At 73.5% G+C, this 220,151-nt stretch carries 218 protein-coding genes and 1 pseudogene (1 of these 219 running past the window's edge); 119 read left to right on the top strand and 100 right to left on the bottom strand.

The features are described 5' to 3' along the window. On the bottom strand, positions 1-25 hold the 5' portion of the coding sequence (locus ACWGH1_RS02380; protein WP_453354476.1) for a hypothetical protein. It extends 596 nt beyond the left edge of the window; 25 of the gene's 621 nt are visible here — the first part of the coding sequence; the start codon lies at positions 23-25; the stop codon falls past the left edge of the window. Positions 26-520: 495 nt separating this feature from the next. Here ACWGH1_RS02380 and ACWGH1_RS02375 point away from each other — a divergent pair, with 495 nt between their 5' ends. Beyond that, on the top strand, positions 521-2,056 hold the full coding sequence (locus ACWGH1_RS02375; protein ID WP_453354477.1) for a glutamate-cysteine ligase family protein: 1,536 nt from the start codon (positions 521-523) through the stop codon (positions 2,054-2,056). Between the two features lie 44 nt (positions 2,057-2,100). After that, positions 2,101-2,940 (top strand): CPBP family intramembrane glutamic endopeptidase, encoded by an 840-nt coding sequence (locus tag ACWGH1_RS02370; RefSeq protein ID WP_453354478.1) that lies wholly within the window; start codon positions 2,101-2,103, stop codon positions 2,938-2,940. 4 nt (positions 2,941-2,944) lie between these two features. On the opposite strand, the gene ACWGH1_RS02365 is transcribed toward ACWGH1_RS02370, so the two are convergent. Beyond that, entirely contained in the window at positions 2,945-3,763 is an 819-nt protein-coding gene (locus tag ACWGH1_RS02365) for a PhzF family phenazine biosynthesis protein (protein WP_453354479.1), read from the bottom strand. Between the two features lie 202 nt (positions 3,764-3,965). Here ACWGH1_RS02365 and ACWGH1_RS02360 point away from each other — a divergent pair, with 202 nt between their 5' ends. Further along, positions 3,966-4,586 (top strand): PadR family transcriptional regulator, encoded by a 621-nt coding sequence (locus ACWGH1_RS02360; RefSeq protein ID WP_453354480.1) that lies wholly within the window; start codon positions 3,966-3,968, stop codon positions 4,584-4,586. A gap of 82 nt (positions 4,587-4,668) precedes the next feature. Here the strand turns inward: ACWGH1_RS02360 and ACWGH1_RS02355 are convergent, their stop codons facing one another. Further along, positions 4,669-5,097: a type II toxin-antitoxin system Rv0910 family toxin gene (locus tag ACWGH1_RS02355; RefSeq protein ID WP_453354481.1), complete on the bottom strand. Its 429-nt coding sequence runs from the start codon at positions 5,095-5,097 to the stop codon at positions 4,669-4,671. Positions 5,098-5,266: 169 nt separating this feature from the next. On the opposite strand from ACWGH1_RS02355, the gene ACWGH1_RS02350 reads away from it, so the two are divergent. After that, complete coding sequence (locus ACWGH1_RS02350; RefSeq protein WP_453354482.1) at positions 5,267-6,223, top strand: EamA family transporter; 957 nt, start codon at positions 5,267-5,269, stop codon at positions 6,221-6,223. A 163-nt stretch (positions 6,224-6,386) separates the two neighbouring features. Then, on the top strand, positions 6,387-7,349 hold the full coding sequence (locus ACWGH1_RS02345; RefSeq protein ID WP_453354483.1) for a DMT family transporter: 963 nt from the start codon (positions 6,387-6,389) through the stop codon (positions 7,347-7,349). Here the strand turns inward: ACWGH1_RS02345 and ACWGH1_RS02340 are convergent. Continuing rightward, positions 7,331-8,053 (bottom strand): pyridoxamine 5'-phosphate oxidase family protein, encoded by a 723-nt coding sequence (locus tag ACWGH1_RS02340; RefSeq protein WP_453408352.1) that lies wholly within the window; start codon positions 8,051-8,053, stop codon positions 7,331-7,333. The two genes, ACWGH1_RS02345 and ACWGH1_RS02340, sit on opposite strands and share 19 nt — an antisense overlap. A gap of 37 nt (positions 8,054-8,090) precedes the next feature. On the opposite strand from ACWGH1_RS02340, the gene ACWGH1_RS02335 reads away from it, so the two are divergent. After that, positions 8,091-9,422: an aminotransferase class I/II-fold pyridoxal phosphate-dependent enzyme gene (locus ACWGH1_RS02335; protein ID WP_453356566.1), complete on the top strand. Its 1,332-nt coding sequence runs from the start codon at positions 8,091-8,093 to the stop codon at positions 9,420-9,422. Between the two features lie 18 nt (positions 9,423-9,440). On the opposite strand, the gene ACWGH1_RS02330 is transcribed toward ACWGH1_RS02335, so the two are convergent. After that, the gene (locus ACWGH1_RS02330) at positions 9,441-10,388 is read right to left on the bottom strand and encodes a DMT family transporter (RefSeq protein ID WP_453356567.1); all 948 of its coding nucleotides are present in this window, start codon (positions 10,386-10,388) and stop codon (positions 9,441-9,443) included. 73 nt (positions 10,389-10,461) lie between these two features. Between ACWGH1_RS02330 and ACWGH1_RS02325 the strand changes: the two genes are divergently transcribed. After that, a complete protein-coding gene (locus tag ACWGH1_RS02325; protein ID WP_453356568.1) occupies positions 10,462-11,361 on the top strand; it encodes a LysR family transcriptional regulator in 900 nt (299 codons plus the stop codon). A gap of 12 nt (positions 11,362-11,373) precedes the next feature. On the opposite strand, the gene ACWGH1_RS02320 is transcribed toward ACWGH1_RS02325, so the two are convergent. Next, positions 11,374-11,832, bottom strand: a complete 459-nt coding sequence (locus ACWGH1_RS02320; RefSeq protein WP_453355057.1) for a pyridoxamine 5'-phosphate oxidase family protein — start codon at positions 11,830-11,832, stop codon at positions 11,374-11,376. Between the two features lie 73 nt (positions 11,833-11,905). On the opposite strand from ACWGH1_RS02320, the gene ACWGH1_RS02315 reads away from it, so the two are divergent. The 8 genes from ACWGH1_RS02315 (at position 11,906) to ACWGH1_RS02280 (ending at position 18,632) form a co-directional block, all read left to right on the top strand. Further along, entirely contained in the window at positions 11,906-12,532 is a 627-nt protein-coding gene (locus ACWGH1_RS02315) for a cysteine hydrolase (RefSeq protein ID WP_453355058.1), read from the top strand. Between the two features lie 18 nt (positions 12,533-12,550). Further along, positions 12,551-13,396, top strand: a complete 846-nt coding sequence (locus ACWGH1_RS02310) for a HipA family kinase (protein WP_453355059.1) — start codon at positions 12,551-12,553, stop codon at positions 13,394-13,396. Continuing rightward, on the top strand, positions 13,393-13,776 hold the full coding sequence (locus ACWGH1_RS02305; RefSeq protein ID WP_453355060.1) for a DUF3037 domain-containing protein: 384 nt from the start codon (positions 13,393-13,395) through the stop codon (positions 13,774-13,776). The genes ACWGH1_RS02310 and ACWGH1_RS02305 overlap by 4 nt, the downstream gene beginning before the upstream one ends. Before the next feature lie 155 nt (positions 13,777-13,931). Continuing rightward, on the top strand, positions 13,932-14,693 hold the full coding sequence (gene fabG, locus ACWGH1_RS02300) for a 3-oxoacyl-ACP reductase FabG (protein WP_453355061.1): 762 nt from the start codon (positions 13,932-13,934) through the stop codon (positions 14,691-14,693). A gap of 53 nt (positions 14,694-14,746) precedes the next feature. Further along, a complete protein-coding gene (locus ACWGH1_RS02295; protein WP_453355062.1) occupies positions 14,747-15,511 on the top strand; it encodes an SDR family oxidoreductase in 765 nt (254 codons plus the stop codon). A 152-nt stretch (positions 15,512-15,663) separates the two neighbouring features. After that, on the top strand, positions 15,664-17,244 hold the full coding sequence (locus tag ACWGH1_RS02290) for an ABC transporter substrate-binding protein (protein WP_453355063.1): 1,581 nt from the start codon (positions 15,664-15,666) through the stop codon (positions 17,242-17,244). Positions 17,245-17,359: 115 nt separating this feature from the next. Further along, positions 17,360-18,028, top strand: coding sequence for a uracil-DNA glycosylase (locus tag ACWGH1_RS02285; protein ID WP_453355064.1), 669 nt, complete (start codon positions 17,360-17,362; stop codon positions 18,026-18,028). A gap of 94 nt (positions 18,029-18,122) precedes the next feature. Next, positions 18,123-18,632: a hypothetical protein gene (locus ACWGH1_RS02280; protein WP_453408351.1), complete on the top strand. Its 510-nt coding sequence runs from the start codon at positions 18,123-18,125 to the stop codon at positions 18,630-18,632. 27 nt (positions 18,633-18,659) lie between these two features. On the opposite strand, the gene ACWGH1_RS02275 is transcribed toward ACWGH1_RS02280, so the two are convergent. Both ACWGH1_RS02275 and ACWGH1_RS02270 read right to left on the bottom strand, forming a co-directional pair. Next, positions 18,660-19,187, bottom strand: a complete 528-nt coding sequence (locus tag ACWGH1_RS02275; RefSeq protein WP_453408350.1) for a hypothetical protein — start codon at positions 19,185-19,187, stop codon at positions 18,660-18,662. Between the two features lie 118 nt (positions 19,188-19,305). Next, positions 19,306-19,827, bottom strand: coding sequence for a DinB family protein (locus tag ACWGH1_RS02270; protein ID WP_453356475.1), 522 nt, complete (start codon positions 19,825-19,827; stop codon positions 19,306-19,308). Positions 19,828-19,911: 84 nt separating this feature from the next. Here ACWGH1_RS02270 and ACWGH1_RS02265 point away from each other — a divergent pair, with 84 nt between their 5' ends. Then, positions 19,912-20,817, top strand: coding sequence for a Gfo/Idh/MocA family protein (locus tag ACWGH1_RS02265; protein WP_453356476.1), 906 nt, complete (start codon positions 19,912-19,914; stop codon positions 20,815-20,817). Here the strand turns inward: ACWGH1_RS02265 and lnt (ACWGH1_RS02260) are convergent. The 5 genes from lnt (ACWGH1_RS02260) to ACWGH1_RS02240 all read right to left on the bottom strand — a co-directional run bounded on the left by lnt (ACWGH1_RS02260) (position 20,762) and on the right by ACWGH1_RS02240 (position 24,848). Continuing rightward, positions 20,762-22,318: an apolipoprotein N-acyltransferase gene (gene lnt / locus ACWGH1_RS02260; RefSeq protein ID WP_453356477.1), complete on the bottom strand. Its 1,557-nt coding sequence runs from the start codon at positions 22,316-22,318 to the stop codon at positions 20,762-20,764. The two genes, ACWGH1_RS02265 and lnt (ACWGH1_RS02260), sit on opposite strands and share 56 nt — an antisense overlap. A 39-nt stretch (positions 22,319-22,357) precedes the next feature. Beyond that, on the bottom strand, positions 22,358-22,825 hold the full coding sequence (locus tag ACWGH1_RS02255) for a nuclear transport factor 2 family protein (protein WP_453356478.1): 468 nt from the start codon (positions 22,823-22,825) through the stop codon (positions 22,358-22,360). Between the two features lie 68 nt (positions 22,826-22,893). Continuing rightward, positions 22,894-23,070, bottom strand: coding sequence for a hypothetical protein (locus ACWGH1_RS02250; RefSeq protein ID WP_190186999.1), 177 nt, complete (start codon positions 23,068-23,070; stop codon positions 22,894-22,896). 128 nt (positions 23,071-23,198) lie between these two features. Continuing rightward, positions 23,199-24,071, bottom strand: coding sequence for an undecaprenyl-diphosphate phosphatase (locus ACWGH1_RS02245; RefSeq protein ID WP_453408349.1), 873 nt, complete (start codon positions 24,069-24,071; stop codon positions 23,199-23,201). Between the two features lie 48 nt (positions 24,072-24,119). Then, entirely contained in the window at positions 24,120-24,848 is a 729-nt protein-coding gene (locus tag ACWGH1_RS02240) for a TVP38/TMEM64 family protein (RefSeq protein WP_453357678.1), read from the bottom strand. A gap of 395 nt (positions 24,849-25,243) precedes the next feature. Between ACWGH1_RS02240 and tuf the strand changes: the two genes are divergently transcribed. From tuf to ACWGH1_RS02225, 3 genes are all read left to right on the top strand, one after another. Further along, positions 25,244-26,422, top strand: coding sequence for an elongation factor Tu (gene tuf / locus ACWGH1_RS02235; RefSeq protein ID WP_453357440.1), 1,179 nt, complete (start codon positions 25,244-25,246; stop codon positions 26,420-26,422). Between the two features lie 89 nt (positions 26,423-26,511). Next, positions 26,512-27,357 (top strand): patatin-like phospholipase family protein, encoded by an 846-nt coding sequence (locus ACWGH1_RS02230; RefSeq protein WP_453408348.1) that lies wholly within the window; start codon positions 26,512-26,514, stop codon positions 27,355-27,357. A gap of 67 nt (positions 27,358-27,424) precedes the next feature. Beyond that, on the top strand, positions 27,425-28,216 hold the full coding sequence (locus tag ACWGH1_RS02225; RefSeq protein WP_453357059.1) for a spermidine synthase: 792 nt from the start codon (positions 27,425-27,427) through the stop codon (positions 28,214-28,216). Between the two features lie 41 nt (positions 28,217-28,257). On the opposite strand, the gene ACWGH1_RS02220 is transcribed toward ACWGH1_RS02225, so the two are convergent. Both ACWGH1_RS02220 and ACWGH1_RS02215 read right to left on the bottom strand, forming a co-directional pair. Then, positions 28,258-29,559 (bottom strand): MFS transporter, encoded by a 1,302-nt coding sequence (locus tag ACWGH1_RS02220; protein WP_453408347.1) that lies wholly within the window; start codon positions 29,557-29,559, stop codon positions 28,258-28,260. 71 nt (positions 29,560-29,630) lie between these two features. Beyond that, positions 29,631-30,674: a hypothetical protein gene (locus ACWGH1_RS02215; RefSeq protein ID WP_453408346.1), complete on the bottom strand. Its 1,044-nt coding sequence runs from the start codon at positions 30,672-30,674 to the stop codon at positions 29,631-29,633. Positions 30,675-30,770: 96 nt separating this feature from the next. On the opposite strand from ACWGH1_RS02215, the gene ACWGH1_RS02210 reads away from it, so the two are divergent. Both ACWGH1_RS02210 and ACWGH1_RS02205 read left to right on the top strand, forming a co-directional pair. Continuing rightward, positions 30,771-31,223, top strand: a complete 453-nt coding sequence (locus tag ACWGH1_RS02210) for a DUF4442 domain-containing protein (protein ID WP_366080101.1) — start codon at positions 30,771-30,773, stop codon at positions 31,221-31,223. A 253-nt stretch (positions 31,224-31,476) separates the two neighbouring features. Next, positions 31,477-32,142 (top strand): DedA family protein, encoded by a 666-nt coding sequence (locus ACWGH1_RS02205; protein WP_453354125.1) that lies wholly within the window; start codon positions 31,477-31,479, stop codon positions 32,140-32,142. A 25-nt stretch (positions 32,143-32,167) separates the two neighbouring features. On the opposite strand, the gene ACWGH1_RS02200 is transcribed toward ACWGH1_RS02205, so the two are convergent. Next, positions 32,168-32,713, bottom strand: coding sequence for a gamma carbonic anhydrase family protein (locus ACWGH1_RS02200; protein WP_453354124.1), 546 nt, complete (start codon positions 32,711-32,713; stop codon positions 32,168-32,170). A 132-nt stretch (positions 32,714-32,845) separates the two neighbouring features. Here ACWGH1_RS02200 and ACWGH1_RS02195 point away from each other — a divergent pair, with 132 nt between their 5' ends. Continuing rightward, positions 32,846-33,604 carry an acyltransferase gene (locus tag ACWGH1_RS02195; protein ID WP_453354123.1) on the top strand — a complete coding sequence of 253 codons (759 nt, stop codon included), beginning with the start codon at positions 32,846-32,848 and terminating at the stop codon, positions 33,602-33,604. A gap of 21 nt (positions 33,605-33,625) precedes the next feature. On the opposite strand, the gene ACWGH1_RS02190 is transcribed toward ACWGH1_RS02195, so the two are convergent. Beyond that, positions 33,626-34,492 (bottom strand): EamA family transporter, encoded by an 867-nt coding sequence (locus ACWGH1_RS02190; protein WP_453354122.1) that lies wholly within the window; start codon positions 34,490-34,492, stop codon positions 33,626-33,628. Between the two features lie 119 nt (positions 34,493-34,611). On the opposite strand from ACWGH1_RS02190, the gene ACWGH1_RS02185 reads away from it, so the two are divergent. Continuing rightward, on the top strand, positions 34,612-35,214 hold the full coding sequence (locus ACWGH1_RS02185; RefSeq protein WP_453354121.1) for an XRE family transcriptional regulator: 603 nt from the start codon (positions 34,612-34,614) through the stop codon (positions 35,212-35,214). A 9-nt stretch (positions 35,215-35,223) separates the two neighbouring features. On the opposite strand, the gene ACWGH1_RS02180 is transcribed toward ACWGH1_RS02185, so the two are convergent. Further along, on the bottom strand, positions 35,224-35,628 hold the full coding sequence (locus ACWGH1_RS02180) for a CoA-binding protein (RefSeq protein WP_453354120.1): 405 nt from the start codon (positions 35,626-35,628) through the stop codon (positions 35,224-35,226). Positions 35,629-35,725: 97 nt separating this feature from the next. Here ACWGH1_RS02180 and ACWGH1_RS02175 point away from each other — a divergent pair, with 97 nt between their 5' ends. The 3 genes from ACWGH1_RS02175 (at position 35,726) to ACWGH1_RS02165 (ending at position 40,649) form a co-directional block, all read left to right on the top strand. Beyond that, positions 35,726-36,352, top strand: coding sequence for a YigZ family protein (locus ACWGH1_RS02175; RefSeq protein ID WP_453354119.1), 627 nt, complete (start codon positions 35,726-35,728; stop codon positions 36,350-36,352). A 119-nt stretch (positions 36,353-36,471) separates the two neighbouring features. Beyond that, the gene (locus ACWGH1_RS02170) at positions 36,472-37,641 is read left to right on the top strand and encodes an exonuclease SbcCD subunit D (RefSeq protein WP_453354118.1); all 1,170 of its coding nucleotides are present in this window, start codon (positions 36,472-36,474) and stop codon (positions 37,639-37,641) included. Beyond that, a complete protein-coding gene (locus tag ACWGH1_RS02165) occupies positions 37,638-40,649 on the top strand; it encodes an AAA family ATPase (protein ID WP_453408345.1) in 3,012 nt (1,003 codons plus the stop codon). The genes ACWGH1_RS02170 and ACWGH1_RS02165 overlap by 4 nt, the downstream gene beginning before the upstream one ends. Positions 40,650-40,680: 31 nt before the next feature. Here ACWGH1_RS02165 and ACWGH1_RS02160 read toward each other — a convergent pair whose 3' ends face one another. Further along, positions 40,681-41,127, bottom strand: coding sequence for an Lrp/AsnC family transcriptional regulator (locus ACWGH1_RS02160; protein WP_453357554.1), 447 nt, complete (start codon positions 41,125-41,127; stop codon positions 40,681-40,683). A 93-nt stretch (positions 41,128-41,220) separates the two neighbouring features. Here ACWGH1_RS02160 and ACWGH1_RS02155 point away from each other — a divergent pair, with 93 nt between their 5' ends. Further along, positions 41,221-41,742 carry a rhodanese-like domain-containing protein gene (locus ACWGH1_RS02155; RefSeq protein WP_453357555.1) on the top strand — a complete coding sequence of 174 codons (522 nt, stop codon included), beginning with the start codon at positions 41,221-41,223 and terminating at the stop codon, positions 41,740-41,742. A gap of 69 nt (positions 41,743-41,811) precedes the next feature. Here ACWGH1_RS02155 and ACWGH1_RS02150 read toward each other — a convergent pair whose 3' ends face one another. The 4 genes from ACWGH1_RS02150 to ACWGH1_RS02135 form a co-directional block, all read right to left on the bottom strand. Then, positions 41,812-43,518 carry a DUF885 domain-containing protein gene (locus tag ACWGH1_RS02150; RefSeq protein WP_453352336.1) on the bottom strand — a complete coding sequence of 569 codons (1,707 nt, stop codon included), beginning with the start codon at positions 43,516-43,518 and terminating at the stop codon, positions 41,812-41,814. Positions 43,519-43,637: 119 nt separating this feature from the next. After that, the gene (locus ACWGH1_RS02145; protein WP_453352337.1) at positions 43,638-45,065 is read right to left on the bottom strand and encodes a GNAT family N-acetyltransferase; all 1,428 of its coding nucleotides are present in this window, start codon (positions 45,063-45,065) and stop codon (positions 43,638-43,640) included. A 156-nt stretch (positions 45,066-45,221) separates the two neighbouring features. Further along, positions 45,222-46,820: an alkaline phosphatase D family protein gene (locus tag ACWGH1_RS02140; RefSeq protein WP_453352338.1), complete on the bottom strand. Its 1,599-nt coding sequence runs from the start codon at positions 46,818-46,820 to the stop codon at positions 45,222-45,224. A 98-nt stretch (positions 46,821-46,918) separates the two neighbouring features. Next, a complete protein-coding gene (locus ACWGH1_RS02135; RefSeq protein WP_453352339.1) occupies positions 46,919-47,785 on the bottom strand; it encodes an alpha/beta fold hydrolase in 867 nt (288 codons plus the stop codon). A gap of 323 nt (positions 47,786-48,108) precedes the next feature. Between ACWGH1_RS02135 and ACWGH1_RS02130 the strand changes: the two genes are divergently transcribed. Continuing rightward, positions 48,109-48,876, top strand: a complete 768-nt coding sequence (locus tag ACWGH1_RS02130; protein WP_453352340.1) for a GntR family transcriptional regulator — start codon at positions 48,109-48,111, stop codon at positions 48,874-48,876. Positions 48,877-49,709: 833 nt separating this feature from the next. Here ACWGH1_RS02130 and ACWGH1_RS02125 read toward each other — a convergent pair. Next, a complete protein-coding gene (locus tag ACWGH1_RS02125) occupies positions 49,710-50,870 on the bottom strand; it encodes an ROK family transcriptional regulator (protein ID WP_453352341.1) in 1,161 nt (386 codons plus the stop codon). A gap of 100 nt (positions 50,871-50,970) precedes the next feature. Further along, positions 50,971-51,069: pseudogene (locus ACWGH1_RS02120) on the bottom strand (DNA-binding response regulator); the annotation flags it as partial. On the opposite strand from ACWGH1_RS02120, the gene ACWGH1_RS02115 reads away from it, so the two are divergent. From ACWGH1_RS02115 to ACWGH1_RS02105, 3 genes are read left to right on the top strand one after another with little or no spacing between them, the layout of a single operon-like run. After that, complete coding sequence (locus tag ACWGH1_RS02115) at positions 51,061-51,384, top strand: hypothetical protein (RefSeq protein WP_453352352.1); 324 nt, start codon at positions 51,061-51,063, stop codon at positions 51,382-51,384. The pseudogene ACWGH1_RS02120 and the gene ACWGH1_RS02115 sit on opposite strands and share 9 nt — an antisense overlap. Positions 51,385-51,403: 19 nt before the next feature. Further along, positions 51,404-51,706 carry a hypothetical protein gene (locus ACWGH1_RS02110; protein ID WP_453352342.1) on the top strand — a complete coding sequence of 101 codons (303 nt, stop codon included), beginning with the start codon at positions 51,404-51,406 and terminating at the stop codon, positions 51,704-51,706. A gap of 40 nt (positions 51,707-51,746) precedes the next feature. Further along, entirely contained in the window at positions 51,747-52,184 is a 438-nt protein-coding gene (locus tag ACWGH1_RS02105; RefSeq protein WP_453352343.1) for a hypothetical protein, read from the top strand. An 18-nt stretch (positions 52,185-52,202) separates the two neighbouring features. Here the strand turns inward: ACWGH1_RS02105 and mug are convergent, their stop codons facing one another. From mug to ACWGH1_RS02080, 5 genes are all read right to left on the bottom strand, one after another. Then, positions 52,203-52,745, bottom strand: coding sequence for a G/U mismatch-specific DNA glycosylase (gene mug, locus ACWGH1_RS02100; protein WP_453352351.1), 543 nt, complete (start codon positions 52,743-52,745; stop codon positions 52,203-52,205). Beyond that, positions 52,742-54,175, bottom strand: coding sequence for an adenylosuccinate lyase (purB, locus tag ACWGH1_RS02095; protein WP_453352344.1), 1,434 nt, complete (start codon positions 54,173-54,175; stop codon positions 52,742-52,744). Before purB ends, mug begins: the two co-directional genes overlap by 4 nt. 71 nt (positions 54,176-54,246) lie before the next feature. Next, on the bottom strand, positions 54,247-55,038 hold the full coding sequence (locus ACWGH1_RS02090; protein WP_453352345.1) for an SGNH/GDSL hydrolase family protein: 792 nt from the start codon (positions 55,036-55,038) through the stop codon (positions 54,247-54,249). Between the two features lie 73 nt (positions 55,039-55,111). Beyond that, a complete protein-coding gene (locus tag ACWGH1_RS02085) occupies positions 55,112-56,137 on the bottom strand; it encodes a hemolysin family protein (protein WP_453352346.1) in 1,026 nt (341 codons plus the stop codon). Further along, positions 56,134-57,471, bottom strand: coding sequence for a hemolysin family protein (locus ACWGH1_RS02080; protein WP_453352347.1), 1,338 nt, complete (start codon positions 57,469-57,471; stop codon positions 56,134-56,136). The genes ACWGH1_RS02085 and ACWGH1_RS02080 overlap by 4 nt, the downstream gene beginning before the upstream one ends. A 210-nt stretch (positions 57,472-57,681) precedes the next feature. On the opposite strand from ACWGH1_RS02080, the gene ACWGH1_RS02075 reads away from it, so the two are divergent. Beyond that, positions 57,682-58,107, top strand: coding sequence for a GNAT family N-acetyltransferase (locus tag ACWGH1_RS02075; protein ID WP_453352348.1), 426 nt, complete (start codon positions 57,682-57,684; stop codon positions 58,105-58,107). A gap of 27 nt (positions 58,108-58,134) precedes the next feature. Here ACWGH1_RS02075 and ACWGH1_RS02070 read toward each other — a convergent pair whose 3' ends face one another. After that, positions 58,135-58,800 (bottom strand): class I SAM-dependent methyltransferase, encoded by a 666-nt coding sequence (locus tag ACWGH1_RS02070; RefSeq protein WP_453352349.1) that lies wholly within the window; start codon positions 58,798-58,800, stop codon positions 58,135-58,137. Positions 58,801-59,019: 219 nt separating this feature from the next. Between ACWGH1_RS02070 and ACWGH1_RS02065 the strand changes: the two genes are divergently transcribed. Further along, positions 59,020-59,646 carry a hypothetical protein gene (locus ACWGH1_RS02065; protein WP_453352350.1) on the top strand — a complete coding sequence of 209 codons (627 nt, stop codon included), beginning with the start codon at positions 59,020-59,022 and terminating at the stop codon, positions 59,644-59,646. Positions 59,647-59,702: 56 nt separating this feature from the next. Here ACWGH1_RS02065 and bioD read toward each other — a convergent pair whose 3' ends face one another. The 3 genes from bioD to bioB are packed head-to-tail and all read right to left on the bottom strand — an operon-like array spanning position 59,703 to position 62,983. Beyond that, positions 59,703-60,422 (bottom strand): dethiobiotin synthase, encoded by a 720-nt coding sequence (gene bioD, locus ACWGH1_RS02060; RefSeq protein ID WP_453408344.1) that lies wholly within the window; start codon positions 60,420-60,422, stop codon positions 59,703-59,705. Between the two features lies 1 nt (position 60,423). Then, entirely contained in the window at positions 60,424-61,734 is a 1,311-nt protein-coding gene (locus ACWGH1_RS02055) for an adenosylmethionine--8-amino-7-oxononanoate transaminase (protein WP_453356530.1), read from the bottom strand. After that, on the bottom strand, positions 61,727-62,983 hold the full coding sequence (gene bioB, locus ACWGH1_RS02050; RefSeq protein ID WP_453356531.1) for a biotin synthase BioB: 1,257 nt from the start codon (positions 62,981-62,983) through the stop codon (positions 61,727-61,729). The genes ACWGH1_RS02055 and bioB overlap by 8 nt, the downstream gene beginning before the upstream one ends. Positions 62,984-63,141: 158 nt before the next feature. Here bioB and ACWGH1_RS02045 point away from each other — a divergent pair, with 158 nt between their 5' ends. Then, positions 63,142-64,314, top strand: coding sequence for an 8-amino-7-oxononanoate synthase (locus ACWGH1_RS02045; protein WP_453408343.1), 1,173 nt, complete (start codon positions 63,142-63,144; stop codon positions 64,312-64,314). Positions 64,315-64,317: 3 nt separating this feature from the next. Here the strand turns inward: ACWGH1_RS02045 and ACWGH1_RS02040 are convergent, their stop codons facing one another. Next, the gene (locus ACWGH1_RS02040; RefSeq protein ID WP_136211544.1) at positions 64,318-64,539 is read right to left on the bottom strand and encodes a DUF397 domain-containing protein; all 222 of its coding nucleotides are present in this window, start codon (positions 64,537-64,539) and stop codon (positions 64,318-64,320) included. Between the two features lie 12 nt (positions 64,540-64,551). Then, positions 64,552-65,436, bottom strand: coding sequence for a helix-turn-helix domain-containing protein (locus ACWGH1_RS02035; protein WP_453355475.1), 885 nt, complete (start codon positions 65,434-65,436; stop codon positions 64,552-64,554). Positions 65,437-65,633: 197 nt separating this feature from the next. Here ACWGH1_RS02035 and ACWGH1_RS02030 point away from each other — a divergent pair, with 197 nt between their 5' ends. The 8 genes from ACWGH1_RS02030 to ACWGH1_RS01995 all read left to right on the top strand — a co-directional run bounded on the left by ACWGH1_RS02030 (position 65,634) and on the right by ACWGH1_RS01995 (position 72,862). Next, the gene (locus ACWGH1_RS02030) at positions 65,634-66,083 is read left to right on the top strand and encodes an ATP-binding protein (RefSeq protein WP_453408342.1); all 450 of its coding nucleotides are present in this window, start codon (positions 65,634-65,636) and stop codon (positions 66,081-66,083) included. 337 nt (positions 66,084-66,420) lie between these two features. Continuing rightward, a complete protein-coding gene (locus tag ACWGH1_RS02025; protein ID WP_190186959.1) occupies positions 66,421-66,723 on the top strand; it encodes an urease subunit gamma in 303 nt (100 codons plus the stop codon). Between the two features lie 14 nt (positions 66,724-66,737). Continuing rightward, positions 66,738-67,049, top strand: coding sequence for an urease subunit beta (locus tag ACWGH1_RS02020; protein WP_136211536.1), 312 nt, complete (start codon positions 66,738-66,740; stop codon positions 67,047-67,049). After that, a complete protein-coding gene (locus ACWGH1_RS02015) occupies positions 67,042-68,763 on the top strand; it encodes an urease subunit alpha (RefSeq protein ID WP_453355473.1) in 1,722 nt (573 codons plus the stop codon). Before ACWGH1_RS02020 ends, ACWGH1_RS02015 begins: the two co-directional genes overlap by 8 nt. A gap of 52 nt (positions 68,764-68,815) precedes the next feature. Then, positions 68,816-69,490 (top strand): urease accessory protein UreF, encoded by a 675-nt coding sequence (locus tag ACWGH1_RS02010; protein WP_453355472.1) that lies wholly within the window; start codon positions 68,816-68,818, stop codon positions 69,488-69,490. A gap of 22 nt (positions 69,491-69,512) precedes the next feature. Beyond that, positions 69,513-70,208 carry an urease accessory protein UreG gene (gene ureG / locus ACWGH1_RS02005; RefSeq protein ID WP_453355471.1) on the top strand — a complete coding sequence of 232 codons (696 nt, stop codon included), beginning with the start codon at positions 69,513-69,515 and terminating at the stop codon, positions 70,206-70,208. Beyond that, the gene (locus tag ACWGH1_RS02000; protein WP_453408341.1) at positions 70,205-70,999 is read left to right on the top strand and encodes an urease accessory protein UreD; all 795 of its coding nucleotides are present in this window, start codon (positions 70,205-70,207) and stop codon (positions 70,997-70,999) included. The genes ureG and ACWGH1_RS02000 overlap by 4 nt, the downstream gene beginning before the upstream one ends. A gap of 192 nt (positions 71,000-71,191) precedes the next feature. Then, positions 71,192-72,862 carry an alpha/beta hydrolase gene (locus ACWGH1_RS01995; RefSeq protein ID WP_453355824.1) on the top strand — a complete coding sequence of 557 codons (1,671 nt, stop codon included), beginning with the start codon at positions 71,192-71,194 and terminating at the stop codon, positions 72,860-72,862. A gap of 37 nt (positions 72,863-72,899) precedes the next feature. On the opposite strand, the gene ACWGH1_RS01990 is transcribed toward ACWGH1_RS01995, so the two are convergent. The 6 genes from ACWGH1_RS01990 to ACWGH1_RS01965 all read right to left on the bottom strand — a co-directional run bounded on the left by ACWGH1_RS01990 (position 72,900) and on the right by ACWGH1_RS01965 (position 78,334). Next, positions 72,900-73,610, bottom strand: a complete 711-nt coding sequence (locus tag ACWGH1_RS01990; RefSeq protein WP_453355823.1) for a lysophospholipid acyltransferase family protein — start codon at positions 73,608-73,610, stop codon at positions 72,900-72,902. A 263-nt stretch (positions 73,611-73,873) separates the two neighbouring features. After that, positions 73,874-74,032 carry a hypothetical protein gene (locus tag ACWGH1_RS01985; RefSeq protein ID WP_453355822.1) on the bottom strand — a complete coding sequence of 53 codons (159 nt, stop codon included), beginning with the start codon at positions 74,030-74,032 and terminating at the stop codon, positions 73,874-73,876. Between the two features lie 32 nt (positions 74,033-74,064). After that, a complete protein-coding gene (locus ACWGH1_RS01980) occupies positions 74,065-75,027 on the bottom strand; it encodes a cytochrome c oxidase assembly protein (protein ID WP_453355821.1) in 963 nt (320 codons plus the stop codon). 92 nt (positions 75,028-75,119) lie between these two features. Next, positions 75,120-76,148 (bottom strand): 6-phosphofructokinase, encoded by a 1,029-nt coding sequence (locus ACWGH1_RS01975; protein WP_453408340.1) that lies wholly within the window; start codon positions 76,146-76,148, stop codon positions 75,120-75,122. 190 nt (positions 76,149-76,338) lie between these two features. Then, positions 76,339-77,067 carry a type 1 glutamine amidotransferase gene (locus ACWGH1_RS01970; RefSeq protein ID WP_361137584.1) on the bottom strand — a complete coding sequence of 243 codons (729 nt, stop codon included), beginning with the start codon at positions 77,065-77,067 and terminating at the stop codon, positions 76,339-76,341. A gap of 28 nt (positions 77,068-77,095) precedes the next feature. Further along, positions 77,096-78,334 (bottom strand): MurT ligase domain-containing protein, encoded by a 1,239-nt coding sequence (locus tag ACWGH1_RS01965; RefSeq protein WP_136211516.1) that lies wholly within the window; start codon positions 78,332-78,334, stop codon positions 77,096-77,098. A gap of 123 nt (positions 78,335-78,457) precedes the next feature. Between ACWGH1_RS01965 and def the strand changes: the two genes are divergently transcribed. Further along, positions 78,458-79,030 (top strand): peptide deformylase, encoded by a 573-nt coding sequence (gene def, locus ACWGH1_RS01960; RefSeq protein ID WP_453354778.1) that lies wholly within the window; start codon positions 78,458-78,460, stop codon positions 79,028-79,030. A 17-nt stretch (positions 79,031-79,047) separates the two neighbouring features. Here def and ACWGH1_RS01955 read toward each other — a convergent pair whose 3' ends face one another. Continuing rightward, positions 79,048-79,692: a TetR family transcriptional regulator gene (locus ACWGH1_RS01955; protein WP_453354777.1), complete on the bottom strand. Its 645-nt coding sequence runs from the start codon at positions 79,690-79,692 to the stop codon at positions 79,048-79,050. A gap of 215 nt (positions 79,693-79,907) precedes the next feature. Between ACWGH1_RS01955 and ACWGH1_RS01950 the strand changes: the two genes are divergently transcribed. Continuing rightward, positions 79,908-81,137 (top strand): acyl-CoA dehydrogenase family protein, encoded by a 1,230-nt coding sequence (locus ACWGH1_RS01950; protein ID WP_453354776.1) that lies wholly within the window; start codon positions 79,908-79,910, stop codon positions 81,135-81,137. A 58-nt stretch (positions 81,138-81,195) separates the two neighbouring features. On the opposite strand, the gene ACWGH1_RS01945 is transcribed toward ACWGH1_RS01950, so the two are convergent. Both ACWGH1_RS01945 and ACWGH1_RS01940 read right to left on the bottom strand, forming a co-directional pair. Continuing rightward, positions 81,196-81,762 (bottom strand): hypothetical protein, encoded by a 567-nt coding sequence (locus tag ACWGH1_RS01945; protein WP_453354775.1) that lies wholly within the window; start codon positions 81,760-81,762, stop codon positions 81,196-81,198. 66 nt (positions 81,763-81,828) lie between these two features. Next, on the bottom strand, positions 81,829-82,266 hold the full coding sequence (locus ACWGH1_RS01940; protein ID WP_453354774.1) for an SRPBCC family protein: 438 nt from the start codon (positions 82,264-82,266) through the stop codon (positions 81,829-81,831). Positions 82,267-82,421: 155 nt separating this feature from the next. Here ACWGH1_RS01940 and ACWGH1_RS01935 point away from each other — a divergent pair, with 155 nt between their 5' ends. Continuing rightward, a complete protein-coding gene (locus ACWGH1_RS01935) occupies positions 82,422-82,607 on the top strand; it encodes a DUF5999 family protein (RefSeq protein ID WP_136211506.1) in 186 nt (61 codons plus the stop codon). Positions 82,608-82,765: 158 nt separating this feature from the next. On the opposite strand, the gene ACWGH1_RS01930 is transcribed toward ACWGH1_RS01935, so the two are convergent. After that, positions 82,766-84,781, bottom strand: a complete 2,016-nt coding sequence (locus ACWGH1_RS01930; protein WP_453408339.1) for an ATP-binding protein — start codon at positions 84,779-84,781, stop codon at positions 82,766-82,768. A gap of 151 nt (positions 84,782-84,932) precedes the next feature. Further along, positions 84,933-85,895: a fibronectin type III domain-containing protein gene (locus ACWGH1_RS01925; RefSeq protein ID WP_453355600.1), complete on the bottom strand. Its 963-nt coding sequence runs from the start codon at positions 85,893-85,895 to the stop codon at positions 84,933-84,935. A 191-nt stretch (positions 85,896-86,086) separates the two neighbouring features. Here ACWGH1_RS01925 and ACWGH1_RS01920 point away from each other — a divergent pair, with 191 nt between their 5' ends. Beyond that, the gene (locus ACWGH1_RS01920; protein WP_453355601.1) at positions 86,087-86,281 is read left to right on the top strand and encodes a hypothetical protein; all 195 of its coding nucleotides are present in this window, start codon (positions 86,087-86,089) and stop codon (positions 86,279-86,281) included. A 143-nt stretch (positions 86,282-86,424) separates the two neighbouring features. Further along, the gene (locus tag ACWGH1_RS01915) at positions 86,425-87,993 is read left to right on the top strand and encodes a hypothetical protein (RefSeq protein WP_453355602.1); all 1,569 of its coding nucleotides are present in this window, start codon (positions 86,425-86,427) and stop codon (positions 87,991-87,993) included. Between the two features lie 35 nt (positions 87,994-88,028). On the opposite strand, the gene ACWGH1_RS01910 is transcribed toward ACWGH1_RS01915, so the two are convergent. Both ACWGH1_RS01910 and ACWGH1_RS01905 read right to left on the bottom strand, forming a co-directional pair. Continuing rightward, positions 88,029-88,640, bottom strand: coding sequence for a cytochrome b/b6 domain-containing protein (locus ACWGH1_RS01910; protein WP_453355603.1), 612 nt, complete (start codon positions 88,638-88,640; stop codon positions 88,029-88,031). Further along, a complete protein-coding gene (locus ACWGH1_RS01905; RefSeq protein ID WP_453408362.1) occupies positions 88,624-89,289 on the bottom strand; it encodes a molybdopterin-dependent oxidoreductase in 666 nt (221 codons plus the stop codon). Before ACWGH1_RS01905 ends, ACWGH1_RS01910 begins: the two co-directional genes overlap by 17 nt. A 620-nt stretch (positions 89,290-89,909) precedes the next feature. Between ACWGH1_RS01905 and ACWGH1_RS01900 the strand changes: the two genes are divergently transcribed. From ACWGH1_RS01900 to ACWGH1_RS01870, 7 genes are all read left to right on the top strand, one after another. Beyond that, positions 89,910-90,080, top strand: a complete 171-nt coding sequence (locus tag ACWGH1_RS01900) for a hypothetical protein (RefSeq protein ID WP_453357215.1) — start codon at positions 89,910-89,912, stop codon at positions 90,078-90,080. Between the two features lie 249 nt (positions 90,081-90,329). After that, a complete protein-coding gene (locus tag ACWGH1_RS01895; RefSeq protein ID WP_453357216.1) occupies positions 90,330-90,704 on the top strand; it encodes an SAV_915 family protein in 375 nt (124 codons plus the stop codon). A 46-nt stretch (positions 90,705-90,750) separates the two neighbouring features. Beyond that, positions 90,751-92,091, top strand: coding sequence for a diaminopimelate decarboxylase (gene lysA / locus ACWGH1_RS01890; protein ID WP_453408361.1), 1,341 nt, complete (start codon positions 90,751-90,753; stop codon positions 92,089-92,091). Positions 92,092-92,212: 121 nt separating this feature from the next. Continuing rightward, the gene (exaC, locus tag ACWGH1_RS01885; RefSeq protein WP_453351917.1) at positions 92,213-93,736 is read left to right on the top strand and encodes an acetaldehyde dehydrogenase ExaC; all 1,524 of its coding nucleotides are present in this window, start codon (positions 92,213-92,215) and stop codon (positions 93,734-93,736) included. A gap of 231 nt (positions 93,737-93,967) precedes the next feature. Continuing rightward, on the top strand, positions 93,968-94,093 hold the full coding sequence (locus tag ACWGH1_RS01880) for a hypothetical protein (RefSeq protein ID WP_453351916.1): 126 nt from the start codon (positions 93,968-93,970) through the stop codon (positions 94,091-94,093). A gap of 344 nt (positions 94,094-94,437) precedes the next feature. Beyond that, the gene (locus ACWGH1_RS01875; protein WP_453351918.1) at positions 94,438-96,429 is read left to right on the top strand and encodes a galactose-binding domain-containing protein; all 1,992 of its coding nucleotides are present in this window, start codon (positions 94,438-94,440) and stop codon (positions 96,427-96,429) included. A gap of 46 nt (positions 96,430-96,475) precedes the next feature. Then, positions 96,476-97,072 carry a TetR/AcrR family transcriptional regulator gene (locus ACWGH1_RS01870; RefSeq protein WP_453351915.1) on the top strand — a complete coding sequence of 199 codons (597 nt, stop codon included), beginning with the start codon at positions 96,476-96,478 and terminating at the stop codon, positions 97,070-97,072. Between the two features lie 47 nt (positions 97,073-97,119). Here the strand turns inward: ACWGH1_RS01870 and ACWGH1_RS01865 are convergent, their stop codons facing one another. Next, complete coding sequence (locus ACWGH1_RS01865; RefSeq protein ID WP_453351914.1) at positions 97,120-98,406, bottom strand: GAF domain-containing protein; 1,287 nt, start codon at positions 98,404-98,406, stop codon at positions 97,120-97,122. 223 nt (positions 98,407-98,629) lie between these two features. Here ACWGH1_RS01865 and ACWGH1_RS01860 point away from each other — a divergent pair, with 223 nt between their 5' ends. Further along, positions 98,630-98,812 (top strand): hypothetical protein, encoded by a 183-nt coding sequence (locus tag ACWGH1_RS01860; protein ID WP_453351913.1) that lies wholly within the window; start codon positions 98,630-98,632, stop codon positions 98,810-98,812. Positions 98,813-98,845: 33 nt separating this feature from the next. Further along, positions 98,846-99,391 (top strand): MOSC domain-containing protein, encoded by a 546-nt coding sequence (locus tag ACWGH1_RS01855; protein ID WP_453351912.1) that lies wholly within the window; start codon positions 98,846-98,848, stop codon positions 99,389-99,391. A 36-nt stretch (positions 99,392-99,427) separates the two neighbouring features. On the opposite strand, the gene ACWGH1_RS01850 is transcribed toward ACWGH1_RS01855, so the two are convergent. Next, the gene (locus tag ACWGH1_RS01850) at positions 99,428-100,225 is read right to left on the bottom strand and encodes a hypothetical protein (protein WP_453351911.1); all 798 of its coding nucleotides are present in this window, start codon (positions 100,223-100,225) and stop codon (positions 99,428-99,430) included. A gap of 181 nt (positions 100,226-100,406) precedes the next feature. Beyond that, on the bottom strand, positions 100,407-101,006 hold the full coding sequence (locus tag ACWGH1_RS01845; RefSeq protein WP_453351910.1) for a class I SAM-dependent methyltransferase: 600 nt from the start codon (positions 101,004-101,006) through the stop codon (positions 100,407-100,409). A 176-nt stretch (positions 101,007-101,182) separates the two neighbouring features. Between ACWGH1_RS01845 and ACWGH1_RS01840 the strand changes: the two genes are divergently transcribed. From ACWGH1_RS01840 to ACWGH1_RS01810, 7 genes are all read left to right on the top strand, one after another. Next, positions 101,183-101,962, top strand: coding sequence for an MHYT domain-containing protein (locus ACWGH1_RS01840; RefSeq protein ID WP_453351909.1), 780 nt, complete (start codon positions 101,183-101,185; stop codon positions 101,960-101,962). A 69-nt stretch (positions 101,963-102,031) separates the two neighbouring features. Then, positions 102,032-104,575 carry a nitrate- and nitrite sensing domain-containing protein gene (locus tag ACWGH1_RS01835; protein WP_453351908.1) on the top strand — a complete coding sequence of 848 codons (2,544 nt, stop codon included), beginning with the start codon at positions 102,032-102,034 and terminating at the stop codon, positions 104,573-104,575. Continuing rightward, positions 104,575-105,018, top strand: coding sequence for a roadblock/LC7 domain-containing protein (locus ACWGH1_RS01830; protein ID WP_453351907.1), 444 nt, complete (start codon positions 104,575-104,577; stop codon positions 105,016-105,018). Before ACWGH1_RS01835 ends, ACWGH1_RS01830 begins: the two co-directional genes overlap by 1 nt. A gap of 17 nt (positions 105,019-105,035) precedes the next feature. Further along, positions 105,036-105,416 carry a DUF742 domain-containing protein gene (locus ACWGH1_RS01825; RefSeq protein ID WP_453351906.1) on the top strand — a complete coding sequence of 127 codons (381 nt, stop codon included), beginning with the start codon at positions 105,036-105,038 and terminating at the stop codon, positions 105,414-105,416. Further along, positions 105,416-106,054 carry a GTP-binding protein gene (locus ACWGH1_RS01820; RefSeq protein ID WP_453351905.1) on the top strand — a complete coding sequence of 213 codons (639 nt, stop codon included), beginning with the start codon at positions 105,416-105,418 and terminating at the stop codon, positions 106,052-106,054. The genes ACWGH1_RS01825 and ACWGH1_RS01820 overlap by 1 nt, the downstream gene beginning before the upstream one ends. A 186-nt stretch (positions 106,055-106,240) precedes the next feature. Beyond that, positions 106,241-106,639 (top strand): roadblock/LC7 domain-containing protein, encoded by a 399-nt coding sequence (locus ACWGH1_RS01815; RefSeq protein WP_136211471.1) that lies wholly within the window; start codon positions 106,241-106,243, stop codon positions 106,637-106,639. Between the two features lie 126 nt (positions 106,640-106,765). Continuing rightward, on the top strand, positions 106,766-107,620 hold the full coding sequence (locus tag ACWGH1_RS01810; RefSeq protein ID WP_453351904.1) for a DUF6397 family protein: 855 nt from the start codon (positions 106,766-106,768) through the stop codon (positions 107,618-107,620). Here the strand turns inward: ACWGH1_RS01810 and ACWGH1_RS01805 are convergent. Genes ACWGH1_RS01805 through ACWGH1_RS01795 form a run of 3 tightly spaced genes read right to left on the bottom strand, consistent with a single transcriptional unit; the run spans position 107,584 to position 111,513 of the window. After that, on the bottom strand, positions 107,584-107,985 hold the full coding sequence (locus ACWGH1_RS01805; RefSeq protein ID WP_453351903.1) for a YchJ family protein: 402 nt from the start codon (positions 107,983-107,985) through the stop codon (positions 107,584-107,586). The two genes, ACWGH1_RS01810 and ACWGH1_RS01805, sit on opposite strands and share 37 nt — an antisense overlap. 8 nt (positions 107,986-107,993) lie before the next feature. After that, positions 107,994-108,932, bottom strand: a complete 939-nt coding sequence (locus ACWGH1_RS01800) for an acyl-CoA thioesterase (protein WP_453351902.1) — start codon at positions 108,930-108,932, stop codon at positions 107,994-107,996. A 58-nt stretch (positions 108,933-108,990) separates the two neighbouring features. Next, a complete protein-coding gene (locus ACWGH1_RS01795) occupies positions 108,991-111,513 on the bottom strand; it encodes a DEAD/DEAH box helicase (protein ID WP_453351901.1) in 2,523 nt (840 codons plus the stop codon). Positions 111,514-111,658: 145 nt separating this feature from the next. Between ACWGH1_RS01795 and ACWGH1_RS01790 the strand changes: the two genes are divergently transcribed. The 7 genes from ACWGH1_RS01790 (at position 111,659) to ACWGH1_RS01760 (ending at position 119,317) form a co-directional block, all read left to right on the top strand. Then, the gene (locus ACWGH1_RS01790; protein WP_453408338.1) at positions 111,659-112,450 is read left to right on the top strand and encodes a metal-dependent hydrolase; all 792 of its coding nucleotides are present in this window, start codon (positions 111,659-111,661) and stop codon (positions 112,448-112,450) included. A 65-nt stretch (positions 112,451-112,515) separates the two neighbouring features. Further along, on the top strand, positions 112,516-113,559 hold the full coding sequence (locus ACWGH1_RS01785) for a S66 family peptidase (protein ID WP_453351899.1): 1,044 nt from the start codon (positions 112,516-112,518) through the stop codon (positions 113,557-113,559). Between the two features lie 254 nt (positions 113,560-113,813). Further along, the gene (locus ACWGH1_RS01780) at positions 113,814-114,668 is read left to right on the top strand and encodes a serine/threonine protein kinase (RefSeq protein ID WP_453351898.1); all 855 of its coding nucleotides are present in this window, start codon (positions 113,814-113,816) and stop codon (positions 114,666-114,668) included. Further along, positions 114,637-116,043, top strand: a complete 1,407-nt coding sequence (locus ACWGH1_RS01775) for a serine/threonine-protein kinase (protein WP_453351897.1) — start codon at positions 114,637-114,639, stop codon at positions 116,041-116,043. Before ACWGH1_RS01780 ends, ACWGH1_RS01775 begins: the two co-directional genes overlap by 32 nt. 204 nt (positions 116,044-116,247) lie before the next feature. Next, on the top strand, positions 116,248-117,276 hold the full coding sequence (locus ACWGH1_RS01770) for an LGFP repeat-containing protein (protein ID WP_453351896.1): 1,029 nt from the start codon (positions 116,248-116,250) through the stop codon (positions 117,274-117,276). A gap of 12 nt (positions 117,277-117,288) precedes the next feature. Then, complete coding sequence (locus tag ACWGH1_RS01765) at positions 117,289-118,296, top strand: hypothetical protein (protein WP_453408337.1); 1,008 nt, start codon at positions 117,289-117,291, stop codon at positions 118,294-118,296. A 34-nt stretch (positions 118,297-118,330) separates the two neighbouring features. Beyond that, positions 118,331-119,317, top strand: a complete 987-nt coding sequence (locus ACWGH1_RS01760) for an alpha/beta hydrolase (RefSeq protein ID WP_453351895.1) — start codon at positions 118,331-118,333, stop codon at positions 119,315-119,317. 99 nt (positions 119,318-119,416) lie between these two features. On the opposite strand, the gene ACWGH1_RS01755 is transcribed toward ACWGH1_RS01760, so the two are convergent. The 3 genes from ACWGH1_RS01755 to ACWGH1_RS01745 all read right to left on the bottom strand — a co-directional run bounded on the left by ACWGH1_RS01755 (position 119,417) and on the right by ACWGH1_RS01745 (position 123,710). Beyond that, the gene (locus ACWGH1_RS01755) at positions 119,417-121,198 is read right to left on the bottom strand and encodes an ABC transporter ATP-binding protein (protein WP_453352729.1); all 1,782 of its coding nucleotides are present in this window, start codon (positions 121,196-121,198) and stop codon (positions 119,417-119,419) included. Then, positions 121,195-123,048 (bottom strand): ABC transporter transmembrane domain-containing protein, encoded by a 1,854-nt coding sequence (locus tag ACWGH1_RS01750; RefSeq protein ID WP_453352728.1) that lies wholly within the window; start codon positions 123,046-123,048, stop codon positions 121,195-121,197. Before ACWGH1_RS01750 ends, ACWGH1_RS01755 begins: the two co-directional genes overlap by 4 nt. A 158-nt stretch (positions 123,049-123,206) precedes the next feature. Further along, entirely contained in the window at positions 123,207-123,710 is a 504-nt protein-coding gene (locus ACWGH1_RS01745) for a MarR family winged helix-turn-helix transcriptional regulator (RefSeq protein ID WP_453352727.1), read from the bottom strand. A gap of 99 nt (positions 123,711-123,809) precedes the next feature. Between ACWGH1_RS01745 and ACWGH1_RS01740 the strand changes: the two genes are divergently transcribed. Next, entirely contained in the window at positions 123,810-125,750 is a 1,941-nt protein-coding gene (locus ACWGH1_RS01740) for an ABC transporter ATP-binding protein (RefSeq protein ID WP_453352726.1), read from the top strand. 63 nt (positions 125,751-125,813) lie between these two features. Continuing rightward, complete coding sequence (mltG, locus tag ACWGH1_RS01735; protein ID WP_453352725.1) at positions 125,814-126,674, top strand: endolytic transglycosylase MltG; 861 nt, start codon at positions 125,814-125,816, stop codon at positions 126,672-126,674. Between the two features lie 21 nt (positions 126,675-126,695). Here the strand turns inward: mltG and ACWGH1_RS01730 are convergent, their stop codons facing one another. The 5 genes from ACWGH1_RS01730 to ACWGH1_RS01710 all read right to left on the bottom strand — a co-directional run bounded on the left by ACWGH1_RS01730 (position 126,696) and on the right by ACWGH1_RS01710 (position 131,175). Further along, the gene (locus tag ACWGH1_RS01730; RefSeq protein WP_453352724.1) at positions 126,696-127,817 is read right to left on the bottom strand and encodes an FAD-dependent oxidoreductase; all 1,122 of its coding nucleotides are present in this window, start codon (positions 127,815-127,817) and stop codon (positions 126,696-126,698) included. 48 nt (positions 127,818-127,865) lie between these two features. Beyond that, the gene (locus ACWGH1_RS01725) at positions 127,866-128,543 is read right to left on the bottom strand and encodes an HAD family hydrolase (RefSeq protein WP_453352723.1); all 678 of its coding nucleotides are present in this window, start codon (positions 128,541-128,543) and stop codon (positions 127,866-127,868) included. 46 nt (positions 128,544-128,589) lie between these two features. Further along, positions 128,590-129,069, bottom strand: a complete 480-nt coding sequence (locus ACWGH1_RS01720; protein ID WP_453352722.1) for an Lrp/AsnC family transcriptional regulator — start codon at positions 129,067-129,069, stop codon at positions 128,590-128,592. Between the two features lie 91 nt (positions 129,070-129,160). Then, positions 129,161-129,898 carry a DUF1365 domain-containing protein gene (locus tag ACWGH1_RS01715; protein ID WP_453352731.1) on the bottom strand — a complete coding sequence of 246 codons (738 nt, stop codon included), beginning with the start codon at positions 129,896-129,898 and terminating at the stop codon, positions 129,161-129,163. Further along, complete coding sequence (locus tag ACWGH1_RS01710) at positions 129,892-131,175, bottom strand: NAD(P)/FAD-dependent oxidoreductase (RefSeq protein ID WP_453352721.1); 1,284 nt, start codon at positions 131,173-131,175, stop codon at positions 129,892-129,894. The genes ACWGH1_RS01715 and ACWGH1_RS01710 overlap by 7 nt, the downstream gene beginning before the upstream one ends. A 236-nt stretch (positions 131,176-131,411) precedes the next feature. Between ACWGH1_RS01710 and ACWGH1_RS01705 the strand changes: the two genes are divergently transcribed. From ACWGH1_RS01705 to ACWGH1_RS01695, 3 genes are read left to right on the top strand one after another with little or no spacing between them, the layout of a single operon-like run. Then, a complete protein-coding gene (locus tag ACWGH1_RS01705; protein ID WP_453352720.1) occupies positions 131,412-132,980 on the top strand; it encodes an SDR family oxidoreductase in 1,569 nt (522 codons plus the stop codon). Between the two features lie 16 nt (positions 132,981-132,996). After that, on the top strand, positions 132,997-134,370 hold the full coding sequence (locus ACWGH1_RS01700; RefSeq protein ID WP_453352719.1) for a cryptochrome/photolyase family protein: 1,374 nt from the start codon (positions 132,997-132,999) through the stop codon (positions 134,368-134,370). Positions 134,371-134,415: 45 nt separating this feature from the next. After that, positions 134,416-135,465: a MerR family transcriptional regulator gene (locus tag ACWGH1_RS01695; protein ID WP_453408360.1), complete on the top strand. Its 1,050-nt coding sequence runs from the start codon at positions 134,416-134,418 to the stop codon at positions 135,463-135,465. Here ACWGH1_RS01695 and ACWGH1_RS01690 read toward each other — a convergent pair. Further along, positions 135,386-136,009: an RNA polymerase sigma factor gene (locus tag ACWGH1_RS01690; protein ID WP_453356799.1), complete on the bottom strand. Its 624-nt coding sequence runs from the start codon at positions 136,007-136,009 to the stop codon at positions 135,386-135,388. The genes ACWGH1_RS01695 and ACWGH1_RS01690 overlap by 80 nt on opposite strands. Positions 136,010-136,136: 127 nt before the next feature. Between ACWGH1_RS01690 and ACWGH1_RS01685 the strand changes: the two genes are divergently transcribed. The 5 genes from ACWGH1_RS01685 (at position 136,137) to ACWGH1_RS01665 (ending at position 140,413) form a co-directional block, all read left to right on the top strand. Continuing rightward, positions 136,137-136,730: a histidine phosphatase family protein gene (locus ACWGH1_RS01685; protein ID WP_453356800.1), complete on the top strand. Its 594-nt coding sequence runs from the start codon at positions 136,137-136,139 to the stop codon at positions 136,728-136,730. 91 nt (positions 136,731-136,821) lie between these two features. Beyond that, the gene (locus tag ACWGH1_RS01680) at positions 136,822-138,348 is read left to right on the top strand and encodes an APC family permease (protein WP_453408336.1); all 1,527 of its coding nucleotides are present in this window, start codon (positions 136,822-136,824) and stop codon (positions 138,346-138,348) included. Between the two features lie 31 nt (positions 138,349-138,379). After that, positions 138,380-138,802 (top strand): universal stress protein, encoded by a 423-nt coding sequence (locus tag ACWGH1_RS01675; RefSeq protein WP_453352472.1) that lies wholly within the window; start codon positions 138,380-138,382, stop codon positions 138,800-138,802. 112 nt (positions 138,803-138,914) lie between these two features. Further along, positions 138,915-139,457 carry a winged helix-turn-helix transcriptional regulator gene (locus ACWGH1_RS01670; RefSeq protein WP_453352470.1) on the top strand — a complete coding sequence of 181 codons (543 nt, stop codon included), beginning with the start codon at positions 138,915-138,917 and terminating at the stop codon, positions 139,455-139,457. After that, on the top strand, positions 139,454-140,413 hold the full coding sequence (locus ACWGH1_RS01665; protein WP_453352469.1) for a ketopantoate reductase family protein: 960 nt from the start codon (positions 139,454-139,456) through the stop codon (positions 140,411-140,413). The genes ACWGH1_RS01670 and ACWGH1_RS01665 overlap by 4 nt, the downstream gene beginning before the upstream one ends. Here the strand turns inward: ACWGH1_RS01665 and ACWGH1_RS01660 are convergent. Continuing rightward, positions 140,377-140,577, bottom strand: a complete 201-nt coding sequence (locus tag ACWGH1_RS01660; RefSeq protein ID WP_389658622.1) for a DUF5988 family protein — start codon at positions 140,575-140,577, stop codon at positions 140,377-140,379. The two genes, ACWGH1_RS01665 and ACWGH1_RS01660, sit on opposite strands and share 37 nt — an antisense overlap. Positions 140,578-140,722: 145 nt before the next feature. Here ACWGH1_RS01660 and ACWGH1_RS01655 point away from each other — a divergent pair, with 145 nt between their 5' ends. From ACWGH1_RS01655 to ACWGH1_RS01635, 5 genes are all read left to right on the top strand, one after another. Then, on the top strand, positions 140,723-142,789 hold the full coding sequence (locus tag ACWGH1_RS01655; protein WP_453408335.1) for a SpoIIE family protein phosphatase: 2,067 nt from the start codon (positions 140,723-140,725) through the stop codon (positions 142,787-142,789). Positions 142,790-142,829: 40 nt separating this feature from the next. Beyond that, complete coding sequence (locus ACWGH1_RS01650; protein ID WP_453352467.1) at positions 142,830-143,573, top strand: PP2C family protein-serine/threonine phosphatase; 744 nt, start codon at positions 142,830-142,832, stop codon at positions 143,571-143,573. A gap of 273 nt (positions 143,574-143,846) precedes the next feature. Next, complete coding sequence (locus tag ACWGH1_RS01645; RefSeq protein WP_453352471.1) at positions 143,847-145,337, top strand: FUSC family protein; 1,491 nt, start codon at positions 143,847-143,849, stop codon at positions 145,335-145,337. Between the two features lie 211 nt (positions 145,338-145,548). Next, complete coding sequence (locus tag ACWGH1_RS01640) at positions 145,549-146,688, top strand: nitric oxide synthase oxygenase (protein WP_453352466.1); 1,140 nt, start codon at positions 145,549-145,551, stop codon at positions 146,686-146,688. Positions 146,689-146,741: 53 nt separating this feature from the next. After that, a complete protein-coding gene (locus tag ACWGH1_RS01635) occupies positions 146,742-147,812 on the top strand; it encodes a lactonase family protein (protein WP_453352465.1) in 1,071 nt (356 codons plus the stop codon). 72 nt (positions 147,813-147,884) lie between these two features. On the opposite strand, the gene ACWGH1_RS01630 is transcribed toward ACWGH1_RS01635, so the two are convergent. The 3 genes from ACWGH1_RS01630 to ACWGH1_RS01620 all read right to left on the bottom strand — a co-directional run bounded on the left by ACWGH1_RS01630 (position 147,885) and on the right by ACWGH1_RS01620 (position 150,745). After that, positions 147,885-148,805, bottom strand: a complete 921-nt coding sequence (locus ACWGH1_RS01630; RefSeq protein ID WP_453352464.1) for a sirohydrochlorin chelatase — start codon at positions 148,803-148,805, stop codon at positions 147,885-147,887. Positions 148,806-148,935: 130 nt separating this feature from the next. Next, a complete protein-coding gene (locus ACWGH1_RS01625; RefSeq protein ID WP_453352463.1) occupies positions 148,936-149,622 on the bottom strand; it encodes a uracil-DNA glycosylase in 687 nt (228 codons plus the stop codon). A 31-nt stretch (positions 149,623-149,653) separates the two neighbouring features. Then, on the bottom strand, positions 149,654-150,745 hold the full coding sequence (locus tag ACWGH1_RS01620; protein ID WP_453408334.1) for a WD40/YVTN/BNR-like repeat-containing protein: 1,092 nt from the start codon (positions 150,743-150,745) through the stop codon (positions 149,654-149,656). Positions 150,746-150,968: 223 nt separating this feature from the next. On the opposite strand from ACWGH1_RS01620, the gene ACWGH1_RS01615 reads away from it, so the two are divergent. Together ACWGH1_RS01615 and ACWGH1_RS01610 are read left to right on the top strand one after the other, a co-directional pair. Next, positions 150,969-152,069 (top strand): NADH:flavin oxidoreductase/NADH oxidase, encoded by a 1,101-nt coding sequence (locus tag ACWGH1_RS01615; RefSeq protein WP_453352461.1) that lies wholly within the window; start codon positions 150,969-150,971, stop codon positions 152,067-152,069. 137 nt (positions 152,070-152,206) lie between these two features. After that, positions 152,207-152,572, top strand: a complete 366-nt coding sequence (locus ACWGH1_RS01610; protein ID WP_453352460.1) for an ArsR/SmtB family transcription factor — start codon at positions 152,207-152,209, stop codon at positions 152,570-152,572. A gap of 3 nt (positions 152,573-152,575) precedes the next feature. On the opposite strand, the gene ACWGH1_RS01605 is transcribed toward ACWGH1_RS01610, so the two are convergent. Continuing rightward, positions 152,576-153,931: an FAD-dependent oxidoreductase gene (locus ACWGH1_RS01605; RefSeq protein WP_453352459.1), complete on the bottom strand. Its 1,356-nt coding sequence runs from the start codon at positions 153,929-153,931 to the stop codon at positions 152,576-152,578. Positions 153,932-153,984: 53 nt separating this feature from the next. Continuing rightward, positions 153,985-154,650 carry a DUF305 domain-containing protein gene (locus tag ACWGH1_RS01600; RefSeq protein WP_453352458.1) on the bottom strand — a complete coding sequence of 222 codons (666 nt, stop codon included), beginning with the start codon at positions 154,648-154,650 and terminating at the stop codon, positions 153,985-153,987. Between the two features lie 77 nt (positions 154,651-154,727). On the opposite strand from ACWGH1_RS01600, the gene ACWGH1_RS01595 reads away from it, so the two are divergent. Next, the gene (locus ACWGH1_RS01595; protein WP_453408333.1) at positions 154,728-156,224 is read left to right on the top strand and encodes an LVIVD repeat-containing protein; all 1,497 of its coding nucleotides are present in this window, start codon (positions 154,728-154,730) and stop codon (positions 156,222-156,224) included. A 10-nt stretch (positions 156,225-156,234) separates the two neighbouring features. Here the strand turns inward: ACWGH1_RS01595 and ACWGH1_RS01590 are convergent, their stop codons facing one another. The 4 genes from ACWGH1_RS01590 to ACWGH1_RS01575 all read right to left on the bottom strand — a co-directional run bounded on the left by ACWGH1_RS01590 (position 156,235) and on the right by ACWGH1_RS01575 (position 159,291). Further along, complete coding sequence (locus tag ACWGH1_RS01590) at positions 156,235-156,867, bottom strand: TetR/AcrR family transcriptional regulator (protein ID WP_453357519.1); 633 nt, start codon at positions 156,865-156,867, stop codon at positions 156,235-156,237. Between the two features lie 160 nt (positions 156,868-157,027). Next, positions 157,028-157,447 (bottom strand): hypothetical protein, encoded by a 420-nt coding sequence (locus tag ACWGH1_RS01585; RefSeq protein ID WP_453408332.1) that lies wholly within the window; start codon positions 157,445-157,447, stop codon positions 157,028-157,030. Between the two features lie 247 nt (positions 157,448-157,694). Continuing rightward, complete coding sequence (locus ACWGH1_RS01580) at positions 157,695-158,633, bottom strand: M56 family metallopeptidase (RefSeq protein ID WP_453354068.1); 939 nt, start codon at positions 158,631-158,633, stop codon at positions 157,695-157,697. A gap of 79 nt (positions 158,634-158,712) precedes the next feature. Further along, a complete protein-coding gene (locus ACWGH1_RS01575; protein ID WP_453354067.1) occupies positions 158,713-159,291 on the bottom strand; it encodes a DUF5134 domain-containing protein in 579 nt (192 codons plus the stop codon). Between the two features lie 131 nt (positions 159,292-159,422). Between ACWGH1_RS01575 and ACWGH1_RS01570 the strand changes: the two genes are divergently transcribed. Next, positions 159,423-159,962, top strand: coding sequence for a GNAT family N-acetyltransferase (locus ACWGH1_RS01570; RefSeq protein ID WP_453354066.1), 540 nt, complete (start codon positions 159,423-159,425; stop codon positions 159,960-159,962). Between the two features lie 24 nt (positions 159,963-159,986). On the opposite strand, the gene ACWGH1_RS01565 is transcribed toward ACWGH1_RS01570, so the two are convergent. After that, on the bottom strand, positions 159,987-160,670 hold the full coding sequence (locus tag ACWGH1_RS01565; RefSeq protein ID WP_453354065.1) for a glycerophosphodiester phosphodiesterase: 684 nt from the start codon (positions 160,668-160,670) through the stop codon (positions 159,987-159,989). 346 nt (positions 160,671-161,016) lie between these two features. Here ACWGH1_RS01565 and ACWGH1_RS01560 point away from each other — a divergent pair, with 346 nt between their 5' ends. The 5 genes from ACWGH1_RS01560 (at position 161,017) to ACWGH1_RS01540 (ending at position 166,223) form a co-directional block, all read left to right on the top strand. Then, positions 161,017-162,138, top strand: coding sequence for an LLM class flavin-dependent oxidoreductase (locus tag ACWGH1_RS01560; protein WP_453354064.1), 1,122 nt, complete (start codon positions 161,017-161,019; stop codon positions 162,136-162,138). A 171-nt stretch (positions 162,139-162,309) separates the two neighbouring features. Further along, positions 162,310-163,716: a DUF6421 family protein gene (locus ACWGH1_RS01555; RefSeq protein ID WP_453354063.1), complete on the top strand. Its 1,407-nt coding sequence runs from the start codon at positions 162,310-162,312 to the stop codon at positions 163,714-163,716. 26 nt (positions 163,717-163,742) lie between these two features. Next, on the top strand, positions 163,743-164,504 hold the full coding sequence (locus ACWGH1_RS01550; protein ID WP_453354062.1) for an SDR family NAD(P)-dependent oxidoreductase: 762 nt from the start codon (positions 163,743-163,745) through the stop codon (positions 164,502-164,504). Then, positions 164,483-165,577 carry a threonine aldolase family protein gene (locus ACWGH1_RS01545; protein WP_453354061.1) on the top strand — a complete coding sequence of 365 codons (1,095 nt, stop codon included), beginning with the start codon at positions 164,483-164,485 and terminating at the stop codon, positions 165,575-165,577. Before ACWGH1_RS01550 ends, ACWGH1_RS01545 begins: the two co-directional genes overlap by 22 nt. A gap of 43 nt (positions 165,578-165,620) precedes the next feature. Continuing rightward, on the top strand, positions 165,621-166,223 hold the full coding sequence (locus ACWGH1_RS01540; RefSeq protein WP_453354060.1) for a transglutaminase-like domain-containing protein: 603 nt from the start codon (positions 165,621-165,623) through the stop codon (positions 166,221-166,223). Here the strand turns inward: ACWGH1_RS01540 and ACWGH1_RS01535 are convergent. Both ACWGH1_RS01535 and ACWGH1_RS01530 read right to left on the bottom strand, forming a co-directional pair. Continuing rightward, a complete protein-coding gene (locus tag ACWGH1_RS01535) occupies positions 166,159-167,391 on the bottom strand; it encodes an MFS transporter (RefSeq protein WP_453408331.1) in 1,233 nt (410 codons plus the stop codon). The genes ACWGH1_RS01540 and ACWGH1_RS01535 overlap by 65 nt on opposite strands. An 89-nt stretch (positions 167,392-167,480) precedes the next feature. Continuing rightward, entirely contained in the window at positions 167,481-168,203 is a 723-nt protein-coding gene (locus ACWGH1_RS01530) for a lysophospholipid acyltransferase family protein (protein ID WP_453356279.1), read from the bottom strand. Between the two features lie 224 nt (positions 168,204-168,427). On the opposite strand from ACWGH1_RS01530, the gene ACWGH1_RS01525 reads away from it, so the two are divergent. The 6 genes from ACWGH1_RS01525 to ACWGH1_RS01500 all read left to right on the top strand — a co-directional run bounded on the left by ACWGH1_RS01525 (position 168,428) and on the right by ACWGH1_RS01500 (position 173,051). Further along, on the top strand, positions 168,428-168,754 hold the full coding sequence (locus ACWGH1_RS01525) for a thioredoxin family protein (RefSeq protein WP_453356278.1): 327 nt from the start codon (positions 168,428-168,430) through the stop codon (positions 168,752-168,754). Further along, positions 168,751-168,954, top strand: coding sequence for a putative leader peptide (locus ACWGH1_RS01520; RefSeq protein ID WP_453356277.1), 204 nt, complete (start codon positions 168,751-168,753; stop codon positions 168,952-168,954). Before ACWGH1_RS01525 ends, ACWGH1_RS01520 begins: the two co-directional genes overlap by 4 nt. A 62-nt stretch (positions 168,955-169,016) precedes the next feature. Beyond that, a complete protein-coding gene (locus tag ACWGH1_RS01515) occupies positions 169,017-169,553 on the top strand; it encodes a flavin reductase family protein (protein ID WP_453356276.1) in 537 nt (178 codons plus the stop codon). Positions 169,554-169,755: 202 nt separating this feature from the next. Beyond that, complete coding sequence (locus tag ACWGH1_RS01510) at positions 169,756-170,541, top strand: electron transfer flavoprotein subunit beta/FixA family protein (protein ID WP_453408330.1); 786 nt, start codon at positions 169,756-169,758, stop codon at positions 170,539-170,541. Positions 170,542-170,603: 62 nt separating this feature from the next. Next, a complete protein-coding gene (locus ACWGH1_RS01505) occupies positions 170,604-171,578 on the top strand; it encodes an electron transfer flavoprotein subunit alpha/FixB family protein (RefSeq protein ID WP_453356275.1) in 975 nt (324 codons plus the stop codon). 174 nt (positions 171,579-171,752) lie between these two features. Continuing rightward, entirely contained in the window at positions 171,753-173,051 is a 1,299-nt protein-coding gene (locus ACWGH1_RS01500; RefSeq protein WP_453356704.1) for a DUF6986 family protein, read from the top strand. Positions 173,052-173,084: 33 nt separating this feature from the next. On the opposite strand, the gene ACWGH1_RS01495 is transcribed toward ACWGH1_RS01500, so the two are convergent. Continuing rightward, positions 173,085-174,074, bottom strand: coding sequence for a LacI family DNA-binding transcriptional regulator (locus ACWGH1_RS01495; protein ID WP_453356705.1), 990 nt, complete (start codon positions 174,072-174,074; stop codon positions 173,085-173,087). A gap of 209 nt (positions 174,075-174,283) precedes the next feature. Between ACWGH1_RS01495 and ACWGH1_RS01490 the strand changes: the two genes are divergently transcribed. Then, positions 174,284-175,321 carry an NUDIX hydrolase gene (locus ACWGH1_RS01490; RefSeq protein WP_453408329.1) on the top strand — a complete coding sequence of 346 codons (1,038 nt, stop codon included), beginning with the start codon at positions 174,284-174,286 and terminating at the stop codon, positions 175,319-175,321. Positions 175,322-175,447: 126 nt separating this feature from the next. Here ACWGH1_RS01490 and ACWGH1_RS01485 read toward each other — a convergent pair whose 3' ends face one another. Both ACWGH1_RS01485 and ACWGH1_RS01480 read right to left on the bottom strand, forming a co-directional pair. After that, positions 175,448-176,155: an MBL fold metallo-hydrolase gene (locus ACWGH1_RS01485; RefSeq protein ID WP_453356148.1), complete on the bottom strand. Its 708-nt coding sequence runs from the start codon at positions 176,153-176,155 to the stop codon at positions 175,448-175,450. Between the two features lie 116 nt (positions 176,156-176,271). Continuing rightward, on the bottom strand, positions 176,272-177,636 hold the full coding sequence (locus tag ACWGH1_RS01480) for a M20/M25/M40 family metallo-hydrolase (protein ID WP_453356147.1): 1,365 nt from the start codon (positions 177,634-177,636) through the stop codon (positions 176,272-176,274). A gap of 181 nt (positions 177,637-177,817) precedes the next feature. On the opposite strand from ACWGH1_RS01480, the gene ACWGH1_RS01475 reads away from it, so the two are divergent. Continuing rightward, on the top strand, positions 177,818-179,098 hold the full coding sequence (locus ACWGH1_RS01475; RefSeq protein WP_453356146.1) for a geranylgeranyl reductase family protein: 1,281 nt from the start codon (positions 177,818-177,820) through the stop codon (positions 179,096-179,098). Between the two features lie 47 nt (positions 179,099-179,145). Here ACWGH1_RS01475 and ACWGH1_RS01470 read toward each other — a convergent pair whose 3' ends face one another. Next, complete coding sequence (locus ACWGH1_RS01470; protein ID WP_453408328.1) at positions 179,146-180,210, bottom strand: SMP-30/gluconolactonase/LRE family protein; 1,065 nt, start codon at positions 180,208-180,210, stop codon at positions 179,146-179,148. A gap of 233 nt (positions 180,211-180,443) precedes the next feature. Beyond that, positions 180,444-180,908, bottom strand: coding sequence for a nitroreductase/quinone reductase family protein (locus ACWGH1_RS01465; protein ID WP_453356902.1), 465 nt, complete (start codon positions 180,906-180,908; stop codon positions 180,444-180,446). A gap of 166 nt (positions 180,909-181,074) precedes the next feature. On the opposite strand from ACWGH1_RS01465, the gene ACWGH1_RS01460 reads away from it, so the two are divergent. Both ACWGH1_RS01460 and ACWGH1_RS01455 read left to right on the top strand, forming a co-directional pair. Further along, positions 181,075-181,773 carry a TetR/AcrR family transcriptional regulator gene (locus ACWGH1_RS01460; RefSeq protein WP_453356901.1) on the top strand — a complete coding sequence of 233 codons (699 nt, stop codon included), beginning with the start codon at positions 181,075-181,077 and terminating at the stop codon, positions 181,771-181,773. 172 nt (positions 181,774-181,945) lie between these two features. Then, on the top strand, positions 181,946-182,905 hold the full coding sequence (locus ACWGH1_RS01455) for a spherulation-specific family 4 protein (protein ID WP_453356900.1): 960 nt from the start codon (positions 181,946-181,948) through the stop codon (positions 182,903-182,905). 4 nt (positions 182,906-182,909) lie between these two features. Here the strand turns inward: ACWGH1_RS01455 and ACWGH1_RS01450 are convergent, their stop codons facing one another. After that, entirely contained in the window at positions 182,910-183,281 is a 372-nt protein-coding gene (locus ACWGH1_RS01450; RefSeq protein ID WP_453356899.1) for a hypothetical protein, read from the bottom strand. A 284-nt stretch (positions 183,282-183,565) separates the two neighbouring features. Further along, positions 183,566-184,306, bottom strand: coding sequence for a maleylpyruvate isomerase family mycothiol-dependent enzyme (locus ACWGH1_RS01445; protein WP_453357191.1), 741 nt, complete (start codon positions 184,304-184,306; stop codon positions 183,566-183,568). Positions 184,307-184,357: 51 nt separating this feature from the next. Between ACWGH1_RS01445 and ACWGH1_RS01440 the strand changes: the two genes are divergently transcribed. Both ACWGH1_RS01440 and ACWGH1_RS01435 read left to right on the top strand, forming a co-directional pair. Next, on the top strand, positions 184,358-185,008 hold the full coding sequence (locus ACWGH1_RS01440) for an alpha-ketoglutarate-dependent dioxygenase AlkB family protein (protein ID WP_453357190.1): 651 nt from the start codon (positions 184,358-184,360) through the stop codon (positions 185,006-185,008). Positions 185,009-185,049: 41 nt separating this feature from the next. Beyond that, positions 185,050-186,348, top strand: a complete 1,299-nt coding sequence (locus ACWGH1_RS01435; RefSeq protein ID WP_453408327.1) for an ROK family protein — start codon at positions 185,050-185,052, stop codon at positions 186,346-186,348. Between the two features lie 105 nt (positions 186,349-186,453). On the opposite strand, the gene ACWGH1_RS01430 is transcribed toward ACWGH1_RS01435, so the two are convergent. Next, on the bottom strand, positions 186,454-186,996 hold the full coding sequence (locus tag ACWGH1_RS01430) for an ATP-binding protein (protein WP_453408326.1): 543 nt from the start codon (positions 186,994-186,996) through the stop codon (positions 186,454-186,456). A 323-nt stretch (positions 186,997-187,319) separates the two neighbouring features. On the opposite strand from ACWGH1_RS01430, the gene ACWGH1_RS01425 reads away from it, so the two are divergent. Then, the gene (locus ACWGH1_RS01425; protein ID WP_453357273.1) at positions 187,320-188,447 is read left to right on the top strand and encodes a PLP-dependent cysteine synthase family protein; all 1,128 of its coding nucleotides are present in this window, start codon (positions 187,320-187,322) and stop codon (positions 188,445-188,447) included. A gap of 70 nt (positions 188,448-188,517) precedes the next feature. Here ACWGH1_RS01425 and ACWGH1_RS01420 read toward each other — a convergent pair whose 3' ends face one another. From ACWGH1_RS01420 to ACWGH1_RS01395, 6 genes are all read right to left on the bottom strand, one after another. Next, the gene (locus ACWGH1_RS01420; RefSeq protein WP_453357272.1) at positions 188,518-188,994 is read right to left on the bottom strand and encodes an SRPBCC family protein; all 477 of its coding nucleotides are present in this window, start codon (positions 188,992-188,994) and stop codon (positions 188,518-188,520) included. A 146-nt stretch (positions 188,995-189,140) separates the two neighbouring features. Next, on the bottom strand, positions 189,141-191,597 hold the full coding sequence (locus tag ACWGH1_RS01415) for a right-handed parallel beta-helix repeat-containing protein (RefSeq protein WP_453357002.1): 2,457 nt from the start codon (positions 191,595-191,597) through the stop codon (positions 189,141-189,143). Between the two features lie 114 nt (positions 191,598-191,711). Continuing rightward, positions 191,712-192,317: an Rv1733c family protein gene (locus tag ACWGH1_RS01410; RefSeq protein ID WP_453408325.1), complete on the bottom strand. Its 606-nt coding sequence runs from the start codon at positions 192,315-192,317 to the stop codon at positions 191,712-191,714. A gap of 232 nt (positions 192,318-192,549) precedes the next feature. Further along, on the bottom strand, positions 192,550-193,374 hold the full coding sequence (locus ACWGH1_RS01405) for an MOSC domain-containing protein (protein ID WP_453408324.1): 825 nt from the start codon (positions 193,372-193,374) through the stop codon (positions 192,550-192,552). 94 nt (positions 193,375-193,468) lie between these two features. Then, the gene (locus ACWGH1_RS01400) at positions 193,469-193,978 is read right to left on the bottom strand and encodes a DUF6643 family protein (protein WP_453408323.1); all 510 of its coding nucleotides are present in this window, start codon (positions 193,976-193,978) and stop codon (positions 193,469-193,471) included. Between the two features lie 293 nt (positions 193,979-194,271). Beyond that, complete coding sequence (locus tag ACWGH1_RS01395; protein ID WP_453353644.1) at positions 194,272-195,444, bottom strand: glycosyltransferase; 1,173 nt, start codon at positions 195,442-195,444, stop codon at positions 194,272-194,274. Positions 195,445-195,670: 226 nt separating this feature from the next. Here ACWGH1_RS01395 and ACWGH1_RS01390 point away from each other — a divergent pair, with 226 nt between their 5' ends. The 3 genes from ACWGH1_RS01390 (at position 195,671) to abc-f (ending at position 198,702) form a co-directional block, all read left to right on the top strand. Beyond that, on the top strand, positions 195,671-196,462 hold the full coding sequence (locus ACWGH1_RS01390) for a glutamate racemase (protein ID WP_453353643.1): 792 nt from the start codon (positions 195,671-195,673) through the stop codon (positions 196,460-196,462). 108 nt (positions 196,463-196,570) lie between these two features. Further along, positions 196,571-196,918 carry a VOC family protein gene (locus tag ACWGH1_RS01385; RefSeq protein ID WP_453353642.1) on the top strand — a complete coding sequence of 116 codons (348 nt, stop codon included), beginning with the start codon at positions 196,571-196,573 and terminating at the stop codon, positions 196,916-196,918. 161 nt (positions 196,919-197,079) lie between these two features. After that, positions 197,080-198,702 carry a ribosomal protection-like ABC-F family protein gene (gene abc-f, locus ACWGH1_RS01380; RefSeq protein WP_453353641.1) on the top strand — a complete coding sequence of 541 codons (1,623 nt, stop codon included), beginning with the start codon at positions 197,080-197,082 and terminating at the stop codon, positions 198,700-198,702. On the opposite strand, the gene ACWGH1_RS01375 is transcribed toward abc-f, so the two are convergent. Then, entirely contained in the window at positions 198,678-199,598 is a 921-nt protein-coding gene (locus ACWGH1_RS01375) for an ADP-ribosylglycohydrolase family protein (RefSeq protein WP_453353640.1), read from the bottom strand. The two genes, abc-f and ACWGH1_RS01375, sit on opposite strands and share 25 nt — an antisense overlap. Positions 199,599-199,857: 259 nt before the next feature. Between ACWGH1_RS01375 and ACWGH1_RS01370 the strand changes: the two genes are divergently transcribed. Genes ACWGH1_RS01370 through ACWGH1_RS01360 form a run of 3 tightly spaced genes read left to right on the top strand, consistent with a single transcriptional unit; the run spans position 199,858 to position 202,542 of the window. After that, a complete protein-coding gene (locus ACWGH1_RS01370) occupies positions 199,858-200,373 on the top strand; it encodes a hypothetical protein (RefSeq protein ID WP_453353639.1) in 516 nt (171 codons plus the stop codon). 44 nt (positions 200,374-200,417) lie between these two features. Then, the gene (gene lnt, locus ACWGH1_RS01365) at positions 200,418-202,019 is read left to right on the top strand and encodes an apolipoprotein N-acyltransferase (protein ID WP_453353638.1); all 1,602 of its coding nucleotides are present in this window, start codon (positions 200,418-200,420) and stop codon (positions 202,017-202,019) included. Between the two features lie 37 nt (positions 202,020-202,056). Continuing rightward, a complete protein-coding gene (locus tag ACWGH1_RS01360) occupies positions 202,057-202,542 on the top strand; it encodes an NUDIX hydrolase (protein WP_453353637.1) in 486 nt (161 codons plus the stop codon). A 3-nt stretch (positions 202,543-202,545) separates the two neighbouring features. On the opposite strand, the gene ACWGH1_RS01355 is transcribed toward ACWGH1_RS01360, so the two are convergent. Then, positions 202,546-203,313, bottom strand: a complete 768-nt coding sequence (locus ACWGH1_RS01355) for a trypsin-like serine peptidase (RefSeq protein WP_453353636.1) — start codon at positions 203,311-203,313, stop codon at positions 202,546-202,548. A 263-nt stretch (positions 203,314-203,576) separates the two neighbouring features. On the opposite strand from ACWGH1_RS01355, the gene ACWGH1_RS01350 reads away from it, so the two are divergent. Beyond that, the gene (locus tag ACWGH1_RS01350) at positions 203,577-204,866 is read left to right on the top strand and encodes an ATP-binding protein (protein WP_453353635.1); all 1,290 of its coding nucleotides are present in this window, start codon (positions 203,577-203,579) and stop codon (positions 204,864-204,866) included. Between the two features lie 116 nt (positions 204,867-204,982). Here ACWGH1_RS01350 and ACWGH1_RS01345 read toward each other — a convergent pair whose 3' ends face one another. From ACWGH1_RS01345 to ACWGH1_RS01325, 5 genes are all read right to left on the bottom strand, one after another. Further along, positions 204,983-205,687, bottom strand: a complete 705-nt coding sequence (locus ACWGH1_RS01345; RefSeq protein WP_453355070.1) for a hypothetical protein — start codon at positions 205,685-205,687, stop codon at positions 204,983-204,985. Further along, a complete protein-coding gene (locus ACWGH1_RS01340) occupies positions 205,684-207,312 on the bottom strand; it encodes a serine/threonine-protein kinase (RefSeq protein ID WP_453355071.1) in 1,629 nt (542 codons plus the stop codon). The genes ACWGH1_RS01345 and ACWGH1_RS01340 overlap by 4 nt, the downstream gene beginning before the upstream one ends. Before the next feature lie 118 nt (positions 207,313-207,430). Beyond that, the gene (locus tag ACWGH1_RS01335; RefSeq protein WP_453355072.1) at positions 207,431-208,687 is read right to left on the bottom strand and encodes a Tm-1-like ATP-binding domain-containing protein; all 1,257 of its coding nucleotides are present in this window, start codon (positions 208,685-208,687) and stop codon (positions 207,431-207,433) included. Positions 208,688-208,735: 48 nt separating this feature from the next. After that, positions 208,736-209,227: an NUDIX domain-containing protein gene (locus tag ACWGH1_RS01330; protein WP_453355073.1), complete on the bottom strand. Its 492-nt coding sequence runs from the start codon at positions 209,225-209,227 to the stop codon at positions 208,736-208,738. Between the two features lie 30 nt (positions 209,228-209,257). Then, on the bottom strand, positions 209,258-210,298 hold the full coding sequence (locus tag ACWGH1_RS01325) for a cation diffusion facilitator family transporter (RefSeq protein WP_453355074.1): 1,041 nt from the start codon (positions 210,296-210,298) through the stop codon (positions 209,258-209,260). Between the two features lie 152 nt (positions 210,299-210,450). Here ACWGH1_RS01325 and ACWGH1_RS01320 point away from each other — a divergent pair, with 152 nt between their 5' ends. The 3 genes from ACWGH1_RS01320 to ACWGH1_RS01310 are packed head-to-tail and all read left to right on the top strand — an operon-like array spanning position 210,451 to position 214,467. Further along, entirely contained in the window at positions 210,451-212,799 is a 2,349-nt protein-coding gene (locus tag ACWGH1_RS01320) for an FHA domain-containing protein (protein ID WP_453408322.1), read from the top strand. Positions 212,800-212,812: 13 nt separating this feature from the next. Continuing rightward, positions 212,813-213,454 carry a hypothetical protein gene (locus ACWGH1_RS01315; RefSeq protein WP_453408359.1) on the top strand — a complete coding sequence of 214 codons (642 nt, stop codon included), beginning with the start codon at positions 212,813-212,815 and terminating at the stop codon, positions 213,452-213,454. Continuing rightward, positions 213,454-214,467 carry a protein kinase domain-containing protein gene (locus ACWGH1_RS01310; RefSeq protein WP_453408321.1) on the top strand — a complete coding sequence of 338 codons (1,014 nt, stop codon included), beginning with the start codon at positions 213,454-213,456 and terminating at the stop codon, positions 214,465-214,467. Before ACWGH1_RS01315 ends, ACWGH1_RS01310 begins: the two co-directional genes overlap by 1 nt. A gap of 10 nt (positions 214,468-214,477) precedes the next feature. Here the strand turns inward: ACWGH1_RS01310 and ACWGH1_RS01305 are convergent, their stop codons facing one another. Together ACWGH1_RS01305 and ACWGH1_RS01300 are read right to left on the bottom strand one after the other, a co-directional pair. Further along, positions 214,478-214,846 carry a hypothetical protein gene (locus tag ACWGH1_RS01305; protein WP_453357746.1) on the bottom strand — a complete coding sequence of 123 codons (369 nt, stop codon included), beginning with the start codon at positions 214,844-214,846 and terminating at the stop codon, positions 214,478-214,480. A gap of 95 nt (positions 214,847-214,941) precedes the next feature. Beyond that, a complete protein-coding gene (locus ACWGH1_RS01300; protein ID WP_453408320.1) occupies positions 214,942-216,231 on the bottom strand; it encodes a streptophobe family protein in 1,290 nt (429 codons plus the stop codon). A 160-nt stretch (positions 216,232-216,391) separates the two neighbouring features. Here ACWGH1_RS01300 and ACWGH1_RS01295 point away from each other — a divergent pair, with 160 nt between their 5' ends. Together ACWGH1_RS01295 and ACWGH1_RS01290 are read left to right on the top strand one after the other, a co-directional pair. Then, positions 216,392-217,837: a DUF6777 domain-containing protein gene (locus ACWGH1_RS01295; RefSeq protein ID WP_453408319.1), complete on the top strand. Its 1,446-nt coding sequence runs from the start codon at positions 216,392-216,394 to the stop codon at positions 217,835-217,837. A 12-nt stretch (positions 217,838-217,849) separates the two neighbouring features. After that, positions 217,850-219,961 carry a SpoIIE family protein phosphatase gene (locus tag ACWGH1_RS01290; RefSeq protein WP_453408318.1) on the top strand — a complete coding sequence of 704 codons (2,112 nt, stop codon included), beginning with the start codon at positions 217,850-217,852 and terminating at the stop codon, positions 219,959-219,961. Positions 219,962-220,151: the final 190 nt, after the last annotated feature.

Raw genomic sequence — 220,151 nt, 5'->3', positions numbered from 1 at the left:
GAGCCGGAGGGACATGCAGCGGCATGGTGGGTCGCCTCTCACTTGGGAGACCGGTGCTACGGGAGAAGGTGCGGACGGCGCTGACGCATTCTGGGGTCAGAGGTGGGCTGTGGGGCAATGGCCGCGCGCCAACTCTCTGCCTCGTTTGCGGAGTTTATACGACATGTGTTCACGCGATGTTTCGGCTAGCTGTCCCGGCTATTGCCGACAAGGCGTTTACCGGTCCCGCTGACCTGACATACATGCCGGTTCCACACGAGCATGCAGCGCTGACCTCGGAGGTTACCGGACGGGGGCTCGGCTGGAAAGCGCCGGTTATCCGGAATGGGCAAAGTCGATGCGGAATTTGCTGGAGTGGACTTGCCGGGTGAATGTGCCGAAGCGCCCTTCGCGCCAAACCGGCGCGCGCTGCCCGCCACGCACGCCCCCGCGGAGTTAGCGATCACGCCGCCGGGGCATCATCGACCGTAACGCGCGCCCGGATGCTGTGGGCCGGGCCACTTGAGGAGGGGACACCTCGATGGGGGAGAAGGTCGTGGCAGGCGGATTCGACCTGTCCGATCGGCAGCGGTACCGGAGGAAGCTGCGCGAGTGCCTGGAGGGTCTGGAGCGACTTCTGGCAGAGCAGAGGTTCGATCGCCCGAAGAACATGATGGGGCTGGAGATCGAATTGAATCTCGCAGGTGCCGACGGGTTGCCGAAAATGGTGAATGCCCAGGTCCTGGAACGGATAGCGAGCCCCGATTTCCAGACCGAGCTCGGAATGTTCAACCTGGAGGTCAACGTACTTCCGCACCGCCTGGAGGGCCGCGTTTTCGACCAGCTCGCCGAGGAGCTGAGCGCGGGACTGCACTACGCGCACCGGCAGGCTGCACAGATCGACGCGGGCGTCGTGATGATCGGCATCCTGCCGACGATCTCCCGTTCGGACCTGGCCCTGGCCAACCTCTCGGCCGTTGACCGCTACTCGCTGCTGAACGAGCAGATCCTGATGATGCGGGGCGAGGACTTCACCCTCGACATCGAGGGGGTCGAGCGGGTCACCTGGACCACCGGCTCGATCGTTCCCGAAGCGGCCTGCACCTCCGTGCAACTGCACTTGCAGGTGACCCCGGCCCGGTTCGCGGACGTGTGGAACGCGGCGCAGGCGGTGGCCGCCGTACAGATAGCCGTCGGGGCCAACTCCCCCTTCCTGTTCGGCCGGGAGCTGTGGCGGGAATCCCGGCCGCCGCTGTTCACGCAGGCCACCGACACCCGGCCGCCGGAGCTCCAGGCGCAGGGCGTGCGGCCGCGCACCTGGTTCGGGGAGCGGTGGGTGGAATCGGCGTACGAGCTCTTCGCGGAGAACGTGCGCTACTTCCCCGCGCTGCTGCCGATCTGCGACGAGGAGGAGCCGCTCCGGGTGCTCACCGAGGGCGGGGTGCCGAGCCTGCAGGAGCTGGTCCTGCACAACGGCACGGTCTACCGCTGGAACCGGCCCGTGTACGGGGTCGCCGACGGGGTGCCGCACCTGCGGGTGGAGAACCGGGTGCTGCCGGCCGGGCCGACGGTGGCCGACGTCGTCGCCAACGCGGCCTTCTACTACGGCCTCGTACGGACGCTCGCGGACGAGCCGCGTCCGGTGTGGACCCGGCTCCCGTTCGCCGAGGCGGAGGCCAACTTCGACGCGGCCTGCCGCTACGGCGTCGACGCCCGGCTGCGCTGGCCGCGCCGGGGCCGGGGGGCGGGCCTGGCGAGCGTACCGGCGGTGCGGCTGGTACTGGACGAGCTGCTGCCCATGGCGGCGGCGGGCCTGGACGCGTGGGGCATCGCACCCGCCGACCGGGACCGCTACCTCGGGATCATCGAGGAGCGGTGCCGGCGCCGGGTGAACGGGGCGACCTGGCAGGTCGACACCTACCGCCAGGCGCTCGCGGGCGGGCTGGAGCGCGACGCCGCGCTGGCCGCGACGACCCGGCGGTACACCGAGCTCATGCACCGGGGCGACCCCGTGCACACCTGGCCCGTGGGCCTCTCGGAGCGGGAGGTGGACGCCACGGCGGCGATCGGCCGCTGACCCGCCCGGGTCCGGTGCGTGCCCGGCCCCGTCCGCGAGGCAGTATGGGGGTGGCGGACAACGGGACGGCGGGACGGGAGTCGCACGTGCGGGTGGAGCCGGAGCCGGTGGCCGAGGGTCAGCGGGAGGACGACCGCGGGTACCTGCGGACCGAGACGCTGCTGGTGCTCGCGCTCTCGCTGGGCGCGAGCGCGGTCTCGGCGCTGATCAGCTTCATCGGCTCGCTCACGAAGCCGGGCGGCCTCAAGCACCAGGCCGCCACGCTCAACGGCTCGTACGCGCCGGGGCGGCCCTGGCTGGACCTGGCGTGGCAGCTGTTCGGCATCGCGACCGCGCTGGTTCCGGTCCTGCTCGTCGCCCACCTGCTGACCCGGGAAGGCGCGCCGGGGCTGCGGGTGCTCGGCTTCGACCGCACCCGCCCCGGCCGGGACCTGGGCCGGGGCGCGCTCGTCGCGGCGGGGATCGGGAGCGCGGGGCTCGCGTTCTACCTGGGCTCGCGGGCCGCCGGTTTCAACCTGACGGTGGTGCCCGAGGCGCTGCCCGACGTGTGGTGGAAGTTCCCGGTGCTGATCCTCTCCGCCGTGCAGAACGCGGTGGTGGAGGAGGTCATCGTGCTGGCTTACCTGCTGCGGCGGCTGGACGGCTTCGGCTGGTCCCCGATGGCGGCGCTGCTGGCCAGCGCGGTGCTGCGCGGCTCCTACCACCTCTACCAGGGTGTCGGCGGTTTCCTCGGCAACGTGGCGATGGGCGTCGTCTTCGTCCTGGCCTACCGCCGCTGGGGCCGGGTGGCCCCGCTGGTCGTCGCGCACGCGCTGCTCGACATCGTGGCCTTCGGCGGGTACGCGCTGCTGGCGGGGCACGTCTCCTGGCTGCCGACGCCCTGAGGGGTCAGGGGCGGGTGCGCAGCTCCCCGTCCAGCACCGTGACGGCGTCGCCGGTCAGCAGCGTACGGTCACCGGCGAGCCGGACGGTGACGAGGCCGGTGCGGGTTCCGCCCTGGAGGCCGACGAGCTCGGCGCGGCCCAGCCGCGCGGCCCAGAACGGGGCGAGCGCGGTGTGGGCGCTGCCGGTGACCGGGTCCTCGGCGATGCCGACGGCGGGGAAGAAGCCGCGGGAGACGAAGTCGTACCCGCGGGCGGGGTCCTCGGCGGCCGCGGTGACGATCACCCCGCGGCGGGCGTAGGCGCGCAGGGCGGCGTGGTCCGGCCTGAGCTCCCGTACGGCCCGCTCGTCGGCGAGTTCCACCACCAGGTCGCCGATGTGGTCGGACGTGTCGTGGACCGACAGGACCACCGCGCCCAGGGCGCGCTCCACCTCGGCGGGCGCCGCGACCGGGGTGAGCGCGGACGTCGGGAAGTCCATGGTGATCCGGCCGTCGGTGCCGGCCAGCGCCGTCAGCACGCCGCTGCGGGTGCCGAAGCGGATCAGGCCGTTCGCCAGGCCGCTCGTCGCCAGGACGTGCGCGGTGGCGAGGGTGGCGTGGCCGCACATGTCGACCTCGGTGGCCGGCGTGAACCAGCGCAGGGCCCAGTCGGCGTCCCCGCCGGGCGGCAGGGGGCGCGCGAAGGCGGTCTCGGAGAGGTTGACCTCGGCCGCGACCTGCTGCAGCCAGTGGTCCGGGGGGAACCCGCCGTCGAGCAGCAGCACTCCGGCGGGGTTCCCGGCGAAGGGCCGGTCGGTGAAGGCGTCGACGATTCGGATGCGCATGTCCCCGACCGTAGGGCGCCCCTTCGATCGCCGCCTAAGGCCAATGCGGGGTGTCTGGCTCTGTCGGTGAAAACTTTCCGATATATCGTTGACGCATCGCGAGAGGTCGGTGATAGTGGATACATCGGAGCCTGCGAGCGGGTCCGGAGGAGCGATCGCGACGATCGGCATCGAGATCACAAATGACGAAAGGAGCGCAGTCATGCGTTCACACGGACAGCACGGACATGACCACGGACCCGAGCACGGACGGGGTCACGGCCACTGCGGGCCTGACCGTCGGGAGGAGTTCATGGGGCGGCGCGCCGCCTTCGGGCCGTTCGGGCCGCCCTTCGGGGGTGGACCCTTCGGCGGACGCGGAGGACGGGGCGGGCCGCGCGGCCGTGCCCGGCGCGGCGATGTGCGCGCCTCGATCCTGGCGCTGCTCGCCGACCGGCCGATGCACGGCTACGAGATGATCCAGGAGATCGTCGAGCGCAGCGGCGGGGCGTGGAAGCCCAGCCCGGGCTCGGTCTACCCGACCCTCCAGCTGTTGGAGGACGAAGGCCTCATCACCAGTGAGAGCGATGGCGGCAAGAAGCTGTTCACGCTCACCGACGCCGGCCGCACCGAGGCCGAGTCGGGGCCGTCGGCCCCCTGGGCCGAGGCGGGCCGGGGCTTCGACTTCGAGGCGATGCACGAGGTCCGGACGGCCGGGATCGGCCTGATGGAAGCGTTCGGCCAGGTCTTCAAGACCGGCACGCCCGAGCAGCGCGAGAAGGCCCTCGCGGTCCTGAACGACGCCCGCAGGAAGCTCTACCTCATCCTGGCCGACGAGCACTGAGTCCGGCCGTACCTCCCGCGACGAACCGGCGCGCCCCACGAGTGCTCTCGTGGGGCGCGCCGGCGCGTGTGCGGCGGGACGGTCAGGCGACCAGCGCCGACAGCTTGCGCAGCGACTCGTTCAGGGCGGCGGTCGCGGAGTCCTTGAGCTTGCCCGCCATCAGCGAGACGGCGGCCCCGGTGAACTCGCCGTCGATGCGGACGGTCGTGGCCCCGCCGTCCGGGACCAGGGTGTACCGGGTGAGGACGGCCACCCCCATCGGGCCCTTGCCGGTGATGGCGAAGAGGCGCTCGTCCTCCAGCTCCGAGACGGTCCACAGCACCTCGGCCGGGAAGCCCATCATCTTCATGTTCTCGCTGAAGGTGGAGCCGAGCGCGAAGGTGCCCGGGCCGCCCTTCGGGAAGTCGGTGTGGGTCGTGCTCCACTGGCCGTAGGAGTCCCAGTCGGTGAGCTGCGCCCAGACCTTCGCGGCGGGCGCCTCGATGCGTGATTCCGCGGTGACTTCGGCCATGCGGCCACCCCTTCTCGTCGGGTTCGTGCGCGGAACGTAGCCCCGGCGGGCGCAACATTCAATACTGACGGCCTGTCAGAAACGCTGACGGCGACCGCCCCGGCCCCGGGCCCGTCTCAACAGGTGTCACCCAAGCGACACTCCTGTCCGGCCCTGCCATGATGGCCGCATGCAAGCGTCAGGGAAGAACGCCGGACTGGGCCTCGCCCTCGTCTCGGCGTGTGCGTTCGGTGGTTCCGGGGTCGCGGCGAAGCCGCTGATCGAGGCGGGCCTGGACCCGCTCCACATGGTGTGGCTGCGGGTGGCCGGCGCGGCGCTCGTACTGTCCCCGCTCGCCTGGCGCCACCGCGGCCTGGTGCGGCGCAAACCGCTGCTGCTGGCCGGCTTCGGGCTCATAGCGGTCGCCGGTGTGCAGGCCTTCTACTTCGCCTCCCTCTCCCGCATCCCGGTCGGCGTGGCCCTGCTGCTGGAGTACCTGGGGCCGTGCCTGCTCCTGGGCTACATCCGCTTCGTCCAGCGCAAGCCGGTGACCCGGGCCGCGGCGGCCGGCGCCACCGTGGCCGTCGCCGGACTGGCCTGCGTCGTGGAGATCTGGGCCGGGCTCAGTCTGGACCTGCTCGGTGTGCTGCTCGGTCTCGCCGCCGCCTGCTGCCAGGCCTGCTACTTCGTCTTCGCGGACCAGGGCAGCGACGAGGGCGACGTACCCGACCCGCTCGGCGTGATCGCGTTCGGCATGCTCATCGGGACGCTGGTCATGACCGTGATAGCGCGGCCCTGGCAGATCGACTGGCAGGTGCTGGCCGGCGACGCGGTCATGGGCGACATGACGGTGCCCGCGGCGCTGCTGCTCGTCTTCGTGGTGCTGGTCGCCACCGTGTTCGCGTACCTGACCGGGGTCGTCGCTGTGCGCAAGCTGTCGCCGCAGGTCGCCGGGGTCGTGGCCTGCCTGGAGGCGGTCGTCGCGACCGTGCTGGCCTGGGTGCTCCTGGGCGAGCACCTCTCCACCTGGCAGACGCTGGGCGGCGCGCTCGTGCTGGGCGGCGCCTTCATCGCGCAGTCCTCGCGCCCCATGCCTCCGGCGGCGGCCGAGCCGGCCGTGCTGGACCGCGAAGCGACGAACGCCTAGGGTGGCGATCATGCCTTCGACCGCCGTGCTTCCGCCTCCCGCCGCCTAGCGCGGGCGGCCCTCACGCAACAGTCCCGGCCCGGAAGTGCCCCGGGCGGGTTTCGCGCTGCCCGCGAAGCGATGACCTGCTCTTCTCATCCTTCACGCAAGCGCGGAGACACCTGTGTCGAATCAATCGCCCGTTGCCGGGCGCAGTCTGCTGTACCTCGTCGTCGCCGGAGCCGCCTGGGGCACCGCCGGGGCGGCCGCCTCGCTCCTCTTCCTGGCCAGTGACCTCGGTCCGCTCGCCCTGTCGTTCTGGCGGAGCGCGGGCGGCCTGGTGGTCCTGGCGGGGGTGCTCGCCGTACGCCGCCGACCCGTGCCGGCCCTGCCCCGCCCCTCGGTCCGGTCGCTCATCGGGACCGGCCTGATGTTCACCCTGTTCCAGGCCGCGTACTTCGGCGCCGTACGGGATACGGGCCTGGCGGTGGGCACCGTGGTCACCCTCGGCGCCGGGCCGGTGCTGATCGCGCTCGGCGCGCGGTACTGGATGGGGGAGCGGCTCGGCCGGGGCGGGGCCGCCGCCGTCGCGGGGGCGCTGGCCGGCCTCGCCGTCCTGGTGCTGGGCAGCGGCGGGGGTGAGGTGCGGCCGCTCGGCGTCGGCTGGGCGCTGCTGTCGGCGGCGGGCTACGCGGGGATGACCCTGCGCGCCCGGTGGCTGGGGCAGCGCGGTGCGGGCGGGGACCCGCTCGTCACCACCGCCTGGTCGGTCGGGGTGGGCGCGGTGTGCCTGCTGCCGGCCGCCTTGGTGGAGGGGCTGCTCCCGCACACTGCCGAACCGGCCCGGGTGCTGTGGCTGCTGGTCTACGTCGCCACGGTGCCGACGGCTCTGGCGTACGCCCTCTACTTCACCGGGGCCGCGGCGGTGCGCGCCGCGACGGTGTCCGTGATCATGCTGATCGAGCCGGTGAGCGCCGCGGTGATCGCCGTCCTGCTGCTCGGGGAGCGGCTGACCGGCGCCGTGGTGCTGGGCACCCTACTCCTGCTGACGGCGGTCGGGGCGCTGGTCGCCGCCGAGGCGCGGCGGCCCGCGGGCGGGCCGGAGGAGCGCCGGCCCGCCCCGGCGGCTCAGAGCGCGGCGAGGTAGCCGGGGACGGCGATGCCGGCGGCCAGGTCGGCGGCCGGGACCGGGGTCCCGTACGCCGGGGCGACCGGGACCACGCCCGACCAGAACGGCAGGTCCAGGTCCTCGGCGTCGTCGTTCGGGCCGCCGGTGCGGAGCTTCGCCGACACTTCGTCGAGGTCCAGGCGGATCACCGCCGTGGCCGCGAGTTCCTTCGCGTTGGCCGGGCGGGAGTCGGCGGAGCGGCCCGGCACGACGTGGTCGACCAGGGCGTCGAGCGCCATCCGACGCTCTTCCTCGTCGGTGACCTGGTAGGCGGTGCCGTGCACGACGACGGAGCGGTAGTTGATGGAGTGGTGGAAGGCGGACCGGGCCAGCACCAGGCCGTCGACGTGCGTGACGGTCACGCACACGGCGAGGCCCGGGTCGGTGGTGCCGGCGGCGAGCAGCGGGCGGGACCCCGTCGAACCGTGCAGGTAGAGCCGCTCACCTACCCGGCCGAAGAGCGTCGGCAGCACGACCGGCGCGCCGTCGCGGACGAAGCCGAGGTGGCAGACGTAGGCCTGGTCGAGTATCGAGTGGACCGTCTCGCGGTCGTAGCGCGCCCGCTCCCGGGACCGGGTCGGGACGGTGCGCCCGGTGGGCGCGTACGGGTCGGCCGGTGCGGCATGCGCGGTCGCCGGCTCGGTCGGCTGGTCGGTCGGCTCCGTGACGGGCGTGACGCTCATGGTGCGAACTCCGTTGTACTAGTGCATAATGTGCTTTGTGCTAGGAGAGTATCGGATCACAGGGCGTCGCACATCGGAGATCGCAGCCAGCGTCGAGGCGGGTATCGGCTCGGGCACCCTCGTGCCCGGAACGCTGCTGCCGCCGATGCGGGAACTGGCGGGAGTGCTGGGGGTGAACCCCAACACCGTCGCCGCCGCGTACCGGACGCTGCGCGAGCGCGGGGTCATCGAGACGGACGGGCGGCGCGGCAGCCGGGTACGGGCCCGGCCCGCGAGCGCGCCGCGCGACGAGCTGCGGGCGGCGGTCCCGGACGGCGTACGGGACGCCGCCTCGGGCAACCCCGACGTGTCGCTGCTGCCCCGGCTGGACGGCGCCCTCGCCGCCGCGGCTGACCGGTACGCGAAGGCGCCGACCCTGTACGGGGACGACCCGGTGGCGCCGGAGCTGGCCGCCCTGGCCAGGGCCGGCTTCGACGCGGACGGCGTCCCGCCCGGCGAGACGGCGGTGACCTCCGGCGCCCTGGACGGCGTCGAACGGGTGCTGGCCGCGCACCTGCGCCCCGGGGACGCGGTGGCGGTGGAGGATCCGGGCTGGGGCAGCATGCTGGACCTGGTGGCCGCCCTCGGCCTGCGGATGCTGCCGGTGGCGGTGGACGACGAGGGGCCGCGCCCGGAGGCGGTGGCGCGGGCGCTGGCCGCGGGCGCCCGGGCGCTGGTGGTGACGGCCCGGGCGCAGAACCCGACGGGCGCCGCGGTCGGTGCGGCACGGGCGGCGGAGCTGCGCGAACTGCTGGCCCGGCAGCCTGAGGTGCTGGTCGTGGAGGACGATCACGGCCACGGCATCGTGGACCTGCCGTTGCACTGCCTGGGCGGGGTGACCCGGCACTGGGCGCTGGTCCGCTCGACGGCGAAGGCGTACGGGCCGGACCTGCGGCTCGCGGCGCTGACCGGCGACGCGGTGACGACGGACCGGGTGCGCGGCAGGCAGCGGCTGGGGCCGGGCTGGGTGAGCCGGCTGCTCCAGTACGCGGTGGTCGAGCTGTGGGCGTCCGGCGCGGTGGATCCGGCGGCGGTGGCCCGGTCCTACGGAGAACGGCGCGACGGGCTCGTCGCGGCGCTCGCGGAGCGCGGGGTACCGGCGCGGGGGCGCAGCGGCATGAACGTGTGGGTGCCCGTCGCCGACGAGACCGGGACGGTGACGCGGCTGCTGGGCGCCGGGTGGGCCGTGGCGCCGGGGGCGCGGTTCCGGGTGGACAGCGGTCCGGGGGTGCGGGTGACGGTGTCCCAGGTCGCGCCCGACGAACTCGCGGCCCTGGCCGGCGCGGTGGCGGCGGCGGTCAGGCCGGCGGCGGGGGGCCGGTTCGGCTGAGCGGCCCCCCGCACGGGGTCACGCGCCCTTCGTGGAGGGCCGGCCCTGGGTGAGCGCGGCGCCCGCCAGGACGACGGCCGCGCCGACCGGGGTGTTCCAGTGGAGCTGTTCGCCGAGGACCAGGACGCCCGCCGTGGTGGCGATGACCGGGACGAAGTACGTGACCATCTGCGCGGTGGTCGGGCCGATCTCCGCCACCAGGCCGTACTGCATCTGCAGGGCCGCGCCCGTCCCGAGGGCGCCCAGGGCGATCACCGCCAGGGTGGGCCAGAGCGGGAAGCCGGCGGGCGCCGAGGTGAACAGGGCGCTGACCGCGAGCAGCTGGAGCGCCGAGACCATGAGCTGGGCCCCGGTCATCGCCACCGGCGAGCCCGGGGCGCCCGCCAGGGTGCGGCGGACGTAGATCCAGCCGATCGGGTAGCAGAGCGAAGCCAGCAGGGCGAGGGCGGCGCCCTTGGCGTCGACCCCGGAGAAGCCCTGCCAGGCGCCGAGCACGGTCAGGACCCCCAGGAAGCCGAGCCCGAGCCCCGCGAAGCGGCGCCGGGTCGGGCGGTCCTCGGACAGCGCCACCAGCGACAGCACCATGCCCCACAGCGGCGACGTGGCGTTGCAGATGCCCGCCAGGCTGGACGGGATGCTCTGCTCGGCGAAGGCGAACAGCGAGAACGGCGCGGTGTTGAGCAGCAGCGCGCTCACCGTCAGATGGGCCCAGGTGCGCCGGCCGCGGGGGAGGGGTTCACGGCGGACCAGCAGCACCACGAGGAGGGCGAGCGCCCCGCACAGGACCCGCCCGAAGGCCACGTGGAACGGTGCGTACCCGTTTGTGCCCACCTTGATCAGGAGGAAGCTGAAGCCCCAGATCACCGAGAGGACGGCGAACCGCACCCGCCAGTCCATGGTGCGGGTGCGGCGGACGGGGGCGAGGGTGCTCGCTTGGACGGGCCGGGCGGTGGCGGGTGCGCTCATGGGTTCACTCTCGGGCCCGAGAAGGATTAGAACAAGCGAGATTTCGTGGCCAGCACGCCGTAGCATTGCTTACATGTTGAACCTGGAGCGGCTGCGCACCCTCGACGCCCTCGCCCGCCACGGCTCGGTCAGCGGTGCGGCGGACGGCCTGCACGTCACCACCTCCGCCGTCTCCCAGCAGATGGCCAAGCTGGAGCGCGAGGTCGGGCAGCCGCTGCTGGCCAAGAACGGGCGCGGTGTCCGGCTCACCGACGCGGGGCGGCTGCTCGCCGGTCACGCGGCCCGGATCATCTCCCAGGTGGAACTCGCCCAGGCCGATGTCGAGGCCCAGCGTGGTTGCGCCGTCGGCGAGCTGGGCATCGGCGCCTTCCCGACCGCGATGCGGGGCCTGCTGCCGCCCGCCCTGTCCGCCCTCCGGGCCGACCACCCCGGACTGCGGCCGCGGGTCCGGGAGCAGGCGCCCGAGGAGTCCATGGCGGCCGTCGTGCGCGGCGACCTCGATCTGGCGCTGGCCATCGACTGGTACAACAAGCGGATGCCGGTGCCCGTCGAACTCACCCGGACGCACCTGCTCGACGACTCCTGTGACGTCGCCGTGCCGGCCGGGCACCGGCTGGCCGGGCGGGGCGAGGTCTCGCTCGCGGAGTTCGCCGCCGATGAGTGGATCTCCTGGAACGAGGGCCAGTTCTGCCACGAGTGGCTGGTGTTCACCCTGCGGGACATGGGCGTCGAGCCCCGCGTCGCGCACATCGCCGAGGAGCACCACACCCAGCTGGCCTTCGTGGAAGCCGGGCTCGGGGTGTGCGTGACGCCGCGGCTCGGGCGCGGACCGGTGCCCGAGGGGGTCCGGCTGCTGCCCGTCCGGGACGCCGTCCAGCGCCACGTGTACGCCGTCTGGCGGGCCGATGCCGACCGGCGGCCCTCGATCCGGGCCGCCGTCGGGGCCCTGCGGGCGGCCGCCCTCGGGCTGTAGCCGCCCGGGGCCCTACAGCTTGCGGAAGTCCCAGGACACGACCGAGTCCGGGGTGAGCCGGATCCAGGCGTGGCGGCCGTCGTACGGCATCTGCCCGATGCCGAAGTTCTTGGCCGGGAACAGCCGCTCCGGCTCCGCCAGTTCCGGGCATGGCCCGCCGGTGCGCGGGGCCTCGCCCACGAAGACGGCGCTGCCGGAGAGTTCGACCCCGCGCAGTTCGTCGTACGCCTCGCCCGCGTCCACGACCACCGAGATCCGCGGGTCCGCGCGCAGGTCCGACCAGCGGCGGCTGCGCGTGATCGAGTACAGCCACAGCGACCGGCCGTCCCAGGCGAACCACAGGGCGCCCACGTGCGGGCGCCCGTCGGGGGAGACCGTGGCCACCCGGCAGGTGCGCTGTTCGCGCAGGAAGGCGTCCACTTCCCCGTCGGTCATCATGATGCGCCGGCCCCGTCGCTGCGTCCCGTCCATGCCCGCACCCCTTCACATCTGACTGTGTGTCAGGAATCATGCGGGCTCTTCGGCCGTCACGCCAGGGGGAGCCATGCCCGAACTCGCGCCCGCACCCGATGCCGCCACCACCGCACTGCTCACCGTCGAATGCCAGAACGGCGTGGTCGGGGCCGAGAGCGCGCTGCCCGAACTGGCCGAGGAGGCACGCGGGTCGGGAATGCTGGACCGGGTGGCCGCCCTGGTCGCCGCCGCGCACCGGGCCGGAGTGCAGGTCCTGCACGCGGTCGCCGAACGCCGGCCGGACGGGCTCGGGGCCAGCACCAACGCCCGGCTCTTCCGGGCCGCCGGGAAGCTTCCGGTGCGCCAGCTGTGCGGCACCCGGGCGGTGGAGGTGGCCCCTCCCATCGAGGTGGCCGCACAGGACCTGATCGTGCGCCGCCTGCACGGGCTCTCGCCGATGGCCGGCACCGACCTCGACCCCCTGCTGCGCAACCTCGGCATCCGCACGCTGGTCGTCACCGGGGTCTCCGCCAACATCGCGATCCCGAACACCGTTTTCGACGCCGTGAACCTCGGCTACCGGGTCGTGGTCCCCTCGGACGCCATCTGCGGGGTACCCGCCGCCTACACGGACGAGGTGATCCGCAACTCCCTCTCGCTCGTCGCCGCCGTCACCACGGCCGAAGCCCTCCTTAACCAGTGGGAACCCGCCCGCTGACCCCCGTAACCTGGGCGGATGCTGTCCGAAGTGATCGCGACCCGTTACGTCACGCCCTTGCGTGAGGGCGGCTCGCTCCCGGGGATCGTCGAGGCCGATGATCTCGGTACCTACGTCATGAAATTCACCGGAGCCGGCCAGGGGCGCAAGACCCTGGTCGCCGAGGTCATCTGCGGCCGCCTGGGCCAGCGGCTGGGGCTGCGGGTCCCGAGGCTGGTGCGGATGCAGCTCGATCCCGTCATCGGGCTGGGCGAGCCCGACCAGGAGGTGCAGGAGCTGCTCAAGGCCAGTGGCGGACTGAACCTCGGCATGGACTACCTCCCCGGCTCGATCGGCTTCGACCCGCTCGCGTACCAGGTGGACCCCCTGGAGGCCGGGCGGGTGGTGTGGTTCGACGCCCTCGTCAACAACGTCGACCGGTCCTGGCGCAACCCCAACATGCTCGTCTGGCACGGGGACGTCTGGCTGATCGACCACGGCGCCACCATGATCTGGCACCACAACTGGCCCACCGCCCAGAGCGCCGCCGCCAAGCCCTACAACGCCTCCGACCACGTGCTGGCGCCCTTCGGCCCGGACGTCGCGGCGGCCGCCGAGGCGCTCGCGCCCCTCGTCACCCGGGAACTGCTCACGGAGGTCGCCGCCGACGTCCCCGACGAGTGGCTGGTCGACGAGCCCGGCTTCGACTCGACGGACGCGCTGCGCCTGGCCTACGTGGAGGCGCTGCTGACGCGCGCGGCGACGATCCACGAGAGGATCTCGACGGCGGCAGAGGTGAAGGCCCCGTCCAAGCCGCCCGGCTGGCTGACCGACCACCTGCCCGAATGGCCCCACAAGACCAAGAAGAAGAGCGACGGCGAGTGATCAAGCGGGACGTGTTCGAGTACGCGCTGGTGCGCGTGGTGCCCCGGATGGAGCGCGGCGAGTGTTTCAACGCCGGCGTGATCGTCTACTGCCGGGCGAAGTCCTACGTCGCCGCGCGGGTCCACCTCGACGAGGCCAAGCTGCGCGCCCTGGACCCCGGCGCCGACGTCGCGGGCGTACTTGCCGCCCTGCACGCCGTCGAGGGGCTGTGCCGGGGCGGCGAGCGGGCCGGCCAGGCCGCCGGGGACGATCCGGGACGCCGGTTCCGCTGGCTGATCGCGCCGCGCAGCACCGTCGTGCAGCCGGGCCCGGTTCACACGGGGCTGACGGCGGACCCGGAGGCCGAGGTGGAGCGGCTGCTCGACCTGCTGGTGCGCTGACCCGGAGGAAGATCCGTACGACCCGGGGGCCTTGGGGCCCGGTGCCGTTGACACCGGGTGCCAGGGCTCCTAGCGTCTCCTCAGCTGAAGCTACTAAGCGGTTGCTCACCCGTGAGGAGCCGCTCCAGAGGATTCCGAGCGCGAGGAGACCCAGCATGTCCACCACCGAGCAGCGTGTAGCGATCGTGACCGGGGCGGCCCGGGGCATCGGCGCGGCCACCGCCGTGCGCCTGGCCGCCGAAGGCCGCGCGGTCGCCGTGCTCGACCTCGACGAGGCCGCCTGCAAGGACACCGTCGAGGCGATCACCGCCGCGGGCGGCACGGCCCTCGCGGTCGGCTGCGACGTCTCGGACAGCGCACAGGTGGAGGCCGCGGTCAAGCGCGTCGCGAGCACGCTGGGCGCCCCGACCGTGCTGGTCAACAACGCGGGTGTGCTCCGGGACAACCTGCTCTTCAAGATGAGCGACACCGACTGGGACACGGTCATGAACGTGCACCTGCGCGGTGCGTTCCTGATGGCCCGGGCCTGTCAGAAGTACATGGTGGAGGCCAAGTTCGGCCGCATCGTCAACCTCTCCAGCAGCTCGGCGCTGGGCAACCGCGGCCAGGCCAACTACTCCGCCGCCAAGGCCGGCCTGCAGGGCTTCACCAAGACGCTGGCCGTCGAACTCGGCAAGTTCGGCGTCACCGCCAACGCCGTCGCCCCCGGTTTCATCGTCACCGAGATGACCGCCCAGACCGCCGCCCGCGTCGGCATGGGCTTCGAGGACTTCCAGGCCGCCGCCGCCACCCAGATCCCGGTGCAGCGCGTGGGCCGTCCCGACGACATCGCCAACGCCATCGCCTTCTTCACGGGCGACGCCGCGGGCTTCGTCTCCGGCCAGGTCCTGTACGTGGCCGGCGGCCCCCTCAACTGACGGCTACCGGCAACCGGCGCGAGGCAGAGCAACCGAGGAGAGGCACGGCGCACATGACGACTTACGAAGGAACGGACAGCGGCAAGGTCGCACTGATCACCGGCGCGAGCCGGGGCATCGGCTACGGCATCGCCGAGGCACTGGTCGCCCGCGGCGACCGGGTCTGCATCACCGGACGCAACGAGGACGCCCTCAAGGAGGCCGTGGAGGCGCTGGGCGCGGACCGGGTGATCGGCGTACCCGGCAAGGCCCACGACGAGGCCCACCAGGCCCTCGCCGTGGAGCGCACGATGGAGGCCTTCGGGCGGGTGGACTTCCTGATCAACAACGCGGGGACCAATCCCGTCTTCGGGCCGATCGCGGACCTCGACCTCGGGGTGGCGCGCAAGGTGTTCGAGACCAATGTGATCTCGGCGCTCGGCTTCGCCCAGCGGACCTGGCACGCCTGGCAGAAGGACAACGGCGGCGCGATCGTGAACATCGCCTCCATCGCCGGGCTCTCCGCCTCGCCCTTCATCGGCGCGTACGGGATGAGCAAGGCCGCCATGGTCAACCTCACCCTCCAGCTGGCGCACGAGATGGCGCCCGGGGTCCGGGTCAACGCCATCGCGCCCGCCGTGGTCAAGACGAAGTTCGCGCAGGCCCTGTACGAAGGGCGCGAGCAGGAGGCCTCGGCCGCCTATCCGCTGGGCCGGCTCGGCGTCCCCGAGGACATCGGAGGGGCGGCGGCCTTTCTTACATCTGCACAAGCGGAATGGATCACAGGGCAAACTCTCGTCGTTGACGGAGGAATGTTCCTCAATGCTGGGGTGCACTGACCGATAACCGGACGCATTTGCCTCCTAAAGGGAGGCAAATGCGTATCGAATGTGCATGAAATCGGTCAAGTGCCTCACCAAACCTGCCCATTGGATTTGTGAGGCACTGCGGTAGGGTCTGCCGCACCCCTGGCTGATCGAGGAGCGTGCACGTGTTCAACCGGACCAGATGCCTGCAGATCACTGCAGCCCTTGCGTCCATATCCCTGCTCGCCGGATGCGGTCTGCTTTCCGATGGCAGCGGTGCCGACAAGAAGCCGATCGTGGTCGGTACGACGAGCAAGCCGAGCACCCTCGACCCGGCGGCGGCCTGGGACGGCTCCTGGGAGCTGTACCGGAACATCTACCAGACCCTGCTGGCCTTCCCCACCGGCAGCACCAAGCCCGAGCCGGACGCCGCCCAGGGCTGCGAGTTCACCGACTCCGCCAACGAGTCCTACCGCTGCACGCTGCGCAAGGGCCTGAAGTTCTCCAACGGCGAGGTCCTCGACTCCAAGGCCGTCAAGCACTCCCTGGACCGCATCCGCACGATCGCGGCCAAGACCGGCCCGAAGGACCTGTTCGGCAGCCTCGACAAGATCGAGACCCCGGACGCGCTGAGCGTCGTCTTCCACCTGAAGACCCCGGACGCGACCTTCCCGTACGTCCTCGGCTCGCCGGCCGCCTCGCTGGTCCCGCCCGGCGAGTACCCCGCCGACAAGGTGCGCAAGGACGGCAAGACCACCGGTTCCGGCCCGTACGTCCTGACGTCGTACAAGGACGGCGAAGCGGTCCTCGGCCGCAACGACAGCTACGTGGGCTTCGCCAACCGGCGCAACGACACCGTGACCATCCGCTACTTCACGGACTCCAAGAAGATGGTGGCGGCGCTCAAGGACAAGGAGATCGACGCCACCTACCGAGGCCTGTCCGCGACCGAGATCAAGGACCTCCAGAGCCCCGCCTCGCACGACAAGGGGGTCCAGGTCGTCGAGAACGTCGGTTCCGAGATCCGCTACCTGGTCTTCAACCCGAAGGACCCGCAGGTCGCCAAGCCGGCCGTGCGCCAGGCGATCGCGCAGAGCATCGACCGCGGCGCGCTCGTCAGCAAGGTCTACCAGGGCACGGCCGAGCCGCTGTACTCCATGGTCCCCAAGGGCGTCCTCGGTCACAAGACGCCGTTCTACGACATGTACGGCCAGCCGAACGCCGACAAGGCCAGGAAAGCCCTCCGGGACGCGGGGATCACCCAGCCGGTGGAGCTGACCTTCTGGTACACCACCGACCGCTACGGCTCCTCCACGGCGGACGAGTTCACCGAACTCAAGCGCCAGCTCGACGAGAGCGGCCTCTTCAAGATCACTCTGCGCAGCAAGCCCTGGATCGAGTTCCAGGACGGCTACAAGAACGGTGAGTTCCCCGTCTTCGGACGAGGCTGGTTCCCCGACTTCCCGGACCCGGACAACTTCATCGCGCCGTTCGTCGGCAAGGAAAACGCGGTCGGCACGCCCTACGAGCCGGCCGACATCCTGAACGACCTGCTGCCCAAGTCCCGGCGCGAGAGCGACCGCTCGGCCGGCGTCAAGGAGTTCGAGCAGGCCCAGCAGACCTTCGCCCAGGACGTCCGCCTGCTGCCCCTGTGGCAGGGCAAGCTGTACGTGGCCGCGCGCGACGACGTCGCGGGCGCCGAGCGGGCGCTGGACCCGCAGACCGTCATGCAGCTGTGGGAGCTGTACCGCAAGACCAGCTGGTAGTCCCCGCTCCCCGGCCCCGGGCGGACGAGGCGTTGTCAGTGCCTCCGGGTAGGTTCGGTCCAGTCACACCAAGCAGTTGTACGGACCTGTACCGGAGGATGTAGACGTGAGCCAGATGCTGCCCGAGTCCTGGCTCCCCGCTATCGGCGGGGAGCTGGACCAGCCCTACTTCAAAGAGCTCGTGGAGTTCGTCGAGAAGGAACGGGCCAACGGGCCGGTCTACCCGCCCCACGAGCAGGTCTTCGCGGCCCTGGACGCCACGCCCTTCGACAAGGTGAAGGTGCTGGTCCTCGGCCAGGACCCGTACCACGGCGCGGGCCAGGGCCACGGCCTGTGCTTCTCCGTGCGCCCCGGCGTGAAGACCCCGCCCTCGCTGCGCAACATCTACAAGGAGATGAAGGAGGAGCTGGGCCTGCCCGTCCCCGACAACGGCTACCTGATGCCGTGGGCCGAGCAGGGCGTCCTGCTGCTCAACGCGGTGCTCACCGTCCGTGAGGCCGAGCCCAACTCGCACAAGGGCAAGGGCTGGGAGAAGTTCACCGACGCGGTGATCCGCGCCGTCTCCGCCCGCCCCGACCCGGTCGTCTTCGTCCTCTGGGGTGCCTACGCCCAGAAGAAGATCCCGCTCATCGACGAGGAGCGGCACGTGATCGTCAAGGGTGCCCACCCCTCCCCGCTGTCGGCCAAGAAGTTCTTCGGGTCCCGGCCCTTCACACAGATCAACGAGGCCGTCGCCGCGCAGGGCCATGAGCCGATCGACTGGCGCATCCCGGACCTGGGCTGACGCCACACCGCGCCTCGGTGCCTGAGCCGGTTGCTCCGGTTAGCGTCTTGATGATCAGACCGGGGCAGGTCTGGCGGAGCAGCCGGAGGTCGCGTTGACGGAGCAGCGGGAGGCGTCGGAGGACGCCGTCATGACCAGGATCGGCCAGGCGGTCATCCTGCTGCACGCCGGCGACCGCGAGGAGGCCCGCAACCGGCTGGGCGAGATCTGGTCCGAGCTGGGGGAGGGCGGCGACCTGCTCCACCGCTGCACCCTCGCGCACTACATGGCCGACGCCCAGGACGATCCCGCGGACGAACTGGCCTGGGACCTGCGGGCCCTGAGCGCCGCCGAGGGGATCGCGGCAGGGCCGCCGCCCGCGCGGCCGCACCAGGCGGTCCGGGTTTTCTACCCGTCGCTGCACCTGAGCCTGGCCGCCGACTACGTGAAGCTGCGCCGTCCTGAGGCGGCCCGGGTCCATCTCGCCCGGGCCCGGGCCGCCACCGAGGCGCTGGCCGACGACGGCTACGGCAACGGGGTGCGGGCCGCCATCGCCCGGCTGGAGCGGCGGCTCGACGCGGACCCGGGCGCCCCGCCCCGGCCGTTCCCCGAGCAGGGCCCGTAGCCGCACGCGGACGGCTCCCGTACGGCGTCAGCCGGCGTGGACGCCCGCGCAGATCCGGGCCTCCGGGCTGTCCGGATGCCAGCGCCCGTGCCGCCGCCCGAGCGCGCACACGTCGGCCGGGCGGACCGGCAGCTCCCGCATCAGCTCGCGGCCGGACTCCGCCCCGCGCCGCCCGGCGGGGCCGGACGGGCTCCCGGGGTGCCGCGTGGACGTCTTCGCGGGCCGCCGGGGCTCGGGGATGTCGGGAACGGGCGGCGCGGTCTCCCCGGAGGCCGGGCCCGCCGCCGAGCGGGCGGCGGACAGGCGGGAGCCGCCCGGAGCCGCCGGACGCGGGGACTCGCGGGGCCCCGCCTTCAGCGCCTCCAGCGCGGGAGCCTGGACCACCACCGGCAGGACCCCCGGCCCGCCGCGCGGTTCGTGGTGGGGCGGCAGCCCGCTGGAGGTGCCCGCCGCGGGCTGCGTCGCGGTGGGGCTCACGGTCACACAGCCGGAGACGGCCGAGACGGCACAGGCCACTCCGAGCAGCAGTTTTGTCGTGGTTCGGGTTGGATGCACCCGCGCAACTCTGCTGTGTGGGGACCCCGTTGCGAAAACCCTGGGCGGATATTGCCCCCGCAAGGGTGACGGCCGGCCGCCGCCGCGCCGCAGGTTGACGCCCGCCCCGGGGCCCCGGCTAGTCGCCGGTGGCGCCGTCGATGTGCTCGCGCAGCAGATCCGCGTGGCCGTTGTGGCGCGCGTACTCCTCGATCATGTGGGTGTAGACCCAGCGCAGGCTGAACACCTCGCCGCGGTGGTGGCTGTCGGGCTCCGACAACAGGTCCAGGGAACGGCCCGCGGCGGCCTGCCGGGCCAGCTCGACCTCCGTCTGCCAGACCTCCTCGGACTCCGCCCAGCTGTCGTCGGCGGTGAAGTGGAAGTCCCCGTCCGGGTCTTCGCGGGTGGAGTACAGCTCCGGCAGGTCCGCGCCCAGCATGATCTCCCGGAACCAGTACCGCTCCACCTCCGCCATGTGGCGTACGAGGCCCAGCAGGCTCAGCTCGGAGGGCGCGAGCGGAGTGCTGCGCAGCTGCTCGTCCTTGAGCCCCTCGCACTTCCAGGCGAGCGTGGAACGGTGGTAGTCGAGCCAGCCGTCCAGCATTTCACGCTCGTTCGCGGTGGTGGAGGGCTCGTCACGGTGTGATCCAGAACTGGTCATGGTGCCCATCTTCGGCGAACGCGGCCCCTGTCACCAGGGATTAAGCTGCGAGCGTCCCACAAGGAAGCAACCAGGAGGTACCCGGTGAAGGTCGGCGTCATCGGACTCGGCGACATCGCCCGGAAGGCGTACCTGCCCGTCCTCAGCACCCGCCCCGGAGCCGAGCTGCACCTGCAGACCCGGACCCCCGAAACCCTGCGGCTGATCGGCGACGTCCACCACGTCCCGGCCGAACGCCGGCACACCGGCCTCGACGCGCTCATCGCCCAGGGCCTCGACGCGGCCTTCGTCCACGCGCCCACCGCCGCCCACCCCGAGATCGTGACCCGGCTGCTGGAGGCGGGCGTACCGACCTACGTGGACAAGCCCCTGTCCTACGAACTGGCGGAGTCACGGGCGCTCGTCGAACTGGCCGAGGCGCGGCGGGTCTCCCTCGCCGTCGGCTTCAACCGGCGCCACGCACCGGGCTACGCGCAGTGCGCCGACCACCCGCGCGAGCTGATCATCATGCAGAAGAACCGGGTCGGCCTGCCCGAGGACCCGCGCACCCTGGTCCTGGACGACTTCATCCACGTCGTCGACACCCTGCGCTTCCTCCTGCCCGGCGAAGCCGACCACATCGACGTGCGGGCCGTGGTGCGCGAGGGGCTGATGCACCAGGTGGTCCTCCAGATGTCCGGCGACGGATTCACCGCCCTCGGCGTCATGAACCGCCTCTCCGGCTCCACCGAGGAGATCCTGGAGGTGTCCGGGCAGGACACCAAGCGGCAGGTCGTCAACCTCGCGGAGGTCATCGACCACCGCGGCCAGCCGACCGTGCGCCGCCGCGGCGACTGGGTGCCGGTCGCCCGCCAGCGCGGCATCGAACAGGTCGTGGACGCCTTCCTGGAGGCCGTCGGGGCGGGCCGGACCCTCAGCGCCCGCGACGCCCTGCTCACCCATGAACTGTGCGAGCGGGTGGTGCGCTCGGCTCTGGAGCAGGCCTCCTGAGCGAACGCGCCGCCTGCGCGGCGCAGTACGCGGCCAGCGCGGCGAGGGCCGCGCCCACCGGCCAGTCCCCGAAGCGCACGTAGAGCGTCGTGCCCCGGGCGAGCGGAACCTCGTAAACGGCGGCCGCGCTCGCCGAGGTGGGCAGCGCCGGCCCGATCCGCTCCCCGGAGGGACCGTGCACCTCGCTGATCCCGGTCAGGGTGGCGTGCACCACCGGGCGGCCGGCCTCGGCGGCCCGCAGCGCGGCAAGCGAAGCGTGCTGGGCCGGGGCCCAGCTGTGCTGGAAGCTGGAGGTCGACGACTGGGTCACGAGCAGCGCCGCCCCGTCGCGGGTGAGGCGCCGGCTCATGTCGGGGAAGGCGGACTCGAAGCAGATCAGCGGACCCAGCCGCACCCCGGTCCGCCCCGGCAGCTCCATCAGGGCCGGGGCGTCGCCGCGCATCCGGTCCTCGCCCGCCGCCTTGCCGACCGAGGTTGCCCAGCCGAACAGGGCCCGCGCCGGTACGTACTCCCCGAACGGCACCAGACGCATCTTGTCGTACCGGTCCCCGGTCGGCCCGCCGGGGCCTACGAGCACGGAACTCTTGTATATCCCGGGCCGGTCACTGCGCCGCGCGTCCACGTTGACCAGCAGCGGAGCGCCCACCCGCGCCGAGAGCGCCGCGAGCCGCCGGGCCAGGTCCGGCCGGGCCGCGAGATCCTCGCCGACGCTGCTCTCGCCCCAGACCACCAGGTCCGGGCGCTGCTCCGGCGGACGCTCGGCCAGCGCCCGGGTCAGCCGCTCCCCGGCCGCGAACCGCCGCTCCGTACTGTCCGGGCCGTCCGCCACCGGCCCCGGCTGCACGACGGCCACCCGCAGCCCGCCCGACACCTGCGGCCGCGGCACCCACAGCCATGCCGCCCCCACGAGCACCGCACACCCCGTCATCCCGGCCATCGCAGGCACCCGCGCCCCGGGTACGGCGACCAGCAGGGCCAGCGCAGAGTTCACCGCCACCACCAGCAGGCTCACCAGCCACACGCCGCCCACCGACGCCAGCAGCAGCGCCGGCGGCACCTGCCACTGGCTGGCCCCCAGCAGCCCCCACGGCCCGCCCAGCCCCTGCCAGGACCGGACCAGCTCCGGCAGCACCCACCCCGCCGGTACGAGCACCAGCGCGGCACCCGCCCGCCCGGGCGTGGTGACCCCGCCGAGCAGCTCCCGCACGAGCAGCGCCCAGGGGACCCAGAGCGCACCGAGCAGGGTCGCCAGCAGGAGCAGGAACACGTGCAGGCTCGGCAGCAGCCAGTGGTGGACGGCGAAGACCAACCCCGTCCCGCCGAGCCAGCCCTCCAGAGCGGCGCGCCGCCCGGTGGGGGCGGACCTCAGCAGCAGCATCCAGGGCACGAGGGCGACGTAGGCGAACCACCAGAGCGCCGGAGCGGGGAAGGCGAGCGCGGGCAGCGCCCCCACGGCGACCGCGGCGGCCGCACGCCACCACCCGTTGTACTCCGGGACCATGAGGCGCCTCCGCTTCCAGTGTCGGGCAGCGGGGCCGGGTCAGCCCGCCGGGTGCCGCCACTTCTCGTGCACGGTTACCCCGGAGAGCCGCCAGCCATCGCGGGTCCGGGCCAGGGCGAAGGCATAGCGGCCCGCCGCGACGAAGTTGGGGGCGGTGACGGCCGGGTCCGACCCGGCGTCGGCCAGCCGCATGGGGTTGAGGAAGTCGGCCCGCACCTCCGCCGTGTCACCGGGCGCGCCGTCGGTGACCTCCAGCCGGACCAGCCGGTTGACGATCAGGTGCTGGCGGACGGGGAACAGCGTCATGGTCCGCTCCAGCCACTGCGCGACCTCCCCGGCCGGGCCCTCCACCCCGCCGGCGGACCGGTAGTCCGCCCGCCCGGCCGGGGTGAAGAGGGCCCGGTAGGCGGTCCAGTCGCCGTCGTCCACGGCCACCGCGTATCCCGACACCACCTCGTCGATCGCCAGCCGGTCCATCACCGTCGCAAGGTCCACACGCTGCGTCATCGGGTCAGTGTGCGGCCGCCGGGCCGGGAGACCAAGGGGCGTGCGCGGACTTGATCCCCGCCGGTCCGTCAACGACCGGAATGCGCCTCCCGCTGGCGGACGACGACCAGGAACGCGTCGCTGTCCAGGTCCATCACCACCTCGGCCGGCACGCCCTCGCGCATCCGCTGGGCCGCGTACTCCTCGGCCGGCCAGCTTCCCCTCGGACTTCCGGCCGGAAAACGCTCCAGCACCACTCGACGCATGGGACACCCCCTGCTGCTTGCTTACAGGTCTTTCAGCTCTTTACAGGCACAAGTCTTTACAGCCACAACGACGCGGAGGCCGTCCGGGAACGTTCCCGGACGGCCTCCGATTCACGCGAAACGGTGATTTACCCGGCCGATTCGCCCGCGTGCGGGCTCAGCACGCCCATGCTGATCAGCACGATCAGGGCGATGCCCAGCAGGATGCGGTAGACCACGAAGGGCATGAAGCTCTTGCTGGAGATGAACTTCATGAACCAGGCGATGACCACGTAGCCGACGAAGAAGGCGATGACCGTGGCGAAGACGGTCGGCCCCCAGGACACCTGGCCCTCACCCAGCTTCGTCAACTCCATGCCGCCCGAGGCCAGTACCGCCGGGATGGCGAGGAGGAAGGAGTAACGCGCCGCGGCCTCGCGCGTGAAGCCCATCAGCAGACCACCGGAGATCGTCGCGCCGGACCGGGAGACACCGGGCACCAGCGCCATCGCCTGGCAGATACCGAAGATCAGACCGTCCTTGACGCCGAGCTCGTTGAGCGTCTTGCGCTCGCGAACGGCGCGGTGCCGGCCGCCCTCCTCGTCGCGCGCCGTCAGCCGGTCGGCGATGCCGAGCACGATGCCCATCACGATGAGCGTCGCGGCGGTCAGCCGCAGATCACGGAACGGGCCCTCGATCGCGTCCTTGAGCGTGACGCCCAGCACGCCGATCGGGATCGAGCCGACGATCACCAGCCACCCCATCTTGGCGTCCTGGTCCCCGCGCAAGGACTTGTCGAAGAGCGAACGGAACCAGGCGGACACGATCCGCGCGATGTCCTTGCGGAAGTAGATCAGCACGGCGGCCTCGGTGCCGATCTGCGTGATCGCGGTGAAGGCCGCGCCCGGGTCCTGCCAGCCGGCGAATGCCGCGGTCAGCCGGAGGTGGGCGCTGGAGGAGATCGGGAGGAACTCCGTAAGCCCCTGCACGAGACCGAGGATTAGGGATTCGAACCAGCTCATGTCGGGGTGCGCTCGTCCTTGTGATCGTCGGGAAGGTCGCGTCCGATGCTAGGGCCCGTGGGGAACGCCGCTGACCGCAGGGGGGTGCTGGGGCGCCAGGGCGTACGCCGCCACCGGCGCCGACGGGGGCGCGAGCCGGTGCCGCTTGCGCCAGGCGACCGCAGCCGCCGCCACCCCCGACACCGCGATGAAGCCGAAGGAGACGAGGAACGCGGGGGAATCCGGGGAGGACGCGCTCGCGCCGGCGATCACGTACGCGGCGGTGTTGGGGACGGTGCCCAGCGCCGTCGCGCCCAGGAACGGCAGCCAGCCGCAGCGGGACACCGCCGCGCAGTAGTTGGCTGCCGCGAACGGGACCCCCGGGAAGAGGCGGATCGCGAGCATCGAGCGGAAGCCGTGCCGGCCGAGCTGCCCGTCCGCCGCACGCAGCCAGCGGCCGCGCACCAGGGGCCGCAGCGCGTCGCGGCCCAGCGCCCGGCCCAGGCCGAAGGAGATTCCGGCGCCCAGAACCGTACCGGCGACCGCCGCGACCAGCCCGAGCGCGGACCCGAACACCGCCCCTGCCGCCAGGTTCAGCAACGGTCTCGGAACGAACGCCGTGGTGCAGAGGCCGTACACCGTCGCGAACAGCAGCGTCGTCGCAGCCACCGGGAGACCCGGCGGCAGGCCCTGCGACAGCAGCCGCTGGGGCTCGTACAGCAGCACGCCCGCGCCGCCCGCCGCGAGCAGCAGGACGAGCAGCGACAGCCGGGTCCACGGCGAGCGGAGAAGGGGCATTCCGGGAGACTAGCCGACGGGTCCGGCGCGGCGCCGCCGTCCACGTCCCGCGCGGACGGACGGCGGCCGACGCCCGCGAGGCCGGCCACCCGCGCACCGCAGCCGCAGTGACGAAGCCCACGTCCGGCCCGCGCCGCCCGGGCCGGTGAAAAACCGTTCGACGCATCCCGGGCCCCGAGGCAGGATCAAGTGCATGTCCCGGTACGCCTTCCCCGCAGCGCCGTCCGCAGTCGCGGACGCGCCGAAGGCTGCCGTCCCCGCAGAGGCACTCCCCTTCGCCGCATTCGACGGCGCACGAAGCTGACCCTTCCCGGAACGTCCGGCGGACCCCACAGGGGGAGGGTCGGTCCGCTCCAGGGGTCCCGTATCCAGCTCGCGACACACGGGAAGACATCATGGCCAAGACGGCCTTCGTGCGCACCAAGCCGCACCTCAACATCGGCACCATGGGACACGTCGACCACGGCAAGACGACCCTGACCGCCGCCATCACCAAGGTGCTCGCCGAGCGCGGCGGAGCCTCCTTCGTCCCCTTCGACCGCATCGACCGGGCCCCCGAGGAGGCCCGGCGCGGGATCACCATCAACCTCACGCACGTCGAGTACGAGACCGACACCCGCCACTACGCCCACGTCGACATGCCCGGCCACGCCGACTACATCAAGAACATGGTGACCGGCGCGGCCCAGCTCGACGGCGCGATCCTCGTCGTCTCCGCGCTCGACGGGGTCATGCCGCAGACCGCCGAGCACGTCCTGCTCGCCCGCCAAGTCGGCGTCAACCACATCGTGGTGGCCCTCAACAAGGCCGACGCCGGGGACCCCGAGCTGACCGACCTGGTCGAGCTGGAGGTCCGCGACCTGCTCAACGCGCACGGCTACGGCGGCGACGGTGCGCCCGTCGTACGGGTCTCCGGGCTCGGGGCGCTGGACGGCGACCCGCGCTGGACCGCCGCCGTCGAGGCGCTGCTGGACGCGGTGGACACGTACGTGCCGATGCCCGTGCGGTACACGGACGCGCCGTTCCTGCTGCCGGTGGAGAACGTACTGACCATCACCGGACGCGGGACGGTCGTCACCGGCGCCGTCGAGCGCGGCAGCGTACGCACGGGCGACCGGGTGAGCGTGCTCGGCGGCGACGGCGAGCCGGTCGAGACGGTGGTCACCGGCCTGGAGACCTTCGGCAAGCCGATGGAGTGCGCCGAGGCCGGGGACAACGTCGCGCTGCTGCTGCGCGGCGTGCCGCGCGACGGGGTGCGCCGCGGGCACGTGGTCGCGGCGCCGGGCAGCGTCGTGCCCAGCCGCCGCTTCACCGCCCAGGTGTACGTGCTCGCCGCCCGGGAGGGCGGCCGGACGACGCCGGTGGCCTCCGGGTACCGGCCCCAGTTCTACATCCGTACCGCCGACGTCGTCGGGGACGTGGACCTGGGCGCGGTGGCGGTGGCCCGGCCGGGGGAGACGGTCACCATGACCGTCGAACTGGGCCGTGACGTCCCCCTGGAGGCCGGCCTCGGGTTCGCGATCCGCGAGGGCGGCCGCACGGTCGGCGCGGGGACCGTCGCCTCGGTCGGTTAGCCGGATCCGCACCCGGTGTGGTGGCGGTGGTGGGTCTGCGTCAGACTGCCGTCACCACAAGGGTGCGATGCGACGAGGGGCGGGCGGCGATGGGCGGCAAGACGGCACTGGTGCTCGGCGGCGGCGGACTCACCGGGATCGGCTGGGAGACCGGGATCCTGTGCGGGCTGGCCGCGGCGGGCACCGACCTGACCACCGCCGACCTCGTCGTCGGCACCTCGGCCGGTTCGGTCGTCGGCGCCCAGCTCACCTCCGGGCTGCTCACGCCGAGGGAGCTCTACGAGCGCCAGCTCGGCGACGCGGCCGGTGAGGTCGCGGCGAGACTGGGAGCCGCCATCTTCGCGCGGTACGCCGTCACGATGCTGCGCTCCCGGGACGCCGCGGCCTACCGGCGGCGGGTCGGCGCCTTCGCGCTCGCCGCCGACACCGGGCCCGAGGCGGTACGGCGCGAGGTGCTCAAGGCCCGGCTCGTCTCGTCCGAATGGCCCGAGCGGCGGCTGGTCGTGACCGCCGTCGACGCGCTGACCGGTGCCCTGACGGCCTTCGACCGGGAGAGCGGGGCCGGGCTGCTGGACGCGGTCTCGGCGAGCTGCGCGGTGCCCGGGGTGTGGCCGCCGGTGACCGTGGACGGCCGGCGGTACATCGACGGCGGCGTCCGCTCGGCGACCAACGCCGACCTGGCCGCCGACTACGAGCGGGTGGTGATCGTCGCGCCGATGGCGCTCGGATCGAAGCTGATCCCCTCGCCCGCGGCGCAGGCCGAGCGGCTGCGGAAGGCGGGGGCGAAGGTGCTGCTGATCACCCCCTCCGCCGAGGCCCGCAAGACCTTCGGGCGCAACGTCCTGGACCCCGCGCGGCGGGACCCCGCCGCCCGGGCCGGGCTGGCCCAGGCGGCGGCGCACGCGGCGGAGGCGGCGCGCGTCTGGGCGGCCTGACAATGGTGGGGTGAACGACGAGCAGATCCCGGTGATCCGGGACGTGGGCCAGGGCGCCGCCAAGCTGATGCCGGACGTGGACCGGGAGCGGGCCTGGCTGCTCACCGTCGACGGGGCGCCGCAGTCGTACGTCGACCTCGACGAGCCGGAACACCTCGAGTTCGAGTACGCACGCCGCCTCGCCCACGTAATGGACTGCGCGGCGGAGCCGGGGGAGCCGCTGGACCTGATCCACCTGGGCGGGGGCGCGCTGACCCTTCCCCGGTACGCCGCCGCCACCCGGCCCGGCTCCCGGCAGCAGGTGGTGGAGTTCGACGCGGGCCTGGTGGAACTGGTGGCCGAGCACCTGCCGTGGGGGGAGGGCTCCGGGATCACGGTGCACGCCGCCGATGCGCGGGCCTGGCTGGAGGGCGCGCCGGGCGCGAGCGCCGATGTGGTGGTCGCCGACGTCTTCGGGGGCTCCCGGGTCCCGGCGCAGCTGACCTCGCTGGAGTACGCGCGGGAGGCGGCGCGGGTGCTGAGGCCAGGCGGGCTGTACGTGGCGAACCTGGCCGACGGCGCGCCCTTCGCCTTCCTGCGGGGGCAGTTGGCGAACTTCGGGGCCGTCTTCACGGAGCTGGCGCTGATCGCCGAGCCGGGGGTGCTGCGCGGGCGCAGGTTCGGCAACGCGGTGCTCGTCGCCTCGGACCGGGAGGTCCCGGTGGCCGCCCTGGCCCGGCGCTGCGCGGCCGACGCGTTCCCGGCCCGGGTGGAGGCGGGCGCGGCCCTCGCCCGGCTCGTACGGGGCGCGGTCCCGGTGCCGGACGCCCGGGCCGCGGCGTCGCCGGAGCCCCCGGCGGGGGCGTTCGGCGTGGGCTAGTGCTGTGCACCAGCCAGGGGGTGTCCGGGCCGGGCCCGGCCTCATACGGCGGCGGGCTCGGGTTCCGGTTCCGGCGCTGGTTCAGGGGTCCGAGCCGGGGCCGGGCGCCGGGTGAGGCGGCGGACGTCCGGCGCGGCGAGGACCGGGGCGGTGGCCAGGACCACGAGGGCCGCGCAGCCCCACAGGGCCTGCGTGCGCCCGAAGGCCGTCTCGACCGGCCCGGCCAGGGCCGTGGCCAGCGGGAGCATCGACACGGAGCCGAACCAGTCGTAGGCCGAGACCCGGGAGAACTTCTCCTCCGGTATCTCCTGGTGCAGGGCCGTCATCCAGTTCACGCCGAACACCTCGATGGACACGCCGGTGACCAGCATCACCGCGCACAGTCCCCAGGCCGGCAGCGGCACGGCCAGCGCCGCCGACGGCAGGGCCAGCGGGAACACGCACAGCGTGCCGGCCAGCAGCAGCCGGCGCGGCTTCCAGACGGCCATCAGCAGCGCCCCGCCGATCGTGCCCAGGCCGAAGAAGGCCAGGGCCGCGCCCCAGGGGGCGGGCCCGCCCAGCCGGTCCCGGGCGACCAGGGGTCCGTACACCGCCTCCGCCGCGCCCACGACGGCGACGACCACGGAGAACTGCAGCACGATCCCCCACAGCCAGGAGCGGCTCCGGAACTCGTCCCAGCCCTCGCGCAGGTCGGCCAGCAGACCCCCGCCGGGGGCCCGCCCGGCGATCTGGCCGACCCGCAGGAACGCCCGTAGCGCACCCGCGACGGCGAAGGCCGCGGCGTCCACCGCCAGGACCCAGCCCGGGCCGATCGCGGCGATCAGGGCCCCGCCCAGCGCCGCGCCGCCGATGCCCGCGCCGTTCATCGCCATCCGGAACAGGGCGAAGGCGCGGTTGGCGTGTTCGCCCGAGACGCTCGACAGCAGCATTCCCTCGGCGGCCGGGTTGAAGAACGCGGTACCCGTGCCGCAGAGCGCCGTGAGCAGCATCATCTGCCACAGCCGCGGGTCACCGGCCAGGACGAGGGCGGCGAAGGCGGCCTGCGAAAGGCAGTTGAGGGCGTTGGCCGCGACCATCACCCGGTGCCGCGGCAGCCGGTCGGCCACCGCGCCGCCGATCAGCAGGAAGAGGACGAGCGGCAGGGTGCGGGCCGCCGCCACCAGGCCGACGTCTCCCGCGGTCCCGCCGGAGTCGAGGACGGCGAACGCGGCGGCGATGAGCGCCCCGTGGCTGCCGAGGTTGGTGACGACGGCGGCGCCCGTCAGCAGGGTGTAGTTGCGGCCGGCCCATGCGGGCCGGCGGCGGAAGGGAGCGCGGGACGGGGCGGCGGGGGGAGGACTCACCCCGGGACTATCGCCCGGCCCGGGCCGAGAAGCCAAACGGATTGTCGGCCCGGGGAGCGGTGCACCGCAGATCAGCTGCCGGTCAGGCGGACCGAGCTCATGATCTTCTCGTACGTCTCCTTGGAGACCTCACCGGGGACGCCCGCGACCGCGTACAGCACCCAGACGGCGAAGTCCCCGTTGGCGAGCTTGTACGCGAAGGCGATGCTCTTGCCGTCGGAGGAGCACTTGTTCTTCTTCGGCAGGCCGGTGGCGGTCGCGGTGGAGAAGCTGCCCTTGAGGCCGGAGAGGGTCGTGAAGTCCTTCGAGTCCGCGGACTTGACCGTCTCCTTCGGGTTCGGCGAATCCTGGGCGTAGGCGGCGTACACCCAGTTTTCGGCCGCGATGCGCGCGGCCTCGGCGGTGTCCTTGGCGCCCTGGGCGCCCTTGGCGCCGGTCCCGGCCAGCTCGGTGGTCTCCTCCTTGCCGTCCTTGTTGGAGTCGATCTTGCACCAGTCCTGCTTGTAGAAGGCCGGTGCCGTCATCATGACGAGCGCGGAGCCGTCGCCCTTCTTCGAGTCCTCGAAGCCGCTGCTCAGGCCCGAGCTGGCGACGGTCCAGTCCGCCGGCACGTCGAATGCGGTGCCGTGCAACGGGTTGATGACGACCTTCCAGCCCGGGATCACCGGCTTGACCTCCCCGCCGGCGCGCGGGTTCCCGGTCGGGGCGGGCGGCGCGGCCGAACCGGTGGCGGGAGGCGAGGAGGAGGCGGCGACCGGCTTGTCGTCGGCCTGGTTGGTGGTCTTCTTGTCCCGGGTGAGGACGAACGTCCCGGTGACGGCCGCGGTCACGATCACCGCGGCGGCGGCGACGATGGCCACCGTCTTGGTGGAGTACGGGCTCCTGGCGCGCCCCGGCTGCTGCTGCGCCTGCGGGGGCGGACCCCACGGCTGAACCGGCGGGGGCGTCTGGTATCCCGCCTGCGGGTATCCGTAACCGGGCTGCGGCTCACCGAATCCCGGTTGCGGCTGCTGCTGGTACGGGTTCGGCTGTCCCGCCTGCTGCTGGTACGGGTTCTGTTGCGCGTCCCGGGGGTCGGGCTGTCCCCCGGGCGGCTGCTGCTGTCCTGGCCACATGGCCGGTAACGATAGTGGGAGGGACCGGCGGCAGCCACGGCCGCCCCCTCGTCCGGTCTGGTCAACCGGTCTTACTCGTGGGTAACATCGCCTGCCATGAGCGCAGAACAGATGAACGTGGGCGAACTGCTCGCCGCGACCGTGCCGATGGCCCGCACCCTGAACCTCCAGTTCCTGGAGACGACCCCCGAGCGCGCCGTCGTCCGGCTGCCCGACCAGCCCGACTTCCACAACCACGTCGGCGGTCCGCACGCGGGCGCGATGTTCACCCTCGCCGAGTCCGCGAGCGGCGCCATCGTCCTCGCCGCGTTCGGGGACCAGCTCTCGCGCGCCGTGCCGCTCGCCGTCAAGGCCGAGATCGGCTACAAGAAGCTCGCCAAGGGCGTCGTGACCGCCACCGCCACCCTCGGCCGCCCGGCCGCCGAGGTGGTCGCGGAACTCGACGCGGGCGGCCGCCCCGAGTTCCCCGTCACCATCGCCATCCAGCGCGAGGACGAGGCCGTGACCGGTGAAATGACGGTCGTCTGGACGCTGCGGCCCAACGCGTAGTCGCGTCGTCGGCGCCGCCGGGCTGAACCCGCGGCCCCCGGTCGGCGCGCCCGCGGGCGGCGCCGGCGGTGGGCCCGGCCGGGATCGGGGTCGCCCCGCCCTCCATCCCACTGCCCGCGTGCTGCCGCCCCCGCGCGGCGGGCTGCGCGTGGAGTCAACCGTCCGTGACACCTGCCGCCACGAGGGAGCCGATAGGCTGCCTGTTCGGCGTGTCACAGGGGGCGCGCCGGGGACGACTCTGGAGGACGTACCGGTGCACATCCAGGAATGGCTGGAGACGATCCCGGCGGTCAGCGTCTATCTCCTGGTGGGGCTGGTCATCGGGCTGGAGAGCCTGGGCATCCCGCTGCCCGGTGAGATCATCCTGGTCAGCGCGGCCCTGCTCGCCTCGCAGCAGGGGCACATCGACCCGGTGGTGCTGGGGCTGTGCGCCATCGCGGGCGCCATCGTCGGCGACTCCATCGGGTACGCGATCGGGCGCCGGGGCGGCAAACCGCTGCTGGAGCGGCTGGGCCGGCGCTTCCCCAAGCACTTCGGACCGCGCCACGTGGCGCTGGCGGAACGCTCCTTCGAGAAGTGGGGCATGTGGGCCGTCTTCTTCGGACGGTTCGTGGCCCTGCTGAGGATCTTCGCCGGACCCCTGGCGGGCGTGCTGCGCATGCCGTACTGGAAGTTCCTGATCGCCAACGTGCTCGGCGGGATCCTCTGGGCGGGCGGCACGACCGCCGTCATCTACACCGTCGGCATCGTCGCCGAGCCGTGGCTGAAGCGGTTCTCGTGGCTGGCGCTGGTCGCGGCCCTGCTGATCGGGCTCGCGGTGACCCTCGTACTGCGCTTGCGCATGCGCAAGGCCGCCGCCGCGGCGCACCTGGACGAGGACGAACCCGCGGCCCCGGCGCCGGCGTCGGTCTCCGACTGAGACCGGCACCGGAGCCGGATACCCCCTAGCCCTGCGGGCCCACCGCCGCGCGGTGCTGCTCGGCCAGCCCGGTGTACATCAGGGCGTTGACCCGGATGCCCTCGCGCTCCTCCTCCGTCAGCTCCCGCCGCACCTTGGCGGGAACCCCCGCGACCAGCGAGCCCGGCGGGACCACCATGCCCTGCGGGATCAGCGCCTGCGCCGCCACCAGCGAACCGGCGCCGATCACCGCGCCGTTCAGCACCGTCGCGCCCATCCCGATCAGGCAGTCGTCCTCGACGGTGCAGCCGTGCACGACGGCGTTGTGGCCGATGGAGACGCGCTCCCCGATGGTGACCGGGAACCCGGGGTCCACGTGGAGGGTGCAGTTGTCCTGCACGTTGCTGTCCGCGCCCAGGGTGATCGGCCCGCAGTCGGCGCGCAGCACCGCCGAGTACCAGATGCTGGAGCCGGCGCCGAGCGTGACGTCTCCGACCACCACGGAAGTCGGGGCGGTGAAGGCCGACGGGTCGATGACCGGCTGCTTCCCGCCCACGCCGGCCACGAGTGCCCGGTCCGCCTGCTGTGTCATGTTCTCTTCCCTCGGTTCTCTGTTCTCCACCGGTGCCGCGCTCACAGCACGGTAGGACACCGGCGTGCGACCGCCGCGGATGGGGTGAAGATCACGGCGCGGTGGCGGCGCGCGGCACGCTACGGTGGCCCGGTGCCGAAGAACCAGAACACGTTCTCATCCCTGCGCCGACGCATGGCCAACCGCGCCGTCCAGGGCGGGTGGCGCTGGATGCAACGGGCCGGCGCCGTGACCGCCGAGACGCCCGGACGACTGCGCTTCGGCGCCATCGGCCACGGCACCCGGCTCGCCTTCCCGCAGGGCACGGTCTTCGGCGAGCAGTGGATCCGGCTCGGCGAACACTGCATCATCGCCGAGCAGGTCACCCTGACGGCCGGGATGATGCCCGATCTCGACCTGGGCCCGGACCCGGTCCTCGTGCTCGGCAACGGGGTGGTCCTCGGCCGCGGCAGCCACGTCATAGCCGACACCCGGATCAGCATCGGGGACGACACCTTCTGCGGACCGGGCGTGTACATCACCTCCACCAACCACAGCTACGACGACCCGCACGAGCCCGTCGGCAGGCAGTGGCCCCGCAGCGCCCCGGTGGAGATCGGCCCCGGCTGCTGGCTGGGCACCGGGGCGGTGATCCTGCCCGGGGCGCGGCTGGGCCGCAACGTCGTCGTCGCGGCCGGCGCCGTCGTACGGGGCGAGGTGCCGGACCACGCGGTGGTGGCGGGGGCCCCGGCGCGCATCGTGCGCAGGTGGGAGCCGGAGACGGGCTGGCAGCCGCCGTTGCGCACCCCCGCGCCGGTCCCGATCGCCGAGGGCATCACGCCGGAACAGCTGCGCGGGCTGGCGGCCCTGGCGGAGGCGGAAGCCGGGCAGCTCAGCCCCGGGGTGGGCTGAGCCCGGGGCCGAGCGGCACGTCTAACCGGCCGCGAGCAGGACGGTGCCCGCGAGGGCGAGGCCCGCTCCGGCGGCCTGCACCGTACGCAGGCGCTCCTTGAGGACGGCGAAGGCGGCGAGCGCGGTGACAACGGGGTAGAGCGAGGAGAGCACGGCGGCCACCGTGACGGGGCCGCTCTGGGCGGCCACCGAGTACGTGCCGTTGGCCGCGACGTCCGCGAGGCCCACGAAGGCCAGCGCCGGCAGGAGCTGCCACAGGAGCCGCGGCCCGCTGCCCTGCGGCAGGGCGGACGTACCCCGCCGCAGCTGCACCCACAGGGCCGTACCGCCCGCGGCCACGTTGGTCACGCGCTGCACGAAAAGGGCCAGGAAGAGCCCCGTGACGGTGTGCGAGGCCTCCGCGATCAGGGCCATCACCGCCCCGAAGCCGAAGGCTGCGAGCAGGGTGAGCAGGACGGCCCGGCGCTGCACCGGCGCTCCGCGCAGTTCCGGGCCGCCGGCGAGGACGATGCCGATGACGGCCACCGCGGTCCCGGCGAACTGGCCGGGGCCGGGCCGCTCGCCCAGCGCCAGCCCGGCTCCGACGGGGACGATCACGCCGAGCGAGCCGAGCGGGGAGACCACGCCCATCGGGCCGAGGGCCAGCGCCTTGTAGAAGCTGAGCATCGCAACCGGTCCGACGAGCCCGGCGGCGACCGCGAACCACAGCTGCGGTCCGGCCTCCCGCCAGGCGCCGGTGGCCAGGACCACCGAGCCGAGTACGACGACGGCGACGACCTGGGAGACCACCACCACCGTCAGCGCCGGTATGCGGCGCGTCAGCAGCCCGCCGCCGAAATCGGCGAGTCCCCACAGCAGGGCTGTCGCCAGGGCGAAGAGGACGGTCATGGGGAGACCTCGCAGTACAGTGTCTTGAACGGTGGAGTGCAGCGTCGAGTACATCACACCGTAGTTCAGTCTGTTGGACCGTGTCATTCAAAATATTGGACGCTGAGAGTGGGGGAACGGTGTCGGACCTGGAACAGCTCACGCAAGCGCTCGGGCGCAATCTCAGGCGCTGGCGCGGTGAGCGCGGGTTCACCCTCGAAGCGCTGGCGGCGCGGGCCGGCGTGAGCCGCGGCATGATCATCCAGATCGAGCAGGCCCGGACCAACCCCAGCGTCGGCACCACGGTCAAACTGGCCGACGCCCTCGGCGTCAGCATCACCACCCTGCTGGACCGCGACCGCGGCCCGCGGGTGCACCTGGTGCCGCCCGGTCAGGGGGTCCGGATGTGGTCCACGGCCGGGGGCAGCGGCGCCACCATGCTGCTCGGCGACGACCGGCGCGGCCCGCTGGAGGTGTGGGCGTACCGGCTGGAGCCGGGCGAGGGCACGGCGTCGGACCCCCACCCGGCCGGCACCCTGGAGATGCTGCACGTCACGGCCGGACGGCTCACCCTGACCGTCGACGGCGAACCGTACGAGGTGCCGCAGGGCGGGGCGGTCTCCTTCGAGGCGAACGTCCCGCACGAGTACCGCAACGACGGCCCGGAACCGATGGAGATGACCATGGCGGTCTCCATCCCGCCGGTCAGCGGCCACGAGCCGCCGCCGCCCACGCAGCACTGACGGGCGTCGCTACAGGACGGGGATCTCGATCGCGGGGCAACGGTCCATGACCATCAGCAGACCCGCCTCCCGGGTCCGCTCGCAGGCGGCCTCGTCGATCACCCCGAGCTGGAACCAGACGGCACGGGCGCCGATCGTCACCGCCTCGTCGGCGACGGCGCCGGCGAGGGAGCTGTTGACGAAGACGTCGACCACGTCCACCTCGAACGGGATGTCCGCCAGGGACGCGTACCCGGGCTCCCCGTGGACCGTCTCCGCCTTGGGGTGTACGGGTACCACCCGCTTCCCGAACCGCTGCAGCACGCGCGCCACCCCGTAGGCCGCCCGGCGCTCGTTGTTCGAAAGGCCCACCACGGCCCAGGTGTCACCGACTTCGGTGAGGATCCTGCGGATGGTCTCCTGCTCGCCGTTCACACGCACCGCCTCCTGCCGCCCGCCGGACCGGCTCCTGCCGCCCCGCACCGGGGATCAACCGAAAGGACACCTGTCCGATTCCCCGTAGGGTGGAGCGGTGAAGGCAGACCAGTACGTGACGGTGGCCCGGGCGGGCGTGCACGAGTGCGAGATCAACCGCTCGCGGTTCCTGTGCTCGCTCGCGCCCGCCGCGACGGAGCAGGAGGCGCAGGAGTTCATCGCGCGCGTCCGCAAGGAGCACGCCGCCGCCACGCACAACTGCTTCGCCTACGTGATCGGCGCCGACGCCTCGGTGCAGAAGGCCAGCGACGACGGCGAGCCCGGCGGCACCGCCGGGGTGCCGATGCTGCAGATGCTCACCCGGCGCGACGTCCGGTACGCGGTCGCCGTCGTCACCCGGTACTACGGCGGCGTCAAGCTCGGAGCCGGCGGGCTGATCCGGGCCTACGGCGGGGTCGTCGGCGAAGCGCTCGACGCGCTCGGCACCGTCACCCGGCGCCGCTACCGGCTGGCCACCGTCACCGTCGACCACCAGCGGGCCGGCAAGACCCAGAACGACCTGCGCGCCACCGGCCGGACCGTCGTCGACCTGCGCTACGGCTCCGCCGTGGAGATCGAGATCGCGCTCCCGGAAGCCGACCTCCCCGCGTTCGGAGCCTGGCTGGCCGACAGCACCGCGGGCAGCGCCACCCTCACCCTGGGCGGGGAGACGTACGCACCCTGAGCCCGCGGCACCCCGGGCTCGCCGGAGCGGCCGTGGCGGCCCCGGCGACGGGTTAGCGTAGTGGGGGCAGTGGGCCGGAGGACGACCAGGGGGACGGGCATGCGCGGCGAGGCCGGCGAGTGAAGTTTCTGCACACCTCCGACTGGCACCTCGGACGGTCCTTCCACCGCGTCAACATGCTCGGAGCCCAGGCCGCCTTCATCGACCACCTCGTCGCGACCGTCGAGGAGCACCGGGTCGACGCCGTCCTCGTTGCCGGGGACGTCTACGACCGGGCCGTGCCCCCGCTGCCCGCCGTCGAGCTGTACGACCGGGCCCTGCACCGGCTCGCCGCGCTCGGCGTGCCCACGGTGATGATCTCCGGGAACCACGACTCCGCCCGCCGGCTGGGGGTTGGGGCCGGGTTGATCGAGGGGTCCGGGATATTCCTCAGGACCGATCCGGCCGGCTGCTCGGACCCCGTGGTGCTGGCCGACGTACACGGTGATGTGGCGGTGTACGGGCTGCCCTATCTGGAGCCGGCCCTGGTGAAGGAGGTCCTGGGGGCGCCGAAGGTCAGCCACGAGGCGGTGCTCGGCGCCGCCATGGACCGGGTGCGCGCCGACCTCGCGGGCCGGGCCCCCGGGACCCGCTCCATCGTCCTCGCCCATGCCTTCGTCACCGGCGGGCAGGCCAGCGACAGCGAGCGCGACATCACCGTCGGCGGGGTCGAAGCCGTGCCCGCAGGCGTCTTCGACGGGGTCGACTACGCCGCCCTCGGCCACCTCCACGGCTGCCAGCAGATCAACGAACGGGTCCGCTACTCGGGTTCCCCGCTCGCCTACTCCTTCTCCGAGGCCGGCCACCGCAAGACGATGTGGCTGATCGAGCTCGGTGAAGCCGGGGAACTCGTCACCGCCGAGCGGATCGACACGCCCGTCCCGCGCGCCCTCGGCCGGCTCCGCGGCCGACTGGAGGAGCTGCTGGACGATCCGGCCCTCGACGCCCATGAGGACCGCTGGATCGAAGCCACCCTCACCGACCCCGTCCGGCCCGAGGACCCCATGAGCCGCCTCGCCGCCCGCTTCCCGCACGTCCTCAGCCTCGCCTTCGACCCCGAGGGCCGGCAGGAGGACGGCGCGGCCTCCTACGCCCAGCGCCTGCGGGGCCGCACCGACCAGGAGATCGCCGAGGACTTCGTCGCGCACGTCCGCGGGGGCGGCCGGGCCGACGACGCCGAACGGGCCGTGCTGCGGGGCGCCTTCGACGACGTCCGCACCGAGGCCGCGCGTCAGGAGACCCTGCAATGAGGCTGCACCGGCTCAAGGTCACCGCCTTCGGGCCGTTCGCCGAGCCCCAGGAGATCGACTTCGACGCCCTCTCCGGCGCCGGGATCTTCCTGCTCCACGGACCCACCGGCGCGGGCAAGACCTCCGTCCTCGACGCCGTCTGCTTCGCGCTCTACGGGGCGGTGCCCGGCTCCCGACTCCCCCACCTCACCAGCCTGCGCAGTGACCACGCCGGCCCCGACACCGCGACCGAGGTCACCCTCGAACTCACCGCGGGCGGCCGCCGCCTGGAGATCACCCGGAGGCCCGAGCAGGACCGGCCCAAGAAACGCGGCAGCGGCACCACGAAGGACCGCGCCCAGAGCCGGCTGCGCGAACGCCTCGACGGCACCTGGCAGGGACTCAGCCGCTCCCACCAGGAGATCGGCGAGGAGATCGAGCAGCTGCTCGGCATGAGCCGCGAACAGTTCTGCCAGGTGGTGCTGTTGCCGCAGGGCGAGTTCGCCCAGTTCCTGCGGGCCGGCGCCGAGGCTCGCGGCCGGCTCCTGGGGCGGCTCTTCGACACCCGCCGATTCGCCGCGGTCGAAACCCTGCTCGCCGAGCGGCGCCGGACGGCCGAGGCCAAGGTGCGCGCGGGCGACGAGAAGGTGCTCGGCGTCGCCCAGCGCCTCGCCCAGGCCGCCGGGGACAGCGCCGACCTGCGGGCCTGGCCGCTGCCCCGGCACCAGCCGGGCGACCCCGGACTGGCCGAGGCCGTCCGCGCCTGGGCGGCGATCGCCCGCTGCGCCGCCCGCGAGCGGCTCATCGTCGCGGAGTACGCGCTGGCCGCCGTGGAGAGCCGGTACGCGGCCGCCCGGCGGGCCGCCGAGGAGGCGCGGGAACTCGACCGGTTGCAGCGCCGGCACGCCGAGACCGCCCGCCGGGCCGCGCTGCTGGAAGCCGCCGCCCCCGAACGGGAGCGGGTGCGCGCCCTGCTCGACCGGGCCCGCCGCGGCGCGCTCGTGGCCCCCGCCCTGGAACTGCGCGGGGCCGCGGCCGCCGCGCACCTGACCGCCGCCCACGCGCAGACGCTCGCCCTGGCCGAACTCCCGCCGTCCCTCGCCGAAGCCGGAGCCGAGCAGCTCGCCGCCTTCGAGCAGCGGCTGCGGGAGGAACTCGGCGCTGTCGGAGCGGCCCAGCGGGCCGAGCAGCGCAGCGCCGGGATCGGCCGCGAGCGGGCCACTCTGGAGCGGGAGTCCCGGGACGACGAAGAGCAGCGTCAGGAGTCCGCCGAGTGGCTCGCCCGCTGGGAGGGCACCCGCGCCGAGCTGGCCGGCCGGGTGGACGCGGCCCAGCAGGCCGCCACCCTCGCCGAGCAGCTCGCGGCCCGGCTGGAGCCGGCCCGGCTGCACCTGAACGCCGCCCGGCGGCGCGACGCCCTCGCCGCCGACGCCGAGGTAGCCGACGCCGCGCTGCTGCGGCTGCGCGAAGAGTCCGCCGCCGCCCGGGAGAGCTGGCTGGAGCTGAAGGAGACCCGGCTGCGCGGGATCGCCGCCGAACTCGCCGGAGCCCTGGTGGCCGGCCGGCCCTGCGCGGTGTGCGGCTCGGCGGAGCACCCGCTGCCCGCGCGTCCGGCCGCCGGGCACGTCGACCGGGCCGCCGAAGACGCCGCCCACGCCCGCTTCGAGCAGGCCGAGGAGCGCAGGGGCGCCGCCGAGCGGAAGCTGGCCGCCGTCCGGGAGGCCGAGGCCGAAGCCGCAGCCGCCGCCGGGGACGCCACCACCGCCGAACTCCTCGAACTCACCTCCGACCTGAGCGCCCGGCACGCCGCCGCCCACGCGGACGCGGCCGGGCTGCACACCGCCCGCGAGCGGCTGGCCCGCGCCGAGCGCGAGTACGCCGCGCGCAGCGCCGACCGGCTCGACGCCGAACGCCGGGCCGCCGCCAGGGCCTCGCGGCGGGAGGCCCTGGAGCGGGAACAGGCCGCGCTGGAGGCCGAGCTGGCCCTCGTACGGGGCGACGCGCCCAGTGTCGCGGCCCGCGCCCGGGTCCTGGAGGACCGGGTCCGCATCGTCACCGCGGCCGCCGCCGCGCTGCGCCGCGCCGACGCCACCGCCGCGCGGCTCAAGGAGGCCGACGACCAGCTGGCCGACGCCGCGTTCAAGGCCGGGTTCGACACCACCGGGGCCGCCGCCGACGCCGTACTGCCGGAGTACGAACGCACCGCGCTCCAGCACCGCTTGGACGCCTGGCAAGCCGAGGAAGCCATGCTGGCGGACCGGCGCGCCGAGCAGGACACGGCGGCGGCCGCCGCGCTGCCGGCCGCCGATCCGCAGGGTGCCGAGGAGTACGCGGCCGCTGCGGCGGCGAAACTGAGGGCGGCCGGCTCGGCCGTCGACGCCGCCCGGCTGAGCTGCGCCGAACTGGACCGGCTCTCGCGGCTGGCGGAGCAGGAGCTGCGCGCCCTGGGCCCGTTGCGCGAGGAGTACGAACGGGTGGCCCGGATGGCCGGGCTCACGGCGGGCACCTCCGCCGACAACGAGCGCAAGATGCGGCTGGAGTCGTACGTACTGGCGGCGCGCCTGGAGCAGGTCGCGGCCGCGGCGACGGTGCGGCTGCTGCGGATGTCCGGCGGCCGCTACACCCTCGTCCACTCCGACGCGCGGGCGAGCGGGCGGGGCCGCTCCGGCCTCGGGCTGCACGTCGTGGACGCCTGGACGGGCAGCGAGCGGGACACCGCCACCCTGTCCGGCGGCGAGACCTTCTTCGCCTCGCTGGCCCTGGCGCTGGGACTGGCCGACGTGGTGACCGACGAGGCGGGCGGCATGCGCCTCGACACGCTCTTCATCGACGAGGGTTTCGGCAGCCTCGACGACCAGGCCCTGGACGAGGTGCTCGACGTACTGGACTCGCTGCGCGAACGGGACCGCAGCGTCGGCATCGTGAGCCACGTCGCCGACCTGCGGACGCGGGTCCAGGCCCAGTTGGAGATCGTCAAGCAGCGCGGGGGATCGGTGGTGCGCCACCGGATGGCGGGCGCGGCGGGCTGAACCGCAGGCGCATCACGGTGCGAAGTGGCTCTCAGGGGCTCAGCGGCCTGCGGGGGAGCGGCGACGAGTAGACGATGCTGGTGGTGACCGGGCCGAGACCGGAGATCCTCCCGGCCACCTCCTCCAGGTGCGACATCGAGCGCGCCGCGACCTTGAGGACGAAGCAGTCGTCGCCCGTCACGTGGTGCGCCTCGAGGATCTCCGGCGTCGTCTCCAACAGGTCGTGGAACGGCTTGTAGTTGCCGTGCGGATAGCGCAGCCGGGTCAGCGCGAGAACGGTCTTGCCGAGCTTCTCCGGGTCCACCACGGCGGTGTAGCCCGTGATGACGCCGGCTTCCTCCATGCGCCGTACGCGTTCGGTGACTGCGCTGGCGGACATGGAGACGGTGCGGGCCAGATCGGCGAAGCTGGCGCGGCCGTCCTCCTGGAGGGCTTGCAGGATCCGCCAGTCAGTGGCGTCCGGGGAATAGTCGGTCATGGTGCAGGTGTAGCGGGGATTCCCCGGTGTGACAAGCGGAAGGCCGGGAAAATCGACTTCCCCGGCCGTTCGGCAGCTCGTAGATTCTGAGCCATGACGACGACACAGGCCCCGCCCGCCGCCGCGACCCCCGCCACCGCCAATCCCGTGCTCCGGGTGCCCCCGGCAGCCCCGGCCGCGGCCGCCGCCTACTTCTCGGCGAGCCTCGCCTTCCACGCGGACGTGTCCGATGTCGCCGCCGCCGTCAAGGCCCACCGCGAGCAGGGCGCCGAACTCGGCTTCCAGCTCGTCGACTCCCGCTCCACGCCCTCCTGGGACCAGGCCCACGTACCCGGAGCCGTCCACCTGCCCACCGCGCTCGTCCCGGAGCAGGCCGAGCGGCTGCTGGACAAGAACGTGCCGGTGGTCACGTACTGCTGGGGCCCCGGCTGCAACGGAGCCACCCGCTGCGCGCTGGCCCTCGCCGAACTCGGCTTCCAGGTCAAGGAGATGCTGGGCGGCATCGAGTACTGGATCCGCGAGGGCTTCGAGGTCGAGACCTGGCAGGGCCGCGAGCGGCGCGCCGGAGCCGACCCGCTGACCGCACCCACCGACTCCGACGACTGCGGTTGCTGAAACCGCCCTCCGGTCCGGCGCGGCGGGCCGCTCGCCCCTCGGGGGAGGCGAGCGGCCCGCCGGCCGCCGTCAGAGCTTCGACAGCTCGTCCACCAGGTCGTCCAGGCCCAGCGAGCCCTGGGACAGCGCCGCCATGTGCCACGCCTTCAAGTCGAAGGAGTCGCCGTGCGCGGCGCGCGCGCGGTCCCGGCCCAGCAGCCAGGCGCGCTCGCCCAGCTTGTAGCCGATCGCCTGCCCCGGCATCGACAGGTAGCGCGTCAGCTCGCTCTCGATGAAGTCCGCAGGCCGGCCGCTGTGCAGGCCGAAGAACTCCTGCGCCAGCCCCACCGTCCAGTGCTCGCCCGGGTGGAACGGCGAGTCCGCCGGGATCTCCAGTTCCAGGTGCATGCCGATGTCCACGATGACCCGGGCCGCGCGCATCATCTGGCAGTCCAGGTAGCCCAGCCGCTGCTCGGCGTCCCGCAGGTAGCCGAGTTCGTCCATCAGGCGCTCCGCGTACAGGGCCCAGCCCTCGACGTTGGCGCTGACCATGCCGACGCTGGCCTGGTAGCGCGAGAGCCGGTCCGCCACGTGCGTCCACTGGGCGAGCTGGAGGTGGTGGCCCGGAACGCCCTCGTGGTACCAGGTGGAGACCAGGTCGTACACCGCGAACCGGGTCTGGCCCATGGTCGGCAGCCACGTGCGCCCCGGACGGGAGAAGTCCTCGGAAGGGTTGGTGTAGTACGGGGCCGCCGCGCCGCCCGACGGGGCGATCATGGACTCCACCCGCTTGACCCGCTCGGCGAGTTCGAAGTGGGTACCGTCCAGGTTCTCGATGGCCTCGTCCATGAGGCCCTGGAGCCAGGCCCGCACCTCGTCGACGCCCTCGATGTGGGTGCCGTGCTCGTCGAGGTGCTTGAGCGCCTCCCAGGGACCGGCGCCCGGCAGGATCTTGGCGGCCTCCGCCTTCATCTCGGCCAGCAGCCGGTGGTACTCCGCCCACCCGTACGCGTAGGCCTCGTCCAGGTCGAGGTCGGTGCCGTTGAAGTACCGCGACCAGCGGGCGTACCGCTCGCGGCCCACGGTGTCCGGCCGTCCCTCCACGGCCGGGGCGTACACGTCGCGCATCCAGTCGCGCAGCTCCACGACGGAGGCGGTGGCCCCGGCCGCGGCCCCGTCCAGCTCCGCGCGCAGGGTCCCGGGGCCGGCCGCGGCGAAGTCGCCGAAGAAGTCCCGGTCGCCGTCGGCGTCCTGGCCCGCCCACGTGGTGAGCTGGCCGACGAAGGTCGCGGTGGCGCGGGGACCGGCGTACAGGCCGCGCTCCAGGCCGAGCCGCAGGCTCTCGCGGTAGCCGGCCAGGGCCGCGGGAACGGCGCGCAGCCGCCGGGCGATCGCGGCCCAGTCCTCCTCGGTCTCGGCCGGGGTCAGGGTGAAGACCTCGCGGATCGCGTGCGCCGGGGAGTGGATGTTGCTGACCGTGCGCAGGTCCTCGTCGGCCTCGTATACGGCGAGCTCCGCCGTCAGGCGCTCGCGCAGCAGCCGGCCGCAGCGCCGTTCGGCGTCGCTGTCCGCGCCGGGGAGCCGCTCGGCGGCGTCGAGCCGTACGAGGGTGGCGCGGGCGAGATCGGCGGCGGCCGCGCGGCCGGCCGGGGAGAAGTCGGGGAGTTCACCGGAGCTGGCGGTGACACCGAGGTAGGTGCCGATGATCGGATCGATGGCGATCAGGTCGTCGACGTAGGCGTCTGCGACCTGGCGGGGGAGCTGGGCGACGCTGTCACTGTGGAGGGTGTCTGACATGCGGCCATCTTCGTACGGGCGGCCCGTCCGCGTCATCAGCGTTCGCTCTGGGCCTGCTTACAGGGGGAGGAGGTCGCCGAAGCTCCCTCCCCTCCCCCTTCCACTTCGGTGCGGACCGGTCAGCCCTGGCGGCGCCGGCTCTCGTACGCGGTCCGGTCGCGCGGGACTTCGTACGGCAGCCGCGAGGCGACCGGCGGGGCGTCCAGCCGGGCCGTGATCACCAGGGTGCCCTCCTCGATCTGGTAGTCCAGCGGGAGGCCGAGGCCGCGCATGGCGGCGACCATGCCGGTGTTGGAGGCCTGGGTGACGGCGTACACGCTGTCGCAGCCGGCCTCGACGGCCATGGCGATGAGCCGGCGCAGCAGCTCGGAGCCGATGCCCCGGCGCTGCCAGTCGTCCTCGATGAGCAGTGCCACCTCGGTTTCGTCGCCGTCCCACAGCAGGTGCCCGAGGGCGACGAGCTTGCCCGAGGCGGTGGTGGCGGCGAGGGTGCGGCCGAAGCGGGGGCTCAGCAGGTGGCCCAGGTAGCGGTCGGCGTCGGCGACCGGGCCGTGGTAACGCAGGCCCAGCGTCCGCTCGGAGCACCGGTCGTGCATGGCGCGGGCGGCGGCGCGGTCGGAGCCGTCGGCGCGGCGCACGGTGATTTCGTTGCCCTCGGGCAGCGTCAGGACGTCCTGGCTGCGCGGAACGCGCGGGCCCAGACGGGCGTCGAGTTCGACCAGGGCCCTGGCGCGGGCGAACTCGGTCGGCGTGAAGGGCAGGTAGGGGCGCTCCACGGTGATGGCGCCGCCCGACGGGTCGCGCAACCGCATCACCGTCGCCTCCAGGACCCCCTCGACCGGGGCGTCGGCGCCCGTGTTGGGGCGGCCGGAGAGGGTGGTCGCGGGGATCGAGTGGATGGTGCAGCGGCCGAGCAGCTGGCGCAGGGCCAGGGGGAGTTCGGCGGCGTCCAGGGCGGTGCGGGTGGCCAGACCGAGGACCCGGGTCGGGGTGTCGACCAGGTCGTGGGCGTCGGCGCGCTCGATCCAGGTGCTGCGGCCGCCCGCTCCGGCGATGGCCCGGGTCAGCTCGGCGGAGGGCAGCTGCTGCGGGGCGCGGAGCAGGAACTCGTCGACGGTGCCGCCCTCGGGGAGCGGGTGGGTCTGGAGGGTCAGGATGTCCACGCCGTTGCGGGCGAGGGCCGAGCAGAGTGCGGCCAGGCTGCCGGGCTCGTCCCGCACCGTCGTGCGCATCCGCCACAGGGCGGCGGCGGTCGCGGACGGGGTGGAGGCGGCGGGGGCGGCGGCCCGGCCGCCCGGATCCGGGAGCGCCGTGCTCGGCGGCGCATGGCTGTGGCGGCGCGCCCACCACGTGTGGAACGCCGCCGTGACCAGCAGTGCGACGGCCGAGGCCACCAGCAGCATGGGACCCCGTGGGCCGTGTGCGACGAGATTGGCGATGCCGTCGGCGACCGCGACGGCGCAGAACAGGGCGGCGAGTTCGACGACGTCACGGCGCCAGTGGTGGCGGTGGGGACGCTGGGCGGAGGCGGGGTTACGGTCAGTCATGCAGACCACTGTGGCCGAGGGGTGTTGCGTGATCACGAACGATCTGTGACCGACTGGTTAAGTGTCAATCCGGTCGATGTGGACGATCTGGCCGCCTTGGTCGGTTTTATGCGGTCTACCGGTTTCAGGCTGGTTTCCCGCGCGGATCGCGGGCCGCTACGACTGCCCCACGAGCCCCGGCTGGAGCGTCGTCGTGAAGAGTACGCCGCCACCCTGGCGGCGCAACCGGACGGTGAGCTCGCCGCTGCCGCCGTCGATCGAGACCTCTCCGTAGTACGGGGGGTTCTCCGCCGGGGACATGTTGGCGACCGGCGCCGACTGGACGTACGCGGTCCGCGGCCCGAAGGTGGCGTCGAGCCGGCCGGCCGGGAAGCCGCCCGCGCCGATCGGGCCGGAGACGAACTCCCAGAACGGCGCGAAGTCGGTGAAGGCGGCCCGCTCCGGCGCGTAGTGGTTCGCGGCCGTGTAGTGGACGTCGGCGGTGAGCCACAGGGTGCCCGTGATGTGCTGGTGCTTGATGTGGCGCAGCAGTTCGGCGATCTGGAGCTCGCGCCCGAGCGGTGCGCCCGGATCGCCCTGGGCGACCGCCTCGAGGTCGGTGGCGCCGTCGGGGACGACGATGCCCAGCGGCATGTCGGCCGCGATGACCTTCCAGGTGGCGCGGGAGCGGGACAGCTCGCGCTTGAGCCAGGCCAGCTGCTCGGCGCCGAGGATGCCGATGGGGTCCTCGGTCCGGGTGCCGGGGGAATTGGCGTTGCGGTACGTCCGCATGTCCAGGACGAACACGTCGAGCAGCGGGCCGTACCGCATCACCCGGTACATCCGGCCCTCGGCGCGGCCGCCGCGCAGGTCGGTGACGGGGAAGTACTCGCCGAAGGCCTGCCTGGCCCGCGCGGCGAGGGTGTCGACGTCCTTGACGGTGTAGCGGGGGTCGTCGATCAGCTGGCCCGGGTACCAGTTGTTGCGCACCTCGTGGTCGTCCCACTGCGCGAGCACCGGGACCTGGGCGTTGAAGTCCTTGAGGTTGCGATCGAGCAGGTTGTAGCGGAAGTTCCCGCGGAACTCGGCGAGCGTCTCGGCCACCTTGTCCTTCTCCTCGGTGGTCACGTTGTGCCACACGCTGCCGTCGGGGCGTGCGACGGAGGCCTGGACCGGGCCGTCCGCGTAGATCGTGTCACCGCTGAACAGGAAGAAGTCCGGGTCGCGCAGCCGCATCTCCGCGAAGACCCGGTAGCCGCCGAGGTCGGGGTTGATCCCCCAGCCCTGGCCCGCGAGGTCCCCGGACCACAGGAAGCACACGTCGTCGCGGCGCGAGACGGGCGTGGTGCGGAAGGTGCCGGGAACCGGCGCGCCGGCGCGGCGCGGGTCGGCCGGGTCGGCGAGCAGCACGCGGTAGTGGATCTGGCGTCCGGGAGGCAGGTCGCGCAGGGTGGTGGTGCCGGTGAAGTCGGTCGCGGGCCCGAGGAAGGGGCCGTCGTGGCGGCGCACACCGTAGCGGAACGACTCGCTCGGGGAGGTCTCGACGTACATCTGCGCGGGGCGGTCGGAGCGCGTCCAGACGGTGGCGGAGTGCGCGGTGATCTCGCCGGACTGGACGCCCCAGAGAGCGCTCGGCCGGCCGGCCAGGACCAGGGCCGGCGCCGTGCGGGCGGCGGCGAACGCCGGTGCGGCGAACGCGCCGGACAGGGCGAGGCCGACCGGGACGGCGAGCGAACTGCCGAGCAGCGACCGTCGGGTGTGCGGCGTGGGTGCCATGGTGCGTCTCCAGGGACCGGTGGGGGGCGGGCCGGACCAGTGTGCCGACGCACACCGGCCCGGCCGCGTCGTCCACGCGAACCGCGGGTGAACACCCGTCAGCTGGTCGTCGAGCTCAGGGAGGCGGGGGAGGCCGCGCGCGCCGTGTCGAGGATGACCCGGGCGACGAGCGCCGGATCGTCGTTCATCGGGACGTGGCCGCACCCCGGCAGCCGGACCAGTCGCGCCCCGGGAATGGCCTGCTTGGCGCGGACCCCCTGGCGGCGCATGAGCAGCCGGTCGCGGTCGCCCCAGGCGATGGTGACGGGCAGTCCGGGCAGGTCGGCGGTGAACCGTACGGCGGCCCCCGCGGCCAGCGTCTCCTCGAAGCCGCCGGCCGCGCGCAGGGCCAGCGTCTCGGCGACCACGGCCTCGGGGGAACGGCGCGCCGGACGGGCGTAGATGGTTCCGGTGAGCGCCGCCCGGCCCGGGGCGGTGCGGGAGAGCCGGTCCAGCGCGGGGCGGGGCAGCGCCCGGGCTCCGGCGTGCATGGCGCGCAGGGCGGCGAAGGCGTAGCGCCGCTCGCCCTGCGACCAGAAGCCGGCGGGGGAGAGGGCGGTGACCGAGCGGACGAGGCCGCCGCGGGCCATCTCGAGCGCGAGCAGACCCCCCAGGGAATTGCCCGCGACGTGCGGGCGCTCCACGCCGAGCGCGGAGCAGAGCGCGCCGAGGGCCGGGGCGACGGTCGCCAGGTCATAGGGGACGCCGTGCGGCAGCGGACCCGAGAGGCCGAAGCCGGGCAGGTCGACGGCGATGACGTCGTGTTCGGCGGCCAGGATGTCGGTCACCGGGTGCCAGGCCTGGAGGTGGTGGCCGATGCCGTGCAGGAGGAGGAGCGGCTCGCCGGCGCCCTTGCGCTCGTAGGAGACGGTGGCGGTGCGCGGGCCGTGCGGCGAATCGATGGGGAAGGAGACCGTGGCGGTCATGCTGCTCCTCGTCGGGTGGACGCGTGTGAGACAGGCTGTCAGTAATGACTACCGCTCAGTAGGTACCGACGGCAAGGCTTCGGCCGGCGAGGTCGGCGGAACCGTGCGGAGTGCCTCCTCGTGCGCGCGAACATCCTGTGAACGGCTTGCTACATATGCCCGATCTGCCCGGCAAAGCGGCGAGCATTGGTCTTGACCAAGGTGGTGCGCCGTCCTATCGTCGCAGGGATAGTGCAGGAACCTTTAATAAACAAGGGCGCGGAACTGCGGTGCGGAACTGCCGCTGGAATACGGCGTTTGCAGCGATTGCAGGAGGAGTCAGGGTGGGGACCACGCAGCTCGAATCGGTGCCGGAGCCGAAGTACTGGCACCTGAAGACCGTGCTCAGCGAGGCGCTGGACCAGGACTTCGCCGTGGGCGAGGTACTGCCGAACGAGCGCGAGCTGGCCGCCCGGTTCGGAGTCGCCCGCGCCACCCTGCGCCAGGCGCTGGAGCAGCTGGAGCTGGAGGGCCGCCTGCAGCGGCGCCGGGGCGTGGGCACCACCGTCGCGCCGCCGCGGGTCGGCGTCGCCGTCGCCGGCACGGGGCACAGCTGGCCGGGGGAGAGCATCGACGGCTGGGAGAGCGTGGACGCGGTCGAGGCCGTGGCCCCGGCCGCGGTGAGGACGCTGCTGGCCGCCGGGCCGGGCTTCGCCGCCGACCAGCCGGTGCACACGGTGCGCCGGACCCGCGTCACGCAGGGGCAGGCGGTAGCCGCCGAGCTGCTGTACGTGCCCGCCGGGTCGGTCCCGGGACTCTCGGCCATCGACGCTCCCACCGGGCCCGCGCGGGCGCGGGCGGTGCTGCGGGAGCTCCAGCGGCTCACGCTCGACGGGCAGGACCGGTCCGTGGAACTCGGTTCCGCGCGCGCCGACGACGCCAAGGAGCTCGACCGGCTGCCGGGCGCCCCCGTGCTGCTGGTGACCACCCGTTACTTCACCGCCGAGGGGACGGCCGCCGTCTCGGTGGCCACGTACCGCGCGGACACCTGCCGCCTGACCTTCGGCGACTCCGGGGTCGAGATCACGGATACGACCCGCGCAGCCTCGTAGCGCGATCACCGGACCGCCGGGGGCCCCCGGGTGCGCTCCCAGGCCCGCACCGCCCGGCACGGCACCGCGTCCCCTGGCTGCAGCCGTTTCCACCGGCGTTGTCGGACCGCGCGCGTGCGTCCGGTACGAGGGGGCCTCCGCCTTGCGATGCACCGCACCCGGGGAGGTAGCCGGGGGAGACGGGACCGGGCAGACCCTCCCGGGCGCAGCACTCGATCGGGCGAGGTCCTCCTCCGGCGCAGGCGGGCTCGGGCCCCGCGGTCATCCGCCACGGATGGTGGGGAGCCGCGGCACGGACAGCAGACCGAGTGCCCGCACGCAGGGCGGGCAGGGGCTTGACCGGAGCGCGGCCGCTACGGCAACGCCCGCTCCGGCGCCGGAGGTACGTACGCCCTGACGCAGCGCGCGCCGTAGGGCCCGCCCGCGCAGCGGGCCGGGGGTGACCGGCTCCAGACCGCCGGCAGGGGGCCCCGCCCAACGGGGCGGAGCCGTGGCAGGCGTGTTCCCGCGGCGGGCGGGGGCGCTGTCGGGTCCGCGCGGGCGGCGGCGCGAGCACCGTTGTGCCCGGCCGGGAGCTCCGCTTCCTCCGGGGCCTGCGTACGGCTGCCGCGAAGCGGCCCCCCTTGCAGCACGTGGTGGTACGAGGGGTGCGGGCCGCCCCGCGGGGGCTACCTCGGCTTCCCCGGGAAGGACCCAGCCCGGGAACGGCAGGAGTCCAGTCGCGTCCGGCCCGCAGTAACCCGGCCGGAGGCTGCTCAGGGGTGGGTTCCGGTCCCACCCGGGGAGCGGCAGGGAGCTCGGAGGCCGCGCGGCGCGCGGACGCCGGCCGGCCGTTACCAGCGGCGGCGGGCCGTCACCGTCTTCTCCACCGCGAACAGCTCTTCCTCCACGTGGTCCAGCGCGAGCCGCAGCGCTCCCGTCGCCACCGCCGCCTCACCCAGCAGCGACAACTCCACCTTCGGCGGGCGCAGGCAGTACCGCTCCAGTTCGCGGCGCAGCGGTTCGAGCACCCCGTCCAGGCCGGCCGCCCAGCCACCGACCACCACCAGCTCCGGGTCCATCGCCAGGACCAGCGCCGCCACATCGTGGACCAGCCGTTGCAGGAAGCGCTCCACCGCGGCCACCGCGCGCGCGTCCCCGCGCCGGGCCATCGCGAAGACCTCCGCGACCGCCGGCTCGTCCAGCGGGTGCAGCGGCTCGCCGGTGGTCGACAGCAACCTCTCCGGTGTGGCTTCGCGCCCCAGCAGATGGAGTGCTCCGATCTCACCCGCCGCCCCGCCGAACCCGCGGTGCAGCCGGCCGCCGATCAAGGAGCCCGCGCCCGGACTGAGGCCCGCCATCACGAAGACCACGTCATCGGTGTCGCGTGCGGCGCCCTTCCAGTGCTCGGCGACCGCCGCCGCGTTGGCGTCGTTCTCCACCTGCACCGGGCAGCGGAACGAGCGCCGCAGCCGGTCGCCGAGCGGCAGCCCCGTCCAGCCCGGCAGCGCCGTCCCGAGCCGGACCGTGCCGTCCGCCTCCACGATGCCGGGGCTGGCGACGCCCACGGCCCTCAGCGAATCCCGGGGTACACCGGCACGCCGCAGCAGGTCGGCCACCGCCGCGCGGACCCGCTCCAGCCGCTCGTCGGCCGAAGCGGCCTCGGCGACGTCCTTGGTGCCCGCGCCGATCACCCGTCCGTCCAGCCCGGAGAGCAGCACGGCGATCCGGTGGGAGCCGATCTCGATGCCCAGCAGATGACCTGCCTCGGCCCGGAAACGGAACCTCCTGGCCGGTCGGCCCTGTCGCCGCGCACCTTCCTCGGCTTCGGCCTCGACGACGAGTCCGGCCCCGATCAGTCCTTCGACGACCCCCTCCACGGTCGGCCGCGACAGGCCGGTGACCCGGGTGAGGTCGGTGAGGGTCGGCGATCCGGCCGCCCGCAGGGCGCGCAGCACGACGGCCGAATTGATGCGCCGGAGCAGAGAGGGGTCCCCGCCGGTCAGCTGCCCCAACGTGTGTCCTCCCAGCTAGCGGCCCTGTCAGCCGGATCGTACTGCGCCCCCGGTGCGGCGGCGAGAAGCGGCCCCCCACCGGCCGGTGCGCCCGGTCGCCTCAGGCCGGGGAGACGAACTCGGACTCGTACGCCGTGATCACCGCCTGGGTCCGGTCCCGCGCACCCGACTTCGCCAGGATCGCGCTGACGTGGGACGGCAGCTGCGCCCCGACGTCGTGGCGATGGACGTGCGGATGCCGCGCCGGTGGGACGACCGGCTCGCCGGGGCCTTCTACGGCGTCAACTTCGGCCAGATAGCGGCCGTTGCGTTCGGCGCCACCTCTTTCGCCGGCGAGTTCCGTGACGGAGTCCTGCGGATCTCGCTCACGGCCGTGCCCGACCGGAGCCGGCTGTACCTCTGCAAGGCGGCGGAGGTGGCTGTACTGGCCTTCGTGGTGGGGGAGGTCACGGGTGTGGTCGCCTTCGTCACCGGACGGGCCTTCATGGGGGGAGCGGGCGCTGGGCGTGGGTGACCCGGGCACACTGCGGGCGGTGTTCGGCAGTGGTGTCCACCTGATGCTGATCGCCCTGCTGTCGGCCGGTCTGACCGCGCTGGTGCGGAGCGGCACCCTCGTGTTGAGCCTGCTCATACCCTTCCTGCTGATCCTGCCGTTCGTCATCGGCCAGGTGGCGGGCGGAGTGGGCCAGTTCATGCCCGACCGGGCGGGGCGGCTGGTCATGCGGATGGAGGCTGAAGGGCCGCTCGGCCCTTGGACCGGGCTCGGTGTCGCCGCGCTGTGGTCGCTCGCGGCCCTGGCCGCGGGTTGGCTGGCGGTGCGGCGCCGGGCGGTGTGACGCCGGGCCAGTTGTCAGTGGTCGCCCGGATACTGACGCCATGACCACGGCAGAGCATCTCGACACGATCGACCGGCTCCGGGCGCAGGTGTTTCCTTCGGAGCCGGTGTGGTCCGGCCGGCACAGCAGTGGGCCGGGATACCACCTGGTCCAGCTCGTGGAGACCCGGGACTTCTGGGAGGACGACGGCTCGGGGCGGATCGAGGCGGCCGATCAGATCAGTGCCGAATACGGGGCGCTTGCACAGGCGCTCACCGATCGATGGGGTGAGCCCCAGCTGTTCACCCTTGAGGGGACGCTGCACCGGGGGCTCGACGGGGAGGAGATACCGGAGCCATGGGAGGAGCTCAGCAACAGCACCGACCACGTGCACCTGTGGCGGGCCGAAGACCGGTGGCTCGTGGCCTGCGTGGCCCACTGGGAGGCGGAGGACCCGTACCGGCTGATCGCCGGCGTCACGGTGATCGACCCGCCGTAGACCGGCCCGGCCAGGGGCTTAGAAGGTCTCCTCCGCGGCGGCGCGCAGGCGCGCGTATTCCTGGGCCATGGACTCCGCCGTCCAGTGGGCGTTGAGCCCGCTGGGGTTGGGCAGGGCCCAGACGCGGGTGGCGCCGATGGTGAGTTCCTGGGGGCCGATCTTGGCCTTGGGCTCCTGGAAGGCGATGCGGTACGCGGTGACACCGACCACGGCCAGCCACTGGGGGCGCAGGAGTTCCACCTTGGCGGTCAGGAGGCGGCCGCCCTCCCGGTACTCCTCGGCGCTCAGCTCGTCGGCGCGCGCGGTGGCGCGGGCCACGACGTTGGTGATCCCGAGGCGGTAGGACAGCAGTTCTTCCTGCTCGGCGGGGGCCAGCCGGCGCGGGGTGAAGCCGGACAGGTGCAGGACCGGCCAGAAGCGGTTGCCCGGGCGGGCGAAGTGGTGGCCCGTCGCGGCGGAGAGGAGTCCCGGATTGATACCGCAGAAGAGCACGCGCAGGCCGCCCGCGACCACGTCGGGGACGACGCGGTCGCGGGCGGCGTTGAGCTCGTCGCGGGTCAGAGGATCGACCCCGGCGTGTACCCGGCGGCCTCCGGGTGCTGCTTGGCGATGTCCTCGATGCGGGAGACCACCGTGGCGACCTGGTCGCCGGCGGCGCCCGTGAAGGACAGCTTGTCGGCCATCAGGGCGTCGAGCTGGGCCCGGTCCAGCGGCATCCGCTCGTCCGCGGCCAGCTTGTCCAGGAGCTCGTTGCGCTCGGCTCCCTGCTCGCGCATGGCGAGCGCCGAGGCAACGGCGTGCTCCTTGATGACCTCGTGGGCGGCCTCCCGGCCGACCCCGGCCCGTACCGCGCCCATCAGCACCTTGGTGGTGGCGAGGAACGGCAGGTAGCGGTCCAGCTCGCGGGCCACGACCGCCGGGAAGGCGCCGAACTCGTCGAGGACGGTGAGGAAGGTCTCCAGCAGGCCGTCGAAGGCGAAGAAGGCGTCGGGCAGGGCCACGCGGCGGACCACGGAGCAGGAGACGTCGCCCTCGTTCCACTGGTCGCCGGCCAGCTCGCCGGTCATCGAGGCGTAGCCGCGCAGGATGACCATGAGGCCGTTCACACGCTCGCAGGAGCGGGTGTTCATCTTGTGGGGCATCGCGGACGAGCCGACCTGGCCGGGCTTGAACCCCTCGGTGACGAGCTCGTGGCCGGCCATCAGGCGGATCGTCTTGGCGATCGAGGACGGGGCGGCGGCCAACTGCACCAGCGCGGTGACCACGTCGTAGTCCAGCGAGCGCGGGTAGACCTGGCCGACCGAGGTGAAGGCCTGGGCGAAGCCGAGGTGGGCCGCGATCCGCTGCTCCAGGTCGGCGAGCTTGGCGGCGTCACCGCCCAGCAGGTCGAGCATGTCCTGGGCGGTGCCGACCGGGCCCTTGATCCCGCGCAGCGGGTAGCGGGCCAGCAGGTTCTCCAGGCGGTCGTAGGCGACCAGCAGCTCGTCGGCCGCGGTGGCGAAGCGCTTGCCCAGGGTGGTCGCCTGCGCGGCGACGTTGTGGGAGCGGCCGGCCATGACCAGCTCGGCGTGCTCGCCGGCCAGCTTGCCGAGGCGGGCGAGGACGGCGACGGTGCGGTCCCGGGCCAGTTCCAGGGAGAGCCGGATCTGGAGCTGCTCGACGTTCTCGGTGAGGTCGCGCGAGGTCATGCCCTTGTGGACGTGCTCGTGGCCGGCGAGGGCGTTGAACTCCTCGATGCGGGCCTTCACGTCGTGCCGGGTGACCTTCTCGCGCTCGGCGATGGAGGCGAGGTCGACGGTCTCCAGGACGCGCTCGTAGTCGGCGACGGCGGCGTCGGGGACTTCGATGCCGAGGTCCTTCTGGGCGCGCAGCACGGCGAGCCACAGCCGCCGCTCCAGCGTCACCTTGTACTCGGGGGACCACAGGACGGCGAGCTCCGCGGAGGCGTAGCGGCCGGCCAGGACATTGGGGATGCGGGGCTTGGCTGTCACGTGTAGGGATTCTACTTGGGCCGCCGCTGTGCGTTTACGCAGGTAGGGGACCCGCTCCGGATTGTGCCTTGCTACGAGAGCCGGTCGGGCGCCCAGGCCTCGTACGGCAGCAGCTCCGAGCGCTTCGCCGCGCGGCCGTCGCCGGAGGAACGGCCCGTGATCCGGCGCCCGATCCAGGGGAGCAGGTGCTGCCGGGCGAAGCGGACGTCCTCGGCCCGGCGCACGGACCAGCCCGGGGCCGTCGCGGGCGGCAGCGGCGCCCGCCAGTCCTCCTCCGGAGGCAGGCCCAGCGCCTGCCAGACCGCCTCGGCCACGCGCCGGTGGCCTTCGGGGGTCAGGTGCAGCCGGTCCACGTCCCACAGCCGGGGGTCTCCGAGCACGGGCGCCCCGTACAGGTCCACGAGCAGCGCACCGTGCCGTGCGGCCAGCTCCTCCAGGAGGGCGAACAGTTCCTCCATCCGGGGGCGGAAACGTTCCATCACCGGCCCGTTGCGGCCCGGGGAGCGCATCAGGACCAGGGTCTTGCAGGCGGGGGCGAGCAGCCCCACGGCTTCTTCCAGGTGCCCGCGCACCCGCCCCATGTCGACCTTGGGCCGCAGCGCGTCGTTCAGGCCGCCCACCAGCGTCACCACATCGGCGCCCATCGCCGCTGCCGCGGGCGCCTGGTCCCGGGCTATCTGCCCGATCAGCTTCCCGCGGACCGCGAGGTTCGCGTAGCGGAAGCCCGGTTCCCGCGCGGCCAGACGGGCGGCCAGCAGGTCGGCCCAGCCCCGGTAAGAGCCGTCCGGCAGCAGATCGGACATGCCTTCGGTGAAGGAGTCGCCGACCGCGGCGAAACTGGTGTAAGACGCATTCATCTCCATGGCGCAGCGATGCTACCGCGCGGTACGCCGGTTCCGCACGGCCCTGCGGAGCCGGCATACCGCGGGCCGTTGGCTAAGCGGCGGCCGGCCTGCCGAAGAGCTCGCGCAGGACGTCCTCCATCGTCACCAGCCCGGTCATCACACCGTTCGGACCCTGCACGGCGGCCAGGTGCGTCCGGCTGCGCCGCATGGCGGTCAGTACGTCGTCCAGCGGGGTCTCCGCCCGTACCTGCGCGATCGGGCGCAGCGCGGATGCCGGGAACGGCTGGTCCCGCTGGGTCACGTCCGCATCGAGCGCGTCCTTGACGTGCAGGTAGCCGAGGATCTTGTGCTGCGCGTCGATCACCGGGAACCGGGAGTACCCGGACGTGGCGGCGAGCCGCTCCAGTTCCGCCGGGGTGATGTCCGCGCGCGCCGGGACCACCCGGTCCGACGGCAGCACCACATCGGTGACCGGCCGTCGGCCGAGTTCCAGGGCGTCGTGCAACCGGGCGCTCGCCCGGTTGTCGATCAGTCCCGCCGCGCTGGAGTCCTTGACCATCCTGGCGAGTTCGTCGTCCGAGAACGTCGCCGCGACCTCGTCCTTGGCGTCGACGCGCAGCAGGCGCAGGAGCAGGCTGGCGAACGCGTTGATCGCGAAGATCGCCGGCCTGAGCGCCCGCGTCACGGTCACCAGCGGCGGCCCCAGCAGCAGCGCCGTCCGTACCGGCTCCGACAGCGCCACGTTCTTCGGCAGCATCTCACCGAAGAGCATGTGCAGGTACGTCGCCAGGGCCAGCGCGACCACGAAGGAGATCGCGTGCGTCAGCCCGACCGGCACACCGAAGAAGTCGAACACCGGCGTCAGCAGGTGCGCGATGGCCGGCTCGGCGACCACACCCAGCACCAGGGTGCACAGGGTGATGCCCAGCTGCGCCGCCGCCATCAGCGCCGACACGTGCTCCAGGCCCCACAGCACCGCGCGGCCCCGCCGGTCGCCCTGCTCGGCGTACGGCTCGATCTGGCTGCGCCGGACGGAGATCAGCGCGAACTCCGCGCCCACGAAGAAGGCGTTGACGACCAGGGTCGCCAGGCCGATCAGCAACTGGATCACTGTCATCGCGAGTCCCCCGTACCCTCGTCATCGGAAGCTGCGGGCTGGTGCAGCAGCACGCGCGCCGCCCTGCGCCCGCTCGCGTCCACCACGTCCAGCCGCCAGCCGTCGAGCTCCAGACTGTCCCCGACCTCCGGGATCCGGCCTAGCTCGGTCGCTATCAGCCCGGCCAGCGTCTCGTACGGGCCGTCCGGCACCCGCAGGCCGATCCGGCGCAGCTGATCGGTGCGCGCGGCGCCGTCTGCCGAGAACAGGGGTCGGCCGCAGTCGTCCGAACCGGCCGGGGCCAGGTCCGGCATCTCGTGCGGGTCGTGCTCGTCGCGGACTTCGCCGACGACCTCCTCGACGATGTCCTCCAGCGTGGCCACACCGGCCGTGCCGCCGTACTCGTCGATCACCACGGCCATCGTCTGCTTGCCGGAGAGCCGGTCCAGCAGCCGGTCCACCGTGAGCGACTCGGGCACCAGCAGGGGTGCGCGCAGCAGCTGCGACACCGGATAGCCGTGCCGCTCCTCGGCGGGCAGTGCCAGGACGTCCTTGATGTGGACGGTTCCCACGACGGTGTCGAGGCTGCCGCGGTACACGGGGAACCGGGACAGGCCCGTCGCCAGCGTCGCGTTCGCCACGTCCTCGGCGGTGGTCTGCACGTCGAGCGCGGTGACCTGGACCCGCGGTGTCATGACGTTCTCGGCCGTCAGGTCGGCCAGGTTCAGGGTCCGCACGAACAGTTCGGCGGTGTCCTTCTCCAGGGCTCCCGCCTTCGCGGAGTGCCGGGCGAGGGCGACGAGCTCCTGCGGACTGCGCGCCGAGGCGAGCTCCTCGGCCGGCTCCATGCCGAACCGGCGGACCATGTGGTTCGCCGTCCTGTTGAGCTGGCTGATGAAGGGCCTGAACGCCCGGCTGAACACGCGCTGGGGGGTCGCCACGCGTTTGGCGATGGCCAGGGGGGAGGAGATCGCCCAGTTCTTCGGAACCAGCTCGCCGATCACCATCAGGACCACCGTGGACAGCACGGTGGCCACCACCAGCGCGGTGGAGGAGGCGGCGCCGGCCGACAGGCCCATGGCCTGGAACGGGCCCTTGAGCAGGGCGGCGATCGAAGGCTTGGAGATCATGCCGATGACCAGGCCCGTCACGGTGATGCCGAGCTGTGCGCCGGACAGCTGGAAGGTCAGGCTGCGCACGGCGGCCAGGGCGCTCGCGGCGCCCCGTTCACCACGCTCGACGGCCCCTTCGAGCTCACCGCGCTCGACGGTCGTCAGGGAGAACTCGGCCGCCACGAAGACCCCGCAGGCGAGGCAGAGCAGCAGCGCCAGGAGGAGCAGGAGCACTTCGGTCATCGGTCGGTCACCTCCGTTCCATGATCGGTCAGGAGGAGGGGCATCGCGCGACGTCGTGCCTGCGGAGGTCGGCTGCGGGTACTGGGAGGCTCGCCCATGGGCGGACGTTCACACCTTTCGCTCGTGGGGACGGGTCCTGACATGGTAAAGGACGGGCAAAGGGAAGGCCCCCTGCTTTCGGCAGGTCCCACCGGATGGTGGGATCGCCGCATGAATGATCTTCATATCGCCGCCGCGACGGCCGCGGACCTCACGGCCGTGCTGGACTTCTGGAAGACCGCCGCCGAGGGCACGAGCATCAGCGACGACCTCGCGGGCGTCGAACGGCTCCACGCCCGTGATCCGCACGCCCTGCTGCTCGCCCACCGCGACGGCGAACTGGTCGGCAGCGTGATCGCCGGGTTCGACGGCTGGCGCTGCCACCTCTACCGGCTCGCCGTGCACCCGGAACACCGCAGGCAGGGCATCGCTGCGGCGCTGCTGGCCGCCGCGGAGGAGCGTTTCCGCACCCTCGGCGGCCGGCGTGCCGACGCGATGGTGCTCGACCGCAACGAGCCGGCGCGGCTGGCGTGGAAGGCGGGCGGGTACCACCCGGAGGACCACTGGACCCGCTGGGTCAAGCCGCTGAACGGCTGACACCGGCGGCCCGGCCGCCGGGACCGCTCAGTCCACGCCCCGACGGGCCGTGCCCAGTACGCAGTACGAGGTCGGCAGCGCGGGCCCGCGTTCGGGCAGGCGGAACACCCGCTGCGAGACGATCCGGAATCCGGCGGCCTCGATCGAGGCCAGCGGGTCGCGCGCGGTGTGGCAGTTGCCGAACAGGCGGGGCCACACGGTCCGGTCCAGGGTGCGCTGGACGGCGGCCATGCCCGGTCCCGGCGCCAGGCCGTGCTCGAAGAAGCGCAGCTCGCCGTCGGGACGCAGGACGCGGTACAGCTCGGCGAGGGTCCGCGGCAGGCTGCGCACGCTGCACAGCACGAGGGAGGCGACGGCGGCGTCGAAGGCCTCGCTCTTGACCGGGAGGGCCTCCGCGACGCCGGGTACCAGGTCCACCGGCACCTCGGCGCGCAGCGCGGCGGCAGCGGCACGCCGGCGCAGCACGCGCTCCGGTTCGACGGCGACGACCTCGGAGACGGCGCGGGGGTAGTGGGCGAAGTTCAGCCCGTTGCCCGCCCCGATCTCGATGACGCGGCCGGACACCCCGTGCAGGAGCTCGCGCCGCACGGCGGCGATGCCGCCCCGGGTGTCGGCGGCCGGGCTGACGCGGGCGTAGAAGCGGGCGAAGAGGGGATGGTGGACGGGATCCGAACTGAGCCGTGATGTGGGCATGACGAGCCTCCGGGCGGGTGCGACGGGTGCGGTTGCCCTGCCGGGCTGTTCCCCGTCCAGGCGGCCCGCGAAACCGGTGGCGCGTGGTACCGGCCGCCCCGGCGGGCGAGTTGGGGCCGCCTGAGGTGAGTACGCGTACTCATGAACCCCGGCCGGACCGTACGGATAATCGGATCATCCGGCCCTTGTCGCGGGGCCGCCCCAGGACGTGGAGACGCCGTGAAGTTCCGTGCCGGACCGGCCCGTACCGTGCTGCTCGCGGCGGGAGTGCTCGCGTTGACCGCCTGTGGGACCACAGTAGCCCCGGGTGCCGGGCCCGCGGCCGGATCCTCCACCCCTTCCGCGGCGCCGAGCGTCGATTACGCGGCCCAGGCCGCCGCTGCGGTGGAGCGGCACGACAAGCTGTTCCCCGAGGTGGCCGCGCGGTGCGCGGGCAAGGCCGGGACGCTGCCCGCCGCCGAGACCGGGGCGCCGGCCGACCTGCCGACGGACCCGGCGGCGCGCAAGTACGCCGAGAACCACGGGTACAGGACCCAGGCCCGGCTCACCCCGGCGGCCCGGTGCCGCGGCGACGCGCACGCCGCGCGGATCCAGGCGGCGCTGGGCGGCTCCGACGGCAAGGGTGCGCCGCGCACCACGGAGGAACTCCGGGTTCTGCTGACGGGGCTGGGCTACCGGGCCGAGAGCGGGGACGTGTACGGCTCGGGGCCGGACAATCTGATGTTCGTACTGTCGGTCCCGGAGAGCGGGCCGTGCGTGACGGGCTACCTGGGCAGCCCGGTGAAGATCGAGGCGCACGGTGTGTACCTGGAGGGCGGCTGCCACGAGCCCCGCGGCGGCCACTGAGGCGGTGAGGCGGGGAGCGCCGTCGCGCGAACGCCCCCGCCCCGGCGGGCCGGTCCTCAGGCCGGCCAGGCGGCCGTGAACGAGTGCGCCGACCAGCCGCCGTGCAGGGGCGGGGCGAGCCAGGTGGGGGCTCCGGCCCGGAACTCGGCGGGCGCCAACGCGCCGGCGCCCTGCGGAACCGCGCCGAGCAGCGGGAGGCCCGACACCTTCGGGAGGTCGGCCAGGTTGCAGCGCGAGGCCAGGTCGGGGGCGGCCGGCCAACTGCCGATCACCACGCCCGGCGCGGTGAGCCCACGCGCCTCCAGCGCTTCCGCCGTCAGCGTCACGGAGTTGAGCGTGCCGAGGGCCGCCGGGGCGACGACCAGGACCGGCGCGTCGAGCAGCCGCGCCGCATCGGCCAGCGTGTGCCCCTCCTCGTCGAAGCGGACCAGCAGACCCCCCGCGCCCTCCACCAGGACCAGGTCGTGCGAGGCCGCCAGCTCCTGCGCCGCCTCCGCGACGGCGGCGGGGGACAGGGTCGCCAAGCCCGAGCGGCGCGCCGCCGTGTCCGGGGCCAACGGCTCCGGATAGCGGGCCAGTTCCCGCGCGGTGACGGACGGTCCGGCCAGCCGGACGACCTCCGCCGCGTCACCCGGCTCGTCCGGGCCCACGCCCGTCTGGGCGGGTTTGAGCACCGCCACCGACCGGCCGGCGGCCACCGCCGCCGCGGCGACCGCCGAGGTCACCACCGTCTTGCCGATCTCCGTGCCGGTGCCCGATACGAACAGGATCGTCATGTCAGCCTTCCTGCGCGGCCGCACGGACGGCACGGCAGATGCGGGCCACATCCGCGTCACCCGTCACGAACGGCGGCATCGTGTAGATCAGGTCGCGGAACGGGCGCAGCCAGACGCCCTCGCGCACCGACGCCCGCGTGGCGGCGGCCATGTCGACCTCGTGGTCGAGCTGGACCACGCCGATGGCGCCCAGCACCCGTACGTCCTTCACCCCGGGCAGCTCCGCGGCGGGGGCCAGGCCCGCCAGCAGGCCGGTCCCGATCCGCTCGACCTCCGCCGCCCAGTCCTGGCTCAGCAGCAGCTCGACCGAGGCCAGCGCGACCGCCGTGGCCAGCGGATTGCCCATGAAGGTCGGCCCGTGCGCCAGGACCGGTACCTCGCCGCGCGAAATGCCGTCGGCCACTCGGGGCGTGCACAGCGTCGCCGACAGGGTGAGGTAGCCGCCGGTCAGCGCCTTGCCCAGGCACATCACGTCCGGGGTGATCCCCGCGTGGCCGGCGGCGAACAGGGCGCCGGTGCGGCCGAAGCCCGTCGCGATCTCGTCAAGGACGAGGAGGACGTCGTACTCGTCGCACAGCTCCCGCAGCACCCGCAGGTAGCCCGGGTTGTGGAAGCGCATCCCGCCCGCGCCCTGCACCACCGGTTCCACGATCACGGCGGCCAGCTCGTGCGCGTGCGCCGCGATCAGCGAGCGCAGGTGCGCGGTGTACGCCGGGTCCACCGGGGTGTCGAACCCGCCGGGCGGCACGTCGGCGAACACCTGCCGGGGCAGCTGCCCCGACCACAGCTCGTGCATCCCGCCCTCGGGATCGCAGACCGCCATCGGCTGCCAGGTGTCCCCGTGGTAGCCGCCGCGCCAGGTCAGCAGCCGGGTCTTGGCGGGCCGTCCCAGGGAGCGCCAGTACTGGAGGCACATCTTGACGGCGACCTCGACCGCGACCGAGCCCGAGTCGGCGAGGAAGACGTGCTCCAGACCGGCCGGGGTGATCTCGACCAGCTTCGCGGCCAGCCGGACGGCGGGCTCGTGGGTGAGCCCGCCGAACATGACGTGCGACATCCGGCCCAGCTGGGCGCTGACGGCCTCGTTCAGCACCGGGTGGTTGTAGCCGTGGATGGCCGACCACCAGGAGGACATGCCGTCGACCAGTTCCTGCTGCCCGTGCGCCGGGGCGCCGAGGCGCAGCCGGACACCCGCGGCGGAGGAGACGACCAGCGGGTCCTGGCGACCGGGCATCGGGCCGTACGGGTGCCAGACGTGCTGCCGGTCCAGCGCGAGCAGACCGGCAGCCGAAAGGGGGAGCGGATCAGGCATTGGGGGCGAGATCCGTCCCCGCGCCGCGGCGGCGTACCGCTACCAGGTCCGAACGCACCTCGCCGGCCTCCGCCTGGACGCGGACGGGAGCCTCCTCGGGCGCCGGCTGCGCGGCGTCGTGTCCCGAGCAGCCGCCGCACGCGGAACCGCAGCCCGGCGCGTCGGCGGAGCCGGCGGAGGCCGCCGAGCCGCACACCGGGCCGCCCGCGCCGTGCGAGCCGCAGCCCCCGGCCGCAGCCTGGTCCGAGCGGTGCGCGGGGAGGGTGGTCGTACCGGCACCCTCCACCTCGAAACCGGCGTCCGCGATCATGTCGAGGTCGGCCTGGCCGGCCTGGCCCTCGCTCGTCAGGTAGTCGCCGAGGAAGATGGAGTTCACCAGGTGCAGGGCCAGCGGCTGCATGCTGCGCAGGTGCACCTCGCGGCCGCCCGCGAGACGGACCTCGACGTCGGGGCAGACGAAGCGCACCATCGCCAGGATCCGCAGGCAGCGCTGCGGGGTGAGGTTCCACTCCTTGGCCAGCGGGGTGCCCTCGAAGGGGATCAGGAAGTTGACGGGAACGGAGTCCGGGTCCAAGTCGCGCAGCGAGTAGACGACGTCGACGAGGTCCTCGTCGCTCTCGCCCATGCCCGCGATCAGGCCGGAGCAGGCGGACAGACCCGCCGCGTGGGCCTTTTGTACGGTGTCGACCCGGTCCGCGTAGGTATGCGTCTTGGTGATCTGACCGTACGTCGCCTCGGACGTGTTGAGGTTGTGGTTGTACGCGTCGGCACCCGCGTCCCGCAGGCGTTCGGCCTGGCCGTCGGAGAGCAGGCCCAGGCAGGCGCAGACCTCGACGCCCTCGTTCTGCTCCTTGATCGCCTCGATCGTCTTGCCGACGCGCTCCACGTCGCGGTCCGTCGGACCGCGTCCGCTCGCCACGAGGCAGACGCGCTTCGCGCCGCCCGCGACACCGGCGGCGGCGGCCTGCGAGGCCTCCTCGGGCTTCAACCAGGTGTACTTGAGGATCTCCGCCTTCGATCCCAGACGCTGGGAACAGTACGAACAGTCCTCCGGGCACAGTCCCGACTTCAGGTTGACCAGGTAGTTCAGCTTGACTCGCCGTCCGAACCACTGGCGGCGTACCTTGCCGGCCGCGGCCACCACGTCGAGCAGTTCGTCGTCGGAAGTCGCCAGTACGGCGAGTGCCTCTTCGCGGGTCGGCAGCTCGCGCCGCAGCCCCTTTTCCACCAGGGTGTTCAGCAGGTCCATGACGCCGATCCTGGACCACACGAGCACTCACGGCCAAGGAGGGATCGCACAACATCGCCGGAACGCAGTGTGTGTATCGCCACACCTGGCGCTCGTGCCCCGGCGGGCTAAGGTCTAGCAGGCCTGTGGACAGCCGACAAAACGCGAGGACTGCGCCGATGCTCCAGCACACCCCCGAGCCCGTGGACGTCTTCGCCTGGATCGATGAAGCGGAACGGGCCCGCGAACGGGCCGGGCTCGTCCGGACGCTGCGTCCGCGCCCGGCTTCCTCGCCGCTGCTGGACCTCGCGAGCAACGACTACCTCGGACTGGCCCGGCATCCCGAGGTCGTCGCCGGCGCGCAGCGGGCGGCCGAGCGCTGGGGGGCCGGGGCCACCGGCTCCCGCCTGGTGACCGGCACCACCGAACTGCACGCCGCGCTGGAGCGTGAACTGGCCGCGTTCTGCGGCTTCGAGGCCGCTCTGGTGCTTTCGTCCGGTTACGCGGCGAATCTCGCCGCGGTCACGGCGCTGAGCGACCGCGGCACGCTCGTCGTCTCGGACGCGGGGAACCACGCCTCGATCGTCGACGGCTGCCGGCTCTCGCGCGCCGACGTCGCCGTCGTCCCGCACGGTGACGCGGACGCCGCACGCAAGACGCTGGCCGGACACGAGGGCCGCTCCCTGCTGGTCAGCGACTCCGTCTTCTCCGTCGACGGGGACGCCGCCCCGCTCGCCGGCTACGCCGCCGCCTGCCGCGCGGAGGGCGCCGCCCTGGTGGTGGACGACGCGCACGGGCTCGGCGTCCTGGGCGAGGGCGGCCGGGGCGCGCTGCACGCGGCCGGGCTCGCGGGCGCGCCCGGGGTGGTCGCGACGCTGACCCTGTCGAAGTCGCTGGGCAGCCAGGGCGGCGCCGTGCTCGGGCCGGCCAAGGTGATACGGCACCTCGTCAACACGGCCCGGACCTTCATCTTCGACACCGGGCTCGCGCCGGCCGCCACGGGCGCGGCGCTCGCCGCCCTGCGGCTGCTCGGACGGGAACCGGAACGCGCCGCGCGGGCCCGGGAGGTGGCCGCCCTGCTGTACGGGCGGCTCACCGCGTCCGGCCTGACCTCGGCCCGGCCGGACGCGGCCGTGGTGTCGGTGCGGGCCCCGTCGGCCGCGGCGGCACTGCGCTGGGCCGCCGACTGCCGCGAGGCAGGTCTGTCCGTGGGGTGCTTCCGGCCGCCGTCCGTTCCGGACGGCGTCTCCCGGTTGCGGCTGACCGCCCGGGCCGATCTCACGGGGGACGAGATCAGTCGGGCCGTCGCGGTGATCCTGCGTACCGCTCCCGCCGGAGCCACGGACCGCTGAACCTCACGCCGGGGCGTCCGCCCGGACCGAGGCGAGGAAGCCGTCCCAGGCGGGTCCGGTGAAGAGTACGGCCGGGCCCTCCGTCCGCTTGGAGTCGCGGACGGCCAGGAGACCGCCACTGAGGACGGCCGCTTCCACGCAGTTGTTCATTCCGGTGCTGCGGCTGCTGCGCCGCCACCGCGCGCTGATCAGAAGTCCGCGGGTGGATAAGGGGGTTGCGGACACGGGGGTGCCTCCTTACGCGTCGTCAGCGATAGAGCTGATCAGATCCGACGAGTCCCGGGGCGGGAGGGCGTGCGCCTGGATGGTGCGGAACGCGGCGCTGTACGCCTCTAGGTCTTCCTTCCGCTCCAGGTAGAGGCTACTCGTCAAATGGTCGAGTACCACCACATCCAGATCGGCGATGTTCGGAAATGAGAAGATGACGAACGGTCCGGTCAGGCCGAGATGACCCCCCACGCTGAACGGCAGCACCTGCAGGCGCACTTGGGGCAGCCGGGCCACCTCCGCCAGGTGCCGCAACTGCTCCCGCATCACCCCCGGCCCGCCGATCTGCCGACGCAGGACCGCCTCGTCCAGTACCGCGCTCAGTTCGAGCGGAGGGTCGGCCCGCAGCACCGACTGGCGGGCCAGCCGTACGTCGACCAGCGCGTCCACCTTCGGCTCGGGCAGCCCGCCCAGCGCCGCCCGGGTCACGGCGCGTGCGTATTCCGGCGTCTGCAGCAGCCCCGGCACCACCGAGAGTTCGACGGTGCGCGCGGAGCGGGCCCCCGCCTCCAGGCTGATGAAGTCCCGGTATTCCTGGGGCAGCAGCCCCCGGTAGTCGTGCCACCACTGCCGGCCGGGCGCCCGGTCGCCCCCCGCCCCGGGGCCGGCCGCCGAGGCCCCAAGGGCTTCCAGCAGGGCCCGCTGCTGGGCGCTCACCACATCCCCGTAGGCGTCGAGGAGGAGCCGGATGTCCTCCGTCTTCACGCCACTTCTGCCCGTTTCGATGCGGCTGATTTTCGACTGGTGCCATCCCACCAGCCGGGCGGCCTCACCACTGGTGAGACCGGTACGGTCACGGAGCGCACGCAATTCCTCGCCGAGCTTGCGGCGGCGTACCGCGGGACCGTGCTGCATACCCGCTCTCCTTCCCACCGGCACACCTCGCACCAGTCTGCCGTCCAAATACGCTCTTCCGTAGCAGAGTTCACCGCATTGAGCGACAGATATATGCATATCTTGGGGGAACGACGGAAACGGCGGCACGATGGGTGCACTCTGACGCTCAGCGTAGATCCGGGGCGGCTGCGCCCCGGTGGGAAAGGGACGTCGCCATGGCAGACCACCAGGAAGCATCCGTCACTCTGCCGAGCGACCCGGCCGCGGTCGCCGCTGCCCGCCGGTACGTCGCGGAGGTGCTCGGTGAATGGGGACTGCCCGAGGAGTCCGAGACGGCGCACACCGTCCGGCTGATCGTCTCGGAGCTCGCGACCAACGCGGTGCAGCACACCTTCGGCCAGTCGCCCACCTTCACCGTGGACCTCCGGCTGGAACGCGGCGAGTGGCTGCGCGTCGGGGTGACGGACAGTCACCCCCGCCGGCCCCGGCGGCTGCCGGCCGCCGTCCAGCAGGACAACGGCCGGGGGATGGTCATCATCCGCTGGCTCGCCGCGGAGGCGGGCGGCCGCCTCTCGGTCACCCCGACCGAGGACGGCGGCAAGACCGTGTGGATCGCGCTCCCCTGGGCCGTCGCGGCCCCCGCGAGGACCGCCACCGGTTGTTGAGGGCGCCGCGGCCGGGGCGGCGGCGCGCTCCACGCCGGGCCGCGGACGGGCTGCGTATACGGAAACCTGCACGGAAGGCGGCCCGGGGCTGAACCGGGAGCCTTCCCGAAACGTGGCTTAACTCGGCGGAAAACTGCGGGTCCTACTATGGCGCCCGCGGCCTTCCGCCAATGATCACCCATGAGCCGGTAAAGCGCTGGTGATCGGGACGGAAAGCCTCTCCCCGTGTTGGGCAAGAGATGCTTGGCACGGATATGTGCAGGTCAACAAAGTGTTGAAGGCGAATAGGGTCTTCTTGGCGCGAAGTTGATCTTGTCCCGGAAGCTTGGTGATACGTGTGCAACTGACACCGCACGAGCAGGAAAGACTGCTCATCCACGTCGCGGCCGACGTGGCCGAGAAGCGCAGGGCGCGCGGAGTGCGCCTCAACCACCCCGAGGCGGTGGCGCTGATCACCTCGCACATCCTCGAAGGCGCCCGCGACGGGCGGACGGTGGCCGAGCTCATGGCCTCCGGCCGCACCGTGCTGCGCCGCGACGAGGTCATGGAGGGGATCCCCGAGATGATCCACGACGTCCAGGTCGAGGCGACCTTCCCGGACGGCACCAAGCTCGTCACTGTCCACGACCCCATCGTCTGAACGGGAGCACCAGCATGATCCCCGGCGAAATCGCCTTCGGGGACGGTCCGGTGCGCCTGAACGAAGGCCGCGCCATCACCCGTCTCACCGTGCTCAACGCCGCCGACCGCCCCGTGCAGGTCGGCTCGCACTACCACTTCGCCGAAGTCAACCCGGGTCTCGACTTCGACCGTGCCGCCGCCCACGGGCTCCGGCTCAACATCGCCGCCGGTACCGCCGTCCGCTTCGAGCCGGGCATCCCCGTCTCCGTCGAACTCGTCCCGCTGGGCGGTCTGCGCACCGTGCCGGGCCTGCGCGGGGAAACCGGAGGGCCGCTCGATGGCTGAGATATCCCGCCAGACGTACGCGGACCTCTTCGGACCGACCAAGGGCGACCGGATACGGCTCGCCGACACCGATCTCTTCGTGGAGATCGAACAGGACCTCAGCGGCGGCCCCGGACGCTCGGGGGACGAAGCCGTCTTCGGCGGCGGCAAGGTCATACGCGAATCCATGGGCCAGGCCCGCACCACCCGCGCCGAAGGCGCCCCCGACACGGTGATCACCGGGGTGGTGATCCTCGACCACTGGGGCATAGTCAAGGCCGACCTCGGCATCCGGGACGGCCGGATCTGCGGCATCGGCAAGGCCGGCAACCCCGACACCATGGACGGGGTCGACCCCTCGCTGATCATCGGCCCCGAGACCGAGATCATCGCCGGCAACGGGAAGATGGTCACTGCCGGAGCCATCGACGCCCACGTGCACTTCATCGCCCCCACCGTTGTCGACGAGGCCCTCGCCTCCGGCATCACCACCCTCGTCGGCGGCGGCACCGGACCCGCGGAGGGCTCCAAGGCGACCACCGTCACGCCCGGACCCTGGCACCTGGCCAGGATGTTCGCGGCGCTGGAGGCCTACCCCGTCAACATCGGCCTGCTCGGCAAGGGCAACACCATGTCCCGCGAGGGCATGTACTCCCAGCTGCGCGGCGGCGCCCTCGGCTTCAAGATCCACGAGGACTGGGGGGCGACGCCCGCCGCCATCGACGCCTGCCTGACCGTCGCGGAAGAGACCGGCGCCCAGGTCGCCATCCACACCGACACCCTCAACGAGGCCGGGTTCGTCGCGGACACCCTGGCGGCGATCGCCGGGCGGACCATCCACTCGTACCACACCGAGGGCGCGGGCGGCGGACACGCACCCGACATCATCACCGTGGTCTCCGAGCCGAACATCCTGCCCAGCTCCACCAATCCCACCCGGCCGCACACCGTCAACACCATCGAGGAACACCTCGACATGCTGATGGTCTGCCACCACCTCAACCCGGCCGTCCCCGAGGACCTCGCCTTCGCCGAGTCCCGGATCCGCCCCTCCACCATCGCCGCCGAGGACGTCCTGCACGACCTCGGGGCCATTTCCATCATCTCCTCCGACTCCCAGGCCATGGGCCGGGTCGGCGAGGTCGTGCTGCGCACCTGGCAGACCGCCCACGTGATGAAGAAGCGGCGCGGCTTCCTGCCCGGCGACGGCCCGGCCGACAACCACCGGGCCCGCCGCTACGTCGCCAAGTACACGATCAACCCCGCGGTGGCCCAGGGCCTCGCCCGCGAGATCGGCTCGGTCGAGGTCGGCAAGCTCGCCGACCTGGTCCTGTGGAACCCCGCCTTCTTCGGGGTCAAGCCGGAGGTCGTCGTCAAGGGCGGCCAGATCGCCTACGCGCAGATGGGCGACGCCAACGCCTCCATCCCCACCCCGCAGCCCGTCCTGCCCCGGCCCATGTACGGGGCCTACGGGCGCGCGCCGGCCCTCAACTCGCTCAACTTCACCGCGCAGGCCGCCCTCGACGACGGGCTGCCCGAGCGGCTCGGCCTCGACAAGCAGTTCGTGGCCATCGAGAGCACCCGAAAGGTGGGCAAGACGGACATGCGCAACAACGATGCCATGCCCCGGGTCGAGGTCGACGCCGACACCTTCACCGTCACCATCGACGGCGAGGTCGTGGAGCCGGCTCCGGCGGCGGAACTGCCCATGGCACAGAGATACTTCCTGTTCTGATGAGCGCCCGTTCCGCTGCGCAGACCATAACCAGCAGAGGCGGCGCCTCCCGATGAGCCTCGCCGCGCTGCTCGTCCTCGCCGACGGCCGCTTCCCCGCCGGAGGGCACGCCCACTCCGGCGGGGCGGAGGCCGCCTGCAAGGCGGGCCGGATCCACGACGCCGCGACGCTCGCGGAGTTCTGCCGGGGCCGGCTGCACACCTCCGGCCTCGTCGCCGCCGGCCTCGCCGCGGCCGCCGCCCACGGCCTCGACCCGGCGGAACTCGACGCCGCCGCCGACGCCCGCACCCCCTCGCCCGCACTGCGCCTGGCCGCGCGGCGGCTCGGCCGGCAGCTGATGCGGGCCGCCCGGGCCACCTGGCCGGCCGCCGAACTCGACGCGCTGGCCGCCGCCTTCCCGCGCGGGGCCCACCAGCCCGTGGTGCTCGGCGTCACGGCCAGGGCCGCCGGGCTCGGTCCGCTGGACGCCGCGCACGTGGCGGCGTACGAGAGCGTCAGCGGTCCCGCCACCGCGACCGTCCGGCTGCTGGGCCTGGACCCCTTCGAGGCGAGCGCGGTCCTGGCCGGCCTCGCCCCCGAACTCGACGCCGTCTCCGGCCGGGCGGCGAGCGCCGCCCTGCTGGCCCGGCACGAGGGTCTGGACGCGCTGCCGGCCGCGTCTTCCCCACTGCTGGACATCGCGGCGCAGGTCCATGCCGACTGGCCGGTCCGGCTCTTCGCCTCCTGACCGCCCCCACCCAAGGAGAACCATGCACCTCGACCACGGCGGCAGTTACCCGCACCGCCACACCCACAGCGCCGAGCCCGTCCGCGCCGACGGCACCCGCCGCGCCCTGCGAGTGGGCCTCGGCGGACCGGTCGGCTCCGGCAAGACGGCCACCGTCGCAGCGCTGTGCCGGGCCCTGCGCGCCGAACTGTCGATGGCCGTCGTCACCAACGACATCTACACCCGTGAGGACGCCGAGTTCCTGCTCCGCGAGGCGGTCCTGCCGCCCGAGCGGATCAGCGCCGTCGAGACCGGAGCCTGCCCGCACACCGCCATCCGGGACGACATCTCCGCCAACCTGGAGGCCGTCGAGGAACTGGAGGAAGCCCACCGGCACACCGCCCCGCTGGACCTGATCCTGGTCGAGTCCGGCGGGGACAACCTGACCGCGACCTTCTCCCGGGGCCTGGTCGACGCCCAGATCTTCGTCATCGACGTGGCCGGCGGCGACGACATCCCGCGCAAGGGCGGCCCCGGCGTCACCACCGCCGACCTGCTCATCGTCAACAAGACCGACCTCGCCCCCCACGTCGGCTCCGACCTGGACCGGATGGCACGCGACGCCGCCGAGCAGCGCGGTGACCTGCCCGTGGCGTTCCAGTCCCTGCGCGGGCCCGAGGGCGTCACCCCGGTCGCCGACTGGGTGCGCGGCCGGATCGCCGCCTGGACCGTACGGTGACCAGCGCGCCCCCCGTTGCCCCGGAAGCCCCCGCTCCGGCGGGGCTCCGGGCCACCGCCCGGATCGCCGCAGTCGCCGACGGGCGGGGCGGCACCGCCCTGCCGCTGCTGGCCGGGGACGGCCCGCTCGCGCTGCGCCGCACCCGGGGCGAGGGCGCCGAGGCCGGCGTGATGCTGGTCGGCGCGATGAGCGCGCCGCTCGGCGGGGATCACCTCGCTGTCGAGGCCCACGCCGGACCGGGGGCCCGGCTCGGGCTCCGCTCGGCGGCGGCCACCCTGGCGCTGCCCGGCCGGGGCGGCGCGCCCGCGCGGTACGACGTACGGCTGACGCTGGCCGAGGACGCGGCGGTGCGGTGGCTCCCCGAACCGCTGGTGTCCGTGCGCGGCAGTGACCTGCGCGTGCGCACCCGCGTGGAACTCGCCCCCACCGCCCGGCTGCTGCTGCGCGAGGAGCAGGTGCTCGGCCGCACGGGGGAGGCCCCGGGCCTGCTCCGCAGCCGGCTCACCGTCTCCCGGGGCGGCCGCCCGCTGCTGGACCAGGAACTGGCCTGCGGACCGGGCGCCCCCGGCGGTTGGGACGGCCCGGCGGGGCTCGCGGGCCACCGGGCGCTGGGACAACTCCTGGTCGTGGACCCGGCGTTCGCCGATGCCCCGCCGCAGGCGGCGCTGCCGGGCGAGTTCGCGGCGGTGACCCCGCTCGCCGGACCGGCCGTCCTGGTGACGGTCCTCGCCCCGGACGCGCTGGGACTGCGGGAACTGCTCGACGCGGCCTGCTCGACGTACGGCTGGTAACGGGAGGGCGGACCCGGGGCGAATCGGACACCGCTCAGCGGTACACTCTCGTCCGCATATCGGGTTGGCAAAGAACCGGACCGTGCTCTGTCGCCCGGTCCCGGTCAGGCGCAAGGATCCCCCTGCACGTCAACGACCGAATCGACCAATACGGCTGCCCGCGACGGCAGATGACGCAGGGGGAACAACCACGTGATACGCACCGCGGCGCTGGGGAGCGCCGCCACTCTGATCACCGGCGCTCTGGCGGCGAGCCTGCTGCTCGCCCCGACCGCCGAGGCCGCCCCGGCCTCCGGTGACAACGGCTACAACGAGGCGATCGGCGTTCAGGTCGCCGCCGCCCGTGCGGCCCGCACCGGGATCGATTGGAAGGACTGCCCGGCCGACTGGGGCTTCGAGAAGCCGATCCAGTGCGGCTGGGTGAAGGTCCCGGTCGACTACGCCAAGCCGTACGGCAAGACCATCGACCTGGCCGTCGACCGCGCGCTGAGCACCGGCACCAAGGAGGAGCGCCAGGGCGCGCTCGTCTACAACCCCGGTGGCCCGGGCGGTTCGGGCATGCGCTTCCCGCGCCGGATCACCACCAAGTCCCCGCTGTGGGTGAACACCGCCAAGGCGTACGACTTCGTGGGCTTCGACCCCCGCGGCGTCGGCCACTCGGCGCCCATCTCCTGCGTGGACCCGCAGGAGTACGTCAAGGTCCCCAAGGCGGACCCGGTCCCGTCCAACGAGGCCGACAAGCGCGCCCAGCGCAAGCTCGCCGCGGAGTACGCGGACGGCTGCAAGGAGCGCAGCGGCGAGATGCTGCCGTTCATGACCACGCCGAACACCGCGCGTGACCTGGACGTCATCCGCGCCGCGCTCGGCGAGAAGAAGCTGAACTACCTCGGCGTCTCCTACGGCACCTACCTCGGCGGGGTCTACGCGACCCTGTTCCCGGGCCACGTGCGCCGCATGATCGTCGACAGCGTGGTCAACCCGGACCAGGACAACATCTGGTACCAGGCCAACCTGGAGCAGGACGTCGCCTTCCAGGTGCGCTGGAACGACTGGGAGGACTGGGTCGCCAAGAACGACAGCGTCTTCCACATCGGCGACACCCGCGCCAAGGTCGAGGCCAAGTGGCTGGAACTGCGCGCCAAGGCCAAGGCCAGCCCGCTCGGTGGCGTGGCCGGACCGGCGGAGCTCATCGGTTTCTTCCAGAGCGCCCCGTACTACGACTCCTCGTGGGTGCCCACGGCCCAGGCCCTGAGCGCGTACGTCGCGGGTGACGAGAAGCCGCTGATCGACGCGGTCACCCCGGACCTCTCGGACATCCAGGGCAACATCGCGACGGAGAACGGCAACGCCGTCTACACCGCGGTCGAGTGCGCCGACGCCAAGTGGCCCACCAGCTGGGCCAAGTGGGACAAGGACAACACCGCGCTGAACAAGAAGTACCCCTTCTTGACTTGGTCCAACGCGTGGATGAACCTGCCCTGCGCGACCTGGAAGGCCAAGCAGAGCACCCCGATCGAGGTCGGCGCGAGCGCCAAGCGCGGTCTGCCGCCGGTCCTCGTCGTCCAGAGCGAGCGCGACGCGGCCACCCCGTACGCGGGCGGCGTCGAGATGCACCGCCGCCTCGGCGGTTCGCGTCTGATCACCGAGAAGAACGCGGGCTCGCACGGTGTCACCAGCCTGGTGAACCCCTGCATCAACTCCCGCGTGGACAGCTACCTGCTGACCGGCAAGGTCGACGCCCAGGACGTGACGTGCGAGCCGCACGCCACCCCGGTCGCCCCGGCTCCGGCCGCCGCCAAGTCGTCGGCGCAGGCCCAGGGCGCCGAACTGGCGAAGCGCGAGGAGCTCCCGGCCGTCCGCTAGGACGCCGGAGGCACCCGGGCACCCACACGGAGAAGGCTCAGCGCGTCCAGCGCCGGGCCTTCTTCCGTGCCTGCTCCTCCTCCGCCTTCACCTCGGCCGCGTACCGGTCGACGTACTCCTGGCCGGACAGCTGCAGGACCGCGTACATGATCTCGTCGGTGACGGCCCGCAGGATCGCCCGCTCGCCCTCCAGGCCCGCGTAGCGCGAGAACTCCAGCGGCCGGCCGAAACGGATCGTGACCCGCCGGATCTTCGGGAGCTTCTGCCCGGGCGGCTGGATCTCGAAGGTGCCGACCATCGCGCACGGCACCACCGGCACGCCGGCACCGAGCGCCATCGCCGCCACCCCGACCTTGCCCTTGTAGAGCCGCCCGTCGTGCGAGCGGGTGCCCTCCGGGTAGATGCCGAGCAGCTCCCCCTTGGCCAGGACCCCGAGCCCCTCTCGCAGCGCGGCCTGTCCGGCGTCCTTGCCGGAGCGGTCCACCGGGATCTGGCCGGCGCTGCGGAAGAAGGCCGCCGTCAGCCGCCCTTTGATCCCGGGGCCGGTGAAGTACTCGGCCTTCGCCAGGAAGGTGATCCTGCGTTTGAGGATCGCCGGCATCAGGAAGTGGTCGGAGAACGACAGGTGATTGCCGGCGATGATCGCCGCGCCCTCCGGCGGGATGTTCTCCAGGCCCTCGATCCGCGGGCGGAACAGCAGCCGCAGCAGCGGGCCGAGCAGCACGTGCTTGAGCAGGTGGTAGAACACCGGCCGTCTCCCTTCACCTGGTGGACAGGTCAGTGTGGCGCACCCGGTGCCGGATGGGCATGGTGAACCAGAACCCGATCAGCCGGATGGGCATGGTGAACCAGAACCCGATCAGCACGGACGCCGTCGCCCGGGGTTCGTTCGAGTACGGTCGGGAACCGGCCGAAGCGGCGAGCGGGTCGCCGGGCAGCGCGGGAGGGCGCCGCGAGGCCGCTCGCCCGCAGGCGGGCCGGGCGGCGGGCCGGGGCGGCGGCGCGGGAGGCTCACGTGCCGCGGGCGGCTGCCATTCCCGCGGTCAGCAGCCCGAGCACCACCCACATGAACCACAGCCAGCCGTTGCTGCCGAGCGCCACGGAGTAGGCGGCGACGGCCACCAGAGAGCCGAAGGTCATCACGGCCATCGCCTTAACGGATCCGCTCATGCCCCATGGTGGCGCGGGGAGGGGGCGCCGCGCTACCGGCCACGCCCCTGGAGCGAGGCGAGGTACGAGTTGTACGCCTCCAGCTCCTGGTCCCCGTTGCGCTCCGCCGCCCGGTCCGAGCGCTTCGCGGCCCGCTGCTCCGAGCGGTACCACTGGTAGACGAGCGCGATCAGCACCAGCACCGAAGGGATCTCGCTGAACGCCCAGGCGATGCCGCCGCCCCACTGCTGGTCGACGAGCGCGTCGACCCCCAGGGAGGCCGGCGGGTTCCGGTACGTCTTGATCATCGGCTCGCTCGCCATCATCAGCGCGATGCCGAAGAAGGCGTGGAACGGCATGCCGGCGAACAGCTCCAGCATCCGCATCACGTATCCGGGGCGGTGCGGGCCCGGGTCCACGCCCATGATCGGCCAGAAGAAGATCAGACCGACGGCCAGGAAGTGGACCATCATCCCGATGTGCCCGGCCCTGCTCTGCATCAGGGTGTCGAACAAAGGGGTGAAGTAGAGGCCGTAGAGGCTGGCGATGAACAGGGGGATCGTGAAGGCCGGGTGGGTGATCACCTTGAGGTAGCGGCTGTGCAGCAGCATCAGCAACAGCTCGCGCGGCCCCTTGACGCCCCGGGCGGCCGGCGGGAGCGCCCGCAGCGTCAGCGTGACGGGAGCACCGAGCAGCAGCAGGATCGGGGAGAGCATGCTGATCACCATGTGCTGCACCATGTGCACGCTGAACATGACCATGCCGTAGTCGTTCAGCTTGGTGCACGTCATCAGGGCCACGGTCAGCACACCCGCGGTGAAGGAGACGGTCCGCCCCACCGGCCACGCGTCCCCGCGCCGCCGCAGTCGCGCCACGCCCCACACGTACAGGGCTAGCCCCAGCACCGAGCCGATCAGGAAGAAGGCGTCGAAGGAGAACTCCAGCCCGCGCCCGAGAGTGAACGGCGGCAGGTCCATGTCCATATTCATGTCCATGCCGTGACCGCTGTGATCCATCTCTTCACTCCCTTGACTGTGGCGCTCCACCACAGTAGTGCCGCCCCCGGAGGCCGAAGCGTCCGGGGGCGGCAGTCAGAAGGGGGGAAACATCACAGAACGGTCTCCGCCTCGTCGTAGCGCTCGGCCGGGACCGTCTTGAGGGTCCGCACGGCGTCGGCGAGCGGCACCATCACGATGTCGGTGCCGCGCAGCGCGGTCAGCATCCCGAACTCGCCCCGGTGCGCGGCCTCCACCGCGTGCCAGCCGAAGCGGGTGGCCAGGACGCGGTCGTACGCGGTCGGCGTGCCGCCGCGCTGCACGTGACCGAGGATCACCGGGCGGGCTTCCTTGCCGAGGCGGTCCTCGAGCTCGACGGCGAGCCGGTTGCCGATGCCGGCGAACCGCTCGTGGCCGTACATGTCGGTGCCGCCCGCCTCCACCGCCATCGAGCTGCCCGCGGCGGGCTTGGCGCCCTCGGCGACCACGACGATCGCGAACCGCTTGCCGGCCGAGAACCGCTCGCCGACGATCGCGGTCAGCTCCTCGATGTCGAAGGGGCGCTCCGGCACGACGATGGCGTGCGCGCCCGCCGCCATGCCCGAGTGCAGCGCGATCCAGCCGGTGTGCCGGCCCATGACCTCGACGACCATCACGCGCTGGTGCGATTCGGCGGTGGTCTTGAGCCGGTCCAGGGCCTCGGTGGCGACCCCGACGGCGGTGTCGAAACCGAAGGTGACGTCGGTCGAGGCGATGTCGTTGTCGATGGTCTTGGGAACCCCGACGATGGGCAGGCCGCCCTGGGACAGCAGGTTCGCCGCCTTGAGCGTGCCCTCTCCGCCGATCGGGATGACGGCGTCCAGGCCGAGGTCGGCGAGGTGGCCGCGGGCCCGCTCCACGCCGTCGCGCAGGTGCGCGGGCTGGACCCGGGAGGAGCCGAGGATGGTGCCGCCACGGGCCAGGATGCCGCTGACGGCGTCGAGGTCGAGCTTGCGGTAATCGCACTCCAGCAGGCCCCGCCAGCCGTCGTGGAAGCCGATCACCTCGTCTCCGTGGTCGACGACGGCGCGGTGCACGACGGAGCGGATGACGGCATTGAGGCCGGGGCAGTCGCCTCCGGAAGTGAGCACACCAATGCGCATGGCAGGAAGAACCTTTGCAACGTGGGCCGACGACCGGACCACGTCGTCCGGTTGGTACTGACAGCCAGCCTACAAGCGGATTCCCACTGGACTGCACCATCCTCCACATGCTGGTCACATCCGTCGTGCGAACGCACGTCGGCCCGGATCCCCCAAGGGAATCCGGGCCGAACGGTGCGTGACGCGGACGTTACGCGGGCTGCGTGGCCGCCGCGATGCGCTCGTCGCGCAGCGCCTCGTACCAGCGGTCGTCGAGGCCCGGCAGCGCGTTCACGTCGAGGGCCAGCTTCAGCAGCAGGTCCGCGATCTGCGGGTTGCGGGCCATCACGGGACCGTGCATGTACGTGCCGAACACGGTGTCGTTGTACGCGCCTTCGGTGCCGTCACCGGTGCCGTTGCCGCGGCCCAGCCGGGTGCGGGCGAAGGGCTTGGCCGTCGGGCCGAGGTGGGTCACGCCCTGGTGGTTCTCGAAGCCCGTCAGCGGGGGCAGGTTCAGCCGCGGGTCGATGTCGGCGAGGACGTCGCCGACGCACCGCTCGCCCTCGCCGCGCACGGTGACCACGTCCAGCAGGCCCAGGCCCTGCTGGCGCTCGCCCATGTCGTTGACGAACTCGTTGCCGAGGATCTGGTACCCGGCGCAGACCGAGAAGACGATCGCCCCGTTCGAGACGGCCCGCTCCAGGCCGCCGTCGCGCAGCAGGCGCTCCGCCGCCAGGCGCTGCGGCCGGTCCTCGCCGCCGCCGATCAGGTAGATGTCGCCCGAGGTGGGGATGGGCTGGTCGCTGCGCACGTCCACGCGCTGCACGTCCAGGCCGCGCTGGCGCGCCCGGCGCTCCACCACGAGGGCGTTGCCCTGGTCTCCGTACGTGCTGAGCAGGTCGGGGTAGACCCACACCAGACGCAGGCTGTTGTCGCTCATGCTCTTGTGTCCTTAGAGGGTACGGGTACTAGTTGCCGACGCGGCGGCGCACGTCCTGGAAGGCGGTGTAGTTCGCGATCAGCTCGATCTGCCCGGGCGGGGCCAGCTGCACGGCCTCGTCGAGGGTCTCGCAGACCCGGAAGTCCAGGCCCGCGACCTCCAGCCGGACCGCGAGGTCCAGCTTGCGGTCGCCGATCACGAAGATGGGGTGCCCGGCCAGGCGCGGGTAGTCCACGTCCCACAGCCAGGAGGTGTCCGTGCCGTCGGCGCCGCGCGCGTTGACGGACAGGATCACCGGCGTGGGCGGCGGGTCGATCAGCGAAAACGTTTCGAGCCAGCCCGCCGGGTTCTTGGCGAGCAGCAGCCGCAGCTCACGGCCCTGGAAGGAGACCACGTCGTAGCGGCCGGCGACGGCCTGGACCTGGTACATCCGCTCCAGCGCCACCTGCGGCGGGACGCCGAACACGGCGGCCACGGCGGCCGAGGTCGCGGCGTTGGCCTTGTTGGCGCGGCCGGGCAGCTGGAGGTGGATCGGCCAGGCGCTGCCGTGCGGGTCCAGTACGTGGTCGCCGGAGAGCACCCAGCTGGGGGTGGGGCGGCGGAAGCCGCACTCGCCGCAGAACCAGTCGTCGCCCGGGCGCTGCATGACGCCACCGCAGGAGGGGCACGACCAGGCGTCGTCCTTCCACTCCTGGCCGGCCGCGACCCACACCACGTTCTGCGAGGAGGACGCGGACCACACGATCAGCGGGTCGTCGCAGTTGGCCACGATGACGGCCTTGGAGCCCTGGAGCCCCTCGCGCCACTTCTCGGCGAGCATGCGGGTCTCGGCGGCGCGGTCCAGCTGGTCGCGGGAGAGGTTGAGCAGGGCGATCACCTTGGGGGTGACGTCCCTGGCCACTCCGGCGAGGTACTTCTCGTCGACCTCGATGACGCCGTACTTGGCGTCCGAGCCGCCCGCCAGCGCGGAGGTGATGCCGGCCGGCATGTTCGCGCCGAGGGCGTTGGAGACCACCGGACCGCTGGCCCGCAGGGCCTCCGCGATCAGCCGGGTGGTCGTGGTCTTGCCGTTCGTCGCGGAGACGAGGACGACGTCGAGATGCTGCGCCAGCGCGCCGAGAAGATCGGGGTCCAGCCTGAGTGCGACCTTGCCGCCGATCACCGATCCGCTTCCGCGTCCCGCGGCCCGCGACACCGCCGCCGCGGCCTTGCCCGCCGTCACGGCCAGCTTGGCCCGCGGCGAAAGCGGCTCCGTGTTGCCTGCCATCGTCCCTTGTCCTCCTAGCGTCGGTCGGCCCCAGCCTATCCAGTACCTGCCGGGGCCTTGACCGCGGCGCCCCAGGGGCGGCGCGGATCTGCTCATATCTTCGCCCGTCGTACGCTTACGGCCATGCGACAGCGCACCATCCCCGGTACCACCGGACTCGTCCGCACCATGAGCCTGCTGGGCGATCCGGTGCTCCACTCGCCGTGCACCGAGGTCACCGGGTTCGGCCCCGCTCTCGACCGGCTCATCGAGGACATGTTCGCGACGATGTACGCGGCCCAGGGCGTCGGCCTCGCCGCCAACCAGATCGGGGTCGGGCTGCGGGTGTTCGTCTACGACTGCCCCGACGACGAGGACGTCCGGCACGTCGGACACGTCGTCAACCCCCGCCTGGTGACCGCCGAGGGAGACGCCTACCGCGGTCCCGAGGGCTGTCTGTCGCTGCCCGGCCTGGAGGCCGGTACGGTCCGCTTCGACCACGCGGTGGTCGAGGGGGTCACCTCCGACGGCGCGCCGGTCCGGATCTCGGGGACCGGGTTCTTCGCCCGTTGCCTCCAGCACGAGTGCGACCACCTGGAGGGCACCGTCTACGCGGACCGGGTCACCGGGCTGCGGGCGCGCCGGCTGCGCCGGGCGATCGGCAAGACGGCCTGGGGTGCGCAGGCACTCGTCGCGGAACCGGGCCCGCAGGCCTGACGGGAGCCGGGCGGCGCTCAGAAGCCGGGTCCGCCCGCGCGGTTGCCGGCCGTGGCCAGGCGGCCCCACAGGAGGTCGGTGAGCGCCGCCACCAACTCGGTGCGTTCGCAGGGGCGTTCTCCGAGCCACCAGTCGCCCGCCGCGTGCATCATGCCGACGATGCCGTGTCCCCACACCCGGGCCAGGCGTTCGCTGCCCGGGCCGAGGTCGACGCGTTCGCCGATGACCTCGGCCAGTTCCTCGCCGAGCCGGCGCAGCAGCGGGGCCGAGTGCAGGCCCACGTCGAAGCCGCGTTCCGCGGAGTGCGAGTCCTCCGCCGGGTGCATCAGGAACCGGTACACCTGCGGCCGCGCCTCGATGGCCGCGAGGTAGGTGTCGAGCGTGGACTCCACCCGGCTGCGGCGCTCGGCAGGCGCGTCCAGTGCGGCCCGCAGCGAGTCCAGCAGGGCGTCGGTGTGCCGGACGGCGAGCGCCTGGTAGAGGCCCGCCTTGTCGCCGAAGTGGCGGTAGAGGATGGGCTTGGTGATCCCCGCCTCCGCCGCGATGGCGTTCATCGAGGCCTTGGGACCGTCCCTGAGTACGACGCGGTCGGCCGCTTCGAGCAGTTCCCGCCGCCGGCGCTCGGCAGTTCCCGGTTCCCCGGCCTGATGCGTGGTCTCCATGCGTGTTTCTCTCCCCGCCCTTGCGATGTGCGTGACGCCCACGCAACGTAACACCCCGCACACCCGGCCGATCGAATCGACGGCCGTCTCCTGGCCGGTCCGTGCCTCGCTTGACAGTGCTTACTCGTCGGTAACAGACTGGGGCGCCGTGGCTTGTTACCGCAGGTAACGGCCTGCCGGTGACGGCACGTGTACGCGAGACAGCTGGAGGGGACATGGCGGAGTTCACCATGGAGCTCAACGACGACCAGAAGCAGGTGCGTGACTGGATCCACGGGTTCGCCGCCGATGTGATCCGGCCCGCGGCCGCCGAATGGGACGAACGCGAAGAGACTCCGTGGCCCGTCATCCAGGAGGCGGCCAAGGTCGGCATCTACTCCCTCGACTTCTACGCCCAGCAGTTCTTCGACCCGACCGGCCTCGGCATCCCGATGGCGATGGAGGAACTCTTCTGGGGTGACGCCGGCATCGCCCTGTCGATCGTCGGCACCGGCCTCGCGGCCATCGGCGTCCTCGCCAACGGCACCGAGGAGCAGATCGGCACCTGGATCCCGCAGATGTACGGCGACGCGACCGACGTGAAGGTCGCCGCCTTCTGCTCCTCCGAGCCCGACGCCGGCTCCGACGTGGGGGCCATGCGCACGCGCGCCGTCTACGACGAGGCCAAGGACGAGTGGGTGCTGAACGGCACCAAGACCTGGGCGACCAACGGCGGCATCGCCAACGTCCACATCGTGGTCGCCGTGGTCGACCCCGAACTCGGGACGAAGGGCCACGCCTCCTTCATCGTGCCGCCGAACACCCCCGGCCTGTCCCAGGGGCAGAAGTTCAAGAAGCACGGCATCCGCGCCTCGCACACCGCCGAGGTGGTGCTGGAGGACTGCCGGGTCCCCGGCTCCTGCCTGCTCGGCGGCAAGGACAAGCTGGACGAGCGCCTCGCGCGCGCCCGGGAGCGGGCCCGGGCGGGCGGCGGCGAGCGGCTGAAGAACGCGGCGATGGCGACGTTCGAGGCGTCCCGCCCGGCGGTGGGCGCGATGGCCGTCGGTACGGCGCGCGCCGCCTACGAGGTCGCCCTGGACTACGCCAAGACCCGTACCCAGTTCGGACGTCCGATCATCGACAACCAGGGCGTCGCCTTCCAGCTCGCCGACATGCGGACGCAGATCGACGCGGCCCGGCTGCTGGTGTGGCGGGCTTCCTGGATGGCGGTCGCGGGCAAGCCGTTCAACTCGGCGGAAGGCTCGATGTCCAAGCTCTTCGCGAGTGAGGTGGCCAAGAAGGTGACGGCCCAGGCGGTCCAGATCCTCGGCGGCAACGGTTTCACCCGGGAGTACCCGGTGGAGCGCATGCACCGCGACAGTGCGATCTACACCATCTTCGAAGGCACGAGCGAGATCCAGCGCCTGGTGATCGCCCGCACGATCTCGCAGATGCCGATCCGCTAGCTTCCCGGAAGGCTCGCCCCCGTCCCCCTTTTTTGCGGGACACGGGGGCGGCCGTCGTTCAGCTCGTCGCGGCGCCGATCACGACCAGTGCGACGATCGCCAGGGCGATCAGGGCCATCGGCGTCGCGATGATCAGCGCCGGCGGCCGCTGCCAGAGCGGCTTGCCGGGGTCGAGCGGGGGCCGGAAGCCGCCCACCGGAGGGGCGAGCTTGCGGAACGCCGAACGCGGCACCAGGTTGACCAGCACCGTGAGCGGCGTGATGAACAGGGACGCCGGACCCCACCAGCCCTGCCACAGGGTCTTCGACGACATCTCGCGCACGACGGAGGTACCGCAGTCACGGCAGAAGGGGCCGTGCGTGCTCAGGAACCGCATCATCAGCACCATCCCCTGGTGGCCGCGCACGGTGCCGGGCGCGGCCGGCTGGGCCCCGCAGACGCGGCAGGCGTACCCGGCGGGCTGGGGCTGCTGCGGGTGGGCCGGGTAGGCGTAGCCGTACGGAGCCCCCGACGGCTGCTGCGGCGTCGCGTACGGGTTGTGCTGCGGGGCCGCGCCCTGCTGCGGCGGCGTGCTGTACGGGTTCTGCGGGGCGGCGCCCTGCTGTGGCGGTGGCGGAGTGGCCATGGAGGTCCCTCGGGAGACGTGGCGTGATCACCGGGCGCGGTGATCACGGCACCCTAGCCCGACTTGTCAGGAACGCAGCAACCGGACGAGTGCGCGGCCGAACAGGAGCCGGCCGGCCGCCGCCACGACCGGGTCGAAGGGCCGCCCGAGTCCCCGTACCCGCAGGTCCTCGCGCCACTCGACCTCCGCGCCGGCCGGCTCCAGCGGCCGGACCTCGATCTCCGCCCAGCCCAGGACGACGCGCCCGCGTTTGACCAGCCGCACCAGCCCCGCCGAACCCGCGGACGGGGGCCGCCAGACGGTGACCTCCATCGGGTCGTCGAAGGTGACCCTCCCCACTCCCGTCCGCGCCGTGAAACGCGTTCCGACGCGCGTGGGCGGCGCCGTCTCGACGGTCGTCCGGGTGAGCGGGACCTGTGCCCCGTGGCGCGGCCAGTCCGTGAGCCTCAGCCAGGCCTCGGCCGTCGGGAGGGAGGTGCGGTGAACGATCCGGATCGGGGGCATGAGCGCATGGTAATCGGGCATACACACCCTGAACTCGACCGCGAATATGGGTTCCGTCAGGGGGCGGCGATCAGTAATACTCACCGCCACCGTGGATCGCGGATTCGACCGGGTGACCACCGGCCCTCCCGCCCCACACTGCGAGGAGGTGCGCCATGTGCTCCCACCAGCCCCCCTGCCCGTCCGCCGACAGCGCCGATCACGACGCTGCCCGCACCGTGGCCTTCCACCCCGAACAGGGATGGAGCCTGCTCTGCAACGGTCTGGTGGTGTTCGACGACACCGGGGAGCTGCTCCCCGACGGCCGCACGGTGGAACCCCGCCGACCGGCCCTGGTCTGAGCCAGGAGGCAGCATGCGCCAGCAGCTGATCCGCAAGCCCGTCCCCAAGCCCGCCCCCCGAGACCTGGACCTGCGCACCCCGTCGGGCAGGCCCCTCCCGTACTGACGGCGGCCCGCCCGCCGCCGGTCCGGGAGCCGGCGCCGCCGCGGGCGTGCGCTCAGGCGGTGGCCGCCGCCGCGCCGCCCCGGAAGGCGCTCTCGTACGCGGCGTCGCCGATCGCCGCGCGGGCCTGCCGCTCGCCCTCGTCCCGCAGGGCCGTCAGGGACGGGGAACCCATCTGCGGGCGCCCCACCGTGCGCCACCACGCGTGCCCGGTCCCCAGCAGTCGCGCCGCCAGTTCGCCGTCGCCCAGCCCCGCCACGGCCGCCGCGAGCAGGTCCAGGCCGAGCGCGATGCCGAAGCGGTCGCCCAGCAGCCGTTTGCCGGACAGCATGGCCCGGACGTGGCGGGCCGCCTCCCCGTGGTTGCCGACGCCCAGCGCCGCGACGGCCAGGATGTAGTCGGCGTAGGCCCGCAGCCAGCGCTCGCCCAGCTCCGCACACGCCTCGCGCAGCCCCCGCGCCTCCTCGGCCGCCTCCTCGAACCGCTGCTCGTCGCACAGCGCGTAACCGGAGGCCAGCCGGCACAGCAGCCGTCCCGTCCCGTCGGGCCGGCCGCCGTGGGCCGCCCGCGCCCGCGGGCCCGCCAGTGCGAGCGCCCCTGCCGGGTCGCCCGGCATCAGGACCGAGACGGCACGCAGGTAGGCGGCGCGCAGCTCCGGTTCCGGGTCGCCGAGCCGGGCCGCCTCGCGGGCGGACCGGCGGCCGAGTTCCGCGGCCGTCTCCATGTCGCCCTGGACCAGGGCGGTCAGCCCGAGCGCCCACACCGCCTGGGTGTACGCCGGGCCGGAGCACGGGCCCGCCGCGAGCGCCCGTTCCAGGAAGCCGCGGCCCTCGTGGACGTGGCCGCAGGCGAACCAGAAGAACCACAGCGCCCCGGCCATCTCCTGCGCCGCCGTCGGATCGGTGCGCAGCAGGTGCTCCAGGGCGGTCCGCAGCTGTGCGTGCTCAGCGGTCGTGCGGCGGTACCAGTCGACCTGCCCCGGCCCCATCCAGCCGCGTTCCGCCGCGTGGCACAGCGCCGCGTACCAGTGGGCGTGCCGGTCCGCGAGCGTGCGTACCTCCCCGAGCTCGGCCAGCCAGTCGTGCCCGTACTCCCGGATCGTGTCCAGCATCCGGTAGCGGGTGCCCGCACCGCGCTCCTCGGAACGTCGGACCACGGACTTCGCCACCAGCGCGGCCAGTACCCGCTCCACCCGGGCCGCGGGCAGCGGGCCGCCCGCGCAGACCGTCCGGGCGGCGGCCACGTCGAAGTCCCCGGTGAACACCGACAGCCGGGCCCACAGCAACCGTTCCACCGGCTCGCACAGCTCGTGGCTCCAGCCGATCGCGGTCCGCAGGGTCTGGTGGCGCGGCAACAGCGCCCGGGTGTCGGTCAGGACTTCGAACCGCGCGTCCAGCCGCCGCACCATCTGCTCCAGCGTCCACAGCCGCATCCGGGCGCCGGCCAGCTCCAGCGCGAGCGGGATCCCGTCGAGCCGGCGGCACACCTCGGCGGCCAGCAGCGCCCGTTCGGGATCCCGGAACGCGTCGGCGGCCTCGGGCATCGCGGCGACGGCGCGGGCGCGGAACAGGGCGAAGGCGTCGCTGTCGGGTTCCTCGTACGGCAGGGGGCGCACCTCGAAGACCATCTCGCGCGGACTGCCCAGCGGTTCGCGCGAGGTGACGAGGACCGTCAGGCCGGGCGCCGACTGCAGGAGTTCGCCGACGAGGTGGCGGCACGCGGGAATCAGGTGCTCGCACGTGTCCAGGACCAGGAGCAGTTCCTTGTCGGCCATCCAGGCGCATAGTTCCTCGTCGAGGGGGCGCGCGGAGTGGTCCGCGAGGCCGACGGCGTGCGCCACGGTGGTGGTGAGCAGTGCGGGATCGCGCAGCGGTGACAGCTCGACCCACCAGACCCCGTCGCGGCGGGGCCGGCTGGCCGAGGCGGCACGGAGGGCGAGCCGGGACTTGCCGACGCCGCCCACTCCGGTCAGGGTGACCAGTCGGCTCAGGCCCAACAGCGCCCGTAAATCGGTCAGTTCGCGCTCGCGGCCGATGAAGCCCGCCGGTTCCGGCGGCAGGTTTCCGGGCACGCCGTGGGAGTCTGGCGCAGGGCCGCCACCTGCGGAGTGTGCCTGATTGTTGTTGACCGAGTACTCACCGAACACGGATGTATTGTGCGTGATCTTCTTTCGCGGCCGTGCCGTTCGCGTCGGAATCACCACCGGATCTCAAGGGGACCGCTCAGCCGGCGAGGACGATCCGCCGCTCGGGCGTGAAGGCGCCCCAGTTGCCGTCGGGCAGTCTGGCCCGCAGTTTCAGCGACCAGGGCGTCCCCGCCGGCTCGGTCACCGTCAGCCGGTGCTCCACCGTGCCGCGGGGAACGGCGCCGGCCCCGAACTGGATGACGGTGACGGGCTGTCCGTTGACGTAGAGCTGGTACTCGGAGGTCTCGTGCCCGGTGCCGGGAGCGGTCCAGGACAGGGTGACCGCGCCCGGGGAGGGGACCGCCGTGAAGTCGGAGGGCGCCGTGTCCGGCCCCTGCCCCGGGTCGGCGGCCGTGGTCACCTCGGCGACCGGGCCGTCCGGGGAGGCGTTGTCGGCCCCGTCCCGGGCCCGGACGGTGAACTCGTAACGGGTACCGGGCTGGAGGCCGGTCAGCGTGGTGGAGGTCCGGTCCGGGCCGGCCGTGTGGATGCGGACCCCGCCCTGGTAGACGTCGTAGGCCGTCACTCCCGTGTCGTCGCTCGCCGGCGCCCAGGTCAGCCGGGCCGCCCGGGGGCCGTCGGCGCGGCCGGTGGTGGCTGCCGGGGCGGTGGGGGGCCGGTTGTCCGCCGCCCGCGCGGCCGGAGTGGTGACCCGGGCCGCCGCACTGAGGGCTGAGCGGTGTCCCGCGGCGTCCTTGGCCCGGACGGTGAAGGCGTAGGCGGTCAGCGGGCTGAGCCCGGTGACGTCCACCATCGTCTTGTCGGCGGGCAGGTCCCGGATCAATCGGTCCGCCTGGAACAGCTGGTAGCCCGTGACCGGGGTGCCCCCCTCGGCCGCTTCCCACATCACGTGGACGGAAGTGGCGCTGCCGGCCTGCGCGGTGATGCCGACCGGGGCGCCCGGCGGTTCGGCCCCGCCACCCGAGCAGCCGGCCAGGGCCAGACAGAGGCAGAGCGCGGCGGTGGTCCGCCCCAGGGGGTGTCGCGCGGGATCTCGCACGGGAAGCGCCTTCCGCCGCAGGCCTCGTAAAGGTCTAGACATATATGGCACGGCCTGCCCGGGCCGGGCAAGTCCCGCGCGCCACCCGCCCGCGGCGGGTCACACAGGGTCAACACCCGTACGGCGGACACCGGTTTCGCCCGCCGGGCCCTGCGATTGCGCCACCATGGCGGCGCCCGAAGGAGGTTTCGATGGTGATTTCCCTCTCCGTGATCGTCCTGCTCCTCGTCCTCGCGTGGATCTTCCTGCACGGCGGCGGCCTCAAGGTCTCCCACGCCCTCGTCTGTGTCCTGCTCGGCTTCTACCTCGCGAGCAGCAGCATCGCCGCGACCATCCACAGCGGTCTCGAAGCCACGGCGAGCGTCGTCTCCGGCCTCAACCCCTGAACCGCGCAGGGCGTCCGCCTGTTGCGCGTTCGTGAAGCATCCGGCTCCTCCATGGACTCCTCCAACGGTTCGGCCTAGCGTCTGGCGGCGGCGCGATATCAGACGTGGTGTCAGCAGAACCGACAGGAATGGAGGAAGTCCGGATGTTCCGAAGAGCGCTGAACTGCGCCGTGATCCCCGCCGTCGCCGTCTTCGTGGCGATGTACGGGATCTCCCCGGCGCAGGCGGAGGAGATACCCAAGGCCCCCGGCCACCGCCTGGTCAGCCAGTACGACGGCAGTCCGGCCGCCGCCGTGCCGCTGCCCGGCGACGCCCCGCCGCAGCACCCCTACCTCGCGCCCAACGGCCGCAGCGGCATGCACTCCGACGCCGTCGGCAGTGCCACCTCGCCCTGGTCCGGCCCCCTCGGCAGGAACCCGAAGGTGACCAGCGAGAAGATCGCCGCTCTCGGCGGCGAATGCGCCACCGCCACCTTCGACACGGGCGGCCGGCTGGTCACCGTCTGCGGCACCTTCTCCGGCTTCAAGGTCAAACTCCTCGACCCGCGGACCCTGGCCACCCTCGCCGAGCACCAGTTGCCGCAGCGCTCCTCCACCGTCGAGGCGATCACCTCCCTCGACTTCTCGAAGATCTTCAAGGACACCTCGGGCGGCGCCTACTTCTACCTGGACGACCAGGACCGGGCCGTGCTGGCCGACTCCCGCCAGCACGTCCTGCGCCTCGCCCACTCCCAGAACGCCGACGGCACCTGGAAGTTCACCGTCGACGCCGACTGGGACCTCACCGGCCACGTCCCGCACGACTGCGTCGGCTGGACCAACCTCTGGCCCAGCGGCACCTGTGACCCGGTCACCTCCGTGATGCCCGACTGGACCGGCCGCATCTGGTGGGTCACCCGCCAGGGCCGCGTGGGCACCGTGGACCCGGCGACCGCACGGATCCGCTCCGTCCGCCTGGACGGCGAGGAGATCCAGAACTCCTTCTCGGTCGCCGAGGACGGGGTCTCCATCGTCACCGACCACGCGCTGTACAGCTTCCGGGCCGCCGCCGACGGCACCCCCGAGACCCAGTGGCGCCAGACCTACGACCGCGGTACCGGGACCAAACCCGGCTCCGTCAACCAGGGATCCGGCACCACCCCCGACCTCTTCGGTGACGGCTACGTCGCCATCACGGACAACGCCGACGACCGGATGAACGTACTGGTCTACAGGCGAGGTGTGGACGTCCCGGCGGACCGGCGGCTGGTCTGCAAGGTCCCGGTGTTCGGCTCCGGCGCCTCCACCACCGACAACTCCCTGATCACCTGGGGCAACAGCATCGTCGTCGAGAACAACTACGGTTACGAGAACCCCACCAGCCTGCTGCTCGGCAAGTCGGTCGTGGGCGGAGTCAGCCGGATCGACGTGCGGCCCGGCGGAAGCGGCTGCGACACGGTCTGGCAGAGCGCCGTCCGCTCGCCCTCCGTCGTACCCAAGCTGTCCACCGGCAACGGGCTGCTCTACTTCTACGAGAAGGAGCCCAACGCCTGGGGCATCGACGCCTGGTACCTCACCGCGGTCGACTTCCGCACCGGCGAGCGCCGCTGGCGCCGGCTGACGGGTACCGGGCCCCTGTACGACAACAACTGGGCGCCGATCACGCTCGGTCCCGACGGTACGGCCTACGTCGGCGTGTTCAACGGCATCGTCGCCGTACGCGACGACGGCTGACGGGCCCGGGCGGCGGGTGGCCCGAGCGCCGCCCGTCACCCGCCGTGCCGCCAGAGCGGATGCTCGCGCTCCGCCCACCGCCGGTCGACGGAGCCCGTGCGCAGGCCGCGCCGGGCCTCCGGATCGCGCAGGGCCATCCCGATGTGCCCGGCGAGGACGATGCCCAGGGTCAGGGCGAGCCAGTCGTGGACGAAGGTGGCGCCGGTGCGCAGCACCAGCGGGGCGAGGCCGGTCAGCCACATCAGCAGCCCGGTGCCCAGCATCACCAGGACCGCCCCGGCCAGCCAGCCCGCGTACACCTTCTGCCCGGCGTTGAACTTCCCCGCGGGCCGGTCCGTGCCCCTCCCGAGGGCGCTGCGCAGCCAGACCCGGTCGTGCGGCCCGAACCGGCCGAGGCGTCCGAGGTCGGCGCGCAGGGCTCGGGACGCCAGGCCGAGCAGGACCGGGACCACCAGCAGCGCCCCCGACCACTCGTGGACCGTGACCACAAGATGGCGGCGCCCCACCAGCTCCGCGAGCGGCGCCAGGTAGAGGCACCCGGCGGACGCCACGCACACGCCCGTCAGGGCCGCCGTGGCCCGGTGCACCCAGCGCTGGGACCCGCCGAACCGGCGTACCCGCTCGGGCCGTTCAGACAGTGGGGGCATCGTCGCGTCCGTTCGATGTGCCGACCCACGCGTCGACGTCGTAGCCGAGCCGCTCCCAGTATCCCGGCTCCACCTCGTCGGTGACGGTGATGCCCGAGAGCCACTTCGCGGACTTGTAGAAGTACATGGGGGCCACGTACAGCCGCGCCGGTCCGCCGTGGGAGTGGCTCAGCGGCTCGTCCTGCATCCGCAGGGCCACCATGACGTCGTCCCGCCGGGCCTGCGGGAGCGTGAGGCTCTCGGTGTAGGCGCCGTCGAAACAGCTGAACCGGATGGCCCGCGCCTGGGGCCGCACCCCGGCCGCGTCCAGCAGCCGTGACACCGGAACCCCCTCGAAAGCGGTGCCCGGCACGCGCCAGCCGGTCACGCACTGGACGTCCCGGACCACGCGGGTCTGCGGGAGCCGGCGCAGCGCGTCGAGGTCGTACGCGGCCGGTCGCTCGACCAGCCCGTCCACTGTCAGGCGGTAGTTCGCCGGGCCGCGTTCGGGAACGGAGGAGGCGACCGAGTAGTACCGGAACCCGCCGCCGTTCGGCAGCAGCCCCGTGAGCCCCGTCGGATCCTTGTCGGCGGCCGCGCCGAGCGCGGATTCGACCCCGCGCTGCAGGACGGGCGCGGCCAGCAGCCCGGCCGCGCCGAGCCCGACCATGCCGAGGACCAGCCGTCGGCCGACCGGTGTGCCGGTCGCGTCGGGGTCGGGGTCGGTTTCGGGTGGCGGCGGGCCGGTCCGGTCTGTACTCACGCGCCGATTGGACCACCGAAGGGCGCCCGCCACCAGGGGAAACGGCGTGCCGTCAGACTTCCGTCACATCCTCACGCCGTCCTGTCCACGAAGTCGCAGATGCTACCTGAGGGCGCCGACGTATGCCGTAGATGCGGTGTGAAAAGCCTGTAAGAGTCCGCAGGTGCAATGCTGCTGAGGGCGGCGAACCGGCCGTTCCGTATCCGGCCCCACCATCCCGGGGCCCCTCCCCGCGGACCGGCACACCGGCTCGGCCGCCCTCGCCGTCGGCGTTCGGCACTTCCCGCGGGCACGGCGCTTCCGCACCAGCCGCCGCCCCGCGTTCCCCGCCGCGCATCCCACAAGGGAGACTCCATGACCAAGGCGCTTCTGCTCCACCGCGTCACCGGGAAGGCGCTCGTCATCGGCGCCGCACTGGCCCTGGCCGTACCGGCGAGCGCGTACGCCAACACCGTGGGCGTGACCGTCAAGGCGCCCGGAGCCACTTCCGGGCCGGCCGCCGCCTTCGCCGAGGCGCGGACGCGTCGGTGTGCGGCGGCAACCGGATCACGGGCCCCGTCAGCCTGGACGCCAACACCGGCGGAGGGGTGTTCCAGGGCAACCAGGTCACCGGCCCCCTGCGCTGCGAGGGCAACGCTCCGGCCCCGCGCCAGGCGGACAACACCGTCGCCGGGCCCCGGTCCGGCCAGTGCCGCTGAGCCGGAACGGCTCGGGGCGACGCGGACGAGGTCCTGCCGGGGAGGGGCCGACGCCCCGCCCGGCGGGGTGGGACCCGCCGACGCGGCGGGCCCCGTAAGGAGTCCGTCAACGCCGGGCCGCTGCCCGTCAGCGTCGCGTCAGGAGGCGCCACGGCCCCGGGCGGCCCGCATAGCGTCGAGGACACGCCCCGGACCGCCTCCCCGCGCCGGGGCGCCAGTCCACACCGAGGGTCCTCCAGGAGGTAACCCATGGCAGCGCTGTCGTACGGCAAAGACCCCGAACCCTGCGAACGCGTCCCGGCCGGACCGCTCTGCGTTCCCGTCCGGCCGGGACTCGCGGGACATGCGGCCCGTACCTTCCGCACGCCCCTCGGCGGCCGTACCGCCGTCGGCTTCACCACCCCGGACCGGCTGGCCGCCACCCTCGGCCCCGACCAGCCCTGGATCCGGCTCGCCGAACCCGCGCTGCGGGCGCTGGTACGGCCGCTCGGCATCACCACCGTCACGGTGGACCCGCAGCTGTGCATCCCGCGCTCCGCACCGCCGCGCCCCGCGTGCGGCGCGGCCCCGGCTCCCGCACACGCCGGACCCGTCGGGGCGGCCCCCGCCCTGCGGACCGGCTGACAGCGCGCACGCGGAGAAGGGAACCCATGCCATGACCACCCACGCCATGACCACCCTGCACGTGCCGCCGGGCACCGTTGCGGCCGCGCCGGACGACCTGTCGGTGTGGCCCGCCTCGGCCGCCGCGCTCCCCGACGGCGGCGTCAGCGTCGCCGCGGTCGCGCTCACCGAGGTCGCCGAACGCTTCGGCACCCCGGCCTACGTCCTGGACGAGGGCGAGGTCCGCGAGCGCTGCCGCCGCTACCGCCGGGCCTTCCCGGACGCCGAAGTCCTCTACGCCGCGAAGGCCTTCCTCTGCCGCGCCATGGTCCGCTGGGTCGACGAAGAGGGCCTCGGCCTCGACGTCTGCTCGGCCGGTGAGCTGGAACTCGCCGTCACCGCCGGATTCCCGCCCGAGCGGATCACCCTGCACGGCAACGCCAAGTCCCCGCAGGACATGGCAGCCGCCCTGCGGCTCGGAGTCGGCCGCATCGTCATCGACAGCGCGTCCGAGATCGCCCGGCTGGCCGCCGCCGTCGGACCGCGGGGGCGCCAGCGGGTGATGGTGCGCATCGCCCCCGGCATCTCGGCCGGCGGCCACGAGAAGGTCCGTACGGGCACCGACGACCAGAAGTTCGGCCTGTCCCTCGCGGACGGCTCCGCCCAGCACGCCATCGCCAGGATCCTCACCCAGCCGCAACTGGAACTGACCGGCCCGCACTGCCACCTGGGGTCGCAGATCACCTCCGTCAAGCCGTACCTCGCCGCCGTCCGCCGGATGGTCGGCCTGATCGCCCGGATCCGGGACACCCACGGGGTCGTACTGCCCGAGCTCGACATGGGCGGCGGGCACGGCGTCGCCTACCGCCCCGGCGAGGCGGCCCTCGACCTCGGCGCGCTGGCCGGCCGGATGCGCAGCGAACTCGCCGCGAGCTGCGCGGCCGCCCGGCTGCCCGTGCCCCGGCTGACCGTGGAACCGGGCCGGGCGGTGGCCGGGCCCGCCGGAATCGCGCTCTACCGGGTACTCGCCGTCAAGCGCACCGGTGAGCACGTGTTCGTCGCCGTCGACGGTGGCATGAGCGACAACCCACGGCCCGCCCTGTACGGAGTGCGGTACGCGCCCCGGCTGATCGGACGCCGTTCGGCCGCCCCGCCGGGGCGGGTGACGGTGGTGGGCCGGCACTGCGAAGCCGGTGACGTGCTCGCCGCCGACACCGACCTCCCCGCGGACGTCCGCCCCGGCGACCTGCTCGCCGTGCCGGTGGCCGGTGCCTACCACCTTTCGATGGCCTCCGGCTACAACCTGGTCGGGCGGCCACCGGTGATCGCCGTCGCCGACGGCCGGGCCCGGCTCCTCGTGCGGCGCGAGTCGCTCGACGACTTCCGGGCCCGCGACATCGGCCTCTGAACGGTACGCGGGAGCGGTCGGCGACGTCGTCGGGGCGTGCAACCTCGGCGCAACCTCCCCGCTCCTAGCCTTCCCCCGAGCGCCGGCCGACGGCGGCCGGCGCCCGGCAAGGGGAGGAACCATGGCCCGTTACGCTGCGCCCGGTACCGAAGGCGCGCTCATGTCGTACGCGTCGCGCTACGACCACTTCATCGGCGGCGCGTACGTACCGCCCGCCCGGGGCGGTTACTTCGCCAACCCCTCGCCCGTCAACGGCGAGACGTTCACCGAGGTCGCGCGCGGCACCGCCGAGGACGTGGAGCGCGCCCTGGACGCGGCGCACGCCGCCGCGCCCGCCTGGGGCCGCACCTCGGTCACCGAACGCTCCGCGGTCCTGCTGCGCATGGCGGACCGGATGGAGCAGCACCTGGAGGCGCTCGCGGTCGCGGAGACCTGGGAGAACGGCAAGCCGGTCCGCGAGACGCTCGCCGCCGACCTGCCGTTGGCCATCGACCAGTTCCGGTACTTCGCGGGTGCGCTGCGCGCCCAGGAAGGGGCGCTCAGCCAGCTCGACGAGGATACGGTCGCCTACCACTTCCACGAACCGCTCGGCGTGGTCGCCCAGATCATCCCGTGGAACTTCCCCCTCCTGATGGCGGTGTGGAAGCTGGCGCCGGCGCTGGCGGCCGGGAACACGGTGGTGCTCAAGCCGGCGGAACAGACACCAGCCTCGGTGCACTACTGGCTGAGCCTGGTGTCGGACCTGCTGCCGCCGGGTGTGGTCAACGTCGTCAACGGCTTCGGCGAGGAGGCCGGCAAACCGCTCGCCTCCAGCCCGCGCGTGGCGAAGGTGGCCTTCACGGGGGAGACCTCCACCGGCCGGCTGATCATGAAGTACGCGGCGGAGCACCTCAAGCCGGTCACCCTGGAGCTCGGGGGCAAGAGCCCCAACCTGTTCTTCGACGACATCTGGTCGACGGACGACGACCTGCGCGACAAGGCGCTGGAAGGTTTCACCATGTTCGCCCTCAACCAGGGCGAGGTGTGCACCAGCCCCTCCCGCGCGCTGATCGAGCGCGGGCGTTACGGGGACTTCCTCGACGCGGCCGTCGCCCGTACGGAACTGATCGTGCCGGGGCACCCCCTCGACACCGGGACGATGATCGGAGCGCAGGCATCTGAGGAGCAGCTGCGGAAAGTCCTGTCGTACGTGGAGATCGGCCGGCAGGAGGGAGCGAAGATCCTGACGGGCGGCGAGCGGGTCGAACACGACGGCGAGTTGGCGGGCGGCTTCTACGTCCAGCCGACGATCTTCGAGGGGGACAACCGGATGCGGATCTTCCAGGAGGAGATCTTCGGGCCGGTGGTGTCCGTGACGTCCTTCCACGACTTCGACGACGCCGTACGGATCGCCAACGACACGGCGTACGGTCTGGGCGCCGGAGTCTGGACCCGCGACATCAACACCGCCTACCGGGCCGGCCGCGCCATCCAGGCCGGCCGGGTCTGGACGAACTGCTACCACGCCTATCCCGCCCACGCGGCGTTCGGCGGCTACAAGCAGTCCGGCATCGGCCGCGAAACGCACAAGATGATGCTGGAGCACTACCAGCAGACCAAGAACATGCTGGTCAGCTACTCCCCGAAGAAGCTCGGCTTCTTCTGAGACGTCCCTTCTCAGGGTGTGAGCTCCGGTTGAACCGCCCATGGCGGATCTCACGGAGCAGCTGATCCGGACGCGTTGTGAGTCCTGCTGGGGGCGTGGTGCCCATGGAGGTGCTGCGCCCGCGGGGCGGGGCCGGCTTCGGGCGGGGAGCATCCCTCTTCGGCTGCCACTGCCTGGTGACCTCCTCAAAGCCTGAGCCGGTCCTGCTGCACGTCGAAGCAGACCAGTCCCATGGACTCCGCCACGGTTGCCGCGCAGGCCGACGCTTCCTCGGCCTTGCTCCACCGCATCGGGAAGCGGATCAGCGGACCGCTGGCCTCAGCGATCGACGGACTGCTCGACCGGGGCGAGGTCTGACGAAGCCCGAAGCCGGACTTCCGGCCGGTGACGCTCCCCAGGAGCTGACGATCCGGGACCCGCGCGCCTCCCGGTGCCGGCGGCCGCTTCCGGATCCGCCGCGAAAGGGGTGGACCGGGGTACGCGGCCGCCCGGAGCCCAGCGGACCCGACGGGTCGTCAGGTCAAACGTCCCGGACCCTTGACTCTTGTGGCCGCAGTCGGGATCCTCTGGGCACCTTGCGCGGGACATGACATTCAACCCGCCGTCCGCCGACCGGAGACATGGTGATGGCCGTGACCCGACAGCCGCACATCGGAGGCAGGCCGATCGCGGTCCTGTCCTTACTCATCGCCATGCTCGCCATGGTCCTCGGTCCCACCCAGGGGGCCGCCGCGGCCGACCCCAACTGGTGGGACCCCGTCGCCCGCCCGGCACCGGACTCCGGGATCAACGTCACCGGCGAGCCCTTCAAGGGCACGGACGCGCAGGGCAACGTACGCGGCTTCGTCGACGCCCACGACCACATCATGTCCAACGAGGGCTTCGGCGGCCGCCTGATCTGCGGCAAGCCCTTCTCCGACCTCGGCGTCGCCGACGCCCTCAAGGACTGCCCCGAGCACTATCCCGACGGCTCCCTCGCCGTCTTCGACTTCATCACCAAGGGCGGCGACGGCAAGCACGATCCCGTCGGCTGGCCCACCTTCAAGGACTGGCCCGCACACGACTCGCTGACCCACCAGCAGAACTACTACGCCTGGATCGAACGCGCCTGGCGCGGCGGCCAGCGGGTGCTCGTCAACGACCTCGTCACCAACGGAGTCATCTGCTCGGTCTACTTCTTCAAGGACCGCGGCTGTGACGAGATGGCCGCCATCCGTCTCGAAGCGCAGAAGTCGTACGACATGCAGGCCTTCATCGACAAGATGTACGGCGGCCCGGGCAAGGGCTGGTTCCGGATCGTCACCGACTCCGCCCAGGCCCGCGACGTCGTCAAACAGGGCAAGCTCGCCGTCGTCCTCGGCGTCGAGACCTCCGAGCCGTTCGGCTGCAAGCAGATCCTCGACGTCGCCCAGTGCAGCAAGGAAGACGTCGACCGGGGCCTCGACGAGCTCTACCGCCTCGGCGTCCGCAGCATGTTCCTCTGCCACAAGTTCGACAACGCCCTCTGCGGCGTGCGCTTCGACGAAGGCGCCCTCGGCACGGCCATCAACGTCGGGCAGTTCCTGTCGACCGGCACCTTCTGGCAGACCGAGAAGTGCGCAGGCCCACAGCACGACAACCCCATCGGCCTCGCCCCGGCGCCGCAGGCGCAGAGCGAACTGCCGCCCGGCGTCACCGTTCCCGCCTACGCGGCAGACGCCCAGTGCAACACCCGGGGACTGACGGCACTCGGCGAGTACGCGGTGCGCGGCATGATGAAACGCAAGATGATGCTCGAAGTCGACCACATGAGCGTCAAGGCCGCCGGGCAGGCCTTCGACATCCTGGAGACCGAGTCCTACCCGGGCGTGATCTCCTCGCACAGCTGGATGGACCTCGGCTGGACCGAGCGGCTCTACAAGCTCGGCGGCTTCGCCGCCCAGTACATGAACGGCTCCGAAGGCTTCAGCGCGGAGGCGCAGCGGACCAAGGCGCTGCGCGAGAAGTACCACGTCGGCTACGGCTACGGCACCGACATGAACGGCGTCGGCGGCTGGCCCGGCCCGCGCGGCGCGAACACTCCGAACCCCGTCGCGTACCCGTTCCGCAGCACCGACGGCGGTTCCGTCATCGACCGGCAGACCGCCGGACAGCGCACCTGGGACCTCAACACCGACGGAGCCGCCCACTACGGTCTGGTCCCCGACTGGATCGAGGACATCCGGATCGTCGGCGGCCAGGGCGTCGTGGACGACCTCTTCCGCGGCGCCGAATCGTATCTCCGTACGTGGGGGGCGTCCGAGCACCACCAGGCCGGGGTCAACCTGGCGGCGGGTGCGGCGGCGACGGCCAGCGCCTCCGAGTGGAACCCGTTCACCAGCTACGCACCCGGCCGTGCGGTCGACGGCGACCGGGGAACCCGCTGGGCCAGCGACTGGAGCGACGACCAGTGGCTCGGCATCGACCTGGGCTCCTCGAAGCTCGTCAAGCGGGTCACGCTGGACTGGGAACGCGCCTACGGCCGGGCCTACCGCATCGAGACCTCCGCCGACGGCGCCAACTGGCAGACGGTCTGGTCCACCACCACCGGTGACGGCGGCCTGGACACCGCCCAGTTCGCCGGGGTCCCGGCCCGCTACGTGCGCATCCACGGGCAGGCCCGCGGCACGCAGTGGGGCTACTCGCTCAACGAGGCCGGCGTCTACAGCAGCTGACCGCGCGCGGCACGCGTCCCGGCGAACGCGTACGAAAGGAACACGCATGGGACGCATGCCCCTGGCCGACCGGCGACGCCAGCTGACCGAGGCGGCGATCCGGGCGATGACCCGCGACGGCGTCGCCCGGACGACCACCCGCTCCATCGCCGCCGAGGCCGGGCTGTCCCTGAGCGTCTTCCACTACTGCTTCGACTCCAAGCAGGCCCTGCTCGAATCCGTCATCGAGACGATCACCGAACACTGCATCCGGGTGGTCCGGGAGGCGCTCCGCCCCCGGGCCACCCTCCACGAAACCATCCGGGCCGGCTTCCAGGCCTACTGGGACCACGTGGTGGCCCATCCCGGCGAGCACATGCTCACCTACGAACTCACCCAGTACGCCGTGCGCCAGCCCGGCTTCGGCCACCTGGCGCGAAGGCAGTACCAGCTGTACTCCGACACCTACGGCGAGCTCATCCGACAGCTCGCCGCCGCCATGGACTTCGAACTCGGCGTCCCGACCGAGGTCCTCGCACGGTACCTGGCCGCCATGACGGACGGACTGACCCTGAACTTCCTCGCCCTCGGGGACGACAAGGCCGCCGCGGAGATCCTGGACATGATCACCGACCACGTCACCGGACTGGTGCGCGACGCCTGAGCGGACCCCGGACCCCGGACCCCGGACCCCGGCGCTCCCGCGGGCCCTCACCCTGCCGTCCGGGGACGCCGATGCGCCGGTGCGGCGGACAGCTCGCGGTCCAGCGACCGTACGAGGGCCAGCGCGGCCGGGCGACCCTCGGCGGGCAGCACCCCGGCCAGCGCCCGCCACACCTCCGGGTCGTCCGCGCCCCACGGACTGCACACCCAGTCGGCCAGCAGCCCCGCGTCCGCCCGGGCGATCACCGCGGCCCGCGCCTGTTCCTCGATCCGGTGCCGCAGCCGGGTGATCCCGGGGGAGGTGGAGGACGGCAGCAGCGGCCCCGGGTACCGGGACAGGGCGGCCGAGACGGCGCCGGTCGCCAGCTGCCGGGTCACGGTGGTGAAATCGGCCTCCAGCGCCGCGGCCGTCCGGTACGGGCGGGACAGCAGGTTCCGCGCACCCCACAGGCCCCGCAGCCGGGAGACCTCCGCGCGCAGCGTGACCGCCGACACCGACTCGTCCTCGTACAGGGCGACCGCCAGCTCCTCGCCGGACAGCCCCTCGGGGTGGTGGGCCAGCAGCGCCGTGATCTCGCTGTGCCGGCGGCCGAGCGGGATCCGGCGGCCACCGCTGACCAGCAGCGCCTCGTCCCGGCCCAGTGCGGTCAGGGTGTCCGGAGCCGCCCGCGGACCCGGCTCCAGCAGGGCCGGCTGGGCTTCCGCCGCGCGGGCCACCGCCTGTACGAACGCCAGTGAATGCGGATGGGCCAGCCCGTCCCCGCCCGTGATGTCCACGGCGCCGAGCAGCGCGCCCGTCCGGGGGTCCCGCACGGGGGCCGCCGCGCAGGTCCATGGGTGCACGCGGCGGTTGAAGTGTTCGGCCCCGAAGACCTGGACGGGTTCCCCGGCCGCGACCGCCGTCCCGGGCGCGTTGGTTCCCATCGCCGCCTCCGCCCAGTGCGCGCCGGGGACGAAGCCGAGCAGCTCGGCCCGGCGGAGGGTGCCCGGTTCGCCCTCCACCCAGAGCAGCGTGCCCCGCGCATCGCAGACCGCCAGCAGGTGCGCGCCGTACGCGGCGAAGGCCCCCACCAGCTCCCGGACCACCGGCATCACCCGGGCCAGCGGGTGCTGGTCGCGGTACGAGCGCAGCTCCGCCTCCGCCAGGTCCACCCGCGGGGCGCACTCCGGGCTCACCCCGGCCCGGGCGCAGCGCCGCCAGGACTTCGCGATCACCGCCCGGACGGGCGGCTCGACCCGGCCGTCCAGGGTGAAGGCGTCATGGGCCCGGAGCAGCACCCGGGCCCGCTCCGCGGGGTCGGTCCCGCCCGGCAGCGCCACCGACGGACCGCCCATGTCACCCTCCCCTGGTGCCGCCGTAGCCGGAGCTCCGCATCCACCGTAGTGCCCCTGTCGCGGCGCCGGTCCGGCGCCGGGGATCTGTCCGGAAGGCGGTGCGCGGGGCACCCGCCGTGGCCGGGAACACGCCTTCGGGCGGGGACGGATCGCGGCCGGGAACGCGTGGCGGTGGTCACGCGTTGAAGGGGGCAGTGGTCGACGCAGAAGGAGGTGTCCGCAGATGTCCACAGGCGGAAAGGTCGCGGTTGCCGGAGTGGTGGCAGCCATCGTGCTGTTCGCCACGGTCGGATTCTGGGCCGGGCTCCTGGTCCTGATCGGGGTGCCCGCCCTGGCGTACTTCATGCTGGACTCCTCTCAGCGGCGTCGGCTCCGGGGCGTATCCAGGAAGCAGATCGGCCGCTGACGGCGGCCAGGGGGGGCGTACAGGGACATGTACATGGAGAGCGCGCGGGTTACGGCGGTCAGCAGCAACGGCGTCTACTCGTTCACCAAGCCCCGGCGGGAGAGCATCACACTGCTCGCCGGGCTCGGCGTCGAGGGAGACGTACACGCCGGGATCACCGTCAAGCACCGTTCACGGGTGGCACAGGATCCGACCCAGCCGAACCTGCGGCAGGTCCACCTGATCCACCGGGAGCTGTTCGACGAGGTCGCCGGATCCGGCTTCGCCGTCGGGCCGGGCCAGCTCGGCGAGAACGTGACCACGGAGGGCATAGACCTCCTCGGTCTGCCCGTCGGGACCCTGCTGCGCCTCGGCGAGGAGGCGGTCGTCGAAGTGACCGGCCTGCGCAATCCGTGCCTGCAGATCGACAACTTCCGGCGCGGGCTGCTCAAGCAGGTCGTCGGCCGGGACGAGGCGGGCCGCCCGGTCCTCAAGGCCGGCGTCATGGGTGTGGTCCGGCACGGCGGTACCGTCCGTGCGGGCGACCCCATAGCCGTCACCCTGCCGCCCTCCCCGCACATCCCGCTCGAACGCGTCTGACGGACGGGCGCCCGGAGGCGGATCCCTCGCGGGCCCTCAGACGGGCCGCACCGCGATGCGGTTCAGCGCCACCAGCAAGCCTGGCAGCGCGGGCAGCCCCGGGCGGTCGGGGTAGCCCTCGCGCGGGACCGCCAGTACCTCGCCCGGCTCGTCGTCGAGCAGGACGAACGCCGCCTCGCCGGTGCGTGCCACCAGCGACCAGCCGGGCCCGTCCGCCCGGAGGGTCCGCGCGCCCTCCTCAGCGAAGGAGGACCGCACCCTGCCGGGCGGTGGCGCCTGCTCCACGTAGCCCGCCGCCTCCTTCAGGGCCCGGGCCAGCCCCGGGTGTGCTGCGGCGGCCGCCCCGCCGTCCGTCGCGGCCCGCTCGCGCCAGTCGGCCCAGTCCCGGGCGATCTGGTCGGCGCCCAAACGCCGCTGTACCGGCCCCCACAGCTCCGCCGAGGGCGGGGCCAGCGGCACCCGCCCGGTGCCGTCCGCGCCCTGCTCGGGATCGTGCGGCGCGGGAAGGCCGGAGGCGGAGACCGTCAGCTCCAGCGGCCAGCCCGCCAGCGAGACCACTATGGTGCGCTCGTCGGGGGACAGGTCGTACTCCATCCCGCAGTCCCAGGAGGCGATCGCGGTGGCCACCAGCGCGACGTCGTCCACGACGACCGTCCAGCGTGCGCCTTCCTCGTCCTGCCCGAGCACCAGCCCGTACCCGTCCGCGACCGGCTGCACGCCCAGGAGCGCGCACGCCTCGGGGAAGTCGTCGCCGAGAACGGCCGGGAACTGGGTCGGGGTCACCAGCACGGCTGTCAGCACGTACAGCGAACCCCCGTCCTCCGCTTCTGACACGTGGCCTCCTCCCGATCCGGTCGCTCGCTCGTCGGCGCACCTTAACCACTGGGTAACTCACCCGTCGAGAGTCGGCGGCCGTCGAATTTCAAGCTGCTCAGGCGAGTGGCGCGGGAGGCCGGCCGGGGCTGCCCCCGCGGTCGCGTGCCCACGTACCGCATCCACGACGCCGGGTGCGGGATCAGGGGCGGCGGGCGGCCAGCACCAGGAAACGGTCGTCCTCGTCGGCGTACGAGGTCAGCTCCCAGCCGGCCGCGGAAAGCAGCGGGCCCAGGTTCGGCGCGGCCCGCAGGTCGTCCGGGGTCAGTTCGCGACCGTGGCGCGCGGCCAGCGCCGCCCGCCCGATCGGATGGAACAGCGCGAGGAGCCCACCGGGGCGGACCACACGGGCGAGCTCGCGCAGGCCCGACTCCGGATCGGGCAGGTGCGCGATCAGGCCGGCGGCGAACACCGCGTCCAGCACCCCGTCACGCAACGGAAGCCGGGCGACGTCCGTGAGCAGCAGCCACGCGTCGTCGCCCCGGCCGGCCTGCCGCGCGGCGGTGAGCATCCGCGGGGTGAGATCCGCGCCGATCACCGCCCCCGACGGTCCGACGGCCGCGCGCAGCGCGGGCAGCGCCCGCCCGGTGCCGCAGCCCGCGTCGAGCACCCGGTCTCCCGGCCGCAGGCCGAACTCGGCCACGGCACGCGCGAAGGCCGGGCCGTCCCCGGGGAACTTGCGGTCCCAGTCCGCGGCGCGCGCCCCGAAGAACTCCTGGACATGCGTGTGGTCTTCGCTCATGAGCCCATGATCTCCCAGCTGTGCGCCGAGCGGGTCCCGTCCGCGCTGGGTCCGTGGACAAGGTGACATGCGGCCTGATCGAAGACGAACGTAGCTCTGTCATATTCCAGCAGTTCCAGCGGCTTTCGAAATGCGCCCCTTGTTCGCGACCTCACCCGCACTAGCGTCCGTTGGCCATGGGACACCTGCACCACGCCGCCTATGGCTGGCTGACACCCGCGCTGTCATACGTGATGGCCTGCATCGGCGCCGCCCTCGGGCTGCGCTGCACCGTCCGTGCCCTCGCCGCGACCGGACCCACCCGCCGCAACTGGCTCCTCACCGCCGCCTCCGCCATCGGCACCGGCATCTGGACGATGCACTTCGTCGCCATGCTCGGGTTCGAGGTCACGGGCACCGTCATCCACTACGACGTCCCGCTGACCATCCTCAGCCTCCTCGTCGCCGTGCTGGTCGTCGGTGCGGGGGTCTTTGCCGTCGGCTACGGCAAGGGCCGCGGCCGGGCCCTGGTCCTCGGCGGCCTCACCACCGGCCTGGGGGTCGCGAGCATGCACTACCTCGGTATGGCCGCCCTGCGGCTGCACGGCACGGTGTCCTACCGGCCGCTCACCGTCGGGCTCTCGGTCGCCATCGCCGTCGTCGCCGCGACGGCCGCGCTGTGGGCCGCGCTCCACATCGAGTCACCGCTGGCCGTCGCCGTCGCCTCGCTCGTCATGGGTGCGGCCGTCAGCAGCATGCACTACACCGGGATGCTGGCCGTCGCAGTCCGCGTCACCCCCTCCGACTCGGCGCTGCCCGGGGCGAGCGCCATGCAGTTCATCTTCCCCCTCGCGGTCGGGCTCGGCTCCTACCTCTTCCTCACCGCCGCGTTCGTGGCCCTGTCCCCGACCGCCGGCGAACGGGCCGCTTCGGCGTCGGCACGCAGCCTCGGGAAGAGCGCCGTGGCGGCCCGCTGAGCAGCCGGGTCCGCCCCGTAGAACGCCCGCACCGACCGTGACCACGTACCGCCCTGAACGAGGAGTCCCATGCGCACACCCCGCCGGAGACCGGAAGCAGCGCCCCCGAGACCGTCCGGGCCTCCGGCGCGCGGCCGCCGGGCGCACGCCGGACCACCGGCCGAGGAGCCGCCGGGCGGCGCGGCGGGCGAAGCCCCGCGGACCCCGGCCCCCGGCGCCCGGCCCGGGCTGCGCCTGCGCCCCGGCACCGTGCGCGCCAAGGTGGTTTCCCTGCTGATGGTCCCGGTCGTCTCGCTGCTCGGCCTGTGGGCCTTCGCGACGGTCAGCACCGCGCAGGACATCGGCCGCCTCAGCCGCGTCCAGCGGGTCGACGCGCAGATACGCGACCCCCTGACAGCAGCTCTCGCAGAACTCCAGGCCGAGCGGCGTGCGGCCGTCCGCTTCCTGGCCGATCCCGCGGCCGGGCCGGACGCCGCCCCGGAGCAGCAGGCCCGGCGCACCGACGCCGTCGTACGCCGCCTCCGGCTCGGCGACCGGAACACGGTGGCCGACTCCGGTGACCACCCGAGGGAGGTGGTCACCCGGCTCGCGGCCTTCGTGGCCGCCGCCGAAGCGCTCGGGCCGTTCCGCAAGCAGGTCACCGCCCGGGGCGTGGACCCCGGCACCGCCTACGAGACATACACCCGCGTGGCCGATTCCGCCATCGCCGCCGCCGGTGCCCTGTCCGGCGGCACGGACCCCGAACTCGGCGCCGCGGACCGGGTACTGCTGGAGTTCGGCCGCGCCGGGGAGCTGCTGTCCCGGGAGGACGCGCTGCTCGCCCTGCCGGGAGCGCGGAGCGCGGAGACGCTGCGCCGCCTGACCGGCGTCATCGAGACCCGGCGCGCAGTGACCGACTCCGCCGCCCGGGACCTGCCCGGCGCCGGGCAGCGTGCCTGGGAGAAGGTCACCGGGAGCGCCCCGTACGCGGAACTCACCGGCGCCGAGGAACGGGTGCTGAGCACGGCCGCCCCGGGGGCGGCGGCGAAGGAGGCCCACGGAGTACCCGCCGGATGGGACGCCGCCTACACCGGCGTCAGTGCCTCCCTGCGGCAGATCGCGGACGCCGCCGGGGCCGGAGCCGCCGGCCGCGCCGCCCCGTTCGCCGAAGGAGCGCTCGGAGCGTCCGGCGCAGCCGTGCTGTTGGGTCTGGCCGCGGTCGCCGCGTCCCTCTTCATCTCCGTGCGCATCGGGCGCGCCCTGGTCGTCGAGCTGGTCTCGCTGCGCAACTCCGCCCTGGAGATCGCCCACCGCAAGCTCCCGCACGCCATGGAGCGGCTGCGGTCCGGACAGGAGATCGACATCGACGCGGAGACCGCGTCCGGGCCGGCCGCGGACGACGAGATCACCCAGGTCGGCGAGGCGCTGTCCACCGTCCACCGGGCTGCCCTGAGCGCTGCCGTCGAACGCGCCGAACTCGCCGACGGAGTCAGCGGCGTCTTCGTCAACCTCGCCCGGCGCAGCCAGGTCCTGGTGCACAAGCAGCTCAGCCTGCTCGACTCGATGGAACGGCGCGCCGACGACCCGAGCGAGCTCGGCGACCTCTTCCGGCTCGACCACCTCACCACCCGGATGCGGCGGCACGCCGAGAGCCTGATCATCCTCTCCGGCGCCGCCCCCGGTCGGGCATGGCGGATGCCGGTGCCGCTGACCAGTGTCGTGCGGGCCGCCGTCTCCGAGATCGAGGACTATCCGCGCGTCGAAGTCCGCCGGCTCGCCGAGGCCGCCATCACGGGCGGCGCCGTCGCCGACCTGACCCACCTGCTCGCCGAACTCGTGGAGAACGCGGCCCAGTTCTCGCCTCCGCACACCAAGGTCCGGGTCACCGGCGAGCCGGTGGGCGCCGGTTACGTCATCGAGGTCGAGGACCGCGGGCTCGGTATGGGCAGCGCTTCGCTCGAGGAGGCGAACCGCCGCATCGAGCAGTCCGAGGCCCTCGACCTCTTCGACAGCGACCGCCTCGGACTGTTCGTGATCAGCCGGCTCGCGGCCCGGCACGGGATCCGGGTGCACCTGCGCACGTCACCGTACGGGGGAACCACCGCGGTGGTGCTGCTGCCCGACTCCGTGATGCAGGGCGCCGTCACGGCCGGCGCCGGGACACGGAAGGCGGAGGCCGCGGCCCGGACCGGAGCCGAAGCTCCCGTGCCGCCGGGAACGGGGCCCGCGGCCGGTGTCCGGCGGGACCCCGCGCGCGACATCCCGGACCCGGCTCCGGACCGGGACCCGGACCCGGCGTACGCCGAGGAGCCGGAGGGCCGGCGGCCCGCGCCGGTGGCCCCGCTCCGGCGGCGCGGTCCCGGCCGCGAGGACGTCCACGGGCAGGTCCCGGTCACCTCGTCGCCCCCCACCGCCCCGGTGACCGGACTGCCGCGCCGGGTCCGCCAGGCCAGCCTGGTCCCGCAACTGCGCGAGGTCCCCGCCCCGGTGGACCCGGCCGGGGAGCACCGCTTCGGGGACCCGCCGGGCCGCAGCCCCGAGCAGGTCCGGGACCGGATGGCGGCGTACCAGGCCGGCTGGGCCCGCGGCGCCCGGGAGAAGCCCCCGCACGAAGACAGTGAAGGAGAATGGTGATGACCGAACATCAGAGACCCGGCCCGGAGGCGGTCCACGGGTCCGGCGGGCTGGACTGGCTGCTGGACGACCTGGTGGTGCGGGTCCGGGAGGTCCGGCATGTGGTGGTCCTGTCCAATGACGGTCTAGCGGTGGGTTCCTCCAGCCGGCTGAGCCGTGAGGACGCCGAGCACCTGGCCGCCGTGGCATCGGGCTTCCAGAGTCTCGCCAAGGGCGCGGGTCGGCACTTCCACGCCGGGGGCGTGCGCCAGACGATGGTGGAGATGGAGGACGGTTTCCTGTTCGTCGCGGCCGCCGGGGAAGGTTCCTGCTTGGCCGTGCTCAGTGCCGCGGGCGCCGACATCGGACTGATCGCCTACGAGATGGCGCGGCTGGTGAAGCGCGTCGGTGAACACCTCTACACCCCGCCGCGGTTCTCGGCGCGGCCGCCGGCCGCCGGTTGAGGGCGGCGGCCGCGCGGATGGAAGGCCAGTGGTACGACGCCGAGGCGGGCCCGCTCGTGCGTCCGTACGCCATGACCGGAGGGCGCACCAAGCCGGGCCCGCACGGCGTCAGGTTCGACCTGATCGCCCTGGTCGTGGTGGACCGGTCGGGCGCGGACGCGGTGGACGAGGCGCTGCTCGGCCCCGAACACCGGGCGCTGCTCGGGCTCTGCCGGGCGCAGACGCAGTCGGTGGCGGAACTCGCCGCCGACGCAGACCTGCCGGTGGGCGTCGTGCGGGTACTGCTGGGCGACCTGCTGGAGGGCGGTCACGTGAAGGTCAACCGGCCGGTACCGCCCGCCCGGCTGCCCGACGAACGGATTCTGCGGGAAGTCATCGAAGGATTGCGAGCACTGTGATGGAACTGCAGGACGACGGACCGGCCCCGGCCGCCGGAGCGGACGCCGATTCGGCTCCGCTCGCACTCAAGATCCTCGTAGCCGGCGGTTTCGGGGCCGGCAAGACCACCCTGGTCGGAGCGGTCAGCGAGATCAGGCCGCTGCGGACCGAGGAGGCGCTCAGCCGGGCGGGGGAGCTCGTCGACGACACGGGAGGCGTCGGCCGGAAGACGACCACCACGGTGGCCATGGACTTCGGGCGGATCACCATCAGGGCCGGGCTGTCGCTGTACCTGTTCGGGACACCGGGGCAGGACCGGTTCTGGTTCCTCTGGGACGAGTTGTCACAGGGCGCGCTGGGTGCGGTGGTGCTGGCGGACACGCGCCGACTGGAGGACTGTTTTCCGGCCGTGGACTACTTCGAGCACCGGGGGATCCCGTTCGTCGTGGCCGTCAACTGCTTCACGCAGGCACGCCGGTACGGAGCGGACGAGGTGGCGCGGGCCCTGGACCTGGAGCAGGGGACACCGGTGGTGCTGTGCGACGCGCGGGACAAGGACTCGGGGAAGGAAGTGCTGGTCAGGCTGGTCGAGTATGCCGGGCGGGTGCACACCGCCCGGCTGCTCGACTCCGTGGGTCTGCCGGCCGGGCCGACTTGACCGGCGGCGGTGGGGCAGAACCGGTGCGGCGAGCGGCCCGGTCGGGCACCCGCCGTTCCTCTTGAGTCATTTCCGTGCCGGAGGTCCGTCCTCCTTGCCGGAAAGCAGCTGGTGGGGAAGGCTTGCGAACGACCGAGCAGGGCGGGGCGCGGCCACGTGGGCCGCGCTGACGGGGAGGGGCTCCACATGGCACTGGACAAGCAGCTCGACTGGCTACTGGACGATCTCACGCGCAGGGTGCCGCAAGTCCGGCACGCGGTGGTGCTGTCCAACGACGGGCTGGTCACGGGTGCGAGCGCCGGGCTGGCCCGGGAGGACGCCGAGCACCTGGCGGCGGTCGCGGCCGGACTGCAGAGCCTGGCGAAGGGCTCGGGGCGGCACTTCCGGGCGGGTGACGTCCGGCAGACGATGGTCGAGTACGACGAGGGGTTCCTGTTCGTGATGGCGGCGGGCGCGGGCAGCTGCCTGTGCGCGCTGAGTGCGGCCGAGGCGGACATCGTGCAGGTCGCGTACGAGATGACGCTGATGGTGAACCGGGTGGGCGAGCACCTGGGCGTCACGGAGCGGCGGATCACGGGAGGCTGAAGGCCCGCAGGGTCCCGGCCGCGGCCGGCTGCCAGAGCCGCAGTTATCCACAGGCCCTGCGCCCTGTCGTCGCATTCGGTTACGGTCTTCACGCAGAGTGATCGCCACTCGTGGGGGAGGACCGTGATGAAGAGTGATGTGCAGGCCTGCGCCGTCTTGGACGCGCCCGGGCGGACCGTGCCCGGAGCGCGGGCGGAGACGTCGGGGGACGCACCGCAGGAGCACCTGGCGGGTGCTGTCCGGGCGGCCCAGGAAGTCGGGCTGAAACGGGGGGAGTTCGCCCGGGCCGTGCAGCTGGGGCTGGTGCGTGCCGGCCCGCGGGCGCCCAGCGGGGCTGCCCGCTTCACCCGCGCCGAGCTGGACCGGGTCCGCGCGGCCGAAAGATTTCCCGAGGCGTTGCGCGCGCGGGTCGAGACCGTGGCCGGCGCGGACGCGGCGGCCGAGGTCCTGGGCGTCGGGCCGAGCCGGGTGACCCGGCTAGCACGCTGCGGGCACCTCATCCCGGTCGGCTACCGGATCAACCGGTACCGGGCCGTGGTCTGGCTCTACCTGGCGGCGGAACTGCGGGAGTTCGCCGTCCGCGAGGCCGGAATGCTGAGGGGAATCGCGCCCGCGGCGGACCGCGAGCTGATCGCGGCCAAGACGGACCTGCGGCCGCGGGCGTGGCGCGGCCGGCATGTGGGACTGCTGCTGAGACGAACCACCGATCCCTGGGAGCGGGCGGCCGTACTGGCCTCCGTCCTCCCGGAGGAAGAAGTGCGGGCGGTGGTGCCCGACCCGGCGGAGCGGATCGTGCTGGCCGCCCTCGCCCCACCGCCGCCGTACGGGCATCCGCAGCTTCCGGCGGCCGCGGCCGTGGCGCTGCGGCTGCTGCGGGCACAGGACCCGGACGAGATCCACTGGTACCGCACCAGCCTGGACTTCGCCCTGACAGGGGCGCGCGGTCAGTCGAAGTCGACGGGGGAGAGGGGGCCGACGTAGACCCAGGCCCCGTCCTCCCGGGAGAAGCCGCTGAGTTCGTGCAGGGATCCGGTGTGCCGGCCCTCGCGGTAGTGCGCCCGGAACTCCACCGAACCCTCCGTCTCGAACATCCCGCCACGCTCGGTGGCGAGGACCTCCAGCCGCTCCCAGCGCTGGCCCGGGTCCAGTTCGAGGCCGGCCGGGCGGGTCGAGTAATGCCAGGAGCGCAGCAGGTAGGCGGTGTTGCCGACGGCGAACGCGCTGAACCGGGAGCGCATGAGCAGTTCGGCGGTGGGAGCCTGTCGCTCACCGGAGTGGAAGCGGCCGCAGCACTGCGGATAGGCGGCGGGCAGCCCGCAGGGACAGGGGAGGGCAGGGGCGGTCACGGTGGGGCTCAGTTCTCCGGGGACGGCGGCGCGGACGAGGTGGAGGAAGCGGAGGCGGCGGACGGCGCGGCCGACGGGGCCGGATACGGACGGAAGAGGCCTTCCTGGACCACCGAGACGAGCAGCCTGCCCTCCAGGTCGTAGATACGACCGCGGGCCAGGCCCCGGCCGCCGTGCGAGATGGGGGACTCCTGGTCGTACAGGAACCACTCGTCCGCCCGGAACGGCCGGTGGAACCACATGGCGTGGTCCAGGGAGGCCATGTCGAAACCGCGCATCCCCCACAGGGGTTCGACGGGGATGCGCACGGCGTCGAGGAGGGTCATGTCACTGGCGTAGGTGAGGGCGCAGGTGTGGACGAGGGGGTCGTCGCCCAGCGGGCCGACGGCGCGCATCCACACCGCGCTGCGGGGATCGGCGTCCTTGAGCTCCTCGGGAGTCCAGCGGAGCCGGTCCACGTACCGGATGTCGAAGGGCTGCCGGCGGGCCATCCGCTCCAGCGCCTCGGGCAGCGCGCCCAGGTGCTCGCGGATCTCGTCGACCACCTTCGGGAGCGTGTCAGGGTGCGGGAAGTCCAGGCGGGGAGGCAGCTGGTGCTCGATGCCGCCCTCCTCCGGGTGATGGAAGGAAGCGGTCAGATTGAAGATGGTCTTGCCCTGCTGGACCGCGGTGACGCGGCGCGTGGTGAAGGAACGCCCGTCGCGCACCCGTTCCACCTGGTACACGATGGGTACCCCCGGGATGCCGGGGCGCAGGAAGTACGCGTGCAGCGAGTGGACGGGCCGGTCGCTCTCGGTGGTGCGTCCGGCCGCCACCAGCGCCTGGCCGGCGACCTGCCCGCCGAACACGCGCTGGAGGGACTCCTGGGGGCTGGCCCCCCGGAAGATGTTGACCTCGATCTGCTCCAGGTCGAGCAGATCGACCAGTCTCTCGGCGGGGTTCGTCATCAGGGGTTCTCCACTGTCGGGTCCGTCGGGTCCGGTGGCGCGGGCTTGCGGGGGCAGGTCAGAGCTGGCCGAGCTCGCCGACCGAGGTGACGCGGATGACCGCGCGGCCCTCCTCGTCGGAGGCCGCGAGGTCGACCTCGGCACTGATGCCCCAGCCATGGTCCCCGTTCGGGTCGGCGAAGGTCTGCCGGACGCGCCACAGGCCGTGCGCCGCGTCCTCCTCGATCTGCAGGAGCTTCGGTCCGCGCGCGTCGGGGCCGGTGCCCAGGTCGTCGTACTCGTCCCAGTAGCGGTCCAGGGCCTCGCCCCAGGCGTCGGCGTCCCAGCCGGAGTCGCCGTCCAGCTCGCCCAGTACGTTGACGTGGTCCAGGGCGGCCAGCTCCACCCGGCGGAACATGGCGTTGCGGACGAGAACCCGGAAGGCGCGCGGGTTCGCGGTGACGGGCTTGACCTGGTCGGCCTTCTCCTGGGCTTCCTCCGCCGTCTCCACCTCCGGGTTCGCCAGCTGCTCCCACTCGTCCAGCAGGCTGGAGTCCACCTGGCGCACCAGCTCGCCCAGCCAGGCGATGAGGTCCTGGAGGTCTTCGGACTTGAGGTCGTCGGGGATGGTGTGGTCCAGCGCCTTGTACGCGCTGGCCAGGTAGCGCAGCACGATGCCCTCGGTGCGGGCCAGCTCGTAGTAGGAGGTGAACTCGGTGAAGGTCATCGCCCGCTCGTACATGTCGCGGATGATCGACTTCGGGGAGACCGGGTGGTCACGAACCCAGGGGTGGCTCTTGCTGTACACGTCATAGGCGTGCAGGAGCAGCTCTTCGAGGGGCTTCGGGTACGTGACGTCCTGGAGCCGTTCCATCCGCTCCTCGTACTCGATCCCGTCGGCCTTCATCGCGCCCACGGCCATGCCGCGTTCCTTGTTCTGCTGCGCGGCCAGGATCTGGCGGGGGTCGTCCAGGGTGGATTCCACGACCGACACCATGTCCAGGGCGTAGGACGGGGATTCCGGGTCCAGCAGGTCGAAGGCGGCGAGCGCGAAGGTGGACAGCGGCTGGTTCAGCGCGAAGTCCTGCTGGAGGTCGACGGTGAGCCGGATGCTGCGGCCCTCCGCGTCCGGGGTGTCGAGCCGCTCGACCACGCCGCCGTCGAGCAGCGAGCGGTAGATGGCGATGGCCCGGCGGATGTGGCGCAGCTGGGCCTTGCGCGGCTCGTGGTTGTCCTCCAGGAGGTGGCGCATCGCCTGGAAGGCGTCGCCCGGCCGGGCGATCACCGAGAGCAGCATGATGTTGGTGACCTTGAAGCGCGAGGTGAGCGGCTCCGGGTCGGCGGCGATCAGCTTCTCGAAGGTGGTGTCCGACCACGCCACGAAGCCCTCGGGCGCCTTCTTGCGGACCACCTTGCGGCGCTTCTTCGGGTCGTCGCCGGCCTTGGCGAGCGCCTTCTCGTTCTCGATGACGTGCTCGGGCGCCTGCGCCACGACATAGCCCGCCGTGTCGAAGCCGGCCCGCCCGGCGCGGCCGGCGATCTGGTGGAACTCGCGGGCCCGCAGCGTCCGCACCCGGCTGCCGTCGTACTTGGTGAGTGCGGTGAACAGCACCGTGCGGATGGGTACGTTGACGCCCACACCGAGCGTGTCGGTACCGCAGATGACCTTCAGCAGGCCGGCCTGCGCCAGCTTCTCCACCAGGCGGCGGTACTTGGGCAGCATGCCCGCGTGGTGTACGCCGATGCCGTGGCGCACGTAGCGGGAGAGGTTCTGGCCGAACTTGGTGGTGAAGCGGAAGTTGCCGATCAACTCCGCGATCTTGTCCTTCTCCTCGCGGGTGCACATGTTGATGCTCATCAGCGACTGCGCCCGCTCGACCGCCTGGGCCTGGGTGAAGTGCACGATGTACACCGGAGCCTGCCGGGTGTCCAGCAGCTCGGTGATGGTGTCGGTGATCGGCGTGGTGACGTACTCGTACGACAGCGGGACGGGCCGGGTCGCGGAGCGGACCACCGAGGTCGGCCGCCCGGTGCGCCGGGTCAGGTCCTCCTCGAACCGCTTCATGTCGCCGAGGGTCGCCGACATCAGGACGAACTGTGCCTGCGGCAGCTCCAGCAGCGGGATCTGCCACGCCCAGCCGCGGTCCGGCTCGGCATAGAAGTGGAACTCGTCCATGACGACCTGGCCGATGTCGGCGTACTTCCCGTCGCGCAGCGCGATCGAGGCCAGTACCTCCGCGGTGCAGCAGATCACCGGCGCGTCCGCGTTCACGGAGGCGTCGCCGGTCAGCATGCCGACGTTCTCGGTGCCGAAGAGCTTGCACAGGTCGAAGAACTTCTCCGACACCAGCGCCTTGATCGGAGCGGTGTAGAAGGTGACCTTGTCCTGGGCCAGGGCGGTGAAGTGCGCACCCGCGGCGACCAGGCTCTTTCCGGAGCCGGTCGGGGTGGACAGGACCACGTTCGCCCCGGAGACGACCTCGATCAGGGCCTCCTCCTGCGCCGGGTACAGGGTGATGCCCTGGTCCTCCGCCCACGAGGAGAAAGCCTCGAAGAGGGCGTCGGGGTCGGCGGTCGGCGGGAGCTGATCAATGAGGGTCACACCCCCCATCTTGCCTGGCTTCCCGCCGGATCAGACAACCGGCGGCAGGAAGGAAGATCACCGACTGTACGCTGTGCCGTCGACGCGGCCCGAGCGAATCAGTCACCGGGGCCCGACACGACCGAACCGGGGCGGGAAAAGAAACATGATGGGTCCGGCGCACTCTCTCTCCGGCGCGGCGGCCTGGCTGGGGGTGGGGGCGGCGGCCGCGGCCGCCGGACACCCGATGCCGTGGCCCGTCCTCGTCGTCGGCGCGCTCATCTGCGCCGGAGCCGCCCTCGCTCCCGACCTCGACCACAAGTCGGCGACGATCTCGCGCGCCTTCGGGCCCCTGTCCCGGGGGCTGTGCGAGGTGGTCGACAAGATCTCCTACGCCGTCTACAAGGCGACCCGTGCCCCGCGCGACGCCCGCCGCAGCGGCGGACACCGCACCCTGACGCACACCTGGCTGTGGGCCGTGCTCATCGGCGCCGGGTCCTCCGTCATGGCGGTCACCACCGACCGCTGGGGTGTCCTGCTCCTGCTCTTCGTCCACCTGGTGCTGGCCGTCGAGGGCCTGCTGTGGCGGGCCGCCAGGATGTCCAGCGACATCCTGGTGTGGCTGCTGGGCGCTACCAGCGCTTGGATCCTGGCCGGCGTGCTCGACCAGCCCGGCAACGGCGCGGGCTGGCTGTTCGCGGAGCCCGGCCAGGAGTACCTGTGGCTGGGCCTGCCGATCGTGCTCGGAGCCCTGGTCCACGACATCGGCGACGCGCTGACCGTCTCGGGCTGCCCGATCCTGTGGCCGCTCCCCATCGCGGGCAAGCGCTGGTACCCGATCGGTCCGCCCAAGCCGATGCGCTTCCGGGCCGGCAGCTGGGTGGAGCTCAAGGTCCTCATGCCGGTGTTCATGCTCCTCGGCGCGGCGGGCGGCGCGGGCGCCCTGAACTTCATCTAGCCGCCTCCGCCGGGCCGGGGCGGGAGTCCGCGAGAAACTGGCCCGCCGCTTCCTATGATCATCGGATGACGGATCCCCGCTACCCCTCGAAGCCCCGCCCCGGAGACCGGGTCGCCGTGCTGTCCCCCTCGTCCGGTCTGCCGGGTGCCTTCCCGCTGCCCTACGAACTGGGGCTGCGCAGGCTCCGGGACGACTTCGGGTTGCAGCCGGTGGAATATCCGACGACCCGCACCATGGGCGCGACGCCCCACGCGCGCGCGGCGGACCTCCACGCGGCCTTCGCGGACCCCGGCATCAAGGCAGTGATCGCCAGCATCGGCGGCGATGACCAACTGACCGTCCTGCCGCACCTCGACCCGGGCCTCCTCCGCGCCAACCCCAAGCCGTTCCTCGGTTACAGCGACAACACCAACCTGCTGCTGTACCTGCGGAACCTGGGCATCGTCGGATATCACGGCGGCACGGTCATGGTCGAGTTCGCGCGGCCCGGCACCATGCACCCGCTGACCGCGGACTCCCTCAGGGCGGCGCTGTTCACCTCCGGCGAGTACGAGCTCACTCCCGCAGCCGGGTACGGGGACATCGGCCGTCCCTGGGACGACCCCCGCACCTTCGAGTCCGAACCCGAGATGGAACCCGCCGGTGGCTGGTCCTGGCACAACGGCGACCTCGTGGTCGAAGGGCTCAGCTGGGGCGGCAACCTGGAGATCATCTCCTGGCTGCTGATGGCCGATCGCGCGGTACTGCCCGTCGAGACATACGCCGGTGACGTGCTCTTCCTCGAAACGTCCGAAGAGATGCCGCGCGCCGAGGAGGTCTACCGGATCCTTCGGAACATGGGCGAACGCGGATTGCTCCGGCAGTTCCCCGCGCTGTTGATGGGCAGGGCGAGGAGCTGGTCGTTCGAGAACCGGCTCGACGCGCGGGAGAAGGAACACTTCCGCCGGGAACAGCGGGAAGCCGTCCTGCGTGCCCTGCGGCAGTACGCCCCCGACACCATGGTGGTGTTCGACGTGGATCTCGGCCACACCGATCCCCAGCTCGTGATCCCCGTCGGCGGACGGATCCGGGTGGACGGCCCGGCGCGCCGGATCACCGTCGTCTACTGAGCCGGCAAGGGGTGCGGTTCGCGCCGTTTCGGCGGCGGCGGGGCAGGGCGGCGGGACGGTCGAGTGGCGTCTGCGACGGCCGCGCGAACAGGTCCGTCCCGCGCCCCTACGGCCCGAAGTGACCGTACCGGGCCCGGCGGCGGCACGGTGCGTACCGGCTCATTACGGCCAAAGACCGGGCAGTGCCGGTTTCCCCGGGATGTATAACGTTCGGCGGGCGTGACGACCGCCCGTGCGGGGGCGAGGAGCGGGCTGTGAGCGGGATAGTGATCTACCTGCCGCCGGGGAGCGGCGGCACGGGCGGCGCGGAACCGGGCGACGAAGCGGTGACGTTGCGCCTCGGTCCGGGGGAAGTCGCCCGGTTCGGGCGGGGGTCGGCCTCGACGCCGGTCGAACTCCGCCTCGTCGACGCCGCGATCTCCCGGCTGGCGGGCGAGATCCGGGTGACCGACGACCACTGGCAGCTCAGCAACCTCAGCGCGACCCAGAGCTACCTCGTGGAAAACCCCGAAGGGGCCGGCGAGTACCTGAGGGTCCCGCCGCGCCGGGCCGGAGCTCCCATCCCCTTCGAGTTCTCCCGCGTCGTACTGCCCACCCGCCGCGACACCACCGTCTCCTTCCAGGTGTTCGCCCCCGACCACGTCTACCTCGACCCGGGCGCCCTGGGCGGCGCCGGCGGCCAGTGGGGCGGCCGCACCGTGACCGCGTACTCCCTGGACGAGACGGCCACCTACTTCCTCGTCCTGGTGGCGCTCTGCGAACCGCGGCTGCGCGACGAGTCACCGGTCGCGGTGCCCACCACGCCCCAGATCGTCGAACGGCTCAGGGACCACCCGGCCTGCGGCCGGCTCACGGCACGCGCGGTCAGCTCGCACATCGACTACCTCGCCGAGGAGAAGATGCGGGTCGCCCCGCCCGTCGAGCAGGACCCCGGCCGCGGAGCCCGCCGCAACGGCAAACGGGAGTCGATCGTCGGCCTCGCCCTGCGGTTCGGGCTCGTACGGGAAGAGCACCTGGCGCTCCTGCCGCCCCGGAACGGGACGAGCCCGCGCACCGAGCCGACCGGAGGAGGGGAAGGTGCACGGCCCGGCCGACACCTCGGGAAGTGACTGTACGGAGCTGCTTCCGCGCGGCTACCGCGTCGGGCGCTGGGAAGTCACCGGGCCGATCGCGGCCGGTGGCTGGGGAACGGTCTACGCCGGCCGCCCGATCGGCGCGGAGAATCCCGTGGGGGACGGGGTCGCGCTCAAGTTCCTGCCGACCTCCGGGCTCGCCCCGCGCCAGGCCCGCAGCGTCGTGGACACCGCCCGGCGCGAGGTGGAACTCGGCCGCCGAGCGGGCCACCCCAGGCTGATCCGGCTCCTGGACTCCGTCGTGCTCAGCGAGCCGGACCACCCGTTCCTGGACGGTGCGCTCGTCCTCGTCATGGAGCGGGCCCGGCACAGCCTGCGGGACCTCCTGCGGGCGGGCGCCGTCAGCGAGCCCGAAGGCGCGCGGCTGATCACCGGGATCTGTGAGGGTCTCGCCCACCTGCACCGCACCGGCTGGGTACACGGAGACCTCAAACCGGACAACGTCCTGCTCATGGCTGACGGTTCGGTCAGACTCTCCGACTTCGGTCTCGCCGCCGAACTCACCGGCACCCGCGGCACCCACGGCTACGCGCCCCCGATGGGCACCTTCGACTACCTCCCGCCCGAGCGCTGGAAGGCCCCCCTCGGCGAACACGGCGTCCAAGTCCGGCCGAGCGCCGACATCTGGGCCCTCGGGATAGTGATCCACGAGGTGTTCGCGTCCGGTACCCCGCCCTTCCCCGGCGCCACGCCCATGGCGCGCGGCGCCGCGGCGCAGGAGTACGCCGACGGGCGCGCCCCCCTGCGCCTGGACCCCGCCGTACCGCCCTTCTGGCGCGCCCTGACCGCCGACTGCCTGGCCCCCACCCACGCCGCCCGCGCCGCCCACACGGCGGAGAGCCTGCTGGCGCGCGTCACCGCCCGGCCGGACGCCCCGAAAGAACCCCGGCAGACCACCACGCGCCGGATGCGCAGGGCCGTCCGAGCCGTCCTCGTGTCCGCGCTGGTGTGCGGGACGGCCGCGGCGAGCGGACCGTACGCCCCACCTGACGCCCCGTCCGGCCCCATCCGAGCCGCAGGCCGCATCCGGGTGTTCAACGCCGAACCGAGCTGCACCGCCCGCACCGACCGGGACCCCGACTGCAGCCTCGGTCTCGCCGTCGACCCCCAGCGGCCCTACACCTCGGACAACGTGGTCCCGACCCGGGTGTGGCAAGGCGACGAGCTGGCCGTCGACTGCCTGCTCGCGCACGGCATTCCCATCATCGACGAGCGGGACACCTGGTCCCCCCAGTGGTTCCGCGTCCGCCTGCCCGCCGGCTCGGCCCGGCCCACCGCCTGGCTGCCCGCCGTACGCACCAAGGACCGCCCCGACGTCCCGCCGTGCCCGGCCCCGGCCTCCGGACGCTGACCCGGGCCGCGCAGCCGGTCGTACCGCCCATCCCTATCGGAGACGCTCCGGCGCTGTCACTCCGGATCGTTCCGGATGCCCTGGCCGGCCCGCCCGCGGCTAGCTTGCGGCTGTCGGTGGGCCGGCCGCGCACGCAGCCCGTTCGCCCCGGTACGCCGAACGCCCCCGCACCACACCGTGATTCCGATGCAAAGGAGCTGCAACGTGCGTGGCACAACAGCTGGGCGCGCGAGATCCGTGACGGCGGTCCTCCTGGTCGCTGCGGCCGTGTCCGCCCTCGGCGGCGGCCCCGCGTCCGCCCGCACCGCGGCCGGCGTGCCCGGCCCCCTCGGGCACGCCAGGACGGCCGAGTCGTACTGCGACATCCCCCCGGACCGGGACATCAACGTGACCCGCAAGGTCTACGAGGTCGGACAGCGCCGGGGAGTGTCCGACAAGGTGATGCTGGCCGGCTTCGAGACCGGCTGGGTGGAATCCCGGATGAACAACCTGGACTGCGGCGACCGGGATTCGCTGGGCGTCTTCCAGCAGCGGCCCTCCCAGGGCTGGGGCTCCCCGGAGCAGGTCCTGGACGTCGACTACGCGGCGAACAAGTTCTTCGAGGTGGCCCAGCAGATGGAGCCCGGCATGGAGGGCAGCAGCGCCGGGGAACTCGCCCAGGCCGTCCAGCGGTCCGGCTACCCGGAACGCTACCCCCAAGCGGAGGACGTCGCCCGGCAGATGCGGGACGAGGCCTTCCAGCCCTACGGGACGATCGGCGCCAAGTACTACGGCACGGGCGGCCACGACGGCCCCCTCGGATGGCCGCTGCGCGCCGAGGAGGCCGCCCAGCTCGGCGGGCGGTTCCAGCTGTTCCAGAACGGGATCGTGATCTGGCATCCGGATGCGGCGTTCGCGGTGTACGGGGAGATCCTGAACAAGTTCTGGGCGTCGGACGCGGAGCGTCGTTGGGGTTTCCCGACGATGGACGAGGCGGATGCGGCGCAGGCGCCGGACGGGACGCGGGGCCGGTACCAGTTCTTCGAGCAGGGCCTGTTCATGTGGTCGCCGCAGACGGGCACGCACGTGGTGCACGGTGCGATCTACCAGGCGTTCCACGCGGGTGGTCACGAGGGCGTGTTCGGCTACCCGGCCGGTGACGAGAGCGACGAGCCGGGCGGCAAGGTCCAGCGGTTCCAGAAGGCCTCCATCCACTGGAGCCCCGACCGGGGCACCTGGACCACCACCAACTGACCGGGAGAAGCCATGAGATCGCTGATCCTCCGGCGCCTGGCCAAGGCCACGGCGCCGCTGCTCGCCGCCCTCGCGGTCACGCTCTTCCCGGCACCCGCCGCGAGCGCCTCCGAACCGGACGGCTCGATCGGGCGCGGAGAGGTCATGGACCGCGCCTGGTCCTGGGTCGCCGAGCAGGTGCCCTACAGCCAGAGCGGCTGCTACCCCAACCAGTTCGGCTGCTACCGCCCCGACTGCTCGGGCTTCGTGTCGATGGCCTGGCACCTGGGTTCGTCACTGACGACCTGGAGCCTGTGGAACGTCACCTCCGACATTCCCGCAGCCGACCTGCAGCCGGGCGACGCCCTGCTGCGCGACTCCGACGGCACCGACCACGTGGCGCTGTTCGTCCGGTGGGCCGACGCCGCCCACACCCAGCCGGTGGTGCGCGAGACGTACGACTTCGGGCACGTGGCCGAGGAGCGGGTGTGGGGCAACGGCCTGCGCGGATTCACGCCCCGGCGCTACAACACGCTGGACGACCTGATGCCGTACGGCGCGATCAGGGTCAAGTACGACGGCATGGGCGGCCTGGACAGCGTGCTGGGGCCGCCGACTTCCGGTGAACGCGACTCCATGATGGGCGGCCGCTTCCAGGGCTTCCGCAACGGGATCGTGATCTGGCATCCGGATGCGGCGTTCGCGGTGTACGGGGAGATCCTGAACAAGTTCTGGGCGTCGGACGCGGAGCGTCGTTGGGGTTTCCCGACGATGGACGAGGCGGATGCGGCGCAGGCGCCGGACGGGACGCGGGGCCGGTACCAGTTCTTCGAGCAGGGCCTGTTCATGTGGTCGCCGCAGACGGGCACGCACGTGGTGCACGGTGCGATCTACCAGGCGTTCCACGCGGGTGGACACGAGGGCGTGTTCGGCTACCCGGCCGGTGACGAGAGCGACGAGCCGGGCGGCAAGGTCCAGCGGTTCCAGAAGGCCTCCATCCACTGGAGCCCCGACCGGGGCACCTGGACCACCACCAACTGACGTAACAGCCTTACCCATCGACCAGGAGGTCACCGTGAGCGAGCACCGCCCCACCCGCAGGAGCGTTCTGAAGTCCGTCGGCGGACTCTCCGCCGCCATGGCCCTCGGCGGCGCGGGCGTCCTCGGGACGGCATCGGCGGCGAGCGCGGCCGGAGACGGTTTCGGGCTGCGCATCGTCGACCACAACGAGGGCGACGCCCGCATGTGGTACTACCGCTTCCAGACCGACGCGATCGGCTGGCAGCCCGCCGTCAACGTCCTGCTCCCCGACGACTACCACACCAGCGGACGCACCTACCCCGTCCTCTACCTCTTCCACGGCGGCGGCACCGACCAGGACTTCATCACCTTCGACCGGCTCGGTATCCGTGCCTGGACCGCCGGCAGGCCGATCATCGTGGTCATGCCGGACGGCGGACACGCGGGCTGGTACTCCAACGCCGTCAGCTCCAACACCGGCCCCCGCAACTGGGAGGCCTTCCACATCAACCAGCTGCTGCCCTGGGTCGAGGCGAACTTCCGGACGTTCGCCGAGTACGACGGCCGCGCCGTCGCCGGGTTCTCGATGGGCGGCTTCGGCGCCCTCAAGTACGCGGCCAAATACTGGGGCCACTTCGCCTCGGTGAGCTCCCACTCCGGGCCCGCCAGCGTGCGCCGGGACAACGGGGCGGTCGTGCACTGGGCCAACCTGTCCTCCGCCGCGCTCGACCTGGCCGGCGGCACCGTCTACGGCGTGCCCTGGGACCAGGCCCGGGTCACCGCGGACAACCCGGTCGAGCGCATCGAGAGCTACCGCAACAAGCGGGTCTTCCTCGTCGCCGGAACCAGCCCCGACCCGACCAACGCGTTCGACTCGTTCAACGAAACGCAGGTCCTCGCGGGCCAGCGGGAGTTCCGCGGCCTTCTCGACCGGGCCGGGATCCCGCACGAGTGGCACGAGGAGCCCGGCGGCCACTTCGTCCGCGACTACATGATGTGGCGCGACCTCGACGGCATCATCGACCGCCTCCGCAAGGCATAGGGGCGCCCCGAGCGGCCGCGCGGACGCCACCGACCCACGCGTGGCGTCCGCGCGGTCCCGCCCCACGGCGCGGTCCCGCCGCACCCGCGCGGCAGGGCCTCACCCGTGCCAGGACCGCCACAGCGCCGCGTAGGCGCCGTCCGCAGCGACGAGTTCCCCGTGCGAGCCGGACTCGCTGATCCGGCCGTCCTCGACCACCGCGATCACATCCGCGTCGTGCGCGGTGTGCAGCCGGTGCGCGATCGCGATGACCGTACGGCCCTCCAGTACCCGGGCCAGCGAACGCTCCAGGTGCCGGGCCGCCCGCGGATCCAGCAGCGAGGTGGCCTCGTCCAGCACCAGCGTGTGCGGATCCGCCAGCACCAGCCGGGCCAGCGCCACCTGCTGCGCCTGGGCCGGAGTCAGCGCCGCGGCGCCCGAACCGACCTCGGTGTCCAGCCCCGCCTCCAGGGCCCGCGCCCAGCCGTCCGCGTCCACCGCCGCCAGCGCCGACCACAGTTCGCCGTCCCGGGCACCGGTCCGCGCCAGCCGCAGGTTGTCCCGGAGCGAGCCGACGAAGACGTGGTGCTCCTGGTTGACCAGCGCCACGTGCTCGCGCACCCGCTCCGCCGGCATCCGCGACAGCCGCGCCCCGCCGAGGGTGACCTCGCCGGCCCGTGGCGCGTAGATGCCCGCCAGCAGCCGGCCCAGGGTCGACTTGCCCGCACCCGACGGCCCGACCAGCGCCATCCGGGTCCCCGGCGGCACGGACATCGACACCCGGTGCAGGACGTCCACGCCCTCGCGGTAGCCGAAGCGCACCTCATCGGCCCGGACCGTCCGCCCCTGCGGGGAGACGCTCGCGTCACCGCCGTCGGGCTCGATCTCGCGGATGCCGACGAGGCGCCCCAGCGACACCTGCGCGACCTGTAGTTCGTCGTACCAGCGCAGGATCAGTCCGATCGGGTCGACCATCATCTGGGCCAGCAGTGCGCCGGTCGTCAGCTGCCCCACCGACATCCAGCCGCGCAGTACGCAGTAGCCGCCGATCATCAGCACGGAGCCGAGGATCGTCACGTAGGTGACGTTGATGACGGGGAACAGCACGGACCGCAGGTACAGGGTGTAGCGCTCCCACGCGGTCCACTGGCGGATGCGCTGTTCCGACAGCGCCACCCGGCGCCGCCCGAGCCGGTGCGCCTCGATCGTGCGCCCCGCGTCCACCGTCTCGGTCAGCGCCGCCGAGACCGCCGCGTAGCCGGCCGCCTCGGAGCGGTACGCGGCGGGCGCCCGCCGGAAGTACCAGCGGCAGCCGGCCACCAGCACCGGCAGCGCCACCAGCGCGGCCAGCGCCAGCGGCGGCGCGGTCACCGCCAGCGCCCCGAAGAGCAGCCCCGCCCACACCACGCCGACGGACAGCTGCGGCACGGCCTCCCGCATCGCGTTGGCCAGCCGGTCGATGTCGGTGGTGATCCGTGACAGCAGGTCACCGGTCCCGGCCCGCTCCAGCACGCCGGGCGGCAGCCCGACCGAACGCACGAGGAAGTCCTCGCGCAGGTCGGCCAGCATTTCCTCGCCGAGCATCGCCCCGCGCAGCCGGACCAGGCGTACGAAGCAGGTCTGGACGGCGAGTGCCAGCGCGAACAGCAGGCCCACGCGCGCCAGGTGCAGTTCGCGCGCCCCCGCCGCGAGGTCGTCGACGACCCGCCCGAGCAGGTACGGACCCGCCATGGAGGCGATCACCGCGACCGTGTTGACGCCCACCAGCAGCACGAAGGCCCGCCGGTGCCGTCGCAACAGGCCGCGCACATAGCCCCGTACGGTCGCCGACGTGCCGACGGGCAGCGTCGGGGCCGACTCGGGGGCCGCCGGATCGTAGTGCGGCGGTGCGAGGCCGATCATGCGGATCCCTCGATTTCGGTGAGTTCTTCGTCGAGCCGGTCGGTGATCTCCGCGTCCAGCGCGGTCAGGGGCAGCCCGTCGGGGCGCTGTTCCTGCTCGCTCTCGCGGGTGACGACCGCCCGGTACCGCGGCTCCTCGCGCAGCAGTTCGCGGTGGGTCCCGGCCGGCAGGGCCACGCCCCCGTGGATCAGGACGACCCGGTCGGCGCGGTCCAGCACCAGCGGCGAGGAGGCCAGGACCACGGTCGTGCGCCCGGCGCGCAGTCCCGCGATGCCGTCGGCGATGCGCGCCTCCGTGTGCGAGTCGACCGCCGAGGTCGGCTCGTCCAGCACCAGCACGTCCGGGTCGGTGACCAGCGAGCGGGCCAGCGCGAGCCGTTGGCGCTGGCCGCCCGACAGCGACCGTCCCCGCTCGGTGATCCGGGCGTCCATCGGGTCCCGCACGCCCTCGGGGGCAGACTGGAGCACGGCCTCCAGTACGTCGCCGCACTGGGCGGCCGTCAGTGCCGCCGCCGGGGTCACCGCCCCCGACGCCGGTACGTCGAACAGCTCGCGCAGCGTGCCGGACAGCAGGACCGGGTCCTTGTCCTGTACGAGGACCAGCCGGCGCGCCGTGTCCAGCGCGAGCTCGTCCAGTGCCACGCCTCCCAGCAGCACCGACGCCCGGTCGTCCCGGGCGCCCGTGGGATGGCCGCCCAGGCGTTCCGCGAGCCGCCCCGCGAGGTCGGGGTCCCCGCACACCACGGCGGTGAACCGGCCCGCGGGAGCCAGCAGCCCGGTCTGCGGGTCGTACAGGTCCCCGCCCGGAGCGGGGGCCCGGACGGGAGCGGCGGCCTTCGCCGGCGTCCCGGCCCCGTCGCGCGTCAGGCGCAGTACGCGGGCCGCGCGGGTGGCGGAGGGCCGCGAGAACGAGTAGGCCATGGCGATCTCCTCCACGCTGCGCAAGGGGTACAGCAGCAGCGACACCGCGCTGAACACCGCGACGAGTTCACCGACCGCGAGCCGTTCGTCCAGGACGAGCGAGGAGCCGTACCAGACCACCGTGATCAGCAGCACTCCCGGCAGGAACACCTGGACGGCCGAGATCAGGGCCCACATGCGCGCACTGCGCACCGCGGCCGTACGTACCTCCTGCGAGGCCTCGCGGTAGCGGCCCAGGAACAGTTCCTCGCCGCCGATGCCGCGCAGGACGCGCAGCCCCGCCACGGTGTCCGAGGCCAGTTCCGTCGCCTTGCCCGCCTTCTCCCGCTGGACGTCGGCGCGCCGGGTGGCACGGGGGAGCAGGGGCAGGGAGGACAGGGCCAGCAGCGGCATCCCGACGGCGACGACGACGCCGAGGGAGGGCGCGTACAGCACGAGGGCCACGCAGACGGCGACGATGGCGACGGCCGCCGCGAGGAAGCGGGAGACCGCTTCGACGAACCAGCCGATCTTCTCCACGTCGGCCGTCGATACGGCGACCACCTCACCGGCCGCCACCTGGCGGGTCAGGGCGGAGCCCAGGTCGGCGGTCTTGCGGGCGAGCAGTTGCTGCACCCGGGCGGCGGCGGTGATCCAGTTGGTGACGCTGGTCCGGTGCAGCATGGTGTCGCCGAGGGAGATGGCGACACCGAGCAGCGCGATCAGCGCGCCGACGAGCAGCAGCCGGTGGCCGTCGCCTTGCACGGCCGCCTCGACGCCGAGGCCGACCGCGAACGGCAGTCCGGCGATGGCGCAGTGGTGGAGCAGGCCCCAGCCCAGGCTCCTGGCCTGCCCGCCCAGTTGGGTACCGCCCAGCCAGAGCAGGAACCGGGGGCCGGAGCGGGCGTCGGGTACTCCGGGATCCGGATGCGGAAGATCGCTGATCTGCATGACGCCCCATGACGGTCGAGTGGCTCAAACCACACAAGGTTCGTCTTCCGGACCAGGCCCCGGCAAACGATTTTCTTGCCGCGGGGGACGTCGGCAACGAGGTTTACGGGCGCTCCGGTTGCTATGCAGGCAGGTCAACTGCCGTCCAGCCGGGGCCTTCAGCAGCCGTGCTCCGCCGGAGCGCCGGCCAGGGCGTCGAGCAGACCGCCGAGCACCTCGCGCTGCGCGGCGGTCAAGGGAGCGAGGATCTCCTCGGCCGCGGCGGTCCGCGCGTTGCGCAGGCGGCGCAGGGTGGACCGTCCGGTGTCGGTCAGCTCGATCCGGATGACCCGCCGGTTGGCGGGGTCGGGCACCCGGCGCACGCAGTCGGCCGCCTCCAGGCCGTCGACCAGCGTGGTCACGGCCCGGGGGACGACTTCGAGGCGGGCGGCGAGCTCCGCCATCCGGGGCGGTTCGCCGCTGTCGTAATGCGAGACCAGCCGGAGCAGCCTTGACTGGGCTGGAGTGATCCCGAGGGGTTCGAGATGGCGCTTCTGGATGCGGTGGAGCCGGCGGGTCAGGCGCAGCAGCTGTTCGGCGAGGACGCCGTCGTCGCTGTCGGGCGCATCGACGCCGTCGGCGCCGTCCGGGCTGGTCACGGTGGAATCGGAAGCGGTGCTCATGCTGCGGTCCTCATAATGGGAAGAGTATCAGGACCAGACTCATTGTGAGCATAGGTAACAATGAGCTATGCTCAGCGGAGTCTCGTCAGAAGGAGGCCCATGCGCCCCAAAGAACCCGAATGGACGCCGTCCAGGGAATCCCTCGATCCCAACCGCCCGGACCCGGCGGAGCAGCCCCGCCAGTTGCGCCGCATCATGGGCCTGTTCCGGCCCTACCGCGGCCGCCTCGCCGTGGTCGGCGCGCTCGTCGCCGCCTCCTCGCTGGTCGCCGTCGCCTCGCCGTTCCTGCTCAAGGCGATCCTCGACGTGGCGATCCCGCAGGGGAGGACGGGCCTGCTGAGCCTGCTCGCCCTCGGCATGATCCTCACCGCCGTGGTCACCAGCGTGTTCGGCGTGCTCCAGACCCTGATCTCCACCACCGTCGGCCAGCGCGTGATGCACGACCTGCGCACCGCCGTCTACGCCCAGCTCCAGCGCATGCCGCTGGCCTTCTTCACCCGCACGCGTACCGGTGAGGTCCAGTCCCGGATAGCCAACGACATCGGTGGCATGCAGGCCACCGTCACCTCCACCGCGACGTCCCTGGTCTCCAACCTCACGGCCGTGATCGCCTCCATCGTCGCGATGCTCGCCCTCGACTGGCGGCTGACCCTGGTCTCGCTCGTGCTGCTGCCCGTCTTCGTCTGGATCAGCCGGCGGGTCGGGCGTGAGCGCAAGAAGATCACCACCCAGCGGCAGAAGCAGATGGCGGCCATGGCCGCCACGGTCACCGAGTCCCTGTCGGTCAGCGGCATCCTGCTCGGCCGCACCATGGGCCGGGCGGACTCCCTGACCCAATCCTTCTCCGAGGAATCCGAGAAGCTGGTCGGCCTCGAAGTGCGCTCCAGCATGGCCGGACGCTGGCGGATGTCCACGATCGGCATCGTCATGGCCGCCATGCCCGCGCTCATCTACTGGGCCGCCGGCATAGCCCTCCAGACCGGTGCGCCGTCGCTTTCCGTCGGTACCCTCGTCGCCTTCGTCACCCTCCAGCAGGGCCTGTTCCGGCCCGCGGTGAGCCTGCTGTCGACCGGTGTGCAGATCCAGACCTCGCTCGCGCTGTTCGCCCGCATCTTCGAGTACCTCGACCTGCCGGTGGACATCACCGAACGCGAGGACGCGGTGCGCATCGGCCGCGCGAAGGGCGAGGTCCGGCTGGAGGACGTGCACTTCGCCTACGACGGCAAGAGCGGGCCCACGCTCACCGGCATCGACGTCACCGTCCCGGCCGGTAGCTCCCTCGCGGTGGTCGGCCCCACCGGTTCCGGCAAGAGCACCCTCAGCTACCTGGTGCCCCGGCTCTACGACGTCACCGGCGGACGGGTCGCCCTCGACGGGATCGATGTCCGCGACCTCGACTTCGACTCGCTGGCCCGGTCCATAGGCGTGGTCTCCCAGGAGACCTACCTCTTCCACGCCTCCGTCGCCGACAACCTGCGCTTCGCCAAGCCCGACGCCACCGACGAGGAGATAGCCGAGGCTGCCCGCGCCGCCCAGATCCACGACCACATCGAGTCCCTGCCCGACGGGTACGACACGCTGGTCGGTGAACGCGGCTACCGGTTCTCCGGAGGCGAGAAGCAGCGCCTGGCCATCGCCCGCACCATCCTGCGCGACCCGCCGGTCCTGATCCTCGACGAGGCGACCAGCGCGCTGGACACCCGTACCGAGCACGCGGTGCAGCAGGCCATCGACAAGCTGTCCGCGGGCCGCACCACCATCACCATCGCGCACCGGCTCTCCACCGTGCGCGACGCCGACCAGATCGTGGTCCTGGACGCCGGACGCATAGCCGAACGCGGTACGCACGAGGAACTCCTCGCCGCCGACGGACGGTACGCCGCCCTCGTCCGCCGGGACCGGGACGCCGAGTCGGCGCCGCGGCCGGCCGACGGCGAGCCCGCCTCCCGTACCGGCACGCCGCATACGAAGACGCTGAACGGGAACACCGCTCGCGGCGGCCCGGCGGAGGAAGCCGTGCCGGCCCCGGTGAACGTGTGACGGTATGACGGGCACACCGGCCGGCTGCCCGGAATGTGGCCCCCGGCGGGTTAGCGTGCCCGCATGCGTCATGGCTACCGGTCGTCGCAGCGCCGCTCCCGGCTCACCCGCCGGGGCCGGATGGCGCTCCTCCTCGGCACGCTCCTCGGCCTCGGGCTCGGGGCCGCGGTCCTGATCCCGTTGCTGCGTCCCGACGCGCCGGAGCCGGAGCAACCACGCAGGCTGCTGATCCCCGAGGGACACCGGGCCGCCCAGATCTACGCCGCCATCGACCGGGAACTGAACCTGCCCGCGGGCTCCGCACGGTCGGCCGTCGCCACGGCCGGGTTGGACCTGCCCCCGGAGGCGAAGGGCAACCCGGAGGGCTACCTCTTCCCGGCCACGTACCCGGTGACCGCGAACTCCACCCCGGCCACGCTGCTCAGGGCGATGGTGGGGACGGCGAACCGGAAGCTGGCCACCCCGGCCGTCGCGGCCGCGGCCACGGCCCTCGGCATCACCCCGTACCAGACCGTCGTCCTGGCCAGCATCATCGAGGCGGAGGCCGACACCCGCGCGGACATGGGCAAGGTCGCCCGGGTCGTCCACAACCGGCTGGCGCGGTCGATGCCGCTCCAGATGGACTCCACCCTCCATTACGCGCTGAACCGCAGGACGGTCGACACCACCCTCGGCGAGACCCGGCTCGACACCCCCTTCAACACCTACCGGCGCCAGGGCCTGCCGCCCACTCCCATCGACAGTCCCGGCCTCGACGCCATGGCGGCGGCGGTCACGCCCCCGCCCGGCGACTGGCTGTTCTTCGTCACCGTGAAACCCGGTGACACCCGCTTCTCGACGACGTACGAGGAACACCAGAAGCACGTCGCGGAGTTCAACGCACTGCGCGCCGCGGCGACCGGCAAGGCCCCCCGCCCGGACTAGCGGGAACGTGCGCGGGACGGCTCAGCGGGCGACGGCCCCCGTCAGGGCCGGACGGTTTCCAGGGATCGCGGCGGTTCCGCGGGCCAGGAGGCGGCGGATCTCGCGGACGGCGGCGCCGCCCGCGCGGTTGGCCCCGATGGTGGAGGCCGAGGGGCCGTAGCCGACCAGGTGGATCCGCTCGTCGCGGACCGCCCGGGTGCCCGCCAGCCGGATGCCGCCGCCCGGTTCCCGCAGGCGCAGCGGAGCCAGGTGGTCGACGGCCGCCCGGAATCCGGTGGCCCACAGGATCACGTCGGCTTCCTCGCTCCGCCCGTCGGCCCAGGCGACGCCGGCCGGGGTGATCCGGTCGAACACCGGCCTGCGCTCCAGCACCCCCGAATCCAGCCCGGCCCGTACGGCATCGTTCAGCGCCAGTCCGGTCACACTGACCACGCTCTGCGGGGGCAGCCCGCGCCGCACCCGCTCCTCGACCAGCGCCACCGCCGCCCGGCCCTCGGCCGCACCGAAGCCGGAGTCGCGGAACACCGGCGGGCGGCGCGTCACCCAGGTGGTCCCCACCGCCACCTCGGAGATCTCCAGCAGGTGCTGCACCGCCGAGGTGCCGCCGCCCACGACCACCACCCGGGCCCCGACGAACGCGGCCGGCCCCGGGTAGTGCGCGGTGTGCAGCTGGCGGCCCCGGAAGGTCTGCCGGCCCGGATAGCGGGGCCAGAACGGCCGCTCCCAGGTGCCGGTGGCGTTGATCAGCGCCCGCGCGGACCACCGCTCGCCGGACGCCGCCTCCACCAGCAGCCGCCCGTCCGAGCCGTTCCGTACCGCCGTGACGGCCACCGGGCGGCGCACGCGCAGGCCGAACCGGTCCTCGTACGCGGCGAAGTATTCCCCGATCACCTCGGCGGACGGCCGCAGCGGGTCCGCGCCGGTCAGCTCCATGCCGGGCAGCGCGTGCATGCCGTGCACCTTGCCGTACGTGAGGGTGGGCCAGCGGAACTGCCAGGCCCCGCCGGGGCGGGGCGAGCGGTCCAGGACGACGTGGCCGATGCCCGCCCGGGCGAGGTGGTAGGCGCCGGACAGGCCCGCCTGCCCCGCGCCGATGACCACCACGTCCACTGCCGCCGGGTCCCGCTCCGCGAAGTCGTTCACGGTTCTACCAACCCCGGACCGGGCCGCCCTCTTCCCCCCGACCGGGAATCAGGCAGCCCGGTGCTCGCCGAGCCATTCGTAGGCGGTCTCCACGTCGAACTCCCCCGGTCCGCCGCGGAAGAGCAGCCCCGCCGAGGTGAAGGCCGGGTGGTGGGCGGCGGCCGCCACGGAGGGGATCGCCAGGCACTCCATGCCCGCCGCACGGGCGGCCTCCGCGCCCGGCGCCGCGTCCTCGACCACCACGCAGTCGGCGGGCTCCGCGCCGAGCCGTCGGGCCGCCTCCAGGAACACGTCCGGGGCGGGCTTCCCGCGCGCGACCTCCTCGGCCGAGACCGTGACGCTCAGCAGCGCGTCCAGGCCGGTCCCGGCCAGCACGGCTTCGATCGCCTCGCGCGAGGAGCCGGACGCCACCGCCATGGGAACGCCGTCGGCGTGCAGCCGCTCCACGAACCTGCGCATCCCGGGGAACGTCCGGGTCCCCGCACGGGCCAGGTCCAGATAGGCGGCGTTCTGCTCCGCCAGCAGCCGCGCGACCGGCGCGCGCAGCCCGTACCGCTCCTTGAGGATCTCCAGCGTCTCCATCGTCCCGATGCCGATGAGGGGAGCGTGCTGCTCCCAGGTGAAATCGGGGACGCCGTGCCGCTCCAGGGTGCGTCGCCCGGACTCGTAGTAGTTCGGCTCGCTGTCCACGAGGGTGCCGTCGAGATCGAATATGACGGAAAGCATCCGTTCTGCCCGTTCTGCCGGTCGTGTACGTGTCGCGACCATCTTGTCAGGGTTTGCCCGCTGCTCTTCCCACTGCCTCGACCAGCGGGAGCAGCCGGTGCGGCACCCGCTCGCGCAGAGCGACCTCGGTACGGGTGCGGACGACACCCGGAAGCCGGATGAGCCGCTGGATGACGTCCTCCAGGTGCGCGTTGTCCCTGGCCGCCACCCGGGTCAGCAGGTCCCCGCCACCGGTGATGGAGAACGCCTCGATGATCTCCGGCACCGCCGCGAGGGCGTCACCCACCTCGTCCAGGTGGCCCTGGGTGACTTCGATGTGGACGAAGGCCAGCACCGGGTGGCCGAGCGCGGCGGGGGACAGGAAGGGACCCGTTCCGGTGATCACCCCGGTGCGCTCCAGCCGGTCCAGCCGAGCCTGCAGGGTGCCGCGCGCGACGCCCAGCAGCCGGGCGTACTCCCGCACGCTGGTCCGCGGCTGCTCGATCAGCAGGCGCAGGATCCGGGTGTCGAGCTCGTCCACCGCCATGCCGCGAGCCTACCAACGGCCCCGCCACCGGGGACGGCGCCGCCCTGGTCCGGGAGCAGGGCGGCCCCCCAGGGGGGCGACGGCGACGCGTTCACGTCACACCTTCCTGGGGATCGTGCCGGGGCCGCGGCAGCAGCGGCAGGCCGCGCAGCCACAGCCGGACGACGTGGTAGCGGATGCCCACCGCCACTGCCGCGGTGGGCCAGGGGTGGCGCAGCGAGGCCCGCAGCAGCCCCCGCACTCCGGCGGCCCGGCGCGAGCCCCGCACCGTCGCCGTCAGCCGGGTGCCGTCCGCCCCGCCCGAAAGGCCCACGCTCAGGGCCAGGCGCTCGCCCGGCACGGGGAGCCGCATCCGGTAGTCGCCGTCCACCTCCAGGAAGGGCGAAACGCAGAACTCCTTGGCCACCCGGGCCGTCCCCTCCGCGACCTGCGGGCCCAGGAGGTAGCAGTGCCGCTCGCCGTACGTGTTGTGCACCTCGGCGACGACCTGGCGCAGGGTCCCGTCCGGCGCGTGGCACCAGTACACCGACAGCGGGTTGAAGACGAAACCGAGTACCCGGGCGTTCGCCAGCATCAACACCGTCGAGCCCGGCGGGAGTGCGGCGCCGCGCGCGGCGAGGAACCGTTCCAGCCCGGCCCGGATGCTCGGCGGGCGGCCGCCGAAGTGGTCACGCGGGTCGAACCGGGCCAGGGAGCGCAACGGAGCCGGGAACCGTGGCAGTTCATCGAGGTCCACCAGCCACAGGTAGGTGCGGTGACGCAGCGCGTACGCCTGCTCCCCGGAGCGCACGTGCCGGACGTCCGCCTCGTACACCGTCGCCTTCACCAGGACACCCCCAGCGCGGCGGCCGCCTCCACGCCCGACCGGCAGCCGTCCTCGTGGAACCCCCACCCGTGGTAGGCACCCGCGAAGGCCGTCACCGGACCCGACAGATCGGGCAGCAGCCGCTGGGCCGCCACCGACTCCGGCGTGTACACGGGGTGCTCGTAGGCCATCTCGGCCAGCACCAGCTCCGGCCGCACCCCGTCGTCGGCGTGCAGGGTCACCAGGTACCGCTCCGGCGCGTCCAGCCCCTGGAGGCGGTTCATGTCGTAGCTGACGCGGACCCGGGCGTCGTGCGGGTCGCAGCCGGACAGCCGGAAGTTCCAGCTGCCCTGCGCCCCGGCCGAGCGCGGCAGCACCGAGGCGTCGGTGTGCAGCACCGTCCGGTTGCGGGAGTAGAGGAAGGCGCCGAGCACCGACCGTTCGGCGTCCGTCGGGTCCGCCAGCAGCCGCAGCGCCTGGTCCGCGTGGACGGCGACGACCACCGAGTCGTAGGTGACGGCGCCGTCGGCGGTGGAGACGCGGACCCCGTCCGCGGTGCGCGCCAGCGCCCGTACGGGGGTGCCCGCCCGGACCGCGTCCGCGCCCAGCCGCCCCCGCAGCCGCTCGACGTACCGTGCCGAACCGCCCTCGACCGTCCGCCAGTGCGGGGAGCCGCCCACCGAGAGCATCCCGTGGTGGGCCAGGGAGCGGAACAGGTACCGGGCGGGGTAGCGCAGCGCCGTGCGCGGCGGACAGGACCACACCGACGCCACCAGCGGTAACGCGAAGTGGGCGGTGAAGTAGGGTCCGAAACCGCACTCCCGCAGGAAGCCGCCCAGGGTGACCTCCGCCGAGACGGCCGGGGTCGCCAGCAGCAGCCGGGCCTGCCGGCGGAAGAGCGGCACTTGGGCCAGCATGCGCAGATAGGCGGGCCGCGCCGGCGACCGCAGCCGGGCCGGCAGCCCGCGCGGTCCGCGCGGGCCGGCGTACTCCAGCCCACAGCCGTCGCACCGCACCGAAAGGCTCATCGTGGTCGCCCGGGTGGCCACGCCCAGTTCCCCGAACAGCCGCAGCAACTGGGGGCAGGCGCGGTCGTCGTGCACGACGAACCCGGAGTCCACCCCGCGCACGCGGCCGTCCCGGCCCGCCAGCCCATGGGTGTGGGCGTGGCCGCCCAGCCGGGCGTCGGCCTCGTACACGGTCACCTCGTGCGAGCGGGCCAGTACGTAGGCCGCCGTCAGCCCGGAGACACCACCGCCGACGACGGCCGTACGCGGCCGTGCTCGTCCTCGCTCGGTCATCGTGTCCTCCTTCCGGCGGTTGGTTCGGAGCCGGAACGGGCGCGGATGGCCTGCGGACGCCCCCGGGGCGGCCCGCACGCCGCCTGCGCGTCCGGGCGCATCCGCGCCCGAGTGCATCCGGCGCCGCCCGGCGCGCGGAATCCCCTACGGAATGCCGAGCGCGAACCCGTGCGGAATCCTGTACGGGGGCCCGGGAGCGGGGGCAGGAGAGCGGAGACAGTCATGACGGGACAGCGATGACGGGCGGCGGATCCCTCCACTGCCTGGTCACCGGGGCGACCGGCTACATCGGCGGCCGGCTGGTGCCGGAGCTCCTGGACGCCGGACACCGGGTGCGCTGCCTGGCCCGGGCGCCGGGGAAACTGCGCGACCACCCCTGGGCGGGCCGGGCCGAGGCGGTGCGCGGCGACGTCACCGACCCCGGATCGGTCGCCGAGGCGATGCGCGGGATCGACGTCGCCTACTACCTCGTGCACGCCCTCGGCTCCGGCTCCGGCTTCGAGGACCGCGACCGCGAGGCCGCGCACGTCTTCGCGGAACAGGCCCGGGCGGCCGGGGTGCGGCGCATCGTCTACCTCGGCGGCCTCACTCCGGAGGGCATCCCGCGCCCGGAACTCTCGCCGCACCTGCGCTCCCGCGCGGAGGTCGGCGAGATCTTCCTCGCCTCCGCCGTACCGGCCACCGTCCTGCGCGCCGCCGTCATCATCGGCTCCGGCTCCGCCTCGTTCGAGATGCTGCGCTACCTGACCGAGCGGCTGCCCGTCATGGTCACGCCCAGCTGGGTCGGCACGCGCTGCCAGCCCATCGCCGTCCGCGACGTGCTGCGCTACCTCGTCGGCAGCGCCGGCATGCCGCCCGAGGTCAACCGGGCCTTCGACGTCGGCGGCCCGGACGTGGTCACCTACGAGGAGATGATGCGCCGCTACGCGGAGGTCGCGGAGCTCCCCAAACGGCTCATCATGCGGGTCCCGATGCTCACCCCCGGGCTCTCCAGCCACTGGATCGGCCTGGTCACCCCCGTCCCGAGGGCGCTGGCCCGGCCGCTCGCCGAGTCCCTGCGGCACGAGGTGGTCTGCCACGAGCACGACATCGCCGCCTACGTACCCGACCCGCCCGGCGCCCCGCTCTCCTTCGACCGGGCCCTGGTGCTCGCCCTCCAGCGGGTGCGGGAGGCCAAGGTGACCACCCGCTGGTCCTCGGCCGGCGTCCCCGGGGCGCCCAGCGACCCGCTGCCCACGGATCCGGACTGGGCGGGCGGCAGCCTCTACACCGACCGCCGGGAGCTGTCCGTCGACGCGTCGCCCGCCGCGCTGTGGCGGGTGGTCGAAGGGATCGGCGGGGACAACGGCTGGTACTCCTTCCCGCTGGCCTGGGCCGTACGGGGCTGGCTCGACCGGCTCGTCGGCGGGGTCGGCATCCGGCGCGGCCGCCGGGACGCGGCCAGGCTGCGTGTGGGCGACAGCCTCGACTTCTGGCGGGTGGAGGAGATCGAGCCCGGCGCCCTGCTGCGGCTGCGCGCCGAGATGCGGCTGCCCGGCCTGGCCTGGCTGGAACTGCACGCCGACCCCGACCCGGCGGACCGCCGGCGATCGCGCTTCCGCCAGCGCGCGCTGTTCCATCCGCGCGGGCTGCTCGGCCACATGTACTGGTGGAGCGTGTCCCCCTTCCACGCCGTGGTGTTCGGCGGAATGGCGCGCAACATCGCCAAGGCCGCCGAGCGGCTGGAACGCGGAATGCCGAAGGACGCATCCGTTCCGGCGGCCGGCGCCGAAGTACCCGGCGCGAGCAGTAGCCCCCAGCCCTGAGCCGGAGCGAGAACCCATGAACGTCGCGGTGGTCCTGTACACCTCCGACCTGCGCGTGCACGACCATCCGCCGCTGCGCGCCGCACTGTCCTCGTGCGACCAGGTGGTCCCGCTCTTCGTCCGCGACCGGGCCATCGAGGAATCAGGGTTCGGCGCGCCCAACCGCCGCGCCTTCCTCGCCGACTGCCTCGCCGGGCTCGACGACGCACTGCACGAGCGCGGCGGCCGCCTGGTGATCCGCTCCGGCGACGCCGTCCGGGAAGTGCTGGCCCTCGTGAGGGAGTCGGACGCCGACGAGGTGCACATGGCGGCCGGGGTGAGCGCGTACGCCCACTCCCGCGAGGAACGGCTGCGCGCCGCCCTCGAAGCGGAAGGCCGGCGGCTGTACGTGCACGACATGGTGGTGACGGCCGTGGCCCCCGGCGCCCTGCGGCCCGCCGCCTCCGACCACTTCTCCGTCTTCACCCCCTACCTGCGCTGCTGGACGCAGCAGCCCCCGCGCGCCGTCACGGCCGCCCCGCGCGCGCTGCGGGTGCCCGGCTCCCTGCGCTCCGATCCGGTGCCCGAACGCGCCGCCGTCACCGGGATCTCCCCGGCGCTGGCGCGCGGCGGCGAACGCGAGGGCCGCCGGCTGCTGGCCGCCTGGCTGCGCACGGGCGTCGACGGCTACCACGACGCCCACGACGACCTGGCGGGCGACGCCACCTCCCGGCTCTCCCCCCACCTGCACTTCGGCACCGTCTCGGCCGCCGAGGCCGTCCAGCGCGCCCGTGCCGTCAAGGGCCCCGGCGCCGAGGCGTTCGTCCGGCAGCTGTGCTGGCGCGACTTCCACCACCAGGTGCTCGCCGCCCGCCCCGGCGCGGCCGCCCACGACTACCGCGCCCGGCAGGACCGCTGGCGCGGCGGCCCCGGCGCCCAGGAGGAGATCCAGGCCTGGAAGGAGGGCCGCACCGGCTATCCCGTCGTCGACGCGGCCATGCGCCAGCTTCGCCACGAGGGCTGGATGCACAACCGGGGCCGGCTGCTGGCGGCGAGCTTCCTCGCCAAGACCCTGTACGTGGACTGGCGGATCGGCGCCCGCCACTTCCTGGACCTGCTCGTGGACGGGGACCTGGCCAACAACCAGCTGAACTGGCAGTGGGTCGCCGGCACGGGCACCGATACCCGGCCCAACCGTGTCCTCAACCCGGTCCGCCAAGGCCTGCGCTACGACCCCGACGGCGCCTATGTCCACCGCTGGGTGCCCGAACTCGCGGGACTGCCCGCGCCCCGGGTGCACGAACCGTGGCGGCTGCCCGCGGCGGAGCGCGCCCGGTACGACTACCCCGCGCCGGTGGTGGAACTCGCCGACGGGCTCGCCCGTTTCCGGCAGGGGCGGGGGAGCGGGTGACCCCCTCGTGGCGCTCCGGCGCCCTATCGTGAGCGGGTGGATCCAGTGCCGCCCCGCGACCCAGTGCCGCCCGCCGACTCCGCGCCGCCCGCCTCCGATCCGCCGGCGCTGCCCGCCGCCGCGCTGAGTACCGGCGCCGTCGCCCGCCGCCTCGGGGTCTCGCCGACCACGCTGCGGTCCTGGGAGCGCCGGTACGCCATCGGCCCCGCCCGCCGCGAGGACGGCCGGCACCGCCGCTGGACCCCCGCCGACATCGCCCGCCTGGAACTGATGTGCCGTCTCACCGCACAGGGCGTGCCCCCCTCGGCGGCGGCCGGGGCCGCGCTCGGCGCAGCCCCCGGCGGCTCCGCGGCGGCCCGCCCGGCGGCCGTGACGCCGGGCGGGTCCACCGCCCTTCCGCTCGGGGAGGTGCGGGCGGAATGCAGGGGGCTCGCACGGGCCGCCGTACGGCTGGACGCGCCGGCGGTGGAGCACCTGCTGGACACCGCGCTGGCGGAGCTCGGGCCCGTCGCCGCGTGGGAGGAGGTCATCGCGCCGACCCTGCACGCCGTGGGCCGCAAGTGGGCGTCGGCGGGGGAGCGTTACGTCGAGGTGGAGCACCTGCTGTCCTGGCACGTCTCCGGCGCCCTGCGCCGGCTGCGGCCCGCACCCCGACGGCACGGGGTGCCGCCCGTGCTCCTGGCCTGCGCCCCGGCGGAGCAGCACAGCCTGCCCATCGAGGCGCTGGCCGCCGTGCTCGGGGAACGGGGCCTGCCCGCCCTGATGTTCGGCCCGGCCCTGCCCGCCGAGGCGCTGCGCGAGGCCGTACGCCGTACGGGCCCCCGCGCCGCCGTGCTCTGGTCCCAGTCGGGTGCCACCGCGGACCGCGCCCTGGCCCGGGCGGTCGCCCGCATCGAATGGGGGCCGCACGGCGCCCGCGGGCACTCGGCGCTGCTGCTGGCGGGGCCCGGCTGGGGTACGGGGCCGCCCGGCCCGCGTACCGAGCGGCTGTTCGGCCTGCGCTCCGGCCTCGCCGTCATCGAGCGGCTCGTGACGGCGCCGGATCCCCGAGCGACCGGCGCAGGACCTGCAGCGCCCGGCGCATGTGGCTCTTGACGGTGCCCAGCGGCAGCCCGGTGCGGTCCGCGATCTGGGACTGGGTCAGGTCCCCGTAGAACGCCAGCCACAGCACGCGCTGCTGGGCCGCGGGCAGCCGGGCCAGTTCCCCGAGCACCAGCAGTCGGTCCAGCGCCTGTTCGGGCTCCGGTGGGGCGTGGGCGGCGGGAGAGCGGATGTGTTCGTGCAGCGCGTGCGCGGCGGCCGCGGCGGCCCGGGTCCGCCGGGTCCGGGCCTCCAGCGCGTCGGCCACCTTGTGGCGGGTGATGCCCGTGAGCCAGGCGCCGAGCCCGCCGGGGCCGGGGCGGTACTGGCGCCGGCCGCGCCAGGCGGCGAGGAAGACCTGCTGGGTCACGTCCTCCGCCTCACGGTCGTCACCCAGAGCGCGGCGCGCGAGGGAGTGCACCAGCGGCCGCCAGCGGCGGTAGGCCGCCTCCATGGAACGCTCGTCACCCGCCGCGAAGCCGGCCGCTATGCGGGCGTCCTGGGCCGGGCCGCCGCTCGTGCGGGCCGCCCGGGCCTGCTCGTGGATCAGGTCGTCCATGGACCGAGCCTGGCCAGCGGGGCCCCTCCGCCCAACTCGCACCGTTTCCGCATCGAATCACGGCCCGCGGCGTACATGACACGCCCCGGTCACCCTGTCGGCGCCGTGGACCGTCTAGGGTCCAAGGATGAGCGACTTGTTGCTGGTGAGACACGGCGAGACGGCGTGGAGCGCCACCGGGCGGCACACCGGTCTGACCGACGTACCGCTGACCGCGCGCGGTGTCGAGGAGGCCATCTCCCTCGCCCCGTTCTTCCGGGAGCGGCATCCCGCCCTGGTCCTGACCAGTCCGCTGCGCCGGGCCGTGGCCACCGCGGAACTCGCCGGCTTGTCCGGCGGTACCACCGATCCCGACCTGCACGAATGGGACTACGGCGGCTACGAGGGCATCACCACGGCCGAGATCCGGCGGACCCGGCCGGACTGGTCGCTGTGGACCGACGGGGTCCCGCCCGGCGACGCCGAGCACCCCGGGGAGAACGCGGAGCAGGTCGGCGCCCGCGCCGACCGCGCGCTGGCCCGGGTCGACAAGGTCCTCCGCGAGGACCGGGGCGACGCCGTCGTCGTCGCCCACGGCCACTTCCTGCGCGTCCTGACGGCGCGCTACCTCGGTCTGGCCCCGCAGGACGGACGTCTGTTCCTGCTGCGCACCGGCACGGTCGGCGTCCTGTCCACGGAACACGGCCTGCCGGTCGTCGCCGGCTGGAACACCCGCCCCTGAGCCCGCACGCGGCGCCGCGCCGCGCCCGGCCGCCTGCCCGGGCCCGCCGTCCCGCCTCGCGCCCCGCCGCCCCGTGCCCGAGCATGCGTATATGGCGCAGGACGGTACGGGCGGCGGCGGTCGGGAGCAGCGCACCGCGGAGGCCGGCGCGGGGCTCAAGGCCGACGCGATCGGTTTCCTCGACGCACTCGTCATCGGCCTGAACTCCACCTCGCCCGCCTACTCGCTGGCCGCCGTCCTCGGCCCCATCGTCGCCGTGGCCGGCATCTACGCGCCGGGCGTCATGCTGGCGTCCTTCGTACCGATGCTGCTGATCGCCGCCGCCTTCTACTACCTCAACAAGGTCGACCAGGACTGCGGGACCACCTTCTCCTGGGTGACGCGGGCCATGGGCCCCTGGGCGGGCTGGTTCGGCGGCTGGGCGATCACCATGACCGGCGTCCTCGTCATCGGCTCGCTCGCGGACGTCGCGGTGCGCTTCGGGCTGCTCGCCGCCGGCCTCGACGGCCTCGCCGGGAACGAGGCGGTCCGCCAGACGCTCGCCGTCGTCGTCATCCTGGCCATGACCGCCGTCTGCGTCATCGGCACCGAGATGTCCGCCCGGCTCCAGGACGTGCTGATCCTGGCCCAGGTGTTCTTCCTCCTGGTCTTCGCGGTGGTCGCCCTGTACCGCGTCTACGCGGGCACCAGCAGCCTCGACTCGATCGAACCGTCCGTCGACTGGCTCAACCCCTTCGGAGCGGGCGGCGCCGCGCTCACCGGCGGACTGCTGCTCGGTGTGTTCATCTACTGGGGCTGGGAGTCCGCGGTCAACCTGACCGAGGAGGTCGAGGACTCCGCCACCGCGCCCGGAAAGGCGGGCATCTGGTCGACCGTCGTGCTGCTGGTGACCTACCTGTCCGTCGGGTACGCCGTCGTGGCCTACGCCGGGACCGGATTCCTGGCGCAGAACGCGGGCGGGGAGGAGGCCGTCTTCGGCGTGCTCGCCCACGAGGTGATGGGCGGCTGGGACTGGGTGGTGCTCCTCGCGGTCTGCACCTCCGCGCTCGCCTCCACCCAGACCACGATCATCCCCGCCTCCCGCACCGCCCTGTCGATGGCCCGCCGGCACGCGCTGCCGCCGGCGCTCTCGCGCATCCACCCCCGGTTCCAGACCCCGGACGTGAGCACCTGGTGGGTGGCCGGCATCGCCATCGGCTGGTACCTCGTGGTCAACCGGATCAGCGAGAACGCGCTCCTCGACTCGCTCACCGCGCTCTCGCTGCTCATCGCCTTCTACTACGCGCTCACCGGCCTGGCCTGCGCCGTGTACTACCGGCGCCACCTGCTGGAGAGCCCGCACAACTTCCTGCTGATCGGGGTCGGCCCGGTCGTCGGCGCCGGAATGCTGACCTGGCTGCTGGTGGAATCCGTCGACGACATGTCGGATCCGCAGAAGTCGGCCGGCGGCGTCTCCTGGCTGGGCATCAGCCCGCCGCTGTTCATCGGGATCGGCATCGCCGTCGTCGGAGTGCTGGTCATGTGCTTCTGGCGGATCCGGGACGGGCGCTTCTGGCAGGAGCGGCGCGGGGTGGCCGACCCGGCGCTCGTCCCGGGGCGGCACCGGCCGTCGCCCTGAGGGCGTGGACCGGGAAAGGGAGGAGTACGCGATGTCCGTGGTTTTGGGGTACGACGAATCGCCCGGCGCGGAACGGGCCCTGCGGGTCGCCCTGGAGGTCGCCGCCGCCTTCGGCGAACCCCTCGTCCTCGTCTTCGGCGCGGCCGCGCCGGGGGCCGGCGGGGAGGAGTACCGGGCCCACCGCGAAGCCGTCCGCCAGGCCGGCCGCAGCGCACTGGCCCGGGCCGTCGCGGCCGCCGACGCGGCGGGCGTCCCCTCGGCGGTCGAGGTGGCCGACGAGAAGCCGGCCCAGGCCCTCCTCGACGCCGCCGAGCGCCACGGGGCGCGGGTCATCATCGTCGGCACCTGGGGGGACAGCCCCATCCGCGGCGCGCTCCTCGGCTCGACGCCGCACAAGCTGCTGCACCTGTCGCCGGTACCGGTGCTGTGCGTGCCGACGGAGCAGCCGGCCTAGTCCCGTGACCGTAGGCGGGTTCGGCTTCGCGCGCCGGGTGCGGGTCGGAACGGGGCGGCAGGGCCGCACATTTGTTGGTTCGGTCACCGAACTGACGGGATAGGGTGCGGACATGACGCTGCCACGCAACTACCGCGGCCAGGCCTGCTCGCTCTCCCGCGCGATGGAGGTCGTCGGAGAGCGCTGGACCCTGCTGATCGTGCGCGACGCCTTCTTCGGGGTGCGGCGGTTCGGCGACTTCGCCGCCCATCTCGGCGTCCCGCGCGCCGTCCTCACCGACCGGCTCGCCCTCCTGACCGAGGCCGGAGTGCTGGCCCGCGTGAGCGAGGGGGCCCCGCGGGAGGGATACGTGCTCACTCCCAAGGGCGTCCGGCTCTGGCCGGCCGTCCGGGCCCTGTCCCAGTGGGGCGAGGAGCACCGCCCCGCGCCCGGTGGCCCCCGCCGCGTGTTCCGGCACGCCACCGATGACGCGCCCGTCGGCGAGGACGGCCGCTGTGCGGGCTGCGGAGCGGCCGTGGACGTCGCGGAGCTCCTCGTCGCACCCGGCCCGGGGCTGCCCGCGCCGTCCGCCGGCGACGACCCCGTCACCGCGGCCCTGCACCGGCCCCACCGGCTGCTGCGGCCGATACCCCTCACGAAAGGATCCCGGGCATGAAAATCCTGACTGTCGGCGCCGGCGCCACCGGCGGCTACTTCGGCGCCCGCCTCGCCCAGGCCGGACAGGACGTCACCTTCCTCGTCCGGCCCCGGCGGGCCGCGGCCCTGACCTCGCGCGGGCTGCGCGTCACGGGGCTCGGGGAGGAACTCGTGCTGCGGCCGCCGCTGGTGACGGCCGATGCGCTGGAGGGCACCTACGACCTGGTCCTGCTGTCGGTGAAGTCGACGGCGCTCGACCAGGCGGTACGCGACCTCGCCCCGGCCGTGGGCCCCGGCACCGCGATCGTGCCGCTGCTGAACGGCATGGCCCATCTCGACCTGCTGGCGCGGCACTTCGGGGAAGGGGCGGTACTCGGCGGAGTGGCCAAGGTGGTCACCACCCTGGACGAACACGGCGACATCGTCCGCATGGCCCCGCCCTCCGCGGTCCTCACCGGGGAGCGCGACGGCCGGTCCTCCGGCCGCGCCGAAGCCGTCCGGGCCGTGCTGACCGGCGCGGGCATCGACAGCCCCGAAGTCCCCGACATCGTCGCCGCCATGTGGCACAAGTGGGTCTTCATCACCACCCTGGCCGCGGTGACCTGCCTGATGCGCGGCTCGGTGGGCGAAGTCAGCGCCGCTCCGGGCGGCCCCGGACTGGGCCGGGCCGTCCTCGCCGAGGCCGCCTCCGTCGCCGCCGCGGCGGGACACCCGGTCCCCGGGGGCGAACTGGACTCCACCGCCCGCACGGTGACCGCGCCCGGCTCACCTCTCACCCCGTCGATGTACCGGGACCTGCTCGCCGGCCGCCCCACCGAGGTCGAGCACGTATTCGCCGACCTCACCACCCGCGCCCGCGCCCTGAACGTCCCCACGCCCCTCCTGGACCTGGCCACGCTCCACCTCCGCGTGGCCCAGCGGCGGACCGGCCGCCGAGCTCACTCGGCGATTTCCGTGCGCTCCCACCACTCGTAGACGGGAACCCGTCCCTGCGGGGCGTCCCGGAACCGGGACGTGGCCCTGAAGTGCTCGTATCCGCCGCGGTGCGCCACCTTCACGTCCTCGCCCGGTGCCGGGGCCGGGACGAGCCGCTCCGGAAGGTCGTCCGGGCCGCCCTCGAGGGCCGCCGTGGTCGCCATGGCACCAGTCTCGCCACCCGCCCGGCCCGGCGCACCTCGGCGGGCCGCCGACCGGCCCGACGGGCAGAATTGAAGGGGCCGCCCGAGCCCGCCGCACGGGCGCCGGAGAGCCACCGTCGCGCGCGGCGCGCAGAAGGGGGCAGCGATGCCACCGGACCGGGAAGGGGGCGGCGAGCCGGATCCCGGCCCCGTCTGGTCGGAACCCGGCTCGCTGCTGGAGCACGTTCCGGTCGCCGTCCTCGGCATCGACGACGCCGACCGGATCTGCTACTGGGGTCCCGGTGCGCGCGGCCTCTTCGGCCACGAGGCCGCGGCCGTCCTGGACCGGCCCGCGACGACGCTCTTCCCGGACCCCGGCGCGGCCGCACTGCTCGCCGGACGCGCCCGCACCCTCGGGTACTGGCGCGTCCGGCTGCCCGCGCTCCACCGGGACGGCTCGGTGTTCGACTGCGGCTTCCGCGTCTTCCCGCTCACCGGCAGCACGGGCCGCTCCGTGGTGCTGGGCCTGGCGAGCAGGAGCGTCGAGCTGGACCGGGTCAAGACCAACCTGGCCTTCCTCGACGCGCTCTTCGAGACCTGTCCGATCGGCCTGGTGCTGCTCGACGAGGAACTGCGCTACGTCCACCTCAACCAGGCCCTCGCGGACATGGACGGCATCCCCCTGGCCGGCCACCTCGGCCGCCGGATGACGGACATCATGATCACCTCCGACGCCGGGGAGTACGAGCGCCTGCTGCGGTCCGTCGCCCGGGAGGGCCGGACCGTGGTGGACACCCTCGTCGGCCTGCGCACCCCAGGCCACCCGGACCGGGATCAGGTGCGGTCGGTGAGCCTGTTCCCGCTGAGCGGTGCGGTCGGCACCCGACGCGGGTTGGGCGGCCTGCTGGTGGACGTCACGGACCGGGAACGGGCCATCATGGAGGCCACCGCCGCCCGGCAGCGGCTCGCGCTCCTGGACCGCGCCGCCGCCCGCATCGGCACCACGCTGGACCTGAACGTCACCGCGCGCGAGCTGGTCGAGGCGGTGGTCCCGGAGTTCTGCGACGCCGCCGTGGTGGAACTGGTCCAGTGGATGCACGAGCCGGAGGTCTTCGACCCCCGGCTGCCGCTCGTCACCCACCGGATCGCGCACGGCACCAACCTGCCCCCGCCCGCCGAGGAGCTGGTGGGCGGCCTGGAACAGGTCACGTACCCGCCCGGCTCCAGCATCCACGCGATGCTCGAGACGGGCCGCCCGCTCTGCGTCGCGGTGAACGAAGAGTTCGTGACCAGCACCGTCGCCCACCAGGAACGGGCCCGGCTGCTCCTGGGCAGCGGCATCGAGGGCATCCTCATGGCACCGCTCGTCGCCCGCGGCACCGTCCAGGGCATCACCATGTTCGGCCGCTCCGCCGCCCGCCCCCCCTTCGCCGAGCCCGACCTCAGCCTCGCGGGCGAGCTGGCCTCGCGCGCCGCCCTGTGCCTGGACAACGCCCGCCTCTACGGCCGGGTCCAGGACATCGCGCTCACCCTCCAGCGCGCGCTGCTGCCCAGCGCCCCCGTCTCCGGCCCCTACGCCGCCATCGCCCACCGCTACCTGCCCGGCAGCCGGGGCACCGAGGTCGGCGGCGACTGGTACGACGTCATCCCGCTGCCCGGTGACGAGCTGGCACTGCTCGTCGGGGACGTGATGGGACACGGCGTCCCGGCCGCCGCCGCCATGGGCCGGCTCCGCATCACGGCCAAGACGCTCGCCCGGCACACCCGCGACCCCGAAGCCCTGCTCACGGAACTCGACGACTGCGCGCAGGAGGCCGGCATCCAACTCGCGACGTGCCTGTACATCCGCTACGACCCCCACACCGGCCGCGCGCGCGTCGCCAGCGCCGGACACCCCCCGCCCCTGCTGCGCCACCCCGACGGAACCGTGGAGAAGATCGGCGACGTCCTGGGCGTCCCGCTCGGCGTGGGCGGCGTACCGTTCCGCTCGACCGGGACGCGGATCCCCGACGGCGCCGTCGTCGCCCTCTACACCGACGGGCTCGTGGAAGCCCGCGGCCAGGACATCGACGCGGGCATCGACGCCCTGTGCGCCGAGCTGCGCGCCCCCGTGGACCGCCTGGAGGAGGCGGCGGACCGCATCCTGTCCAACCTGCTGCCCGACCCGGCGACGGACGACACCGTGCTCGTCCTCGCCCGGCTCCGCCGGGCCCCTCCCGCGGGGCCACAATGAGAGGGGCGGGTCCCCCGCGGGCGCCGGAGAGGCGGAACCGATGCCGTACGCAGCAGTCAGCGCACTGAGCCACGCAGGGCTGCTGCGCGAGCACAACGAGGACAGCCTGGTCATCGGGCCCTGGACGCTGTGCGCCACCGAGACCCGCAACCCGCAGCTGCTGGTGTTCCCCCTCGGTGCGCCGCTCGTCGTCGCGGTCGCCGACGGCATCGGCGGGCAGCCGGCCGGCGAGGTGGCCAGCGCGCTCGTGGTACGGCGGCTCGCGGAGCTCGGGCCGTCGCTGGACGGCGAGGGGGCCGTCCGCGAGGCGCTGGAACTGTGCAACCGCGCGGTGTACGACGCCGCCGGGCGCGCACCGGAGCTGGCCGGCATGGGCACCACCGTCGCCGGTACGGTCGTCCTGCCCGAGTCCGTGCTGACCTTCAACGTCGGCGACAGCAGGGTCCTCGACGCCTCGGACGGGGCGCTGCGCCAGGTGAGCGTCGACGACAGCCCCCCGTTGCCGCCGGGCCGCCGGACCACCTCCCTGATCACCCAGGCCCTCGGCGGCGCCCGCGGGTTCCAGGCCGTCACGCCGCACGTCCGTACGTACCCGCTCGACGTCGGCGGCCGTTACCTGATCTGCACGGACGGGCTGACCGACCCGGTCCCCGAGGACGTCCTGGACGGGGTGCTGCGCGACCACGACGACGGCCGCGCCGCCTTCGAGCTGTGGAAGGCCGCCATCGAGGCCGGGGGGCCGGACAACATCACCCTGGCGCTGCTGCGCATCGGCGAGGCGTGACGTGCCTGGTCCGTTGGCATCCGGTGGCCGGCGCAAAGTCCTTTCGGCCGTACCAATGGTCCAGCATGACGGCCACCGGTTGAGCCAGCAGGCCTCCGGATGGTTACCTGTGTCGTATCCATGTAACTGACGGCGCCACGCAGCGCCGGACGGCAACGAGGCCGCTCCGGACCGTGGCGCCTTCGCCGTGCCCGTACGCCGCCCACCACCCCGGGCGGACAGCGGGCCCGGCGCGCACCATCGCAAGGGGGGCGGCACACCGCCGTGAAGAGGATGTTCGTGGCTCCGGATCCGGGGCTGATGAGACTGCGGAACTCGCTGCGCGCGGTCGTCGGAGTGGGACTCGCCGTCGCCGCGGCCCAAGCCGTCGGGCTCTCGCTGACCGCCTCCATCACCGGGGGACTGGCCGCCCTGCTCGCGCTGTTCACCGTGCTCGACGCGACCGTGCGCGCCCAGCGGGTGACCACCGTCCTGCTTCCCGCCGCCGGATTCCCCGTCCTCGCCCTGGCCACCGCCCTGCACGGGCTGCCCCTCGCCCGCGACCTGGCCTTCCTCGCGGTCGTCTTCGCCGGTGTCTACGCCCGCCGCTGGGGGCCGCGCGGCCACGCCCTCGGCATCTTCGCGTTCATGAACTTCTTCATCACCCAGTTCCTGCACGCGGTGCCCGCCCAGCTGCCCGAGCTGTTCGCCGCCGTCGGACTGGCCCTGCTCGCGGCCGGCGCCGCGCGGTTCGTGCTCTGGCCCATCGAGCGCCGCACACCGCCCCCCGCCGCCCCGCCGGGCCTTCCCGGGACCGGCCTGGCCCGACCCACCACCCGGCAGGCCTTCCAGGCCACCGCCGCCTGCGCCTTCGCGCTCGGCATCGGGCAGGCCCTCTCCGAAGACCGCTGGTACTGGGCGGTGGGCACCGCCTGGTGGATCTTCGTGAACACCGCCTCGCGGGGCGAGACGCTCGTCCGCGGCTTCCGCCGGGTCGTCGGGACCGTCACCGGTATCGCCGCCGGACTGCTGATCGCCGTACCGCTGCACGGCGCACCGGCGCCGACCGCCGCGCTGGTCGCCGTATGCGTCTTCGGGATCTTCTACACCGCCGCGCCGTCGTACTCGTGGATGATGTTCTTCGTCACCGTGATGGCCGGACTGCTCTACGGGCTCCTCGGCGTACTGCACCCCGGCCTGCTCCTGCTGCGCTTCCAGGAGACCGCCATCGGCGCGCTCGGCGCCGCCCTCGCCGTGGTGCTGGTGCTCCCCGTCACCACGCACGCCGCCAACGACGCCTGGATCCAGCGGGCCCTGCACTGCGTACGGGCCTCAACGGCGGCCTCCCTCGACCGCCTCGCCGGCCACCCCGACGCGGACCCGGCCCCGCACGCCGCCGAACTCGAACTGCTGCTGGGCCGGGTACGGATGGCGCTCGCGCCCCTGGTGCATCCGCTGAGCCCGCTGCGCGCCCGCAAGGCCCGCGCCCGGCAGGTCCTGGAGCTGCTCGACGCGTGCGCGCGCGAGGTGCGGGGCCTGGTGGCCGTCGCCGCCGACCCGCAGGCCTCGCACGACGCCCGGCTCGCCGCCGCGTGCTGGCGGGTCGAGGCGGCGGTGGAGGCGCTGACCGCCCCGCAGGACGGCGTCCACCCCGCCGTTCCGGCGAACGCCACCGCCCCGGCGGAGCCGGCCCTCGCGCACCTGCACGGCCTGGAGCACGCCCTCGTGGCACTGCACGTCCCGCTGCGCACCCACCCGCGCGCCCCGCTCGTCGTCGGCGCCTGAGCCCTGGCGCCGACCGGATTCGAACAGGCGCGTATGTTACGCAGCTTGAAGCCCGGCCTCCCGGCCCGCCCGTGGAGACCACCCGGAGGAGTGTTCCGGCCGTCACCCACCCGCGCCGCTGACCTGCCCCGTGTACAACGGGTGATGTTCACAGCACATTCATTCGGCATGTACAGGGTGGATCTGAACGGACAGGGGGTAACGGCCCGGAATGGAAATTCTTGAACAGCGCTCGGGCACCGCTCAGCTGTGGGAAGCCGCCGAGGAGTTCATCCGGCTCTTCCACCGGGAGAACCCGGAAGCCGGAGATCCGCAGGCCCGGCTGGCGGCCGTGCGCGCCGAACTCGACGGGACCGGAACCTACCGGCACACCGAGGCCGAGCTCGTCCACGGCGCCCGGGTGGCCTGGCGCAACAGCAACCGCTGCATAGGCAGGCTCTACTGGAACTCGCTGCGGGTCCGCGACCGCCGCGGGCTCACCGACGCCGACTCCGTCGCCGAGGAGTGTTTCGCGCACCTGCGGGAAGCGACCAACGGCGGCCGGATCCGGCCCACCATCACGGTCTTCGCCCCCGACACCCCGGGCCGCCCGGGACCGCTCATCTGGAGCGAGCAGCTCATCCGCTACGCCGGATACGGCGACCACCCCTCCATAACCGTCGGCGACGCCCGCAGCGCCCCGCTCACCAGAGCCCTGCTCGACCTCGGCTGGCCGGGCGGTCCCGGCTCCCCCTTCGACCTCCTGCCGCTCGTCGTCCAGGGCGTGGACGACAAGCCCCGCTGGTTCGAGACGCCGGCCGACGCCGTGCTGGAGGTGCCGATCCGCCACCCCGACGGCCCTGACCACTGGGACGACTGGGGCCTGCGCTGGCACGCGGTCCCCGCCATCTCCAACATGTGCCTGGAGATCGGCGGCATCCACTACCCGGCCGCGCCGTTCAACGGCTGGTACATGGGCACCGAGATCGGAGCCCGCAACCTCGCCGACAGCGACCGGTACAACCTGCTCCCCGCTGTTGCCCGCAGGCTGGGCCTCGACACCTCCAGCGACCGCTCGCTCTGGAAGGACCGGGCGCTGGTGGAGCTGAACCGGGCTGTCCTGCACTCCTTCGACGAGGCCGGGGTGAGCATCTCCGACCACCACACCGAGTCCCGGCGGTTCCTGTCGCACCTGGAGCGCGAGGAGCGCAAGGGCCGCGAGGTGGGCGCCGACTGGTCCTGGATCGTGCCGCCGATCTCCGGAGCGGCCACCCCGGTCTTCCACCGCACGTACGAGGACCGGCCGAGCAGCACTACGTACGTCCACCACGCCGGGGCCCACGAACGGGCCAAGGGACGGGACTTGGTCTAGACCTTCTGTTACCGTCGTTGCGACCGGATCCGGGACGGCGGAATGAGGCACCTGTGGATGGCGCGCGCAGCACGGACCAGGGCGGCGGACACCGGGCCTACATCGGCTCGTTCACCTCGGGGGGCGGCCGCGGCATCACCACCGCGGCCGTGGATCCGGCCACCGGGGCGCTGACGCCCCTGGCGGTCACCGGGACGGCCCGGAACCCTTCGTGCCTCGTTCTCGCCCCGGACCGGGGAGTGCTCTACGCCGTGAGCGAGGCCGAGCAGGGAGCAGTCGCCGCTTTCCTGACCGGCGCCGACGGGCTGACCGCCCACGGCCATCCCGCCCCGGTCGGGGCGTCGGGCCCCACCCACCTGAGCCTCGCCGGGCAGCGGCTGCTCACCGCCAACTACACCTCGGGCAGCGTCAGCATCCTCCCGCTCGACGCGGACGGCATCCCCTCGGGGCCGCCGGCCGTCGTGGCCCACCAGGGCTCGGGACCCGACACCGAACGCCAGGAGGGGCCGCACGCCCACCACGTGACGCCCGACCCGAGCGGCCGCTGGGTGCTCAGCGTGGACCTCGGGACCGACTCCGTACGGGTCCACGCCTTCGACGCGGCCGAAGGCCGGCCGCGCCCGCACGAGGAGACCAAGCTGCGGGCCGGCTCCGGGCCGCGCCACCTCGCCTTCCACCCGGACGGGGAGACGGTCTACGTCCTGCACGAGCTGGAGCCGGTGCTCACCGTCTGCCGCTGGGACGCGCGGGAGGGGCGGCTGGTGCCGACCGCGGAGGTTGCGGTGCTCTCCGAGGAGCCCCCGGCGGGCACCCGGCCCTACCCCTCGGTCGTCGCCGTCTCGCCCGACGGGCGGTTCGCCTGGGCGGCCGTACGGGGCGTCAACACCATCGCCGCCTTCTCCCTCGCCGACGGGGCCGCCAAACCCCGTCTCACCGGGAGCGTGGGCTGCGGCGGCAACTGGCCGCGCGACCTCGTGGTGGACCCCGCGGGGCGCAGGCTGTACGTGGCCAACGAGTGGTCCGGTGACGTCACCTGGTTCGACCTGGACCCGCTGACGGGCGAACCGCGAGCGGCGGGCTCCATCGAGGTGCCGGCCGCCGCCTGTGTGGTCTTCGGGCCGTAGACCCGCACGCACGAGGGGCCCGGGCGCCGGTGACGGCGGTCCGCAGGCCCCTCGTCGTGCCGGGAGAGCCGATCAGTGGGCGGAGGCGCCCAGGGCGATCCCGAGGGCCGCGCTGTACTGCGCCACGGCCAGCTTGCCGAGCGCCGGGTAGGCCCCGAGCACCTCGGCGGTGGCGCAGTCGGCCTCCTTGCACGCGGTGTCGAGCAACCCCTCGGCCGCCTCCGGGCCGATCAGGTACGGCGCCAGGGCGAGCTGCGTCGAGCCTTCGGTGCGCAGCTGCTCGGCGATCGAGGCCACCGAGCCCTCCTGGTCCAGCGCGGCGGCCTTCACCGGCACCGCGAGGCGGGCCGCCAGCAGCATGCCGGTGATCCCGGCGGCCTGGACGGCCTCCTCGCCGCCGGTGGTGGCCAGGATGATGCCGTCGGCGGCGGTGGTGACGGTGAACAGCCGGGCCCGGTCGGCGCGGGCCAGCCCCGCCTCCGAGAGCCGCACGTGCAGCCCCTCGGCGAGCAGCGGGTGCGGACCGAGTACGTCGGCCAGCTCGGCGGCGGCCGAGGAGTCCATCAGTGCCTGGCGGACGCGGCGCAGCAGGTCGCTGTCCGGGCCGACCAGCAGGGGCACGACCACGGCGTCCGGACCGGTGGCCGCGGGCACCTCGTGGCCGGCGGCGCGGGCGAACTCGGCGCGCGCGGCGCGCTCCCGCGCGACGGCGGTGAGCACACCGGCCAGGGACGGGAATTCGGCGCCTTCGGAGTCGTCACCCTCCAGGTAGCCGATCCGGCCGTCCAGGCCGGGCAGCTCGGAGCGGCCGATGCTCAGGATCTCTTCCGCGAGCCCGCGCGAGGCGGCCGAGGGGGCACCGGGCACGGCGAGCACCAGCGCGGGCGCGCCCTCGGGCGCCACCGCGGGCTCGGGGCGGCGGTGCCGTCCGGCAGGGCGGGGTCGCGGCATTCGTACGGGCAGGCCATTTGCGGGCCCAGTGGGGGAGCTCATGGCGCCGCATGCTACTGGTTCATCGGAACCGGTTGTTCAAGCAGGGTCATTTCCGGCGGCTTCTGTCCGTATTTATCCGCTGAATGTGAGACACGGTCGGCTGTAGAGGCCACGTATTGGCCGAAACGGTTCAACCGGCCGTCGGCAGGCGCCAGTCCACCGGAGCGGCGCCCTGGCGCGCCAGCAGATCGTTCACCTTGCTGAACGGCCTGGAGCCGAAGAAGCCGTTGGCGGCCGACATCGGGGAGGGGTGCACGGACTCGACGGCCGGCAGCTCGCCGAGCAGCGGGCGCAGGTTCCGGGCGTCCCGGCCCCACAGCACCGACACCAGCGGCTTCCCGCGCACGGCCAGCGCGCGGATCGCCTGCTCGGTGACCGCTTCCCAGCCCTTGCCGCGGTGGCCGCCGGTCTTGCGCGGGGCGGTGGTGAGCGCCCGGTTGAGGAGCAGCACGCCCTGGCGGGTCCACGGCGTCAGGTCGCCGTTCGCCGGCCGGGGTACGCCGAGGTCCGCGTGCAGCTCGCGGAAGATGTTGTCCAGGCTCGGCGGCCACGGGCTGACCTCGGGCGCCACGGAGAAGGACAGGCCCATGGCATGGCCCGGGGTCGGGTAGGGATCCTGTCCGACGATCAGCACCTTGACCTCGTCGAAGGGCTGCTGGAAGGCGCGCAGCACGTTCGCTCCGGCCGGCAGGTACGTTCTGCCCGCCGCGATCTCGGCGCGCAGGAAGTCGCCCATCGCGGCGACCTGCGCCGCCACCGGCTCCAGAGCCCGGGCCCAGCCCGGCTCGACGATCTCGTTCAACGGTCGTGCTGCCACGGGCAGTCACTCTACTGGCCCATCCGCCGCCCTATCGACGCAGGACCGCCGCCCGCACGCAGAGGACGTCCGGCAGGTGCTCCGCCAGCAACTGCCAGCTGTCCCCGTCGTCATGGCTGGCGTACAGCTCGCCGTTGCGGTTGCCGAAGTAGATGCCCGCCGGATCCGCGTCGTCCGTGCAGAGCGCGTCCCGCAGCACCGTCCCGTAGTGGTCCTCGGGCGGCAGGCCCTTGGACAGCGGTTCCCAGCTCACCCCCGCGTCCCGGGTGCGGAAGACCCGGCAGCGGTGCCCGGCCGGTACCCGGTCGGAGTCGGCGTTGAGCGGGAAGACGTAGGCGGTGTCCCGGCGGTGCGGGTGGGCGGCCACCGCGAAGCCGAAGTCGGACGGCAGGCCGGCGCCGATGTCGGTCCACGCGCCGCCCGCGTCGTCGCTGCGGTAGACCCCCCAGTGGTTCTGGAGGTAGAGCCGGTCCGGGTCGCCGGGATCCCGGGCGATCTTGTGGACGCACTGCCCGAACTCGGGCTGCGGATCGGGCAGGAACACCGCGGAGACCCCGTGGTTGGCCGGGGTCCAGCTCGCGCCGCCGTCCTTCGTGCGGAAGACGCCGGCGGTGGAGACGGCCACCGTGACGGCATCCGGGTCGACCGGGTGGGTGATCACCGTGTGCAGGCCCTCACCGCCGCCGCCCGGCACCCAGCGCGAGCGGGTGGGGTGCTCCCACAGGGGGCGGACCAGCTCGAAGGACTCGCCGCGGTCGGTGGAGCGGAACAGCGCCGCCGGTTCGGTACCGGCGTAGACCACGCCCGGGGCCTCCGGCCCGGCCGGCTGGAGCTGCCAGACCCGCTCCAGCGAGGCGCCGGTGTCCCGCGGGAACTTGACGGCAGCGGCGGCCGGCTCGCGCCAGGTGGCGCCCAGGTCGTCGGAGTGGAAGACGGACGGCCCCCAGTGCGAGCTGTCGCCGCCCGCCAGCAGCCGCGGCGCGGGACCCCGCACGTCGATGGCGACGGCGGACACCGCCTGGGCGTTGAAGTGGGGCCCGTCGAACTCCCAGGGGCCGGCGTCCCCGCGCCGGCCGATGAAGAGTCCCTTGCGGGTACCAGCGAGCAGTAGCACGTCGGGCATGGCCGACACCTCCGGACGTTCTTGTCCTTCACGGCAGCTTTCCGGCCAGTGTGCACCCGGCCGCTGACAGCGGCGCGGAACGGCGGCGCGGCGCGGGGGCCGTGGCCGCGCGGCGGCAGGTAGTACGAGAGTTCTCGTAGTACGAGAGAATTCGTAGTACGGTGCCTCTCGTACTTGCCGCCGGTGTCCCGGCGTGCGTCCCCGGTCACCCCTGGAGATCCTGATGAGTGCCGCCCCGGCCGCCTTCGCCGCCTTGTTCCAGCCCTGCACCGTGCGGTCCGTGACCATCCCGAACCGCGTGTGGATGGCCCCGATGTGCCAGTACAGCGCCGAGCCCACCGGCCCCGGCGCGGGCGTGGCCAACGAGTGGCACGTCGCCCACTACGCGGCCCGCGCCGTCGGCGGCACCGGCCTGATCATCCAGGAGGCCACCGCCGTCTCCCCGGAAGGCCGGATCACCCCCTACGACCTCGGCCTCTGGAACGACGCCCAGACCGAGGCGCTGCGCCCGATCACCGCCTTCATCAAGGCGCAGGGCGCCGTGCCGGGCATCCAGATCGCCCACAGCGGCCGCAAGGGCTCCACCGAGCGGCCCTGGAAGGGCGGCCGGCCGGTCGGGGCCGAGGCGCACGGCTGGCAGCCCCTCGCCCCGAGCCCGGTGCCGTTCGCCGAAGGCGACCCCGTACCGCACGAGCTGACGGGGCAGGAGATCCGCACGGTCGTCGGCCAGTTCGCCGACGCCGCCCGGCGCGCCCTGGAGGCAGGCTACGAACTCCTCGAGATCCACGGCGCCCACGGCTACCTCATCGGCGAGTTCCTCTCCCCGCACAGCAACCGGCGCACCGACGAGTACGGCGGCTCCTTCGAGAACCGCACCCGCCTCGCCCTCGACGTCGTGGACGCCGTACGGGCGGTGTGGCCCGGGGAACTGCCGCTGTTCTTCCGGATCTCCGCCACCGACTGGCTGGCGGAACGGGGCTGGACCGCCGACGACACCGTCCGGCTGGCCGGACTGCTGCGCGAGCACGGCGTGGACCTGCTGGACGTCTCCACCGGCGGACTCGCCCCGCACGCCGAGATCCCGGTCGCCCCCGGCTACCAGGTGCCCTTCGCGGCCCGGGTCAAGCGCGAAACCGGCCTCCCGGCGGCCGCGGTGGGGCTGATCACCGAGCCCGCCCAGGCGGAGAAGATCCTGGCCAACGGCGAGGCGGACGCGGTCCTGCTCGGCCGCGAACTGCTGAGGGACCCCTACTGGGCCCGGCGCGCCGCCGTCGAACTGGGCGTGGAGCCCCGTACGCCCTCCCCGTACCACCGGGCCTGGTGAACCGGGGGCGGCGCCGATCGCCGCCCGCCCGGCCCCGCGTGTCCTACGATGGATCTCGTACCTCGGAGTCCGGGCGCGCGGCGCGGAGCCGACCCGGCCGGCCATGTGCACGAACGAGCGAGCGAGTGGAGGAGCAGATGCCGGAACCGGCCGCACCCACTCGCCCGCTCGCCCACCCCGAGACCGCCGAGATCCGGCTGGAGGGCGTCCTGCACGCCCTCTCCGACCCGGTCCGGCTGTCCATCGTGCGGGAACTGGCCGCGGCCACCGAGGAACTGGCCTGCTCCTCCTTCCTGCTGCCGGTCACCAAGTCCACCACCACGCACCACTTCCGCGTGCTGCGCGAGGCCGGCGTCGTTCGCCAGGCCTACCGCGGCACCACCAAGCTGAACGACCTGCGCCGCGCCGACCTGGAAACCCTCTTCCCGGGCCTCCTGGACACCGTCCTCATGGCGGCCGCCGCCGAAGCGGCCCGGCTGACCGGACCGGACGCCCGGTCCTGAGGACTACGTTCCCGCGGCACCCAGCAGGCCGGCCCAGTCCGGGATCTTTACCGAGCCGCGGCCCAGGGAGCGGCCCAGATCGGCCTCCGCCGACTCGATGGCCAGCCAGCCGGGCCACCGCACCGGCCGCAGGCCCGCCGCGCGCAGGGCGTCCAGCGGGTCCTGCGCCAGCTCGCGGGCGGCCAGTACCGCCGCGTCCTGGAGCAGCGAGGACGCCGTCTCCTTGGCGCACGGCCGGTTGGTGCCGATCACCCCGGTCGGGCCGCGCTTGATCCAGCCCGCGACGTATTCGCCGACCGAGGACCGGCCATCGCGCAGCACCCGGCCCGCCGCGTGCGGGACGGTGCCCGTCGCCGGGTCGAAGGGCAGCCCGGGCAATGGCACGCCCCGGTAGCCCACCGAGCGGAGCACCAGCTGCGCCTCGACGTCCTCGTACGCGCCCGTGCCGCTCACCCCGCCCCGGCCGTCGGGGGCGGTCCGCTCGAACCGCACCGCGGCGGCCCTCCCGTCCGGCCCGGCCAGCACCTCCACCGGCCGCAGGTAGAACCGCAGCGTGATGTTCCGCCCCGCCTCCTGCGGGTCCGCCGCGCTCCAGGCGCGCAGCACCTCCAGGTTCCGCCGGGCCGCCGCGGGCAGCGCGGCCGCCGCCCCCGGGTCCCCGTACGCGGCGTCCGGCGCGAGCTCGGCGGGATCCACCCGGACCCCCACGCCCGGCAGCGTGCCCAGCTCCCGCAGCTCCTTGGTGGTGAACTTGCCCTGCGAAGGCCCCCGCCGGGCCACCATCGACACCGCGCGCACCCCGCTGGCCGCCAGGGCGCCGAGCGCGGCCTGCGGCATGTCGGTCGGCGCGAGCTCGGGCACCCCGCGGGCCAGGATCCGGGTCACGTCGACCGCCACGTTGCCGGCGCCGACCACCACGGCCGACGCGACGCCGGAGAGGTCGAAGGCCGCGTCCGCCGCGTCGGGGTGCCCGCTGTACCAGGACACGAAGGCCGTCGCGGAGTGCACGCCGGCCAACTCCTCGCCCGGGATGCCCAGATGGCGGTCCTGGGCGGCGCCGACGCAGTACACCACCGCGTGGTACAGCTCGCGCAGCCGGGCCGTCGGCAGGGCCGGACCGCCCACCTCCACGTTGCCGAGGAAGCGGATCCGTTCGTCCTCCAGCACGGAGCGCAGACTTCCGGTCAGCGATTTGATCTTCTCGTGGTCGGGGGCCACCCCGTACCGCACGAGCCCGTACGGGGCCGGCAGCCGGTCCAGTACGTCCACCCGGACGCCCGGCACCTCGCGCTGCTGGACCAGGGTCTGCGCGGCGTAGACCCCGCTGGGGCCCGAACCGACGACGGCGACACGAAGCACGGCGGAGCTCCTCCCGCAGGTGATTCCCAGCATGACACCGGGTGCCGTACCCGTCAGCCCATCGCGCGCATCCGGTGGATCTCGGCGCTCTGCGTGGCCACCACCTCGGTCGCCATCTCCTCGATGGCGACGTTGTTGCCCTGGGCCAGCGCCTCGCCGGCCATCTTCAGGGCGCCCTCGTGGTGGGCGGTCATCAGGCGCAGGAAGAGCCGGTCGAACTCGGGGCCGCCGGCGCCGGCCAGCTCCCCCAGCTGCTGCTCCGTCGCCATCCCCGGCATCGCGCCGTGGTCGTGGCCGGCCGCGGCGCCGTCGGCGGAGGACGGCTCGGGGTAGCGCGCCAGCCACTTCTCCATCGCCGCGATCTCGGGCCCCTGCGCGGCGGCGATCCGCTCGGCGAGGCGCTTGACCCCGTCCGCCGAGGCCCGCTCCGGCGCCAGCGCGCTCATCGCCAGGGCCTGGCGGTGGTGTTCGACCATGTGACGCACATAGGCGTGGTCGGCGGCGTTGGGCGTGTCGTCGGGCCGCTCCTTCGCGGCCTGTCCGGGCGAGAGCGTCCGGGCCTCCTCGCCCGGTCTGCCGGGGGCGACCACGAACGGCTTGCCGTCGTCCGCCCCGTCCGCCCGGCCGTCCCCCTGGCAGCCGGTGAGGGTGAACAGGAGCCCCGCGGCGAGGGCCGCCGCGCCCAGGAATCGGCCGAGTAACGCATTTGCCATGTCCATGGAAAGGAACATACTGCCGGGGTCCAGGTTCCGTTCACCGTACGAACGGAAACGCACGGGCCCCCACGGGAGGCACAGTGACCTCGTTGCACACCACCAGAGTGCGGCCCCGGAGCCTGGGGGCGGCCCTCGCGGCCGCCGGGCTCCTCACGGCGCTGCTGGCGGGCGCCGGACCGGCGTCCGCCACCCCCGACCCGGGCGATCTGACGCCCGGCTCCTCCTCCGGCGCCGCCACCCCCCGGAGCGCCGCCGCCGCGCCGGACCGCGAACTCGCCCCGGGCGAGATACCGGGCCGGGACGAGATCGTGCACAGCAAGAACATCACACCCCTGGCCAACGTCCCGAGCAGCTATCCGAGCGGCATCAACTCCGACCTCGCCTTCCAGGACCAGTACGCCTACGCGGGCAGCTACGACGGTTTCACGATCTACGACATCGGCAACCCCAAGGCGCCGAAGACCGTCGCCACCGTGCTCTGCCCCGGCGGCCAGAACGACGTCTCCGTCTACGGCGACCTGCTGTTCCTCTCCACCGACTCCTCCCGCAGCGACGACTCCTGCCACAGCGTCTCGCAGCCCGCGACGGAGAAGTCCTCCTGGGAGGGCATCAAGATCTTCGACGTCAAGGACAAGAAGCACCCGAAGTACATCAAGTCCGTGGAGACCTCGTGCGGCTCCCACACCCACACCCTGGTGCCGGGCGGCCGCGACATCTACCTGTACGTCTCCTCGTACTCGCCGAGCGAGGCCTTCCCGGACTGCCTGCCGCCGCACGACGGCATCTCGGTCGTCAAGGTCCCGAGGAAGGACCCGACCCGTGCGGCGGTCGTCGCCTTCCCGGTCCTCTTCCCGGACGGCGGCAACCCGGGCGCGCCCGCCAACCCGGGCGTCTCCAAGACCACCGGCTGCCACGACATCACCGTGCTGCCCTCCAAGAACCTGGCCGCGGGCGCCTGCATGGGCGACGGCATCCTCTTCGACATCAGCGAGCCGGAGCAGCCGCGCGTGATCGACCGCGTGCAGGACAACGTCAACTTCTCGTTCTGGCACTCCGCCACCTTCAACGAGCGGGCGGACAAGGTGGTGTTCACCGACGAGCTGGGCGGCGGCGGCAGCGCCACCTGCAACGAGGCCACCGGTCCGGACCGGGGCGCCGACGGCATCTACGACATCACCGGCCGCGGCGACCAGCGCAAGCTGGTCTTCAAGAGCTACTTCAAGATCCCGCGCCACCAGGCCGACACCGAGAACTGCGTGGCCCACAACGGCTCGCTGATCCCGGTCGGCGGCCGGGACGTCATGGTCCAGGCCTGGTACCAGGGCGGTGTGTCCGTATGGGACTTCACCGACTCCACCCGTCCGGAGGAGATCGGCTACTTCGAGCGCGGCCCGCTGACCACCGACACGCTCGGACTCGGCGGCTCGTGGTCGGCGTACTACTACCGGGGCCACATCTACTCGAACGACATCGTCAAGGGCCTCGACGTGCTCCGGCTCGACGACCGGCGCACCGACAGCGCCAAGTGGGTGTGGCCGGACCGGCTCAACGTGCAGAGCCAGCCCGCCTACCACTGACGCCGGCCGCTCACCGGCGCGGCAGCGGAAAGGTTCCGCCGGGCGGTGCGCCGTCCGGCGGGACGCCGAGCTCCCACTCCAGTCCGTACCGCTGGAACAGCTCGGCCCGCAGCCGGGCGGCGGGCATCGGCGCCCCCGGCAGCAGGACCGCCACCACGGCGCCCATCAACAGGGCCCGCAGGAGCGGGTAGTCGGTCTCCACGTCCGCCGAGCCGTACCGGGTGACGGTGTCCGTCAGCAGCTCCGCGAGGCGCTGCTGTTCGGCGCACCGGACGAAGCCCTCCGCCTGGAGGATGCCCGCCATGTGCGTGCGCATCAGCCGGGGCCGCTCCACGGCCAGCCCGAGGATCGCGTCGATGGCGCGGGCCATGCGCTCGCGGCCGTCGTCGGTGCGCGGCGGCCGCTCCAGGGCCGCCTCCAGGGTCTGGTGCATCAGCCGGTGGACGGCGGACTGGAGCAGCTGGCGTTTGCCGGGGAAGTAGTACGAGACCAGGCCCCGGGCGGCGCCGGCCCGGTCGGCGATGTCGCCGAGGGTGGTGGCTTCGTAGCCGCGCTCGCCGACGAGCTCGACCGTCGCCCGGAGCAGCCGTTCCCGGGAACGTCTGCGCAATTCTTCATTGACCGATGGGCTGCGCGGGACCATGCTTACTCCTGCGTTGACTGGCTCCGAGCCAATATACTCAGCGCGCGGGGCTGCCGCTCTGGGCGACGCGGGGGATCGCCCAGAGCGGCCGGCCCGATCCGGCCGGCCCGATCCGGCCGGCCCGGACCGGACGGTGCGGTCGGGCCCGTCGCCGGAGCGCTCAGACCTGCCCGGGGCCGGGCAGTACGAAGTGGGCGCCCAGGCCCGCACCGTCGACGTGGACGACGTGCCGGCCGACGCGGACGGTCTGGCTTCCGCCCGCGCGCCAGGAGCCCTCGGGCCCTTCGGTGCCGCCCAGCGGCGTCCACACCTCCAGGAACGTGCTCCCGTCGGTGTTCGTGCCGGTCTCGACCATGCCGTCGCCCTCCGGTCGCAGGGCCCCGGTGTCCTCGCCGGGGGAGCCGACCTCATGGTGGAAGGTGACCCGCTGCCCGTCGTAGGAGGTGGTCCCGGCGAAGCCGCGGCTGTCGGCGTAGCAGGGGCCGCTCTGGAGCCAGACGACGTGCTCGTCCTCGCGCAGCGGTCCGCCGTCGCGGCTGATTCCGGCGCGCAGCCAGGCGCCGGGGGTGGGGGTGTCCATGACCTCAGCCTGCCAGGCGGCCGGCAGCTGTCCGGCCGGTCATGTGACGGTCCGGTCTCGTCGCTCATCGCCGGTCTTCGGCACACCGGAACCCCTACGGCGTCGGGGGCGTCCGCGAGCGCATCGACGAGCGGGTCGGCGACACCTGCCGGCGCTCCGTCCGCGCAGGCGGCACACTCGCACACGCGCTGCTCGCCGACCGCCTCTGCCAACAGCACCCCACTCCTCGGCGGCCGCCCACGGCCGGCTAGGCGAGCGCGCTCAGGCCCGGGACGAAGGCCACCGCCAGCGGCAGTGCGGGCAGCAGCGTCGCCAGCGCCGTCAGCCGCAGCCGCCGGGCCGGGGACAAGCGCGGGGCGGCGGACAGCAGCCGGCGCACCCGCTGGGGGACGTGCGCCTCCGGGGCGGCGCCCAGGCCGAAGACCCCGCGGTCCTCGTTGAGGCCGACCAGGGCCAGCGCGACGGTGAGCCGTCCGAACCGCCGCGAGGCCACGTCGTCGGCGGCGAGTTCCACCAGGCGGTGCATCTCCGCCTCGAACGCCGCGAACACCGGCACCTGCGGGAAGCCCCCGGCCAGCGCCCGCGAGCAGTGCAGCAGCCAGTCGTGGCGGGCCGCCACGTGCCCCTGCTCGTGGGCCAGGACGGCGTCCAGCTGGCTGCCCTTGAGCCGGCCGAGCGCGGCGGTCGTGACCACCAGCTGCGGCACCGTACCCGGCTGCCACCACGCCTCCGGCCGCGGCCCCTCCAGGACGACGAGCCGCGCGGCCTGCGGGTCCTCCCCGGGCAACAGCGGGGCGCGCGCCAGCAGTTCGGCGCCGCGGGCGCGCCGTCGGGCCCGCGCCCGCAGCACTTCGCGGGTCAGCATCGCGCCGGTCCACAGGCCCCCGCCCGCCAGCGCCAGGGCGGTGGCGGCGGCCCACGTGCCGCCCGCCGCCCCCAGTGCATAGGCGTCGACCACCCCGTGCGGGGCGGCGGCGAAGAGCCGTCCCCGGACCGCCTGCCAGGCCGCCGCCGCGCTCAGCAGCATCGATAGCGCCAGGCACAGCAGCACCGCGCCCACCACGCACTGCCATACCCACAGCGCCACGACCGGCTCACGGTCGGGCCACCCGGCCCGGGCCAGCAGGCGGGGGGCGAGCACCGCGGTCAGTGCGCCGAGCAGCAGGAGAGCGGCGGGGACCATCATGGCCGCCAGCCTATGAGCGAGCCGCTACCTACGGGTACGGTCGGCGCCATTGGTGACGCAGGACACGTTTCGGCGCCGTTCACATGCTCAGCAGCATCGCCAACATCCCTATGCCCATGGTCAGTCGGCAGGCCCGGACCAGCTCGCCCGGAGCATCCGCGGCGGACTCCGCCCCCGCGGCGGCCGGCCGCGCGCCGCCCGCCGTCACCAGCCGGGCCCCGCCCAGCAGGACGTACGCCGCGAAGTACACGAGCAGCGCCCCGCTCACCAGCGGCAGCCCGGCACTTTGTCCGGACGCGTGCCCGTGCGCGTGCCCGGCGCCCGCCGACAGCCCGAGGTACGCCATGTAGGCCATCGCCAGTGCGCCGACCGCGTGGTGCGGGTGGTGGGTGTGGCGCAGGCCGCCCCGCAGCAGCCACAGTGCGTGCGCGGCGATCCCGCAGAAGACGCCCAACAGGATGCCGGGCCCCCACGGGCCGGTGCCCGACGGTGCGGCCATCACGGCCATCCCCCAGCCCATCAGGGCCTCGCCCGTCGCCGCGCCGCGCGCCGGCCGGTCCGCTCTGCGGGCCCGCAGCAGGCAGTACGTACCGCTGGTCGCGCAGAGCGCGACGAGCAGCCAGCCCGAGGCGGCGGAGGACAGCGCGGATCCGTGCACGGCGGAACCTCCCGGTTCGTCGGCGTCAGGAGAAGAGATGCCCCTGCGCGCGGGCCCGCACGCCGACCCGGGATAGGCTCTGCGTGCCGTACCCGGCATGTCATATGCCGATCAGAAGAACGGAGTCGTCGATGCCGACCGCCCACCCCGCCGCCCTGAGCTTCCGGCCCGCCGTCGAGGCGGACGTACCGGAACTGGTGGCGCTCGTCGAGTCGGCCTACCGCGGTGACGCCAGCCGGGCCGGCTGGACCACGGAAGCGGACTACCTCGACGGCCAGCGCACCGACCCGGACGGGGTCCGCCAGATCATCGAAGACCCGGACGGCGTGCTGCTCGTGGTCGAGCGCGCGGGCGAAGTAGTCGCCTGCTGCCAGCTGGAACACCGGGGCGATCACGCCTACTTCGGGATGTTCGCCGTGCGCCCCGGGCTGCAGGGCGGCGGCCTCGGCAAGGAGGTCCTGGCCGAGGCCGAGCGGCGCGCCCGCGAGGAGTGGGGCGCGGAGGAGATGCGGATGACCGTGGTCAACGTCCGGGAGGAACTCATCGCCTACTACGTGCGCCGCGGCTACCGGCGCACCGGCGAGCTGAGCCCCTTCCCGTACGGCGACGAGCGCTTCGGCATCCCGCTCCGCACCGACCTGGCCTTCGAGCTGCTGGTCAAGCCGCTGTAGCGGAACCGGGCCGGGCCGCTCGGCTCAGGCGGTGAAGCGGCCCGTGCTGCGGATCTCCGGGAAGCCGGTCAGCGCGCCGTCCAGCTCGAGCGCGCGCGCCAGCCGCAGCTGGTCCAGGGAGTCCACCGTCCAGCCGGTCACCCGCAGCCCGGCCGTGTGCGCCGCCTCCACCGTCTCCAGGGTGATCCGGCGCAGCCGCAGGGCGATCGTCCGGGCGTGCGTGGCGAGCGCCCGGTCCACCACGTCGGCTCCGTACGGATCCGCGTACAGGATGGTGCGCAGGCCCGGCACCCGCCGCGCCGCTCCGGCCAGGACCGCGTCCTGGAACGACGCCACCTCGACACGGGCGGCCAGGTCGCGGCGCAGGACCAGGTCCGCGAGCGCCTGGGCTGCGGCCTCGTCCTGCACCGAAACCTGGAGCGGGATGCGCACCGCCTCCAGCGCCTCCTCCAGCAGCGGTACGCGTTCACCCTCTCCGGCGTCCAGCTCGCGCAGTTCGGCCAGGGTCAGTTCGGCGACGGCGCCGGCGCCGTCGGTCGTGCGGTCGACCTCGCTGTCACGGAGGACGACGAGCGCGCCGTCCTTGCTCAGGCGCGCGTCCATCGCGATGACGTCCATACCGCAGCGTTCCGCGCGGACGAAGGACCGCAGGGTGTTCTCCGGTTCGACACCCATGACCCCGCGGTGACCGATGGTGAGGAAAGTCAAGGTTCTCTCGCTTCCGTCGACGGCGGCTCCCGCGCGGTCGCGGTGTCCCGACCGGCCGCGCGCGGTGAGGACGCATGCTAGTGCGCCCCGGTCGCGATGGGACCGCCCGTGCGGCGCCCCGCAAGACCGGCCCGGCCGCTTCCCGCCAGGGCCGCGCGCCCCCGGCGCCGCGCTGCGCCGTCACCCGCGGGTGGGCGCGTCCCCGCTGAATTGACGACGGGGTCCGGCGGTCGCCGCGGACGCGTACCGCACGGGGTCTTGCCACTTCGACTTATGACTACTAGTCATATTCCTATTCGAAGCAAGTCCTTGTCCGGGACGCGTCGGACGCGACCTTGGAGGCACCGTGAAATTCTCCGTGATCTTCGAAGCACAGCTGGCCGACCCGACCGTGGAACGGGAACACCAGGTCATCCGCGACTGCGTCGAACAGGCCGTGCTCGCCGAACGCATGGGATTCGACCGGATCTGGGCGGTCGAGCACCACGCGCTCAAGTGGTACGCACACCTCTCCAGCCCCGAGATCTTCCTGACCTGGGTCGCGGCGCGGACCAGCACCATCCGCATCGGCCACGGCGTCGTCTGCATGCCTTTCCGCTTCAACCACCCGGTCCGGGTCGCCGAGCGGGCCGCGATGCTCGACCTGCTCTCCGGCGGACGGCTCGACCTGGGCGCCGGGCGCGGCGGCACCACGCAGGAGACCTCGCTGTTCGGAGTGGACAAGGAGCGGACCACCGCCGAGGTGGAGGAGGCGCTGCGGATCATCGGGCGGGCCTGGCGGGAGGAGGAGCTGGAGTACCACGGGGAACTGCTGGACATCGGACCGCATCCGATCCTGCCCCGGCCGGCCCAGAGGCCGCACCCGCCGCTGTTCCTGGCCTGCAGCCGGACCGAGACCCTGGAGCAGGCGGCGGAGCTGGGCGTCGGCGCGCTGGTGATGGGCTTTGCCGGACCCGGTTCGATCGCCGGGATGCGGGCCGCGTACGACGCCGCGATCGCCCGGCGGGACGGCACGCGCTTCGTGTCGAGCGCGGTGAACGACCACTTCTCGGTGCTCTGCCCCACCATCGTGCTCGACGACCCGCAGGAGGCCCGCCGGATCGGCATCCGGGGCCAGCGGTTCTTCGCCCAGTCCATCGGCCACTGGTACGGCGGGGCGGGCGTGCCCGACGAGGCCGTGGTGGCGGGCGCCGACGAGGCCGCGGGGATGCGCGAGGCGGCCGAGCAGGTGGTGGCCCGCCTGCACGAGCTGGAGATCCCGGTGCGGCCCACGTCGACGGCCACCTTCAACGCCGATCACGCCTACGGGAGCGCGGAGGAGGCCGTCGCGTACGTCGAACGGCTCCGCGCGGCCGGGGCCGACGAGGTGATGTGCCTCATACAGATGGGGACGGTGCCGCAGGAGGCCTGTCTGGAGACCTTGCGCCAGTGGGGGGACAAGGTGATCCCGCGCTTCAGGAACGCGTAGGCGCACAGGGCCGGATGAACGCCCGGAGCGATTGCCTCCGCACCGTAGGACGGGAAGAATTCCCGTGGAGTGGGGGGTCGTGCAGGATATTTTCCCGAGTCTCCTCTTGAACAGGAGAGCCTCACGCGCTTACGCTGCCCAGACGTGAGGTTCTCCTGTGGAGGAAGTGACATGACGGAAACTCTTGTGCCGGGCACCGGTGGCGCCGTGATAACCGCCGGGATGCGGGTGGTCGACCACCCGGCGTGGCCCGAGCTCAAGGCCGCCGTGGAGGAGATCCGCCCCTGGCAGGCCGCGGACGGTTCCATCGACTTCGAGGCGGAGGCCGCCCCCGACCGGTCCGACGCCGCCACGGCCGTAGAGCGCGTGGTCGCCGCCGTGGAGGCGCTGTCGCCGCTGCTCCCGCACGCCACCGCCTACCACCGGGCCCTCGTCGCCGACCTGCGCAAGTGGGCCGGGGCGGGCTTCCCGGTGCCGGACTTCCTCGACTCCCTGCTGGCCTTCCAGCCGGCTGCCGAGCGCGCCGACGGGCTCCAGCACCTGGTGATCTTCCCGATGTACACCCAGAACGGGAACCCGGACCGCAACCTCGAGGCCCTCGTGCTCAAGATGGTGTGGCCCGAGTGGCTCTCCGAGCTGGAGCGCACCCGGTACGACAACCCGCTCTTCCTCGGCATCACCTTCGAGGACTTCACCCCGGGCTACGACACCCACTCAGCGGTCCTCTTCCCGGAGACCATCGCCGTGCGCGAGGCCCCCGAGCGGTTCACCTGGGGCGGCATCTTCTGCGACCGCGAGGCCGCCCGCTACCGCAAGGTGACCGCGGCCGCCGTCGACATCCTCGGCATCGAGCTGCCCGAGGACATCGCCCGGATGGTCGAGGACCAGGAGCGCTGCGAGAAGGCCTTCGTCCTGTGGGACATGGTCCACGACCGCACCCACAGCCACGGCGACCTGCCGTTCGACCCCTTCATGATCAAGCAGCGCCAGCCGTTCTGGATGTACGGCCTGGAGGAACTGCGCTGCGACCTCACCGCCTTCAAGGAGGCCGTGAAGCTGGAGTCCGAGGGCAACGAGCACGGCCGTGACGTGCAGTACGCCGTCCTCTTCGACCGCATGTTCCGTTTCCCGGTCTCCGGTGACCGCAACCGGAACTACGACGGCCTCGGCGGCCAGCTGCTCTTCGCCTACCTGCACAAGCACGACGTCGTGCGCTGGACGGACAACACCCTCAAGATCGACTGGATGCGTGCCCCGCAGGTCACCAACCAGCTCTGCGCCGAGATCGAGGACCTCTACCGGGCCGGCATCGACCGCCCGAAGCTCGTCCACTGGTTCAAGGCGTACGAGCTCGTCTCCACCTACCTGGCCCCGCACCCGGGCTCCAAGTGGGCCAAGGGCCCCGATGCCCTCGACCTGACGCTGCCGCCGCGCAAGCTCGTGGACGACGTGCTTCCGGACGAGTTTCCGCTGAGCATGTTCTACGAGGCGCTCGCCAAGAAGCTCAAGGGAGTGATCGCCTCCACGAAGGGCATCACTGCTGTGAACGCTGACGACGCGCAGCGAGTGGCCGCGTGACCACTCGCCCTCAGGAGGCTGCACGGATGAACGGCTCGGGGAACGACAACGCGAAGCTGCAGGGGGCCGTGGTGGCGGTGGCCGGGGCCGGCGGCCCCGCCGGGCGCGCCGCCCTGCTCCGCCTGGCCGAGGCCGGCGCGACCGTCGTCGCGTCGGACGCCGACCCGGCGCGCCTCGCCGAAGCCGTGGACGCGGCCCGGTACGCCCATGGCGGCGCGACCGTCATCGGGGACACCGTCGACCTGCTCGACCTGGCCGCCACCAAGGCCTGGGCCGAGCGGATCGAGAAGGACTTCGGCCGCGTCGACGGCCTGGTCCACCTCGTCGGCGGCTGGCGCGGGAGCGCCTCCTTCACCGAGACGGACCTGGCGGACTGGGACTTCCTGGAGAAGCTGCTGATCCGCACCGTTCAGCACACCTCGATCGCGTTCCACGACGGCCTGCTCCGCAGTGACCGCGGCCGCTACGTCCTGGTCAGCCAGTCCGGCGCCCACAAGCCGGTCGCCAACAACGCCGCCTACAACGCGGGCAAGGCCGCCGCCGAGGCCTGGACGCTGGCCATGGCCGACTCCTTCCGCAAGGCGGGGGGCGAGGACGGCCCGCAGGCCGCGGCTGCGATCCTGGTCATCAAGGCATTGGTGCACGACGCCATGCGCGCGGAGCGCCCCAATGCGAAGTTCGCGGGCTTCACGGACGTCAAGGAGCTGGCCGAGGCCATCGCCGGCGTATGGGGCGAGCCCGCCTCCGATGTGAACGGACAGCGTCTGTGGCTCACTCCGCAACCGTGAGAACCGCGAGCGGGACGACCGATGCGCGCCGCCACCACGACCCGACGGTGCGCGGATTCGCCAGCGACAACTACGCGGGGGTGCATCCGGAGATCCTGGAGGCCGTCGCGCTGGCCAACGGCGGCCACCAGGTCTCCTACGGCGACGACGAGTACACCGAACACCTGCAGAAGATCTTCCGCAGCCACTTCGGGCCGTACGCTCAGGCCTTCCCGGTCTTCAACGGCACCGGCGCCAACGTCACCGCCCTCCAGGCGATGACCGACCGCTGGGGCGCCGTGGTGTGCGCCGAGTCGGCGCACATCAACGTGGACGAGGGCGGTGCGCCCGAGCGGATGGCCGGGCTCAAGCTCCTCACGGTCCCCACTCCCGACGGCAAGCTCACCCCCGAGCTGATCGACCGGCAGGCGTGGGGCTGGGAAGACGAGCACCGGGCCATGCCGCAGGTCGTCTCGATCACCCAGAACACCGAACTCGGCACGGTCTACACCGTCGAGGAAGTCCGGGCGATCTGCGACCACGCGCACTCCCTGGGCATGAAGGTGCACCTCGACGGCGCCCGGATAGCCAACGCCGCCGCCTCGCTCGACGTGCCCATGCGCGCCTTCACGAACGCGGCCGGCGTGGACGTGCTCTCGTACGGCGGCACCAAGAACGGCATGATGGCCGGCGAGGCCGTGGTCGTCCTGAATCCCGATGCCGTGCGGCAGATGAAGCACGTCCGCAAGATGTCGATGCAGCTGGCGTCGAAGATGCGGTTCGTATCGGTGCAGTTGGAAGCGCTGCTCGCGAAGGACCTGTGGCTGCGCAACGCCCGCCACGCCAACGCGATGGCGCAGCGGCTCGCGGCGGGCGTCCGGGAGACGGACGGGGTCCGGATCCTGTACCCGGTGCAGGCGAACGCGGTGTTCGCGCGGCTGCCGCACGAGGTCTCGCGGCGCCTGCAGCAGCGTTACCGCTTCTACTTCTGGGACGAGATCGCCGGCGATGTCCGCTGGATGTGCAGTTTCGACACGCAGGAGGAGGACGTGGACGGCTTCCTCCAGGCGCTGAAGGAAGAGCTCGCCCGGTAACTCGATAGTCATGCGGTTGACCGCATAGGTATGCTCCTGGATCATGGAACTGATCCAGGAGCATTCCGACGTATCCGCCTACCTGGCCGCCGACGAGGCGATCGACCACGGGCACCCGCTCGTCCGCGAGACCGCCGACGCGCTGTGGACCGCCGTCGGCGGCGAACCGTACGCCTATGCCGAAGCGGCGTTCGAGTTCGTGCGCGACACCGTCCCGCACTCCGGCGACTCGGGGGACATGCGCGTCAGCTGGCGCGCCTCCGACGTGCTGGACACGCGCAACGGCATCTGCCACGCCAAGTCCCACGCCCTCGTCGCCCTCCTGCGCGCCAAGGGCGTCCCCGCCGCCCTCTGCTACCAGCGCCTCACCGAGGACGACGGCTCCCAGCCCGTCCTCCACGGGCTGGTCGCCCTGCGGCTGCCCGGCGGGGACCGCTGGGCCCGGCTGGACGCACGCGGCAACAAGCCCGGAGTGGACGCCCGGTTCGACCTGGACCGGGAGCAACTCGCCTTCCCCGTCCGCCCCGAACTCGGCGAAGTGGACTACCCGACGCTGTACGCCGCCCCGCACGCGGGCGCGCTCACGGCGCTCCGGGAGTCCGCGGACCGGCCGGAGCTGTGGCGGAGGCTGCCGACGGCCCTGTAAGCGCCGCGGCCGGCCCGGGCCGGGTCAGCCACATCTGCACCAGGGCCGCGGCCGCCTGTAGCCCGGCGATCCCCAGCAGCAGGGTCCGGGGCGGCGCCCCGGCCGCCAGCCCGACCAGGGCGGCGCCCGCCGAGGCGGCCGTCAGCTTGAGCCCGGCGCCCAGGGTGAACACCTGCGTCCGCACCGCGGCGGGGGCGTACTCCGAGCGGATCCGCAGGGTGGCCGTGAGCAGTGGGCCGTCGCACACCCCGGCCGCGGCGAAGGCGGCTGCCGTCCAGCCCACGGAAGGCGTGAACGCGGCCGCGGCCAGGGCCACCGCGGTCCCGGCCAGCGCCCCGCAGACCAGCGGGCCCGGCGCCACGCTCGTGACCCGGCCCAGCGTCAGGGAGCCGGCGAGCGCGCCCACCGCGAAGGCCGTCATCAGCACCCCGCCCGCGTCCGGGCTGCCCAGGGCCGAGGCCAGCAGCACCGCGGTGGTGGTGAGGGCGCCGACGCCGGCGAAGGCCAGGGTCGTCGCCGAGGTGACGGCCCGCAGCTGACGCACCCGCCACAGGGCGGTGAGCCCCGCGCCCAGCCCGGCCCGGGGCCCGTCGGACGGGGAGCCCGCGCCCCGGCCCTCGTAGCGCAGGCTCGCCGCCAGGACCGCGGCCAGCGCGCCGGACGCCGCCAGCAGACCCATCGCCGGCCCCGCCGAACCCGTTGCCGCCACCACGCTGACGGCCGCCGGGGCGGTGACCGCGGCGGCGTTGTAGGTCGACGCGTCCCACCCGTACGCCCGGTCCCGCGCGGGCCCCGCCGGGACCAGCCCGGCGACCAGGCTCGACAGCCCGCCCGTCACCATCGGCCCGCACGTGCCGCCGAGCAGCGCGACCGCCAGCACCACCCCGGTCGGAGCCCGCCCCAGCAGCAGCGCCAGCGCCGCCACGGCGGCCGTGAACCCGCCCAGCGCGCCCGCGTAGAACAGCCGCGGCCGGCGGGCCCGGGCCGCCGCCGCCCCGGCCAGCGGAGCGGCCAGTACGTGCGGAGCCAGCCAGGCGGTGAGTACGAACGCCCCGTGCGCGGCGCTCCCCGTCCGCTCCAGGGCCAGCAGCACCACGGCCATCCCCATGCCCTCGGAGGCGAACCGCGCCGCGAGCGCCGCCCCCAGGTACCGCCCGAACCCCCGCACCGGTGAACCCCCTCGAGGTGCTGCCACGTGCCGACGGCTCAGACGCTACGGGAGCCGGGGGTACGGCGGAAGCAACGGCCTCCGGCGGCCTAGCCCGCTTCCTTGACCTGGGCCGGGGTCGGGGCGGTGCCGCCCAGGTGCGCCGGCAGCCACCAGGCGTCCTCCGGGCCCTTCGGCTTGGCCGGATACGCCCGCTGCGCGGCGTCCAGCAGTTCCTGCACCCGCTCGCGCAGGCGGCGGGTGATGGCCCCGGCGTACTGGTCGGCCGGCGCCTCCAGCGGCTCGCCCACCCGCATCGTCACCGGGATGTGGCTGCGCTTGAGGTCCTTCGGGCGGCCCTTGGTCCACAGCCGCTGGGTGCCCCACAGGGCGACGGGGATCAGCGGGACGCCGGCCTCCTGCGCCATCCGGGCCGCACCCGACTTGAAGCTCTTGAGCGTGAAGGACTGGGAGATGGTCGCCTCGGGGAACACCCCGATGATCTCGCCGGAGCGCAGCGAGTCCAGCGCGTGCTCGTACGCCGTTTCGCCCTGCGCGCGGTCCACCGGGATGTGCTTCATCGCGCGCATCAGCGGGCCGGACACCTTGTGCCGGAAGACCGACTCCTTCGCCATGAACCGCACCAGCCGCTTCTGCGGGCGCGCGGCCAGACCGGCGAAGATGAAGTCGAGGTAGCCGATGTGGTTGGAGACGAGGACCGCCCCGCCCTTGCGCGGGATGTTCTCCGTACCCTTCATGTCGATACGGATGTCCAGCGCGCGGAAGAGCGTGTGCGCGGCGCCGATGACGGGAGGGTAGACGAGCTCAGCCATGGTGGGGAGACCCCGCTTTCTGCCTGGGGAGGTGCTCCCGGCTGGAAGTTACGGAAGCGTAGGTACGCGACCATGGGGATGGTGCCCCACATACCGGCCGATGAGCCAGTCCAGACGCGTGTGCCCGGGGAGATTCTCGTCACGCCGGGAATGCCGTGCCCCGGTGGGGCGCTCGTGATCAGCGTACGACCGGAGCAGGAGCCGGGACAGCGAGGGGAGCCGGGGTGAACGGACGCGGGGACGGAGTACGGCTGGGTGCGGCCGAACTGGGTGCGGAACCGGGGGAGCGGGCCACCCTGGTGCAGTTCTCCAGCGCGTTCTGCCAGCCCTGCCGGGCGACCCGGCGGATCCTGGCCGATGTCGCCTCCATGGTGGACGGTGTCGCGCACGTGGAAGTGGACGCCGAGCGCAACCTCGCACTCGTGCGCGCCCTGGGCATCGAGAAGACCCCCACCGTGCTGGTGCTGGACGCGACCGGGCTGGTCGTCCGTCGGGCCGCCGGGATGCCGCGCAAGGCCGACGTGATCGCCGCCCTGGGCGCCGCCGTATGACGGGCGGGGTGCGGGGCCGGGACCGTACGCGCCGGCGCGCGCCCGTACCCGGCGTGACGCGCCCGACATCTGGCCGGTGCGGCTTGACTGCGTACGCGAGAGATCGCGAGGCTGGCCGCATGAGGTATGAACTCCTGCTTTACGGACGGGTCCACGTGGACCTGGTCCGCTACGCGAGCGCGCGCTGTTGGGATCACTGAACGCCCCCGACCCCCGATCCCCGAAAGTGCCCGCGCCCGGCGCGGCAGAAGGAAGCCCCCTCATGACGGCCCAGACGGCACCGTCCCCCCGTTTCGGCACCGGCACGGCCGGATCCCCCGACCTCCTGCGCTCCGTCTTCCGGCAGCACGCCGCAGGAGTCGCGGTCATCACCGCCACAACGAGCGGCGGTGCCCCGGTGGGGTTCACCGCGACCTCGCTCAACTCCGTCTCCGCCGACCCGCCGCTGCTGTCCTTCACGATCGGCACCGGCTCCTCCAGCTGGCCCGCGATACGCGACTCCGAGCACCTCGGCGTGCACATACTCGCCGAGCACCAGCGGGACCTGGCCGGACTCTTCGCGCGCAGCGGCGCCGACCGCTTCGGGCCGGACACCGACTGGACCGACGGCCCGCAGGGGGTGCCGGTCCTGTCCGGAGTACTGGCGTGGCTGGTGTGCCGGGTGGCGGCGCGGGTGCCTGCCGGCGCACACCGGGTGATCATCGCCGAGGTGGTGGCGGGGGACCCCGCGGGCCACGGCGGCGGCGAGGGCCGTCCCCTCCTCTACCACCAGGGCCGCTTCAACGCGCTGCGGGACTGAATCGTCCCTGCTGGGGCGGGTTCGGGTGGCGTTGGCCAGATCACAGTTCGACGGCCTTGCAACCGGGGAAGACCCACTGTGTACTGACGAGTAACATTCCCTTCGGGGCGCGGGCCGCCCCGATCGGGATCCGCCCGGCAAGGCGCCTATGCTGCCTGCACAAGGCGGTACCAGAAAAAGACGATGCGGTAGGAGAGTCGGCGTGAGCCTGAGGATCGTTGTCTGTGTGAAGTACGTACCCGACGCCACCGGCGACCGGCACTTCGCCGATGACCTGACCGTCGACCGCGACGACGTCGACGGTCTGCTGTCGGAACTCGACGAGTACGCGGTCGAGCAGGCGCTCCAGATCGCCGACGAGGCGGACGACGCGGAGATCACCGTCCTGACCGTCGGTCCCGAGGACGCCAAGGACGCGCTGCGCAAGGCGCTCTCCATGGGCGCCGACAAGGCCATCCACGTCGAGGACGACGACCTGCACGGCTCCGACGTCATGGGCACCTCGCTCGTGCTCGCCAAGGCCATCGAGAAGGCCGGCTACGACCTGGTCATCACCGGCATGGCCTCCACCGACGGCACCATGGGCGTGCTCCCCGCGATCCTGGCCGAGCGCCTGGGCGTCCCGCAGGTCACCCTGCTCTCCGAGGTCAAGGTCGAGGACGGCGCCGTGACCGGCCGCCGCGACGGCGACACCGCCAGCGAGCAGCTCCAGGCCTCCCTGCCGGCGCTCGTCTCGGTGACCGACCAGTCGGGCGAGGCCCGCTACCCGTCCTTCAAGGGCATCATGGCGGCCAAGAAGAAGCCGGTGGAGTCCTGGGACCTGGAGGAGCTGGAGCTCGACGCCGAGGAGGTCGGCCTGGAGGGTTCCTGGACCACGGTCGACTCCGCCGCGCAGCGCCCGGCCCGTACCGCCGGCACGATCGTCAAGGACGAGGGCGAGGGCGGCAAGCAGCTGGCCGAGTTCCTGGCGGGCCAGAAGTTCATCTAAGAGCTTCAGCCGACACCCTCTCGATCGCCCCCTGACTACTTCGCATTCGCAGGAGCACTCCCATGGCTGAAGTCCTCGTCTACGTCGACCACGTGGACGGCGCCGTCCGCAAGCCCACCCTCGAACTGCTCACCCTGGCCCGCCGCATCGGCGAGCCCGTCGCCGTCGCCCTCGGCGGCGGTGCGGACGACACCGCCGCGGTGCTCGCCGAGCACGGTGCGGTCAAGGTCCTGACCGCCGACGCCCCCGAGTTCACCGAGTACCTCGTCGTACCGAAGGTGGACGCGCTCCAGGCCGCGTACGACGCCGCGTCCACCGCGGGTTCCCTGGCCGCCGTGCTCGTCCCGTCCTCCGCCGAGGGCAAGGAGATCGCGGCCCGCCTCGCGGTCCGCATCGGCTCCGGCATCATCACCGACGCCATCGACCTGGAGGCGGGTGACGAGGGCCCGGTCGCCACGCAGTCCGCGTTCGCCGCGTCCTTCACCACCAAGTCCCGCGTCTCCAAGGGCACCCCGGTCATCACCGTCAAGCCGAACTCGGCTCCGGTCGAGGCCGCCCCGGCCGCCGGCGCCGTCGAGGCGCTCGCCGTCACCTTCGGCGCCCTGGCCACCGGCACCAAGGTCGTCTCCCGCACCCCGCGCGAGTCCACCGGCCGCCCGGAGCTGACCGAGGCCGCGATCGTGGTCTCGGGTGGCCGCGGAGTCAACGGCGCCGAGAACTTCCACCTCATCGAGGACCTCGCGGACTCCCTCGGCGCGGCGGTCGGCGCCTCGCGCGCCGCCGTCGACGCCGGCTGGTACCCGCACACCAACCAGGTCGGCCAGACCGGAAAGTCGGTCTCCCCGCAGCTGTACATCGCCTCCGGCATCTCCGGCGCGATCCAGCACCGGGCCGGCATGCAGACCTCGAAGACCATCGTGGCCATCAACAAGGACGCCGAGGCCCCGATCTTCGACCTGGTCGACTACGGCGTGGTCGGCGACCTCTTCACGGTCGTCCCGCAGCTGACCGAGGCGATCAAGGCCCGCAAGGGCTGACCTGCGCTTCTCCTCTCCGTCGTACGTACTCGGGGCCGTGTGGTGTTTCTCACCACACGGCCCCGAGTCGTTCGCCCCGAGCGACGGAGGGACCATTGACGGAGCGGAACCCCGTGGCTAAATTCTGCTATGCGGATCTAAGCTTCCGTGAAGCGGAAAAGAGGAGAGTGCACGATGGGTCAGCAGGAGAAGGTGGCGACGAGCCTCGCAGGCGCGGTCAGCGAGGGCATCAGCGCCTCCCTCGCCCCGGTGGACGCGGAACTCGCGCGGCACTACCCGGGCGACCCCGGGACCCGTCAGCCCATCCACACCGTCTACGTGCCCGGTGACGTCTTCGCCGCCGGCACCATCCGCTCCTGGGGCGACCAGGCCCTCGCGGCCCTCGACGAGCACGCCCCGGACGCCGCCACCTTCGCCAAGGTGCTGGGCATCTCCGAGGAGCTGGCCGGGCCCGTCTACGAGCGCGTACGCGCCAAGCTCGCCTCCGAGCCCATCGAGGACCTGCGCGTCGACTTCGAGGACGGCTTCGGCGTCCGCTCCGACGAGGAAGAGGACCAGGCCGCCGCCCGCGCCGCCCGCCTCGTCTCGGAAGCCTTCGCCAACGGCACCAACGCCCCGTACATGGGCATCCGCATGAAGTGCATGGAGTCCAACGTGCGCGACCGCGGCATCCGCACCACGGACGTCTTCCTCTCCGGGCTCCTGGAACACGGCGACCTGCCCGAGGGCCTCGTCCTCACCCTTCCCAAGGTCACCTACGCCGAGCAGGTCAGCGCCTTCGTCGAGCTGCTGGAGGCCTTCGAGACCGCCCGGGGCCTGCGCCCGGGCCGGATCGGCTTCGAGATCCAGATCGAGACCAGCCAGTCGATCCTCGCCGCCGACGGCACCGCCACCGTGGCCCGCATGATCGAGGCCGCCAAGGGCCGCGCCACCGGCCTGCACTACGGCACCTTCGACTACAGCGCCTGCGTCGGCGTCTCCGCCGCGTACCAGTCGAGCGACCACCCCGCCGCCGACCACGCCAAGGCGATCATGCAGGTCGCGGCCGCGGGAACCGGCGTACGCGTCTCCGACGGCTCGACGAACGTCCTGCCGATCGGTACCACCGAGCACGTCCACGAAGCCTGGAAGCTGCACTACGGACTCACCCGGCGCGCGCTCGCCCGGGCCTACTACCAGGGCTGGGACATGCACCCGGGCCACCTGCCGACCCGTTACGCGGCCGTCTACACCTTCTACCGGGAGGGCCTCGAAGCGGCGGCCGCGCGTTTGAAGGCGTACGTGGCCAAGATCGAGGGCGACGTGATGGACGAGCCCGCCACCGCCAAGGCGCTGGCCGGCTACCTGGTCCGCGGCCTCGACTGCGGGGCCGTCGGCACCGAAGAGGTCACGGTCCTGACCGGCCTCACCCGCGCCGAGCTGGACGCCTTCGCCATCCCGCGCCGCTCGGCGACGCTGAAGGCGAACGCCTGAGTGCAGGTGCCGGCCTGGAACCCCGCGCGGGTTTCAGGCCGGCGCCGGGGGGAGTTCGCCCGAGCCGCGCGGGACGAGGCGGGTGGGGAGCTCGATGCGGGCCGGGGGGAGACCGGCGCCCGCCAGACGCTGGAAGAGCCGGTCGGTGGCGACCCGCCCCAGGGCCGCCGCGTCCTGGGCGACCACCGTCACGCCGGGGCGCAGCAGGTCGGCCAGCTCGAAGTCGTCGAAGCCGACCAGGGCCACGGGGCGCTGTTCGGCGTACAGGACGCGTACCGCCGTGACCGTCACCCGGTTGTTGCCCGCGAACAGGGCGGTGACCGGCTCCGGGGCCCTCAGCATCCGGCGGGCGGCGGCCGTGACCGCGTCCGGGGCGGTCGGGCCCAGAGCCACCCAGGACTCGTCCACCGGCAGGCCGGCGGCCGCCATCGCCGCGCGGTAGCCCCGCAGGCGCTCCGTCGCCGTGTGGATGCGCGGGTGGTCGCCGATGAAACCGATCCGGCGGTGGCCCGCGGCTATCAGGTGCGCGACGCCGTCCCGGGCGCCGCCGAAGTTGTCCGACAGGACCACGTCCGCGTCGATCCGGCCCGCGGGCCGGTCCACGAACACCGTGGCCACGCCCGCCCGGATCTCCGGCTCCAGGTAGCGGTGGTCGTCCCCGGCCGGGATCACGATCAGCCCGTCCACCCGGCGGGCGCACAGGGCGAGGGCCAACTCCCGCTCCCGGTCGGGATCTTCGGCGCTGGAGCCGTTGATGAGCAGGGCGCCGTGGGCGCGGGCGACTTCCTCCACGGCCCGGTTCAGCGGCCCGTAGAAGGGATCGGCGAGGTCCTCCAGGACGAGGCCCACGGTGGCGGTCCGGCCCTTGCGCAGCACGCGGGCGCTGTCGTTGCGGCGGAACCCCAGGGTCTCGATGGCCTCTTGGACGCGCCGCTCGGTGTCGGGCGTGACCCCCGGCTCGCCGTTGACCACCCGCGAGACCGTCTTGAGGCCGACGCCCGCCTGGGCGGCCACGTCCTTCATGGTCGGCCGGTTCCCGTAACGGGGTACGGACGGGCGGCGGGTGTGGGGCACGGGACCTCCGGCGAAGCGGTCGGGCGGAGCCCGGGCGGGGGCCCGGGGCAGGCTCTGACCTTGAGGATAAGCACTCCGCCGGGGAGCGGGTTTCCGTGGCAGGGTGAGGCGGGCAAGCCACTGGGGGCTTCGAGGCGAGCCATCGGAGAGGGGTAGACGTGATTGTCTGGATCAACGGCACGTCCGGTGCCGGGAAGACCAGCACGGCCCGCGAACTGACCGGACTCCTGCCGGACAGCACCGTGTTCGACCCGGAGTTCATCGGTGACGCGCTCCGGGTGCTGCTGCCGCGCAAGCGGCTCGCGGAGGTCGACGACTACCAGGACCTGCCGAGTTGGCGGCGGCTCGTCGTGGAGACGGCGGCGGCGATGCTGGCGGAGCTGGGCGGGGTGCTGGTCGTGCCGATGACGCTGCTGCGCCAGGAGTACCGCGACGAGATCTTCGGCGGCCTCGCGGCGCGGCGGATACCGGTGCGGCATGTGCTGCTGGCTCCCGGGGAAACGATTCTGCGCGAACGTATCGCCACGCGGGAGGAACCGGGGGAGGCCCAGGAGGCAGACCTCCTGGCCAGGCGGTGGGCGTACGACCACATCCCCGCGTACCGGCAGGCGCTGGGCTGGCTGACGGCCGACGCCCATGTCATCGACAACGGGCGGCTGACGGTGCGGGAGACCGCGGAGCGGATCGCGGAAGCGGTGCGGACGGGGTCGGCGCCGGTGTGCGAGATCGTCCAGACGCCCGAGCCGACGCGGGAGACGGTCGCTTCGGGGGTGCTGCTCTTCGACGAGGCGGGCCGGGTGCTCCTCGTCGATCCGACGTACAAGCCCGGGTGGGAGTTCCCGGGCGGCGTCGTGGAGCCGGGCGAGGCGCCGGCGTGCGCGGGGGTGCGGGAGGTCGCGGAGGAGCTGGGCCTGGCGCTGGAGCGGTCGCCCGAGCTGCTGGTGGTCGACTGGGAACCGCCGGTGTCCCCGGCGTACGGGGGGCTGCGGCTGCTGTTCGACGGGGGGCGGCTGGGGGAGCGGGAGATCGCCGGGCTGCGGTTGCCGGGGCCGGAGCTGCGGGAGTGGCGGTTCGCGACGGAGACGGAGGCCGCCGGCATGCTGCCGCCGGTCCGCTTCGAGCGCCTCCGTTGGGCCCTGCGGGCCCGCGAACGCGGCCGTCCCCTGTACCTGGAGGCGGGCCGCCCGGTCCCGTAGGCCGGCCCGTCCTGTATGCCGCCGGGTCCTGGGTCCCGTAGTCCTGCCGGGCCCATAGTCCTGCCGGGCCCATCGCCCCGGCGGATCCGGCGGGCGCGCGGCCCCGCCGGGTCCCGCCGGGCACGGTCAGGCGGTGGCGGCGGCCGTGGCGGCGGCCCGCAGGGTGTCGGCCGCGGCGGTGGTCAGGGGGTCGCCGTGGCCGAAGCAGGCCACCGACGGCGCCAGACCGGCCAGGCGGCGGAAGGAGGCGACGGCCTGGACGCGGTCGACGTTGAACACGCCCGGCATGACCTGGCCGACTCCCGCGACGCAGTCCCCGGTGAACAGCACGCCGTGCTCCGGCAGGTGCACGGCGACGCTGCCCGGCGTGTGTCCGGGCGCGTGCACGATCACCGCGCCGTCCCCGAACGGCAGCCGCTCCCCGTCCTCGACCTCCTGGTCCACCCGGGTCGGCGGGGCCTCCGGGACGGTCAGGCCGTGCTCGTACAGCGGGACTTCCCAGTCCAGCAGCACCGGCTCCGGCACCGGCTCCTCGCCCCGGACCACGGGGGCGTCGAGCCGGTGCGCCACGATCCGCGCGCCCCACCGGTCGGCGAGTTCGCCCGCCGCGCCCACGTGGTCGCGGTGGCAGTGGGTCAGCACGATCCGCTCCAGCCGCTCCGGGAGCAGCCCGAGCGAACGGATCGCCCCCTCGATCGCATCCGCGGCCCCCGCGGGCCCGGAGTCGATCAGCGTCAGCGCCGCGCCGTCGCGCCACAGGTACGCCTGGCCGATGGGAAAGCGCAGCATGTGCAGGCGGTGGGGTACGACCTCCACCAGTTCGAGTTCGGTCATGCGTCCAACGTATGCGTGCAGGCTCCGCCTTCGGTGCGCGGTTCACCGGGAGCGGAGTTCACGCGGGGCGTAGACCGATCCACTGCGGGGCCGCAGCGGATCGGGCCCGCCGTGGCTCAGGCGCGCTTGGACCGGGCGTAGTTCACGAGGAACAGGGCCTCCGCGACCGCCAGCCGCTCCAGTTCCTGCGGGGAGACGCTCTCGTTCACCGCGTGGATCTGTGCCTCCGGCTCGCTCAGACCGATCAGCAGCATCTCCGCCTCCGGGTACAGCGACGTCAGCGTGTTGCACAGCGGGATCGACCCGCCCATGCCGCTGACCTGCATCTCCTGGCCCGGGTAGGCGACCTGCATGGCCGCCGCCATCGACGCGTACGCGGGGCTGTCCGTGTCAGCCTGGAACGGCTGCCCCTGGCCGACGACCTCCAGCTCCAGCCGGGCCTGCCACGGGGTGTGCGCCGCCAGGTGCGCCTCCAGCAGCTTGATGGCCTCCGCCGTGTCCACGCCCGGCGGCACGCGCAGGCTGATCAGCGCACCGGCGCTGGCGTGCACCGAGGGCGTCGCGCCGACCACCGGCGGGCAGTCGATGCCGAGGACGGTGACGGCCGGGCGGGCCCACAGCCGGTCGGCGATCGTGCCCTCACCGATGAGTCCCACGCCGTCCAGGACCTTCGCGTCGGCGCGGAAGTCCTCCTCCGGGTACTGCAGGCCCTCCCACACCGCGTCCGAGGCCAGCCCGTCCACCGTCGTGGAACCGTCCGCCGCCCGCAGCGAGTCCAGTACGCGGATCAGCGCGGCCAGCGCGTCGGGTGCGACACCGCCGAACATGCCGGAGTGCAGGTTCCCGGCCAAGGTGTCGATCTTGACCTTGACGAGCGTCATGCCGCGCAGCGTGGCCGTCACCGTCGGCAGTCCCAGCCGGAAGTTGCCCGCGTCGCCGATGACGATGGTGTCGGCGGCCAGCAGCTCCGGGTGCGCCTCGGCGTACCGCTGGAGGCCGCCGGTGCCCTGCTCCTCCGAGCCCTCGACGATCACCTTCACGCCGACCGGCACCCCGCCGTCGGCCTTGAGCGCCCGCAGCGCCAGCAGGTGCATGATGAAGCCGCCCTTGCAGTCGGCGGCGCCGCGCCCGTACCAGCGGCCGTCCCGCTCGGTCAGCTCGAAGGCGGGGGAGATCCAGGCGGCGTCGTCCAGCGGCGGCTGCACGTCGTAGTGGGCGTAGAGCAGGACGGTCGGCGCGCCCTCGGGGCCGGGCAGGAAGCCGTACACCGACTGCGTGCCGTCGGGGGTGTCGAGCAGGGCCACGTCCTGGAAGCCCTCGGTGCGCAGGGCGTCCGCCACCCAGTTCGCGGCGGCCTCGCTCTCGCTCCTGGGAAACTGCGAGAAGTCCGCCACCGACCGGAAGGCCACCAGCTCGGCCAGCTCCTGGCGGGCACGGGGCATCAGCGAGGCGATGGTCTCGGCGACCGGAATCGGCGACATGGGCACGCTCCTCTTGGGTGCGACGTTGATGTACGTGTACGCCTCCCGCATCCGCGTGGTGCGCGTAGGGCGGGTACGGCGAAAGACAGCATCGATCCTCGCACAGCGAGCCGAGACGATCTCTCGCCGTAGGATTTCCCCGGCATCCGAGGAACAGCCTGATCAGGAGCAGCAGCACATCGTGAGCAGCGACGACGACGTACAGGGCACGAGCGCGGAGCAGAACGCCGCCGGGCGGGCCGAAGAGGAGAACGCCGGGCCGACCGGTGAGGTGTGGGACGTGGTCGTGGTCGGGGCCGGACCGGCCGGGGCCTCGGCGGCCCACGCGGCGGCGGCCGCCGGGCGGCGGGTCCTGCTGCTGGAGAAGGCCGAACTGCCCCGGTACAAGACCTGCGGCGGCGGCATCATCGGCCCCTCGCGCGACGCCCTGCCGCCGGGCTTCGTGTTGCCCTTCAAGGACCGGATCAACGCGGTCACCTTCTCGATGAACGGGCGGCTGACCCGGACCCGGCGCTCGCGCGGCATGCTGTTCGGGATGGTCAACCGGGCCGAGTTCGACGCGGCACTGGTCGCGGAGGCGGAGAAGGCCGGTGCGACCGTCCGCACGGGAACGGCCGTGAGCCGAGTCGAGCAGCACGGCGCGGCGGTGCCCGACCGGCGCACGGTGGCCGTGGTCCTCGCGGACGGCGAGACGGTGCTGGGCCGGGCGGTGGTCGGCGCCGACGGCAGCGCCAGCCGGATCGGCGCCCACGTCGGCGTCGAGCTGGACCAGGTCGACCTCGGTCTGGAGGCGGAGATCCCGGTCCCGGAGACCGTCGCCGAGGACTGGAAGGGGCGGGTGCTCATCGACTGGGGCCCGCTGCCCGGCAGTTACGGCTGGGTGTTCCCCAAGGGCGACACCCTCACGGTCGGCGTCATCTCGGCGAAGGGCGAGGGCGCCGCCACCAAGCGCTACCTGGACGACTTCATCGCCCGCCTCGGCCTGGCGGGCTTCGAGCCCGCCGTTTCCTCGGGGCACCTCACCCGCTGCCGCACGCCCGATTCGCCGCTCTCGCGCGGCCGGGTGCTGGTGGCGGGTGACGCGGCCGGGCTGCTGGAGCCGTGGACGCGCGAGGGCATCTCCTTCGCACTGCGCTCGGGGCGGCTCGCGGGCGAGTGGGCCGTGAAGATCTCCGAGGCCCAGGACGCGGTGGACGCCCGTCGCCAGGCGCTGAACTACGCCTTCGCGGTCAAGGCCGGGCTGGGCGTGGAGATGGGTGTCGGCAAGCGGATGCTGACGCTCTTCGAGGCGAAGCCGGGCCTGCTGCACGCGGCGATCACCGGCCTGCGTCCGGCCTGGCTGGCCTTCGCCCGGATCACCCGCGGGTCCACCACGCTGGCCGAGTTGGTACGCGCGTACCCGCTCGCCCGCAAGGCCCTGCACGTACTGGACGGTCGCCAGGCGCGCCGCCGTCAGGGCTGAGGCGGGGCGCGCCGCCCGGCCCGCACGGGGCGCGGGCGGCAGCCCGCCTACCGTGGGTCGCGGAGCTCGTGGCCGTTGGCGCCGTGCCCCCTGAGGCGGGCGACCTGGAGGTTCGGGTCGTGCTGCGTGGTGTAGGCGGCGCTGGGCACGAAGACCCGGTGGTGGCGGATCGCCACCGAGGTCGGGTTAGACAGCCCGTCCCGCGCGGTCAGCACGATGTCGTGCGTGCCGTCGGGCCGCACCAGGGCCAGCTCGCTGCTCGGGTTCAGGGCGGCGAGGACCGTGCCGTCGTGGCCGGCGAAGGCGAAGTCGTCGACGCCCGTCAGCCCGGTCGCCCTGGTCGCGATCGGGCCCGGGGACCCGTCCGCGCGGACCGGGATGCGCAGGAGCGTGCCGCGGTCGTAGTTCGACACCCACACCGCTTCGTCGCGCACCTTGATGCCGTTGGCGCCGAGGAAGCCGTTGGGGCGCAGCTGGGGACCGCTGGCCCAGGTCCGCACCGACCGGTCGGCCAGGGAGACCCGCCAGACCTTACCCAGGGCCGAGTCGGCCGCGTAGAGGAACCCGTGGCGCTGGTCGAGGGCGAGGCCGTTGATCAGCGCGTCCGGCGGCAGGGCGGCGAAGCGGCTGACCGACCCGTCGGGGGTGATCCGCCAGATACCGGTGAGCGCGGCCGTGCCGGTGTCGTAGCCGACGTAGAGCGCCCCGTCGCGGGTGCGCACGATGCCGGTCGTGACCGCGGCGCCGAACAGCGGTGTGGCCGGGTGCGGCTCGTCGGGCAGGGTGGCGAGGACGCGGGTGCCGCCCCCCTTGCCCACGCGGGCGACCTGGCGGGCGAACGCGAAGGTCAGGTTCGCGGAGCCGTCGGGCTCCAGCGCGATGTTCTCCGGGGTCCGGCCCTCGGCGAAGCGGAAGTGCGCCACGATGTGGGGGTCGGCGACGGTCAGGGCGGACGGCGCGGACACCGTGGCCGGACGCGGGGGCGCCGGGGGAGGCGCGGCGACCGCGTGCGGCGCGGTCGCGAGCAGGGCGAGGGCCGCAGCCGCGGCGCCGACACCGGCACTCAGGGCGCTCGGACCGGCGATGCGCGGCAGGCGGGGCTTTCGGGGCACGGGGCTCTCCTTCTCGACCGGGCGGGGTCGGGGCACCTCCCGGCGGTGGCCGGCGGCGGCAGACTGACGAACGCCCACGAGAGCATGACGGGCCGTCATGGCGGCGGCCCGGCGCGGACCGTCGGGCCGTGTGAGTGCCCCGGATCGCCCGCACGGTCGAAGGCGGCTTCCGCCCGTCCGGCGCGGGGCTTCTCCCGGCGGAGCCCCGCGGGCGCCTTCCCGGGCGGTGCCCGTCAGCGCGACACGTCCAGGCGGAAGACGGGGTGGTCCGGGGCGACGGCGCGCAGCTCGGCGTCGGAGGACTTCGCGGTGACGCCCCGGAAGAACTGGTTCACCTGCCACCCCCAGCGCTCCAGGTACGGGCGCAGCACCGCGGCCTGCTCCGCGGGGTCGGTGATCTCGGTGACGGTGAAGGTGCGCACTTTGCGGCCCACGCGCAGCTCGCCGCCGCCGGCGGCACGGATGTTGGCGACCCAGTGAGAGTGGCCGCGGACGGAGACCAGGTACTGGGAGCCCTCGAAGGTGTGCGGATTGACGGGGATCCGTTGCATCCGGCCCGAACTGCGGCCGCGTACGGACAGTTCGGCACTGCCGGCCAGGCTGATGCCCAGCCGGGCGAGCCTGCCGAAGAGGGCGTTGACGCGGTTGCCGAGCCGGCTGCGCCCGGCGTAGTAGGGCTGGGGTGCGGACGCGGTCATGACGGCCTCCGGGCGGGTGGGGAGAGCAGTGCTCTCGCTTAAGGCCAGTGTGCACGGAGCGCCGCGCCGAAGCAAGAGCAGCGCTCTTGAAACGGAGCGATGGTCTGTTCTCGGATCAACGCTCGCCTTCTTGAGCACTGCTCCCACCCGTGACACACTCACCTGCATGAGCACCGTGCGAGGGGCCCGCGAACGGGCCCGCATCGAGGTCACCACCGCCATCAAGGACGAGGCGCGCCGCCAGCTCGCGGCCGAGGGCGCCGCCAAGCTCTCGCTGCGCGCCGTCGCCCGTGAGCTGGGCATGGTCTCCTCCGCCCTCTACCGCTACTTCGCCAGCCGGGACGAGCTCCTCACCGCGCTGATCATCGACGCGTACGACAGCGTCGGGGCCGCCGCCGAAGGGGCCGCCGCCGACGGCGCGGCCGCCGGAGCCGCCCCCCGCGCCCGCTGGAACTCCGCCTGCGAGGCGGTCCGCGCCTGGGCGCTGGCGCACCCGCACGAGTTCGCCCTGATCTACGGGTCCCCGGTGCCCGGCTACAGTGCCCCCCTCGACACCATCGGCCCCGCCTCCCGCGTCGGCAACACCTTCATCGGCATCGTCCGCGCCGCCCACTCGGGCCGCGGCCTGGCGCTGCCCCCGCTGCCCGCGACCCTGCGCCCCGAAGCCCGGCGGATGACCGCCGACTTCGCCCCGGACCTGCCTCCCGAGGTGACCGTGGCCCTCGTCGCGGCCTGGGCGCAGCTCATCGGCCTGGTGTCCTTCGAGTTGTTCGGCCAGTTCAACCGGGTCGTCCAGGACCGCGCCGCCTTCTTCGCGCACGCGGCGGACCGGCTGGGGTACGACGTCGGGCTGTTCGCTGAGTGAGCGGTGCGGGCGGCACCGCCGCCCACCCGCCGCAGCCGATGGGCGGACGGGCCGGTGGAAACGATTCGTCGCTCTGCTGTTCGTCGTATGAATGCGTGGGAGTTCGGCTCCTTGCGTACCGCCGCGCGTCTACTGTTCCCCGGGTCACCCCACCGCCCCCGGAGGAACCGCCATGACCCGCGCCCGCGCCGCGAAGGCGCTGTACGCCGTTGTGACCGTCCTCTTACTGGCCGCCCCCGCGCCGGCCTGCAGGGCGTCGGCGGGTACCGGAGCGGCTGCGGCCCCGTCCGCCCCCGCGCCCGGCACGCCGCCCGTCCCCCGGGCCCCCGGCGTCCGGGGCCTGGAGGTCGCGGTCCCCGCCTACGTGTGGGCGGACGACCCGGTGCTGGCGGAGTTGACCGCCACCGGCCCGGCGGTCTCGGTGGCCGTCCTCAACCCGGGCAACGGCGACTCCCCGTTCACCTCCCGCTGGCAAGCCCGCGCGGACGCCCTGCGCGGCGCCACCACGGCGACCGGAGAGCGGACCAAGGTACTCGGCTACGTCCACACCGACCACGGCGACCGCGACCCGGCCGCCGTCAGGGCGTCCGTCGACAACTACCTGCGGACGACCGACGGCCGGCTGCACGTCGACGGCATCTTCTTCGATGTCGTCAGCCGGGACTGCGGCCCGGCGAACGCCACCCGCGACCGGTACGAGGAGCTGCGCCGCTACGTCGAGGACACCATGCACGCCGTCGACCCGGCCGTGGCCGGCCTGGTCGTGAACAACCCCGGCACCGCCATAGCCGACTGCTACCTGTCACCCGGCCACCGTACGGCCGACGTCTTCGTCACCTTCGAGGACACCTACGCCGCCTACGCCTCCGGCGGCTGGCCGGGCGGCAACGTGTTCAACGAGTCCGGCGGCTACCGGCCCGGCAACGAACTCGACCCGAGCGGAACGGCGTTCTGGCACCTCGTCCACGACGTCCCGGACGCCTCCGCGATGCGCTCCACGCTCCGCACCGCCTTCGACCGCGGCGCGGGCTACGCCTACGCGACCAGCGCCACCATGCCCAACCCGTGGAACACCCGACCGGCCTGGCCCTACTCCGCCCAGACCGGCTTCGCCGCCACGATCGGTCAGTGACGGTTCAGGAGGTACGGTTCTGGGCTGACCGGGTGCCGGCGGTCTGTGCCTGCCCGAATGCCTCCTCGCAGGCGGGTGAGCCGTTCGTGGCCAGGAGCGTGAGGTGCCCGCGCGCGCCGGGCGTCCTCTCGTACACCACTGCGAGCTGCCACGTGCCCTTGGTCAGCGAGAACGCGACATCGGGGGTCCTCTTCCGGCGCTCCTCGAGCTGCCGTTCACGGCCGTTCAGCCCGTTCAGGAGCGCGGCCGATCCGGCGTCGCCAACGGTCTCGTACGATTCCCAGGGTGCCGGGCAACCGGGCACGACGAACGATCGGGGCGGGGCCGCCGGCCCCGGCCCGGCTGCGCCGGTCACGGCCTGGAAGTCCGCCTCCACCTGCTCGATCGTCGGCCCCGGCCCTGAGTACAGGACCGTTGACGATGCCGGCTCCGCCACCCACCCGGTCCCCGGCCCTGGCTCCGGGCCCGGCTTCGGCAGCGTTTCCAGTCCCGCTCATGTGCGCCCCGTCACTGTGCTCTCCAACCCGTAGGCACTGAGCAGTTGTGGCAGGAGTTTCACACGCCGTGCGGTACGTGCCGAAGGCGGAGCCCTTCGGCACGTACCGGAAGAGACGGCCCGGCACCGGTGGCGCGGTCCGGGCCCGTGGGGCGGGTGGTGGGTCAGACGAGGGACGTTTCCGTCCACAGCCGTGCGAGCGGGTGGACGTCGGCGGCGTCGGCGACGGTCAGCGGCAGGCGGTTCCAGAGGGCGGCATACAGCCAGGCCGCCTCGCCCGTCAGGTCGAGGTCCGCCGGGGCGTCCGTGTCGCCCCGCACCGTGCGCGGCGGTTCCTGCGACAGGTGCACCGTCCACACCGCGCCCGTGTCGGTCGCCCGGATCCGTACGACGCGGGGCTCCTCGCTGCGCACCCGGCTGCGGGAACGCGCGTGGAAGCCGGTCAGCAGCTCGTCCACCCCATCCTCGGCGAACTCCGGCGGCACCGCCGAGAACGGGACGCCCAGCGCCGCCTGCGCGTCGAACCGGTGGACCGTCGTCTCGTGCGCCTGCCGGCGGGCCCAGAACCCGAGCGGTGACGGCGCCGTCGGCAGGAACGTCCAGCACTCCACGTCCTCCGGAGCCCCCGTCAGGGTCCGCACCAGCGCCGCGTGCCCCTCCCGGAACCACGCCAGCAGCTCCGGCCCCGCGAGCTCCGGCGCGTCGGGGAACGGGCCCGGCTCCGTCACCGCGCCCCCGACGTACCCGGCTGCCCAGCGGTGCACCGCCCCCGTGTGCCACAGCAGATCGGCGACCCGCCAGCCGGGGCAAGTGGGGACCAGGGCGTCCGTGCCCGCCCGTTCGGCCGCGTCCGCCATCAGCCGGCCCTCGCGGGCCAGCGTGTCCACAAAGTCGATGATCTTCATGGACGGGAGTGTGCCAGTCACCACTGACGGCGGTCACCCCACAATGGGGACATGGAAGGGGAACTCTTCCCGCGCGAGCGGACCGAGATCGCCCCCGGCGCGGTGCACCTGCCCGACTGGCTCGACCGGCTCCGGCAGCGCGAGCTGCTCGCCGCCTGCCGCGCGTGGGCGCGACCGCCGGCGGGCCTGCGCACCGTGCACACTCCCGGCGGCGGGACGATGACCGCCCGCCAGGTGTGCCTGGGGCTGCACTGGTACCCGTACGGATACGCGAGCACCGCCGTCGACGGCGACGGCGCGCCGGTCAAGCCGATGCCCGCCTGGCTCGCCGAACTGGGGCGGAGCGCCGTCACCGACGTCTACGGCCGGCCACCGGACGAGGCGTACGACATCGCCCTCGTCAACTTCTACGAGGGCGACTCCCGCATGGGCATGCACCGGGACTCCGACGAGAAGTCGCCGGCACCCGTCGTCTCGCTCAGCCTCGGCGACTCCTGCCTGTTCCGCTTCGGCAGCACCGCCTCGCGCGGCCGCCCGTACCGGGACGTCGAACTGCGCAGCGGTGATCTCTTCGTGTTCGGCGGGCCGAGCCGGCTGGCCTACCACGGGGTGCCGAAGGTGCTGCCCGGCACCGCGCCGCCCGAGCTGGGCCTGACGGGGCGGCTGAACATCACACTGCGGGTCGGCGGCCTCCTGCCGTGAGCGGCGCCGGGCACCTCCCCGCTCGTGCGAGGATCGCTGTCATGAACGGCAACGGGGCCCCGCGGCGGGTGGGGGACGCGTCCACGGAGTCCACGGTCTCATCGGCGGCCTCCGCCGCGGACCGGGCCGCGGCAGCGACACGGACCAGGCTGGAGCGGGGCCGCGGCGCGCTGGGCCCCGCGCTGGAACTCGTACACACCGGCCGGGCCCCGACCCGGGCGGTGCTGACGGCCGAGCTGGGCGTCACCCGCGCCACCGCCGGAGCCGTGGCGGCCGAACTGGAGGCGCTCGGCCTGATCCGCGTCGACTCCCGCCCCGGTGGCGCCGGCGGGACCCAGGGCCGCCCCTCGCACCGGCTCTCCGTGGCGGAGGACGGCCCGGTCGCGCTGGCCGCGCAGGTCCACCCGGACGGCTTCCGGGCCGCGCTCGTCGGCCTCGGCGGCCGGATCGTGGCCACCGCACCCGGCAAGGTCACCGTCTCAGCCGACCCGGCGCAGGTCCTCGGCGCGGTCGTCGACGCGGGCGCCGCGCTGCTCGCGGAGTCCGGGCGGCGCTGCGTCGGCGCGGGCCTCGCCGTCCCGTCGGCGGTCGCGGAGCCGGAGGGCACCGCCCTGAACCCCCTGCACCTGGCCTGGCCGGCCGGCTCCCCGGTCCGGGCCATCTTCGCCGAACGGGTGAAGGCGGCCGGGATCGACGGCCCCGCCCTCACCGGCAACGACGTCAACCTCGCCGCGCTCGCCGAGCACCGGCACGGCGCGGGCCGCAGCGCGCAGCACCTGCTCTGCGTGGCCACCGGCCACCGGGGAGTCGGCGGGGCGCTGGTGCTCGACGGCCGCCTGCACAGCGGCAGTGCCGGGCTCGCCCTGGAGGTCGGCCACCTCACCGTGAACCCGGAGGGCCGGGCCTGTCACTGCGGGAGCCGGGGCTGCCTGGACGTGGAGGCGGACCCGCTGGCCTTCCTGACGGCGGCGGGGCGTACGCCCGGCCCCGAGGTGTCGCTGCTCCAGCAGGCGCGGGAGCTGCTGCACACGGAGCCGGCGGATCCGGCCGTACGGACGGCCGCCGAGGAACTCATCGACCGGCTGGGGCTGGGGCTCGCGGGCCTGGTGAACATCCTGAACCCGGACCGGATCATCCTGGGCGGTCTGCACCGGGAGCTGCTCCACGCGGACCCGGAGCGGCTGCGCGCGGTGGTCGCCGACCGGAGCCTGTGGGGGCGCAGCGGCGGGGTGCCGATCCTGCCGTGCACCCTGGACCACAACAGCCTGGTCGGCGCGGCGGAGCTGGCCTGGCAGCCGGTGCTGGACGACCCGCTGGGGGCGCTGGGCGCGGCCGCCTGACGGCGCCGGGAGCCGGGGGGCGGGCCCGCCGTTCGGGCCCGGGAAGCGGCCGGCCCGAACGGTACGCCCCGAACGCGGCGGCCGCCCACTGGCCCCGGCCCGGCGCTACCCGGGCCTGGCGCCGGCCCGCGCCGACACCGGCACGGCCGTGACCACGGCTGCGGGCTCCACGGCGTAGAGCGCCGCCGGGGCGGGCTCCCGTATGGCCTTGGCAGAGATCCGCACGGTACGGGCCGGCGCCGCCGCGGCGGGCGCCGCCCGCATGGAGAACCACACCACCTTGCCCGGCCCGTCCTGCTGGTGCCGGGCGCCCCAGGCCTCGCTGATCGCCGCGACGAGCGCGAGGCCGCGTCCGCAGGTCTCCAGGGCGGCGGACTCGCGGACCACGGGCAGCCGGGGATCGCTGTCGTGCACCGAGACGGTGAGCCGCCCGAGCCGGAACTCGATCTCCACCCGGCAGACCTTGTCCGGCTGTGCGTGCCGGTGCACGTTGCTGAGCAGCTCCGTCACGCCGAGCGCGGCCCGGTCGATGAGGGGGTCGAGCTGCCAGTGACGCAGTTGTGCTGAAACGATTCTGCGGATCTGGCCGATCCGCGCGGGCAAGGCCTGCAGTTCGACGACGCAGTGCCTGCGGGAATGACTTATCACGGCTGCGACTCCCCGACATGAGTGTTACGGGTGCTGCACCCTCTGTGACGCCTCACCAGGGTCACCCACGGTGCGCCGGTGTGCAACCGAGCGGGCGCGATGTTCTGCCCCGCGCGTCCGGGACCCGGCCGAAAGCCGTCCCAGGCCGTCCGAAAGCCGCCGACGGGCCACGCGCAGGCCGTATGCCGTCCGCGGGCCGCCCACCGGCATCCGCGGGCCGCCCTAAAGCGATTCGCATGGAGACCCAAAGGAACTGTTTGCGCAGGTGAGGGAGGTACATTGCGAAGGCAGGGGGTCATGGAAGTGATGAAGGAGCAAGGCGCATGAGCACGACCAGCACCACCGCCGGGGCCGACGACGTCGACCGCAGCGACGCGGACTACCGGGCTTGGCTGAATGAAGCCGTGCGCAAGGTCCAGGCCGACGCCAACCGGTCCGCCGACACCCACCTGCTGCGCTTCCCGCTCCCCCAGGAGTGGGGCATCGACCTGTACCTGAAGGACGAGTCGACGCACCCGACGGGTTCCCTCAAGCACCGCTTGGCCCGCTCGCTGTTCCTCTACGCCCTGTGCAACGGCTGGATCCGGCCCGGCCGCCCGGTCATCGAGGCGTCCTCCGGCTCGACCGCCGTCTCCGAGGCGTACTTCGCCAAGCTGATCGGCGTCCCGTTCGTCGCCGTCATGCCGCGCACGACCAGCCCCGAGAAGTGCCGCCTCATCGAATTCCACGGCGGCACCTGCCACTTCGTCGACGACCCGATGAAGATGTACGAGGAGTCCGCGCAGCTCGCGGCACGCACCGGCGGCCACTACATGGACCAGTTCACGTACGCGGAGCGGGCGACGGACTGGCGGGGCAACAACAACATCGCGGAATCGATCTACCAGCAGCTGCGCCTGGAGCGCTACCCGGAGCCCACCTGGATCGTGGCGACGGCCGGAACCGGCGGCACCTCCGCGACGATCGCGCGCTACGTCCACTACATGCAGCACGACACCCGGATCTGTGTCCCCGACCCGGAGAACTCCTGCTTCTTCGACGGCTGGACCCGCAACGACCCGGACGCGAGCAGCGACTGCGGCTCGCGCATCGAGGGCATCGGGCGTCCCCGGATGGAACCGAGCTTCGTGCCGGGCGCCATCGACCGGATGATGAAGGTGCCGGACGCGGCGAGCGTCGCCGCCTGCCGGGCGCTGGAGCAGGCCATAGGGCGCAAGGCGGGCGGCTCGACCGGCACCGGGCTGTGGAGCGCGCTCAAGATCGTCTCCGAGATGGTGGCCCAGGGCAGCGCGGGCAGCGTCGTGACCCTGCTGTGCGACCCGGGCGACCGCTACCTCGACAAGTACTACTCGGACGCCTGGCTGGCGGCGCAGCACCTGGACATCGCCCCGTACACGAAGACCATCGAGACGCTGCTGGCGACGGGTACCTGGCGAGAGCCCTCGGCCTGACCGGGCCGCGAACGGAGCCCGCGGGCACGGCGCCGGGGTGGATGCCGGCTACGGTCGACCCCGCGTACGGTCAACCCCGCGCGCTCAGCCGGGCGTCGAGCGCGCCCACCGCCGAGCGGAACGAGTGCCCGAGCCCGGGGCGGGCGGCGGCGAGGGCCAACCGGAACGGGGCCGGTCCGTCCGCCGCGAAGGTCCACTGGATCCGGGTACCGGAACCGGAGGGGCTCAGCCGCCACTCCTCCAGCAGCGCCCGGACGCCGGGGACGTTGGTCTCGTCCACCCGGTACGCGTAGCGCCGCTCCGGCTCCGCCGCCACGACGGTCTCCCGGAACCGGACCCCGCCCACCAGCCCGATCTCGCGGCCGGCGCCGCCGTGCGTGGACCGGGCCAGGGTGACCGCCCTGAACCAGGCCGGCCAGTCCGCCACGTGCTCGGCGAGCGCCCGGTAGACCGGTGCCGGCGCCTGGGTCGCGCGCGCCGTGAAGACGAGCCGGACCGGCGCCGTCCCGGCGAAGTCCAGCTCCACTGCCCGGAGTCGGCGAGCCATCGTGACAACCCCCTGCGAGACGCGCGGTACGGCCGGAAGAGCGGAAGGGCGTTGCGGGCACCTTACTTGCCGGCCCGTCAGATGTCGCCCGGCACCGACCGGCACCGACCGGGCACCGACCCGGCCCCGCCCCCTTGCCGCCCGCTTCAGCGGCCGGCGGCCGCCGCCGAACCCGCCGGGAGCGCCGGCAGGTCCGCCGGGAACAGCAGGGTGAGCTCGTCCGTCCCCGGGTCGCTGAGCTGGGCCACCCGGCCCGCGTGGCGCTCGACCATGGACTCGAAGGTCTGCCGGGCGGTGCGGCCGTTGCCGAAGGCCGGGCCCTTGGGCAGCTCCGTGAAGTACGCCAGCAGCGCCTGCGCGGTCCCCGCCCCCAGCCGGTACTCGTGCTCCTCCGCCTGCTGCTCCACGATGCGCAACAGCTCCTGCGGCCCGTAGTCGCCGAAGGTGATGGTCCGGGAGAAGCGGGAGGCCACACCCGGGTTCACGGTCAGGAACCGCTCCATCTCCGCCGTGTACCCGGCGACGATCACCACCACCGCGTCCCGGTGGTCCTCCATCAGCTTCACCAGCGTGTCGATCGCCTCGCGCCCGAAGTCGCGGCCCGAGTCCTCCGGCGCCAGGGCGTACGCCTCGTCGATGAACAGCACACCGCCACGGGCCCGTTCGAAGGCCTCCTGAGTACGGATCGCCGTGGACCCGATGTGCTCGCCGACGAGGTCCACCCGGGACACCTCGACCAGGTGCCCCCGCTCCAGCACGCCGAGGGAGGCGAGGATCTCCCCGTAGAGCCGGGCGACGGTGGTCTTGCCGGTGCCGGGGGAGCCGGTGAAGACCAGGTGCCGGCGCACCGACGCCGCCTTGAGGCCCGCCTGCTGCCGCCTGCGCCCCACCTCGATCATGTCGGTGAGGGCCCGCACCTCGCGCTTGACGCTGTCCAGGCCCACCAGCGCGTCCAGCTGGCCCAGCACCTCGCCGGAGCCCCGGGCGGGCGCGGCGGCAGGGTCGGGCTCGTCGGCGGGCCGCTGCGCCGGTACGCCGGCGGCTCCCGGTACGGGGCTGCGGGCCGCCGTCACCGTACGGATCCCCGCGCGCTCGTGGGCCGGGCCGCCGGCGGCGGCCGACTGGGCGGCGAGGCGCGGTCCGGACTCGTCACTGGTGCAGTCCGCCGCGACCGGGCCGTCCTCCGCGAACTCGTAACCGCCCCGCGCGCAGCGCTCGGTGTGGCACTTGGCCAACGAGGTGCGGCTGCCGTCGATCACGTGGAAGCCGAAGCCGGAGCTGCCGCTCACCCGGCAGGCGGTGAAGGTGCCGCGGCCGCCCGCCGAGACGTAGAAACCGGCCTCGGCGGCGGAGGTGACCACGCAGCGCTCCAGGACCGGGTCGGCTCCCTTGGTGACGATCACGCCCGTCTGTACGGAGTCCACGGAGCAGTTGGCGAGGGTGCCGCCGCTGCCGTGGTCACGGAACCAGGCCCCGGTCGCCGCCTCCCGGATCCGGCAGTCGTCCAGCTGCGCGGTGGCCCCGTCGCTCACCGAGACAGCTGTGTTGCGCACCTGGGACAGGTCGCTGTCGACCACGTCCACCCGTGAGCCGCGGTCCAGCACGAACAGGGCGTCCGGCACGTCGTGCACGCGGCAGGAGTCCAGCGACGCCGTGGCCCCGTCACTGATCCACACCGCCGGATAGTCCCCCGTACTGTCGTGGATCTCGCAGGACCGGGCGTCGACCCGGGTACCCGGATCCCAGACCGACAGGCCGTTGCGGCCGAACCGGCGCACCGTGGTGCGGCTCAGCGTGAGCACCGAACGCGAGCGCAGGTCGACCGCGTTCTCCGGGATGTCGTGGATGTCGCAGCCCGCGAGCGTCAGAACTGCGTCGGTGTCCAGGGTGACCCCGTCGGCCGAAGTCCGGTGCACCGCGCAGTCGGTGAGCCGGGCGACGGCCCGCGCCGCGACCTGCACGCCGGTGCCCTTGATCTCGTACACCTCGCAGCCCAGCGCCTCCAGACCGGAGCCCTCGCCGGTGACGGCGATGCCCGCACCCGTGGCGTGGTGGATCCGGCAGCGCTCCAGGCGCGGGTGGCCGCCCCGCACCGAGACACCGCTCTGCCCGGCAGCCACGACCTCGCACTCCTCGAACACCCCGCCGCCGCCGTCCAGTACGGCGATCCCCACTCCGGCCGGATTCTCCACCGTGCACCGGCGCACCAGCGGTCTGGCCCCGCCGCGGACCTCGATGCCGGCCGAGGAGCGGGTGCTGACCCGCAGGTCGGTCAGCTCGGGTGAGCCGTCCTCGACGAGCAGCGCCGGCGCCGTCCGGTCCTGGCCCTCCAGATACAGGTCCTGCACCACGGCCGAGGCGCTCACGGTCAATGCGACGCCGTCGGGCGGGGCGATCCGCACGGACCCGGCCGAGCCCTCGGGCCCCCGCAGGGTGACGGCGTGGCGCAGCACCAGGTTCTCCCGATAGGTGCCGGGAGCAATGGACAGGACGTCCCCGTCCCCGGCGACCGCGAGCGCGGCGGTCAGCGTCGCGTACTCACCGGAGCGGCGCCGCCAGCGCGAAGACCCGCCGTGTGTCACCTGGACCGTGCCCTGAGCCATGGTGCTGTCGTGCCCCCACCCTCGTCTTCGCATTGGCGGCAGTCACCGCCGCAGCCGCCCGCGGGCGGTCTGCCCGGTCCACCGTAGCGCGCGCGGGGCCGGGGAGTTGCCAGCTCAGCTGCCCGCGCCCGCGCGGCCCCAATCCGGCCCGACCGCGGCCCACGCCCGGTCCAGCCGTAGGTACCGCCGGTGCACGAGCCGCCGTACGATCAGCCGCCGGACCGTCTCCACCAGCGCGGCCACGCCCAGGGCGGCGGCCATACCGGCCATCACGGAGTGGAACGCGGCGGCCGAAGCGGCGAGCGGCTGCCCCACGAGCCGGCCGCTGGTGTCCGTCCATATCCGGAACCGGTCACCGGGCCGGGGCGGTTCCTCGGCGGCCGGCACCGTCCCCTGGTGGCTGCTGCCGTCCGGCGCGGTCCACGAGGCCAGGATCCGGGTCCGCTGCGGAGTCTGCGGGCCCGCCGACTTGTCGGCGGCCGCAGCCCCGCCCGCGAGCGTGCCCTGGGCCGGCCGGAGCACCACCGCCGGGACGAGGTACCGCTCCTGCCGCTGTTCGCGCACGGCGCGCTGGAGGGTATCGTCCACCCGAACGCCCGCGAACCAGCCGACGGCCGGAGCGACCACCAGCACGCACACCGCCGCGGCGAGCGCCAGCCACGCTTCGAAGAGATCAGTCCTGCGGCGCAGCGGATTGCGCCGCCAACGCCACACACCCATTGCTGTCCACACGGTCCGGCACCCCCTCGCCTCCGCCTGTCTGCGCGTCCCAGCTTCCCGCATGCCCGGCGGACGCGCATTCCGGAACGCGAGAGACATGCGCATCCGGCCGCGCCCGGTCCGGCGCACGTTCCCCCGTGCCCGTCCGGTCCCCTGCCCACACGTCTCGAATGATCCAACGGTGCCGCCGTGCCCGCTGGTTCCGGCGGGCGGGCGGAGCCCCTCGAAGGTGTTATTCCAGTACGCGGACCTCGTCACCTACGCGCACCGTCCCCAGCGCCACCGGCACCAGCTGCCGTCCGAACGCCAGCGACTTCCCGATCCGCCGGTGCTTCGCCAGCGTCTTCAGCGGCTCCTTGCCGCGCTCCGCCGTCGCCTGGTCGGTGGTGGTGACGATGCACCGCCCGCACTCCCGCACCCCGCGGAAAACGGCGTCCCCGATGGCGATGCGGCGCCAGCCGTCCTCGGCCCAGGCCTCGGCCCCGGCCACCACCAGGCTCGGGCGGAAACGGTTCATCGGCAGCGGCCCCTCCTGCGGCTGACCGCCCTCGGCGATCAGCGCGTTCAGGGCGTCCAGCGAGGCCAAGGTGGTGGCCATCAGCGGATAGGCGTCCGCGAGGCTCACCGTCTCGCCCGGCAGTGCGTAGTCCGGGTCCACGGGACGGCGCACGGCGGGGTCGTCCAGGTGGACGAGACGGGCGGGGAGTCCGAGGTAGGCCGAAAACCAGTCGGCCGCGGCCGCCGCCGCGACCACGGTCTCGACCTTCTTGCCGAACAGGACGACGGGCTCCAGCGGACCCGGCTCCGGCACCTCCACGACCAGATCCGCCATGCCGGGCGCCGAAAGCGCCAGCCGGCCGCCCTCCAGCGGGCGGGCCGAGGCCAACGCCAGCCGCGCCTGCTGGCGTTGCGTGATGACCGCGCCCTCGATGTCGATCACGGCCCACCGGCGGTCACCCGAGAGCCCCCAGGGCTCCACGGCCGCCTCGTCGGGCGCGGTCCCGGCCACCGACTTGACGGGATAGACGTGGAGCGAGTGGACATACAAGTTCGACATGAGTGCATTTTGCCAGTCGCCGCCCCCGCGGTTCCCGGCGCCTCTTCCCGCAGGGCCGGGCGGTGGTCGGCCGCCGCGGCCGTGCTCGGCCGGCCTAGTAGCCGCGCCCCTGGTACGGGCGGCCGTACGGGTCCTCGTACGAGGGGACCTGCGCGGGCGCCTGCATCGGCCGCGGGGCGGCCGGGCGCATGGCCTCGTACCCGGTGGCGGTCGCGACCGGGCGCGGCTGCTGCTGCGGGACGTACCCCGCGCGGGCGCCGACCGGCTGCTGCTGCGGCACGTACGGGGCGGGCGCGTTCTGCAGCGGCATGGGCATCTGCATCTGCGGCGCGGGCTGCTGCTGGTACGGGTAGCCGTACGCCGGGGCGCTCTGCTGCTGGGGCATCGAGGGCGCGGCCGGCAGGGCGGGCAGGGCGGACGGGAGGGCCGGCAGGTACCCACCGCTCGAGTAACCGGAACCGGGGGTGTCGTAGGCGGCGGGAACGCGGATCGGGGCGATCTGCGGAGTGCCGCGTTCGGCGACGAGGGAGTCGTAGATGGGGGTGTCCGGGAAGGAGGGCGCGGAGTAGTAACCGCCGCCATAAGTGGAGCGGGGGGAGGTCATGGGACCTAAGTTAAGCCCACGACTTCACGGGGTCCATAGCGAGGTGTCGTCAACACCGCCCTGACCTGCATATTCGCAGGTCAGGGCCACAGCTTTCACTTCACGTCCACGTGCACGATTCGCGCCATCCACCCCACCTTGTTCCTACTCGTACTCACCGGTTGGTGTTGCACCCACTTGGCCTTGACGCGGCGTCACCAAGCGGAGGACTGCGGCGTGACCTCGTATGACGCCCGTTCAGCCGGACCGCGAGGGGTGTGGCGGGTGTCCGGCGGATCAGGGGCGGACACCCCCTAGGCGTCGCTGGGCCGGGCGTAGGTGCGGCCCTTCCAGGCCGCGCCGCGGCCGCGGTAGTGCAGCACGGCCGAGTCGACGGTCATCAGGAGGTAGAGCAGCGCCGTCAGCGGCAGCAGCGGCGCCAGGACGGCCGGCTGGCGGTAGTAGCGCAGCATCGGCAGGTAGGTGCCGGCCATCAGCAGCCAGGCCGAACCGCCCGCCCAGGCCAGGGGCGGCCGGTCCAGGGCGAGCCCGGCGAACAGCGCGGCCGGCGGCACCAGGTAGACGAGCACGAGCCCGGCCACCGTCCCCGCCAGCAGCACCGGCTGGTGGCGCAGTTGGGCGTACGCGCTCCGCGAGACCATCCGCCACAGGTCGCCCAGCGCCGGGTAGGGGCGCACGCTGTCCACCCGCTCCGCCAGGCCGAGCCAGATCCGGCCCCCGGAGCGCCGGACGGCGCGGGCGAGGCTGACGTCGTCGATGACGGCCTGCCGGATCGAGTCGGGCACCCCGGCGCGGACGGCGGCCTCCGTGCGCAGGAGCACGCAGCCGCCGGCGGCCGCGGCGGTCCGCCCGGCGGGGCGGTTGATCCGGCGGAAGGGGTACAACTGCGCGAAGAAGTAGACGAAGGCCGGTACGACGAGCCGTTCCCAGAACGTGGCCACCCGCAGCCGCGCCATCTGGGAGACCAGGTCGAGGCGGGCGGAGGTTGCCGCGGCGACGAGCTCGCGCAGGCTGTCCGGTTCGTGCGCGATGTCGGCGTCGGTGAGCAGGAGGTACTCGGGTTCGGCCGCGTGGGCGGTGCGCGCGTGCGCGATGCCGTGGCGCAGGGCCCAGAGCTTGCCGGTCCAGCCGGGATCCGGGGCGCCGGGGGAGACGACGGTGAGGGGCAGCCCCGGGAGCTCCCCGGCCAGACGCCGGGCGAGGTCGGCCGTGCCGTCCGTACTGCCGTCGTCGACCAGGATCACCTCGGCGGCGCCGGGATAGTCCTGGGCGAGCAGCGACGGCAGGCTGCGGGGCAGCACCTCCGCCTCGTCCCTGGCCGGGACGACGATGGCGACGGACGGCCAGCGGGCGGGAGCGGTACGCGGGGGGAGGCGGACGTCGGTGCGCCAGAACATGCCCTGGGCGAGGGTGAGCCAGAGCCAGGCGGCGAGGGAGGCGTAGGCGGCGGTGAGGAGGAGGCCCATGGCCGCAGTGTGCCGAACCGGGCGGGACCTGTCGCGCATCCGGACACCGTGGCGCCGTCCGGGTGTGGATCCGGGGCCGGAGCGCGGGGCTTCGGGGGCCTGTGGTGCCGTTTCGGGGCGCTGGCGGCGCGGAGTGGGTCCGGCACGGGCCTCCGGGGGGCCGTCCTGCGGTCCGCCGCCGGCGCGGTCGCGGGGGTGGCCGCCCCCGCCGATATAAGGTGACCAGGTGAAGATCGCCCTCATGGACTCCGGAATCGGCCTCCTCGCGGCGGCCGCCGCGATGCGACGGCTGCGGCCCGACGCCGATCTGCTGCTGTCCTGCGACCCCGACGGGATGCCCTGGGGCCCGCGCACGCCCGCTGACCTCACCGGGCGGGCCCTCGGCGTCGCCCGGGCCGCCGCCGAGCACCACCCGGACGCCCTGGTCGTCGCCTGCAACACCGCCTCCGTGCACAGCCTGCCCGCCCTGCGCGCGGAGCTGGAACCCGCCATCCCGGTCATCGGCACCGTGCCCGCGATCAAGCCGGCCGCGGCCGCGGGCGGCCGGGTCGCCATCTGGGCCACCCCGGCCACCACCGGAAGCCCGTACCAGCGCGGGCTGATCGCGGAGTTCGCCGCCGGAGCGCAGGTCACCGAGGTGCCCTGCCCCGGCCTCGCCGACGCCGTCGAGCGCGGCAACGAGGAGGCCGTCGCGCAGGCCGTCGCCGCGGCCGCCGCACTGACCCCGGCCGACGTCACCGACGTGGTACTCGGCTGCACGCACTACGAGCTGGTCGAGGCGGCGATCCGGGCGGCCCTCGTCGAACGGGCGGGCGGGGCGGAGTTCGTCTTCCACGGCTCCGCCGAGGCGGTCGCCGTGCAGGCGCTGCGCCGCATCGGCGCCCGCCCCGAGCCGGACCTGCCCCGCACCGGCGGGCTGACCGTCCTGCTCAGCGGGCAGCAGGGACCCCTCCCGGCCGCCGCGCTCGGCTATGCCGAGGGCCGGCTGCTCGCGGAGGGTGCGCCCCTCGCGCACTGACCCGGCGTCCGGCTCCGCTGCGGCGGGCCGCCGGGCCGGCGATGAGTTTCCCGCCCGGCGAGAGTCGGAAGGAGAGCAGGAAGCTTTCCCCGCGAAGGGTGGTGCGCCGTGTCTTTCACCCATGTGCTCGCGGTGGCCCCGGTGAGCGACATCGAGACCGCCGCGCCCTGGTACGAACGGCTCCTGGGCCGGCCTCCCGACGCGCGGCCCATGGCCGGCCTCGCCGACTGGCACGTTTCCCCCTCGGCCTGGGTGCAGGTCTTCGAGTCCCCCGGGCAAGCGGGGACGACATTGCTCAACCTCGTGGTGGACGACCTGGACCGGGCGCTTTCCGAGCTGGCCGGCCGCGGCATCACGGCGGGGGAGATCCAGCCGGGCGCCCGGAAGGTACGGTTCGCCGCCGTCCACGACCCCGACGGCAACCGGATCACCTTGATCGAGAACCCGGTGGAATAGCGCCGGGGCCGCTCCGCCTCCGCTTACCGAGTCGCCGCGCCGGCAGCCCGTGGGTAGGGTGGTGACTGCCAGCGAGACGATACGTCTCGTGTCGCCTAGCCGGGGGCCGGGACCGGCTCCGCCGCCGGCCCCGTCCCGTCCGCCCGACCAAGGAACCGCCCTTGCGCACTCGTGCCCCACTCGCCACCACCCAGATCGTCCTGTCCGAAGTCACCAAGGCCTACGACACCCGCGTGGTCCTGGACCGCGTCAGCTGCACGGTCCGGCCCGGTGAGCGGGTCGGCATCGTCGGGGACAACGGGTCCGGCAAGTCGACCCTGCTCCGGCTCCTCGCCGGCCGGGAACACCCCGACCACGGACAGGTCACCGTCACCGCGCCGGGCGGGGTGGGCCACCTCGCCCAGACCCTCGACCTGCCGCCGACCGCCCGGGTCCAGGACGCGGTCGACCTCGCGCTCGCCGGACTGCGCGCCCTGGAGGCGGAGATCCGCGACGCCGAAGCGCGCCTGCCGCGGGCGGCCCCGGAGGAACTCACCGCGTACGCGGACCTCCTCGCCGCCTACGAGGCCCGCGGCGGCCGGGACGCCGAACGGCGCGTGGCGACCACCCTGCGCCGGCTCGGCGAGCGCACCGCCCCCGACCCGGAGCGGCGACTGGGCACCCTTTCCGGCGGGCAGCGCTCACGGCTGGCCCTGGCCGCGACCCTGGCCGCCGAACCGGAACTGCTGCTGCTGGACGAGCCGACCAACGACCTCGACGACGAGGCCGTCGGCTGGCTGGAGGAGCACCTGCGCGCCCACCGCGGCACGGTCGTCGCCGTCACCCACGACCGGCTCTTCCTGGACCGCGTGACCACCGCCATCCTGGAGGTCGACCAGGACCGCCGCACCGTACGCCGGTACGGCAACGGCTACGCCGGCTTCCTCACCGGCCGCGCCGCCGAACGCGCCGGCTGGGAGCGGCGGTACGAGCAGTGGCGCGAGCAGATCCGCGACGCGGAGCGGCTCGCCGACACCAACATCGGCCGGTTCGCCGCGATCCCGCGCAAGATGCCGCGCGGGTTCAGCGGAGCCGGCGCCTTCCGGGCCCGGTCCCGCACCCACGGCGCGGCCGGCCGGATCCGGGCGGCCCGCGAGCGCCTGCACCGGCTGACCGAGAACCCGGTCCCGCCGCCGCCCAGCCCGCTCCGCTTCACCGGGCGGTTCACGGCGGGCGCGGCCGGGGTGGCGGAGGCCGACGGACTCGCCGTGCCGGGACGGCTCGCGCCGGTCTCCTTCCGGCTCGAACCCGGTGAGCGGCTCCTGGTCACCGGGCCCAACGGGGCCGGGAAATCCACCCTGCTGCACGTCCTCGCCGGGGAACTCGCCCCCGGACAGGGCACCGTACGCACACCCCCGCGCGTGGGCCTGCTGCGCCAGGACGACCCGTGGGGGCGGGAGACCCGCTCCCTGACCGAGCTGTCGGGCGCGCAGTACGCGGACCGGGTCGCGGCCCTGGGCCTGCTGGCCCCGCACGACCTGACCCGCCCCGTCCGGGACCTCTCCGCGGGCCAGCGCCGCAAGCTGGAGCTGGCCCGGCTGGTCACCGCCCCGCTGGACCTGCTGCTCCTGGACGAGCCGACCAACCACCTGGCCCCCGCCGTGGTGGAGGAACTGGAGGCCGCGCTGGCCGGCTTCACCGGGACCCTGGTGCTGGTCACCCACGACCGGCGGCTGCGCGCCGCCTTCCGGGGCCGCCGCCTGGAGCTCGGCCCCGGGCCTCAGCCGGCCCCGGCGAGCCGCTGACCCAGCAGCCGCAGCCCGTCCGCGTCCAGCACCCGGCCGCCGGAGCCGGGCAGCGGCACGTGCAGCGGCCCGGTCCACCGCTCCGGGACGGCCCCTTGCCCGTAGCAGGCCCCGGCCAGCGTGCCGGTGACCGCGGCCACGGTGTCGGTGTCCCCGCCCAGGTTCACGGCGGCCCGAACGGCCTGCGCGAAACCGGTGGTGGTGCGCAGCGCCCACACCGCCGAGCCGAGACAGGGCCACACCGCCCCGTTGAACTCGGTGGCCAGGTCCGGATGCCAGCGGGGGGCGAGCACGCGGGCGTAGCGCTCGCGGTGGTCGGGGTGCACCGCGCCCAGCACCTCGGGGAGGGCGGTCAGCGGGTCGTCTCCGCCGAGGGCGACCCGTACGAGCTCGTGGAGCACCGCGGTGCCCTCCCACGCGGCCCGGTCCCCGTGGGTCAGCGCCGCGATCCGGCGGGCGGCGTCCATGGTGGCCTCGCGCCCGGCGGCGGCGAAGTACACCGCCGAGGTGGAGGCGCGCATCAGGGAACCGTTGCCGGCCGCCCGCGCGTTGACCTGGAAGTGCAGAGCGGCGGCCCGGTCCCACGGCTGGCCGCTGGTCAGCACGTCCTCGGTCTGGAGGCCGATGTCCTTGGGCTCTCCCGCCGCCCAGCGCCGGAACCGGTCGAACAGGTCGGGCAGGTCCAGGCCGCCGCACTCCAGCAGCGACTCGCCCACCAGGACCGCCATCTGGGTGTCGTCGGTCGCCTCGCCGGGGTCCCAGCCGCCGCCCGCCGCCATCTCCTTGCCGCGCGCGTCGAGGTCCCCGGCCGGTCCGAACTCGTACGGCGCGCCGAGCGCGTCCCCGACGGCCGAGCCGAGCACCGCCCCTACGGCGCGGTCCAGCCGGGCCGTCACGAGGCCGCGCCGGGGCAACGGGCGGCAAGGACGTCGCGCAGCCGGCCCCCTCGGTGCTGGTTCACGTGCACAGGGTAGGGGGTGCCAGGCGGCGCGGGCCCGGCCGTGAGCCGCCGCCCCCCGCCACGGTCGGCCTGCCGCACGGGCGGCGGCCGGCCCCGGGGAGGGCCGCCCACCGGACTGCTGCCGAGAACGCGCCCAGCAGGAGGCCGGCGCCGTGTCGGGGGGCGCAGGCGCGGGACGTGGGTACGCTGCTTCCATGACGGGTCACCCCCCGGGTCCGCTCTGGACGGGCCGCGCCTCCAACCGCGTGCAGTGGCTGCTCGCCGCGGTCGGCGGCGCCTGCCTGGCGCTCGGCATCGAACTCGCCGTCGACGCCAGCTGGACCTCCGGGACGGTGGCGGTGCTCATGTCCGTGATCGGCTGCCTCGCGGCCGGCCTGCTGATCCTCTTCGGCACCGTCGCCTTCGTCCACGTGGCCGTCACCGTCGACTCCCAGGCCATGGAAGTCCGCTGCGGCCACATCGGACTGCCGCGCCGTACGATCCGGCTCGCCGAAGTGGCCTCCGCCGAGTTCGTCCCCCGGATCACCCCCCAGCACTGGGGCGGATGGGGCTACCGCTGGCGTCCCGAAAAGGGCACCGCCGTCATCGTCCGCCGCGGCGAGGGCGTCGAGCTGCGCCTGGACGACGGGAAGCTCTTCACCGTCACCGTCGACGACGCGGAGAACGCCGTCCGGGTCATCCGCACCCACCTGCGTGCCCTGGCGCACTGAGTCTCCTGAGGGACAACCGCGTGCGGGGACGTACACTCCGCCAAATGAGCAGCAGTGTCACCCGAGCGGCCGGGAGCGAGCCCGCGCAGTCCACCGAACCGGCGAGCGACGCCTCCGCCCTCGACCGCCTGCGGGGCGCCTGGCCGGTCCGGGCGGCGCTCGCCGCATTCGCCGGGGTCCTGCTCTACCTCAGCTTCCCGCCCCGCCCGCTGTGGTGGCTGGCCCCCTTCGCCCTCGCCCTGCTCGCCGGCTGCCTGCGCGGCCGCCGCGCCCGGGCCGGCTTCGGCCTCGGCTTCCTCTTCGGGCTCGGCTACCTGCTGCCGCTGCTGGTGTGGACCAGCGAGGGCGTCGGTCCGGTCCCGTGGATCGCCCTCGTCACCCTCGAAGCGCTCCTCTTCGGCCTCACCGGCCTCGGCATCGCCCTCGTCGGCACCCTCCCCGGCCGCGCCGTGTGGGCCTCGGCCATCTGGATCGCCGGCGAGGCACTGCGCGCCCGGGCCCCCTTCGGCGGCTTCCCCTGGGGCAAGCTCGCCTTCGGCCAGGCCGACGGCCTCTTCCTGCCGCTCGCCGCGCTCGGCGGCACCCCGCTGCTCTCCTTCGCGGTCGCCCTGTGCGGATTCGGCCTGTACGAGGCCGCCCGCACCGCCCGCTCGCAGCCGAGCCGCACCGCCGCCGCGCTCGCCGCCCTCACCGTCGTCCTCCCGGTCGGCGCGGCGCTCGCCTCGCGGCCGCTGGTCTCGGACGCCGCCGAGGACGGCACCGCGGTGGCCGCCGTCATCCAGGGCAACGTCCCGCGCGCCGGGTTCGACTTCAACTCCCAGCGCCGTGCCGTGCTCGACAACCACGCCAACCGCACCCTCCGGCTCGCCGACGACGTCAAGGCCGGCCGCGCCCGGCAGCCCGACTTCGTCGTCTGGCCGGAGAACTCCTCCGACATCGACCCGTTCACCCAGCAGGACGCCCGCGACGTCATCGACCGCGCCGTCAAGGCCATCGGCGTACCCGTCGCAGTCGGCTCCGTACTGGAGCCGCCGACCGGCCCGCTGCGCAACACGATGATCCTGTGGGACCCGGTCAAGGGGCCGACCGCGACGTACGACAAGCGCAAGATCCAGCCGTTCGGCGAGCGGATGCCGATGCGGTCCTTCGTCCGGATCTTCAGCAAGGACGTGGACCGCGTCCGCCGCGACTTCGGCCCCGGCAAGGAGCCCGGCGTCTTCGACATGGCGGGCAGCCGGGCCGGCATGGTCACCTGCTACGAGGCGGCCTTCGACGACGCCGTCCGCTCCACCGTCCAGGCCGGCGCCCAGGTCATCGCCGTACCGAGCAACAACGCCACCTTCGGCCGCAGCCAGATGACCTACCAGCAGCTCGCCATGGACCGGGTCAGGGCCGTCGAACACAGCCGGACCGTGCTCGTCCCCGTCACCAGCGGGGTCAGCGCCGTCATCCGGCCCGACGGCGCGGTCGTACAGCAGACGAAGATGTTCACCGCGGACGCGCTGGTCGCCGAAATCCCGCTGCGCTCGACGCGGACCCCGGCCACCCGGCTCGGACCGCTGCCCGAGTACGCGCTGCTCCTGGTGGCCGCCGGGGGGCTCGGCCGGGTGCTGACCCGCCGGGTTCGCGCCCGGCGGGCCGCATGACGCGGGTGGCCGGGCCGTCGTTTCGTAGGGTCGCCCCATGACCACACCTGACTACATACGCGCGATCCGCGAAGCCGGGGCGGGGCACCTGCTGCTCCTGCTGCCCGGCGTCACCGCCGTCGTCGTCGACGACCGCGACCGGATCCTGCTCGGCCGCCGCGCCGACACCGGCCTCTGGTCGGTGATCGGCGGCATCGCAGAACCCGGCGAACAGCCCGCGGACACGGCAGTGCGCGAGGTGTACGAGGAGACGGCGGTGCGGTGCGTCCCCGAGCGGGTCGTGCTCGTCGAGATGCTCGAACCGATCACCTATCCCAACGGGGACGTCTGCCAGTTCCAGGACATCACCTTCCGCTGCCGGGCCACCGGCGGCGAGCCCCGGCCGCACGACGACGAGCTGTTGGAGGCCGCCTGGTTCACGGCCGACGCCCTGCCCCCGCTGGAACCCTTCGCCGTGGACCGCGTCCGGCGCGCCCTGCGCGACGAACCCGCCTGGTTCCGGCCCCCGGCCGGAGCCGTCTGAGGCTCAGCCCGCGACCGCCGCCTCGCGGTACAGCTCCACGGCCTGGTCGCCCATCACCGCGCTGTACGACACCTCGGGGACCAGGCCGCCGTCCTCGTAGCCGCCCAGGACCCCGGCCACGGCGCCGTTCACCAGCCAGGGGCTGCCGCTCGTGCCGCCGCTGAGGCCGGGGCAGTCGATCCGGCGCTGGGTCGGCGAGAACAGGCTCGTGGCGTTGGTGCAGCGCAGCGGGGACTCCTCACTGCTCGGGTAGCCGACGATCGTCACCGTCGCGTCCGCCGGCTGTCCGGGGACCACCGGGAAGCCCCCCACCACGTCCTCGACCGGCGCCGAGCCCGAGACCGGCGCGACCGACGCGAAGGCTATGTCCTCGTCCGCGTCCCGCCCCTGCGTCCAGCGCGGGGACACGTAGACGCCGGTGACCTTCCACAGGCCGTACGGGGTCTTCCCGTCCCGGTACCCCGGCGCGAACACGGTGGCGTCCGGATCCACCAGGCAGTGCGCGGCGGTCGCGATCACGCTCCGGTCGTCACTGTGCACCACCGCGGCGGTGCAGAAGTGGCCCCCGTCCGGCCCTCCCGCGAACAGCGCGCCCACCCGGTCGGCTGCGGCGCCGGAGCCGGCCACCGCGGTGACGCCGAGCGGCGGGGCGGCTCCGGCGTCCGGCAGATCGACGCTCAGCAGCGCGGCCATCGCCGCCAGCGCGAGCAGGACCCGGGACGCCCGCCGGACGCGGGAAGAGCCGGCGGGGGCGGCCTGTCTGGGGAGCATGCTGCGGATCATGCACCTGAGCCTGCCCAGCGAGCCTGTGTCCGGAGCACCCAGTTCCATAAGAATCCGCTGTGAATCCCCGGCCGGTCATGTCGGATGTGCCGAAACGGCATGCATTTCCGGCATGCCCAGCGGACGGAAAGCACGAGTCTATGGACGCCGCGGACGGTTTCCGGAGCCCGTGTTGTGCACCGCGGAGCGTGATCACGGGGCCCGGGCGCCCCTAGCCTCGCCGCAGGAGCACGAACGAGGGGCGGTACCCGGTGAACTGGCTGATCCACGATTACCGCGAGAGCGATCTCGCCGCTGTCGTCCATCTGATCGACACCACGGCGGAACTCGGCCAGGAGTCCGTCTTCTCGCTGGCCGAGTGCATCAGCGCGCTCACCGACCGGCAGCCCTGCGTGGTCGCCGTCCACCAGGGCGTCCCGATCGGCGCGGCCCTCGCCTGCGTCACCGGCGAGCGCGCCTGGGTGATGCGCATCGCGATCGCCGCGGGCTGGCGCGGCCGCGGCCTGGCCAGCGCACTGCTCGTCGAACTGGAACGGCGGCTCATCGCCGCCCGGGTCGGGCGGATCGCCTACGTCCTGCCCGAGGAGGACCTGCTCGGCGAGGGCCTGCTCAACGCCGGCTACACCCGCCAGCCCGCCGTGGCCTACTTCGAGAAGACCGAGCCGCTGCACGGACCGGCGGCCGGCCTCCTCGACGACCTCGGCGGCCGCTTCCTGCCCAACGACCTGTGGGCCAAGGTCGCCGGGATGGAGCAGGAGAAGGACCTCATCGAGCGCCGGGTGGTCCTCCCGCTCGCCGAGCCCGAACGGGCCGCCGCGCACGGGGTGCGGCCGCCGCGCGCCATCACCCTCTTCGGGCCGCCCGGCACCGGCAAGACCACCTTCGCCCGCGCCATCGCCTCCCGCCTCGGCTGGCCCTTCGTCGAGCTGCTGCCCTCCCGGCTCGCCGACGAGGGGAACCTGGCGGCCGCGCTGCGCGACGCCTTCGCCCGGATCGCAGAGCTGGAGCGGGTCCTCGTCTTCATCGACGAGGTCGAGGAGATCGCACCCGTACGGACCGAGCCGGCGCAGCCCGGCGGGATCCACGGCGTGACGAACGAGCTGCTCAAGCTGATACCCGGCTTCCGGGAGGGCGACGAGCGGCTGCTGGTCTGCGCCACCAACTCCATCCGCTCCCTGGACCCCGCCTTCCTGCGGCCCGGGCGCTTCGACTACCTGATCCCGATCGGCACGCCGGACGCCGGGGCGCGTGCCGCGATCTGGTCCCGCTACACGGCCGGGCGCCCGGACGTCGACGTGGCGGCGCTGGTGGAGGCGACCGAACTGTTCACCCCCGCCGACATCGAGCACGCCGCCCGGATCGCGGCGCAGGTGTCCTTCGAGCGGGACCTGGAGGCGGTGGGCGCGCGCGGCGCGGCCGCCGCGCAGCTGGGCGCGAGCACGGGGGACTACCTGGCGGCGGTCGCGCAGAGCCGGCCGACGGTGACCCCGGCGATGACGGGGGAGTTCGCGGCGGACATCACGGCGCACGCCCGCTTCTGACCCGCCGGGCCGCCCGCCGCCCACCACAGACGTGCCTGCCACGGACAGGCCGGCCAGGTCGGCCCGCGGCCGCTCCCCCGAGCGGTCGCGGGCCTTCCCGCGCGCGGGATCCCCGGCTACGCAGGGCAGCGGTAGGTGAACCCGACCGCTTCGGCGCGCTGCCCGGGCGAGTCGAGCCGCAGCTCGGCCCGCGCGGTGTAGGTGCCGACTCCCTGGAAGGTCCACAGCAGGTGCAGCCGGGCTTCCTTGCGCCCGCTCGGCACCCGTTCGGTGAGCCGCTCGGAGCGCGTGCCGTCACTGCGCACCCAGTGGTAGGCCAGCGTTCCGGGGCGCCCGTTGGTCCGTACGACGGCCACCACATCGGCGGCGGAATCGCACCCCGGCCCCCGCGGGTCGGTGGTCACCGCCACGTCGCGGACCGCGAGGGCGGGTCCGAACCGCTGCCAGCCCAGGTAGCCGAGGACCGCCGCCAGGACCACGGCGGCCAGGGAGTAGCGCCGCCACCGCCCCCGGCGGCGGCCGGCAGCCGCCCCGGGCACGGTCACCGGGAACGGCGCGGGCATCGCCGCCGTGACGCCGGGGCCGAACCGCAGCACCGGCCCGTCGACCCGGTCGGGCGCGGCGCCGGGCACGGTGGCCGGGGTGTCGAGCCGCCGGGTGCCGGCCGGCCCGGCGCCGGGCTGCTGCGTGGGGACGTCGAGCCGCTGCGTCGCCTCCGGCCGCCGGGTGTCGCCCGGCGGCTGCGGCGGGCCGCTGAACCAGTGGCTGCCGAGGACCGTGGCGCTGTAGTCGTCGCCTTCGGGGGCGCGGGGATCGCTCATCGCGGCGGCTCCGTCGTAGCGCACCTGGGGATGGCCTGCGAGGCGACGACCGGGTCCCCGGAGGAGGGCGTCGTCGTGACCCGGACGCTCAGGTAACAGCCGGCTCGGCGCGTGAAGGTGTGGGCCCGGGTCACCGGCGCGGTCCCGGCCTGGACGGGCACCGAGTCCGTGCCGTCCGCGTACCGCAGGTCCGAGAGGCTGTTTCCGAGGAACCACTCCAGTACCACCGTCGCCGGTCCGCCCTTCACGTCGAGGGAGACGGTCACCTGGCCGGTGGCCGGGCCGGTCCGCAGGGTGACCGCGACCCCGGAGACGGTGGCCGGCGGGCTCGGCTTCACGGTGGGAGTCGGCTTCGTCGGTGTGGGTGTGGGTGTGGGTGCCGGTGTCGGCGATGCGCTGTGGCTCGGCGTCACGGAGGGCGAAGCCGAGGGGGAGGAGGGGGAGACGGACGCCGACGGCGAGGTCGACACCGACACCGAGGGCGTCGGCGACGCGGACCCGGAGGCGCTCGGACCCGGCCCCGGAATCCCGCCGTCCGGCGGCCCGGCGCTGGACGTCGCGAACGCGCTCAGCGTCGCCGCCCCGCCGGACTCCCCGGCGACGGCCTCGTACGAGAACACCAGCAGCGCCCCGATCACCAGCACGGCGGCCGCCGCGAGCGCGCCGCGCCGCCCGGGCAGCCAGCCCGCCGGCGGGGGTTCCAGCACGGTCGTCGCGAGCGCGGTGGTGCCGGCCGCCGGGGCCCCCGCCGACGGGAACAGCAGCGGCAGCAGCGCCGCCAGGGCCGCCAGTTTGCGCTGCCCGCGCTCCTCCCAGTCCGGCCCGTACCCGGCCAGCGCCACCTCCTCCAGCTCCGCGACGAACGCCTCGGCGTTCTCCGGCCGCTGCTCCGGTGCCTTGGCCAGGCCGCGGCGGATCAGCGGGCGCACCGGCTCCGGCGCGTCGGTCTCCGGGACCGGAGCCTCCACGTGCTGGACCGCCAGCTCCGCGAAGTTGGTTCCCGGGAACGGCTTGTGCCCCGTCACGCACTCGAAGAAGGTCGCCGTCGCCGCGTACACGTCGGCCGCGGGCGATGCCGGCCGGCCCTGCCACTGTTCGGGTGCCATGTACGCGGGGGTGCCCGCGACCCCCGGTGTGGTCCCACGGCCGGCCGCGATCCCGAAGTCCACCAGTTTCGAGGAACCGTCCGCCCCGACCAGGACGTTCTCCGGCTTGTAGTCGCGGTGCACCACCCCGGCCCGGTGCGCGGCGGCCAGCCCCAGCAGCGAGCCCTTGAGCAGCACCAGGGCGGCCTCGGGTGCCGTGCGGCCGGACTGTTTCAGCAGGGCGCGCAGGGAGATCCCGTCGACGAGCTCCATCACGATGGCGGCGCCGCCGGGCGCCCTCGCGTACTCGCAGTACTCGTAGAGCGCCACCACGTGCGGCGAGCGCAGTCCGCCGAGGAGCCGGGCCTCCGCCCGGAACTCCCGGACGAAGGCGGGGTCCTCGCGCAGCCGGTCGCTGAGGTACTTCACCGCGACCGGCGTGCCGGTGGCGTCATGGACCGCCAGTACCACCCGGCCGCTGCCGCCGGCGCCCAGCTCCCGGACCGGCGTGTACCCGGGAACCGTCCACGCGTCGTTCATCGTTCCCCCTCTGCTGCCCCACCGGGTCCCAGAGCCGGTCCTCGCGGCCGGCCACCCCCTGGGACACGGTTTCCGCCATGGCCGGTTCCCGGCCGGAGGGGGTGTCTCGAGGAGGGTTTCAGGCCACGGCCCGCTCCGCGCCGATCATGGCGTGCAACCGGTCGGCCGCGGCCCGTCCGAAGGACGGATCGTTGATGTGGGTGTCGTAGTCGTACAGCCGGGCGGCACTGCCCCGCAATCCGTCGCGCAGCGCCGTGAACAGGGCCCGGTCCGCGCCGGGGTCATGGTAGGGGCCACCGGGCGCGCTCAGCGTGGACAGTCCGCGCAGTGGGACGCACACCTCCGTGGGTCCGGTCGCCACCCGGAGCTTGGCGGCGACCCGGCGGCCGAGTTCCGCGCATTCGGCCGCGGTCGTACGGATGACGGTGATCGACGGGTTGTGGACGCGGACCCGCCGGTAGCGGACCCGCTCGGGCAGGCTCTCCAGCGGGCCGAACTTCACCATGTCCAGCGCGCCCAGGCTCACCACCTGCGGGATCCCGGCCTGCCCGGCCGCGCTGAGCCGGTCGGGGCCGGCGGTCAGGATGCCCCCGCACAGGTCGTCGGCGAGTTCGCTGAGGGTGAGGTCGAGGACGCCCGCGAAGATGCCCTGGCCGGCCAGCTTCTCCAGGGTGCGGCCGCCGCTGCCGCTGACGTGGAAGACCAGTACCTCGTAGCCGAGTTCGGTCAGCCGCTCCCGGGCCGCGTCCACGCCGGTCGTGGTGACGCCTGCCATGCTCGCGGCGACCAGCGGCCGTGAGCCGGCCCCCAGCCGGGCCGGACGGCGCCGCTCCAGCGCGGCCCGGGCGTACCCCTTGGCCATACCGGCGATCGCCTCCGCCGCATTGGCCAGCACCGGGGCGGAGATGCTGTTGATCCCCGCTATGTCCACGACGCTGTACATCATCGTGATGTCCGCGGACCCGATGTACGGGGCCACGTCGCCGGAGGCCATGGAGGAGACCATCAGTTTCGGTACGCCCAGGGGCAGGGCGCGCATCGCCCGGGTGGCGATCGAGGTCCCGCCGCTGCCGCCGATCGCGAGGACCCCGTGCAGCCGGCCCACGGCGTGCAGGCGCAACAGCGTCGCTTCGGCGCCCATGGCCATGGTGGTGACGGCGGCGCCCCGGTCGGCCGCCGCCCGCAGTTCCGTCAGTTCCGTTCCCGCCGCCCGTGCGACCGCTTCGCGCGGCACCTGGGCGGGTATCCGGGGCTCGCCCATGATGCCTGTGTCGACAGTGATCACTTCGACGCCGGCGCGCAACAGCCTCTCGCGCAGCCAGCCGTACTCGACACCCTTGGTGTCCAGGGTTCCCACCAGCACGACGTTCGTCATATGTGCAATGTCCACGCAGGCGGGGTTTGTTGGCAAGTCAAGGTCGGGTCAACCCGCCAGAAGGTCCAACAGCCGCTCAAGAAAAGGGACTTGACCTGCGATGAGCTTGGTTTTGGCCAGTGCGGGCGAGAACCAGGCCACCCTGTCCAGTTCCGGGAACTGCGCCTGTCGGCCCGAGCGCGGCGGCCACTCCATGGTGAAGGTGCCGGGCACCATCAGCGCCGGATCCAGGTCCGCCCGTACCGCCCAGATCGTCACCGCCTTCCCGCCCGCCATCCGGATCTCGCCGAGCGGCAGGTACGGGCCCTGCGGCGGCGGCAGGCCGATCTCCTCGGTGAACTCGCGGCGGGCCGCGTCCAGCGGGGTCTCGTCCGGGCCGTACTCGCCCTTGGGGATCGCCCAGCCGCCGGCGTCGCGCCTCGCCCACAGCGGGCCGCCCATGTGGCCGAGCAGTACCTCGACGCCGGCCGCGGCTCCGGTCTCGGCTCCGGCTCCGGTTTCGCGGAACAGCAGCAGTCCGGCACTGCGCTTCTGTGTCATGGGGCCATGTATGCCCCGCCGCGCGCTCCGTCAGTGGTCGTGCGGGCCCTCGCGGTGGACCGGCCCGTGCGCGTCGGCGCAGTGCGGGTCGAGGGGCCCGGGGTCCTCACCGGCCCGGCCGACCGAGAGCAGGGCCTCCGGGACGTGGTCCACCTGGAGGGTGGTGTGGGTGATCCCGTACTCCTTGGCCAGCAGCCGCTCCAGGTCGCGGCGTACCGCGTGGCAGTCGCCGGCCGGTTCCACGAGGACGTGCGCGGAGAGCGCCGCCTGTCCGGAGGTGATCGTCCAGATGTGCAGGTCGTGCACCTCGGTCACCGGCGGGTGCCCCACGAGCCGGTCGCCGACCGCGTCCGGGTCCACGTTCGCCGGGGCGGCCTCCAGGAAGATCCGGCCCGACTCGCGGACCAGTCCGTAGCCCGCCTTCACCATCAGCACCACCACGACCAGCGACGCGATCGCGTCGGCCTGCCGGAAACCGGTGGTCAGGACGATCAGGCCGGCCACCGCGGTCCCGATGAAGGCGAACATGTCGTTCAGGATGTGCTGGTAGGCGCCTTCGACGGCGAGGGAGGTCCGGTTCGCCTTCGAGATGCACCAGGCCGCCACCACGTTGACGGCGATCCCGGCCAGGGCCGTGACCAGGACCAGACCGCCCGCCACCGGCGGCGGATCGACCAGCCGCCGCACCGCCTCGTACGCCAGCCACACCGCCAGCAGCAGCAGGGTCAGCCCGTTCGCCTGCGCGGAGAGTATCTCCGCCCGCCTGAGGCCGAACGTGAACCCGCCGCGCGCCGGGCGGGCGGCGAGCCGCATCGCGATCAGCGCGAGCACGATCGAGACCGCGTCGGTCAGCATGTGCGCGGCGTCGGAGATCAGGGCCAGCGACTGGGCGACGACACCGATGACCACCTCGACGGCCATGAAGCCGCAGATCAGGCCCAGGGCGATGGCCAGCCAGCGCCGGTCGGCGTCCGCGGCCACGCCGTGGCTGTGCCCGGCGTGCCCGGCGTGCCCGCCGCGCCCGGAATCCCCGGCGTGGTCGTGCCCGTGGTCGTGGTCGTGCCCGGTCATGGTGTCCCCCGTTTGTTCGGTTCCGACGCCAGCAGTGAAGCGCACCTTCCGTCCATCGGCAAAGGCTGCAACGGGGACCGTTGTCATTTCCCATAAGACGCCCCCTGACCAGGTGTTATGCCGTGCTGCTCGGATCGTGGGAAAATCTGTTCATGGTCCAGCGACCCGGTGCGGCGGCCGCACCCGAACTCGTGGTGGAGACCGCCCGGGGCACCACCCCGATCAGCCCGGGCCGGACCTACCACGTCGGGCGCGACCCCCTCTGCGAAATCTGTCTCGACGACGCCCGGGTCTCCTGGCACCACGCGATCCTGCGGCCCGAAGGCGACCACTGGACGGTCGAGGACGAGGGCAGTACCAACGGCACCTGGGCAGACGGCCACCGCGTCCACGAATGGAGCGTCGGCCCCGGCAGCGAACTGCGCTTCGGCAGCGCCGAGGACGGCCCCCGCCTCGTCCTCCTCGGTGCCGGCCCCCGGCGGAATAAGGGCCGCCCGTCCTCCGTCACGAACCCCGCCCTGTCCGCCACCTTCCACCGGCCCACCTCCGTACGGCCGCTGCCCGCGCGGACCGTGCGCATCGGGCGCGCCCCCGACAACGACCTCGTGGTCGACGACCTCGTCGTCTCCCGGCGCCACGCCGAACTGCGCGCCCTGCCCGACGGGAGCTACGAGATCGCCGACCTCGGCAGCCACAACGGCACCTACCTCAACGGCGCCCCCGTCCAGCGGGCCCGCGTCGCCGAAGGCGACATCGTCGGCATCGGACACAGCGCCTTCTGCCTCGTCGGGGACCAGCTCCAGGAGTACGTGGACACCGGTGAGGTCTCCCTCGCCGTCCAGGACCTCGCCGTCGCCGTCGACCACGGCCGCAAGGTCCTGCTCGACCACGTCTCCTTCCCCGTCGGCGCCAGATGCCTGCTCGCGGTCGTCGGCCCCAGCGGCGCGGGCAAGTCCACCCTGCTCGGCGCGCTCACCGGGCTGCGCCCCGCCGACCAGGGCACCGTCCTCTACGACGGACGCGACCTCTACCGCGACTACGCCGAACTGCGCAGCCGCATCGGCCTCGTCCCGCAGGACGACATCCTGCACGCCCAGCTCACCGTGCGCCGGGCCCTGACCTACGCCGCCGAACTGCGGTTCCCGCAGGACACCGCCAAGGCGGAGCGGCAGGACCGGGTGGACGAGGTCATCCGGGAACTCGGGCTCCGGGAGCGCGCCGACCAGGCCATCCACAGCCTGTCCGGAGGCCAGCGCAAACGGGTCTCCGTCGCGCTGGAACTGCTGACGAAGCCCTCCCTGCTCTTCCTCGACGAGCCGACCTCCGGGCTCGACCCCGGCATGGACCGCTCCGTCATGCACATGCTGCGCGGTCTCGCCGACGACGGCCGGACCGTCATCGTGGTCACCCACAGCGTGCTCAGCCTGGACGTCTGCGACCGGCTGCTGGTGCTCGCCCCGGGCGGGCGCGTCGCGTACTTCGGACCGCCCGGCGAAACCCTCGGCTTCTTCGGCTTCGCCGAGTGGCCGGAGGCCTTCGAAGCGTTCGAGAACCAGCAGGACCGCGACTGGGCGGGCGAGTACCGCGCCTCGGCCCTGTACCGGAAGTACGTCCGGGTACCGGGGCAGCCCGCGGTGGCCGGCGCTCCGGGCGGACCGGCCGGCTTCGCCGCCGCTCCGCCCAAGGCGCAGAGCTGGGGAGCGCAGCTGTCCACCCTCGTGCGGCGCTACGCGGCCGCGCTCAGCGCCGACCGCACCTTCCTCGCCATCATGGTCGCGCTGCCGTTCGTGATGGGCGCGATGGCCCGCGCCCTGGCGGGCCGCTCACTCACCCGGGAGACGGCGGTCAACGCCCTGCTCATCCTGTGCGTGGGCGGCGTGCTCACCGGCGCCGCGAACGCGGTACGCGAACTGGTCAAGGAGCGGACCATCTACCAGCGCGAACGCGCCGTGGGGCTGTCGCGCTCCGCCTACCTGATGTCGAAAGTGGTGGTCCTGGGCGGGGTCACCGTCGCGCAGGCCGTGGTGCTGACCCTGGTGGCGCTCCTCGGGGTGCAGCTCAACGCCCCGGACGGCCGGGGCGTCTTCCTGCCCCCGCTGGTGGAGATCACGATCGCGGTCGCGCTGCTGTCGTTCACCGCGATGATGCTCGGCCTGCTGGTCTCCGCGCTGGTCAGGAAGGAGGAGGTCACGATGCCCCTGCTGGTGCTCCTCGCCATCGTGCAGGTGGTCTTCTGCGGGGCCCTGCTCCAGCTGAACGGCGTGCCGGTGATCGGGCAACTGGCCTGGCTGGTTCCCTCGCGCTGGGCGCTCGGCGCCATGGCCGCCACCATCGACCTCGGCGCGATCGTCCCCGGCAAGGTCACCGACGACCCGCTGTTCGCCCACTCCGCCGGGGTGTGGCTGCTCGACATCGGGATGCTGGTGGTGCTGTCCGTGCTGTTCGGGGTGCTGGTCTCCAGGCTGCTGCGCCGGCACGAGCCCGCCATCATGCGGAAGTAGCCCGGTGACCTCGATGACCGGCCCGGCCGGTGCCGCGGACTTCCGGCCCACGCACGTCGTGCCCCAGGAGGGACTGCCCGCCTGGGAGGCACCGGACGGCTCCCGGCCGACCGCCGCCCTGGACCCGTTCCTGCCCGTGCAACTGCTGTCCCGGCAAGGCGAGTGGGGCGAGATCCTGTGCGCCAACGGATGGTCCGCGTGGGTGGACGGCCGGCTGCTGGTCGCCGTGCCGCAGCCCCCGCCGACCGGCGGCCGGCCCCTCGCGCGCACCGAGGACCCGCGGCCCCTGCTGGCCCGCAGCGCCGACGCCCTGGAGCGCTACCGGGGGGCCGCCGACCGGCTCGCCTCCGGGAACGGGGACGCCGCGGCCTTCCGCGAGGACACGCGGGGACTGCGGGCCGGAGTGGTGATCGACGGGGAATCGGTGTGGCTCTACGACGAGGCGGCCGGGCGGTGGCTGTACGGCGAGGGCGGCGGGCCACCGGCGACCTACGCGGTCGTCTCGGGGCCGGGCTCCGCCGACGGGCCGGCGCCGCCCGACGATCCGGATCCCGGCGCGGTGGCCGACGTACCGGCGCGGGCACCCCGGGCTGCCGGGCACGAGCCGACGCTGGTCACGGAGCGGCCCGAGGACGGGAAGGACGGGGACCGCTGATGTCCGCCGAACCGCTCGGCGGCCGGCCCTCCGGTCTGCTGGGCAAGCGGATCGCCGGGTACCAGCTGGAGAGCGAGATCGGGCGCGGCGGCATGGCGGTGGTCTACCGGGCCCTGGACCTGCGGCTGGACCGGACGGTGGCGCTGAAGCTGCTCGCGCCGGAACTCGCCCGCAACGACACCTTCAGGCAGCGGTTCGCACACGAGTCGAAGGTGGCGGCCGCCATCGACCACCCGCACATCGTGCCCGTCTTCGAGGCGGGCGAGACGGACGGGCTGCTGTACATCGCGATGCGCTACGTCGCCGGGCAGGACCTGCGGGCCCTGCTGGACCGCACGGGCCCGCTGGCCGTCCGTGCGGCGGCACGCATCGCAGGGCAGGTGGCCTCCGCGCTGGACGCGGCCCACGCCCACGACCTGGTCCACCGGGACGTGAAGCCGGGCAACATCCTGGTGGCGCCGGGCACCGACAGCGACCACCCCGAACACGTGTACCTGACGGACTTCGGGCTGACGAAGAAGTCGCTGTCGCTGACCGGGTTCACGAGTGTCGGACAGTTCGTGGGGACCCTCGACTACGTCGCGCCGGAACAGATCTCGGGGAAACCGGTCGACGGGCGCTGCGACGTGTACGGCCTGGGGTGTGTCGTCCAGGAGATGCTGACCGGCGCCCCGCCCTTCCGGCGCGACGAGGACCTGGCCCTGCTCTGGGCCCACCAGTTCGATCCGCCGCCTCCGGTGACCTCACTGCGGCCCGACCTGCCGGTGGCGGTCGACGAGGTGCTGGCCAAGGCGCTGGCCAAGTCGCCCGAACAGCGGTGGGACAACTGCCTGGCGTTCACCGATGCGCTGCGCCGGGCGGCCGGAACGCCGGTAGCGCCGACCGGGCCGGAGCACTCCGGAGGGCCGCCGACACCGCTCGCGGACCCCGCCGGGTCCGCCCTGGACCGGGGTCCCGCACCGCCGCCGCGCTGGGCGCTACCGGTGTTCCGGCCGCCCGGCGGCGGTGCGTGAGGGGGCGTGGTCAGGAGTCGGCGGCGAGGACGGAGCGGCACAGCACGTACGCCCTGACATCGGCGTGCGAGGCGGAGGCGTACCAGCCCTTGCGGCCGTCCGGGCCGACGACTGGGTGACTTGCCACGACGGGGCCGGTGTCGCCGTTCTCCAGGGAGTAGCCGCCGGACTGGACGAGCATGCCGTCGGGGCAGTAGACCGCGCTGGCCGAAATCTCCCGGGGGGTCGCGTCGCGGGCCCCGACTGGACCCGCGAGGTAGCGGGCGCCGGTGGGTGTCGCTCCGGTGGGGAGCGCGGTGGACAGGGTCAGGGCGACTGCGGAGACGGCAAGCAGACCGCCGGCGTGGAGCGGCCGGAACAGGCCTTTAAACGTGTTCACGGAGGTGAGGTTGGCATGCGGAATCGATTCACCGCCGAACCGATCCGAGCCGGTTCACCCGTACGGACCATCGGTTGGTCCGCCGTGGCAACCGCTCAGGTCAGGGCCTCGCGGGGGCCGTCCTCGCTGTCCACCGGCCCCCGGTGGCGCAGCGGGCGGGCCAGCAGGGCGCCCAGGAATCCGGCCACAGCGCCCCACAGGAGGGCCACCCCGGTGGTGCGCCACAGCACCGGGGCGAGTTCGACCTGGCCGCCGAGACCGCCCACATCGCCGATCCCGAGGAGCGAGAGCCCGAAACCGGCGTGCACGCCCGCCAGTGGACAGACCACCAGCATCGTCACGGCCAGCGCCACGCCCAGGCGCAGTGCGTGCTGCCGGGGCCGGACACCGGCCGGGGAACGCACGGCGGCCAGCACGCCGGTCCCCAGCAGCAGGACGGCGGCGACCACCACCAGCCACCACGCCCGGGAGTCCTGCGCCGCCAGCGAGGAGACGTCGACCGTGGACCGTTCCGGACCGCGCAGCACCTGATCCAGCGGATGCGGCACCGGCAGCCCGAACGGCCCCTCGACGCGGCCCTCCCACGCCCCGCCCAGCCCCACCGACAGCGCGAGCCACGCCAGGTTCGGCAGGCCCAGCAGCACGATCGCCAGGGTGCGCTCCGCATGCCCCCGGGTGGCCGCCGCCACGAGGCCGGTGACGAGCCCGAGCGCCACGCAGGCGAGGAGCAGCACCAGGGTGGCGAAGGCGGCCGGGCGCACCGCCGTGTGGAGGCGGACCAGCCCGGCCGGCAGCGGGGCGCGCCGCGAGACCAGCAGGGCCACGGCCAACACGCCCACGATCCACAGCAGTCCGCGGAGCAGGGTCACCGGCAGGTCGGCCGCGAAGCCCACCGTCGGGGCGGAGCCGGTCAATTCACCGATGTCCCCGAGCAGGGAATCGCCGGGGGAGAGGGCGAACGTCTGCCGGGCCGCGAGGCCGGCCGCCAGCAGGGCGAGCAGCCACAGCACGGTCAACGGCACGGCCCGGCCGAGGAGTTCCCGACTCCCGGCCACCGCGCGGCCGCGCAGCGGCCGAAGAAAGGCGCAGCCCGCGGTCAGCGCCCCGGCCAGACCCACCGACAGCGGCAGCAGGGACAGTGCCAGCTCGGCCCCGGCCAGCTCCCCGGCCCCGCCGGAGGCCCCGACCGAGCCGCCGGCCCCCAGCACGACCACCGCCGCGACCACCCGGGGGAACGCGCCGCCCGGCAGCCGGCCGGCGCCCGCGCAGGCCGCTCCGGCCGCGGCGACCGCGAACATGACGGCGAACGACGCCACCACGGCGAGGAGCCCGTCGCGCCAGGCCTTCGCGCCTGTGGAGGCCGGCGCCGTCGAGGGACTGTTCACCCCGCCAAGGTGGCACCCCCGGCTTGCGGCCACCACCCGACGGGCGCACACAATGGTCCGCAGGAGTGCGATACAAGCCGATGTACACGGACATGTCCGTACGGCAGCTGCGGAACGTCCCCCGGGTACCCGGAACGCCTCCGCAGGGGAAGAAGAGCCCGTGACCACGCAACCCTCGGGTGAGGAACCGCCGCGGCCACCACGCTCACCGCAGCCGCGGAGCGCCTCACGACCGCCGTCCGCCGAGCCTCCCGCAGGTCCGCCCTCCGGCCCGCTCTCGGGCGGCCGTCAGGGCGGACCGCCGCCCTCGCCCCCGTCCGGGCCCCCCTCGGGGCCGGGCGGGCAGCCGCCCAAAGGGCCGTGGTGGCGCTCCGTACCCCGGCTGGCCACGGCCGTCGTCGCGGTGGCGGCCGTCACCGCCCTGATCGTCGTCCTGACCCGGCCCGGCGGGAACCCGTCGGGCAAGGCCGGTGAGGTCTTCCTCCAGCCTGCCTCCGCGACCGGACCCGCCCCCTTCACCGCGTCCACCGCCACCGACCGGGGCTCGCCGCCGCCGCAGAGCCCGTCACCCAACCCCGCCGTGACGAACACGGCGGCGACCGGGACGACGGCCACCCCCAGCGTCAGCGGGGCGGCGCCCGGGCTGTACGGCGGCACCAAGGACGTGGCCAGTTGCGACGTGGAGAAGCAGATCAAGCTGCTGTCCGCCCAGCCGGCGAAGAACGCGGCCTTCGCCTCGGCGCTCGCCGTCAAGCCCGCCTCCGTTCCGGGCTACCTGCGCTCGCTGACCCCGCTCCAGCTGCGCGTCGACACCCGGGTCACCAACCACGGCTACAGCGACGGCCGGCCCACCGCCTACCAGGCCGTGCTCCAGGCCGGGACGGCCGTACTGGTCGACGACAGGGGCGTACCGCGGGTGCGCTGTGCCTGCGGGAACCCGCTGGCGCCCCCCGTGGCGCTGGGGGGCGGTGAGCCGAAGCGGACCGGGCAGCCGTGGCCCTCTTACGTCCCCTCCCGGGTGGTGGTCATCGCGCCGTCGGTGACCATCGTGCACAAGTTCGTGATCTACGACCGGCACGACGGGCGCTGGGTCGAGCGCGACCGGAAGGACCACCAGGGCAAGCACGACAAGCCGGTGCCGCCGCCGGTGGTCAAGGTCCCGCCGTCGTCGTCGCAGCCGCCCACCCTCTCGCCGCCGCAGTCACCCCCGCAGTCCCCGGCCTCTCCGCCGGAGTCCCCGGTCACGCCCCCGCAGTCCCCGGCCTCTCCGCCGGAGTCCCCGGTCACGCCCCCGCAGTCCCCGGCCTCTCCGCCGGAGTCCCCGCCCGAGTCCCCGCCCGAGTCCCCGGCCTCTCGCCCCGAGTCGCCGGCTTCTCCGCCCGAGTCCAAGGTCTCGCCCCCGGAGTCCCCGGCCTCCGCTCCGGAGTCCCCGCCCAGCTCCCCGCCGGATTCCCCGCCGGAGTCGCCGCCGGATTCCGCGCCGGAGTCCCCGCCCAGCTCGCCTCCGGAGTCTCCGGGCAGGTCGTCCGCACCCGTGCCCGGACTCGTTCCGCCCGGGCCCCCGAGCTCGCAGCCGCCAGCACCGGCGACGCCCGGTAACCCGTGAGACGCTGGCTCTATGGACCAGCGGGGAGAGACGGCCCCCGAAGTCGACTGGCCCGCGCGGCCCGACACCAGCCTCGCGCTGAACCGCATGGGCACCTTCGACTGGGACCTCGACAGCGGGCAGATGCACCTGGACCCCACCGCCCTCGAGGTTCTCGACCTGCGCCCCGACGAGTTCAGCGGCACCCCCGACGGACTGCGCGCCCGCCTGGTCTCCGGCGAGGAGGCCCGCATCGACGCGCGCGTCGCGCAGGCGCTCAAGGAGGGCCGCAGTCACTACGGCGCCTACTTCCGCAGCCGCCGGCGCGACGGCGGCGCCGGCTGGACCCATATCCAGGGGCACATCCTGCGCGACCCGCAGGGCCGCCCGTACCGGATCATCGGGATCCTCCGCGACGCCGCCCACGACCCCGGCGAGCCCGGGGCCGAGGGGGCGCACGACGAGGGGCGGCGCCGGATGACCGGGGTGGTCGAACGGACCACCGCGATCCTCGCGCACGCCCGGACCGTCAACGACGTCACCGACGTGCTCAAGGACCCCGAGGCGCTCGGCCACCTCGGGGCGGTCAGCGTGATGCTCGGCGTCGTGGACGGCGGCCGGATCCACCTGGTCGCGGAGGGGCGGCTGGGCTCGTACGTCCCGGAAATCGAGTACACCCGCGTCGACGCGCGGTTCCCGATGAGCGAGGCCGTACGGAGCCTGCGCCCGGTCTTCATCGCCTCGCGCGACGACTTCCGCGGGCGCTACCCGCTGCTGTGGCCCTACATCGAGCCGCTCGACGTGTGCAGCGGCGTCTACCTGCCCCTCATCGCCCAGGGCCGGGCCATCGGTGCGCTCGGACTGCTCTACACCCGCGCCCGGGACTTCACCGCCGAGGAACGCAACGTGCTGATGGCGCTCGGCAGCGGCATCGCGCAGAGCCTCCAGCGGGCCATGCTCTTCGAACAGGAGCACGACCTCGCCGAAGGCCTCCAGCGGGCGATGCTGCCGCGCCGGATCCCGGAGGTCGCCGGGGTACGGATCGCCGTACGCTACCGGGCGGCCAGGATCGGCCGGGACATCGGCGGTGACTGGTACGACGTCATCCCGCTCGACGACGGCCGGGTCGGCGTCATGATCGGCGACGTGGAGGGCCACGACACGGACGCGGCGGCGGTCATGGGTCAGCTGCGCATCGCCCTGCGCGCCTACATCGCCGAAGGACACCCGCCCGGTACGGCGATGGCGCGGGCCTCGGCGTTCCTGCGCGAGCTGGAGACGGAACGATTCGCCACCTGCACCTACGCCGAGGTCGACCTGAACACAGGAACCCTGCGCATGGTCCGTGCCGGTCACCTAGACCCTGTCCTGCGGCGCGGCGACGGCAGCGCCCACCGCGTGCAGGTGGCGGGCGGACTCCCGCTCGGGCTGCGCCCGCCCGACGGCCGGGGCGCGGCGCCGGGGTCCGGCACCGGGTATCCCGTCACCGCCCTCGACCTGCACCCCGGCGACACCCTGGTGCTCTGTACGGACGGCCTGACCGAGCGCGCCCGGGGGGACTCCGATGCGGGCATGCGCGAGCTGATGGACGCGGTCCGTGACGGCCCGGCCGACGTCGAGGAACTCGCCGACGTGCTGTGCGACCTCATCGGCGACGCGGGCGGCGGCGACGACATGGCGCTGCTCCTGCTGCGCCGCCGCGGCACGCCCGCCCCGCGCGGCGGCGGCCCCCTGAGCCACCGGCTCGACCCGGACGACCCGGCGGCCCCCGGCCAGGCCCGGCACCTGATCCGCGCGGCCTCGGAAGCCTGGGGCGCCCGGGCCAGGTCGGACGAGATCGTGCTGGCCGCCGACGAGCTGATGACCAACGCCCTGGTCCACACCGACGGCGGCGGCCACGTCAGCATGCGGCGGACCGCGGACGGACGGATCAGGGTGGAGGTGGAGGACTCCAGCAGCGCCCTGCCGCACCGCCGGGAGGCGGGGGAGTGGGCGATGTCGGGACGCGGCCTGCTGCTGGTGGAGGGACTCGCGGACGCCTGGGGCGTGGAAGCCCGGGGCGGCGGGAAGTGCGTGTGGTGCGAGTTCGCCGTCCCGCCGCCCGCGGCCGATGCGCCCGGCGCGGCCGGGACGGCGCACGGCTGAACCCGTGGGCGGGGCCGGGACGGCGCACGGCTGTATCCGCGGGCACGGCCCGCGGCGAAACGAACCTGCGGGCGCCCCCGTCGGGCGAACGGCGGAATCCGTGGGCGCGGCCCGGGCGGCGAAATGGCGGAGTCCGCGGCCTGGACAGCGCTTGGCTGGACCCGCAGGCTCGGCCCGGAGGTGCACGGTT

This window comes from Streptomyces sp. NPDC054883, assembly GCF_053610645.1.
The sequence above is the reverse complement of the archived record's forward strand: the minus strand, read 5'-3'. Positions and strand labels throughout refer to the sequence as shown.

What these genes read in the sequence shown, in the direction of transcription:
- ACWGH1_RS01415 (WP_453357002.1), bottom strand. Translation starts at nt 191,597, where the DNA reads ATGGCTCAGGGCACGGTCCAGGTGACACACGGCGGGTCTTCGCGCTGG.
- ACWGH1_RS01550 (WP_453354062.1), top strand. Translation starts at nt 163,743, where the DNA reads ATGAACGGCTCGGGGAACGACAACGCGAAGCTGCAGGGGGCCGTGGTG.
- ACWGH1_RS01485 (WP_453356148.1), bottom strand. Translation starts at nt 176,155, where the DNA reads ATGACCGAACTCGAACTGGTGGAGGTCGTACCCCACCGCCTGCACATG.
- ACWGH1_RS02355 (WP_453354481.1), bottom strand. Translation starts at nt 5,097, where the DNA reads ATGGCCGAAGTCACCGCGGAATCACGCATCGAGGCGCCCGCCGCGAAG.
- ACWGH1_RS01700 (WP_453352719.1), top strand. Translation starts at nt 132,997, where the DNA reads ATGAACGTCGCGGTGGTCCTGTACACCTCCGACCTGCGCGTGCACGAC.
- ACWGH1_RS01505 (WP_453356275.1), top strand. Translation starts at nt 170,604, where the DNA reads ATGGCTGAAGTCCTCGTCTACGTCGACCACGTGGACGGCGCCGTCCGC.
- ACWGH1_RS02035 (WP_453355475.1), bottom strand. Translation starts at nt 65,436, where the DNA reads ATGCAGCACGGTCCCGCGGTACGCCGCCGCAAGCTCGGCGAGGAATTG.
- ACWGH1_RS02045 (WP_453408343.1), top strand. Translation starts at nt 63,142, where the DNA reads ATGCTCCAGCACACCCCCGAGCCCGTGGACGTCTTCGCCTGGATCGAT.
- ACWGH1_RS02150 (WP_453352336.1), bottom strand. Translation starts at nt 43,518, where the DNA reads ATGTCAGACACCCTCCACAGTGACAGCGTCGCCCAGCTCCCCCGCCAG.
- def (WP_453354778.1), top strand. Translation starts at nt 78,458, where the DNA reads ATGCGACAGCGCACCATCCCCGGTACCACCGGACTCGTCCGCACCATG.
- ACWGH1_RS02160 (WP_453357554.1), bottom strand. Translation starts at nt 41,127, where the DNA reads ATGACCGACTATTCCCCGGACGCCACTGACTGGCGGATCCTGCAAGCC.
- ACWGH1_RS02075 (WP_453352348.1), top strand. Translation starts at nt 57,682, where the DNA reads ATGAATGATCTTCATATCGCCGCCGCGACGGCCGCGGACCTCACGGCC.
- ACWGH1_RS01720 (WP_453352722.1), bottom strand. Translation starts at nt 129,069, where the DNA reads ATGGCGGTGGACGAGCTCGACACCCGGATCCTGCGCCTGCTGATCGAG.
- ACWGH1_RS02030 (WP_453408342.1), top strand. Translation starts at nt 65,634, where the DNA reads ATGGCAGACCACCAGGAAGCATCCGTCACTCTGCCGAGCGACCCGGCC.
- tuf (WP_453357440.1), top strand. Translation starts at nt 25,244, where the DNA reads ATGGCCAAGACGGCCTTCGTGCGCACCAAGCCGCACCTCAACATCGGC.
- lnt (WP_453353638.1), top strand. Translation starts at nt 200,418, where the DNA reads ATGAGCAGCAGTGTCACCCGAGCGGCCGGGAGCGAGCCCGCGCAGTCC.
- ACWGH1_RS02370 (WP_453354478.1), top strand. Translation starts at nt 2,101, where the DNA reads ATGGGGGTGGCGGACAACGGGACGGCGGGACGGGAGTCGCACGTGCGG.
- ACWGH1_RS01645 (WP_453352471.1), top strand. Translation starts at nt 143,847, where the DNA reads ATGTTCGTGGCTCCGGATCCGGGGCTGATGAGACTGCGGAACTCGCTG.
- ACWGH1_RS02340 (WP_453408352.1), bottom strand. Translation starts at nt 8,053, where the DNA reads ATGAGCGTCACGCCCGTCACGGAGCCGACCGACCAGCCGACCGAGCCG.
- exaC (WP_453351917.1), top strand. Translation starts at nt 92,213, where the DNA reads ATGGCCCGTTACGCTGCGCCCGGTACCGAAGGCGCGCTCATGTCGTAC.
- ACWGH1_RS01905 (WP_453408362.1), bottom strand. Translation starts at nt 89,289, where the DNA reads ATGGTCGGGCTCGGCGCGGCCGGGCTGCTGGCCGCGCCCGTCCTGCAG.
- ACWGH1_RS01615 (WP_453352461.1), top strand. Translation starts at nt 150,969, where the DNA reads ATGAGTGCCGCCCCGGCCGCCTTCGCCGCCTTGTTCCAGCCCTGCACC.
- ACWGH1_RS01810 (WP_453351904.1), top strand. Translation starts at nt 106,766, where the DNA reads ATGAAGAGTGATGTGCAGGCCTGCGCCGTCTTGGACGCGCCCGGGCGG.
- ACWGH1_RS01410 (WP_453408325.1), bottom strand. Translation starts at nt 192,317, where the DNA reads ATGGGTGTGTGGCGTTGGCGGCGCAATCCGCTGCGCCGCAGGACTGAT.
- ACWGH1_RS02240 (WP_453357678.1), bottom strand. Translation starts at nt 24,848, where the DNA reads ATGCCCCTTCTCCGCTCGCCGTGGACCCGGCTGTCGCTGCTCGTCCTG.
- ACWGH1_RS02365 (WP_453354479.1), bottom strand. Translation starts at nt 3,763, where the DNA reads ATGCGCATCCGAATCGTCGACGCCTTCACCGACCGGCCCTTCGCCGGG.
- ACWGH1_RS01570 (WP_453354066.1), top strand. Translation starts at nt 159,423, where the DNA reads ATGCCGACCGCCCACCCCGCCGCCCTGAGCTTCCGGCCCGCCGTCGAG.
- ACWGH1_RS02010 (WP_453355472.1), top strand. Translation starts at nt 68,816, where the DNA reads ATGAGCCTCGCCGCGCTGCTCGTCCTCGCCGACGGCCGCTTCCCCGCC.
- ACWGH1_RS02210 (WP_366080101.1), top strand. Translation starts at nt 30,771, where the DNA reads ATGAGCGCAGAACAGATGAACGTGGGCGAACTGCTCGCCGCGACCGTG.
- lnt (WP_453356477.1), bottom strand. Translation starts at nt 22,318, where the DNA reads ATGGTCCCGGAGTACAACGGGTGGTGGCGTGCGGCCGCCGCGGTCGCC.
- ACWGH1_RS01600 (WP_453352458.1), bottom strand. Translation starts at nt 154,650, where the DNA reads ATGGACATGGCAAATGCGTTACTCGGCCGATTCCTGGGCGCGGCGGCC.
- ACWGH1_RS01440 (WP_453357190.1), top strand. Translation starts at nt 184,358, where the DNA reads ATGGAAGGGGAACTCTTCCCGCGCGAGCGGACCGAGATCGCCCCCGGC.
- ACWGH1_RS01855 (WP_453351912.1), top strand. Translation starts at nt 98,846, where the DNA reads ATGGAGAGCGCGCGGGTTACGGCGGTCAGCAGCAACGGCGTCTACTCG.
- ACWGH1_RS01310 (WP_453408321.1), top strand. Translation starts at nt 213,454, where the DNA reads ATGTCCGCCGAACCGCTCGGCGGCCGGCCCTCCGGTCTGCTGGGCAAG.
- ACWGH1_RS01765 (WP_453408337.1), top strand. Translation starts at nt 117,289, where the DNA reads ATGAGATCGCTGATCCTCCGGCGCCTGGCCAAGGCCACGGCGCCGCTG.
- bioB (WP_453356531.1), bottom strand. Translation starts at nt 62,983, where the DNA reads ATGGACCTGCTGAACACCCTGGTGGAAAAGGGGCTGCGGCGCGAGCTG.
- ACWGH1_RS01405 (WP_453408324.1), bottom strand. Translation starts at nt 193,374, where the DNA reads ATGTCGAACTTGTATGTCCACTCGCTCCACGTCTATCCCGTCAAGTCG.
- ACWGH1_RS01370 (WP_453353639.1), top strand. Translation starts at nt 199,858, where the DNA reads ATGACGGGTCACCCCCCGGGTCCGCTCTGGACGGGCCGCGCCTCCAAC.
- ACWGH1_RS02200 (WP_453354124.1), bottom strand. Translation starts at nt 32,713, where the DNA reads ATGACACAGCAGGCGGACCGGGCACTCGTGGCCGGCGTGGGCGGGAAG.
- ACWGH1_RS01585 (WP_453408332.1), bottom strand. Translation starts at nt 157,447, where the DNA reads ATGGACACCCCCACCCCCGGCGCCTGGCTGCGCGCCGGAATCAGCCGC.
- ACWGH1_RS01880 (WP_453351916.1), top strand. Translation starts at nt 93,968, where the DNA reads ATGGACTCCGCCACGGTTGCCGCGCAGGCCGACGCTTCCTCGGCCTTG.
- ACWGH1_RS02245 (WP_453408349.1), bottom strand. Translation starts at nt 24,071, where the DNA reads ATGAGCTGGTTCGAATCCCTAATCCTCGGTCTCGTGCAGGGGCTTACG.
- ACWGH1_RS01665 (WP_453352469.1), top strand. Translation starts at nt 139,454, where the DNA reads ATGAAAATCCTGACTGTCGGCGCCGGCGCCACCGGCGGCTACTTCGGC.
- ACWGH1_RS01815 (WP_136211471.1), top strand. Translation starts at nt 106,241, where the DNA reads ATGGCACTGGACAAGCAGCTCGACTGGCTACTGGACGATCTCACGCGC.
- ACWGH1_RS02090 (WP_453352345.1), bottom strand. Translation starts at nt 55,038, where the DNA reads ATGGAGATGAATGCGTCTTACACCAGTTTCGCCGCGGTCGGCGACTCC.
- ACWGH1_RS01710 (WP_453352721.1), bottom strand. Translation starts at nt 131,175, where the DNA reads ATGACCGAGCGAGGACGAGCACGGCCGCGTACGGCCGTCGTCGGCGGT.
- ACWGH1_RS01875 (WP_453351918.1), top strand. Translation starts at nt 94,438, where the DNA reads ATGGTCCTCGGTCCCACCCAGGGGGCCGCCGCGGCCGACCCCAACTGG.
- ACWGH1_RS01950 (WP_453354776.1), top strand. Translation starts at nt 79,908, where the DNA reads ATGGCGGAGTTCACCATGGAGCTCAACGACGACCAGAAGCAGGTGCGT.
- ACWGH1_RS02255 (WP_453356478.1), bottom strand. Translation starts at nt 22,825, where the DNA reads ATGACGCAGCGTGTGGACCTTGCGACGGTGATGGACCGGCTGGCGATC.
- ACWGH1_RS02020 (WP_136211536.1), top strand. Translation starts at nt 66,738, where the DNA reads ATGATCCCCGGCGAAATCGCCTTCGGGGACGGTCCGGTGCGCCTGAAC.
- ACWGH1_RS01845 (WP_453351910.1), bottom strand. Translation starts at nt 101,006, where the DNA reads ATGAGCGAAGACCACACGCATGTCCAGGAGTTCTTCGGGGCGCGCGCC.
- ACWGH1_RS01820 (WP_453351905.1), top strand. Translation starts at nt 105,416, where the DNA reads ATGGAACTGCAGGACGACGGACCGGCCCCGGCCGCCGGAGCGGACGCC.
- ACWGH1_RS01785 (WP_453351899.1), top strand. Translation starts at nt 112,516, where the DNA reads ATGACGGATCCCCGCTACCCCTCGAAGCCCCGCCCCGGAGACCGGGTC.
- ACWGH1_RS02270 (WP_453356475.1), bottom strand. Translation starts at nt 19,827, where the DNA reads ATGACCAGTTCTGGATCACACCGTGACGAGCCCTCCACCACCGCGAAC.
- ACWGH1_RS02230 (WP_453408348.1), top strand. Translation starts at nt 26,512, where the DNA reads ATGGGCGGCAAGACGGCACTGGTGCTCGGCGGCGGCGGACTCACCGGG.
- ACWGH1_RS01480 (WP_453356147.1), bottom strand. Translation starts at nt 177,636, where the DNA reads ATGTCGCCGATTCCGGTCGCCGAGACCATCGCCTCGCTGATGCCCCGT.
- ACWGH1_RS01725 (WP_453352723.1), bottom strand. Translation starts at nt 128,543, where the DNA reads ATGCTTTCCGTCATATTCGATCTCGACGGCACCCTCGTGGACAGCGAG.
- ACWGH1_RS01650 (WP_453352467.1), top strand. Translation starts at nt 142,830, where the DNA reads ATGCCGTACGCAGCAGTCAGCGCACTGAGCCACGCAGGGCTGCTGCGC.
- ACWGH1_RS01395 (WP_453353644.1), bottom strand. Translation starts at nt 195,444, where the DNA reads ATGGGCCTCCTCCTCACCGCCGCCTACGCCTCCCTCGCCGCCTGGCTC.
- ACWGH1_RS01340 (WP_453355071.1), bottom strand. Translation starts at nt 207,312, where the DNA reads ATGAACGACGCGTGGACGGTTCCCGGGTACACGCCGGTCCGGGAGCTG.
- ACWGH1_RS01445 (WP_453357191.1), bottom strand. Translation starts at nt 184,306, where the DNA reads ATGAAGATCATCGACTTTGTGGACACGCTGGCCCGCGAGGGCCGGCTG.
- ACWGH1_RS01420 (WP_453357272.1), bottom strand. Translation starts at nt 188,994, where the DNA reads ATGGCTCGCCGACTCCGGGCAGTGGAGCTGGACTTCGCCGGGACGGCG.
- ACWGH1_RS01955 (WP_453354777.1), bottom strand. Translation starts at nt 79,692, where the DNA reads ATGGAGACCACGCATCAGGCCGGGGAACCGGGAACTGCCGAGCGCCGG.
- ACWGH1_RS01330 (WP_453355073.1), bottom strand. Translation starts at nt 209,227, where the DNA reads ATGACACAGAAGCGCAGTGCCGGACTGCTGCTGTTCCGCGAAACCGGA.
- ACWGH1_RS01495 (WP_453356705.1), bottom strand. Translation starts at nt 174,074, where the DNA reads ATGAAGGACGTGGCCGCCCAGGCGGGCGTCGGCCTCAAGACGGTCTCG.
- ACWGH1_RS01685 (WP_453356800.1), top strand. Translation starts at nt 136,137, where the DNA reads ATGAGCGACTTGTTGCTGGTGAGACACGGCGAGACGGCGTGGAGCGCC.
- ACWGH1_RS01945 (WP_453354775.1), bottom strand. Translation starts at nt 81,762, where the DNA reads ATGGCCACTCCGCCACCGCCACAGCAGGGCGCCGCCCCGCAGAACCCG.
- ACWGH1_RS01400 (WP_453408323.1), bottom strand. Translation starts at nt 193,978, where the DNA reads ATGACCTCCCCCCGCTCCACTTATGGCGGCGGTTACTACTCCGCGCCC.
- ACWGH1_RS01655 (WP_453408335.1), top strand. Translation starts at nt 140,723, where the DNA reads ATGCCACCGGACCGGGAAGGGGGCGGCGAGCCGGATCCCGGCCCCGTC.
- ACWGH1_RS01500 (WP_453356704.1), top strand. Translation starts at nt 171,753, where the DNA reads ATGGGTCAGCAGGAGAAGGTGGCGACGAGCCTCGCAGGCGCGGTCAGC.
- ACWGH1_RS01620 (WP_453408334.1), bottom strand. Translation starts at nt 150,745, where the DNA reads ATGCCCGACGTGCTACTGCTCGCTGGTACCCGCAAGGGACTCTTCATC.
- ACWGH1_RS01465 (WP_453356902.1), bottom strand. Translation starts at nt 180,908, where the DNA reads ATGACCGCGTCCGCACCCCAGCCCTACTACGCCGGGCGCAGCCGGCTC.
- ACWGH1_RS01755 (WP_453352729.1), bottom strand. Translation starts at nt 121,198, where the DNA reads ATGATCGGCCTCGCACCGCCGCACTACGATCCGGCGGCCCCCGAGTCG.
- ACWGH1_RS01840 (WP_453351909.1), top strand. Translation starts at nt 101,183, where the DNA reads ATGGGACACCTGCACCACGCCGCCTATGGCTGGCTGACACCCGCGCTG.
- ACWGH1_RS01325 (WP_453355074.1), bottom strand. Translation starts at nt 210,298, where the DNA reads ATGACCGGGCACGACCACGACCACGGGCACGACCACGCCGGGGATTCC.
- ACWGH1_RS01895 (WP_453357216.1), top strand. Translation starts at nt 90,330, where the DNA reads ATGGCAGCGCTGTCGTACGGCAAAGACCCCGAACCCTGCGAACGCGTC.
- ACWGH1_RS01610 (WP_453352460.1), top strand. Translation starts at nt 152,207, where the DNA reads ATGCCGGAACCGGCCGCACCCACTCGCCCGCTCGCCCACCCCGAGACC.
- ACWGH1_RS01910 (WP_453355603.1), bottom strand. Translation starts at nt 88,640, where the DNA reads ATGCCCCCACTGTCTGAACGGCCCGAGCGGGTACGCCGGTTCGGCGGG.
- ACWGH1_RS02330 (WP_453356567.1), bottom strand. Translation starts at nt 10,388, where the DNA reads ATGAGCGCACCCGCCACCGCCCGGCCCGTCCAAGCGAGCACCCTCGCC.
- ACWGH1_RS02215 (WP_453408346.1), bottom strand. Translation starts at nt 30,674, where the DNA reads ATGTGGCCAGGACAGCAGCAGCCGCCCGGGGGACAGCCCGACCCCCGG.
- ureG (WP_453355471.1), top strand. Translation starts at nt 69,513, where the DNA reads ATGCACCTCGACCACGGCGGCAGTTACCCGCACCGCCACACCCACAGC.
- ACWGH1_RS01975 (WP_453408340.1), bottom strand. Translation starts at nt 76,148, where the DNA reads ATGCGCATTGGTGTGCTCACTTCCGGAGGCGACTGCCCCGGCCTCAAT.
- ACWGH1_RS02015 (WP_453355473.1), top strand. Translation starts at nt 67,042, where the DNA reads ATGGCTGAGATATCCCGCCAGACGTACGCGGACCTCTTCGGACCGACC.
- ACWGH1_RS02350 (WP_453354482.1), top strand. Translation starts at nt 5,267, where the DNA reads ATGCAAGCGTCAGGGAAGAACGCCGGACTGGGCCTCGCCCTCGTCTCG.
- ACWGH1_RS01985 (WP_453355822.1), bottom strand. Translation starts at nt 74,032, where the DNA reads ATGAGCGGATCCGTTAAGGCGATGGCCGTGATGACCTTCGGCTCTCTG.
- ACWGH1_RS02250 (WP_190186999.1), bottom strand. Translation starts at nt 23,070, where the DNA reads ATGCGTCGAGTGGTGCTGGAGCGTTTTCCGGCCGGAAGTCCGAGGGGA.
- ACWGH1_RS01670 (WP_453352470.1), top strand. Translation starts at nt 138,915, where the DNA reads ATGACGCTGCCACGCAACTACCGCGGCCAGGCCTGCTCGCTCTCCCGC.
- ACWGH1_RS01690 (WP_453356799.1), bottom strand. Translation starts at nt 136,009, where the DNA reads ATGGACGACCTGATCCACGAGCAGGCCCGGGCGGCCCGCACGAGCGGC.
- ACWGH1_RS01870 (WP_453351915.1), top strand. Translation starts at nt 96,476, where the DNA reads ATGGGACGCATGCCCCTGGCCGACCGGCGACGCCAGCTGACCGAGGCG.
- ACWGH1_RS02325 (WP_453356568.1), top strand. Translation starts at nt 10,462, where the DNA reads ATGTTGAACCTGGAGCGGCTGCGCACCCTCGACGCCCTCGCCCGCCAC.
- ACWGH1_RS02085 (WP_453352346.1), bottom strand. Translation starts at nt 56,137, where the DNA reads ATGACAGTGATCCAGTTGCTGATCGGCCTGGCGACCCTGGTCGTCAAC.
- ACWGH1_RS01920 (WP_453355601.1), top strand. Translation starts at nt 86,087, where the DNA reads ATGGTGATTTCCCTCTCCGTGATCGTCCTGCTCCTCGTCCTCGCGTGG.
- ACWGH1_RS01790 (WP_453408338.1), top strand. Translation starts at nt 111,659, where the DNA reads ATGATGGGTCCGGCGCACTCTCTCTCCGGCGCGGCGGCCTGGCTGGGG.
- ACWGH1_RS02285 (WP_453355064.1), top strand. Translation starts at nt 17,360, where the DNA reads ATGCTGCCCGAGTCCTGGCTCCCCGCTATCGGCGGGGAGCTGGACCAG.
- ACWGH1_RS01540 (WP_453354060.1), top strand. Translation starts at nt 165,621, where the DNA reads ATGGAACTGATCCAGGAGCATTCCGACGTATCCGCCTACCTGGCCGCC.
- ACWGH1_RS01830 (WP_453351907.1), top strand. Translation starts at nt 104,575, where the DNA reads ATGACCGAACATCAGAGACCCGGCCCGGAGGCGGTCCACGGGTCCGGC.
- ACWGH1_RS02140 (WP_453352338.1), bottom strand. Translation starts at nt 46,820, where the DNA reads ATGGCACCCACGCCGCACACCCGACGGTCGCTGCTCGGCAGTTCGCTC.
- ACWGH1_RS01935 (WP_136211506.1), top strand. Translation starts at nt 82,422, where the DNA reads ATGTGCTCCCACCAGCCCCCCTGCCCGTCCGCCGACAGCGCCGATCAC.
- ACWGH1_RS02055 (WP_453356530.1), bottom strand. Translation starts at nt 61,734, where the DNA reads ATGCCTGATCCGCTCCCCCTTTCGGCTGCCGGTCTGCTCGCGCTGGAC.
- ACWGH1_RS01860 (WP_453351913.1), top strand. Translation starts at nt 98,630, where the DNA reads ATGTCCACAGGCGGAAAGGTCGCGGTTGCCGGAGTGGTGGCAGCCATC.
- ACWGH1_RS01680 (WP_453408336.1), top strand. Translation starts at nt 136,822, where the DNA reads ATGGCGCAGGACGGTACGGGCGGCGGCGGTCGGGAGCAGCGCACCGCG.
- ACWGH1_RS01425 (WP_453357273.1), top strand. Translation starts at nt 187,320, where the DNA reads ATGAGCACGACCAGCACCACCGCCGGGGCCGACGACGTCGACCGCAGC.
- ACWGH1_RS01515 (WP_453356276.1), top strand. Translation starts at nt 169,017, where the DNA reads ATGACGGCCCAGACGGCACCGTCCCCCCGTTTCGGCACCGGCACGGCC.
- ACWGH1_RS02225 (WP_453357059.1), top strand. Translation starts at nt 27,425, where the DNA reads ATGCCGGACGTGGACCGGGAGCGGGCCTGGCTGCTCACCGTCGACGGG.
- ACWGH1_RS01360 (WP_453353637.1), top strand. Translation starts at nt 202,057, where the DNA reads ATGACCACACCTGACTACATACGCGCGATCCGCGAAGCCGGGGCGGGG.
- lysA (WP_453408361.1), top strand. Translation starts at nt 90,751, where the DNA reads ATGACCACCCTGCACGTGCCGCCGGGCACCGTTGCGGCCGCGCCGGAC.
- ACWGH1_RS01865 (WP_453351914.1), bottom strand. Translation starts at nt 98,406, where the DNA reads ATGGGCGGTCCGTCGGTGGCGCTGCCGGGCGGGACCGACCCCGCGGAG.
- ACWGH1_RS01705 (WP_453352720.1), top strand. Translation starts at nt 131,412, where the DNA reads ATGACGGGCGGCGGATCCCTCCACTGCCTGGTCACCGGGGCGACCGGC.
- ACWGH1_RS01970 (WP_361137584.1), bottom strand. Translation starts at nt 77,067, where the DNA reads ATGAGCGACAACAGCCTGCGTCTGGTGTGGGTCTACCCCGACCTGCTC.
- mltG (WP_453352725.1), top strand. Translation starts at nt 125,814, where the DNA reads ATGCGTCATGGCTACCGGTCGTCGCAGCGCCGCTCCCGGCTCACCCGC.
- ACWGH1_RS02080 (WP_453352347.1), bottom strand. Translation starts at nt 57,471, where the DNA reads ATGACCGAAGTGCTCCTGCTCCTCCTGGCGCTGCTGCTCTGCCTCGCC.
- ACWGH1_RS01460 (WP_453356901.1), top strand. Translation starts at nt 181,075, where the DNA reads ATGAGCACCGTGCGAGGGGCCCGCGAACGGGCCCGCATCGAGGTCACC.
- ACWGH1_RS01335 (WP_453355072.1), bottom strand. Translation starts at nt 208,687, where the DNA reads ATGACGAACGTCGTGCTGGTGGGAACCCTGGACACCAAGGGTGTCGAG.
- ACWGH1_RS01965 (WP_136211516.1), bottom strand. Translation starts at nt 78,334, where the DNA reads ATGGCAGGCAACACGGAGCCGCTTTCGCCGCGGGCCAAGCTGGCCGTG.
- ACWGH1_RS01345 (WP_453355070.1), bottom strand. Translation starts at nt 205,687, where the DNA reads ATGAGCGATCCCCGCGCCCCCGAAGGCGACGACTACAGCGCCACGGTC.
- ACWGH1_RS01520 (WP_453356277.1), top strand. Translation starts at nt 168,751, where the DNA reads ATGACGGGCGGGGTGCGGGGCCGGGACCGTACGCGCCGGCGCGCGCCC.
- ACWGH1_RS02165 (WP_453408345.1), top strand. Translation starts at nt 37,638, where the DNA reads ATGAGGCTGCACCGGCTCAAGGTCACCGCCTTCGGGCCGTTCGCCGAG.
- ACWGH1_RS01290 (WP_453408318.1), top strand. Translation starts at nt 217,850, where the DNA reads ATGGACCAGCGGGGAGAGACGGCCCCCGAAGTCGACTGGCCCGCGCGG.
- ACWGH1_RS02070 (WP_453352349.1), bottom strand. Translation starts at nt 58,800, where the DNA reads ATGCCCACATCACGGCTCAGTTCGGATCCCGTCCACCATCCCCTCTTC.
- ACWGH1_RS02315 (WP_453355058.1), top strand. Translation starts at nt 11,906, where the DNA reads ATGCCCGAACTCGCGCCCGCACCCGATGCCGCCACCACCGCACTGCTC.
- ACWGH1_RS02145 (WP_453352337.1), bottom strand. Translation starts at nt 45,065, where the DNA reads ATGACTGACCGTAACCCCGCCTCCGCCCAGCGTCCCCACCGCCACCAC.
- ACWGH1_RS01630 (WP_453352464.1), bottom strand. Translation starts at nt 148,805, where the DNA reads ATGAGCTCCCCCACTGGGCCCGCAAATGGCCTGCCCGTACGAATGCCG.
- ACWGH1_RS01580 (WP_453354068.1), bottom strand. Translation starts at nt 158,633, where the DNA reads ATGATGGTCCCCGCCGCTCTCCTGCTGCTCGGCGCACTGACCGCGGTG.
- ACWGH1_RS01825 (WP_453351906.1), top strand. Translation starts at nt 105,036, where the DNA reads ATGGAAGGCCAGTGGTACGACGCCGAGGCGGGCCCGCTCGTGCGTCCG.
- ACWGH1_RS02295 (WP_453355062.1), top strand. Translation starts at nt 14,747, where the DNA reads ATGACGACTTACGAAGGAACGGACAGCGGCAAGGTCGCACTGATCACC.
- ACWGH1_RS01750 (WP_453352728.1), bottom strand. Translation starts at nt 123,048, where the DNA reads ATGCAGATCAGCGATCTTCCGCATCCGGATCCCGGAGTACCCGACGCC.
- ACWGH1_RS02320 (WP_453355057.1), bottom strand. Translation starts at nt 11,832, where the DNA reads ATGGACGGGACGCAGCGACGGGGCCGGCGCATCATGATGACCGACGGG.
- ACWGH1_RS01800 (WP_453351902.1), bottom strand. Translation starts at nt 108,932, where the DNA reads ATGACGAACCCCGCCGAGAGACTGGTCGATCTGCTCGACCTGGAGCAG.
- ACWGH1_RS02155 (WP_453357555.1), top strand. Translation starts at nt 41,221, where the DNA reads ATGACGACGACACAGGCCCCGCCCGCCGCCGCGACCCCCGCCACCGCC.
- ACWGH1_RS02310 (WP_453355059.1), top strand. Translation starts at nt 12,551, where the DNA reads ATGCTGTCCGAAGTGATCGCGACCCGTTACGTCACGCCCTTGCGTGAG.
- ACWGH1_RS01660 (WP_389658622.1), bottom strand. Translation starts at nt 140,577, where the DNA reads ATGGCGACCACGGCGGCCCTCGAGGGCGGCCCGGACGACCTTCCGGAG.
- ACWGH1_RS01940 (WP_453354774.1), bottom strand. Translation starts at nt 82,266, where the DNA reads ATGCCCCCGATCCGGATCGTTCACCGCACCTCCCTCCCGACGGCCGAG.
- ACWGH1_RS02360 (WP_453354480.1), top strand. Translation starts at nt 3,966, where the DNA reads ATGCGTTCACACGGACAGCACGGACATGACCACGGACCCGAGCACGGA.
- bioD (WP_453408344.1), bottom strand. Translation starts at nt 60,422, where the DNA reads ATGACGATCCTGTTCGTATCGGGCACCGGCACGGAGATCGGCAAGACG.
- ACWGH1_RS01590 (WP_453357519.1), bottom strand. Translation starts at nt 156,867, where the DNA reads ATGGTCCCGCGCAGCCCATCGGTCAATGAAGAATTGCGCAGACGTTCC.
- ACWGH1_RS01675 (WP_453352472.1), top strand. Translation starts at nt 138,380, where the DNA reads ATGTCCGTGGTTTTGGGGTACGACGAATCGCCCGGCGCGGAACGGGCC.
- ACWGH1_RS01355 (WP_453353636.1), bottom strand. Translation starts at nt 203,313, where the DNA reads ATGCTCCCCAGACAGGCCGCCCCCGCCGGCTCTTCCCGCGTCCGGCGG.
- ACWGH1_RS01915 (WP_453355602.1), top strand. Translation starts at nt 86,425, where the DNA reads ATGTTCCGAAGAGCGCTGAACTGCGCCGTGATCCCCGCCGTCGCCGTC.
- ACWGH1_RS01835 (WP_453351908.1), top strand. Translation starts at nt 102,032, where the DNA reads ATGCGCACACCCCGCCGGAGACCGGAAGCAGCGCCCCCGAGACCGTCC.
- ACWGH1_RS01980 (WP_453355821.1), bottom strand. Translation starts at nt 75,027, where the DNA reads ATGGATCACAGCGGTCACGGCATGGACATGAATATGGACATGGACCTG.
- ACWGH1_RS02375 (WP_453354477.1), top strand. Translation starts at nt 521, where the DNA reads ATGGGGGAGAAGGTCGTGGCAGGCGGATTCGACCTGTCCGATCGGCAG.
- ACWGH1_RS01320 (WP_453408322.1), top strand. Translation starts at nt 210,451, where the DNA reads ATGGTCCAGCGACCCGGTGCGGCGGCCGCACCCGAACTCGTGGTGGAG.
- ACWGH1_RS01740 (WP_453352726.1), top strand. Translation starts at nt 123,810, where the DNA reads ATGCGCCCCAAAGAACCCGAATGGACGCCGTCCAGGGAATCCCTCGAT.
- ACWGH1_RS02135 (WP_453352339.1), bottom strand. Translation starts at nt 47,785, where the DNA reads ATGACCGCCACGGTCTCCTTCCCCATCGATTCGCCGCACGGCCCGCGC.
- ACWGH1_RS02190 (WP_453354122.1), bottom strand. Translation starts at nt 34,492, where the DNA reads ATGACCGTCCTCTTCGCCCTGGCGACAGCCCTGCTGTGGGGACTCGCC.
- ACWGH1_RS01745 (WP_453352727.1), bottom strand. Translation starts at nt 123,710, where the DNA reads ATGAGCACCGCTTCCGATTCCACCGTGACCAGCCCGGACGGCGCCGAC.
- ACWGH1_RS01640 (WP_453352466.1), top strand. Translation starts at nt 145,549, where the DNA reads ATGGAAATTCTTGAACAGCGCTCGGGCACCGCTCAGCTGTGGGAAGCC.
- fabG (WP_453355061.1), top strand. Translation starts at nt 13,932, where the DNA reads ATGTCCACCACCGAGCAGCGTGTAGCGATCGTGACCGGGGCGGCCCGG.
- ACWGH1_RS01455 (WP_453356900.1), top strand. Translation starts at nt 181,946, where the DNA reads ATGACCCGCGCCCGCGCCGCGAAGGCGCTGTACGCCGTTGTGACCGTC.
- ACWGH1_RS02105 (WP_453352343.1), top strand. Translation starts at nt 51,747, where the DNA reads ATGACCACGGCAGAGCATCTCGACACGATCGACCGGCTCCGGGCGCAG.
- ACWGH1_RS01530 (WP_453356279.1), bottom strand. Translation starts at nt 168,203, where the DNA reads ATGGCTGAGCTCGTCTACCCTCCCGTCATCGGCGCCGCGCACACGCTC.
- ACWGH1_RS01555 (WP_453354063.1), top strand. Translation starts at nt 162,310, where the DNA reads ATGACGGAAACTCTTGTGCCGGGCACCGGTGGCGCCGTGATAACCGCC.
- ACWGH1_RS01435 (WP_453408327.1), top strand. Translation starts at nt 185,050, where the DNA reads ATGAACGGCAACGGGGCCCCGCGGCGGGTGGGGGACGCGTCCACGGAG.
- ACWGH1_RS01315 (WP_453408359.1), top strand. Translation starts at nt 212,813, where the DNA reads ATGACCGGCCCGGCCGGTGCCGCGGACTTCCGGCCCACGCACGTCGTG.